At 71.4% G+C, this 227956-nt stretch carries 200 protein-coding genes, 6 tRNA genes, 3 pseudogenes and 2 riboswitches (1 of these 211 only partly in view); of the genes and pseudogenes, 92 read left to right on the plus strand and 117 right to left on the minus strand.

Annotation, left to right across the window (positions count from 1 at the left end):
* The 4 genes from OG514_RS07030 to OG514_RS07045 all read left to right on the plus strand — a co-directional run.
* Window positions 1-1240 carry the 3' portion of an FtsX-like permease family protein gene (locus OG514_RS07030; protein ID WP_266891976.1) on the plus strand. 2111 nt of this gene lie to the left of the window's left edge, so only the last 1240 of its 3351 coding nucleotides appear in the window; its start codon lies beyond the left edge, outside the window; it ends in the stop codon at window positions 1238-1240.
* Window positions 1241-1341: 101 nt separating this feature from the next.
* Window positions 1342-4137 carry an FtsX-like permease family protein gene (locus OG514_RS07035; protein ID WP_266900772.1) on the plus strand — a complete coding sequence of 932 codons (2796 nt, stop codon included), beginning with the start codon at window positions 1342-1344 and terminating at the stop codon, window positions 4135-4137.
* Window positions 4134-5135, plus strand: a complete 1002-nt coding sequence (locus OG514_RS07040) for an ABC transporter ATP-binding protein (protein WP_266891978.1) — start codon at window positions 4134-4136, stop codon at window positions 5133-5135. The genes OG514_RS07035 and OG514_RS07040 overlap by 4 nt, the downstream gene beginning before the upstream one ends.
* Window positions 5136-5183: 48 nt before the next feature.
* The gene (locus tag OG514_RS07045) at window positions 5184-5930 is read left to right on the plus strand and encodes a hypothetical protein (protein WP_266891980.1); all 747 of its coding nucleotides are present in this window, start codon (window positions 5184-5186) and stop codon (window positions 5928-5930) included.
* Here OG514_RS07045 and OG514_RS07050 read toward each other — a convergent pair.
* From OG514_RS07050 to OG514_RS07085, 8 genes are all read right to left on the minus strand, one after another.
* Entirely contained in the window at window positions 5836-6261 is a 426-nt protein-coding gene (locus OG514_RS07050) for a GNAT family N-acetyltransferase (RefSeq protein WP_266891982.1), read from the minus strand. The genes OG514_RS07045 and OG514_RS07050 overlap by 95 nt on opposite strands.
* Entirely contained in the window at window positions 6261-6935 is a 675-nt protein-coding gene (locus tag OG514_RS07055) for a hypothetical protein (protein WP_266891984.1), read from the minus strand. The genes OG514_RS07050 and OG514_RS07055 overlap by 1 nt, the downstream gene beginning before the upstream one ends.
* Window positions 6932-7354 (minus strand): thioesterase family protein, encoded by a 423-nt coding sequence (locus OG514_RS07060; RefSeq protein ID WP_266891986.1) that lies wholly within the window; start codon window positions 7352-7354, stop codon window positions 6932-6934. Before OG514_RS07060 ends, OG514_RS07055 begins: the two co-directional genes overlap by 4 nt.
* A 2-nt stretch (window positions 7355-7356) precedes the next feature.
* Entirely contained in the window at window positions 7357-9021 is a 1665-nt protein-coding gene (gene ettA / locus OG514_RS07065) for an energy-dependent translational throttle protein EttA (RefSeq protein WP_266891988.1), read from the minus strand.
* 308 nt (window positions 9022-9329) lie between these two features.
* Window positions 9330-10772: an LAETG motif-containing sortase-dependent surface protein gene (locus OG514_RS07070; RefSeq protein ID WP_266891990.1), complete on the minus strand. Its 1443-nt coding sequence runs from the start codon at window positions 10770-10772 to the stop codon at window positions 9330-9332.
* Between the two features lie 226 nt (window positions 10773-10998).
* On the minus strand, window positions 10999-11523 hold the full coding sequence (locus OG514_RS07075) for a single-stranded DNA-binding protein (protein WP_266891992.1): 525 nt from the start codon (window positions 11521-11523) through the stop codon (window positions 10999-11001).
* 168 nt (window positions 11524-11691) lie between these two features.
* A complete protein-coding gene (locus OG514_RS07080) occupies window positions 11692-13365 on the minus strand; it encodes a GTPase (protein WP_266900773.1) in 1674 nt (557 codons plus the stop codon).
* Window positions 13366-13615: 250 nt separating this feature from the next.
* Window positions 13616-15226 (minus strand): dynamin family protein, encoded by a 1611-nt coding sequence (locus OG514_RS07085; protein ID WP_266891994.1) that lies wholly within the window; start codon window positions 15224-15226, stop codon window positions 13616-13618.
* A gap of 302 nt (window positions 15227-15528) precedes the next feature.
* On the opposite strand from OG514_RS07085, the gene OG514_RS07090 reads away from it, so the two are divergent.
* The 3 genes from OG514_RS07090 to OG514_RS07100 all read left to right on the plus strand — a co-directional run bounded on the left by OG514_RS07090 (window position 15529) and on the right by OG514_RS07100 (window position 16968).
* Window positions 15529-15601, plus strand: a tRNA-Arg gene (locus OG514_RS07090).
* Window positions 15602-15690: 89 nt separating this feature from the next.
* On the plus strand, window positions 15691-16092 hold the full coding sequence (locus OG514_RS07095) for a hypothetical protein (protein ID WP_266891996.1): 402 nt from the start codon (window positions 15691-15693) through the stop codon (window positions 16090-16092).
* A gap of 60 nt (window positions 16093-16152) precedes the next feature.
* On the plus strand, window positions 16153-16968 hold the full coding sequence (locus OG514_RS07100; RefSeq protein WP_266891998.1) for a sortase: 816 nt from the start codon (window positions 16153-16155) through the stop codon (window positions 16966-16968).
* 33 nt (window positions 16969-17001) lie between these two features.
* On the opposite strand, the gene OG514_RS07105 is transcribed toward OG514_RS07100, so the two are convergent.
* The 3 genes from OG514_RS07105 to OG514_RS07115 form a co-directional block, all read right to left on the minus strand.
* Entirely contained in the window at window positions 17002-18339 is a 1338-nt protein-coding gene (locus OG514_RS07105; protein ID WP_266892000.1) for an esterase-like activity of phytase family protein, read from the minus strand.
* Between the two features lie 140 nt (window positions 18340-18479).
* Window positions 18480-19382: a hypothetical protein gene (locus OG514_RS07110; protein WP_266892002.1), complete on the minus strand. Its 903-nt coding sequence runs from the start codon at window positions 19380-19382 to the stop codon at window positions 18480-18482.
* Window positions 19383-19553: 171 nt separating this feature from the next.
* Complete coding sequence (locus OG514_RS07115) at window positions 19554-21173, minus strand: DUF2079 domain-containing protein (protein ID WP_266892004.1); 1620 nt, start codon at window positions 21171-21173, stop codon at window positions 19554-19556.
* 109 nt (window positions 21174-21282) lie between these two features.
* On the opposite strand from OG514_RS07115, the gene OG514_RS07120 reads away from it, so the two are divergent.
* A complete protein-coding gene (locus OG514_RS07120; protein WP_266892006.1) occupies window positions 21283-22437 on the plus strand; it encodes a winged helix DNA-binding domain-containing protein in 1155 nt (384 codons plus the stop codon).
* A gap of 40 nt (window positions 22438-22477) precedes the next feature.
* Here OG514_RS07120 and OG514_RS07125 read toward each other — a convergent pair whose 3' ends face one another.
* Genes OG514_RS07125 through kdpF form a run of 4 tightly spaced genes read right to left on the minus strand, consistent with a single transcriptional unit; the run spans window position 22478 to window position 27076 of the window.
* The gene (locus OG514_RS07125) at window positions 22478-23152 is read right to left on the minus strand and encodes a potassium-transporting ATPase subunit C (RefSeq protein WP_266892008.1); all 675 of its coding nucleotides are present in this window, start codon (window positions 23150-23152) and stop codon (window positions 22478-22480) included.
* Window positions 23153-23157: 5 nt separating this feature from the next.
* Window positions 23158-25317 carry a potassium-transporting ATPase subunit KdpB gene (gene kdpB / locus OG514_RS07130; RefSeq protein WP_266892010.1) on the minus strand — a complete coding sequence of 720 codons (2160 nt, stop codon included), beginning with the start codon at window positions 25315-25317 and terminating at the stop codon, window positions 23158-23160.
* Window positions 25314-26978 (minus strand): potassium-transporting ATPase subunit KdpA, encoded by a 1665-nt coding sequence (gene kdpA / locus OG514_RS07135; RefSeq protein ID WP_266892011.1) that lies wholly within the window; start codon window positions 26976-26978, stop codon window positions 25314-25316. Before kdpA ends, kdpB begins: the two co-directional genes overlap by 4 nt.
* 8 nt (window positions 26979-26986) lie before the next feature.
* A complete protein-coding gene (gene kdpF / locus OG514_RS07140) occupies window positions 26987-27076 on the minus strand; it encodes a K(+)-transporting ATPase subunit F (protein WP_266892013.1) in 90 nt (29 codons plus the stop codon).
* 447 nt (window positions 27077-27523) lie between these two features.
* Between kdpF and pucL the strand changes: the two genes are divergently transcribed.
* Entirely contained in the window at window positions 27524-28441 is a 918-nt protein-coding gene (gene pucL / locus OG514_RS07145; RefSeq protein ID WP_266892015.1) for a factor-independent urate hydroxylase, read from the plus strand.
* A 12-nt stretch (window positions 28442-28453) separates the two neighbouring features.
* Here the strand turns inward: pucL and crcB (OG514_RS07150) are convergent, their stop codons facing one another.
* Window positions 28454-28807 carry a fluoride efflux transporter CrcB gene (gene crcB / locus OG514_RS07150; protein WP_266892017.1) on the minus strand — a complete coding sequence of 118 codons (354 nt, stop codon included), beginning with the start codon at window positions 28805-28807 and terminating at the stop codon, window positions 28454-28456.
* Complete coding sequence (gene crcB, locus OG514_RS07155) at window positions 28804-29244, minus strand: fluoride efflux transporter CrcB (RefSeq protein WP_266892018.1); 441 nt, start codon at window positions 29242-29244, stop codon at window positions 28804-28806. Before crcB (OG514_RS07155) ends, crcB (OG514_RS07150) begins: the two co-directional genes overlap by 4 nt.
* 363 nt (window positions 29245-29607) lie before the next feature.
* On the opposite strand from crcB (OG514_RS07155), the gene OG514_RS07160 reads away from it, so the two are divergent.
* Window positions 29608-30870 (plus strand): transposase, encoded by a 1263-nt coding sequence (locus tag OG514_RS07160; protein ID WP_266892020.1) that lies wholly within the window; start codon window positions 29608-29610, stop codon window positions 30868-30870.
* Window positions 30871-30903: 33 nt separating this feature from the next.
* Here the strand turns inward: OG514_RS07160 and OG514_RS07165 are convergent, their stop codons facing one another.
* The 4 genes from OG514_RS07165 to OG514_RS07180 all read right to left on the minus strand — a co-directional run bounded on the left by OG514_RS07165 (window position 30904) and on the right by OG514_RS07180 (window position 36555).
* The gene (locus OG514_RS07165) at window positions 30904-32934 is read right to left on the minus strand and encodes a helix-turn-helix domain-containing protein (RefSeq protein ID WP_266892022.1); all 2031 of its coding nucleotides are present in this window, start codon (window positions 32932-32934) and stop codon (window positions 30904-30906) included.
* Window positions 32935-33124: 190 nt separating this feature from the next.
* Window positions 33125-34009: an AfsR/SARP family transcriptional regulator gene (locus OG514_RS07170; protein WP_266892024.1), complete on the minus strand. Its 885-nt coding sequence runs from the start codon at window positions 34007-34009 to the stop codon at window positions 33125-33127.
* Between the two features lie 298 nt (window positions 34010-34307).
* Entirely contained in the window at window positions 34308-34775 is a 468-nt protein-coding gene (locus OG514_RS07175) for a DUF1772 domain-containing protein (protein WP_266892026.1), read from the minus strand.
* A 73-nt stretch (window positions 34776-34848) separates the two neighbouring features.
* Window positions 34849-36555: a von Willebrand factor type A domain-containing protein gene (locus OG514_RS07180; RefSeq protein ID WP_266892028.1), complete on the minus strand. Its 1707-nt coding sequence runs from the start codon at window positions 36553-36555 to the stop codon at window positions 34849-34851.
* A 215-nt stretch (window positions 36556-36770) separates the two neighbouring features.
* Between OG514_RS07180 and OG514_RS07185 the strand changes: the two genes are divergently transcribed.
* On the plus strand, window positions 36771-37466 hold the full coding sequence (locus OG514_RS07185; protein WP_266892030.1) for a DNA-binding response regulator: 696 nt from the start codon (window positions 36771-36773) through the stop codon (window positions 37464-37466).
* A gap of 20 nt (window positions 37467-37486) precedes the next feature.
* Here OG514_RS07185 and OG514_RS07190 read toward each other — a convergent pair whose 3' ends face one another.
* Both OG514_RS07190 and OG514_RS07195 read right to left on the minus strand, forming a co-directional pair.
* Window positions 37487-38365: an ABC transporter permease gene (locus OG514_RS07190; RefSeq protein WP_266892032.1), complete on the minus strand. Its 879-nt coding sequence runs from the start codon at window positions 38363-38365 to the stop codon at window positions 37487-37489.
* On the minus strand, window positions 38362-41043 hold the full coding sequence (locus OG514_RS07195; protein ID WP_266892034.1) for a CocE/NonD family hydrolase: 2682 nt from the start codon (window positions 41041-41043) through the stop codon (window positions 38362-38364). The genes OG514_RS07190 and OG514_RS07195 overlap by 4 nt, the downstream gene beginning before the upstream one ends.
* A gap of 126 nt (window positions 41044-41169) precedes the next feature.
* Here OG514_RS07195 and OG514_RS07200 point away from each other — a divergent pair, with 126 nt between their 5' ends.
* The gene (locus tag OG514_RS07200; RefSeq protein ID WP_266892036.1) at window positions 41170-41592 is read left to right on the plus strand and encodes a GNAT family N-acetyltransferase; all 423 of its coding nucleotides are present in this window, start codon (window positions 41170-41172) and stop codon (window positions 41590-41592) included.
* A gap of 90 nt (window positions 41593-41682) precedes the next feature.
* On the opposite strand, the gene mmsA is transcribed toward OG514_RS07200, so the two are convergent.
* The 4 genes from mmsA to iolC are packed head-to-tail and all read right to left on the minus strand — an operon-like array spanning window position 41683 to window position 46873.
* A complete protein-coding gene (gene mmsA, locus OG514_RS07205) occupies window positions 41683-43185 on the minus strand; it encodes a CoA-acylating methylmalonate-semialdehyde dehydrogenase (RefSeq protein WP_266892037.1) in 1503 nt (500 codons plus the stop codon).
* 14 nt (window positions 43186-43199) lie between these two features.
* Window positions 43200-45086 (minus strand): 3D-(3,5/4)-trihydroxycyclohexane-1,2-dione acylhydrolase (decyclizing), encoded by a 1887-nt coding sequence (gene iolD, locus OG514_RS07210; protein ID WP_266892039.1) that lies wholly within the window; start codon window positions 45084-45086, stop codon window positions 43200-43202.
* Window positions 45083-45907, minus strand: coding sequence for a 5-deoxy-glucuronate isomerase (iolB, locus tag OG514_RS07215; RefSeq protein WP_266892041.1), 825 nt, complete (start codon window positions 45905-45907; stop codon window positions 45083-45085). The genes iolD and iolB overlap by 4 nt, the downstream gene beginning before the upstream one ends.
* A gap of 9 nt (window positions 45908-45916) precedes the next feature.
* The gene (gene iolC / locus OG514_RS07220) at window positions 45917-46873 is read right to left on the minus strand and encodes a 5-dehydro-2-deoxygluconokinase (protein WP_266900774.1); all 957 of its coding nucleotides are present in this window, start codon (window positions 46871-46873) and stop codon (window positions 45917-45919) included.
* 190 nt (window positions 46874-47063) lie between these two features.
* Between iolC and OG514_RS07225 the strand changes: the two genes are divergently transcribed.
* Together OG514_RS07225 and OG514_RS07230 are read left to right on the plus strand one after the other, a co-directional pair.
* A complete protein-coding gene (locus OG514_RS07225; protein ID WP_266892043.1) occupies window positions 47064-47999 on the plus strand; it encodes a sugar phosphate isomerase/epimerase in 936 nt (311 codons plus the stop codon).
* Window positions 48000-48261: 262 nt separating this feature from the next.
* Window positions 48262-48459: an AlpA family transcriptional regulator gene (locus OG514_RS07230; protein ID WP_266892045.1), complete on the plus strand. Its 198-nt coding sequence runs from the start codon at window positions 48262-48264 to the stop codon at window positions 48457-48459.
* A 74-nt stretch (window positions 48460-48533) separates the two neighbouring features.
* Here OG514_RS07230 and OG514_RS07235 read toward each other — a convergent pair whose 3' ends face one another.
* On the minus strand, window positions 48534-50804 hold the full coding sequence (locus OG514_RS07235) for an MMPL family transporter (RefSeq protein WP_266892047.1): 2271 nt from the start codon (window positions 50802-50804) through the stop codon (window positions 48534-48536).
* Between the two features lie 163 nt (window positions 50805-50967).
* Here OG514_RS07235 and OG514_RS07240 point away from each other — a divergent pair, with 163 nt between their 5' ends.
* The gene (locus OG514_RS07240) at window positions 50968-51636 is read left to right on the plus strand and encodes a TetR/AcrR family transcriptional regulator (RefSeq protein ID WP_266892049.1); all 669 of its coding nucleotides are present in this window, start codon (window positions 50968-50970) and stop codon (window positions 51634-51636) included.
* On the opposite strand, the gene OG514_RS07245 is transcribed toward OG514_RS07240, so the two are convergent.
* Window positions 51614-52822, minus strand: a complete 1209-nt coding sequence (locus tag OG514_RS07245) for a cation:proton antiporter (protein WP_266892051.1) — start codon at window positions 52820-52822, stop codon at window positions 51614-51616. The two genes, OG514_RS07240 and OG514_RS07245, sit on opposite strands and share 23 nt — an antisense overlap.
* Window positions 52823-52886: 64 nt before the next feature.
* Here OG514_RS07245 and OG514_RS07250 point away from each other — a divergent pair, with 64 nt between their 5' ends.
* The 3 genes from OG514_RS07250 (at window position 52887) to OG514_RS07260 (ending at window position 55774) form a co-directional block, all read left to right on the plus strand.
* Window positions 52887-53147, plus strand: coding sequence for a hypothetical protein (locus OG514_RS07250; protein ID WP_266892053.1), 261 nt, complete (start codon window positions 52887-52889; stop codon window positions 53145-53147).
* A gap of 99 nt (window positions 53148-53246) precedes the next feature.
* Window positions 53247-53471 carry a heavy-metal-associated domain-containing protein gene (locus tag OG514_RS07255; RefSeq protein WP_266892055.1) on the plus strand — a complete coding sequence of 75 codons (225 nt, stop codon included), beginning with the start codon at window positions 53247-53249 and terminating at the stop codon, window positions 53469-53471.
* Between the two features lie 71 nt (window positions 53472-53542).
* A complete protein-coding gene (locus tag OG514_RS07260) occupies window positions 53543-55774 on the plus strand; it encodes a cation-translocating P-type ATPase (RefSeq protein ID WP_266892057.1) in 2232 nt (743 codons plus the stop codon).
* A gap of 546 nt (window positions 55775-56320) precedes the next feature.
* Here the strand turns inward: OG514_RS07260 and OG514_RS07265 are convergent.
* Window positions 56321-57610 carry a citrate synthase gene (locus OG514_RS07265; RefSeq protein WP_266892059.1) on the minus strand — a complete coding sequence of 430 codons (1290 nt, stop codon included), beginning with the start codon at window positions 57608-57610 and terminating at the stop codon, window positions 56321-56323.
* Window positions 57611-57789: 179 nt separating this feature from the next.
* Window positions 57790-60021, minus strand: a complete 2232-nt coding sequence (locus OG514_RS07270; RefSeq protein ID WP_266892061.1) for an ATP-dependent RecD-like DNA helicase — start codon at window positions 60019-60021, stop codon at window positions 57790-57792.
* Between the two features lie 177 nt (window positions 60022-60198).
* Here OG514_RS07270 and OG514_RS07275 point away from each other — a divergent pair, with 177 nt between their 5' ends.
* The 3 genes from OG514_RS07275 to OG514_RS07285 all read left to right on the plus strand — a co-directional run bounded on the left by OG514_RS07275 (window position 60199) and on the right by OG514_RS07285 (window position 61440).
* Window positions 60199-60669 (plus strand): DUF937 domain-containing protein, encoded by a 471-nt coding sequence (locus OG514_RS07275; protein WP_266892063.1) that lies wholly within the window; start codon window positions 60199-60201, stop codon window positions 60667-60669.
* A gap of 121 nt (window positions 60670-60790) precedes the next feature.
* Window positions 60791-61027: a type II toxin-antitoxin system VapB family antitoxin gene (locus OG514_RS07280; RefSeq protein ID WP_266900775.1), complete on the plus strand. Its 237-nt coding sequence runs from the start codon at window positions 60791-60793 to the stop codon at window positions 61025-61027.
* Window positions 61024-61440 (plus strand): PIN domain nuclease, encoded by a 417-nt coding sequence (locus OG514_RS07285; protein ID WP_266892065.1) that lies wholly within the window; start codon window positions 61024-61026, stop codon window positions 61438-61440. The genes OG514_RS07280 and OG514_RS07285 overlap by 4 nt, the downstream gene beginning before the upstream one ends.
* 21 nt (window positions 61441-61461) lie before the next feature.
* On the opposite strand, the gene OG514_RS07290 is transcribed toward OG514_RS07285, so the two are convergent.
* From OG514_RS07290 to OG514_RS07300, 3 genes are read right to left on the minus strand one after another with little or no spacing between them, the layout of a single operon-like run.
* The gene (locus OG514_RS07290; RefSeq protein WP_266892067.1) at window positions 61462-62265 is read right to left on the minus strand and encodes a sugar phosphate isomerase/epimerase; all 804 of its coding nucleotides are present in this window, start codon (window positions 62263-62265) and stop codon (window positions 61462-61464) included.
* Window positions 62262-63413 carry a dihydrodipicolinate synthase family protein gene (locus OG514_RS07295; protein WP_266892069.1) on the minus strand — a complete coding sequence of 384 codons (1152 nt, stop codon included), beginning with the start codon at window positions 63411-63413 and terminating at the stop codon, window positions 62262-62264. The genes OG514_RS07290 and OG514_RS07295 overlap by 4 nt, the downstream gene beginning before the upstream one ends.
* Entirely contained in the window at window positions 63410-64561 is a 1152-nt protein-coding gene (locus OG514_RS07300) for a Gfo/Idh/MocA family protein (protein WP_266892071.1), read from the minus strand. Before OG514_RS07300 ends, OG514_RS07295 begins: the two co-directional genes overlap by 4 nt.
* Window positions 64562-64671: 110 nt before the next feature.
* Here OG514_RS07300 and OG514_RS07305 point away from each other — a divergent pair, with 110 nt between their 5' ends.
* The 3 genes from OG514_RS07305 to OG514_RS07315 all read left to right on the plus strand — a co-directional run bounded on the left by OG514_RS07305 (window position 64672) and on the right by OG514_RS07315 (window position 68985).
* A complete protein-coding gene (locus OG514_RS07305; RefSeq protein ID WP_266892073.1) occupies window positions 64672-65757 on the plus strand; it encodes a LacI family DNA-binding transcriptional regulator in 1086 nt (361 codons plus the stop codon).
* A gap of 205 nt (window positions 65758-65962) precedes the next feature.
* A complete protein-coding gene (locus tag OG514_RS07310) occupies window positions 65963-66634 on the plus strand; it encodes a DUF4097 family beta strand repeat-containing protein (protein ID WP_266892074.1) in 672 nt (223 codons plus the stop codon).
* A 65-nt stretch (window positions 66635-66699) separates the two neighbouring features.
* Window positions 66700-68985, plus strand: a complete 2286-nt coding sequence (locus OG514_RS07315) for a DPP IV N-terminal domain-containing protein (RefSeq protein WP_266892076.1) — start codon at window positions 66700-66702, stop codon at window positions 68983-68985.
* A 58-nt stretch (window positions 68986-69043) separates the two neighbouring features.
* Here OG514_RS07315 and OG514_RS07320 read toward each other — a convergent pair whose 3' ends face one another.
* Window positions 69044-69607, minus strand: a complete 564-nt coding sequence (locus tag OG514_RS07320; protein ID WP_266892078.1) for an AAA family ATPase — start codon at window positions 69605-69607, stop codon at window positions 69044-69046.
* Window positions 69604-70587 carry an EamA family transporter gene (locus OG514_RS07325; RefSeq protein ID WP_266892080.1) on the minus strand — a complete coding sequence of 328 codons (984 nt, stop codon included), beginning with the start codon at window positions 70585-70587 and terminating at the stop codon, window positions 69604-69606. The genes OG514_RS07320 and OG514_RS07325 overlap by 4 nt, the downstream gene beginning before the upstream one ends.
* A gap of 110 nt (window positions 70588-70697) precedes the next feature.
* On the opposite strand from OG514_RS07325, the gene OG514_RS07330 reads away from it, so the two are divergent.
* Together OG514_RS07330 and OG514_RS07335 are read left to right on the plus strand one after the other, a co-directional pair.
* The gene (locus OG514_RS07330; protein WP_266892081.1) at window positions 70698-71627 is read left to right on the plus strand and encodes a LysR family transcriptional regulator; all 930 of its coding nucleotides are present in this window, start codon (window positions 70698-70700) and stop codon (window positions 71625-71627) included.
* A gap of 112 nt (window positions 71628-71739) precedes the next feature.
* On the plus strand, window positions 71740-73572 hold the full coding sequence (locus tag OG514_RS07335; RefSeq protein WP_266892083.1) for a glycoside hydrolase family 3 protein: 1833 nt from the start codon (window positions 71740-71742) through the stop codon (window positions 73570-73572).
* A gap of 55 nt (window positions 73573-73627) precedes the next feature.
* Here OG514_RS07335 and OG514_RS07340 read toward each other — a convergent pair whose 3' ends face one another.
* The 5 genes from OG514_RS07340 to OG514_RS07360 form a co-directional block, all read right to left on the minus strand.
* Entirely contained in the window at window positions 73628-75073 is a 1446-nt protein-coding gene (locus OG514_RS07340; RefSeq protein WP_266892085.1) for a S28 family serine protease, read from the minus strand.
* Window positions 75074-75172: 99 nt separating this feature from the next.
* On the minus strand, window positions 75173-75589 hold the full coding sequence (locus OG514_RS07345) for a hypothetical protein (protein ID WP_266892087.1): 417 nt from the start codon (window positions 75587-75589) through the stop codon (window positions 75173-75175).
* 95 nt (window positions 75590-75684) lie between these two features.
* Complete coding sequence (locus OG514_RS07350; RefSeq protein WP_266892089.1) at window positions 75685-76038, minus strand: hypothetical protein; 354 nt, start codon at window positions 76036-76038, stop codon at window positions 75685-75687.
* 101 nt (window positions 76039-76139) lie between these two features.
* A complete protein-coding gene (locus OG514_RS07355) occupies window positions 76140-79883 on the minus strand; it encodes an ABC transporter ATP-binding protein (protein WP_266892091.1) in 3744 nt (1247 codons plus the stop codon).
* 144 nt (window positions 79884-80027) lie between these two features.
* Entirely contained in the window at window positions 80028-80180 is a 153-nt protein-coding gene (locus OG514_RS07360; protein ID WP_266892093.1) for a hypothetical protein, read from the minus strand.
* A 162-nt stretch (window positions 80181-80342) separates the two neighbouring features.
* On the opposite strand from OG514_RS07360, the gene OG514_RS07365 reads away from it, so the two are divergent.
* Complete coding sequence (locus tag OG514_RS07365) at window positions 80343-80717, plus strand: hypothetical protein (protein ID WP_266892095.1); 375 nt, start codon at window positions 80343-80345, stop codon at window positions 80715-80717.
* A gap of 51 nt (window positions 80718-80768) precedes the next feature.
* On the opposite strand, the gene OG514_RS07370 is transcribed toward OG514_RS07365, so the two are convergent.
* The 3 genes from OG514_RS07370 to OG514_RS07380 all read right to left on the minus strand — a co-directional run bounded on the left by OG514_RS07370 (window position 80769) and on the right by OG514_RS07380 (window position 85112).
* The gene (locus OG514_RS07370; RefSeq protein WP_266892097.1) at window positions 80769-82451 is read right to left on the minus strand and encodes a thiamine pyrophosphate-binding protein; all 1683 of its coding nucleotides are present in this window, start codon (window positions 82449-82451) and stop codon (window positions 80769-80771) included.
* 110 nt (window positions 82452-82561) lie between these two features.
* Window positions 82562-83545: an agmatinase gene (speB, locus tag OG514_RS07375; RefSeq protein WP_266892099.1), complete on the minus strand. Its 984-nt coding sequence runs from the start codon at window positions 83543-83545 to the stop codon at window positions 82562-82564.
* An 82-nt stretch (window positions 83546-83627) separates the two neighbouring features.
* Window positions 83628-85112 carry a sodium:solute symporter gene (locus OG514_RS07380; protein ID WP_266892101.1) on the minus strand — a complete coding sequence of 495 codons (1485 nt, stop codon included), beginning with the start codon at window positions 85110-85112 and terminating at the stop codon, window positions 83628-83630.
* Window positions 85113-85293: 181 nt separating this feature from the next.
* On the opposite strand from OG514_RS07380, the gene OG514_RS07385 reads away from it, so the two are divergent.
* Window positions 85294-86802 (plus strand): PucR family transcriptional regulator, encoded by a 1509-nt coding sequence (locus OG514_RS07385; protein WP_266892103.1) that lies wholly within the window; start codon window positions 85294-85296, stop codon window positions 86800-86802.
* Window positions 86803-86850: 48 nt separating this feature from the next.
* Here OG514_RS07385 and OG514_RS07390 read toward each other — a convergent pair whose 3' ends face one another.
* Entirely contained in the window at window positions 86851-87873 is a 1023-nt protein-coding gene (locus OG514_RS07390; protein ID WP_266892105.1) for a hypothetical protein, read from the minus strand.
* A 190-nt stretch (window positions 87874-88063) separates the two neighbouring features.
* A complete protein-coding gene (locus tag OG514_RS07395) occupies window positions 88064-88669 on the minus strand; it encodes a hypothetical protein (protein ID WP_266892107.1) in 606 nt (201 codons plus the stop codon).
* Between the two features lie 176 nt (window positions 88670-88845).
* Between OG514_RS07395 and OG514_RS07400 the strand changes: the two genes are divergently transcribed.
* The 5 genes from OG514_RS07400 to OG514_RS07420 all read left to right on the plus strand — a co-directional run bounded on the left by OG514_RS07400 (window position 88846) and on the right by OG514_RS07420 (window position 95509).
* Window positions 88846-90096 (plus strand): helix-turn-helix transcriptional regulator, encoded by a 1251-nt coding sequence (locus tag OG514_RS07400; RefSeq protein ID WP_266892109.1) that lies wholly within the window; start codon window positions 88846-88848, stop codon window positions 90094-90096.
* Window positions 90097-90184: 88 nt separating this feature from the next.
* Entirely contained in the window at window positions 90185-91342 is a 1158-nt protein-coding gene (locus tag OG514_RS07405; RefSeq protein ID WP_266892111.1) for an acyl-CoA dehydrogenase family protein, read from the plus strand.
* 6 nt (window positions 91343-91348) lie between these two features.
* On the plus strand, window positions 91349-92218 hold the full coding sequence (locus OG514_RS07410; protein ID WP_266892113.1) for an acyl-CoA thioesterase II: 870 nt from the start codon (window positions 91349-91351) through the stop codon (window positions 92216-92218).
* A 23-nt stretch (window positions 92219-92241) separates the two neighbouring features.
* Window positions 92242-93201, plus strand: a complete 960-nt coding sequence (locus OG514_RS07415; RefSeq protein ID WP_266892115.1) for a cation diffusion facilitator family transporter — start codon at window positions 92242-92244, stop codon at window positions 93199-93201.
* A 103-nt stretch (window positions 93202-93304) separates the two neighbouring features.
* Window positions 93305-95509 carry a VCBS repeat-containing protein gene (locus OG514_RS07420; protein WP_266892117.1) on the plus strand — a complete coding sequence of 735 codons (2205 nt, stop codon included), beginning with the start codon at window positions 93305-93307 and terminating at the stop codon, window positions 95507-95509.
* A gap of 94 nt (window positions 95510-95603) precedes the next feature.
* On the opposite strand, the gene OG514_RS07425 is transcribed toward OG514_RS07420, so the two are convergent.
* Window positions 95604-96377, minus strand: coding sequence for a phosphatase (locus tag OG514_RS07425; RefSeq protein ID WP_266892119.1), 774 nt, complete (start codon window positions 96375-96377; stop codon window positions 95604-95606).
* Between the two features lie 66 nt (window positions 96378-96443).
* Window positions 96444-97049: a TetR/AcrR family transcriptional regulator gene (locus OG514_RS07430; RefSeq protein WP_266892121.1), complete on the minus strand. Its 606-nt coding sequence runs from the start codon at window positions 97047-97049 to the stop codon at window positions 96444-96446.
* Between the two features lie 87 nt (window positions 97050-97136).
* On the opposite strand from OG514_RS07430, the gene OG514_RS07435 reads away from it, so the two are divergent.
* The 9 genes from OG514_RS07435 to OG514_RS07475 all read left to right on the plus strand — a co-directional run bounded on the left by OG514_RS07435 (window position 97137) and on the right by OG514_RS07475 (window position 109072).
* Window positions 97137-98744: a carboxyl transferase domain-containing protein gene (locus OG514_RS07435; RefSeq protein WP_266892123.1), complete on the plus strand. Its 1608-nt coding sequence runs from the start codon at window positions 97137-97139 to the stop codon at window positions 98742-98744.
* A gap of 16 nt (window positions 98745-98760) precedes the next feature.
* The gene (locus tag OG514_RS07440) at window positions 98761-100797 is read left to right on the plus strand and encodes a biotin carboxylase N-terminal domain-containing protein (RefSeq protein ID WP_266892125.1); all 2037 of its coding nucleotides are present in this window, start codon (window positions 98761-98763) and stop codon (window positions 100795-100797) included.
* Between the two features lie 14 nt (window positions 100798-100811).
* Window positions 100812-101729, plus strand: coding sequence for a hydroxymethylglutaryl-CoA lyase (locus OG514_RS07445; RefSeq protein ID WP_266900776.1), 918 nt, complete (start codon window positions 100812-100814; stop codon window positions 101727-101729).
* A gap of 8 nt (window positions 101730-101737) precedes the next feature.
* The gene (locus OG514_RS07450; RefSeq protein WP_266892127.1) at window positions 101738-102898 is read left to right on the plus strand and encodes an acyl-CoA dehydrogenase family protein; all 1161 of its coding nucleotides are present in this window, start codon (window positions 101738-101740) and stop codon (window positions 102896-102898) included.
* A 95-nt stretch (window positions 102899-102993) separates the two neighbouring features.
* A complete protein-coding gene (locus OG514_RS07455) occupies window positions 102994-103845 on the plus strand; it encodes a siderophore-interacting protein (protein WP_266892129.1) in 852 nt (283 codons plus the stop codon).
* 188 nt (window positions 103846-104033) lie between these two features.
* Window positions 104034-105473, plus strand: coding sequence for an aspartate aminotransferase family protein (locus OG514_RS07460; protein WP_266892131.1), 1440 nt, complete (start codon window positions 104034-104036; stop codon window positions 105471-105473).
* Window positions 105460-106743 carry a lysine N(6)-hydroxylase/L-ornithine N(5)-oxygenase family protein gene (locus OG514_RS07465; protein WP_266892133.1) on the plus strand — a complete coding sequence of 428 codons (1284 nt, stop codon included), beginning with the start codon at window positions 105460-105462 and terminating at the stop codon, window positions 106741-106743. The genes OG514_RS07460 and OG514_RS07465 overlap by 14 nt, the downstream gene beginning before the upstream one ends.
* Window positions 106740-107270, plus strand: coding sequence for a GNAT family N-acetyltransferase (locus OG514_RS07470; protein ID WP_266892134.1), 531 nt, complete (start codon window positions 106740-106742; stop codon window positions 107268-107270). The genes OG514_RS07465 and OG514_RS07470 overlap by 4 nt, the downstream gene beginning before the upstream one ends.
* Entirely contained in the window at window positions 107267-109072 is a 1806-nt protein-coding gene (locus OG514_RS07475) for an IucA/IucC family siderophore biosynthesis protein (protein ID WP_266892136.1), read from the plus strand. Before OG514_RS07470 ends, OG514_RS07475 begins: the two co-directional genes overlap by 4 nt.
* A gap of 124 nt (window positions 109073-109196) precedes the next feature.
* Here OG514_RS07475 and OG514_RS07480 read toward each other — a convergent pair whose 3' ends face one another.
* A complete protein-coding gene (locus tag OG514_RS07480) occupies window positions 109197-110843 on the minus strand; it encodes a beta-N-acetylhexosaminidase (protein ID WP_266892138.1) in 1647 nt (548 codons plus the stop codon).
* A 193-nt stretch (window positions 110844-111036) separates the two neighbouring features.
* Between OG514_RS07480 and OG514_RS07485 the strand changes: the two genes are divergently transcribed.
* Window positions 111037-111312, plus strand: a complete 276-nt coding sequence (locus OG514_RS07485; RefSeq protein WP_266892140.1) for a hypothetical protein — start codon at window positions 111037-111039, stop codon at window positions 111310-111312.
* Between the two features lie 70 nt (window positions 111313-111382).
* Window positions 111383-113200, plus strand: coding sequence for a glutamine--fructose-6-phosphate transaminase (isomerizing) (gene glmS, locus OG514_RS07490; protein ID WP_266892142.1), 1818 nt, complete (start codon window positions 111383-111385; stop codon window positions 113198-113200).
* Between the two features lie 127 nt (window positions 113201-113327).
* Here the strand turns inward: glmS and OG514_RS07495 are convergent, their stop codons facing one another.
* Complete coding sequence (locus OG514_RS07495; protein WP_266892144.1) at window positions 113328-113891, minus strand: GPR1/FUN34/YaaH family transporter; 564 nt, start codon at window positions 113889-113891, stop codon at window positions 113328-113330.
* A gap of 176 nt (window positions 113892-114067) precedes the next feature.
* Window positions 114068-114589: a universal stress protein gene (locus OG514_RS07500; protein WP_030213404.1), complete on the minus strand. Its 522-nt coding sequence runs from the start codon at window positions 114587-114589 to the stop codon at window positions 114068-114070.
* Window positions 114590-114932: 343 nt separating this feature from the next.
* Between OG514_RS07500 and OG514_RS07505 the strand changes: the two genes are divergently transcribed.
* The 4 genes from OG514_RS07505 (at window position 114933) to OG514_RS07520 (ending at window position 117947) form a co-directional block, all read left to right on the plus strand.
* Window positions 114933-115319 carry a hypothetical protein gene (locus tag OG514_RS07505; RefSeq protein ID WP_266901032.1) on the plus strand — a complete coding sequence of 129 codons (387 nt, stop codon included), beginning with the start codon at window positions 114933-114935 and terminating at the stop codon, window positions 115317-115319.
* Window positions 115320-115751: 432 nt separating this feature from the next.
* Entirely contained in the window at window positions 115752-116921 is a 1170-nt protein-coding gene (locus tag OG514_RS07510; RefSeq protein ID WP_266892148.1) for a helix-turn-helix domain-containing protein, read from the plus strand.
* Between the two features lie 232 nt (window positions 116922-117153).
* On the plus strand, window positions 117154-117756 hold the full coding sequence (orn, locus tag OG514_RS07515; protein ID WP_266892150.1) for an oligoribonuclease: 603 nt from the start codon (window positions 117154-117156) through the stop codon (window positions 117754-117756).
* 118 nt (window positions 117757-117874) lie between these two features.
* Window positions 117875-117947, plus strand: a tRNA-His gene (locus OG514_RS07520).
* A 48-nt stretch (window positions 117948-117995) separates the two neighbouring features.
* Here OG514_RS07520 and OG514_RS07525 read toward each other — a convergent pair.
* From OG514_RS07525 to OG514_RS07545, 5 genes are all read right to left on the minus strand, one after another.
* A complete protein-coding gene (locus OG514_RS07525; RefSeq protein WP_266892152.1) occupies window positions 117996-119342 on the minus strand; it encodes an endo-1,4-beta-xylanase in 1347 nt (448 codons plus the stop codon).
* Window positions 119327-121972, minus strand: a complete 2646-nt coding sequence (locus OG514_RS07530) for a cellulose binding domain-containing protein (protein ID WP_266892154.1) — start codon at window positions 121970-121972, stop codon at window positions 119327-119329. Before OG514_RS07530 ends, OG514_RS07525 begins: the two co-directional genes overlap by 16 nt.
* A gap of 300 nt (window positions 121973-122272) precedes the next feature.
* A complete protein-coding gene (locus tag OG514_RS07535; protein WP_266892156.1) occupies window positions 122273-123808 on the minus strand; it encodes a cellulose binding domain-containing protein in 1536 nt (511 codons plus the stop codon).
* A gap of 307 nt (window positions 123809-124115) precedes the next feature.
* A complete protein-coding gene (locus tag OG514_RS07540; protein WP_266892158.1) occupies window positions 124116-125525 on the minus strand; it encodes a HAMP domain-containing sensor histidine kinase in 1410 nt (469 codons plus the stop codon).
* The gene (locus tag OG514_RS07545; RefSeq protein WP_266892159.1) at window positions 125522-126223 is read right to left on the minus strand and encodes a response regulator transcription factor; all 702 of its coding nucleotides are present in this window, start codon (window positions 126221-126223) and stop codon (window positions 125522-125524) included. The genes OG514_RS07540 and OG514_RS07545 overlap by 4 nt, the downstream gene beginning before the upstream one ends.
* 79 nt (window positions 126224-126302) lie before the next feature.
* On the opposite strand from OG514_RS07545, the gene OG514_RS07550 reads away from it, so the two are divergent.
* Window positions 126303-126881: a hypothetical protein gene (locus OG514_RS07550; protein ID WP_266892161.1), complete on the plus strand. Its 579-nt coding sequence runs from the start codon at window positions 126303-126305 to the stop codon at window positions 126879-126881.
* 34 nt (window positions 126882-126915) lie between these two features.
* Here OG514_RS07550 and OG514_RS07555 read toward each other — a convergent pair whose 3' ends face one another.
* Window positions 126916-127782, minus strand: a complete 867-nt coding sequence (locus OG514_RS07555; RefSeq protein WP_266892162.1) for a spermidine synthase — start codon at window positions 127780-127782, stop codon at window positions 126916-126918.
* Between the two features lie 77 nt (window positions 127783-127859).
* Window positions 127860-128333 carry a hypothetical protein gene (locus OG514_RS07560; protein WP_266892163.1) on the minus strand — a complete coding sequence of 158 codons (474 nt, stop codon included), beginning with the start codon at window positions 128331-128333 and terminating at the stop codon, window positions 127860-127862.
* A 225-nt stretch (window positions 128334-128558) separates the two neighbouring features.
* Here OG514_RS07560 and OG514_RS07565 point away from each other — a divergent pair, with 225 nt between their 5' ends.
* Complete coding sequence (locus tag OG514_RS07565; RefSeq protein WP_266892165.1) at window positions 128559-129845, plus strand: tetratricopeptide repeat protein; 1287 nt, start codon at window positions 128559-128561, stop codon at window positions 129843-129845.
* An 18-nt stretch (window positions 129846-129863) separates the two neighbouring features.
* Here the strand turns inward: OG514_RS07565 and OG514_RS07570 are convergent, their stop codons facing one another.
* On the minus strand, window positions 129864-130457 hold the full coding sequence (locus OG514_RS07570) for a histidine phosphatase family protein (RefSeq protein WP_266892167.1): 594 nt from the start codon (window positions 130455-130457) through the stop codon (window positions 129864-129866).
* Between the two features lie 143 nt (window positions 130458-130600).
* On the opposite strand from OG514_RS07570, the gene OG514_RS07575 reads away from it, so the two are divergent.
* The 4 genes from OG514_RS07575 to OG514_RS07590 are packed head-to-tail and all read left to right on the plus strand — an operon-like array spanning window position 130601 to window position 135518.
* Window positions 130601-131440, plus strand: a complete 840-nt coding sequence (locus OG514_RS07575; protein ID WP_266892168.1) for a phosphatase PAP2 family protein — start codon at window positions 130601-130603, stop codon at window positions 131438-131440.
* Entirely contained in the window at window positions 131373-132524 is a 1152-nt protein-coding gene (locus OG514_RS07580; RefSeq protein WP_266892170.1) for a hypothetical protein, read from the plus strand. Before OG514_RS07575 ends, OG514_RS07580 begins: the two co-directional genes overlap by 68 nt.
* Window positions 132525-132561: 37 nt before the next feature.
* Window positions 132562-134151, plus strand: a complete 1590-nt coding sequence (locus tag OG514_RS07585; protein WP_266892172.1) for a hypothetical protein — start codon at window positions 132562-132564, stop codon at window positions 134149-134151.
* 2 nt (window positions 134152-134153) lie between these two features.
* A complete protein-coding gene (locus OG514_RS07590; protein ID WP_266900777.1) occupies window positions 134154-135518 on the plus strand; it encodes an AAA domain-containing protein in 1365 nt (454 codons plus the stop codon).
* 27 nt (window positions 135519-135545) lie between these two features.
* Here OG514_RS07590 and OG514_RS07595 read toward each other — a convergent pair whose 3' ends face one another.
* Window positions 135546-136142, minus strand: coding sequence for a peroxiredoxin-like family protein (locus tag OG514_RS07595; protein ID WP_266892174.1), 597 nt, complete (start codon window positions 136140-136142; stop codon window positions 135546-135548).
* Between the two features lie 71 nt (window positions 136143-136213).
* Between OG514_RS07595 and OG514_RS07600 the strand changes: the two genes are divergently transcribed.
* The 4 genes from OG514_RS07600 to OG514_RS07615 all read left to right on the plus strand — a co-directional run bounded on the left by OG514_RS07600 (window position 136214) and on the right by OG514_RS07615 (window position 138243).
* Window positions 136214-136828 (plus strand): TetR/AcrR family transcriptional regulator, encoded by a 615-nt coding sequence (locus OG514_RS07600; RefSeq protein WP_266892176.1) that lies wholly within the window; start codon window positions 136214-136216, stop codon window positions 136826-136828.
* A gap of 131 nt (window positions 136829-136959) precedes the next feature.
* Entirely contained in the window at window positions 136960-137316 is a 357-nt protein-coding gene (locus tag OG514_RS07605; protein ID WP_055602569.1) for a hypothetical protein, read from the plus strand.
* Window positions 137317-137552: 236 nt separating this feature from the next.
* Entirely contained in the window at window positions 137553-138179 is a 627-nt protein-coding gene (locus tag OG514_RS07610; RefSeq protein ID WP_266892184.1) for a bifunctional DNA primase/polymerase, read from the plus strand.
* Window positions 138170-138243 (plus strand) — tRNA-Lys (locus OG514_RS07615). The genes OG514_RS07610 and OG514_RS07615 overlap by 10 nt, the downstream gene beginning before the upstream one ends.
* 71 nt (window positions 138244-138314) lie before the next feature.
* Here OG514_RS07615 and OG514_RS07620 read toward each other — a convergent pair.
* On the minus strand, window positions 138315-139565 hold the full coding sequence (locus OG514_RS07620; protein WP_266892186.1) for a M6 family metalloprotease domain-containing protein: 1251 nt from the start codon (window positions 139563-139565) through the stop codon (window positions 138315-138317).
* A 620-nt stretch (window positions 139566-140185) separates the two neighbouring features.
* Between OG514_RS07620 and OG514_RS07625 the strand changes: the two genes are divergently transcribed.
* Window positions 140186-141997, plus strand: a complete 1812-nt coding sequence (locus OG514_RS07625; protein WP_266900778.1) for a bifunctional diguanylate cyclase/phosphodiesterase — start codon at window positions 140186-140188, stop codon at window positions 141995-141997.
* Window positions 141998-142197: 200 nt separating this feature from the next.
* On the opposite strand, the gene OG514_RS07630 is transcribed toward OG514_RS07625, so the two are convergent.
* Together OG514_RS07630 and OG514_RS07635 are read right to left on the minus strand one after the other, a co-directional pair.
* Window positions 142198-143871: a glycosyl hydrolase family 18 protein gene (locus OG514_RS07630; RefSeq protein WP_266892188.1), complete on the minus strand. Its 1674-nt coding sequence runs from the start codon at window positions 143869-143871 to the stop codon at window positions 142198-142200.
* Between the two features lie 337 nt (window positions 143872-144208).
* Complete coding sequence (locus tag OG514_RS07635) at window positions 144209-145282, minus strand: LLM class flavin-dependent oxidoreductase (protein ID WP_266892190.1); 1074 nt, start codon at window positions 145280-145282, stop codon at window positions 144209-144211.
* 403 nt (window positions 145283-145685) lie between these two features.
* Between OG514_RS07635 and OG514_RS07640 the strand changes: the two genes are divergently transcribed.
* Window positions 145686-146444 carry an IclR family transcriptional regulator gene (locus OG514_RS07640; protein WP_266892192.1) on the plus strand — a complete coding sequence of 253 codons (759 nt, stop codon included), beginning with the start codon at window positions 145686-145688 and terminating at the stop codon, window positions 146442-146444.
* Window positions 146445-146555: 111 nt separating this feature from the next.
* Window positions 146556-146629: transfer RNA gene (locus OG514_RS07645), tRNA-Lys, on the plus strand.
* Window positions 146630-146682: 53 nt separating this feature from the next.
* Here OG514_RS07645 and OG514_RS07650 read toward each other — a convergent pair.
* The 6 genes from OG514_RS07650 to OG514_RS07675 all read right to left on the minus strand — a co-directional run bounded on the left by OG514_RS07650 (window position 146683) and on the right by OG514_RS07675 (window position 155188).
* Window positions 146683-147345: a response regulator transcription factor gene (locus OG514_RS07650; RefSeq protein WP_266892194.1), complete on the minus strand. Its 663-nt coding sequence runs from the start codon at window positions 147343-147345 to the stop codon at window positions 146683-146685.
* Window positions 147276-148580 (minus strand): sensor domain-containing protein, encoded by a 1305-nt coding sequence (locus tag OG514_RS07655; RefSeq protein ID WP_266892196.1) that lies wholly within the window; start codon window positions 148578-148580, stop codon window positions 147276-147278. Before OG514_RS07655 ends, OG514_RS07650 begins: the two co-directional genes overlap by 70 nt.
* Before the next feature lie 116 nt (window positions 148581-148696).
* Window positions 148697-150364 carry an AMP-binding protein gene (locus tag OG514_RS07660; protein WP_266892198.1) on the minus strand — a complete coding sequence of 556 codons (1668 nt, stop codon included), beginning with the start codon at window positions 150362-150364 and terminating at the stop codon, window positions 148697-148699.
* An 80-nt stretch (window positions 150365-150444) separates the two neighbouring features.
* Window positions 150445-151038 carry a lytic polysaccharide monooxygenase gene (locus OG514_RS07665; RefSeq protein WP_266892200.1) on the minus strand — a complete coding sequence of 198 codons (594 nt, stop codon included), beginning with the start codon at window positions 151036-151038 and terminating at the stop codon, window positions 150445-150447.
* A gap of 129 nt (window positions 151039-151167) precedes the next feature.
* Window positions 151168-153801: an SPFH domain-containing protein gene (locus tag OG514_RS07670; RefSeq protein ID WP_266892202.1), complete on the minus strand. Its 2634-nt coding sequence runs from the start codon at window positions 153799-153801 to the stop codon at window positions 151168-151170.
* Window positions 153802-153826: 25 nt separating this feature from the next.
* Entirely contained in the window at window positions 153827-155188 is a 1362-nt protein-coding gene (locus OG514_RS07675) for a peptidoglycan-binding protein (RefSeq protein ID WP_266892204.1), read from the minus strand.
* A gap of 184 nt (window positions 155189-155372) precedes the next feature.
* On the opposite strand from OG514_RS07675, the gene OG514_RS07680 reads away from it, so the two are divergent.
* Window positions 155373-155446: transfer RNA gene (locus tag OG514_RS07680), tRNA-Lys, on the plus strand.
* A gap of 930 nt (window positions 155447-156376) precedes the next feature.
* Here OG514_RS07680 and OG514_RS07685 read toward each other — a convergent pair.
* From OG514_RS07685 to OG514_RS07745, 13 genes are all read right to left on the minus strand, one after another.
* On the minus strand, window positions 156377-157051 hold the full coding sequence (locus tag OG514_RS07685) for a class F sortase (protein WP_266892206.1): 675 nt from the start codon (window positions 157049-157051) through the stop codon (window positions 156377-156379).
* Complete coding sequence (locus OG514_RS07690) at window positions 157048-157698, minus strand: PT domain-containing protein (protein WP_266892208.1); 651 nt, start codon at window positions 157696-157698, stop codon at window positions 157048-157050. Before OG514_RS07690 ends, OG514_RS07685 begins: the two co-directional genes overlap by 4 nt.
* Window positions 157699-157771: 73 nt before the next feature.
* On the minus strand, window positions 157772-158551 hold the full coding sequence (locus OG514_RS07695) for an HAD-IIA family hydrolase (RefSeq protein ID WP_266892210.1): 780 nt from the start codon (window positions 158549-158551) through the stop codon (window positions 157772-157774).
* A 79-nt stretch (window positions 158552-158630) separates the two neighbouring features.
* Complete coding sequence (locus OG514_RS07700) at window positions 158631-160166, minus strand: alkaline phosphatase family protein (protein WP_266892212.1); 1536 nt, start codon at window positions 160164-160166, stop codon at window positions 158631-158633.
* 153 nt (window positions 160167-160319) lie between these two features.
* Window positions 160320-161378, minus strand: coding sequence for a 2-aminoethylphosphonate ABC transporter substrate-binding protein (locus OG514_RS07705; protein WP_266892214.1), 1059 nt, complete (start codon window positions 161376-161378; stop codon window positions 160320-160322).
* A gap of 82 nt (window positions 161379-161460) precedes the next feature.
* The gene (locus tag OG514_RS07710) at window positions 161461-162258 is read right to left on the minus strand and encodes an ABC transporter permease (RefSeq protein ID WP_266892216.1); all 798 of its coding nucleotides are present in this window, start codon (window positions 162256-162258) and stop codon (window positions 161461-161463) included.
* Window positions 162245-163135, minus strand: coding sequence for a 2-aminoethylphosphonate ABC transporter permease subunit (locus OG514_RS07715; RefSeq protein WP_266892218.1), 891 nt, complete (start codon window positions 163133-163135; stop codon window positions 162245-162247). The genes OG514_RS07710 and OG514_RS07715 overlap by 14 nt, the downstream gene beginning before the upstream one ends.
* A complete protein-coding gene (locus OG514_RS07720) occupies window positions 163128-164189 on the minus strand; it encodes an ABC transporter ATP-binding protein (protein ID WP_266892220.1) in 1062 nt (353 codons plus the stop codon). Before OG514_RS07720 ends, OG514_RS07715 begins: the two co-directional genes overlap by 8 nt.
* On the minus strand, window positions 164186-164881 hold the full coding sequence (locus OG514_RS07725) for a phosphonatase-like hydrolase (protein WP_266892222.1): 696 nt from the start codon (window positions 164879-164881) through the stop codon (window positions 164186-164188). Before OG514_RS07725 ends, OG514_RS07720 begins: the two co-directional genes overlap by 4 nt.
* On the minus strand, window positions 164878-166014 hold the full coding sequence (locus OG514_RS07730) for a TIGR03364 family FAD-dependent oxidoreductase (RefSeq protein ID WP_266892224.1): 1137 nt from the start codon (window positions 166012-166014) through the stop codon (window positions 164878-164880). Before OG514_RS07730 ends, OG514_RS07725 begins: the two co-directional genes overlap by 4 nt.
* Window positions 166015-166175: 161 nt before the next feature.
* Window positions 166176-166943, minus strand: a complete 768-nt coding sequence (locus OG514_RS07735; protein ID WP_073914458.1) for a GntR family transcriptional regulator — start codon at window positions 166941-166943, stop codon at window positions 166176-166178.
* A gap of 50 nt (window positions 166944-166993) precedes the next feature.
* Complete coding sequence (locus OG514_RS07740) at window positions 166994-167980, minus strand: hypothetical protein (RefSeq protein ID WP_266892232.1); 987 nt, start codon at window positions 167978-167980, stop codon at window positions 166994-166996.
* A gap of 156 nt (window positions 167981-168136) precedes the next feature.
* Window positions 168137-169213, minus strand: a complete 1077-nt coding sequence (locus tag OG514_RS07745) for an ROK family transcriptional regulator (RefSeq protein ID WP_266900779.1) — start codon at window positions 169211-169213, stop codon at window positions 168137-168139.
* A 98-nt stretch (window positions 169214-169311) separates the two neighbouring features.
* Between OG514_RS07745 and OG514_RS07750 the strand changes: the two genes are divergently transcribed.
* Window positions 169312-170433 (plus strand): Gfo/Idh/MocA family oxidoreductase, encoded by a 1122-nt coding sequence (locus OG514_RS07750; protein ID WP_266900780.1) that lies wholly within the window; start codon window positions 169312-169314, stop codon window positions 170431-170433.
* Entirely contained in the window at window positions 170430-170915 is a 486-nt protein-coding gene (locus OG514_RS07755) for a heme-degrading domain-containing protein (RefSeq protein ID WP_266892234.1), read from the plus strand. Before OG514_RS07750 ends, OG514_RS07755 begins: the two co-directional genes overlap by 4 nt.
* On the opposite strand, the gene OG514_RS07760 is transcribed toward OG514_RS07755, so the two are convergent.
* From OG514_RS07760 to OG514_RS07780, 5 genes are all read right to left on the minus strand, one after another.
* Entirely contained in the window at window positions 170884-172395 is a 1512-nt protein-coding gene (locus tag OG514_RS07760; protein ID WP_266892236.1) for a choice-of-anchor A family protein, read from the minus strand. The genes OG514_RS07755 and OG514_RS07760 overlap by 32 nt on opposite strands.
* Before the next feature lie 87 nt (window positions 172396-172482).
* Entirely contained in the window at window positions 172483-173340 is an 858-nt protein-coding gene (locus tag OG514_RS07765) for a fumarylacetoacetate hydrolase family protein (RefSeq protein ID WP_266892238.1), read from the minus strand.
* 138 nt (window positions 173341-173478) lie between these two features.
* The gene (locus tag OG514_RS07770) at window positions 173479-174276 is read right to left on the minus strand and encodes a membrane protein insertase YidC (RefSeq protein ID WP_266892240.1); all 798 of its coding nucleotides are present in this window, start codon (window positions 174274-174276) and stop codon (window positions 173479-173481) included.
* Window positions 174277-174411: 135 nt separating this feature from the next.
* Window positions 174412-174708, minus strand: a complete 297-nt coding sequence (locus tag OG514_RS07775) for a DUF6412 domain-containing protein (protein WP_266892242.1) — start codon at window positions 174706-174708, stop codon at window positions 174412-174414.
* Window positions 174709-174795: 87 nt separating this feature from the next.
* Window positions 174796-175335: a helix-turn-helix domain-containing protein gene (locus OG514_RS07780; protein ID WP_266892244.1), complete on the minus strand. Its 540-nt coding sequence runs from the start codon at window positions 175333-175335 to the stop codon at window positions 174796-174798.
* Between the two features lie 96 nt (window positions 175336-175431).
* Between OG514_RS07780 and OG514_RS07785 the strand changes: the two genes are divergently transcribed.
* A complete protein-coding gene (locus OG514_RS07785; protein ID WP_266892246.1) occupies window positions 175432-176823 on the plus strand; it encodes an MFS transporter in 1392 nt (463 codons plus the stop codon).
* On the opposite strand, the gene OG514_RS07790 is transcribed toward OG514_RS07785, so the two are convergent.
* Together OG514_RS07790 and OG514_RS07795 are read right to left on the minus strand one after the other, a co-directional pair.
* Window positions 176786-178255 (minus strand): sodium:solute symporter, encoded by a 1470-nt coding sequence (locus tag OG514_RS07790; protein ID WP_266900781.1) that lies wholly within the window; start codon window positions 178253-178255, stop codon window positions 176786-176788. The two genes, OG514_RS07785 and OG514_RS07790, sit on opposite strands and share 38 nt — an antisense overlap.
* Before the next feature lie 38 nt (window positions 178256-178293).
* Window positions 178294-178461, minus strand: a complete 168-nt coding sequence (locus OG514_RS07795; protein ID WP_266892248.1) for a hypothetical protein — start codon at window positions 178459-178461, stop codon at window positions 178294-178296.
* Between the two features lie 95 nt (window positions 178462-178556).
* Here OG514_RS07795 and OG514_RS07800 point away from each other — a divergent pair, with 95 nt between their 5' ends.
* Window positions 178557-178934: a nuclear transport factor 2 family protein gene (locus tag OG514_RS07800; protein WP_266892250.1), complete on the plus strand. Its 378-nt coding sequence runs from the start codon at window positions 178557-178559 to the stop codon at window positions 178932-178934.
* Between the two features lie 71 nt (window positions 178935-179005).
* Here OG514_RS07800 and OG514_RS07805 read toward each other — a convergent pair.
* Window positions 179006-180014, minus strand: a pseudogene (locus OG514_RS07805) (IS630 family transposase).
* Between the two features lie 91 nt (window positions 180015-180105).
* On the minus strand, window positions 180106-180870 hold the full coding sequence (locus tag OG514_RS07810) for a class E sortase (RefSeq protein WP_323181492.1): 765 nt from the start codon (window positions 180868-180870) through the stop codon (window positions 180106-180108).
* A gap of 135 nt (window positions 180871-181005) precedes the next feature.
* On the opposite strand from OG514_RS07810, the gene OG514_RS07815 reads away from it, so the two are divergent.
* The 9 genes from OG514_RS07815 to OG514_RS07860 all read left to right on the plus strand — a co-directional run bounded on the left by OG514_RS07815 (window position 181006) and on the right by OG514_RS07860 (window position 192938).
* On the plus strand, window positions 181006-182010 hold the full coding sequence (locus tag OG514_RS07815; RefSeq protein ID WP_266892252.1) for a hypothetical protein: 1005 nt from the start codon (window positions 181006-181008) through the stop codon (window positions 182008-182010).
* Window positions 182011-182040: 30 nt separating this feature from the next.
* Window positions 182041-182517, plus strand: coding sequence for a very short patch repair endonuclease (locus OG514_RS07820; RefSeq protein ID WP_266892254.1), 477 nt, complete (start codon window positions 182041-182043; stop codon window positions 182515-182517).
* Between the two features lie 212 nt (window positions 182518-182729).
* Window positions 182730-185276: a Z1 domain-containing protein gene (locus tag OG514_RS07825; protein ID WP_266892256.1), complete on the plus strand. Its 2547-nt coding sequence runs from the start codon at window positions 182730-182732 to the stop codon at window positions 185274-185276.
* Window positions 185273-186301, plus strand: a complete 1029-nt coding sequence (locus OG514_RS07830) for a PD-(D/E)XK motif protein (protein ID WP_266892258.1) — start codon at window positions 185273-185275, stop codon at window positions 186299-186301. The genes OG514_RS07825 and OG514_RS07830 overlap by 4 nt, the downstream gene beginning before the upstream one ends.
* Complete coding sequence (locus OG514_RS07835; protein ID WP_266892260.1) at window positions 186298-188277, plus strand: hypothetical protein; 1980 nt, start codon at window positions 186298-186300, stop codon at window positions 188275-188277. The genes OG514_RS07830 and OG514_RS07835 overlap by 4 nt, the downstream gene beginning before the upstream one ends.
* A gap of 89 nt (window positions 188278-188366) precedes the next feature.
* Window positions 188367-189170: a hypothetical protein gene (locus OG514_RS07840; RefSeq protein WP_266892262.1), complete on the plus strand. Its 804-nt coding sequence runs from the start codon at window positions 188367-188369 to the stop codon at window positions 189168-189170.
* Complete coding sequence (locus OG514_RS39335; RefSeq protein ID WP_323181494.1) at window positions 189170-190897, plus strand: DUF6339 family protein; 1728 nt, start codon at window positions 189170-189172, stop codon at window positions 190895-190897. The genes OG514_RS07840 and OG514_RS39335 overlap by 1 nt, the downstream gene beginning before the upstream one ends.
* 10 nt (window positions 190898-190907) lie before the next feature.
* A complete protein-coding gene (locus OG514_RS07855) occupies window positions 190908-192257 on the plus strand; it encodes a DNA cytosine methyltransferase (protein WP_266892264.1) in 1350 nt (449 codons plus the stop codon).
* A 117-nt stretch (window positions 192258-192374) separates the two neighbouring features.
* Window positions 192375-192938, plus strand: coding sequence for an HD domain-containing protein (locus OG514_RS07860; protein WP_266892266.1), 564 nt, complete (start codon window positions 192375-192377; stop codon window positions 192936-192938).
* On the opposite strand, the gene OG514_RS07865 is transcribed toward OG514_RS07860, so the two are convergent.
* Both OG514_RS07865 and OG514_RS07870 read right to left on the minus strand, forming a co-directional pair.
* Window positions 192926-193393 carry an NUDIX hydrolase gene (locus OG514_RS07865; protein ID WP_266892268.1) on the minus strand — a complete coding sequence of 156 codons (468 nt, stop codon included), beginning with the start codon at window positions 193391-193393 and terminating at the stop codon, window positions 192926-192928. The two genes, OG514_RS07860 and OG514_RS07865, sit on opposite strands and share 13 nt — an antisense overlap.
* Window positions 193380-194156: an XRE family transcriptional regulator gene (locus OG514_RS07870; RefSeq protein ID WP_266892270.1), complete on the minus strand. Its 777-nt coding sequence runs from the start codon at window positions 194154-194156 to the stop codon at window positions 193380-193382. The genes OG514_RS07865 and OG514_RS07870 overlap by 14 nt, the downstream gene beginning before the upstream one ends.
* Before the next feature lie 98 nt (window positions 194157-194254).
* On the opposite strand from OG514_RS07870, the pseudogene OG514_RS07875 reads away from it, so the two are divergent.
* The 5 genes and pseudogenes from OG514_RS07875 to OG514_RS07895 all read left to right on the plus strand — a co-directional run bounded on the left by OG514_RS07875 (window position 194255) and on the right by OG514_RS07895 (window position 197764).
* A pseudogene (locus OG514_RS07875) lies at window positions 194255-194948 on the plus strand (HAD family hydrolase).
* Window positions 194949-195056: 108 nt separating this feature from the next.
* On the plus strand, window positions 195057-195959 hold the full coding sequence (locus OG514_RS07880) for a radical SAM protein (RefSeq protein WP_266892272.1): 903 nt from the start codon (window positions 195057-195059) through the stop codon (window positions 195957-195959).
* The gene (locus tag OG514_RS07885; protein WP_266892274.1) at window positions 195952-196587 is read left to right on the plus strand and encodes a hypothetical protein; all 636 of its coding nucleotides are present in this window, start codon (window positions 195952-195954) and stop codon (window positions 196585-196587) included. The genes OG514_RS07880 and OG514_RS07885 overlap by 8 nt, the downstream gene beginning before the upstream one ends.
* Complete coding sequence (locus OG514_RS07890) at window positions 196505-197152, plus strand: bifunctional 2-polyprenyl-6-hydroxyphenol methylase/3-demethylubiquinol 3-O-methyltransferase UbiG (RefSeq protein WP_266892276.1); 648 nt, start codon at window positions 196505-196507, stop codon at window positions 197150-197152. The genes OG514_RS07885 and OG514_RS07890 overlap by 83 nt, the downstream gene beginning before the upstream one ends.
* Before the next feature lie 24 nt (window positions 197153-197176).
* Window positions 197177-197764, plus strand: coding sequence for a class IV adenylate cyclase (locus OG514_RS07895; RefSeq protein WP_266892278.1), 588 nt, complete (start codon window positions 197177-197179; stop codon window positions 197762-197764).
* Window positions 197765-198747: 983 nt separating this feature from the next.
* On the opposite strand, the gene OG514_RS07900 is transcribed toward OG514_RS07895, so the two are convergent.
* Window positions 198748-199443 (minus strand): aspartate/glutamate racemase family protein, encoded by a 696-nt coding sequence (locus tag OG514_RS07900; RefSeq protein ID WP_266900784.1) that lies wholly within the window; start codon window positions 199441-199443, stop codon window positions 198748-198750.
* Window positions 199444-199721: 278 nt separating this feature from the next.
* Between OG514_RS07900 and OG514_RS07905 the strand changes: the two genes are divergently transcribed.
* Window positions 199722-200702, plus strand: coding sequence for a hypothetical protein (locus OG514_RS07905; RefSeq protein WP_266892280.1), 981 nt, complete (start codon window positions 199722-199724; stop codon window positions 200700-200702).
* Between the two features lie 38 nt (window positions 200703-200740).
* Window positions 200741-201040 carry a hypothetical protein gene (locus OG514_RS07910; RefSeq protein ID WP_266892282.1) on the plus strand — a complete coding sequence of 100 codons (300 nt, stop codon included), beginning with the start codon at window positions 200741-200743 and terminating at the stop codon, window positions 201038-201040.
* 16 nt (window positions 201041-201056) lie between these two features.
* Here the strand turns inward: OG514_RS07910 and OG514_RS07915 are convergent, their stop codons facing one another.
* From OG514_RS07915 to OG514_RS07930, 4 genes are all read right to left on the minus strand, one after another.
* Window positions 201057-202325, minus strand: coding sequence for a DUF445 domain-containing protein (locus OG514_RS07915; protein WP_266892284.1), 1269 nt, complete (start codon window positions 202323-202325; stop codon window positions 201057-201059).
* A 12-nt stretch (window positions 202326-202337) separates the two neighbouring features.
* Window positions 202338-203318, minus strand: a complete 981-nt coding sequence (locus OG514_RS07920; protein WP_266892286.1) for an ATP-binding cassette domain-containing protein — start codon at window positions 203316-203318, stop codon at window positions 202338-202340.
* A 15-nt stretch (window positions 203319-203333) separates the two neighbouring features.
* The gene (locus tag OG514_RS07925) at window positions 203334-204110 is read right to left on the minus strand and encodes an ABC transporter permease (RefSeq protein WP_266892288.1); all 777 of its coding nucleotides are present in this window, start codon (window positions 204108-204110) and stop codon (window positions 203334-203336) included.
* A gap of 118 nt (window positions 204111-204228) precedes the next feature.
* On the minus strand, window positions 204229-205029 hold the full coding sequence (locus OG514_RS07930) for an ABC-2 family transporter protein (RefSeq protein ID WP_266900785.1): 801 nt from the start codon (window positions 205027-205029) through the stop codon (window positions 204229-204231).
* A gap of 189 nt (window positions 205030-205218) precedes the next feature.
* Here OG514_RS07930 and OG514_RS07935 point away from each other — a divergent pair, with 189 nt between their 5' ends.
* Window positions 205219-207459 carry a transglycosylase domain-containing protein gene (locus tag OG514_RS07935; protein WP_266892290.1) on the plus strand — a complete coding sequence of 747 codons (2241 nt, stop codon included), beginning with the start codon at window positions 205219-205221 and terminating at the stop codon, window positions 207457-207459.
* Here OG514_RS07935 and OG514_RS07940 read toward each other — a convergent pair.
* The 3 genes from OG514_RS07940 to OG514_RS07950 form a co-directional block, all read right to left on the minus strand.
* Complete coding sequence (locus OG514_RS07940; RefSeq protein WP_073913474.1) at window positions 207453-207773, minus strand: multidrug efflux SMR transporter; 321 nt, start codon at window positions 207771-207773, stop codon at window positions 207453-207455. The genes OG514_RS07935 and OG514_RS07940 overlap by 7 nt on opposite strands.
* A 33-nt stretch (window positions 207774-207806) precedes the next feature.
* A riboswitch (guanidine-III (ykkC-III) riboswitch) is annotated at window positions 207807-207876 on the minus strand.
* A 49-nt stretch (window positions 207877-207925) separates the two neighbouring features.
* On the minus strand, window positions 207926-208264 hold the full coding sequence (locus tag OG514_RS07945; RefSeq protein WP_229313943.1) for a co-chaperone GroES: 339 nt from the start codon (window positions 208262-208264) through the stop codon (window positions 207926-207928).
* Window positions 208265-208325: 61 nt separating this feature from the next.
* Window positions 208326-208646 (minus strand): DUF3618 domain-containing protein, encoded by a 321-nt coding sequence (locus OG514_RS07950; RefSeq protein ID WP_266892298.1) that lies wholly within the window; start codon window positions 208644-208646, stop codon window positions 208326-208328.
* A 147-nt stretch (window positions 208647-208793) separates the two neighbouring features.
* Here OG514_RS07950 and bcp point away from each other — a divergent pair, with 147 nt between their 5' ends.
* The 4 genes and pseudogenes from bcp to OG514_RS07970 all read left to right on the plus strand — a co-directional run bounded on the left by bcp (window position 208794) and on the right by OG514_RS07970 (window position 210532).
* Complete coding sequence (gene bcp / locus OG514_RS07955) at window positions 208794-209261, plus strand: thioredoxin-dependent thiol peroxidase (protein WP_266892300.1); 468 nt, start codon at window positions 208794-208796, stop codon at window positions 209259-209261.
* 153 nt (window positions 209262-209414) lie between these two features.
* Window positions 209415-210056, plus strand: a complete 642-nt coding sequence (locus OG514_RS07960) for an HNH endonuclease signature motif containing protein (RefSeq protein ID WP_266892302.1) — start codon at window positions 209415-209417, stop codon at window positions 210054-210056.
* Window positions 210053-210447 (plus strand): annotated as a pseudogene (locus tag OG514_RS07965) (hypothetical protein). Before OG514_RS07960 ends, OG514_RS07965 begins: the two are co-directional and overlap by 4 nt.
* A gap of 12 nt (window positions 210448-210459) precedes the next feature.
* Window positions 210460-210532: transfer RNA gene (locus OG514_RS07970), tRNA-Leu, on the plus strand.
* Between the two features lie 53 nt (window positions 210533-210585).
* On the opposite strand, the gene rdgB is transcribed toward OG514_RS07970, so the two are convergent.
* The 4 genes from rdgB to OG514_RS07990 all read right to left on the minus strand — a co-directional run bounded on the left by rdgB (window position 210586) and on the right by OG514_RS07990 (window position 212836).
* Complete coding sequence (rdgB, locus tag OG514_RS07975) at window positions 210586-211188, minus strand: RdgB/HAM1 family non-canonical purine NTP pyrophosphatase (protein ID WP_266892304.1); 603 nt, start codon at window positions 211186-211188, stop codon at window positions 210586-210588.
* An 8-nt stretch (window positions 211189-211196) separates the two neighbouring features.
* Entirely contained in the window at window positions 211197-211604 is a 408-nt protein-coding gene (locus OG514_RS07980) for a hypothetical protein (RefSeq protein ID WP_266900786.1), read from the minus strand.
* Between the two features lie 60 nt (window positions 211605-211664).
* A complete protein-coding gene (gene rph, locus OG514_RS07985) occupies window positions 211665-212396 on the minus strand; it encodes a ribonuclease PH (RefSeq protein ID WP_266892306.1) in 732 nt (243 codons plus the stop codon).
* 173 nt (window positions 212397-212569) lie between these two features.
* Window positions 212570-212836, minus strand: a complete 267-nt coding sequence (locus tag OG514_RS07990; RefSeq protein ID WP_266892308.1) for a PTS glucose/sucrose transporter subunit IIB — start codon at window positions 212834-212836, stop codon at window positions 212570-212572.
* Window positions 212837-213037: 201 nt separating this feature from the next.
* Between OG514_RS07990 and OG514_RS07995 the strand changes: the two genes are divergently transcribed.
* Together OG514_RS07995 and OG514_RS08000 are read left to right on the plus strand one after the other, a co-directional pair.
* Window positions 213038-214336, plus strand: a complete 1299-nt coding sequence (locus OG514_RS07995) for a PTS transporter subunit EIIC (RefSeq protein ID WP_266892310.1) — start codon at window positions 213038-213040, stop codon at window positions 214334-214336.
* A 311-nt stretch (window positions 214337-214647) separates the two neighbouring features.
* Window positions 214648-215913 carry a PTS transporter subunit EIIC gene (locus OG514_RS08000; RefSeq protein WP_266892312.1) on the plus strand — a complete coding sequence of 422 codons (1266 nt, stop codon included), beginning with the start codon at window positions 214648-214650 and terminating at the stop codon, window positions 215911-215913.
* 73 nt (window positions 215914-215986) lie between these two features.
* Here the strand turns inward: OG514_RS08000 and OG514_RS08005 are convergent, their stop codons facing one another.
* Entirely contained in the window at window positions 215987-216739 is a 753-nt protein-coding gene (locus OG514_RS08005; protein ID WP_266892314.1) for an MBL fold metallo-hydrolase, read from the minus strand.
* Between the two features lie 203 nt (window positions 216740-216942).
* On the opposite strand from OG514_RS08005, the gene OG514_RS08010 reads away from it, so the two are divergent.
* Complete coding sequence (locus OG514_RS08010; RefSeq protein ID WP_266892316.1) at window positions 216943-217440, plus strand: type II toxin-antitoxin system PemK/MazF family toxin; 498 nt, start codon at window positions 216943-216945, stop codon at window positions 217438-217440.
* A gap of 100 nt (window positions 217441-217540) precedes the next feature.
* On the opposite strand, the gene OG514_RS08015 is transcribed toward OG514_RS08010, so the two are convergent.
* The 10 genes from OG514_RS08015 to clpS form a co-directional block, all read right to left on the minus strand.
* Window positions 217541-218491 carry a PLP-dependent cysteine synthase family protein gene (locus OG514_RS08015; RefSeq protein WP_266892318.1) on the minus strand — a complete coding sequence of 317 codons (951 nt, stop codon included), beginning with the start codon at window positions 218489-218491 and terminating at the stop codon, window positions 217541-217543.
* Window positions 218492-218496: 5 nt separating this feature from the next.
* Window positions 218497-218775: a MoaD/ThiS family protein gene (locus OG514_RS08020; RefSeq protein ID WP_266892320.1), complete on the minus strand. Its 279-nt coding sequence runs from the start codon at window positions 218773-218775 to the stop codon at window positions 218497-218499.
* A 92-nt stretch (window positions 218776-218867) separates the two neighbouring features.
* Window positions 218868-218984, minus strand: coding sequence for a putative leader peptide (locus OG514_RS39340; protein ID WP_323181497.1), 117 nt, complete (start codon window positions 218982-218984; stop codon window positions 218868-218870).
* Between the two features lie 44 nt (window positions 218985-219028).
* The gene (locus OG514_RS08025) at window positions 219029-219814 is read right to left on the minus strand and encodes an ABC transporter ATP-binding protein (protein WP_266892322.1); all 786 of its coding nucleotides are present in this window, start codon (window positions 219812-219814) and stop codon (window positions 219029-219031) included.
* A complete protein-coding gene (locus OG514_RS08030) occupies window positions 219811-220902 on the minus strand; it encodes an iron ABC transporter permease (RefSeq protein WP_266892324.1) in 1092 nt (363 codons plus the stop codon). The genes OG514_RS08025 and OG514_RS08030 overlap by 4 nt, the downstream gene beginning before the upstream one ends.
* Window positions 220899-221873, minus strand: a complete 975-nt coding sequence (locus tag OG514_RS08035) for an ABC transporter substrate-binding protein (RefSeq protein ID WP_266892326.1) — start codon at window positions 221871-221873, stop codon at window positions 220899-220901. The genes OG514_RS08030 and OG514_RS08035 overlap by 4 nt, the downstream gene beginning before the upstream one ends.
* Before the next feature lie 35 nt (window positions 221874-221908).
* Window positions 221909-222034, minus strand: a riboswitch (cobalamin riboswitch).
* A 56-nt stretch (window positions 222035-222090) separates the two neighbouring features.
* A complete protein-coding gene (locus tag OG514_RS08040; RefSeq protein WP_266892328.1) occupies window positions 222091-222519 on the minus strand; it encodes a M67 family metallopeptidase in 429 nt (142 codons plus the stop codon).
* A gap of 123 nt (window positions 222520-222642) precedes the next feature.
* The gene (locus OG514_RS08045) at window positions 222643-224070 is read right to left on the minus strand and encodes an amino acid permease (RefSeq protein ID WP_266892330.1); all 1428 of its coding nucleotides are present in this window, start codon (window positions 224068-224070) and stop codon (window positions 222643-222645) included.
* Between the two features lie 346 nt (window positions 224071-224416).
* Window positions 224417-224998, minus strand: coding sequence for a DUF2017 domain-containing protein (locus OG514_RS08050; RefSeq protein WP_266892332.1), 582 nt, complete (start codon window positions 224996-224998; stop codon window positions 224417-224419).
* Window positions 224998-225303 (minus strand): ATP-dependent Clp protease adapter ClpS, encoded by a 306-nt coding sequence (gene clpS / locus OG514_RS08055; RefSeq protein WP_030222252.1) that lies wholly within the window; start codon window positions 225301-225303, stop codon window positions 224998-225000. The genes OG514_RS08050 and clpS overlap by 1 nt, the downstream gene beginning before the upstream one ends.
* 146 nt (window positions 225304-225449) lie before the next feature.
* Between clpS and OG514_RS08060 the strand changes: the two genes are divergently transcribed.
* Both OG514_RS08060 and OG514_RS08065 read left to right on the plus strand, forming a co-directional pair.
* Window positions 225450-226778: a nicotinate phosphoribosyltransferase gene (locus OG514_RS08060; RefSeq protein ID WP_266892336.1), complete on the plus strand. Its 1329-nt coding sequence runs from the start codon at window positions 225450-225452 to the stop codon at window positions 226776-226778.
* A 111-nt stretch (window positions 226779-226889) separates the two neighbouring features.
* Window positions 226890-227489: a nicotinamidase gene (locus OG514_RS08065; RefSeq protein ID WP_266892338.1), complete on the plus strand. Its 600-nt coding sequence runs from the start codon at window positions 226890-226892 to the stop codon at window positions 227487-227489.
* A gap of 45 nt (window positions 227490-227534) precedes the next feature.
* On the opposite strand, the gene OG514_RS08070 is transcribed toward OG514_RS08065, so the two are convergent.
* Window positions 227535-227846 carry a hypothetical protein gene (locus OG514_RS08070; protein WP_266892340.1) on the minus strand — a complete coding sequence of 104 codons (312 nt, stop codon included), beginning with the start codon at window positions 227844-227846 and terminating at the stop codon, window positions 227535-227537.
* Window positions 227847-227956: the final 110 nt, after the last annotated feature.

Genomic DNA, 227956 nt, shown 5'->3' on the forward strand with positions numbered 1-227956 from the left:
CCTCGACCTCGGCGCCATGACCGCGGGATCCGACGGCAACGACGGAACCCTCGGCTCGACCGGCCTGCTCACCCTCATCGGTCTGGATTTCACCGGTACGGTCGCCGACGGCGCGAAGGGCACCCAGACCCTGCACGTCGAGCGGTTCGGCGTCGTCGGCGCGGACGGCGCCGAGAAGGTCCACGCCCCTGGACAGGTCCTCACCTCCTGGACGCACTCCTTCAAGCAGTCCAAGGGCGGCACCCTGGCCGAGACCCCCACGTCCGGTGTCCCCGGCGCCGCGAAGCCGGGCGGCCGCCCCGCCCCGTTCACCCTCACGTTCGCCGTCACCGGCGCACCCCTCGACGTCCCCTACTGGGCCACCGAGGAGTTCGTCCTGCGGCTGAACGCCCCCGGCCCGAAGGCACCCCGCAAGCTGTCCGCCGTGGCCACCGGGACCTTCATGACGGCGGCCGGCGCCAAGCCCGGCGACCTGATCGAGGTCACCCTCGGCGGCCGCCGCGTCACCGTCGCCGTCGACCGGGTCGTCGAGGAACTGCCCACCACCGGCCCGGGCGCCCAGGCCGCCTCCTCGACCGGCCCCGCCGCCACCCCCGAGGACGGCGGCGCGATCCTCCTCGACCTGGCCTCCGTCAACCAGTACCTGTCCACCGACGACGGCCTGAGCGTCTCGGCCACCGAGTGGTGGCTGACCGTCGAACCCGGCCGGGCCGACGACGTCGCCACGGCCCTGCGCGCCCGGCCCAACGCCGACCCCGCCCAGGTCCTCGTACGCGACGAGATCGCCGCCGACCTGCTCGGCGACCCGCTCGGGGCCGGCCCCAACGCCGCACTCATGGCCGTCGCTGCCGCCGCCGCCGCGCTCGCCGCCGTCGGCTTCGCCGTCGGCTCGGCCGGCGCGATGCGGGAACGGTCCGCCGAGTTCGGCGTCCTGCGGGCGCTCGGCGCGCCCCGCCGCCGCCTCGCCCGGCTGATCGCCGCCGAACAGGGCCTGCTCATCGGCATCGGGCTGCTCATCGGGATCGGGCTCGGCACCGTCCTGGCCCGGGCCGTCGTCCCGCTGATCGTCCTCACCGGGCAGGCCACCCGGCCCGTACCCCCGGTCCTGGTCGAACTGCCCGTCGGCCAGGTGGCCCTGTTGCTCGCCGGCGTCGCCGCGCTGCCGCTCGCGATGGTCGTCGCGATCGCCCTGCGGCGCACCGACCCGGCCGTGACACTGCGCCACCAGGGGGAGAACTGATGTCCGGCACGGCCGCGGAGAACCCGGATCCGAGCAGGGAGAACCCCGACCTGAGCAGGGAGAACCCCGACACACCCGCCGTACGCAGGAAGGCCCCCGACATGCCCCGGTCCCGGTCGTCCCGGTCCGACAAGCCCGCCCGCGCCGTGGCGCCCTGGGTGCGGACCCGGCTGCGGACCGCGCCCTGGGCCGCGGCCTCCCTCGCGCTCCTCGTCCTCGTCACCGCCTATCTCGCGGCCGCGCTTCCCCGCGCCGTGGACGCGTACGAGACCGAAGGCCTGCGGCACGACATCACGACGGCCGCGCCCCGAAACCGCGTCCTCGAAGTGACCGCCGCGCTGCCGGTGTCGACACGCGCCGCGGACGTCTCCACTCCGGTCCTCCGGAAACAGCGCGACGAGCTGCGGGCCCTGCTGCCCGAACCCCTGCGGACCGATCCGAAGGAGACCGTCCACGGCGTCCGTACGGTCAAGCGGGTCGAGGGGCTCGACCCGTGGCTGCCCCGACCGGACGGCATCTCCCCCGAGCTCGTGCTCTCCTCCCCCTCCGACCTGACCGGTCACACCACGCTGCGGAAGGGCCGGCTCCCTGCGGGCACGGCCGACCGGCCGGAGGCGGTCGTGACCGCGAAGACCGCCGATTCACTGCGCCTGAAGCCCGGTTCCGTCGTCCACGTGCCCGGCCGGATCAGCGCGGAGCCCATCGCCGTCACGGTCACCGGGATCGTGGAGCCACGCGGCCCCGAGAGCCCGTACTGGGCCGTGGAGCCGCTACTCCGCACCCCGGTGCTCGCCCCGCTGGTCGGCCAGGAGATCAAGTACTACTGGCAGGGGGCCCTGCTCCTCTCCCCCGCCTCGGCGCCCGCCGTGCTCAACACCCTCGGCGATCCGGAGATCTTCTTCCGCTTCCTGCCTACCTCCGGGCATCTCACCGGGCGCGACACCGACCGGATCACCGCCGCGCTGGACTCGGCGACCGGCGGGCCCGACCTGGTCAGGATGCGCAAGGTCCTGGGGGACGCCGGCGCGCTGACCACCGACCTCGACTCGATCGTCGACTCGTACGGCTCGATGCGCCAGGCGATCACTCCGGTCGTGGCCGTCGCCGTCTTCGGGATCGGCGCGGTCGCCGCGGTCGTCCTCGCCATGACCGGCGGCCTCTTCGTCGCCCGCCGCGACAGCGAACTCGCCCTGATCCGCTCCCGAGGCGCGTCGCTCACCGGCATAGGCCTGCGGCTGCTCGGCGAGACCTCGGCGGTCGCCGTACCGGCCGCGGCGCTCGCGCTGGGACTGGCCGTGGCGACGGTACGGGGGCCGGACGGCGGGTCCGGCGGGATCCCCCTGCTCCCCTCGGTCCTCGCCGCCTCCGCCGTCGCCCTGCTCGCGATGCTGGTCCTGCCGCTGCGGGCCGTCGTCGTGCACCGGCGGCCGCGGCTGCACGGCGGGCGCGACGACCTGCTCACCGCTCGCCCCTCCCGGCGCCGTACGGTCCTCGAACTCACCCTGCTCGTCCTGGCCGTGGGCGCGGTCGCCTCGCTGCGGCTCCGTGGCACCGGCGACGACTCGGACCCGCTGGTGAGCGCCGCCCCGGTGCTCGTCGGCCTGATCGCCGCCATGATCCTCGTACGGATCTATCCGCTGCCGCTGCGGTGGGCCGCCCGCCCGGCCCGCCGGCTGCGCGGGGCCGTCGGCCCGCTGGCCCTGGCCCGCGCCGGACGCACCTCCTCGGCGGGCACGCTGCCCCTGCTCGCACTCGTCCTCGCCCTGACCACGGCGGCCTTCGGCGGCTCGGTCCTGGCCGGCGTCGCCGACGCCCGCGACCGGGCCGCGCTCCTCGCGACCGGCGCGGACGCCCGGATCGACGGCTCGGTCGAGTGGACCCCGCTGCCGGCCGGCCTCACCGAGGCGGTACGCGACACGGCAGGGGTACGGGACATTGCGCCGCTGCAGATCGAGTACGGGGTGTCCCTGCCGTCCTCCCAGGGCGCCTCCGCCCCGCCGATGAGCTCGGCGCTCGTGGGCGTCGAGCCGGACTCGTACACCCGGCTCGCGCGGCGGACCGGTTTCGGCCCGTTCCCGGCGGCGCTGCTCGCGTCCACGGGGAAGGGCGGCAAGGAGGTCGCCGCGGACACGGAGCGGGTGCTGCCCGCGATCGCCTCGCCGTCGGTCGCCGAGCGGCTCGGCGGCTCGCCGCAGGAGATCGTGACGGCCGCCGGAGTGTTCCGGGTGAAGGTCGTCGCGGTCCGGACGGCCACCCCCGCCCTGCAGGGCGCCGACTTCCTCCTCGTCAACGCCGCCGACCTCACCCACCGGACGAACACGGCGCTGCTCGTCACGGGCCCGAAGGACGGCGCCGCGCTGCGGGCCCTGGTGAAGGCGAAGTCCGACGCCCTCCTGGTGACGATGCGGACCGAGGAGCGGGCCACCTATGTGGACTCCCCGCTCCAGTCGGGCGCCGAGCGGATGTACCTCGGCGCGATCGGCGCGGGCGCCGGATTCGCCGTGGTGGCCGTGCTGCTCTCCCTGATGCAGAGCGCGCCGGAGCGGACCACGCTCCTCGCCCGGCTGCGGACGATGGGCCTGACCCGCAGGCAGGGCCGGCGGCTGCTCGGTCTGGAAGCGCTGCCGCAGGCGGTCCTCGCCGCCATCGGCGGCACACTCGTCGGCTGGGCGACGGTGCCGCTGCTCGCCCCCGGCATCGACCTGTTCCGGCTCGCGCTGGCGACGACCCCGGGCTTCGCCCCGCTGGACAGCGCGCCGCTGCGGGCCGACCCGTGGTCGCTGGTGGTGCCGGCGGTCGCGGTCGTCCTGATCACGGCGTCGGCGGCGGCCGGACAGGCATGGTGGGCGGGGCGCAGGGGCTCGATCAAGGAACTCAGGGCAGGAGACGCACGATGACGAAGACCGACACGTCGAGCCGGGCCGACGCGGCGGGGTCCGCCGCGACCGGGGCCGCTGCGGACACCACCACCCTGGAGGAGCTGGAGCGGAAGGCGACCGCGCATCGCGACCGGCCCACGTTCGGTCATGACGCGCTCATCGCCTGCGACCGCCTCGTCCGGATCTTCACCACGGACGGGGTGGAGGTGCAGGCCCTCCAGGGGCTCGACCTCCTCGTGAAGGAGGGCGAGTTGATGGCCCTGGTCGGCGCCTCGGGTTCCGGCAAGTCGACGCTCATGAACATCCTCGCGGGCCTGGACGTGCCGACCGCGGGTGCGGCCCGGGTCGCCGGGGCCGACCTCCTCGCGATGGACGGCAAGGCGCGGCTGCGCTACCGCCGCGAGGTCGTCGGCTTCGTCTGGCAGCAGACCGCCCGCAACCTCCTGCCGTACCTGACGGCCGCCCAGAACGTGGCCCTCCCCATGCAGTTGAAGGGCCGCTCCAAGCAGAAGGCCGAGCGGGCCGAGGAACTCCTGGCGATGCTGGGCATCGCGGACGCCCGCGACCGCCGGCCGCACCAGCTCTCCGGCGGCCAGCAGCAGCGGGTGGCCATCGCGGTCGCCCTGGCCAACAACCCGGCGGTGCTCCTCGCCGACGAGCCGACGGGCGAGCTGGACTCGGCCACCGGCGAGCAGGTCTTCGCGGCCTTCCGCCGCGCCAACGAGGAACTGGGCACGACGATCGTGATCGTCACCCACGACCAGGCGGTCGCCTCCGAGGTGCGCCGCACGGTCGCCATCCGCGACGGCCGCACCTCCTCGGAGGTCCTGCGCCGCACGGAGGTCGACGAGCAGGGCAAGGAGTCCCTGGTGGCACGGGAGTACGCGATGCTCGACCGCGCGGGCCGGCTCCAGCTCCCCGCGGACTACACGCAGGCGCTCGGAATGGAGCACCGGGTGGCCCTGGAGCTGGAGCAGGATCACATCGGGGTGTGGCCGGACGACGCGGAGGGCTGAGCAACCGGGCGGTGCGTCCGGACGTCCCACTCCGGGGAGGTGATGTCCATGTCATCTACGAATACCGGGAGCTCGGCGGGCTCGGGGAGCTCGGCGGGCGCGAGCGGTTCGGCAGGCGCAGGGCGTTCGGCGACCACGGGCGGTCACGCGGGCGGAGGCGCGGGGACCTGGGCCGCCACTCTTCTGCCCGCGTTCTGCGCGGTGGCCGTCTACGCCTGGTCGGCCTGGTCCTTCGGGTCCGCGTCGGCGCCGTCCACCACGGTCGCGGTCTCGGTCGGCGGGGCGGCGATCCTCGTCGCGGCGGTGGCCTACTATCTGCTCGTCGACGGGGTCATGGGCCTCTGGGGCGCGCTGGCGCTGGTCGGCGCGCTGCTGCTCACGGTGGCCACCGCCGATCAGTGGGCCTCGCGCGGGGCGGTCGCGGACTGTGTCGTCGTGAAGGTCCACGAGGAGAAGCACGTATCGGTCGGTGAGGGCGGCGGCGAGCGGACCGTGTACCGCCACACCCTGCGCTGCCCGGGCGGCTATCCGTCGGCCCTGTCGGAGAACCGCCGGGTCGCCCCGGACGGCGGTGAGGTCCGGGTCGCCTACGATCCGCGGCGGCGGGTGGCACCGGCGGTGGAGGGCTCCTCCCCGCCGTGGGGCCAGGCGTTCCTCGCCCTCGTGCTGCTCGCGGCCGCGACGGCGGGCGCGCGGAGGTTCAGCCGAGCGGGCCGACGGGAGCGAGAGGCTCGTTCAGGTTCATCAGGCCGGCCGCCGTCGACCGGAAGCCGCACCGCTCGTGGAAGGCGGTGAGGTGGGGTTCGAAATCCACGTGCAGCCAGTGCGCGCCCCGCTGCCGGGCGGCTCCGGCGGCGGCCCGTACGAGGGTGATGCCGAGCCCCTGCCGGCGCTCGTCCGGGTGGACGGTGGTGTCGAGGAGGAAGGCGTGCACGCCACCGTCGCCGACGACGTTCACGTACCCGACGAGCCTCCCGGCACGGCGGGCGGTGACCCGGAGGAGGCTGCGGGCGAGGACGGGAGAGAAGTCGGTGTCCTGGTGGCCGGGCCAGCCGGCGCGGAAGAGGACGTTGAGCTCGTCGCCGGTGAGAGGCCCGTCGACCTCGATCTCCCTCGCCGTCTCCATTACAGGGAGACCCCGGGAGTGACCGTCAACGACATGGGCACCGTACGGAGCACGATCGAGCCGTAGGGAGTACGCAGCCGCAGCCACGGCCCGGAGGCGAACAGCGCCACGGACGCCTCCGTGTCCACGGGCGGCAGGAAACCGAGGGACTGCGCGGCGTGCACGGCCCGCAAGGGGAGCCCGGTGGCACCCAGGGTCCTGGACCAGATGTCGCGGCCGATCCGGTCGCGCTCGGCCCTGGTACGCCGCTCCTCGGGCAACTCCTCGTCCCGCGCCCGGAATTCGGCGACGGCCGCGGCGACGGCGCCCCGCATCTCGGCGGCGCCCGGCAGTCCGGCGACCGGCTGCCAGCCGGCCCGCGGCGGGAGGACGCCGGCCCACGGGGGCCCGGTGACGGAGTCCGGGACGACGGCCTTGCCCGCCGACTCCTCGATGCCTTCGAGGAGTTCACCGGCGGACACGGTGACGTCGAGCTCCACGGCGTCGACGAGTCGCGCCGTACGGATCGCGAGCACCTCGAAGGACGGCGGCCGTCCGAAGACGGCCAGCGCCCCGCCGCCCGCCTGGAGGCGGACGGCGGCGGCCCGGTCGTAGTGAACCAACCGGGTCAGGAAGGCGGCGAGGGCCGCCGCCTCCCTGGCGTCGGCGAAGTGCAGCGGCGCGAGGACGGTCATGCTGCGGACGTCATCCCGTCGTCGACGTACTCCTGGAGGAACTCGCGCTCCTCGGAGGTGATCCGGCGCGGACGCTGGGCCTCCAGGTCGAAGGGCACGACGACCGTGGACGCCCGGACGTACGTGACGTCCGCGTCCTTGACCTCGTACGCGATCGTCAGCGACGCCGCGCCTATCTTCGTGACCCAGGACTCGATGGTCACCGGCTCGTGCCGGTGGACCAGCGGCCGCTTGTAGTCGATCTCGTGCCGGGCCACGACGGACCCGCCGGAGAACGAGGGGGAACCGTCCCCCGGCGCGAGCCGGAACATGAAGTCGATCCGCGCCTCTTCCAGGTACCGCAGGAAGACGACGTTGTTGACGTGCCCGAAGGCGTCCATGTCCGACCAGCGCAGGGGACAGCTGTAGATGTGGCGCACGCTCAGCCTCGGGTCAGCTTCTTGTACGTGGCGCGGTGCGGACGGGCCGCGTCCGGGCCGAGACGCTCGATCTTGTTCTTCTCGTACGACTCGAAGTTGCCCTCGAACCAGTACCACTTGGACTCGCCCTCGTAGGCGAGGATGTGGGTGGCCACCCGGTCCAGGAACCACCGGTCGTGGGAGATCACGACCGCGGCGCCGGGGAACTCCAGGAGGGCGTTCTCCAGCGACGACAGGGTCTCGACGTCGAGGTCGTTGGTGGGCTCGTCGAGGAGCAGCAGGTTGCCGCCCTGCTTGAGGGTGAGCGCCAGGTTCAGACGGTTGCGCTCACCACCGGAGAGGACACCGGCCGGCTTCTGCTGGTCCGGACCCTTGAAGCCGAACGCGGAGACGTACGCCCGCGAGGGCATCTCGACATGACCCACGTTGATGTAGTCGAGCTCGTCGGAGACGACGGCCCACAGCGTCTTCTTCGGGTCGATGTTGGCGCGGGTCTGGTCGACGTACGAGATCTTGACGGTCTCGCCGACCTTGACGGAGCCGGAGTCCGGGGTCTCCAGACCCTGGAGCATCTTGAAGAGCGTGGTCTTGCCGGCGCCGTTCGGGCCGATGACACCGACGATGCCGTTACGCGGGAGCGTGAAGGACAGGTCGTCGATGAGGACCTTGTCGCCGAAGGCCTTGGAGAGGTTCTCGACCTCGACGACGATGGAGCCCAGACGCGGGCCCGGCGGGATCTGGATCTCGTCGAAGTCCAGCTTCCGCATCTTGTCGGCCTCGGCCGCCATCTCCTCGTAGCGGGCGAGACGGGCCTTGGACTTGGTCTGACGCCCCTTGGCGTTGGACCGCACCCACTCCAGCTCTTCCTTGAGGCGCTTGGCGCGCTTCTCGTCCTTCTTGCCCTCGACCTTGAGGCGGGTGGCCTTCTTGTCGAGGTAGGTGGAGTAGTTGCCCTCGTAGGGGATCGCGCGACCGCGGTCGAGCTCCAGGATCCACTCGGCGACGTTGTTCAGGAAGTAGCGGTCGTGGGTGACCGCGACGACGGCGCCGGAGTACTTCGAGAGGTGCTGCTCCAGCCAGTTCACCGACTCGGCGTCGAGGTGGTTGGTGGGCTCGTCGAGGAGGAGCAGGTCCGGGGCCTCGATGAGCAGCTTGCAGAGCGCGACACGACGCTTCTCGCCACCGGAGAGGTTGACGACCGGCCAGTCGCCGGGCGGGCAGCCCAGGGCGTCCATGGCCTGCTCCAGCTGGGCGTCGAGGTCCCAGGCATTGGAGTGGTCCAGGTCCTCCTGGAGCTTGCCCATCTCTTCCATCAGGGCGTCGCTGTAGTCGGTGGCCATGAGCTCGGCCACCTCGTTGAAGCGCTTGAGCTTGCCCATCTGCTCGGCGGCGCCGTCCTGCACGTTCTCCAGGACGGTCTTCGACTCGTCGAGCTTCGGCTCCTGCATGAGGATGCCGACGGTGAAGCCGGGCGACAGGAACGCGTCACCGTTGGACGGCTGCTCAAGGCCAGCCATGATCTTGAGAACGGTGGACTTACCGGCACCGTTCGGGCCGACCACACCGATCTTCGCACCCGGCAGGAAGCTCAGCGTCACGTCATCGAGGATGACCTTGTCGCCGTGCGCCTTGCGCGTCTTGCGCATCGTGTAGATGTACTCAGCCAAGAGAAACCGTCCGGCAAGGAGTGAGTGGGCAGATACACCCCATCTTGCCTGACCGCCACCCCCGGGCGGAAACCGGTAAGGCGGGAGCGGGGGCTCGGGCGGGGCCGCAGCGGGGCCGCGCCCGGCTCGTTTCGGGGCCGTACCGGGCGGTAGGGGGCGGAAACGTGGCCCGGACGTGCGACGACCCCGGACGCTGACGCGTTCCGGGGTCGTGCGGTGATCACGGGGCGATCACGATGTGACGCGGATCACTCCACGGGATCGAGTGGCTTCCCGGTGCCGGCGGGGCCGGCACCGGGGGCCTGGGATCAGGCGCCGGCGGTCTTCTTCTTGCGGAGGAAGAACACCGCACCGCCGCCGATCACGACGAGCGCGGCGGCGATGCCGGCGATCATCGGAGTGGCGTTGGAGCTGCCGGTCTCGGCGAGGTCGCCGCCACCGGTCGTGGTGGTGCCGGTCGTGCCCGTGGTGCCGCCCGTGGTGTCACCGGTCGTGGGAGCGGTGGTCGACGGGGAGGGCTCGGTCGAGGGCTCCGTGGAGGGGGTCTCGGTCGGCGTCGGGCCGGGGGTGGCCGTCTTGCAGTCCAGGACGCCCTCGAAGGTCTCCTCGAAGCCGTTCGGGCCGGTGATGGTGAACTTGTACGCCTCGTCCTCGGCGAGCGGGACCAGGATGGTCTTCGTCTCACCGGCGGCGATGGAGTACGAGGTGCCCTTCAGGTCGAAGGTCCAGGCCTCGTCGCCCTTGTTGGAGGCGATGACCTCAAGGCCACCCTTGGCGCAGTCCTTGGCGACCGTGACGGCCGGGACGGCACCCTTCTTGGCCCACGTGGCCGAAGCCTTGGCGGTCACGGTGGACTCGCTGGAGCCGGCCAGGATCAGGGTCTGCGACGGGCCGTCGATGGAGACGAACGCGCGGCCCAGGGAGACCTTGGTGGCGGCCTCGGCGGTCAGCTCGGCGACGCCGTCGGCGGTGCCGGCCGGAACGTCGAAGAAGACCTGGTCGCCGTTCTTGGCCTCGGTGACGGGCTTGCCGTCCTTGTCCACGATCTTGACGCCGTCCGGGGTGCCCGGGGCGGTCGCCAGCTTGGCGATCGAGGCGTTGGTGGAGACGGTGATCGGGCCGAGCCGGTCACCGGCCTTGCCCGCGACCGAGGACGGGGACAGGGACAGGGAGGCCTTCGGCTCCTCAAGCTTGACCGCGTCCTTCAGGAGCGACTCGGTCAGCTTCCGGGCGTCGGGGCTCTTCGGCGTCGCCGTCACGTCGTCGGACAGGGTCCAGATGGCGGCCTGCGTGGCCGCCGCGGCCTCGTCCTTCGACAGGTCGACGTCGAGCTTCTTGCCGAGCTCCTCGGCAGAAAGCTTCGGGTAGCCGTTCTCCAGGATCCAGAGGATCTTTCCGGCGTTGTCGTTGTTGTGCAGGGAGGACTCGTCCCAGCCGACTTCCTTGTAGTCGAAGTCGTGCTTGGCCGGCGTACGAAGGTCGATGCAGTAGGTCTGGAGAGTTCCCCCGCCCTCGACCTGCATCTTGAAGAGGCCGCCCTTGACGCCCCACTTCGAACCGTTCTTCTCGGCGATCTCGACGTCGTCACGGTCGGTCATGCCGCCGAGCTTCGCCGTCACGCCACCGGTGCCCGGGGCACCGTCGTCGGCCAGCGCCGGGCCGGCCGTCGCTATCGCTCCGGCGATCACAAGGCCGGAGACGAGGGTCGCGGCGGCAAGGCGGGCAGCGCCTCGCCCACGAACTGAATACATTGCTTTCCCCTCCGAGGCGAGCTGCTCCGCGAACATGGTTGATTCGCGTGGGGGGAGCGCACGCCAGCAGATCACAGACCCGATGGGCTCACGTGCCACATGAGTACCCGGGAATCCTAGGGATGCGGAACCCCCCCGGTGCCCGGCCATACGGTCAGATAACCATTCCGACTCGGAATCGTTATCACGCAGGGCGAGTTGGTCGACAAATCGCCACAACTCAAGGTCAGGGAACGGTCACCAACCGAGTTGCCGACTCCGTCACGGCGTCCGCCGCCGCCACCGCCCACGGATCCCGCTCCGGTGCGGGCCCGAGCGCCGGGCCCGGTTCGAGATCCGACCCGTCCCCCGGCTCCCGCTCCACCGCCGTCCTGAACTCCGGCCTCGGCTCCGGCCGCGCCGTCCGCCGGAAGGCCGCCGTCCCCCGGCTCAGGTCGTGGCCCACCGCCAGCGCGGCCACGTCCACGAAGGTCTTGCGCTGTCCGTCCCGCTCGTCCTCACGCACCCTCAGCCGGCCGTGCACCACGAGCGGTTCCCCGACCGACACCGAGGCCGCCAGATTCGCCCCCAGCGAGCGCCAGGCCGACACCGTGTAGAAGCTGGTGGGCCCGTCGGACCATAGCCCCTTCTCGCGGTCCCAGCGGCGGGCGGTCACCGCGAATCGGAACCTGGCCACCCCGCCCGTGGCCGTGCCCCGGTACTCCACCGCCGTCGCCACGTTGCCGACGAGCGTCACGGTCGTGTCGTTCATGGTCCCGTCCCCCACCCTGCGTTCCCGCTGCTGGCTCTTCTCCGGTTCTTCTCCGGTCGGGCACCATCGTGGTGCCGCGGAGAGGATCCCGCCGGGGGCTGTGGACGGCCGCAGGAATGTGGACAACTCCCCCACCCGAAAGGGCGGATCCGAGGAGCGGAAGTGCCGCTACCTTCCCCGGACCCCCGTCCGCGTCGCACCCAGCCGGCCCGTACCGCCGCGGCCTCCGCCGACGATCCGGGCCGAGGGGCGCGTCCCCACCACGGTGGCGTACTGCTCGCGCACCTCCCGGTAGCGCATCAGCTCCGCCGCCACCGGGTCCAGCACCCGGGCCCGGCCGCAGGCCGCGGCCGCTTCGCGCAGGCGGCGTTCGGCCTCCTGTCCGTACCGTCTGGCCGGGCCCTTCACGGCCCCTTCGCAGGCCCATTCGACGAGCGGTCCGCCGACGATGCCGCCGAGCATCACGAGCACCGGCGGCAGCAGTCCCGGTTCCACGACGCCGACGATCTGCCCCACCAGCCACAGCGCGCCGAAGATCTGCAGGAGCGTCATCACGGCCTGGGCGAGGACGGCGGCGGGCCACCACGCGGGGCGGGGCGGCCGGGCCGCCGCGTCGCCGATGGTGACCGTCAGTTCGTCCAGGGCCTCGGGCAGACCTGCCGCGCCGCGCGCGGCCGCCTCGCGTACCGCCTGCGCCCAGGGGGTCGGGAGCCCGTGCGAGGCCTCGTCGGCGACGATCCGTACCGCCTGCTCCACGCGCTGGCGTGCCGTCAGTTCGTCCTCGACCGGGGTGGCGAGGTGCGGGTGGGTGGGGCCGTGCTCGCGGATCCGCTCGTACCAGCGGTAGAGCCGCAGCCAGGGCGTGCCGCAGGCACGGATGGCGCCTCGGCGCCAGACCCGTTCGGCGGCCTCGCCCGCGGCCTGGGCGCCGACGGCGACGGCGAGCCGGTCCGTGAAGGCGTCGCGGGCCCGCTCGTCGAGGCCGGGCCGTCCGTCGGCGAGGTAGGCGGGGCGCAAGCGGGCGGCGGCCGCGTCGACGTCGGCGGCGAGTCGGCGTTCGGGGGCGGAGCGTTCCTGGACGAACCCGGCGATCATCTCCCGTAGTTCGGGCACTCCCTCACCGGTCAGCGCGGAGACGGAGAGGACGGTGGCGCCGGGTTCGCCGTGCTCGCCGAGCGCGACACCGTCCTCGTCGAGGAGGCGGCGCAGGTCGTCGAGGACGAGGTCGGCGGCCTCCGTCCCGAGCCGGTCGATCTGGTTGAGGACGACGAAGGTGACCTCGGCGTGCCCGGCGAGCGGCCGGAGGTAGCGCTCGTGGAGGGCGGCGTCGGCGTACTTCTCGGGGTCGACGACCCAGATGACGGCGTCGACGAGGCCGAGGACCCGGTCGACCTGGTCGCGGTGGGCGGTGACCGCCGAGTCGTGGTCGGGGAGGTCGATGAGGACGAGCCCCTGGAGCCCGGTGTCGGCGGCGCCGCCCGCGAGGGGCCGGCGCCGCAGCCGGCTGGGGACGGCGAGCCGGTCGAGCAATCCGGCGGCGCCCTCGGACCACGAGAGCGCGATGGGCGCGGAGGTGGTGGGGCGGCGCAGTCCGGTCTCGGATACGGGAACGCCGGCGAGGGCGTTGAAGAGCGTGGACTTGCCGCTGCCGGTGGCGCCGGCGATCGCGATCACGGTGTGCCGGGAGGAGAGCCGCTGCCGGGCGGCGGCCTCGTCGAGCACCCGCCCGGCCTCGGCGAGGGCCTCGCTCTCGACCCGCGTACGGGAGAGCCCGACGAGTTCGTGGAGGGCGTCGAGGCGGGTACGGAGGGGCCCGCCGTAGTTCCCGCCGAGGGGCGGCATGGTGTCCGGCTCGTCCAGGTCGCCTCCGCCTCGCGGCACGTCGGCGGCGACGGCGGCGCCCCGCTCACTCGCGCGGCGCGCGATCAGCCCGTCGTCCCAGCGGACGGCACGGCCGGGCGCACCCTCGCCCTGCCGCCCCCGCTCACCGTCCCGGCCCGCCCGGCCCGGCTCACCTTCCCGGCCCGCCCGGCCCCGCGCACCCTCGTCGTCTCGGCCTCCGGCATCCACGTCCACGTCCACGTCCACCACGTCACTTCTCCTTCTGCAGTACGGAGAGCGCGGCGATCAGCTCCGCCTGCGGCTCGGGGGTCACATCGAGCGCTTCGAGGGGCGCGAGGCGCCGGTCGCGTTCGGCGTGCAGGACACGGTCGACGTACGAGAGGACGAGTTCGCCGCCCTTGTCGCGCAGCCGCAGGGCGGCCTGGGCGCCGAGGAGTTCGGCGAGGCGCTCGCCCGCGGCCCGGGTGCGCCGGCCGCCGAGGAGGGAGGCGGCGAGGAGGGCGGCGACGGTGTCGCCCTCGGGGACGGCCGTACGGGAGGTGGAGGGGCGTTCCACGGTCCGCACCTCGTCCTCGGCGAGTTCTTCGAGGACGCGGCGCCAGCGCCGTACCTCCACGCCGATCCGCTCGGCCGTGTCGCGGTCGCCACCGGTGCGGGCGGGGCCGAGGGCCTCGGAGGCGGGTTCGCGGCGCCAGGCGTCGCGGACGCGTTCCTCGGCGGCGGAGACGGCGCAGTGGAGGAGGGCGGCGAGGGATTCGGCGAGGGCGTCGAGCAGTTCGTCGGCGGTGCTGTCGCGGGGGTAGGCGCGCCAGCGGGTGCGGGCGTCCCCGGCGAGGACGGCGCCGCGGCCCAGCTGTTCGCGTACCCGCTTGGCCTGTTCGCCGTACGCGGCCTCGACGCCGCCGCCGAGGCGGACGGCGGCGGCGTACTGGGCTGCGACCGCGCCGGCCAGTTCGGGGAGCCGGGCGTCGAGGGAGTCGATGACGCCGCCGGCGGTGCGGTCGGCGGCCTGCTGGCGGGCGGCGGGGTCCTCGGCCCGGTGGGCGAGCCAGCCGCGGAGGGCGGCGACGGCGGAGTCGGGGAGCAGCCCACTGCCGCCGTCGGCGGATTCGGGGAGCTCGGGGATGGTGAAGCGGGGCACATCTCCGAGGCCGGCCTTGTCGAGCAGGGCCTCGTACTGGCGGGAGACCTCGCCGATGACCGTGTGGGGGACGCGGTCGAGGACGGTGACGAGGGTGGCGTCGTACTCCTTGGCGGTACGGAGCAGATGCCAGGGGACGGCGTCGGCGTACCGCGAGGCGGTGGTGACCATCACCCAGATGTCGGCGGCGCAGATCAACTCGGAGGCGAGGAGCCGGTTCTCGACTACCAGGGAGTCGATGTCGGGCGCGTCGAGGAGGGCGAGGCCACGGGGCATGGAGGCGGCCGTCTCGACGCGCAGGGAGTTCTCCTCGGGGGGCGCCTCGTCGGCGGGGTGGTCCTCGTCGGCCTGGGGCAGCCAGACGCGGGTGAGCTGGGGGAGGACGCGCATCCCGGCGAACCAGTGGTGGTCCTCGGGGTGGCAGACGAGCACGGGGGTGCGGGTGGTGGGCCGGAGCACGCCCGACTCGCTGACGCGCCGCCCGACAAGGGAGTTGACGAGGGTGGACTTGCCGGCGCCGGTGGAACCGCCGACGACGGCGAGGAGCGGGGCGTCGGGATCTTTGAGCCGGGGCACCAGATAGTCGTCGAGTTGGGCGAGCAACTCGGCCCGGGTCTGCCGGGCGCGTGGTGTGTCGGGGAGGGGGAGGGGAAGACGCACGGCGGCGACACGGTCGCGCAGGGCGGAGAGTGCGTCGATCAGCTGAGGCCGTTCGTCCAAGGTCACCACATGCGAAGAATGCCCAATTTATGAGTGTTTTTGAAGCCTATTGCGGCCCTGCGCGCCGAAGAGAGGGGTGGTGACCGGAACCTCAGGCATAACGAGTGCACAACACCCGCCCCGAGCGGCGCGAAAAGCGCTGCGCGAATCGCACCTGCCTGCGATTATCGTTCCGCTTCACCGAACCTCCACATCGTGCCACGCAGGTGAAGCAACCGGGCCAAGGCGATCGGAGCCCTATCCTTGTCCCGACAGGCCACACCCCACCCACAAGGGGCTCCTGGCCACACGGCCACCACCCGGCCCCCGTAGCTCAGTGGATAGAGCAGGTGCCTTCTAAGCACTTGGCCGCAGGTTCGAGTCCTGCCGGGGGCGCTCCGCGCAAGACCCTCCTTCGGGAGGGTCTTTTTGCTGGTCGCCGAAGAATGCGGGTCCGGCCCGGCTGGCGCGTTCATCATGGGCCGATGAGCAGATTCGCCGAGGTCGTCGTCCTGGCGCGACAGGCCGAAGAGGTCATGGAGCCTCTTACTCGCCCCGACGAGAACCGGGACTGGCATCAGTGCTTCACGCGCGTGGACGACCACGTTTTCGCCGGGCTGGGCACGTCGTCCGAGGAGTGTTACGCGTGGGTCGTCCAGTTCATCCGCCACAACTGGAGCGGGTTGCTGGGTCACCTGGAATCTCTGGCCTGGCCACAGCCGACCTCCGTCCAAGTCCTCGTTCGCGACGAGGACGACGACTGCTTCGGCCTGTGGATGATCCATGACGGCAAGCTGGTGGAAGTGACGCTGCCGCGCACCGTGCGAGAGCCCTTCTCGGCGTCCGTCACCGGCGTGCTCACTCGGACCGACCGAACGCTTCCGTGACGGCCCAGCCACCCCTCCCCCGTGGGTGCCGGGGCGTGCCGAGTGGGTCATCCTTGGGGTATGGGTGCCAAGCGTGGTGGGTCCCTCCGGACGGGCGCGCGTGGCGGCCGGGGTTCCCGCTGGGCACTGGCCGCCGTTGTCGCCGCGGTCCTCGCCTTCGTCGCCGCGCTGGCCGGCTGCTCGGGCGGCGGGGAGAGCGGTAGCGGCAGCCGTACGTCCACGGGAGTGCACGGTCCGGCGTCGGCAGTGGTCCCCCCGGCCTCGTCACCGGTCCCGTCGGCCGCTCCCTCGGTCCCTTCCGTCGAGGCCCCTCCCCCCTCGCCCTCGGTCGCTCCGGCCGCCTCGCCCGTTCCCTCGCCCGGGGAGCCCGTCGTCGCCGAGATGTCGATACCGTCGATCGGGGTCGAGGACCTGGACGTCATGCCGTACGAGGGGACGACCGACGACCGCGCGGGTACCCGGATCCAGGATCGTGGCGTGGCGGCGAGTCCCTACGGCGAGCGCGGTGGCGTCGGGCCGGGCGGGATCGGCAACTATCTGGTGACCGCGCACCGGCTCTCGGCCGGCGGGCCGCTGCGTGAGCTGCCCTCGGTCGCGGTGGGGGACCTGGTGCACGTCACCGCCGAGGGCACCGTCTACACCTACGAGATCGTCGAGACCCGGTCCACGTCCTTCCGCTCGGCCCGCTCGCTCGCCGAGCAGCGGGCCGCGGTGCCGGGTGAGCCTGGCGAGAAGCCCACCCGGGCCATGATCACGCTCTCCACCTGCGCGACGCCGGAGGACAACGCGGCGGGCAACTTCTGGCGGGACGCCCAGCACAACCCCGAGCACCGGATAGACAAGATCGGCGTCCTGACCTCGACGCGGTCGGCGTGAGAGGACTTCGACTCCCGCCTCTGACGGCTGCGGTCAGCGGAGGCGGCGGGGCAGGTGGACGCGGACCAGGGTGGTGTCCACGTCGCTGTCGACCAGGCGGCCGTTCGCGTCGAAGGCCTCGGGGCCGTCCGTCATGCCGAAGTCGTTGTCGTTGAGGAGGACCAGGGTCGAGGAGCCCTCGACGGCGATGCCCTCGATCTTGCCGGGGACGCCCTTGACCGTGTTCAGGTCGACCACCAGGCGCTTGGTGAGGAACGGGCCGTCGGCGGCCGTGTCGTCGTCGAGCTGCTCCAGGGTCGGGGCGGCCGTGGTGTCCCAGGTGGTGCCGAGGATGTCCGAGCCGCGGCGGAGGCGTACCTCGTAGACGCGGGAGGACTTGTCCGTGCGCTCCTGGACGAGGAGGCGGTCGCCGCCCAACGCCACGACGGAGGAGATCTTCAGCTCGGACGTCTTCGTCTGGCCCGGCTCGACGACGCCGACCTGGTCGAAGCGGTACGCGTACTCCGCCGTGACCCGGTTCGCGCGGGTCGAGAAGCGCAGCAGGCGGGTGTTGCGGGAGTCCTCGCCGGACGCCTTGTCGGGGTTGAGCAGCGGGCTCTGGAGGGCCATGACCAGGTCGCCGCCGGGGAGCAGCGCGAGGCCCTCGAAGCCGCGGTTGCCCTTGCGCTTGAGGAAGACGGCCGGGAGGGACTCGATCACCGGGTAGTCGGCGCCGGTCAGGGCGAGGCCCTTGGGGACGTGGCGGGCGAGCACCCGACCCTTGGCGGAGACGTGCACCAGCGACGGGCCGTACTCGTCGACCAGCCAGAAGCTGCCGTCCCGGTCGCGTACGAGGCCCTCGGTGTCCAGGCCGTTCGCGTTGTACGGGAGCGGGGTCGTGGCGCTGTAGTCGTACGGGGCCTCGTCGCGGCCCGGCTGGTTGGGCAGACCCGTGACGGGCGCGCCGGAGGCCGTGGTGAGCGGGATCGACTTCAGCACCTGGATCCGGTCGCCGACCGCGCGGACCTTCACGATCGCCGGGTCGAAGCCGGGGACCGGGAACGTCCGCCGCTTGTCCTTGCCGACGGCTATCTGGCCGTTGGGGCCCCGGTCGGTGACCGTCCAGTACTCGCCGCGCCGCTCGGCCGGGTACAGGTCGCTGCCGATGCCGCCCAGGTCGACGTCCCGGTCGTCGTCGACGCTGCCGGGCAGCAGGCCGTTGCTGAAGGCGGCCAGCGGGATGTCCGGCAGGGTCGAGGTGGAGACGACCCGGGCGGCGGAGCCGTGCCGCGCGGGCTCCGCCTCGGCCGTACCCATGACCACCGAGAGCGCGAGCGCGGTGGACAGGGGCAGGACCACGGTGGCGGGCCGGCGCAGGAGGCGCGGAATCATCTGAACTCCCTTGAACACATGGAATGTCGCCCGTGGAGGCGCCTCATGGTCCAATTCCGGCCACAACGGCGGGCGTCGTGTTCGCGACGGTGAGGGGAGTCCTGGGTGAACGCGCGGCTCCGCCCGGGAAGAAACGGGGCTCAGTAGCGATCGAGGATCAGCTGCGTCTTGAGGATGTCCCCGTGGTACAGCCAGCCGTTGGCCTCGGCGACGGCGATGGCGTCGTCGTGCAGGTCGGCCGCGTCGGCGTGGGAGTCGGTCTTGAACGACAGCTCTACCACGTACTCCGTGCCCGTCCCGCCCGCCCCGACGACCGGCAGCACCTCGATGCTCGCGTCGTCCGAGGCGCCCCACGCTCCGCCGTACACCTTCGCCGTCACGGGGCCGTGCGCGCGGGAGGCCTGGAGGGTGGTCTTGCCCCAGGCCGCGCTGCGCCAGTCCTCCAGCTTGCCCGGGATGTCGTTGACCAGCCAGGTGCGGCCGGTCGTGCTCGTCGGCATCGCCGTGCCCGAGTAGCCCGTGGCGCTGTGGCTCTTCTCGGTGCTGAAGCTGAGTGTCTGCTTCGCGTAGCCCCAGTCGACCTCGGCGTCGTAGTTGGTGTCGCCGCTGTCGAAGCCGGCGGCGTTGGCCGTGGTGAGCGCGGCGTCGATGTTCCCGTCGGTGACCGGGAAGCGCTTCTTGTACGTCTCCTCGAACGAGGACCCGGACTTGTGACGGAGCCGGACGCTCCAGCCCTCGGCGTCGAGCGCCAGGGCGTCGGTGTCGTAGTAGCTGTAGGAGCGGGACTTGGCCGAACCGGTGATCCCGAAGGCCGACTTGACCGCCGAGGTCGGCGCGTGGGACGCGTCGAGCGCCGTCGCGGTGAGGTTGATCTTCACCTCGTACGTCGGGACGGCGTTGCTCGCGGCGTACGCCGGGGAGGTCGGGGCGAGGAGCGCGACGGCGACGGCGAGGGCGACGGCGGAACCGGCGGCGGCCGGGCGCGCGGCCCGCGCGGTGAACGTACCGGTGAACGTGCGGGCGAACGTACGGGTGAAGGTCATGCGGCGATGGTCACGAGGAAGAGTGAGAACCGCGTGTCTCCCGGAGGTGGGTTCGGTGAACCGGCGGCGTCGGGCCGACCCTTGCTCTCCCTGTCCCCCCGCCGCTCCCCTCGGTCCCTCCCCTCGGTCCCTCCCCCGGTCGCCTTCCCCCGGTCCCTCTCCTCCGTGCGGCTACCGCAGCAGGAGGCTCGTGCCCACGTCCCCGGGTACGGCCTCCCGGATCGGGGTGCTGTCCGGGCCCGGGATGCGCATACCGGGGATCGGTGTTCGGGTGGTGCGGTGGAGGAGGACCGTGCCGTCCTCCTGCCAGACCCGCGTGTAGCCGTGGGCGAGGAGGAGTTCGACCTGCCGGCGCTGGTCCTCGGTGGAGACGAAGGGGAAGGTGCGGTCCTTCACCCGGAGGAGGAACCAGTCGGCGCCGCGCGGGGTCCCGTCGGCGATGACCACGTGCGTACGGGCCGTCAGGCGGGGCGCGATGGTGTTGTCCACCTCCACCGTCGCGCCGTCCGGGATGAGTTCGGCGGCCGTGGCGAGGGGGCGTTTGTCCGGGGAGGGCTGCCAGAAGTCCGGGCGGACGAGGAGGCCGAGGCCGAGACCGACGGCGGCCGCCGAGGAGAGGGCGATCCCCGCGATCGCCCACCGGCGGGACAGGATTCCCCACTTCCGGTGCAGCCGCCCCAGCGTTTCGAGCGCCGCCGTCAGGAGGATCGGCCACAGGAAGGCGTCGTAGTGGTTGATCACGGGCCAATGGTTCGGGTTGTCCGAGAGGACCCGTTCCGCGAGGAGCGGTAAGGCGAGCAGGAACGTCGGGGAGCCCAGCGGGAGCAGGGCCAGGGTGCCCAGGATCCAGGCCACCATGGCGACCTTCACCACCGGGGTGACAGCGACCTGGAGCAGCACCCACGGCTCGGTGAGGACATGGGCCAGGGCGGCGCCCGGGTCGGCGCCGAGGCTGCCGTACGACCAGTAGTAGCCCTCGGGGCCGCCCATCGCGGGCAGGAACCAGCTGATCACCACGGCGGACACCAGCGGTCCGGCCAGGGCCAGCCCGACCCCCGTGATCCTGCCGGTGCGGTGGCCCGCGCGATGGGCCCGTACCGCCAGGACCAGGCCGAAGGCGCCGACGACGAGGCCCATGTCCTCCTTGGCCGTGCACAGCAGCGCCGCCCAGCAGGCCGCCGCGCCGTACCGGTGGGCGAGGCCCCGTTCCAGCATGAGGAGGGTGAACGGGACGGCGAAGGCCACCTCGTGGAAGCCGTTGTACGAGGCGTTCAGGAGCGGCCATCCCAGGGCGTACACCAGGCCGCCGAGGTCCGCCGCCCTCCGTACCGTGCGCGGGTCCGCGCCCGCGAAGCAGTGGCGGGCGATGCGGCGTACCACCGGCACGCCCACCGCGAACAACGCGGCCTGCGCGAAGACCAGGACCCGCGGGTCGTCCCACACCCAGTACAGCGGCGCGAGCAGGGCCAACGCCGGGGTGAAGTGGTCGCCGAGGAGGGAGAAACCGGGCGGGAACTCGTGGTGCACGTTCTTGATCGGCGACCTCGGCAGCTCGAAGTGCGCGTACGCGCGGACCGCCTGGTCGAAGATGCCGAGGTCGAAGCCGGTGAGCCGCATGGCCGTCCAGGACTGCAGCCCGAGGCCGCAGCAGACGAGGAAGCAGAGGACGGTGAGGGCGATCCCCCTGCGCGGCGCCCCGCGCCCACGTGACGCGGCCTCGCCGCTCCCCTGAACCCTTGATGCGGCATCCGGACCGGCTTGAGGAACGACCGGCGTACGCGGGTGTGGCACGCGGGCCGTTTCCTCCGGCTGCGGTCGTACGGGTGTGCGCGTCGATATCTCCCCCATGGCCAAGACCCTACGGTGTGTGTTCGACGCCCCGGGGAGGGAGAATCGCGCCATGGTGATCAGCGCGCGCGCCCTCAACCGTTCCACCCTGGCCCGGCAGTTGCTGCTCGACCGGGTGCCGATCGGTGTCGAGGACGCCGTACGGCGGGTGGTGGCACTGCAGGCGCAGCAACCCGGTTCGCCCTACGTGGCGTTGTGGAACCGAGTGGCGGACTTCGATCCGGCGCGGCTCGACAAGGCCGTGGCGGGCTTCGAGTTGGTCCGGTCGACCCTGATGCGGCTCACGCTGCATCTGGTGCACGCCGAGGACTACCGGGCCTTCCGGGAGGCCATGGAGCCGACGCTGCGCGGTTCGCGGCTCCATGACCCTCGGTTCACGGCGGCGGGGTTCACGGCCGCCGACGCCGACGCGCTGCTGCCCGATCTCCTGGCGTACGCCGGGGAGTCGACGCGGACCGGGGCCCAGATGCGGGAGCGTCTCGAAGCGGCGCGGGGCGGGCCGGTGGAGGCGGTGGTGTGGCGGATGATCCGGCAGTACGCGCCGCTGTGGCACGCGCCGACCGGGCCGCCGTGGTCGTTCGGGGCGGCGCAGGCGTTCGTGACGGCGAGCACGCCGCTGCCGGTGCTGGGCGATCCGGAGGCGGCGACGGCGGGACTCGCCGTGCTGATCCGGCGCTATCTGGAGGGCTTCGGGCCCGCGTCCGTACCCGACATGGCGCAGTTCACGCTGGCGCCGCGAGGGAAGGTGCGCGAGGCGGTACGGCTGCTCGACGGCGACCTGGAGCAGGTGGAGGGGCCCGACGGGACCGTGCTCTACGACGTACCCGGGGCGGTCCTGCCCGACGAGGACGTCCCGGCACCGCCCCGGCTGATGGCGATGTGGGACAGCGTCCTGTTGGCCTACGCGGACCGCAGCCGCGTGATCCCGGCCGAGTACCGCAAGCACGTGATCCGCGTGAACGGCGACACGCTCCCGACACTGCTCGTCGACGGGTACGTGGCCGGCGTCTGGCGTCCCGTCGAGGGAGGCATCGAGGCCTCGGCCTTCCACCCGCTGCCCGCCCGGGTCTGGGCGGAACTCGCGAGCGAGGCCGAGGCACTCGACGGCTTCCTCGCCGCCCGGGACCGCCGCGTCTACAGCCGCTACGACCACTGGTGGGTCAAGGGGCTCCCGGTGGCCGAGACCCGGGTGCTCCCGGGGGCCTGACCGACACGGTTCAGCCACCGGGGCTCCCGGCAGGGGGTGTTCAGCCCTTCGCCGTCGCCAACTGCTTGAGGGCGATGTTGAGCTGGAGGACGTTGACGCGGGGTTCGCCGATGAAGCCGAGGATGCGGTCGTCGGTGTGGTCGGCGACCAGTTTGTCGACCGCCGCGACGGTGAGGTGGTTCTTCTCCGCGATGCGGTGGACCTGGAGTTTCGCGTACTCCGGGGAGATGTGCGGGTCCAGGCCGGAGCCCGAGGAGGTGACGGCCTCGGCCGGCACGTCCGACGGCTTCACCTTGTAGTCGGCCGTCGAGTTGTCCTTGATCACGGCCGCCTTGGCGTCCTTCACCCACTGGATCAGGTCCTCGTTGTCGCCCGAGCGGTTCGTGGCGCCGGACAGGATGATCGAGTACTGGGTGTTGACGCTGTTGGAGCCCAGGCCGTTCGACGGGCGCGGCTGGAACCACTTCAGGTCCGGGGCGGCGGTCTCCTCGCCCTCCTTCAACGGCAGGTTGTAGGTCTGGCCGATCAGTTCCGAGCCGACGACCTTCCCACCCGCGTCCTTGATCTCGGAGCCGTTGGCCTTGCCGGGGAAGGCCACTTGGGCGATCCCTGTGACGGCCAGCGGGTAGAGGACACCGCACACGACGGTCAGGACGAGCAGGGCGCGGAGGCCGGCCCAGAGCAGACGTCCGGTGCTTCCTACGGAGTTGTTCATGATCGTCAGCCGATTCCGGGGATGAAGGAGATGAGGAAGTCGATGATCTTGATGCCGATGAACGGGGCGACCAGGCCGCCCAGGCCGTAGATCCCCAGGTTCCGGCGGAGCATCGAGTCCGCACTGCTCGGCCGGTAGCGCACGCCCTTCAGGGCGAGCGGGACGAGGGCCACGATGATCAGGGCGTTGAAGATGACCGCGGAGAGGATCGCCGACTCGGGCGAGGAGAGGCCCATGATGTTGAGCTTGTCGAGCGAGGGGTAGGCGACGGCGAACATCGCGGGGATGATCGCGAAGTACTTCGCCACGTCGTTGGCGATGGAGAACGTCGTCAACGCACCCCGGGTGATCAGGAGTTGCTTGCCGATCTCGACGATCTCGATGAGCTTGGTCGGGTTGGAGTCGAGGTCGACCATGTTGCCGGCCTCCTTCGCGGCCGACGTGCCCGTGTTCATCGCCACACCGACGTCCGCCTGCGCGAGCGCGGGCGCGTCGTTCGTACCGTCACCGGTCATCGCGACCAGCTTCCCACCCGCCTGCTCCCGCTTGATGAGCGCCATCTTGTCCTCGGGTGTCGCCTCCGCGAGGAAGTCGTCGACACCCGCCTCCTCGGCGATCGCCTTCGCGGTCAGCGGGTTGTCACCCGTGATCATGACCGTCTTGATGCCCATACGACGCAGCTCGTCGAACCGCTCCCGCATGCCCTCCTTGACGACGTCCTTCAGGTGGATGACACCCAGGACCCGCGCGCCCTCGCCGTCCTCCAGAGCCACAAGCAGCGGCGTGCCACCAGCCTGGGAAATCCGGTCCGTGAGCGCCTGCGCGTCCTCGGAGACACTGCCGCCCCGCTCCTTCACCCACGCCACGACCGAACCGGTCGCGCCCTTGCGGACCTTCCTGCCGTCCACGTCCACGCCCGACATCCGGGTCTGCGCCGTGAACTCGACCCACTCGGCGCCGGACAGCTCGCCCTGGTGGCGCTCCCGCAGGCCGTACTTCTCCTTCGCCAGGACCACGATCGAGCGGCCCTCGGGCGTCTCGTCCGCGAGGGACGACAGCTGGGCGGCGTCGGCCAGTTCGGCCTCCGTCGTCCCGGCGACCGGGGCGAACTCCGAGGCCTGCCGGTTGCCGAGCGTGATCGTGCCCGTCTTGTCCAGGAGCAGTGTCGACACGTCACCGGCCGCTTCGACCGCACGCCCCGACATCGCCAGGACGTTGCGCTGGACCAGCCGGTCCATGCCCGCGATGCCGATCGCGGAGAGCAGCGCGCCGATGGTCGTCGGGATCAGACAGACGAGGAGTGCCGTGAGGACGATCAGTGACGTCTGCTTGTCGGCGCCCGCGTAGATCGCGAACGGCTTCAGGGTGACGACGGCGAGCAGGAAGACGATCGTCAGCGAGGCGAGCAGGATGTTGAGCGCGATCTCGTTCGGCGTCTTCTGTCGGGCCGCGCCCTCGACGAGGCTGATCATCCGGTCGATGAAGGTCTCACCGGGCTTCGTCGTGATCCTCACGACGATCCGGTCGGAGAGGACCTTCGTACCGCCCGTCACCGCGCACCGGTCGCCACCCGATTCGCGGATGACGGGGGCCGATTCGCCCGTGATCGCGGACTCGTCGACCGACGCGACGCCCTCGACGACGTCCCCGTCGCCGGGGATGATGTCGCCGGCCTCGCAGACCACCAGGTCGCCGATGCGGAGCTCGGTGCCGGGCACCTGCTCCTCGCCCGAGCCGATTCCCGAGCCCGAGCCGACGCCCGAGCCGATTCCCGAGCCGGTACCCAAGCCGGTGATCCTGCGGGCGACGGTGTCGGTCTTGGCCTTGCGCAGGGTGTCGGCCTGCGCCTTGCCGCGGCCCTCGGCCACCGCCTCCGCCAGGTTGGCGAAGATCGTCGTCAGCCACAGCCAGGCCGTGATCGCCCAGCCGAACCAGTCCCCCGGGTTCTTCACCGCGAGCACCGTGGTGACGATCGAGCCGATCAACACCACGAACATGACAGGGGACTTGACCATGACTCGCGGGTCGAGCTTCCTGATCGCGTCCGGGAAGGACGTGACCAGCTGCTTCGGGTCGAACAGTCCGCCGCCGACGCGTCCGGCCTCGGATGGCCGGCCGCTGGGTGCCTCCGGCTGCGGAGGCCGGGTGGGAGTGATGGTGCTCATGCTGCGAGCCCTTCGGCGAGCGGTCCCAGCGCGAGGGCCGGGAAGTAGGTGAGACCGGTGATGATGAGGATCGTGCCGACCAACAGGCCCGTGAACAGCGGCTTCTCCGTGCGCAGGGTGCCCGCCGTCTCCGGCACCGGTGTCTGCTCGGCCAGCGAGCCCGCCAGCGCGAGCACGAACACCATCGGCAGGAACCGGCCGAGCAGCATCGCGATGCCGATGGTCGAGTTGAACCACTGCGTGTCCGCGTTCAGCCCCGCGAACGCCGAACCGTTGTTGTTCGCACCCGAGGTGTAGGCGTAGAGGATCTCCGAGAAGCCGTGCGCGCCGGAGTTCGTCATCGAGTGCGACGGTGTGTCCAGCGCCATCGCGACCGCCGTGAAGCCGAGGACGAGGGCGGGGGTGACGAGGATGTAGCAGGCCGCGAACTTGATCTCGCGGGTGCCGATCTTCTTGCCCAGGTACTCCGGGGTGCGGCCGACCATCAGCCCGGCGATGAACACCGCGATGACCGCCATGATCAGCATGCCGTAGAGGCCGGAGCCGACACCGCCGGGCGCGATCTCGCCCAGCTGCATGCCCAGCATCGTGACCCCGCCGCCGAAACCGGTGTACGAGGAGTGGAAGGAGTTCACCGCGCCCGTGGAGGTCAGCGTGGTGGCGACCGCGAAGATCGACGAACCGCCGATGCCGAACCGGGTCTCCTTGCCCTCCATCGCACCGCCGGCGAGGTCGAACGCCGGACCGTGGTGGGCGAACTCGGTCCACATCATCAGCGCGGTGAAGCCGAGCCAGATGGTGGCCATCGTGCCGAGGATCGCGTACCCCTGCTTGAGCGAGCCGACCATGCGGCCGAACGTCCGCGTCAGGGCGAAGGGGATGACGAGGATCAGGTAGATCTCGAAGAGGTTGGAGAGACCGTTGGGGTTCTCGAAGGGGTGGGCCGAGTTGGCGTTGAAGTAGCCGCCGCCGTTCGTGCCCAGCTCCTTGATGACCTCCTGCGAGGCCACCGCCCCGCCGTTCCACTGCTGCGTCCCGCCCATGAACTGGCCGACCTCGTGGATGCCGGCGAAGTTCTGGATCGCGCCACACGCGACCAGCACCAGCGCGCCGATCACCGAGATCGGGAGCAGGATGCGGACCGTGCCCCGGACCAGATCGGTCCAGAAGTTGCCCAGCTCACCGGTACGCGACCGGGCGAAGCCGCGGACCAGGGCGACCGCGACCGCGATGCCCACCGCGGCCGACACGAAGTTCTGCACCGCCAGGCCACCGGTCTGCACGACGTGGCCCATGGCCTGCTCGCCGTAGTACGACTGCCAGTTGGTGTTCGCCACGAACGACGCGGCCGTGTTGAACGCCTGGTCCGGGTCGATCTGCACGAATCCCAGCGAGCCGGGCAGCGAACCCTGCACCCGCTGCAGCAGATACAGGAAGAGGACACTCACCGCGGAGAAGGCCAGGACACCGCGCAGATAGGCGGGCCAGCGCATCTCCACCGACGGATTCGCGCCGATGCCCTTGTAGATCCACTTCTCGACGCGCAGATGCCTGTCGGAGGAGTAGACCCTGGCCATGTGGTCACCCAGCGGGCGGTACGACAGGCCGAGCGCCACAAGGAGGGCGAGGAGCTGGAGCACTCCAGCAAGAACGGGACTCATGGTCGTACTCAGAACCTCTCGGGCTTGACGAGGGCGAGGACGAGATATCCCAGCAGGGCGGCGGCCACGACGAGACCGACGATGTTCTCGGCACTCACAGCTTGGCCACCCCCTTGGCGACAAGAGCCACCAGCGCGAAGACCGCGATCGTGGTGACGACGAAGGCCACGTCGGCCATCGTGAGCTCCCGGATGCAGGAAGAAGGAAGAACGGATTCTCGGACGAGATGAGGAAACCTCTCCTCAGGCCGCTCGCCGCCTCCGTTGACGTGCCCCTAACGCCGCTAATGCCCGTCTTGACGCTTCCCCTACGCGAAGCCTTGCCTGCTACCGGCCCGTCCCCCACCCGCCCCCTCCCCATTGCCAGTGGCCGGAAGGGGACATATCTTCGAGCGAAACCTACGGACCGGGATGCTCGTCAGTCCCGGGGCGGCCCGCCGTTCACGGGTCGGACGGCGGGGAGCGGACCCTCAGGGACGACGGGGGCGCTGGACGCCGGGCGTACGGGATATCCGTATCCACGTACCCGCAGGAGCTGAGCAGCACATGAGCAAGCACGTCCTGGCACAGAACCAGTACGGCAAGGCCGAGAACCGCATCGTCACGGTCACCCGCAAGGGCGACGACGGCGCGTGGCACGAGATCCGCGATCTGAACGTGTCGGTGGCGCTGCGCGGTGAGTACCGCGACGTCCATCTGACCGGCGACAACGGCAACTGCCTGCCGACCGACACCACCAAGAACACGGTCTACGCCTTCGCCAAGGAGCACGGCGTGGCCTCCCCCGAGGCCTTCGGCATCCTCCTCGCCCGGCACTTCGTGACCTCGCAGCCGGTGATCCACGAGGCGCAGATCCGGGTGGAGGAGTACGCCTGGGAGCGGATCTCGGTACCCACGCGCAAGGAGCAGCACTCCTTCGTCCGCAAGGGCCAGGAGGTCCGCACCGCGCAGATCACCTACTCGGAGAACACCGGTCTCCAGGTCCTCTCTGGTCTCAAGGACCTCACCGTCATGAACTCGACGAACTCCGAGTTCCACGGCTTCATCAAGGACAAGTACACGACGCTCCAGGAGGCGTACGACCGGATCCTCGCCACCAAGGTCACCGCCCGCTGGGCGAACTCGGCCCCGGCGGCGGCGGACGAGGAGCACGACTGGGACCGCTCGTACCAGAAGGTGCGCCGGCACATGCTGGAGGCGTTCGCGGAGACGTACAGCTACTCGCTCCAGCAGACCCTGCACGCGATGGCCGACCGGGTCCTGGACAACGTCTCCACGGTCAACGAGGTGCGGCTCAACCTGCCGAACAAGCACCACTTCCTGGTGGACCTGGAGCCCTTCGGGCTGAAGAACGGCAACGAGGTGTACTTCGCCGCGGACCGGATGTACGGCCTGATCGAGGGCACCATCCACCGTGACGGCGTGCAGCCGGTGATCGCGACCAGCGACTGGATCACCGCCTGAGGCCTGCCCCGCTCACAGCAGCCCGGCCGTCCGGACTCCCAGCCATACGGCTCCGAGCCCGGCGGCCAGGCTCCCGGCCACGTTGAGCGCCGCGTACCCCTTCGTCCCGTCCTCGTACAGCTTCAGCGTCTCGTACGAGAAGGTCGAATAGGTGGTCAGCGCCCCGCAGAGGCCCGTGCCGAGCAGCAGGTGGACATGGGCCGACGCCACCCCGGTGAGCAGTCCGAGCACGAACGAGCCGACGACGTTCACCGTGAACGTGCCCCAGGGGAATCCCGGGCCGAACCGGGCCCGCAGCACACGGTCCGCGGCGTAGCGCAGGGGCGCGCCGACGGCGGCTCCGGCGACGACGAGCAGCCAGTTCACGCCCGCCTCGCCCTCAGCCGTACGACCCTGGTGCCGGTGACTCCGGCCCAGACGGCGGCGAGCGCGGTGATCACGGTCCCGCCCAGGTAGAGCAGGCCGCGCGTCGGGTCGCCGGCGCTCAGCAGCCGCTCCGTTTCGAGGCCGTACGTCGAGAAGGTGGTGAACCCGCCGCAGAATCCCGTGCCCAGGAAGGGGCGGAGGAGGGGGTGCGGGGGCTCGGACGACCACTCGGTCGCCTGCTCCGTCGGTCTCTCCGTGAGGAGGACCATCAGCACGCCGAGGAGTGCGCAACCGGCCACGTTCACCGTGAACGTCGTCCAGGGGAAGGCGCCCTCGGGGGTCGGCCAGAGCAGCCCCGCGCCGTAGCGGGCGGTCGCGCCGAGCGCGCCGCCGACGGCCACCACCGCGACGACCGGCAGTTCCGCGCGCAGCCCCATGGCCGTAAGCCTACGAGGGACGGATCAAGGCGAGGCGCACAGGCGCGGCCCCCGGCCTGGGGCATTAACCGGGGTCCGGCCTGTGCAGCCTCGCTCTGCGATGGTCCGGCCACGCCCTGCGACGGGTCAAAGCGGGGCCGCCGAGTGTGTCAGATCCCCTGCGGGGTATTCCGGAGGGCCATGGCTGGGCACCGTGCGGGGCGGGTGGAGACGGCTGTGACCTGCGACGACACGGCGGGAGGTGGTCCGGCCACCATCCGGCGGCCGATTCGGGTGCCGGGTACACCTCGTCCCCGGGAGTGGTGACGGGCGACGGTGGTGGAGCAGCGGGAGGGAGCTGCGCAACCTTCGGGCAGGAGTGTCGTGAGTACATCCGTCGCAATCAAGCGCAGGGCCGTCACCGGGGCTGTTCCTCCGGCTGTCCCCCTGGGCGTCGTCAGGTCCGTCGGCGAGGCCGGCTCGCGCGAGGACGTCTACGCCGAGCTGTGTGCCGCGCTGTTCTCCGGCTTCCCGCGCCGTGACCAGCGTCTGAAGGCCGAGCAGTACCTGCACGGCCTGCTCACCGCGCAGGGCCGCAAGTCCATCCGTAACATCGCCGCTCAGATAGGCGGTCCGGCCGCCGAACAGAGCCTGCACCACTTCGTGTCCAGCTCCACCTGGGACTGGCAGCCGATGCGGGCGTCGCTCGCCCGGTACCTGGAACGGAACAGCTGCCCGCAGGCCTGGGTGGTACGGCCGATGCCGATACCGAAGGCCGGGGAGCACTCGGTGGGTGTGGACCGGCGGTTCGACCCGGAGCGCGGGCAGGTCTTCCACGGCCAGCAGGCGTTCGGCGTGTGGTTCGCGAGCGACGAGCTGAGCGTCCCCGTCAACTGGCGGCTGTTCCTGCCGGACCCCTGGGTGAACGACCGCACGCGGCGCGACCGCGCGGAGGTTCCCCAGGAGGCCGGCGAGGAGACCCTGGAGGAGTGCGCGGTCGCGGCGGCGCTCGACACCGCCCGCTGGTCGGACGTGACCCGCAAGCCGGTGCTGCTCGACATCCGGGGCGGCGCGGGGCGGGCGGCCCTGACCCGGCTCGCCGGTGCGGGGGTGCCGGTCGTGGCACGGATCGGTCCGGGTTCCCGGCTGGCGATCGCCGACCGTTCGCTGCCCGGCTTCGGGGCGGGTCCGCTGTCGGCGCTCCAGATCCTGGAGTCCCTCAAGGGCCTGCGCAGGCCGGTGAGCTGGGTGGACACGGTGGCCGGTGCGCGGACCTCGCGGACCTCGCTCGCCACGGCTGTCCGGGTGGCGCTGCCCACGCCGGGCGGGGAGCGGATGCGTCCGCTGGTGCTGCTCGGCGAGTGGGACGACCCGCGGCGGCCCCCGGCCCGGGTGTGGATCAGCGATCTGACCGGTTCGCCGGTCGGCTCGCTGCTGCGGCTGACGAAGCTGGCCCGCCGGGTGGAGCGGGACTTCGTGGAGGTCGGTGAGGGGGCGGGGCTCCGGGACTTCGTGGGCCGTTCGTTCCGCGGCTGGCACCGGCACATCACGCTTGCCTCGGCGGCCCACGCGGCGACGGCCATGTCGTCCACCGACTGGGAGGCGTCCTACGGCTCCGGTTACGGATCGGGGCGTACGGCGAGCTGACCCGTCCGGGCCATCGGGTGCCGCGCTCCGGCGTCAGGCACCGCGCTCCGGCGGACCCGGCAGCGGTCGGACCGGGTCCGTCGTGGCGCGGCCCCTGGCCAGGACCTCCCGGGTGCGCTGGAGGCGCAGTGCCAGCTGGACCTCCAGGACCTGGCCCGGTTTCTGCCACTCGGGGCCGAGGAGTTCACCGATGCGTTCCAGGCGGCGCGAGACCGTGTTGGGGTGGACGTGGAGCGCCTCGGCCGCGTTCGTGGGGCTGCCGCCGGAGGCGAAGTACGCCTCCAGGGTGTGGGTGAGGTCGGTGAACCGCTCGGCGTCGTAGTCGAGTACGGGCCCGATCGCCGCCTCGACGAAGCCGTCGACGTCGTTGTCGTCGGAGAGCAGCAGCCCGAGGAAGCCCAGGTCCTGCACGGAGGCCGCCGAGCCGGTGCCGCCGAGCGCGCTCATCGCGTCGAGGCAGCGTCCGGCCTCCTGGTGCATCCGGGCGACGCCGTCCGGGCTCCAGCCGGGGCCGGCGGCGGCGACGGAGACGGGGTGTCCGAGCAGCGGGGACAGTTCCGCGGCGACGGCCTTGGCGGCGGCCGAGGCGTCGATGCCCGGGAGGAGCAGCACGATGCAGCCCCCCTGCACGGTCTTCAGCCCGGTCAGCCGGTACGCGTACGAGGACGCCCACACCACGGCCCTGCCCTGTTCGCCGCCCTCCGGTCGCGCGAGCACGAGGACGTGCGGTTTGCGCAGGTCGACGCCGAGGCGGCGGGCGCGCTGGGCGATCTGCTGGGGTGCGTGCGGCGGGTCGGCGATGAGGTCGTCGAGGAGTTCGTCGCGGACGGGTCCTTCGGCGACGGCGGTGGAGCGGCGCATGAGGAGGAGGAAGGCGACGGACTGGGCGGCGAGTTCGAGGAGCCGCTCGTCCTCGCCGGTGAGGCCGCCGGCGGCGCGGATGACGAGGCCGCCGAGGTCCTCGGAGCCGGCGATGACGGGGGCGACCCAGGTGTCGTCGTCGGCGAGGACCGGGCGGCGGCGGGCGTGCGCGTCGAGCGAGGCCTTGGCGACGGCCTCCTCGTCGAAGCCGGGTATGTCACCGGCGGTGGCGAGGGACTGGCCGCCCTGGTCGCGGATCATCACGGTCGCGTCGAGGGCGTCGGCGGCGGCCTTGGCGACGCTGCCCAGGTCGCCGCCCGCGAGGACGAGGTTCATGATGCGGCCGTGGGCCTCGCTGACGTGCCGCATCCGGGTGAGGCTGGTGCGGACCCGGGAGCTGTCCCGTTCGAGTTCGGAGACCTCGGCCCGAGTGCGGTCGAGGAGCCCGGCCTTCTCGACGGCGAGTGCGGCGAGGTCGGCGAGGGCGGAGAGGAGTCCGATCTCCTCGGCGGTGTGCTCGCGGACGCGCCGGTCGGCGCCGTGGAGTACGCCGATCACGGTGTCGCCGCTGCGCAGCGGCGCGGCCATGATCGCGTGCAGGTCCTCGGTGCGCAGGGCCGCTTCGGCGGCCTCGTCGAAGGCCGGTGCGTGGACGCCCGCGTCGAGGGAGCCGGAGGGGGCGAAGCGTTCGTCGGCGAGGTAGTCGGCGGTCCAGACGGGTTCGCCGTGCAGCTGGACGGCGCCGGCCAGCCCGTACCCCTCGGCGATCCTGAGTCCGGGCGCGAGCCGCGGGCCGTCGGCGCGGCCGGGGCGGGAGCCCTCGGTGGTGTGGACGTAGCAGGCTCCGTGCGGGCCGCGCAGGGTCACGTACGCGAGGTCGAGGCCGAGGAGCCGGCGGGCGCGGCGGGTGATGACGCGCAGCAGGCTGTCGAGGTCGTACGAGAAGGTCAGGTCGCGGGCGGTGTCGGTGAGGGTGGCGAGCCCGGCCTCGCGGCGCGCGTCCTGCTCGCGTCCGGCGTTGACCTCGGCGGCGAGTGCGACGGCCCGTTCGAGGCGGTCGCGTTCCCCGTCGGCGAGTCCGGAGAGCCGGGCCTCGTCGAGGAGGCCGTCGAAGTCGGTGGCCGGGGCCCGGCGGGCGAGCAGTTCGAGGACCGTGAGCAGCGCGTCGGCACCACCGGCTCCGTCCGCGCCGTGCAACGTCATGGCCCCAACCCCCGTAGTCGAGCGAAATCGGGCACCTAGGAGGAAACCCGCACTGCTCGCCGAAACTAATTCGGCTTCGGGAGTCGGTCAACGGTGAGTTGCCGCACTTCATTCCCCACCGGTAACTACCGGGGTCGGATCGGGGTTCCCGCCGCCGGTCCGTCCGGCTGTCGGCAGCCCCGCCGGGCGGTCAGCCGACGGAACCCGCCGGTACCAGCCGGGCCCGGGCCGGGTTGTACTGGGCGGGGATGCGGGGCGCGTACACGGGACGGACCGTGGTGTGCCGTACGGCGAGGACCGAGCGCTGGAGGCGACGGAGGCGCGCCGAGGGCTCCATGCCGCTCTCCCCCTTGAGTGCCACGCGCAGCCGCTCGTACACGGTGAGGGCCTCGTCGTGCTGTCCGCAGCGCAGCAGGGCCACCATGTAGTGGGCGTGGAGGGGCTCGTTGGTGCGGTAGCGGGCGACGAGTCCGGAGAGTTCGGAGACGAGTTCGGCGTGCCGGCCGAGGCCCAACTGCGCTTCCATCCACTGGTCGAGGACGCTCAGCCGGGAGGTTTCGAGGCGCTCGACCTCCCTGCGGAGGCGGGGTCCGGCGGCGACGCCCGCATAGGGTTCGCCGCGCCAGAGGGCGAGTGCCTCACCGAGGCGGAGCGCGGCGCGCGAGAGGTCGCCGGCCTCCATGGCGCGGTAACCGGCGCCGGCGGCGCGCTCGAACTGCCGGACGTCGTTGGTGCCGCCGCCGGTGTCGAGCCGGTAGCCGCCGGGCTGGGAGACGAGGATGGCGTCGGCGGTGCGCCGGTCGGACCAGCCGGGACCGGGTTCCGCCGGAGCGGCGACACCGCGCAGCGCACCCGCGATGAGGGTGCGCAACTCGGTTATGTGGGCCTGGAGTTCGACGCGGGCGCCGCGTGGTGCGCCGGACGGCCACAGCTCCTCGGTGAGCACGGTCACGGGGACGACCTGGTCGGCGCTGGCCGTGAGCAGGGCGAGGAGTTGCCGGGGCGCGGCGGCTGTCGGCGTGATCGACACCCCGTGCTCACGTACCGACAGTCCCCCCAGAATCCGGACGTCCACCTTGCCCCCTCAGTGCCTGTGCGGTGTCAGCGCGTGGGATGACTCTCGATGATTAGAAAAGACCCCCGTAGGCATGTCAATAAGAAACCGGAGGGTATGGAAACCCAACCCGGGATATCGGGGTGATTCACCCCCTTTGACCAAGTATGGCGGCGTAAGATTTTCGTCACTGGCGCAGACCAGTACATGCCGGAAGACGGTTTCCGGACTCAGGGGTACGCTTTCGCAGGGCTCTTGCGGATGCGGGGGAGGCCGACACGCACGAGTTCACGCCAGAAACCGGCCGCGAGGTACGGTTCTACAGAACCGCCGCTGCGGTCAGCAGCCCGAACGCGACGACGATCAGGGGCGTACGGACGCGGTGGAAGCCGTTCCAGCGCGCCTCGAAGGCGGCCCGGACGACCGACGGGTCGTCACCCGTGGCCTCCGAGGCGGCCAGCGCGCTGTTCAGCGGGATGTTGCCGCCGAGGGTGACCGCGTGATTGAGGGCCGCGCACACGAGCCCCGCGAGGACCAGCCACTTCTGGGTGTCCGTCCGCCCGTCGGCGGGGACGAAGAACGCGGCGGCGGGGAAGGCGATCACCCCGAGGAAGACGATCAGGAACACGCCCCTCGGCACGGCTTCGTTGATCCGGCGCATCGCCGTGACGAACTCGGCGTCCGTCAGGCGGGCGAGGGCGGGCATGATCCCGGTCTGGAAGATCAGCATGAAACCGGCGTACAGGCCGGTGGTTCCAACGGCGAGGGCGAGCAGCAGGGAGGCCATGCGGCCATTCTGGCCCGCGAGCGGCCGTCGTGACCCGCAAGCGGCCGATCCGACCGGCTGCCCGCCGCTCGCCTCAGCTGTACGGGTCGCCCGACCGCAACTCGCCCTCACGGGTGGCGCCTCCGCCGGAAGCGCCGCCCGGCTGACCGCCCGACCCTCCGTCCTGGCCTCCGTCCTGGCCTCCGTCCTGGCCTCCGTCCTGGCCTCCGTCCTGGCCCCCGTCCTGGCCTTCGGTCCGCCTGATCAGCCCGTCCGCCTGCCGCACGGCCTCGGCCAGCTCGCGCACCACCGCGGAACCCGACCGGCCCGAGATCGCCTCGGCGCGCTCCGCGAGCGCCGGGAGACCCGGGGCGCCCGGCAGCGCGCCGCCCCGCAGCGCGTCGGCGAAGTAGGCGGTGATCGCGGTCAGTTGCAGGCTGTCGTGGCCGCCGCCCCAGATGTCGGCGGTGAGGCCGGCCGTCCCGACCGTGCCGGAACGCTCGTGGGGCGCGCGCGTGGCCGGGTCGAGCCAGCGAACGGTGGCGGTGGCGACCGGACCGGTCGCCCCGGCCCTGGTCCGCACGGCGTACAGCGCGGTGACGGTGTGACCCGCACCGACCTCGCCGCCGTCGACCCGATCGTTCCGGAAGTCCTCGTCGGCGACCTCCCGGTTCTCGTAGCCGATCAGCCGGAACTTCTCGACGGTCCGCCGGTCGAAGGAGACCTGCGCCTTGGCGTCACGCGCGCGCAGTTCGACATGGGCGGGCAGCTGGTCGACGAAGACCTTGCGGGCCTGAGCGGAGTTGGAGACGTACGTGGTCTGGCCGTCGCCCCGGTCGGCGAGCTGCTCCATGAACGCGTCGCCGTAGTCGCTGCCCACGCCGACGCCGAACAGGGTGATCCCGTACTTCTTCCGCTCCTCCTCGATGCGTTCGAGGATCGTCCCCGCCTCGGTGGAGCCGGTGTTGGCGAGCGCGTCGGAGAGCAGCACGACCCGGTTGGTGGCGCCCTTGCGGTGGCCGTCGACGGCCACGTCGTAGCCGGTGCGGACGCCCGCCTCGACGTTGGTGGAGGAGCTCGTCGCGAGCGAGTCCACCACCTCGCGGATCCGGCCGCGGGCGTCGCCCACCCGCGTCAGCGGCAGCCGGGTCTCGGCCTCGCTGCTGAAGGTGACCAGGCCGATCGAGTCGTCGTCACGGAGCTCGTCGGCGAGCAGCCCGAGCGACTCCTTGACCAGGTCGAGCCGTCCCGGCTCTCCCATCGAACCGGAGACGTCGACGACGAAGGTGAGGGCGGCCGGCGGGCGTTCGGCGCCCCGGTCCGCCGCGCGCGTGGCCAGTCCGACCCGGACCAGGGACCAGCCGTCCCGCCCGGCGCGGGCCCCGTCGAGGGTCACGCTGAAGCCGTTGTCCTCCGGCCGCGGGTAGTCGGGCCGGAAGCTGTTGACGAACTCCTCCGGTCGTACGGTCGCCGGGTCGGGCAGCCGCCCCTCGGCGAGGGTGCGGCGGGCGTAGCCGTACGAGGCGGTGTCCACGTCCAGGGCGAACGTGGACAGGTAGTCGGGGGCGGGCGCCCGGGAAGGCCGGCCGTCCTCCTGGACGCCCTCGGGGTTCGCGTTCCCCCCTCCGTCCGGGGCCGCCGGAGCGGTCCGGCCGGTCTCGCGCTTGCCGTGGTCGGCACTGCTTCCGTCGCCTCCCGCTCCGCATCCTCCGACGGCGAGTCCGGCCGCGAGCAGACCCGCGACCGTGGCCGCGAACCGGGCCCGGTGGCGTCCGGCCGCCCCTGTGTCATGTCGTCCCATGTCATCTCCCCCTCCTGGTAGGTCACTTGTGAATGTGACGAACGAGAGGCCCGCCGGGAGCAGTCGAAGGAGTTGCGGATGCATCTCGATGCGGCAACGGCGACGGGGGTGACAGCGGGTGGCATGGATTCGCCATCCTTTTCAACAGGGGTTGTCACCGTGTGCAGTCGCGTGCGTACATGGAGTGGACATCGATCGGGCGGGGGTGGTCAGCGGTGGCAGAGAGCGCGGGCTCCGTGATGCTCGCCCGTTCGGCGATGAACCGGGCCGCGACCGAGGGACAGCGGCCCGCAGGGCGCCCGGTCCGGGGTGCGCGGCGCATCAGCGCGGCGCTCGCCGGGCTGGCCGCCTCCACGCGGTACGAGTTGCTGACCTTCGACGACCCGGTCGCGTCGGCGGGCTTCGCGATCCCCGAGCCGTTCCTGGAGCTGGCGGGAGCGTGCATGCGGGCCGCGGCCGAGCGGGCCGGCGAGGTCAGACGGATCGTGCCGCGGCACGCCCTGCCCCGATTGGAGGGCGGGCTCGGGCTTCCCGGCCGGGCCCGTCTCGCGGAGGCCATCCCGTTCAAGATGATCGTCGTCGACCGGACGGTGGCCGCGGTCCCCCTCGACCTGGAACTGCTCTACAACGGGCTGTTGCTGATCCGCGACCCGGTGGTGGTGCAGGCCCTCGCCCGGGCCCATCACGCCTGCTGGGCGACGGCCGAGGAACTGACGTACACACCGCCTCCCCCACGGCCGCCGTGCGATCTGCCGCCCCAACTGCGCCCGGTGCTCGACGCCCTCCTGTCGGGGCTCACGGACGAGACGGCGGCGGCCCGCCTCGGCATGTCCGCGCGGACGTACAGCCGACGGGTGGGTGAGCTGATGGCGGCCCTCGGCTCGAAGGGGGTGGGTGTGAGAAGACCCTGAGCCCCTCTGGGGCACGGACCCTAGGACACGATGTCCTTGCGGGCGAAGCCGCGGAAGGCGAGCGCGAAGAGGACGAGGGCGTACGTCAACGAGATCGCCGTGCCCTTCACCATGCCACCCCACTCCAGCTGCGGCTGGAGCGCGTCGATCCAGGCGAACTGCCAGTGCGCGGGCAGGTATTCGCGCCAGTCGCCGAGGGCCGTGACGGCGTCCAGGACGTTGCCGACGATGGTCAGTCCGACGGCGCCGCCCACCGCGCCGAGCGGGGCGTCGGTGCGGGTGGACAGCCAGAAGGCGAGTCCCGCGGTGACCAGTTGGGAGGCGAAGACGAAGGCGACGGCGACACCGATGCGGAGCACCGCGTCCCCGGCGGGCACCGCGCCGCCGGTCGGCAGCTGCAGCGGCCCCCAGCCGTAGGCGACCGAGCCCACGGCCAGGGCCACGAGCGGCAGGAGGACCATGGCGGCCGCGCTGTAGGCGAGGGCGACCGTCAGTTTGGAGGCGAGGAGCCGGGACCGGGGCACCGGCGCGGCCAGCAGGTAGCGCAGGGAGGACCAGCTCGCCTCGGAGGCGATGGTGTCCCCGCAGAACAGCGCCACCGGGATGACGAGGAGGAAACCGGCGGAGACGAAGAGGCAGGTCGCCGCGAAGTTGGCGCCGGAGGCGGTCGCCGTGTCCATCAGGGTGATGCGGCCGTTGCGGCCGCCGTCCGAGTCGCCGCCGATCGCGAAGGCGATCAGCAGGACGAACGGCAGGGCGACCAGGATGCCGCCCATGATCAGGGTGCGGCGGCGCTTCCACTGGCGCAGGGCCTCGACGCGGAGCGGCAGGGTGCGCCCGGCGCGGTAGCCCGGGGCGGACTCCACGGGAGCCGTGGGGGTGTCGAGCAGCGGGCTCATGCGGCTCCTCCTCCGATCAGGGTCAGGAACGCGTCTTCGAGGCGCCGGTGCGGTCCGACACCGGTCAGCGGTACGTCGAGGCCGACGAGTTCGCCGATGAGGGCGGTCGGGTCGAGGCCGTCGAGGCGGACGAGGATCCCGCCCTCGGTCCGGGTCGCCGTGGAGACGCCGGAGAGGGCGTCGATCTTCTCCACGAGGGCGTCGGGGACGGGGGCCCCGAGCGTGACGAGCAGGGTGTCGCCGGAGCCGGTGATCTCGGCGACCGGTCCTGCCTGCACGAGCTGTCCCCGGTCCATGACGACGAGATGGGTGCAGGACTGCTCGACCTCCGCGAGGAGGTGGCTGGAGACGATGACGGTACGGCCGCCGGCCGCGTACCGGATCATCACCTCGCGCATCTCGCGGATCTGCGGCGGGTCGAGTCCGTTGGTGGGCTCGTCCAGGATCAGCAGGTCCGGCAGGCCGAGCATGGCCTGGGCGAGGGCGAGGCGCTGTCGCATGCCCTGCGAGTAGGTGCGGACGGCCCGGTCGAGGGCGCTGCCCAGGTTCGCGATGCGCAGGGCCTCGTCGACATGGGCGTCCTCGGCGGGTCGGCCGGTGGCCTTCCAGTACAGGTCCAGGTTCTCCCGGCCGTTGAGGTGCGGCAGGAATCCGGCGCCCTCGACGAAGGAGCCGACCCGGGAGAGCACGGGGGCGCCGGGCCGGATGGCCTGGCCGAAGACCCGGATCTCGCCCTCGTCGGGGGTGATCAGGCCCATCAGCATGCGCAGAGTAGTGGTCTTTCCGGCGCCGTTGGGTCCGAGGAGGCCGAGGACCTGGCCCTGCTCGACGCGGAAGGACAGGTCCTTGACGCTGTACCGGTCGCCGCCCTTGTACTTCTTGGAGAGCCCGGTGATCTGGAGCGGTACGACGGCCAGTGCGGGGTCGGGCGCGGGGGCGGCGGTGCGGCGGCGGGCGGTGAGGAGCAGTGCGGCGGCGACGGCGAGGCCGAGGAGCGGCAGCCCCCAGACCCACCAGGGCAGGGCGGCGGCCTGGGTGTCGAGGCCGGGCGCGGTGGGGACGGTGAGCGGGCTCTCGACGGCGACGGTGTAGCCGGCGGGGGCGGTCGGAGAGGCGTAGCCGAGGTCGGTGGCGGCGACGACGAGCCGGAGCCGGTGTCCGGCCTCCACCTCGTGGTCGATCGCGGGCAGGGTGAGCGTGACGCTCTTCCCGCTCTTGGCGCCGTCGACGCGGACGGGGGCGACGAGTTGGGCGGGCAGCACCTGCTGCCGGCCGTCGGGCCCGACGTCGTACACCTTGGCGAAGAGGACGGCGGAACCGTCGGTGGCGGTGGAGGTGACCTTGACGCGGACGGTCGGGCTGCCGGTGATCCGGAGCGGCTCGTCCTGCGGCTTCGCGTCGAACCGGGCGTGCTGGCCGGGGAAGTCGAGGGAGAGGCCGACGCCGAGGGAGGAGAGTCCGGCGACTCCGCCGCCGAGGCCGGGGACGGCCGAGACGGCGGGCGGTGCGGCGCCGGCGGGGTTGGCGAAGGTCTGCGCCGGTCCGGCGAGCGGGACGCTCGTGGCGCCGGCGGTGAGCCCCGGGTAGCGGTCGGCGGTCGCGGCGCGCAGGGTGGCCTGGCCGTCGGTGGAGTCGACGCCGCCGGTGCGGCTGACGCGGAACGCGGGGCCGGTGTCGACGGAGGTGTCCTTCTTCAGCCAGCGGTCGAACCAGGTGCTGATCCGCCGCTCGACGCGCTCGGTCTCGCGGTCGCCGCCGTCGTGACCGCCGGCGATCCAGTCGACGGCGACGGGGGCGCCGTTGGCGGTGAGGGTACGGGCCATGGCGTCGGACTGGGCCAGGGTGAAGAGCGAGTCGGACTGGCCCTGGACGAGGAGCGCGGGCACCTTGACGTGGGCCCCGACGGCGGACGGGCTGCGGGCTTCGAGGAGCGCGCGGGCGGCGGCGTCGGGCTTTCCGGCGACGGCGACGCGCTCGTAGAGGGAGCAGAGTTCGGGGGTGAAGCGGCCACAGGCGGCCGCCTGACCCGTGGCGGCGTCACCCGTGGAGGCCTTCCCCGCCGTGGCCGGGGCTCCCGGCTGGTTGCCCGCCGAGAAGAAGATCCCGGCCCAGAGCTTCTTGAAGACGCCGTCCGGGAAGAGCGCGTCCGCGAGGTTCCAGTAGGTGATCTGCGGGGCGATGGCGTCGACGCGCGCGTCGTGCCCGGCGGCGAGCAGGGAGATCGCCCCGCCGTAGGAGGCGCCGGTGACGCCGACGCGCGGGTCGCCGGGCTTGTCGAGGAGGACCTCGGGCCGGGCGGCGAGCCAGTCGATCAGCTTCCGGGCGTCCTTGACCTCGTGGTCGGGATCGTTGAGCCCGATCTCGCCGGTGGAGGCCCCGAAGCCGCGCGCGGACCAGGTGAGGACGGCGTATCCGTCCCGGGCCAGTTGCTCGGCCTGGGCGCGGACGTCGTCCTTGGAGCCGCCGAAGCCGTGGCCGAGGAGGACGGCCGGCCGTCGTCCGTCACCGTCCCCGGTGAAGTACGAGGTGTCGATACGGGCGCCGTCGAGGTCGAGCATCCGGTCCGCCCGGTGCACGGGCGGCGGATCGTCCGAGGCGACGGCGGTCCAGGTGCCGGCACCCGCGAGAACGGCGAGGACGGCGGTGACCGCGGCCCACCGGGGAAGTCGGAGTCGCATGGTGTCGAGCCTAAGCGGGGACGCTGTGCACCACGGCTGCCGCGAGACGGAGGTACCGGACCTCCTCCGGTCGTACGCGTACGGTCCGTGTACAGCAGGCGCGGTACGCGGAGACAGGGAGACGGCATGGAGATCCGGCGGGCGACGACGGTGGCCGAGCTGCTCGCGGCGGAGCATCTCTACGACGGTCCGGCGCGCGAGGACTGGGCGGCCCGCTTCCTGGCGGCACCCGGGCACCTGATGCTCATCGCCTACGCCGAGGACGGCTTCCCGGCCGGGTTCGTCTCCGGGATCGAGATGCTGCACCCGGACAAGGGGGCGGAGACGTGCCTCTACGAGCTGTCGGTGGACGAGGGCCACCGGCGGCGCGGGGTGGGGCGTGCCCTGACGGAGGCGCTGCTCGCGGCGGCCCGGGAGCGGGGCTGCCGGGGTGCGTGGGTGGGCGTGGACACGGACAACGATCCCGCGCTGGCGACGTACCGGTCGGCGGGCGCGGCGGACGAGGGCGTGTTCTCGATGCGCGGCTGGACCTTCACCGAGGACCACTGAGGCCGGAGACGGCCGACGGTACCGAGACGGCCGACGGCCCCCGGGGTGTGCTGTCAGCACCCCGGGGGCCGTCGCCGTGAACCGCCCGCGTCAGTGGTTGCGCGGGAAGCCCAGGTCCACGCCCGCCGGGGCGTCCGACGGGTCCGGCCAGCGGGTGGTGACGACCTTGCCGCGGGTGTAGAAGTGCACGCCGTCGTTGCCGTAGATGTGGTGGTCGCCGAAGAGCGAGTCCTTCCAGCCACCGAAGGAGTGGTAGCCGACCGGCACGGGGATCGGCACGTTCACGCCGACCATGCCGGCCTCGACCTCCAGCTGGAAGCGGCGGGCGGCGCCGCCGTCGCGGGTGAAGATCGCGGTGCCGTTGCCGAACGGCGAGGCGTTGATGAGGGCGAGGCCCTCCTCGTACGTCTCGGTGCGGAGCACGCAGAGCACCGGGCCGAAGATCTCGTCCTGGTAGGCCTTGGCCGTGGTCGGCACGTGGTCCAGGAGGGAGAGGCCGATCCAGTGGCCGTTCTCGTGGCCCTCGACCGTGTACCCGGTGCCGTCGAGGACGACCTCGCAGCCCTCGTCCGCCGCGCCGTGGACGTACGAGGCGACCTTGTCGCGGTGGACGGCCGTGATGAGCGGGCCCATCTCGGAGGTGGGGTCGGCGCCGGGGCCGATCTTGATCTTCTCGGCGCGCTCGCGGATCTTCTGGACCAGCTCGTCGCCGATGGAGCCGACGGCCACGACGGCCGAGATGGCCATGCAGCGCTCGCCGGCGGAGCCGTACGCCGCCGAGACGGCCGCGTCGGCCGCCGCGTCGAGGTCGGCGTCCGGGAGGACCAGCATGTGGTTCTTCGCGCCGCCGAGCGCCTGGACGCGCTTGCCGTTGGCGGAGGCGGTGGTGTGGATGTAGCGGGCGATCGGGGTCGAGCCGACGAAGGAGATCGCGGAGACGTCCGGGTGCTCCAGGAGGCGGTCCACGGCCACCTTGTCGCCGTGCAGGACGTTGAAGACACCGTCCGGGAGGCCCGCCTCGGCGAGCAGTTCGGCGATCTTCAGGGACGGCGACGGGTCCTTCTCGCTCGGCTTGAGGATGAAGGTGTTGCCGGTCGCGATGGCGATCGGGAACATCCACATCGGCACCATGGCTGGGAAGTTGAAGGGCGTGATGCCGGCGACGACGCCGACGGGCTGGCGGATGGACGCCACGTCGACCCGGTTCGACACCTGGGTGGACAGCTCGCCCTTGAGCTGGGTGGTGATGCCGCAGGCCAGGTCGACGATCTCCAGGCCGCGGGCGACCTCGCCGAGCGCGTCGGAGTGGACCTTGCCGTGCTCGGCGACGATCAGCTCGGCGATGGCGTCGCGGTTGGCGTCGAGCAGCGCGCGGAACTTGAAGAGGATGGTGGTGCGCTGGGCGAGCGAGGAGGTGCCCCAGGTGGCCCAGGCGTCCTTGGCGGCGGCGACGGCGGCGTCGACCTCGTCGACGGAGGCGAGCGCGACCTGCGTGGTGACGGCACCGGTGGCCGGGTCGGTGACCGGGCCCCAGTTGCCCGACGTGCCCTCGACGGTCTTGCCACCGATCCAGTGGTGGACGGTCTTCGTCATGACGAGTTACTCCTTCAGAGATGGCGGCGTCGGGCGGTGACGTGCCGGTCGTACTCCTCGCGTGCCTTGACCGCCGACGGGCGGGTCGAGGTCTCGGCCACGGGCACATCCCACCACGCCTGGGCCGGGGGCGGGCCCGACACAGTGTCTGCCGTTTCGGTCTCGACGTAGACACATGTGGGAACCGTTGCGGTCCGCGCGTCCGCGAGGGCTTCCCGCAGGTCACGAACGGTGCGGGGGCGTAGCACCCGCATGCCGAGGGAGGCGGCGTTGGCGCCGAGGTCGACGGGGAGCGGCGGACCGGTGAAGCCGCCGAAGGCGTCCCGGTGGCGGTAGTCGGTGCCGTACCGCTCGGCGCCGACCGCCTCCGAGAGGCCGCCGATCGAGGCGTAGCCGTGGTTCTGGAGGACGATCAGCCTCAGGGGGAGTCGTTCCTGCACGGCGGTGACGATTTCGGTGGGGTTCATCAGATACGTACCGTCGCCGACGAGTGCCCAGACGGGCCGGTCGGGCGCGGCGAGCAGGACGCCGAGGGCGGCGGGGATCTCGTAGCCCATGCAGGAGTAGCCGTACTCGACGTGGTACTGGTCGGGTGAGCGGGTCCGCCACAGCTTGTGGAGGTCGCCGGGGAGCGATCCGGCGGCGTTGATCAGGATGTCGCTGCCGTCGACCAGAGTGTCGAGTGCGCCGAGGACCTGGGCCTGGGTGGGGCGGGCGTCCTCGTCGGGGACGGCGTAGGCGGCGTCGACCTGCTCCTGCCAGTCCCGCTTCGAGGAGGTCCACCGAACCATGTCCTGGCGGTGGTCCCCGAGCGCCTTGGTGAGCGCGGTGAGGCCTTCGCGGGCGTCGGCGACGAGCGGCAGCGCGCCCAGCTTGTGGGCGTCGAAGCCGGCGATGTTGAGGTTGACGAAGCGGACGCCCTCGGGGAAGAGGGTGCCGGAGGCGGTGGTGAAGTCGGTGTAGCGGGTGCCGACGCCGAGGATCAGGTCGCTGGTGGCGGCGAGGGCGTTCGCGGTGGAGCTGCCGGTGTGGCCGATGCCGCCGGTCTCGCAGGGGTGGTCGTACGGCAGGGCGCCCTTGCCGGCCTGGGTGGTGGCGACGGGCATGCCGGTCCGCTCGGCGAAGGTCCGCAGGGCGTCCTCGGCTCCGCTGTACCCGACTCCGCCGCCCACGACGATCAGCGGGCGCTCGGCCGCGCGGATCGCCCGTACGGCGGCGTCGAGTTCGGCGGCGTCGGGGCGGGGGCGGCGGACCCGCCAGATCCGCTCGGCGAAGAACTCCTCCGGCCAGTCGTACGCCTCCGCCTGCACGTCCTGCGGCAGGGCGAGGGTCACCGCGCCGGTCTCCACGGGGTCGGCGAGGACCCGCATCGCGGCGAGCGCGGCCGGGATCAGGGCCTCGGGGCGCCCGACCCGGTCGAAGTACTTCGAGACGGGACGCAGACAGTCGTTGACCGACACGTCGCCCGCGTAGGGGACTTCGAGCTGCTGGAGTACGGGGTCGGCGGGTCGGCCCGCGAAGGTGTCGCCGGGCAGGAGCAGGACCGGGAGGTGGTTGACGGTGGCGAGGGCGGCGCCGGTGACGAGGTTGGTGGCGCCGGGGCCGATGGAGGTGGTGACGGCGTGCGCGGAGAGGCGGCGGGACTGCCGGGCGTAGCCGACGGCCGCGTGCACCATGGCCTGTTCGTTGCGGCCCTGGTGGAAGGGCATGAGCGCGGGGTCCTCGACGAGGGCCTGCCCGATTCCGGCGACGTTCCCGTGGCCGAAGATGCCCCAGGTGGCGGCGATCAGGCGCTGCCGGGCGCCGTCGCGCTCGGTGTACTGGGCGGCGAGGAAGCGGACGAGCGCCTGGGCGACGGTCAGCCGGACGGTCGTACTGCGCGCGCTGCTCACGCCGCTCATGCGTATCCCTCCGTGTGGTCCGGGTGGAAACAGATCTTCCACTCCCGCTCGGGTCCGGGGCCCGCCATGACGTTGAGATAGAAGAGAGCGTGACCCGGCTGGGCGATCGAGGGGCCGTGCCAGCCGTCCGGCACGAGGACGGCGTCGCCGTCCCGGACCTCGGCGAGGAGGTCGGCGCCGCCGGGCCGGGAGGGTGAGATTCGCTGGTAGGCGAGGGCGCCCGGGTCCTCGATCTCGTAGTAGTAGATCTCTTCCAGGACGGACTCGGCGCCGGGGCGGTGCTCGTCGTGCTTGTGCGGCGGGTAGGAGGACCAGTTGCCGCCGGGTGTGACGACCTCGACGGCGATGAGCCGGTCGCAGTCGAAGGCGTCGGCCGAGGCGAAGTTCCGCACCTGGCGGGCGCGGTTGCCGCTGCCCCGGGTCTCGACGGGAACCTCCGGCGCGGGGCCGTAGCGGGCGGGGAGTCGTCGCTCGCACTTCGCTCCTGCCAAAGCGAAGCGGCCTCCCGCACCGGAGGCGATCTGGGCGTGGGCGTCGCGCGGTACATAGGCGAAGTCGGTCACTCCGTCGAACACGCTCGCGCGGCCCAGGAGTTCGAGGATCTCGCCGTCGACGCGCACGCTACAGGCACCGGAGAGGGGAAGCACGACCCATTCGGAATCCCCGCTCTCGAAGGAGTGGATCCCGCCGGGCCCGAGGGTGAGGACGCGGAGGGCGGAGTACGTCCAGCCGGCCCGCCCGGGGTCGATGTCGAGCCCGTACGGGCCCCGGGCGGCGGTCCCGGCGGGGAGGTGGAGGGACGGGGGGTGATCGGTACGCATGACTGCCCCCTACCCCTTTTCCGCGAGGGTGCCGCTTCCGCTCGCGAGTGCCCGGGTGATCTGTGGCAGGTCGGGCATGGCGGACGAGCAGGCGAGACGGCCCGCGACGATCGCGCCGGCGGCGTTGGCGTGGCGCAGGGTGGTCTCCAGGTCCCAGCCGGCGAGCAGTCCGTGGACGAGCGCCCCGCCGAACGCGTCGCCCGCGCCGAGGCCGTTGACCACCTCGACCGGCAGCGGCGGCACCTCGGCGCTCGTCCCGTCGGCGGCGAGCGCGAGGACGCCCTTGGGGCCCTGCTTGACGACGGCGAGCCGGAGGCCGCGACCGCTGTCCGAGGTGAGCAGCGCGCGGGCCGCCGCGTACGGCTCGCGCTCCCCGGTCGCGATCTCGCACTCGTCGAGGTTGCCGACGGCGACGGTCGCGTGCCGCAGCGCCTCGGCGTAGTACGGGCGGGCCGCCTTCGGGTCCGCCCAGAACATGGGCCGCCAGTCCAGGTCGAGGACGGTCGTCTCCCGCCCGGAGCGCGCCCGCAGCGCCGCCAGGGTCGCGGAGCGGCTCGGCTCGGCGGAGAGTCCGGTGCCGGTCGCCCAGAAGACCCGGGCGGCGCGTATCGCGTCGAGGTCCAGCTCGTGCGGGTGGATCTCCAGGTCGGGGGCCTTGGGGCGGCGGTAGAAGGTGAGCGGGAAGTCGTCGGGCGGGAAGAGCGCGCAGAAGGTGACGGGGGTGGGGTACTCCTCGACCTCGGTCACCCAGCGGTCGTCGACTCCGAAGCCCTTGAGCTCGCGGTGCAGATACGTCCCGAAGGGGTCGGCGCCGGTGCGGGAGACGAGCACGGTGCGGCGGCCGAGCCGGGCGGCGGCGACGGCCACGTTGGCCGGGGAGCCGCCGAGGAACTTGGCGAAGGTGTCGACCCGGTCGAGGCCGACCCCGGCCTGGAGCGGGTACAGGTCCACGCCGAGGCGCCCCATGGTGATCAGGTCGTACGGCTCCGACTCCACCCGCGCCACCTCTCGCGTCCGGCTTCCCGCACCCAGGTCTAGCCGTCCGCCCGGAGGCGTGTCAACGATATGTCCGGACATTCTGACGACAGGACCGAGCCCGTGCGGGCCGGAGCGGCGTCCTTGACGCTGCTCTCACGCCCCGGTCAAGGTGGCAGGCATGACGAAGCCGTCACCGCAGCCGTCCTCGCCCTCCGCCCTGTCGCCGTCCCGGATCCGGATCGGCTCCGCCCCGGACTCGTGGGGGGTGTGGTTCCCCGACGATCCCCGGCAGGTGCCCTGGCAGCGCTTCCTCGACGAGGTGTCCGGCGCGGGCTACGAGTGGATCGAGCTCGGCCCGTACGGCTATCTGCCCACCGATCCGGCCGTCCTGACGGAGGAGACCGCGCGGCGCGGCCTCAAGGTCTCGGCGGGGACGGTCTTCACCGGCCTCCACCACGGGCCGGACGTCTGGGAGCGGACCTGGGCGCACGTCGCCGAGAACGCGGCCCTGGCTCAGGCGGTGGGCGCGGGCCATCTCGTCGTCATCCCGTCGTTCTGGCGGGACGACCGGACGGGCGAGGTCCTGGAGGACCGGACGCTCACGGCCGGCCAGTGGCGGGACCTGACGGGGCTCACGGAGCGGCTGGGCCGGGAGGTGCGGGAGCGGTACGGGCTGCGGATCGTCGTCCATCCGCACGCGGACACCCATCTCGACGACGAGGAGAGCGTGACGCGGTTCCTCGACGCGACCGACCCGGAGGCGGTCTCGCTCTGTCTGGACACCGGGCACTACGCGTACGCCGGCGGGGACAGCGTCAAGCTGATCGAGACGTACGGCGAGCGGATCGGCTATCTGCATCTCAAGCAGGTCGACCCGGAGATCCTGGCCGGGGTGGTGGCCGAGGGGGTGCCCTTCGGTCCCGCGGTGGGGCGCGGCGTGATGTGCGAGCCGCCGTCCGGGGTACCGGCCCTGGAACCGGTGCTCGCCGCCGCGTCGGCGCTGGACGTGGACCTGTTCGCGATCGTCGAGCAGGACATGTACCCGTGCGAGCCGGATGTCCCGTACCCGATCGCGCTGCGCACCCGGCGCTTCCTCCGCTCCTGCGGCGTGTGACCGGCGCATACCTCTCTGACCAGGGGTGACGCACGTGGACACACCGGTGTCCCGATGCCTCACTTTCGTCACGTGCGTCCCTTCGGTGTCACGCATATCCGCGTTACGCGGGTTTTCCGTCACAGGCGCTCGACAGGCGCTCTCCTCCGGTCTGGAGGGGTCGTTGCAGGGGGCAATGGCTCAGTGATCGCCATCGCACGCCCGCAGCGCCCCCGAACGGCACCCCCGCCGCCGCTGCGCGGCGCGCAGGGAGGTACCAGGCATGACGGACAGAAGGCTCTGGTCGTACAAGGACATCGCCGCACACATCCGGGTGCAGCCCGACACGGTCCGCTCCTACCGGAAGCACGGACTGCTGCCGACCCCGGACCACGTGGAGTCGGGCAAGCCCTACTGGTACGCGGACACGATCCGCGCCTGGGTCGCCAGCCGCCCCGGCAACCGGGGCCGCCGCGACTGACCTGACGTACCGCCCCACCCCCACAGCCCCAGGGCCGGACCCGGTGATCCCGGGTCCGGCCCTGTGCGTGGGTGTCACGGGTGGAGCGGGCTCATCTCACGGCGCTCCTCGGGTGTCTCCTCGGACGGCTCCCGAACGCCCGGCTCCGGTGCGGGGGCCGGCGCGTCCGACTCGCTGATGCCGAAGCGGTCGTGGAAGCGCCGCAGCGGGCCGGGTGCCCACCAGGTGAGGCGGCCGGTCAGCTTCATCACGGAGGGGACGAGGAGGCTGCGGACCACCATGGCGTCCATGAGGACGGCGAGGGCGATGCCGAGGCCGAGCATCTTGGTGTTGGTGACACGGGAGGTGCCGATGGCGACCATGACGACGGCGAGGATCACGGCGGCCGCGGTGATGAGCCCGCCGGTGTGGCGCAGGCCGAAGCGGACGGAGTGCTCGTGGTCGCCGGTGCGGTCGTACTCCTCCTTGATGCGGGAGAGCAGGAACACCCCGTAGTCCATGGAGAGTCCGAAGGCCACGCAGAACATCAGCACGGGCAGGGTGGTCTCGATGTCGCCGGTGGGGGTGAAGCCGAGGAGTCCGGCGAGGTGCCCGTCCTGGAAGACCCAGACCACCGCGCCGAACATGGCCGTGAGGCTGAGGGCGTTGAGGACGACGGCCTGGACGGGGATGAGGACGCTGCCGGTGAGCAGGAAGACCAGGAGCAGGGTGACGAGGACGATGACGGCCGCCGCCCAGGGCAGCCGTTCGGCGAGGGCGTCCTTGGAGTCGACGAGGACGGCGGCCTGCCCGGTGACGGAGGTCTCGAACGGGGCGGGTGCGGCGCGCAGTTCGGTCACGGCGCGCTGGGCGTCGGCGCCGACGGTCTCGCCCTCGGGCACGACGGTGAAGTAGGCGTGGCCGCCGGGGGCGGTCACGGGGCCGTCGACGCGTACCACGCCGTCGAGGGCGCCGATCCGCTCGCGGTAGGCCGCGTACTGCGCGGGGGTGGCCTCGCCCTCGGCGAGGACGGTGAGGGTGCCGCCGGGGTCGCCGGGGAAGCCGTGCCGCAGCTCGTCCTGGACGACCCGGGAGGAGGCGGTGACGGGGAGCTGGCGGTCGTCGGCGGTGCCGAGCTTCACGCCGAGGAAGGGCAGTCCGAGGAGGACGAGTCCGGCGGTGGTGAGGACGGCGAAGACCGGCGCCCTGCGCATCACGAGCGCGGCGGCCCGCGCCCAGCCGGCCCCGGCGCCGTCCTGACCGGGGGCCCGGCCGCGCCGGAGGAGGCGCCGCAGGTCGAGTGCGTTGATCCGGTCGCCGAGCAGCACGAGGGCCGCCGGCAGCAGGGTGAGTGCGGCGGCCGCGGCGAGCAGGACCACGGCGATCCCGGCGTACGCGAAGGAGCGCAGGAAGTACTGCGGGAAGAGCAGCATCGCGGCGAGCGAGACGGCGACGGTCAGGGCGGAGAAGAGCACGGTCCGCCCGGCGGTGCGCAGGGTGGTGCGGACGGCGGTGTACGTGTCGGCCCCCGCGGCGAGTTCCTCGCGGTAGCGGCGGACGACGAACAGGGCGTAGTCGATGGCGAGTCCGAGGCCGAGGGCCGTCGTCAGGTTCTGCGCGAAGACGGAGACGTCGGTGAACTCGGTGAGGCCGCGCAGGACGGCGTTGGTGCCGAGGATGGCGACGATGCCGACGCCGAGCGGCAGCAGGGCGGCCACGGCGCTGCCGAAGACCATGACGAGCAGGACGAGGGTGAGGGGCAGGGCGATGAGCTCGGCCCGCAGCAGGTCCTCCTGGATGACCGTCTGCATCTCGTGACGCACGGCGAGTCCGCCGCCGAGGGAGACGTCGACGGGGCCGTGCGTGCCCCGGTACTCGGGGGCGATGCGGTCGAGGACCGCGGCGGCCTCCTTCTCCTCGCCGGCGATCCGGGCGGCGATCACGGCCTTGCGGCCGTCCTCGGAGCGGAGGGCGGGCGAGCCGGTGGACCAGTAGGAGCCGACGCCGTCGACGCCGGGCTCGGCGTCGAGCCGCTCGGCGAGCCGCCGGGCCTCGGCGGCGACGGCCGGCGCGTCGGTGCCGGCGGCCCCGGCGTCGACGAGCAGGAGCAGGTTGGGCTGGGAGCCGGGGAACTGGCGCCCGAGGGCCTCGGTGGCGTACGTGGACTCGGCGGCCGGGTCCTCCCAGCCGCCGCTGCCCATCCGGTCGGCGACCCCGCCGCCGGCCAGCACGGCGAGGGCGGTGAGGACGAGGGCCACGAGAAGGGTGAGGCGCGGTCGGGCGGTGACGAACCGCGTCCAGCCGCCCGACCTCTCCCCGCTCGGAGGCCTGCCCCCTGCGGGTGCGGTCTTCTTGACTTCGGCCATGACGAGGTGTCCCCTTCACCTGACCCATGTGCTCGCTTCCCGGCAGGTCACATGGGTCGCCCGTTGCCATAGACTGGCAAACACGAGTGATCACTCGCGTTTCTCAAGAATGCGAGCGACCTCTCGTGTTTGTCAAACGCGTAGAGGAAAGCTGGAGACAGCCATGTCCGAGGACAGGACCGAAGAGCCGAAGGCGCCCCGCCGCCAGGCGCGCGGCGAGCGCCGTATCGCACAGCTGCTCCAGGCCGCCGCGAACGTCTTCTGCGCGAACGGCTACACCGCGTCCAGCACCAACGCGATCGCCCGCGAGGCCCATGTCTCGCCGGGCACGCTCTACCAGTACTTCCCGAACAAGGAAGCCATCGCGATAGAGCTCGGCGAGCGCCTGCTGCAGGAGATGCGGGAGGCCCACGGCCAGGCGTTCACCGCGGAGAACCTCGCCCTGCCGCTGCCCGAGCTGCTCGACGTCGTCGTCGACCCGATGATCGAGTTCAACTGCGAGAACCCGGTCTTCCTCGCCCTGATGCACGGCTCCGAGGTGCCCGGCCGGATCGCGGAGGAGCACGACGCCCTGCACGCCTCGCTCCTCGCGCGCGTGCAGGAGGTGATCGCCCACTACGCCCCCGAGCTCTCCGAACGGGAGCGTGCCCGTGTGGCCGACATGACCTTCGTGACCTTCAAGGGCGGCCTGGAACTCATCCTCGCCGCACCGGAGGGGGCCGAGCGGGACGCGACGATCGCCGAGCTGAAGACCCTCCTCCTCCGCTACCTCGGCCCGCTGACCGACGGGCAGAGCCCGGAACCGTCGGTCACCACGACTCCGAGCCGGTGACCTGCTCGGACGGGAGCACCTTCGCACCCGACCGCGACTTCAGCGCGAGCAGCGGGAAGGCGAGCACGGAGACCATGCCGGCCCCGACGAGCGCCGCCGCCTCGCCGGCCGTCATCGCCTTGTCGTCCACGCCGATGGTCGTGATGGCGACGACGAGCGGCAGCGCGGTCGAGCCGTAGAGGACGAGCCCGCCCTGGTCCTTGCGGTCCAGGTCGCGCGGGGCGAGGAACCAGATCGGTCCGCCCCGCACGGCGAGGAAGAGCAGCAGGAAGACCGGCAGCAGGAGCAGGGTGCGGCCGCCGTCGAGCAGCGAGGCCAGGTCGAACTCGATCCCGGTGACGACGAAGAAGAGCGGCACGAGGAAGCCGAAGCCGACGCCCTCGATCTTCTCCAGGATCTGCGGCCCCGACTCGGGCGCGGCCCCGGTCAGCACGAGCCGGGTGATGAGTCCGGCCGCGAAGGCGCCGAGCAGGACGTCGAGTCCGAGGGCCTGCGAGGCACCCAGCATCAGGGCGAGCAGCAGGAAGACGAACCGGACCGCGAACTGGCCGCTGCTGTGCAGGGTCTTGGCGATGATCCGGGAGAACCACGGCGGACGCGGCCGCAGCGCCCAGAACACGGCCCCGGCGGTGAGTGCGGCGAAGACCGCGAGCAGCACGGTCGACTCGCCCGCGCCGCGCCCGCTGAGCAGCAGGGCCATCGCGACGATCGGGCCGAACTCGCCGACCGCGCCGAAAGCCATGACCACCGAGCCGAACCGCCCGTGGAGGTCGCCCGCGTCGCGGAGCACGGGCAGGACGGTGCCGAGCGCGGTGCTGGTGAGCGCGACTCCGATGAACACGCCCTTGGTGTATCCGCCGCCGAGGAGAACGCCGGTGGCGAGTCCGAGCCCGAGGGCGATCAGCCAGGCCCAGACGGAGCGCCGGAGGGTGTCGCCGCGGACCTTGCCGAACTCGATCTCGTACCCCGCGAGGAAGATCAGCATGGCGAGGCCGAGCTCCGAGAGCCCGTCGATCAGGGCGTCGGGGTGGGCCCAGTCCAGGACGTCGGGGCCGATCAGGATGCCGAGCAGGATCTCGAAGATGACGAGGGGGACGGGGATCTTGCGCCCGACTCCGTAGGCGAGCAGCGGCGCCAGGACGGCGATCGCCATGATCAGGATGAGCGTGGTCCCCGAATGCGACATATCGGGTATTTACCATAAGGTCCAGTCAGACAGCCTGCCGGCAGAGGGACTTGGAGGGCTTCGCGTGCACGAGTATCCGCCCACCACCCGGACACCCGCACCCACTCCCCGGCCCCAGGCGCCACCGGTTCCGGTGCTGCACGCGCTCTGGGACTCGATGCACGGGATCGCGCTCTGGCTGGTGCTCCGGGTGACCACCGCCGACCTGGACCGTTCGCTCTTCGCCCAGGGACACCTCCCGCAGCCCACCTCCCGGCAGGAGCACCTCTTCACCCTCTTCTCGGTGGGCGGGCTCGCCCTGGTGACCCTCGCCGGACTCCTCTGACTGAGGTCGCCGGCGCGGCGCGCGAGGACCTGACTGGGAATTTATACCCCCTAGGGGTATAATCGGTGGTGTAGGCCCTGAACCCACGAGGAGAACGCCATGACCGCAGAGACGAAGACCGACCTCACCACCGTCTACCAGGTCAAGGGCATGACCTGTGGCCACTGCGAAGGCGCGGTGTCGAGCGAGATCTCCGAACTGCCCGGCGTCTCCTCGGTCACGGCGGTCGCCGCCACCGGACAGGTGACCGTCGTCTCCGCCGCCCCGCTCGACGAGGAGGCCGTCCGCGCCGCCGTCGACGAGGCCGGCTACGAGCTGGTCTGACCACTCCCCCTCACCACCTCGCAGGGCCGTACCGTTACCTGGTACGGCCCTGCTCCCGTTTGGAACCGCACATGACCTCCAGCACCACCGCACCCCCCGTCGATGTCGCGGTCACCGAGCTGACGATCGGCGGGATGACCTGCGCCTCCTGCGCGGCCCGCGTCGAGAAGAAGCTCAACCGCATGGACGGGGTCACCGCGACCGTCAACTACGCCACGGAGAAGGCGCGCGTCGAACACCCCCCTGAGGTCGGGGTCGAGGCACTGATCGCCACCGTGGTCAAGACCGGCTACACCGCCGAGGAACCCCCGCCGCCCGAGCCCCCGGTCGAGGCTCCGGAGCAAGGACCCGAGCGGGACCCCGAGCTCGCCTCGCTGCGGCAGCGACTCACCGTCTCCGCGCTCCTCGCCGCGCCCGTCGTCCTCCTCGCCATGGTCCCGAGCCTCCAGTTCGACAACTGGCAGTGGCTCTCGCTCACCCTCGCCGCCCCCGTCGTCGTCTGGGGCGGGCTGCCCTTCCACCGGGCCACCTGGACCAACCTCCGGCACGGCGCCGCCACCATGGACACCCTCGTCTCCGTCGGCACCCTCGCCGCCTTCGGCTGGTCGCTCTGGGCCCTCTTCCTCGGCGACGCCGGCATGCCCGGCATGCGGCACGGCTTCGACCTGACCGTGGACCGCTCCCACGCCTCCTCCGCGATCTACCTGGAGGTCGCCGCAGGAGTCGTCACCTTCATCCTCCTCGGCCGCTATCTGGAGGCCCGCGCCAAGCGGAAGGCGGGCGCGGCGCTCCGGGCCCTGATGGAACTCGGCGCCAAGGACGTGGCCGTCCTGCGCGGGGCAACGGAGGTACGGGTGCCGGTCGCCGCGCTGCGGGCCGGCGACCTGTTCGTCGTACGGCCCGGGGAGAAGATCGCCACCGACGGCACCGTCACCGAGGGCGCCTCCGCCGTCGACGCCTCCCTGCTCACCGGCGAGTCCCTGCCGCTCGACGTCACCGGGGGCAGCACGGTCACCGGCGGCTGCGTCAACGTCTCCGGCCGGCTCGTCGTCCGGGCCACCCGGGTCGGCGCCGACACCCAGCTCGCCCGGATGGCGAAGCTCGTCGAGGACGCCCAGAACGGCAAGGCCGAGGTACAGCGGCTCGCCGACCGGATCTCCGCCGTCTTCGTCCCGGTGGTCCTGCTCATCGCACTCGGCACCCTCGTCACCTGGCTGCTGACGACCGACGACCCGACGGCCTCCTTCACCGCCGCCGTCGCCGTCCTGATCATCGCCTGCCCCTGCGCCCTGGGCCTCGCCACCCCCACCGCCCTCATGGTCGGCACCGGCCGGGGCGCCCAGCTCGGCATCCTGATCAAGGGCCCCGAGGTCCTGGAGTCCACCCGCCGCGTCGACACGATCGTCCTCGACAAGACCGGGACCGTCACCACCGGTCGGATGTCCCTGCGGAAGGTGTACGCCTACGAGGACGCGGGCATCGACGAGGACGGGCTGCTGCGGCTCGCGGGAGCCCTGGAGCACTCCTCCGAGCACCCGGTGGCCCGCGCGGTCGCGGCCGGCGCCGCCGAACGCTGCGGGGAACTCCCCGTACCGAAGGCCTTCGAGAACGTCCCCGGACTCGGCGTCCGCGGCTCGGTCGACGGCCACCTGGTCCTCGTCGGCCGTGCCGCCCTGCTCGCCGCGGAGGACGTCGAGGTCCCGGCGGGAGCGGAGCCCGGCGCCGTCCACGTCGCCTGGGACGGGCTCGCCCGGGGCACCCTGACCGTCGCCGACACCGTCAAGGACACCAGCGCGGAGGCGGTCACCCGACTGCGCGCCCTCGGGCTGCACCCGGTCCTCCTCACCGGGGACCACCGGGCCGCCGCGGAGTCCGTGGCGGCGGAGGTCGGCATCGACGAGGTGATCGCGGAGGTCCTTCCCGAGGAGAAGGCCCAGGTGGTCCGCCGCCTCCAGAAGGAGGGCCGGACGGTCGCGATGGTCGGCGACGGGGTGAACGACGCGGCGGCACTCGCCACGGCGGACCTCGGCCTCGCGATGGGAACGGGCACCGACGCGGCGATCGAGGCGAGCGACCTGACCCTCGTACGGGGCGACCTGCTGGTCGCGGCCGACGCCATCCGCCTCTCCCGTCGCACCCTGTCGACGATCAAGGGCAACCTGGGCTGGGCCTTCGGCTACAACGTGGCGGCACTCCCGCTCGCGGCGGCCGGACTGCTCAACCCGATGATCGCCGGCCTCGCCATGGCCTTTTCGTCCGTCTTCGTCGTATCCAACAGCCTTCGGCTACGGCGCTTCGTCTGAATTCACCTACACGTGACGCACAGGACCTTCACAAGGAGACCTAGATCACAGATATTGGGGGGTAACCATCTGGGCTGTTCGCGAGTCTAAGTGGGCGATGCCGAGAACGTCTTGGGGGACGTTCATGGAATGTCTTGGGGGATGTTCCAGGCAAGCGTTGGCCGGGGCACGTGCACCGGGGAGCTTTGAGCGGCCCTCCCGTACGTACCCCGGCAGACCGCGTCGCGCCGACCCGCGCAGCTTCTGCTGACACCCGCAGACGCCCGGCCCGGATCCCGTGGGGGGAATCCGCACCGGGACATGGGAAGCGCCCCGCTCGTCGACCCGTGGGGGGATCGACGGCGCGGGGCGCTTCCTCTTTTTTGGGGCTCGGTTCGCCTCCGGGGCGCTACAGCCGGTGTTGGCGCGACGATCGTGCTCGACCCTCCTTCGTCGGGCCTCCGCGCGTTCGTCACGCCAACACCGGCGCGCCCCTTTGGCTCACTCGCCCTATGGCGCACCCCGCGGTCGTCATGGACGACCAGGGGTACGCCCTAGGGGGTGGCTTCAGCGGCCTTCGACCGGGACGAAGTCGCGGAGGATCTCGCCCGTGTAGATCTGGCGCGGGCGGCCGATGCGGGAGCCGGGCTCCTTGATCATCTCGTGCCACTGGGCGATCCAGCCGGGAAGGCGGCCGAGCGCGAAGAGCACGGTGAACATCTCGGTCGGGAAGCCCATCGCGCGGTAGATGAGGCCCGTGTAGAAGTCCACGTTCGGGTAGAGGTTGCGCGAGACGAAGTACTCGTCGGAGAGCGCGTGCTCCTCCAGCTTGAGCGCGATGTCCAGCAGCTCGTCGGACTTGCCGAGGGCCGAGAGGACGTCGTGCGCCGCCGCCTTGATGATCTTGGCGCGCGGATCGAAGGACTTGTACACCCGGTGGCCGAAGCCCATCAGGCGGACGCCGTCCTCCTTGTTCTTCACCTTGCGGATGAAGGAGTCGACATCGCCACCGTTGGCCTTGATGCCTTCGAGCATCTCCAGGACCGACTGGTTGGCGCCACCGTGCAGGGGGCCCCACAGGGCCGAGATGCCGGCGGAGATCGAGGCGAACATGTTCGCCTGCGAGGAGCCGACCAGACGCACGGTGGAGGTCGAGCAGTTCTGCTCGTGGTCCGCGTGCAGGATCAGCAGCTTGTCGAGCGCGGAGACGACGACCGGGTCCAGGTCGTACTCCTGCGCCGGGACCGAGAAGGTCATGCGCAGGAAGTTCTCGACGTACCCGAGGTCGTTACGCGGGTAGACGAAGGGGTGACCGATCGACTTCTTGTACGCGTACGCCGCGATCGTCGGCAGCTTGGCGAGCAGCCGGATCGTGGAGAGGTGGCGCTGCTCCTCGTCGAACGGGTTGTGGCTGTCCTGGTAGAAGGTGGACAGCGCGGAGACCACCGAGGACAGCATCGCCATCGGGTGGGCGTCCCGCGGGAAACCGCGGAAGAAGTTCTTGACGTCCTCATGGACGAGCGTGTGCTGCGTGATCTCGTTCTTGAAGGTCGCCAGCTCGTCGACCTTGGGAAGCTCACCGTTGATCAGCAGGTACGCCACCTCAAGGAAGGTGGAACGCTCGGCCAGCTGCTCGATGGGGTAACCGCGGTACCGCAGGATCCCCTGCTCACCGTCGAGGTAGGTGATCGCGGATTTATAGGCGGCGGTGTTGCCGTATCCGCTGTCGAGGGTGACCAGACCGGTCTGGGCTCGGAGTTTCCCGATGTCGAAGCCCTTGTCGCCGACGGTGCTCTCGACCACCGGGTAGGTGTATTCACCGTCCGCGTACCGCAGTACTACAGAGTTGTCGCTCACGTCATCCCTCACCGACGTAGTGCCTCTTCTTCGAGGTGCCCTGACTGTCTCTACCATCCCCCATTTGGCTCAGGAGAGTGCACTCGGGGTCGACCATTGGGCCAATCGGCGGCACTCAGTGCCGCCAACCTTCATATCCTGCCCCCTTCGCCCCGGTTCCGGTAGCCCTCCGTGATCTTTCACACGGGGGCACCGCCTGTGAGCCGAAACGCGAGTGCGGTAAAGCGTCTGCCTGCGGAAACCGTGCGGACCGCCTGGGCGATCGCCCGGCGGGAGCCGACCAGGACGACGAGCTTCTTGGCCCGGGTCACGGCCGTGTAGAGAAGGTTCCGCTGAAGCATCATCCAGGCACTCATGGTGACCGGAATCACCACGGCCGGATACTCGCTGCCCTGCGAACGGTGGATGGTGACCGCGTACGCGTGGGCGAGTTCGTCCAGTTCGTCGAAGTCGTACGGCACCTCCTCGTCCTCGTCCGTCCGCACGACCAGGCGCTGTTCGACCGCGTCCAGCTGGGTGACGACGCCGACCGTGCCGTTGAAGACTCCGTTGACCCCCTTGTCGTAATTGTTCCTGATCTGGGTGACCTTGTCGCCGACACGGAAGACCCGGCCACCGAAGCGCTTCTCCGGCAGGTCGGGGCGGGCCGGGGTGATGGCCTGCTGCAGGAGGCCGTTGAGCGAGCCCGCACCGGCCGGGCCTCGGTGCATGGGGGCGAGGACCTGCACGTCACGGCGGGGGTCCAGCCCGAACTTGGCCGGAATCCGGCGGGCCGCGACGTCCACCGCGACCCGGGCGGCGTCCTCGGTCTCCTCCTCGACGAAGAGGAAGAAGTCCGGGAGGCCTTCGGTCTTCGGCGGGGTGCCGGAGTTGATCCGGTGCGCGTTGGTGACGACGCCGGACTCCTGGGCCTGCCGGAAGATCCGGGTCAGCCGCACCGACGGTACGGGGCTTCCCGGGGCGAGCAGATCGCCGAGGACCTCGCCCGCGCCCACCGACGGAAGCTGGTCCACATCGCCCACGAGCAGCAGATGGGCCCCCGGTGCGACGGCCTTGACCAGCTTGTTCGCCAGGAGCAGGTCGAGCATGGAGGCCTCGTCGACGACGACCAGGTCGGCGTCGAGGGGCCGGTCCCGGTCGTAGGCCGCGTCGCCGCCCGGCTTGAGCTCCAGGAGCCGGTGGACGGTGGAGGCCTCGGCGCCGGTCAGCTCGGCCAGCCGCTTGGCGGCCCGGCCGGTGGGGGCGGCGAGGACGACCTTGGCCTTCTTGGCGCGGGCCAGCTCCACGATCGAGCGGACCGTGAACGACTTGCCGCAGCCGGGGCCGCCGGTGAGCACGGCGACCTTACGGGTGAGGGCGAGCCGGACGGCCTCCTCCTGCTCGGGCGCCAGGGAGGCCCCGGTCCGGTCCGCGAGCCAGGCGAGGGCCTTGTCCCAGGCCACGTCCCGGAAGGCGGGCATCCGGTCCTCCTCGGTCCGCAGAAGACGCCGGAGCTGCCCGGCCAGCGACAGCTCGGCCCGGTGGAAGGGGATCAGGTACACGGCGGTGACGGGCGTCCCCTCGGGCCCCGGGACCGTCTCCCGTACGACCCCCTCGGGGTCCTCGGCCAGCTCGGCGAGGCACTCGATGACAAGTCCGGTGTCGACCTGGAGGAGCTTCACCGCGTCGGCGATCAGCCGCTCCTCGGGGAGGAAGCAGTGCCCCTGGTCACTCGACTGCGACAGCGCGTACTGCAGGCCGGCCTTCACCCGGTCGGGGCTGTCGTGCGGTATGCCCACGGACTGGGCGATCTTGTCCGCGGTGAGGAAGCCGATGCCCCAGACGTCGGCGGCGAGCCGGTAGGGCTGGTTCCGGACGACGGAGATCGAGGCGTCCCCGTACTTCTTGTAGATCCGCACCGCGATGGAGGTGGAGACGCCGACGCCCTGCAGGAAGACCATGACCTCCTTGATCGCCTTCTGCTCCTCCCAGGCGTCGGTGATCTTCTTCGTCCTCTTGGGGCCGAGGCCCGGGACCTCGATCAGGCGTGCGGGGGCCTCTTCGAGGATGTCGAGGGTGTCCAGACCGAAGTGCTGCGTGATGCGGTCGGCGAAGACGGGGCCGATGCCCTTGATCAGACCGGAGCCGAGATAACGGCGGATGCCCTGGATCGTCGCGGGCAGCACCGTCGTGTAGTTGTCGACGGTGAACTGCTTGCCGTACTGCGGATGGGAGCCCCAACGCCCCTCCATCCGCAGCGACTCCCCCGGCTGCGCCCCGAGCAGCGACCCGACCACCGTGAGCAGATCCCCGGACCCGCGCCCGGTGTCGACGCGCGCGACCGTGTATCCGTTCTCCTCGCTGGCATAGGTGATCCGCTCCAGAACCCCTTCGACCACGGCCGGTCCCGGCCCACGACCCTCGTTGGACATGCCCCGACGGTAGCGAACACCTCGGACACCCCGCCGGGCCCTGTGGGCAACTCCCCTTCCGGGGCGCCGGGCTCACCCCCGCCACCCCCGCCGGTCAGGACGCCCGACGCGGGCGGGAGAGGTCTCCGCGGCGCTCTCGGCGTGCCGACGAAGGGGGCGGGTCGTAGCGTTTCCGGCATGAGTGAATCCTTCGAGAACGACGTCCTGGGCGAGCTCGGCGACGACCGGCTCCAGGAGATCGCCGGGCTGCTCGGCACCGACGCCGCCGGGGCCCAGGAGGTCGTGGGCAGTTCGGTGGCCGAGCTCTCCGGCGAGCTGCGCCTGGCGGCGGCCGAACCGGCCAGCGCTGACGAGGTGCGCGCCGCCGTCGAAGAGGTGACCTCGGCCGAGCCCCCGCTCCAGGGCGTCGCCGGCTTCGGCGGCCTCGCGGCGGGCGGCCTGATGGCCGGCGTCCTCGGCAAACTGGCCCGCCCGGCGGCGAACGCGATCGCGAAGAGGACCGGCATCCCGGCGGCCACGGTGACCCGAGCGGTGGACATCCTGATCCCGGTCGTCCTCGCGGTCATGACCAAGCGCGCGGCGACGAAGAAGAGCGGGGGCGCGGGGGCGGACGGCCTGGGCGACCTGCTGGGCGGCGGCCGCCGCTGACGCCGTGGGACACCGTGGGCACCCTCCGGGCAGTTCCCGCAGAGTCCCCACAGCAGGACGCACGCCGGTAGCATGTGGGAAAGGTGGGTGATCCTCCCACATGACCCACACGGAGGTGATCATGGGCGTGACCAACGTGGATGTGGACGACGACGTACTCGCCGAGGCCGCGAAGCTGCTCGGGACGACCACGAAGAAGGACACGATCAACACGGCGCTGGAAGAGGTCATAAGGCGACATCACCGCCGGGCGGCGTTCCAGCGTCTCGCGGAGCGCGGCGCGCGGGGGGAGTTGGAGCGCACACGCCGGGACTGGGAAGCCCGTAAGGCCGCCCAGCGCGGTGGGTACGCCGAGTGATCACGTACCTCGTCGACACCAGCGCGTACGTCCACCTCGGCACCGATCCCGCCGCACAGCGGCGCTGGGACGCCGAGATCGAGACCGGTGCCATCGGGATGTGCGAGGCCACCCGTACGGAGATCCTCTTCAGCGCCGTGAGCGCGGACGACCGTGAGGAGATCGACGAGGACCTCGCTGCCATGTTCGCGCCGGTGCGCGTCCCGAAGGACGCGTGGCGATGGGTGGAGTCCGCCCAGTACAAGCTGACGCAGAAGGGGCAGCACCGAGCGGCGGGCGTCGTGGACCTGCTTCTCTGCGCCACGGCGGTCCATCACGGCCTGACCCTCCTGCACAGGGACAACGACTTCGCCACGGTCGCCCGGGTCCTCAAGGAGGTCGAGCAGCAGGACGTGCGCCGCCCGGGCGAGTGACCGTCCACCCGCCGCACGCCCTCACACCGCCAGGAACCGCTCCAGCGTCTCCTCCAGGACCTCCACGCCGTTCCTCGCCCACAGGGCGTCGTTGAAGATCTCCACCTCCACCGGGCCCGTCCAGCCCGCCTTCTCCACCAGGTCGGCCCACGCCCGGAGGTCGATCGCGCCGTCACCCAGCTGGCCCCGGCCGGTCAGGACGCCGGCCGGGAGCGGGGTGGTCCAGTCGGCGAGCTGGAAGGAGTGGATGCGGCCCGCCGCGCCCGCGCGTTCCACCGCCGCCGGGGCCCGGTCGTCCCACCAGAGGTGGTACGTGTCGACCACCACGCCCACCTGCTCCGCCGGGAAGTGCTCCGCGATCGCCAGCGCCTGGTCGAGGGTGGAGACCGCGCAGCGGTCGGCGGCGTACATGGGGTGCAGGGGCTCGATGGCCAGGCGGATTCCGCGTTCGGCCGCGTAGGGGGCCAGGGCTCCGATGGCCTGGGTGATCTGGGCGCGGGCCGAGGACAGGTCCGGGTGGGCGGAGGTGAGGCCGCCGGAGACCAGGACGACGGTGTCCGTGCCGAGCGTGACCGCCTCGTCGATCGCCGTCCGGTTCTCCGCCTCCCAGCCGTCCGAGGTGAAGAAGCCGCCGCGGCAGAGGGTGGTGACGGTGAGGCCCGCGTCCCGTACGAGGTCGGCCGCCGCCTCGACCCCGTACTCCTGGACCGGTTCGCGCCACAGGCCCACGCCCCGGATGCCGAGGCGGAGGCAGTGGGTGACCAGGTCCGGCAGGGCGAGCTGTTTGACCGTCATCTGGTTGACGCTGAAGCGGTCGAGGTTCATCGCAGGCCTCCCTGGACGGTCAGGAGGGAGCGCATGCGCTCCTCGGCCAGCGACGGGTCCGGGAACAGGCCCAGGCCGTCCGCCAGTTCGTAGGCGCGCGCGAGGTGCGGGAGCGAGCGGGCGGACTGCAGGCCGCCGACCATCGTGAAGTGGTCCTGGTGGCCGGCCAGCCAGGCCAGGAGGACGACTCCCGTCTTGTAGAAGCGGGTCGGGGCCCGGAAGAGGTGGCGGGAGAGGGCGACCGTCGGGTCGAGGGTGGCACGGAAAGCGTTTACATCGCCCGTGTCGAGAGCCCGTACCGCCTGCGCCGCCAGCGGCGCCAAGGGGTCGAAGATGCCCAACAAGGCGTGACTGAAGCCCTGTTCGTCGCCCGCGATCAGCTCCGGGTAGTGGAAGTCGTCGCCCGTGTAGCAGCGGACGCCCTCCGGGAGGCGGCGGCGGAGTTCGACCTCGCGGCGGGCGTCGAGGAGGGAGACCTTGATGCCGTCGACCTTGTCGGGGTGCGCGGCGATGACCTCCAGGAAGGTCTCGGTCGCGGTGTCGAGGTCGGCCGAGCCCCAGTACCCGTCGAGCGCCGGGTCGAACATCGGGCCGAGCCAGTGCAGGATCACCGGCTCGCCCGCCTGGCGGAGAAGGTGACCGTACAGGTCGAGGTAGTCGTCCGGGCCCGCCGCGGCGGCGGCGAGTGCGCGGGAGGCCATCAGGATGGCCTGGGAGCCGGTCTCCTCGACGAGCGCGAGCTGTTCCTCGTAGGCCTTGCGGACCGCCACCAGTTCGGCGGGGCCGGTGAGTTGGTCCGTGCCGACACCGCAGGCGATCTGCCCGCCTACGGCCTTCGCCTCCGCCGCGCTGCGGCGGATCAGCTCCGCCGCCCCCGCCCAGTCGAGGCCCATCCCGCGCTGGGCGGTGTCCATGGCCTCGGCGACCCCGAGGCCCTGGGACCAGAGGTGGCGACGGAAGGCGAGGGTGGCGTCCCAGTCGACGGCCGCGGCCGAGTCGGGGGTGGTGTCGGCGTACGGGTCGGCGACGACATGGGCGGCGGAGAAGACCGCACGGGAGGTCAGCGGGCCGCCCCCGCTCAGGGCGAGGGGCTCGGTGCGGGGCGTGTACTCCCGTACGCCACCGCCGATCTCGGGCAGGCGGATCACAGGCTCACCTCCGGGACGTCGAGGCGGCGGCCCTCGGCGGCGGACTTCAGGCCGAGTTCGGCGAGCTGGACGCCGCGGGCGCCCGCGAGGAGGTCCCAGTGGTACGGCTCGCCGAGGGTGACGTGTCGCAGGAACAGCTCCCACTGGGCCTTGAAGCCGTTGTCGAACTCGGCGTTGTCGGGGATCTCCTGCCACTGGTCGCGGAAGGGCTCGGTCGCCGGGATGTCCGGGTTCCAGACCGGCTTGGGGGTGGCCGAGCGGTGCTGGACGCGGCAGTTGCGCAGTCCGGCGACGGCGGAGCCGTGGGTGCCGTCGACCTGGAACTCGACGAGTTCGTCGCGGTTGACGCGGACGGTCCAGGAGGAGTTGATCTGGGCGATGGCGCCGCCCTCCAGCTGGAAGATGCCGTACGCGGCGTCGTCGGCGGTGGCCTCGTACGGCTTGCCCTGCTCGTCCCAGCGGCGCGGGACGTGGGTGGCGACCTGGGCGGTGACAGAGGTGACCCGGCCGAACAGCTCGTGGAGCACGTACTCCCAGTGCGGGAACATGTCGACGACGATGCCGCCGCCATCCTCCGCACGGTAGTTCCAGCTGGGGCGCTGGGCGTCCTGCCAGTCGCCCTCGAAGACCCAGTAGCCGAACTCGCCGCGCACGGACAGGATCTCGCCGAAGAAGCCGCCGTCGATGAGGCGCTTGAGCTTGAGCAGGCCCGGCAGGAACAGCTTGTCCTGGACGACGCCGTGCCTGACGCCCTTCTCCGTGGCGAGCCGGGCGAGCTCCAGGGCGCCCGCGAGGTCGGCGGCCGTCGGCTTCTCGGTGTAGATGTGCTTGCCGGCGCGGATGGCCTTGGTGATCGCCTCGGCGCGCGCGGAGGTGACCTGGGCGTCGAAGTAGATGTCGATGCTGTCGTCGGCGAGGACGGCGTCGAGGTCGGTCGACCACTCGGTGAGGCCGTGGCGCTCGGCGAGCGCGCGCAGGGCGGGCTCGCGGCGGCCGACGAGGACCGGCTCGGGCCAGAGGGTTTCGCCGTTGCCGAGGTCGAGGCCGCCCTGTTCGCGCAGGGCGAGGATCGAGCGGACGAGGTGCTGGCGGTATCCCATGCGTCCGGTGACGCCGTTCATGGCGATGCGGACTGTCCTGCGTGTCACGAAAGGTTCCTCTCCCCGGTGTTCCGCGCCCCGATAGAAAGCGCTTTCCATCGACGATGACGCTAGCCTGCCGACATCGCCGTCGACAAGGCCCTGGAGGTACGCACACGATGACCGTCACCCTGGCGGACGTGGCCGCCCGCGCACGGGTCTCACCCGCCACCGTCTCCCGCGTCCTCAATGGCAACTACCCGGTCGCCGAGTCGACCCGCGAGCGGGTCCTGCGAGCCGTGGACGAGCTGGACTACGTCCTCAACGGGCCCGCCAGCTCGCTCGCCGCCGCCACCTCCGACCTGGTCGGAGTCCTCGTCAACGACATCGCCGACCCCTTCTTCGGGATCATGGCGAGCGCGGCACAGAGCGCCATCGGAGAGGGCACGTCGGGACGCGGCGGCGGCGAGAAGCTCGCCGTCGTCTGCAACACCGGCGGCTCCCCCGAACGCGAGCTGACCTACCTCACCCTGCTCCAGCGGCAGCGGGCCGCGGCCGTGATCCTCATGGGCGGCTCCCTGGAGGACCCCGGACACCTGGCGGCGACGGCGGCCAAGCTGGCCAAGCTGGCGGAGGCGGGAACCCGCGTCGTGCTGTGCGGGCGGCCGCCGGTCACCGGCGACGGGAACGCGGCGGCGCTCGTCTTCGACAACCGGGCCGGCGCGCGGCGCCTCACCGAGCACCTGCTCGAACTCGGCCACCGGCGCATCGGTTACGCCGCGGGCCCGGCCGACCGGACGACGACCCGGCACCGCCTCGAAGGCCACCGCGAGGCGCTCGCGGCGGCGGGCGCGACGGAGGGCCCGACGGTCCACGGCGCGTACGACCGGCAGGCCGGTTACGAGGCCACGGCCGAGCTCCTGGCCCGCGACCCGGACCTCACGGCGGTCGTCGCCGCCAACGACACGGTGGCCCTCGGCGTCTGCGCGGCCCTGCGGGAGCGGGGCCTGTCCATCCCGGGCGACGTCTCCGTGGCGGGCTTCGACGACCTGCCCTTCTCGGTGGACGCGGTCCCGTCCCTGACGACGGTCCACCTGCCGTTGCACGAAGCGGGGGTACGGGCGGGCCGCCTGGCGATGGGCACGGAGGAGCCCCCGGCGACCGGCCTGGAGCGGGTCCCGGCGGAGCTGGTGGTACGGGGGTCCACGGGGCGGCCACGGGCGCGCGCCCTGCCCGCGACTGCGGACGCAACGCCCTCCACATAGCGTTCACTTCCATTCCATTGCAACGCAACGAAGCCCGGTCATTGCGTTAGCTTCAGAACCGTTGCAACGAAATCCCTGCCTCTACCTGCACCGATGCCGATTTCGCGCAACGAACACATTGCTAGACCTATGAACGCAACGTAGCTTTTCCTTCATCGGAAACGGCGGGCCCGAGAGTGGGCCCGCCTCAAGAAGGAGAAGAACCTTGCAGAAGTTCGCCGCCACCGCCGCGATCATCACCGTCCTCGACATCCCCGCCGGCCGCATCCAGCTCATCGCCGCCGACCGTGACGACGCCACGGTCGACATCCGGCCCGCGAACCCCGCCAAGTCCGCCGACCTGAAGGCCGCCGAGCAGGTCTCGGCCGAATACGCCGACGGCGTCCTGCGGATCGCCGCCGCCCCGGCCAAGAACCGGCTCCTGGGCGACTCCGGATCGGTCGAGGTGACCGTCCAGCTGCCCGCCGGCTCCCGCATCGAGGCGAAGACCGCCGCCGGTGACCTCCGCGGCGTCGGCCGCCTCGGCGACGTCACCTTCGACGGCGCACAGGGCACCGTCACCCTCGACGAGACCGCCACCGCCCGCCTCACCCTCCTCGCCGGCGACATCACCGTCGGCCGCCTCGGCGGCGCCGCCGAGATCAGCACCCAGAAGGGCGACCTCCGCATCACCGAAGCCGTCACCGGCTCAGTGGTCCTGCGCACCGAGTCCGGCGCGATCACGGTCGGCGCCGCCCGCGGCGTCTCCGCCACCCTCGACGCCCGCACCGCCTACGGCCGCCTCCACAACGCCCTCACCAACACCGACGGCGCCGCCGCCGGCCTGAACATCCACGCCACCACCTCCTACGGCGACATCACCGCCCGCAGCCTCTGAACCGCTACGGTGGCACCTTTCTGACCAAGATCATCATCGACCAACACCGAGGACGGACAAGAAGAATGAGTACCACTCAGAACTACAAGGCCGCCGAGCAGCTTCTGCGCCGTCCCGCCAGCCCGGGCGAGCTCGTCGTCGGTGACAAGGTCAGGCCGCAGTGGATCGACGGGGGCGCGCGCTTCTGGTACGCGGTGAGCAACGGGGTCGGCAGGCGGTTCGTGCTGGTCGACCCGGCGGCGGGCACGCGTGGGCCCGTCTTCGACCACGCCCGGCTGGCCGCCGCGCTGGCCGGCGCCGCCGAGCAGCAGGTCGACCCCGAGGCCCTGCCGTTCATAGGCATCGAACTGACCGAGAACGACGTGAAGTTCGTGGCGTTCGGCGCGTACTGGCGCTGCGACCTGGACAGTTACGTCTGCGAGCCGGCCGAGTTCACCGCCCCGGGCAACCCACTCGACGTGACCTCGCCCGACGGCAAGTCGGCGGTCTCCCAGCGGGGGCACGACCTGTGGGCGCGGTCGCTGTCCGACGGCCGCGAGTGGCCGCTGACCACCGACGGCGCCCCGGATCACGCGTACGGTCCGGGCCCCGCAGCGACCGGCAACGCCGCCCTGCTGCGCAAGCTCGGCGTGCCCTACCTGCCGCCCGCGGTGGCCTGGTCGCCGGACTCGACGAAGGTCCTCGCGCACCGGACGGACGAGCGTGAGGTCCGACAGACCCACCTCGTGGAGGCCAGGCCCGCCGACGGCGGCGCGCCGCTCCTGCACACCCAGCGGTTCGCGTACCCCGGCGACGAGCACCTGCCGCAGGCCGAACTGGTCGTCCTCGACGTCGCCGAGGGCACGGTGGTCCGCGCCCAGGCCGAGCCGCTGATCATGACCCACGTGTCGCCGATCACCGTCAAGTGGGCCTGGTGGGCCGCGGACGGCTCGGCCGTGTACTTCCTCGCCCGGCCCCGGGACCAGCACTCCCTCACCCTGAACCGCCTCGACCCCGTCACCGGCGAGGTCACCACCGTGATCAGCGAGACCGGGGCGACCCGGGTGGAGCCCAACCAGTGGATGACCGAGCCGCCCATCGTGCGCGTGCTCGCCGACGAGGTGCTGTGGTTCTCGCAGCGCGACGGCTGGGGCCACCTCTACCGCTACGACCTGCACACCGGCGAGCTGCTCGGGCAGGTCACCTCCGGGCCGTGGCTGGTGCGGCAGATCCTGCGCGTCGACGAGGCCGAGCGGGTCGTGTACTTCACCGCTTCCGGGCTCGTCGACGAGGACCCCTACCGGCGCACGGTGTGCCGGGTCGGCCTGGACGGCTCCGGCTTCGCGAAGCTCACCGACGACACGCTCGACCACATCGCGACCCTGCCGGAAAGCCCGTACGACCAGGAGTACTTCATCGACTCCGCGTCCACCGTCGACACGGCCCCGGTCACCACGGTCCGCGACTGGACCGGGCGGGTGCTCGTCGAGCTGGAGCGCGCCGACATCACCAAGCTCGCCGCCACCGGCTGGACCGCGCCGGAGCGGTTCCGCGTGAAGGCGGCCGACGGCGAGACCGACATCTACGGGGTGCTGTACCGGCCGCGGGACTTCGACCCCACCAAGCGCTACCCGGTGATCGACAACCCCTACCCCGGCCCGCAGGTCAACCGGGTCGCCCCGTGCTTCGACCCCGGTGGCATGGGCATGGACGCCGAACCCCTCGCGGCACTCGGCTTCGTGGTCATCGCGCTCGACGGCCGGGGCACCCCGGGACGGAGCAAGGCCTTCCACGACGCCTCCTTCGGCCGGCTGGCCGACGCGGGCTCCCTGGCCGACCACGCCGCGGCCCTGCCGCAGCTGGCCGAGACCCGGCCGTGGATGGACCTGGACCGGGTCGGTGTCCTCGGCCACTCCGGAGGCGGGTTCGCCGCGGCGCGGGCGATGCTGGACTTCCCCGAGGTGTACAAGGTCGGGGCCGCTCTCTCCGGCTCCCACGACGCCCGCTCCTTCAACGCGGGCTTCGTCGAGTCCTACGACGGCACGGACGACACCGAGGCCTGGGACCGGACGTCCAGCCTGGACCTCGCCGACCGGCTGGCGGGCAAGCTGCTGCTCATCCACGGCGACATGGACGACCAGGTCCACCCGCACCAGACCCTGCGGCTCGCCGACCGGCTGCTCGCCGCCGGCAAGGACTTCGAACTGCACGTCGTGCCCGGCGCCGAGCACACCTTCATCGACTGCCTGGCCCATGTCCGCACCCGCTGCTGGGACTTCCTGGTCCGCGAGCTGATGGACACGCTGCCGCCCGCCTACCGCCCCGCGCCCATCGTCATCGGCCCCGAGCTGCTCGCCGACATGTTCGCCTGAGCACTGACTCGACGAGGGCGCAGCCCGTCGGAGCCCACCACGGTGGGGCTCCGACGGGCTACTTCCGCGGGGTCAGGCCCGTCGCCGCCAGGACCGCGTCCACCGTCTCCTCCACCGTCAGGTGCGCGTTGTCGATCCAGACGCCCTCGTCCGAGAGTTCCGTGCGCATCGCCTCGTCCAGGAAGGCCCAGTCGGTCGTCAGGCGCTTGTCCCGGGCGTTGTTGCGTTCCCAGGCCTTCTCCGGGCCCGGAGCCAGGAAGACCGGGTACAGCGGGCCCGTCTTCGCCTGGGCGCGGTAGTAGTCCAGATGGGAGCGGCGTACGACGACGTCGTCGAGGACCGGGAGGAAGCCGGCCGCCGTGAAGCTGTCCGCGAGCAGGCAGGCGTTGCGGGCGCGCAGCAGGATCTGGCGGTCCGCCTCCCGGTCGCCGTCCGGGCTCGGCCAGTGGCAGCCGCTCACGATCAGGGCCTGGAGCCCGTCGACCTCGATGTGCGCCGCCCGGGCGAAGCGGGCCGCGAGGGCCGCCGCGACCGTGGACTTGCCGCTGCCCGGGATGCCGCTCAGGAGGACGGTGCCGGGGGCGGGTTCGGGGGAGTCGACGGTGATGTGCTCGAAGGTCATACGGGCGTTTCCTCGCTGTTCGTACGCCGTGCGTCGCTGTTCGTACGCCGTTCCTCGCCGAGGGGACGGCCGGACGACGATACGGGCACGGGGTTCGCCGGGGCGAGGGGATTCTTCTCCGACCGGCGACCCGGTGCGAAGGACGTCAGGGCCACTCCGCCGACCAGGAGCGCCGCCGCGCACCAGCGGGCCGGGCTCACTCCCTCGCCCAGGACGAGCGCCGCCGAGGACATGCCGAAGACGGGGACGAGGAGGGAGAAGGGGGCGACGGACGAGGCCGGGTAGCGGCGCAGCAGCCAGCCCCAGGCCCCGAAGCCGAAGACGGTCGTGATCCAGGCGACGTAGACGATGACTCCGGCGCCGGTCCGGTCGAGGCCGCGCAGGGCCGCGAGGTCGCGTTCCGGGCCCTCCAGGAGGAGGGAGAGGCCGAGCAGCGGCAGGACGGGCACGGTGCTGACCCAGACCATGAAGTTGAGCGCGTCGGGCGGGGAGGCCTTGCGGGTCAGGACGTTGGAGACGCCCCAGCAGGCCGCCGCGCCGATCACCAGGGCGAAGCCCCCGAGGGACCCGGTCCCGCCCTCGTCGGCCGCCGTCACGCCGATGCCCACCAGGGCGACCCCCATCCCCGCCACCTTGAGGCGGCCGGGGCGTTCACCGAGCGCGGCGAAGGCGAAGAGGGCGGTGAAGACGGCCTGGACCTGGAGGACGAGGGAGGAGAGTCCGGCCGGGGCGCCGAGGTCCATGCCGGTGAAGAGCAGCCCGAACTTGGCGACGCCGAGGACGAGTCCGACCGCCAGGATCCACTTCCAGGCCACGGTGGGCCGGCCCACCAGGAACACGGCGGGCAGGGCGGCGGCGAGGAAGCGGAGGGCGGAGAAGAGCAGCGGCGGGAAGTGGTCGAGGCCGATCTCGATGACGACGAAGTTGACTCCCCAGACGGCGGCGACCAGGGCGGCGAGGGCGAGGTGGGCGGGGCGCATGCTGTCGAGCATCGCCGCCCCGACCGTTTAGCACCAGCACGGACTTCTTCATGATGGGATGTAGTGATGCTTCATCCATTCGTCCCGCGCATCGAAGAGGAGGACGCACCGTGCTGGATCTCGGCCGTCTGCGCGCCCTGCACGCCGTCGCCGTCCACGGCAGTGTCGGCGCCGCAGCCACCGCCCTCGGCTACACGCCGTCGGCGGTCTCCCAGCAGATCGCGAAGCTGGAGCGCGAGACGCGTACGACCCTGCTGGAACGCAGCGGCCGGGGCATCCGGCTCACCGACGACGCCCATCAACTCGCCGCCACCGCAGGGCAGTTGCTGAAGCTCGTGGAGGAGGCCGAGGTGCGTCTCGAAGAGCGGCGCGGCCGGCCCGCCGGGCGGCTCGCGATCGGCTGTTTCGCGAGCGCGGCGCGCGGTCTGATGCCCCGGGTGCTCGCGGAGCTCGGCCGGGCCCACCCCGATGTCGACGCCCGCCTCTCGGAGGTCGACCCGCACGTCTCGATCGACCTGGTGGCGCGGGGCGTGATCGATCTGGCGGTCGCGCACGACTGGGACATCGCCCCGCTGCCCGTGCCGCCGGGGGTCGAGCAGGCGGTGATCGGCGACGACCTGTGCGACATCCTCGTCCACCGGGACCATCCGCTCGCGGCGCGGGACTCGGTGCGCCGGGAGGAGCTGGCGGCGGAGCGGTGGATCTCGCAGCCGCCGGGGACGGTCTGCCACGACTGGCTGACGCGGACGCTGCGGGAGACGGGCTTCGAGCCGCTGATCGTGCATCAGGCGGAGGAGAACCACACACAGGTCGCCCTGGTCGCGGCCGGACTGGGGATCGCGCTCGTGCCGCGCCTCGGGCGCGGGATGCTACCGCCGGAGGTGGCGCCGGTGCGGCTCGACCCGATGCCGACGCGCCGTCTGCACGCCATGTGGCGGACCGGGGCGGCGCGGCGCCCGGCGATCCGGGAGGCGGTCCGTACGCTCCAGGAACTCTGGCCCGGGATCGCCGCCGTGGGTGATTCGTGCGCGGGTCCTTGACCTGGCAGTTACTTTCGGGCTATCCGTGACCCTTGGAAGTTTCCTTCAGAGGCGGCTTCCGGGGATTCCCGACACGGATTCCTTCAACCTCGCACGGCCGGAAGGAGCATCAGTGCACCACCGCGCCCCCGCCCCCTCCCCCTCCCGACGCACCCTTCTCACGGTGACCGCCGCCGCGGCAGCGGCCGCCGTCACCGGGGTGACCACCCCCGCCCTCGCCGCGCAGGACCGGCACGACGACCGGAAGCTCCGGCGGATCATCGACCGCATGTCCCTTGAGGAGAAGGTCGGCCAGCTCTTCGTCATGCGGGTGTACGGCCATTCCGCGACCGCCCCCGACCAGGCCGACATCGACGCCAACCTCACGGAGCTCGGCGTCCGTACGGCCGCCGAGCTGGTCGAGCGGTACCACGTGGGCGGCGTCATCTACTTCTCCTGGGCCCACAACACCCGGGACCCGCAGCAGATCGCCGCCCTCTCCAACGGCATCCAGCAGGCCGCCCTCGCGCAGCCCACGCCGATCCCCGCGCTCATCTCCACCGACCAGGAGCACGGCATCGTCTGCCGGGTCGGCGAGCCCGCCACCCTGGTGCCGGGCGCGATGGCCCTCGGTGCCGGGGGCTCGCACGCGGACGCCCGTAAGGCGGCGCAGATCGCGGGCGAGGAGCTCGCGGCCGTCGGCATCCGGCAGAACTACGCGCCGGTCGCGGACGTCAACGTCAACCCGGCCAACCCGGTCATCGGCGTCCGCTCCTTCGGCTCCGACCCGACGGCGGTCGCCGGTATGGTCGCCGCGCAGGTCAAGGGCTATCAGCGGGCCGGGGTCGCGGCCACCTCCAAGCACTTCCCGGGGCACGGCGACACCGCCGTCGACAGCCACTACGGGCTGCCGACGATCACCCACACCCGGGCCCAGTGGAGCGCACTCGACGCCCCGCCGTTCCGGTCCGCGATCGCCGCCGGGATCGACTCGATCATGACCGCGCACATCGTGGTCCCGGCGCTCGACCCCAGCGAGGACCCGGCGACCCTCTCGCGGCCGATCCTCACCGGCATCCTGCGCGAGCAGCTCGGCTACGACGGCGTGGTGGTCACCGACTCCCTCGGCATGGAGGGCGTGCGCACCAAGTACGGCGACGAGCGCGTCCCGGTCCTCGCCCTGAAGGCCGGGGTGGACCAGCTGCTCAACCCGCCGAAGCTCGACGTGGCCTGGAACGCGGTCCTGAAGGCCGTCAGGGACGGCGAGCTGACGGAGGACCGGCTCGACGAATCGATCCTGCGGATTCTGCGGCTCAAGTCGAAGCTCGGTCTGTTCCGGAACGCGTACGTCTCCCGGGCCGGTGTCGAGCGGGTGGTCGGCACCGCCGCCCATCTCGCCCAGGCCGACCGGATCGCCGAGGCGACCACGACCCTGCTGCTCAACGAGGGCGGCTTCCTGCCGCTGAGCCCGGCACGGCACGGATCGGTCCTCGTCGTCGGCGCCGACCCGGCGTCCCCTTCGGGCACGACGGGTCCGCCGACCACGACGCTCGCGAACACCCTGACGGAACTGGGCTTCACCGCGACGGCGCTCTCCACCGGGATCACCCCGACGGCCGCGAAGATCGAGGAGGCGGTGGCGGCGGCCGCGGGCAAGGACGTGATCGTGGTGGGTACGTACAACGTCACCGCGACCAGTCCGCAGCGCACGCTCGTGGCGCGGCTCGTCGCGACCGGGGTGCCCGTCGTGACGATCGCGATCCGCAACCCGTACGACATCGCCCGGATCGACGGCCAGCGGGCGACGCTCGCCGCCTACTCCTGGACCGATGTCGAACTCCGGGCCGCGGTACGGGTCCTGGCCGGCCGGGCCAGGCCCAGGGGCCGCCTCCCGGTCCCCGTGCAGAGCGCGGACGACCCGGCGAAGGTGCTCCACCCGGTCGGATACGGCCTGTCGTACCGCTGACACGGAGGTGGGGTGCGTCCCGCCGGACGCACCCCACCTCACCTGCCACGGGGTGTCACGGCCGCAGGCCGTGCTCCTTCGTCGCGTCCTCGTCGACCGGCTTGTCGAGGCGCGCGTCGAAGCGGGCCAGCGGCTGCGCCGCCTGGGCGGCCGGGGCGGGGACTCCGGCCCAGTCGAGGATGCGGGCGGTGGCGTTGTTCCGCTCGGCCTCGACGAGCCCGGCGACGTTCGCACCGTGGTTGGCGCCCGGGGCCACGTACACGTAGCTGTCGCGCGCGCCCTTGCCGAGGTGGAACTTCTCGGAGCCCCACGGGTCGTTGCCGCCGTACACGAACAGCATCTTGTTCGCGTTCTTGCGGACCCAGTTGTCCACATCACGCATGGCGTGCTGCTTGAACTTCATCGGGATCTCGCGCGGCACGAAGTTGCTCGCGGGCTGGTAGCCGTAGCGGCTGAGACCCTTGAGGTGCGGCTGCTTGATGGTGGGCGAGCCGAGCTCGGTCGCCGCCTGGTAGTAGTACGGCGTGTACGGCTCCAGGCCCTGGTCGGTGTAGGCGGCCCAGCCGGAGTAGGCGTCGATCGTGTTGTACACCTCGTCGTCGGTGGCGGTCTTCGCCACCGGGATCTGGTCGCAGACGTCCTCGCCGTAGTACTGCCAGAAGCCCCACACGAAGTCGAGGACGACGGCCTCGTAGGCCTTGTCGAGCGTGCCGACCGTGTTGAAGGTGGCGCCCTCCGCCTCGGCCCACGCCTTGTACTTGGCCTCAAGGGGGGCGCGGCGGACGAGGGCCTCGCGCTGCAGGTTGTTCAGGCGGTCGCGGCACTCCTTGGTGCCGACCGTCTCGAAGAACCGGTCGTAGGCCGAGTCCTCCTTGTTGACCACGTCGTTCGGGGCGACGTAGGCGACGACACCGTCCATGTCACGCGGGTAGAAGCGCTCGAAGTAGGTGGCGGTCATGCCGCCCTTGGAGGCGCCGGTGGAGAGCCACTTCTGGCCGTAGATCTTCTTCAGCGCGGTGAAGATCCGGTGCTGGTCGCTGGCCGCCTGCCAGATGTCGAGCTTGGACCAGTCGGCGGGCTGCGGACGCGACGGCGTGAAGAAGCGGTACTCCATGGAGACCTGGTTGCCGTCGATGATCCGGGTCGGCTCGGCGCGGCTGGGCGTGGTGCTCAGCGAGTAGCCGCTCGTGCGGAAGACGGTCGGGCGGCTCGTGTCCTTGTGGAGGACGGAGATCCGCTGGTCGAACGTGCCGGCCCACGGGCGCCGGTGGTCGATCGGCTGCTTGTAGTTCAGGACGAAGAAGCGGTAGCCGGCGTACGGCTTCTCCTCGATCAGGCTCATCCCGGGGATCGCCAGGATGCGGTCCTTGATGTCTGTGCTCTGCGAGTCGACGACGGCCGTGCTGCCCGTGTCCGTGTCCGCGGCGGTAGCCACGCCGGTCGGTGCCACGGTGCCTATAAGCACCGAAAGCGACAGCGCCCATCTCAGCGACTTGCGCATTCACCCTCCCCTTGGTTCACAACGGTGTCGCGAACCTAGCGGGGGGAACGTGTGGACCGCCAGCCCCAGTTGGTCCTTACCCTTGGACTTTCCTGCACATCAGCACAGGATCCAGCCGGTGGTCGTGCCCTGCCCGGACACCGAACCGCCCGCGCGGACACAACGGTTGAGGGCGTGGACGGTGACGGGACCGGCCTGTCGGTCGAACCGTCCGGACGAGACGGCGGGCCGGCCGCCGCGCGGCTGGAGGGAGACGGCCATCGGCCGGCGGGCGCCGGGCCGCTTGGCGACGGTGACGGCGCAGGCGTAGTGGCGGGTCCGGTAGAGGCGCAGCTCGCCGGTGGCGAAGGTGATGGTCCGGGCGGGGCGGCCCTGGCAGACGGAGACGGCCTCGGCGGTACCGGCGCCGGGCCCGATGCCCGGGACCGGAAGCAGCGCGAGGGCGAGGAGCAGGGGCGCCAGGACACGGGCGAGCAGTCGTCGGCGACGTCGTGCCTTCTTCGTGTCCGTGGGCATGCGTTTCCCCTCCCGAGCGGGTCGCCGTACGCGCGTACGGACGTACGGACGTACGACGCGCCCGACCCCGGAATGGTTGCCTCCGGTGTGGGCTCCTACGAGAACGCGACGAGGAGGAGGAACAGGAAGACGCTCTCGGCGCCGATCTGGGTCCAGAACGCCGCCCGGCGGAGCTCGGGCCGGGAGGTCGCCTGCACGGTCACCAGGGCCGCGACGAAGATCACCAGTGCCGCGACGTACACGAGGCCGGGAGTGCTGTCACAGGCCGTCCCGTGGGTGAGGCAGCTGGCGGCGTCCTCACGGGTGAGCACGAGGATGCCGGCGAGCAGGCTCGCGGGCACGAACATCCCCGCCCAGAACATGGACCGCTTCCGCAGCCGGGCACCCTCGACGTCCGGCGGGGTGATGGGGACGGGCGAGGCGGCGCGGGAACGGGGGTCGTTGCTCATGACCCGATCCAATCCCGCCGGACGATGGGCCCGGTATCCGCTCCCGTACTCATCCCGCCGGGCGGCACCTGTTCACCGGCCTCGGCACGCCGGACCCCGCCTCACACCCGCTCCGGCTCCTCCTCGTCCACGGTCTCGCCGATGAAGGTCCGCCACAGCATCGCGTACCGGCCGTCCAGGGCGAGGAGTTCCTCGTGGGTGCCGTCCTCCGCGACCCGGCCGTGATCCATGACGACCACCCGGTCGGCGCGGGCCGCCGTGCTCAGCCGGTGGGCGACGACCAGGGTCGTACGGCGCCCGGCGAGCCGGTCGGTGGCCTGGTTGACCTGGGCCTCGGTGGCCAGGTCGAGGGCGGCCGTGGCCTCGTCGAGGAGCAGGATGTCCGGGTCGACGAGTTCGGCGCGGGCGAGGGCGATGAGCTGGCGCTGCCCGGCGGAGAGGTTACGGCCCCGCTCGGCGACCTCGTGGAGATAGCCGCCGTCGAGGGTCGCGATCATGTCGTGGGCGCCGACCGCGCGGGCCGCCGCCTCCACCTCGGCGTCGGTCGCGTCGGGACGGCCGTACGCGATGGCGTCGCGGACCGTCCCGGCGAAGAGGTACGCCTCCTGGGGGACGACGCCGAGCCGGTGGCGGTACGCGGTGAGGTCGAGGTCCCGCAGGTCGGTGCCGTCGGCGGTGACCCGGCCGCCCGTCGGGTCGTAGAACCGGGCGACCAGCTTGACCAGGGTGGACTTGCCCGCGCCGGTCTCACCGACGAAGGCGACGGTCTGGCCGGCCGGGATGCGCAGGTCGATGCCGGTGAGGGCGGTCTCGTCCTTCGCGGCGCCGTCCTCGCCGCCGTACGCGAAGGAGACGTCCTCGAAGGCGATCTCGCCGCGCAGCGACAGCACGTCCAGGGGTACGGGCGCGGCGGCCGTCGACGTCGGCTCCTGGAGGAGCTCCTGCATGCGCTTCAGCGAGACGGCGGCCTGCTGGTAGCCGTCGAAGACCTGCGAGAGCTGCTGCACGGGGGCGAAGAACAGGTCGATGTAGAGGAGGTAGGCGACGAGCGCGCCGGTGGTGAGCGTGCCGCCCTCGATGCGGTTCGCACCGACGATCATGACGGCCGCGGCGGCCACCGAGGACAGCAGGGTGACGAACGGGAAGTAGATGGAGATCAGCCACTGGCCGCGGACGCGCGCCTCGCGGTAGTGGTCGCTGCGCTCGGCGAACCGGGCGGCGCCGGAGCGCTCGCGGCGGAAGGCCTGCACGATCCGGAGGCCGGAGACCGACTCCTGGAGGTCGGCGTTGACGACGCTGATCCGCTCGCGCGCCAGCTCGTACGCCTTCACGCTGGAGCGGCGGAAGTAGTACGTGGCGACGGCGAGGACCGGCAGGGTCGCGAAGACGACCAGGGCGAGCTGGAGGTCGAGCACGAGCAGCGCGACCATGATCCCGAAGAAGGTCACGACCGAGACGAAGGCGGTGACCAGGCCCGTCTGCAGGAAGGTGGACAGGGCGTCCACGTCCGTGGTCATCCGGGTCATGATCCGGCCGGTGAGCTCGCGCTCGTAGTAGTCGAGGCCGAGCCGCTGGAGCTGGGCGAAGATCTTCAGGCGCAGCGCGTAGAGGACCCGCTCGCCGGTACGGCCGGTCATCCGGGTCTCGGCGGTCTGCGCGACCCACTGCACGAGCACGGTGACCAGGGCGAGCGCGGAGGCCGCCCAGACGGCGCCGATCGCGAGCCGGTTCACGCCCTCGTCGATGCCGTGCCGGATCAGGACCGGGAGCAGCAGTCCGGCGCCCGCGTCGAGGGCGACCAGGCCGAGGCTGATGAGCAGCGGGAGGCCGAAGCCGCGGAGCAGTCGGCGCAGACCGTAGGCGTCCTCGGGCGACACGGCGCGGGCCTCGTCGATGCCGGGGGTGTCGTCGGCGGGCGGCAGGGCCTCGACGGCGGCGAGCAGCTCGGGGGTGGCCCCCGGCGCCTCGGTCTCCCGGTCGGCGGTCTCGTCCCGTACCCACAGGGTGGGGGTGATGCCCCGCTCGGCGTCGAACTCGGCGTCCAGCTCGGCCCGCAGCGTGCGGTCCTCGGGGACCTCGGCCGGGGTGATGTGGCCGGGCGAGACGGCGCCCAGCTCGTCGGGGTCGGTGAGCAGGCGCCGGAAGAGCGGGGAGCGCTCCTCCAGCTCGGCGTGGGTGCCGATGTCGGCGAGCCGGCCGTCCTCCAGGACGGCGATGCGGTCGGCGAGGCCGAGGGTGGAGCGGCGGTGCGCGATCAGCAGGGTCGTACGGCCCGCCATGACCGCCTTCAGGGCCTCGTGGATCTCGTGCTCGACCTTGGCGTCGACGGCGGAGGTGGCGTCGTCGAGGAGGAGGAGCCGGGGGTCGGTGAGGATCGCGCGGGCGAGGGCGACGCGCTGGCGCTGGCCGCCGGAGAGGGTGAGGCCGTGCTCGCCGACCTTGGTGTCGTACCCGGCGGGCAGCTCGGCGATGAACCGGTCGGCCTGGGCGGCGCGGGCGGCGGTCTCGATCTGCTCCTGGGTGGCGTCCGGGAGGCCGTAGGCGATGTTGGCGCGGACGGTGTCGGAGAAGAGGAAGGAGTCCTCGGGGACGAGACCGATCGCGGCACGCAGCGAGTCGAGGGTGAGCTCGCGGACGTCGTGGCCGCCGACGAGGACGGCACCGTGGGTGACGTCGTAGAAGCGGGGCAGGAGCAGCGAGACGGTGGACTTGCCGGAGCCGGAGGCGCCGACGACGGCGACGGTCTCGCCGGCCCGGATCTCCAGCGAGAACCCGTCGAGCACCGGCCGCCCGTCCTCGTAGGCGAACGAGACGTCGTCGAACTCGACGGTGGCGGGCGCGTCGGCGGGCAGCTCCTTCGTACCGTCCTTGATGACCGGCTCGGTGTCGACGAGGTCGAGGACCCGCTCGACGCCGGCGCGGGCCTGCTGGGCGACGGTGAGCACCATGGCGAGCATGCGGACCGGGCCGACGAGGGAGGCCAGGTAGGCGGAGAAGGCGACGAAGGTGCCGAGGGTGATCTGGCCGCGGTAGGCGAGCCAGCCGCCGAGGGCGAGGACGGCGACCTGGCCGAGGGCCGGGACGGCCTGGAGGGCCGGGGTGTACCGCGAGTTCAGCCGGATCGTCCGCAGCCGGCCGGCGAACAGCTTCCGCCCGGCCTCGCGGATCTTGCCGGTCTCCTGATCCTCCTGGCCGAAGCCCTTGACGACGCGGACGCCGGTCACGGCCCCGTCCACGACCCCGGCGACGACGGCGGCCTGCTGCTGCGCGTGCCAGGTGGCGGGGTGGAGGCGGGTGCGGCTGCGCTTGGCGATGAACCAGAGGGCGGGGGCGACGGCGAGGGCGACGAGGGTGAGCGGGAGGGACAGCCAGGCCATGACGCCCAGCGAGATCAGGAAGAGGAGAACGTTCCCGATGGTCATCGGGAGCATGAACAGCAGACCCTGGATCAGCTGGAGGTCGCTGGTGGCCCGCCCGATGACCTGCCCGGTGGACAGCTCGTCCTGCCGTCGCCCGTCGAGCCGGGTGATGGTGGCGTACATGTCGGTACGCAGGTCGTGCTGGACGTCGAGCGCCAGACGGCCGCCGTAGTAGCGGCGGACGTAGGTGAGGGCGTAGACGAGGACGGCGGCGCCGATGAGGAGACCGGTCCAGACGCCGAGGCCCCGGGTCTTCGTCCCGATGACGTCGTCGATGATCACCTTGGTGACCAGCGGCACGAGTGCGAGCACGGCCATGCCGGCCAGCGAGGACCCGAGCGCGAGCAGAGTGTTCGCCTTGTACCGCCACGCGTACCCGGCGAGCCTGCGCGCCCAGCCCCGCTGTTCTTCCCCGACCGCCGCCACGAGTGGCCTCCCGTTCGTCCTGCTCTACCGGAAGGCCCAACACGGCTGGGCTGCGATTTCATCCCGCCGCAACAAATCGGGACGCGGGTTCGTCCATAGGTCCCCGGGGGACGGGACCGTGGTCCTAGGACCACGCGGGCGGGCTCAGGTGCCGTAGACCGACAGGAACACGGCCGTCACGGCCGTACCGGTGAAGAGAGCGCTCGTCACGGCGGCGAGCCGCCGCCCGCGCCGGGGCCGCGCGGGGTCCCGGAACCTGGCCCATGCCCCGACCTTCTTCAGCACCTTGCGCACCACGGCTACCCCTCCCCCTCGCACGGCTCGGGGGGTGCACCTACCCCCGCCCCCTACCCGGGGAGGTAGACCCGCGCGGGGCGGGCAGGGTTGCACGGTGGGTAGAAGTCGATGGGGCCGTCCTGCGCGGCCCATGGCTGTCGGTCGAGAGGGAAGGGGACGTGCGTGGCGCGGATCGAGGACGACAGGCCCTACGCGTGGGGGCAGCTGTACGCGGCGCTGCTGGCGATCAAGGGGCTGGCGAAGACCGGGAGGGTCGAGCCGGTGGCTCCTCGGCAGTTGGAAGCGACGGCGAGGAATCCCCGCAACATCTGCTGGGCGCTCCTGGCCGAGGCCGCTCAGCAGGCGTTCCTCGCGCGGGAGCGGGGCGGGACCGTCGCCGACGCGGCCGTGGTGGTCATGACCGACGCGATCCGGCTGATACCCGCACGACGCGTGTCCCGCGGCGGGCTGGATCAGAAGCAGACCGAGGAGTTCCGGCGGGGGTACGAGGCGCAGCTCGCCGAGTACCGGAAGGCCTGGGAGGGCCTCGTCGGCTGAGGAGACCCGGTGGCCCGGCCCTTTCGGGTCCGGGCCACCGGGTCGGCACCGTCAGAGGTGCGTCGGTTCGAACATCCTCAGGAGGGCCGGGAGGACGACGACCGAGGGGCCCGGGGTGGCGAGGGACTTCGCGAGGTCCGTCGTCAGGGTTTCCGGGGTCGTCAGGGTCGCCGGGACGCCGAAGGACTCGGACAGGGCCACGAAGTCCGGGCGGGACAGTTCCGTGCCGGTGGCCTCGCCGAACGCGCCCGTCATGTACTCGCGCAGGATGCCGTAGCCGCCGTCGTCGACGATCAGCCACGTCACGTCGAGGCCGTACTGCTTCGCCGTCGCCAGCTCCGCGATCGAGTACATCGCGCCGCCGTCGCCGGAGACCGCGAGCACCGGCCGGCTCGGGTCCGCCGCGGCCGCGCCGAGCGCCGCCGGGAAGCCGTAGCCGAGGCCGCCGGCGCCCTGGGCCGAGTGCATGGTGTTCGGGAAGCGGGGGTCGAAGGCCGACCACGCCCAGTACGCCAGGATCGTCATGTCCCAGAAGCTCGGAGAGCGGTCCGGGAGCGCCTCCCGTACGGCCGCGACGATCTGCTGCTCCAGGCCGAGGTCCTGCGCCGCGATCCGGTCCCGGACCTTCGTCAGGACGGCCGACACCCGCTCGGGGGCCGTGGGGTCCCGGCGCTCCGGCACCGTCTCCAGGAGTGCCTGGAGGGCGAGCCGGGCGTCCGCGTGGATGCCGAGCGCCGGGTGGTTGGACTCCAGCTTCCCGGCGTCCGCCTCGATCTGGATCACCCGGCCGCGCGGGGCGAACGTGTGGTAGTTCGAGGACAGCTCGCCGAGCCCCGAGCCGACGACGAGGAGGACGTCGGCGTCCTCCAGGAAGTCGGTGGTGTGCCGGTCCTCCAGCCAGGACTGGAGCGACAGCCGGTGCTGCCAGGGGAAGGCACCCTTGCCGCCGAAGGTCGTCACGACGGGGATGTCGAGCCGCTCCGCGAGCGCGAGGAGCTTGCCGGAGGCGTCGGAGCGGACGACTCCGCCGCCCGCGATGATCACCGGACGCTCGGCGTTCGCCAGGAGGTGCGCCGCGACGGCCGTCAGCTCGGGGCGCGGGGCGATGTCCTCGGGCGTCGCGTCCATCGCGGTCACGACCGGCAGGGTGGTCTCCGCGAGGAGCACGTCCTGCGGGATCTCAACCCAGACCGGTCCGTGCGGGGCGGTGAGCGCCGATTCCCAGGCCGCGGCGATGGCGGAGGGGATCTGGGACTGCGTGCGCACCGTGTGGACGGACTTCACGACGTCCCGGAAGGACGCCTGCTGGTCGCGCAGCTCGTGGAGGTAGCCGTGCCGGCCGCCGCCGAGGCCGGCGACCGGGATCTGGCTGCCGATCGCGAGGACGGGGGCGGAGGCGGCGGCCGCCTCCTGGAGCGCGGCGAGCGACATGAGCGCGCCGGGGCCGGTGGAGAGCAGCAGCGGGGCCGCCTCGCCGGTGATCCGGCCGTACGCGTCGGCGGCGAAGCCCGCGTTGTTCTCCACGCGGAGGCCGACGTAGCGCAGGTCGGACCGGCGCAGGGCGTCGAACATGCCGAGGGCGTGCTGGCCGGGGAGGCCGAAGACGGTGGTGGCGCCGAGGCCGGTGAGGGTCTCGACGACGAGGTCGCCGCCGTTGCGCCCGGCGGGCGGGTTGAGCGCGGCGGTCGTCTGCGCCTCCGTGGGCCGGAGTACCAGGTCGTGGTCGTGGGTCATGGCGTCCCTTCAGGTCGTGGGCAGGCGTTCCGCAGGGGCGGAACGGGTGGGCGCGACCCGACCACCGGGCCGCGCCCCACCCCGCACCTGAGCCCGCTACCGCCCGGAGGTTACTTCGCGCCGGAGGCGCGGCCGGCCGCGATCTGGCGGGACATGATCGTCGTCAGTTCGTACGCGGTGTGGGAGGCGGCGACCGCGGTGATCTCGGCGTGGTCGTAGGCCGGGGCGACCTCGACGACGTCCGCCGACACCAGGTTGCAGGAGGAGAGGCCGCGGAGGATCTCCAGAAGCTCGCGGGAGGTCATGCCGCCCGCCTCCGGGGTGCCGGTGCCGGGCGCGTGGGCCGGGTCGAGGCAGTCGATGTCGATGGAGATGTACAGCGGGCGGTCGCCGATGCGCTGGCGGAGCTGGTCGGCGACCTCGTCGGCGCCGCGGCGGTAGATGTCCGCCGAGGTGACGATGCCGAAGCCCATCTTCTCGTCGTCGGTGAGGTCCTGCTTGCCGTACAGCGGGCCGCGGGTGCCGACGTGGGAGAGCGCCTCGGTGTCGAGGATGCCCTCCTCGACGGCGCGGCGGAACGGGGTGCCGTGGGTGTACTCGGCGCCGAAGTAGGTGTCCCAGGTGTCGAGGTGCGCGTCGAAGTGGAGCAGGGCGACGGGGCCGTGCTTCTTGGCGACGGAGCGCAGCAGCGGCAGGGCGATGGTGTGGTCGCCGCCGAGGGTCATCATGCGGGCGCCGGAGTTCAGCAGGTCGTCCGCGGCGGCCTCGATCGTCTCGACGGCCTCGTTGATGTTGAACGGGTTGGCGGCGATGTCACCGGCGTCCGCGACCTGGGCGAGGGCGAACGGGGAGGCGTCCTGCGCCGGGTTGTACGGGCGGAGCAGGCGGGAGGCCTCGCGGATGGCGTTGCCGCCGAAGCGGGCGCCGGGACGGTAGGAGACGCCGCTGTCGAAGGGGACGCCGACCACGGCGATGTCGGCGGTGCCGACCTCGTCGAGTCGCGGCAGCCGGGCGAACGTCGCGGGACCTGCGTACCGCGGGATGCGGGACGAGTCGATCGGGCCGCGCGGGGTGTTCTGGTCGCTGCTGCTCATGGTCGGGTCCTCCTGGGGTGCGTCGGTGGGGGTCCGGTCGGGGCCTCGGGTCTCGGGGCCCCGACCGGGAGTCTCGGTGCGGTCAGCCGGTCACGGCGGCCGGCACGGTCTCCGGCGTCGGGTCGGCTTCGGGGGTCTCCCGGCCCGCGAGGCGGGCGCGCCAGTGCGCGAGCACGGCGGCGTCCGTCGGGCGGGTCGCCAGGGAAACGATCACATATGCGGCGAGCGAGGCCAACAAACCATAGTAAACAGGCTCATTTGCAAGGATTCCGTAAGTCCACATCAGGCCAATGACGGCCAGGCCGCCGACGGTGACCGCCGCGAGGGCGCCCTGGACGGTGCCGCGACGCCAGAGCAGACCGCCGAGGATCGGCACGAGGAGCCCGCCGACCAGCAGGTTGTAGGCGACGGTGAGGGCCTGGACGACGTCGTTGAGGGCGATGGCGACGAGGATGACGGCGATGCCCATGATGAGGATGAAGACGCGGTTGCCCTTCACCTCGTCGTGGTCGTCGGCCGGTCCTTCCTTGGCCGAGACCGCGCCCCGGAGGCGCGACCAGATGTCGTTGTTGGCGACGGTGGCGCAGGCGATGAGGGCGCCCGAGGAGGTGGACATGACGGCGGCGAGGGCGGCGGCGAGGACGAGACCCCGGACGCCCATCGGCAGCTCGTCCTTGACGATGGTGGCGAACGCGTCGTCGGCGCTGGGCAGGTTCGGGTACAGCACCTTCGCGGCCGTGCCGATGACGGCTCCGGCGAGGGCGTAGGCGAGACAGTACGTACCGGCGACGGTGCCGCCCCACTTGGCGACCTTGTCGGTCCGGGCGGTGAAGACCCGCTGCCAGATGTCCTGGCCGATGAGCATGCCGAAGGTGTAGATCAGCACGTACGTGAAGATCGTCTCGCCGCCGATGCCGAGCGGCTCGAAGTACGAGGTGGGCAGCGCGGCCTTCATCTCGGCGAAACCGCCGGCCTTGACGACCGCGATCGGCAGCAGCAGGAGCAGCACGCCGATGGTCTTCACCACGAACTGCACCATGTCGGTGATCGTGATGGACCACATGCCGCCGAGGGTCGAGTACGCGACGACGATGGTGCCGCCGAGGACGATCGCGAGGGTCCGGGGCAGGTCGAAGAGGACGTCGAAGATCGTGGCGTACGCGATGGTCGAGGTGACCGCGAGCATCAGCGTGTACGCCCACATGACGACGCCCGAGATGACACCGGCCCGGCCGCCGTAGCGCAGGTCGAGCATCTCGGAGACGGTGTAGACCTTCAGCCGGGCGATCCGGGCGGAGAAGAAGACGCTCAGCGCGAGCAGGCCGAGGCCGATGGCGAAGACCATCCAGGCGCCCGAGAGGCCGTACTTGTAGCCGAGGCCCACGCCACCGATGGTGGAGGCACCGCCGAGGACGATGGCGGCCATCGTGCCGGAGTACATCCAGGGACCGAGGCGGCGCCCGGCGACCAGGAACTCGCTCTTGGACTTGGCGCGGCGCATGCCCCACCAGCCCATCGCGAGCATGCCGGCCAGGTACAGGGCGATCACTGTGTAGTCGACGGCCATGGGGCCTCCTTCGTTCACCTCGGTGGCGTGTCGTGCAGGGGAGTGACCAGGTGCTGATCGCGGGGACATCCGCCCGTACCCGCGGCCTCTGGATGCCATGACAGTAGGTGGCCGGAAAGCGACGTAGAAGTGTACGTTTCATCCACTGACCAGGCGGGGGGTGTACGAAGGATCCATGGCCATGACCTCCGCGGAGCCCACCTCCACTCCCCCCGCACCGCCCGTCTCGCTGGCCGCGCTGCTCGCCCGCCGGGACCTCGGGCTGCGGCTGCTCGCCGGTCCCGGGGACGTCTCGATCCACTGGGTGCACACCTCGGAGATGGCCGACCCCTATCCGTACCTCCTCGGCGGCGAGCTGCTGATGACGGCGGGCGTGCAGCTCACCGACCCGGCGCACTACGTGGAGCGGGTGGTGGAGGCGGGCGCGGCGGCACTCGGCTTCGGCGTGACGCCGGTGTACGACACGGTTCCGGCGGAGCTGGTCGAAGCCTGCGACCGGCTCGGTCTGCCCCTGGTCGAGGTGCCGCCGAGGACGCCGTTCACGGCGGTGGCGCGGGCGCTGTGGCGGCTGATGGCCGAGGCCCGGCTGCACGAGCTGCGCCGGGTGACGGAGGCACAGCAGTCCCTGGCGGCGGCCGCGGCCCGGCCGGCCCCGGTCCCTGCGGTGCTGGGCGCGCTCGCCTCGCGGCTCGGGGGCCGGGCGGTGCTCTTCGGAGCGGACGGTACGGAGTCGGTGGCGGCCGGCCGGGACGTTCCGGCGGAGGCGGCGCGGGCACTGCGCGACCTGGCGGGCGTCCTCGGCCCGCGCCCGGGCGGCCCGGCCTCGGCGAGCGGGGACGGCGGCGGGCTGCGGCTCGCCGCGTACGCGCTGGGCGGCGGCGACGGGCTGACGCTGGGGGTGGCGACGGAACGACGGGGCCCCGGGGACCACACGATCGCGGGGGTCGCGGTCGTCCTGCTGTCCCTGCTCACGGCCCCCCACCGGGGCGCGGACGTGACCGTACGCGACGGGGCCCTGGTCCGGCTGCTGCTCGGCGCCACCCCGGCGGAGACGGCCGCGGCCCTGGGCGCGGGCCCCTGGACGGTGGTCCACGCCTCGGGCGGCGATGGCACCCCGTTCGCGGCGGCCTCACTGGCGGCGGCCCTGGGAACGCCGTTGGTGGACGCGGGCGGTAGGGCCCGGGGTGGGGGTGGCTCAGGCGGTACGACTGCGGGAGCGGGCGGCTCGGGCGGTACGACTGCGGGGGCCGCGTTCGGAGCCGTACAGCTGCTCCTGCCCGCCTCCTCCCCCGTCACCGCTCAGTCCGGCTGGACGCTGGGGGTGAGCGCCCCCGTCGAGGCGGACGAGCTCGCGGCGGCCGACGCGCAGGCGGCGCGCGCACTGCGGCGGGCGGAGGCGACCGGGGCGGAACTGGTGCGGCACCGCCCGGGCGGGATCGCCGCCCTGGTGGACCCGGACGAGGCCACCGCCCACGCGCGCGCCCTCCTCGCCCCGCTGACCGAACCACTCGCCGAGACCCTGCGCGTCTGGCTCTCGCTGCACGGCGGCTGGGACCGGACGGCCACCGCGATGGACATCCACCGCAACACCGTCCGCCAGCGGATCGCCCGCTGCGCCGCGCTCCTGGACCGGGACCTGGACGACCCGGACGTCCGCATGGAGCTGTGGTTCGCGCTCACGTCCCGGTGAGGGGGAGGCCGAGGAGGGGTCGTTCACCCGGCCGACCGCTCGGCCGGGTCAGCCGGCGCTCGCGGCCTGGGCGGTCGCCAGTTCCTCGACCCTGGTGCGGTACGCCTCGGCCAGGCCGCCGCCGTTCGAACCGGGAACCCCTTCCGGACCGGCCCCGAGCGACTGCAGGACCGCGTCGGCACGGGCCTGACGGTCCGCCACCCCCTCCGTCGTGTGCGGGTACAGCAGGTCGAGTCCGCGCTTGTCGCCGTCCGACAGGTTCTGTCCGTTGCCGGTCGGCGCGCAGCTGCTGGGGGTGGACTTGTAGAAGAACGCCGGGAACCGGTACAGCATCACGGACTTCGTGTCGAAGGGCCCGGCGACGAGATCCGGGGCGTCCACGGTGCGCAGGTTGTGATCCACCATCGCGCGCGGCCAGTTGTTCGGCTCACCCGCGAGGAAGGTGTAGATGCCGGGGAGCCGGCCTTGGGCGTCCGCCACGAAGACACCGTCCCCGTCCTGCGTGGGCACGTAACCGGCTTCGTCCTCCCAGCGGAACTCGCCCTCGCAGGTGCCGCGCATGTTCTGGTGGGAGTGGTGGAATCCCAGTGCGTGCAGGAACTCGTGCCGCACGGTGCCTTCCCACTTGACGGGCCTGTCCTCCGCGAACTGCCCGAGGTTGAGGCTGCGCTGGTCGGGGTTGCCCCCGACCGGGCCGCCTCCCGCGCCGATGACGCTGTCCGTGCTGTCGGTGCCCACCAGGGAGAAGAAGCCCGGCAGGTCGAAGCTGACCCGGATCTCGGCGGCGAGGACGGTGTCGGCCTCGGTCCATCGCCGGAACGTTCCACCGCCGTTCTGCCCGAAGTCGAGTGTCAGGTTGCAGGCGTCGGTGATCTGCTTGGTCGCTCCGGCGATGTCCGCGTGCAGTTGGTCGTCCCCGTCGAGGAACGCGACCCGCACCGTCTTGCCGAGTGGCCACTTCCCGATGTCGGTGATGAGGAACTCCAGGCCACTGGCGGCCGTTGCGCGCCTCCAGCGGTCCCGTACCTCGATCTGGGCGATGACGTCGTTGGGGAGGGATTCGAGTTCCATGACGCGTCCTTTCGCATCACATCGAAACGGACCCCCCGACCGGTACCGGTCTGATGACGGATGGGCTCATCGGCTCGACGCAGGAGCGTGCCGACGGCGGAAACTCATGTCCCAGTATCCCCCGGATGGAGGTACTCTGCGACTCCGCCGTCACTCTGAGTAGTTCGGCACGCGTCAGGATGACGCTGCGTCAGGACCAGAGCTTGTTCACGGCGGTACGGGTCGTCGCCTTGAAGGCCGTCAGCGGGGCGTCCTTCAAGTCGCCCATCTGCCCCCACCGGACGAAGGTGACGGTCCGGCCGTCACGACCCACCGAGAAGAGGTGGATGTCGGTGTTGCCGACCTGCGGGTCGGCGGTGTCCAGGCTGTAGACCCAGGCACCCTCCTCGACGGCGAGCGTGCCGTGGGAGGCGCTGACGGCGTGCAGGCCCGGGTTCTGCCGCTCAAGGAGGGGCCCGCAGCCGGCGAGGGCCTTGCGGAGGGTGTCGACCAGCTTCACGGCGTCGGCCTCGGTGCGGGCGACGGTGGTGATCTGGACGCCGTTGGTGTCGAGTTCGGTGTTGAACTCGCGGTAGCGGGTGTTCTGCGCCGGGATCTTGTACGGAGCGCAGAGGGCGCCGCCGTTCTCCGGGACGCCAGTGAAGACCTGGGTGGCGGTCCACGGCGTCGACGACGGCGGCATCTGGGAGGCGGCGAGGAAGGCGGGCTGGGCAGCGGCCTGCGCCGGGGCCGTGGCGAGGGCGGCGAGGCCCAGGACGGCGGCGGAGACGGTGAGTGCGGAACGGAACGTGGTCATGGCTGGTGATCCCCCTGTGGGTCGGTCGGTGCTCCACCAGCCTCGACGCCGGGGCACGGGCCGCGCAACGCCGCCGCGCCCCTTCTCGTCCCGGAACCATTCCACCCCCGTTGACGTGGCAGAACGTGGGTGGTGCGGGATCCCGTGGAACGGGACTGAGTCGGACGGACGTTCGGATGGGGAAGTCGAAGGACGCCGCTGTCGAGGAGTTCTCGGCACGGCTGCGGGCACTCAAGGCGCGCGGCGGCCGCAGCTACGAATCGCTGGGGCGCCGGCTCAACGTGAGCGCGTCCACGCTGCACCGGTACTGCTCCGGGGAGTCGGTGCCGGAAGGGTTCGCCGTGATCGACCGGCTGGCCCGGCTGTGCGGCGCCGACGAGGACGAACGGCGGGCCCTGGAGGACCTGTGGACCCGAGCGGACCGCACCCGCCGCCCGGTCCCGGAACCCGCGCCGTCACCGGGGCCCGAACCCGAGCCGTCACTCGCGCCGGAACCGGAGCCCGAACCCGCGCCGCAACCCGCGCCGGCACCGGAGCCGTCACCCGCGCCCGGAACCACGACCGACGCCAAGAGAGCCGCCCTGCCCCGGCCGCAATCGCGGTCGCGCTCGCGGTCGCGGCGGGGTCTGCTCGTCACCGGGGCCGTCGGCGCCGTGGTCGCCCTGGCGCTCGCCCTCGTGCTCGTACGGATCGGGCTCTCCGCCGGAACAGAGGCCGCGGCCACACCGACGTCGAGGCCCCCCACACCCACCAAGAGCACCGCACCCGCCCCGCCCCTGCCCCCCTTCACCTGGACCGCCGACTCCCACGCCTGGGAGAACGGCTGCGGGCACACCTATCTCGTCGACCGTGCCCCGAGCGGCGTGGCCCCGCCGCCTCCGCCCTCCGACGCCGCGCGCTGGGCGGGCACGCACCGCGCGGTGCACGGCGGGGAGACGCTCGTCCGGATCTCGCTCCAGGGCAGGTCGCCCTCGGCCTCCGTCGTCCTCCAGGCGCTCCACGTACGGGTCGTCGGCCGGGCCGCGCCGCTCCCCTGGACCGCGTACCGGATGGACAACGGCTGCGGCGGCGCCCTCACCCCGCGCCACTACGCGATCGACCTCGACGCGTCGCGCCCGCTCCTCCGGCCGGTCGACGGCTACGACGCCTCCGGTGAGGGCCGGAAGATCCCCTCCGTCCCCTTCCCCTACACGGTGACCTCGTCGGATCCCGAGGAGCTGCTCGTCACCGCCGGGACCGCGGGATGCGACTGCCGCTGGTACCTGGAACTGGTGTGGAGCTCGGAGGGCCGTTCGGGCACGGTCCGGATCGCGGACGGCGCGGGGAAGCCGTTCCGCACCAGCGGGATCGAGGGGCGGCCGGTGCGGGAGTACGACGTCACCGGTGGGCGGTGGATCACAGGCGAGGGCTCTGGACAGAGCGGGTGACCGATGGGTAACTTCGAGGGACGAGGCTGAGCAAGCGCTTAGACAAGCGCCGAGGCCGGACCAGGACAGGACCCGAAGGAGGCGGCTCGTGCGCCGTACCGTATTCAACGAGGACCACGAGGCGTTCCGGGAGACCATCCGCGCCTTCATCGAGGCCGAGGTCGTCCCGGTCTACGACGAGTGGTTCGCGGCCGGCCAGGCGCCGCGCGAGTTCTACGACAAGCTCGGCGAGCTGGGCGTCTTCGGCATCAACGTGCCCGAGGAGTTCGGCGGCGCGGGCCTGGACACCCACAAGTTCGAGGCCGTCCTCTACGAGGAGACCTCGCGCGCGGGTGTGCAGTTCGGCGGCTCCGGCGTCCACGTCCTGCTCGCCCTGCCGTACATCAAGATGCTCGCCACCGGCGACCAGAAGAAGCGCTACCTGCCGAAGTTCGTCACCGGCGAGGAGATGTGGGCCCTCGCGATGACCGAGCCGGGCACCGGCTCCGACGTCGCGGGCATGAAGACCACCGCCAAGCTCTCCGAGGACGGCACGCACTACGTCCTCAACGGCTCCAAGACCTTCATCACCGGTGGCGTCCACGCCGACCGCGTGATCGTCTGCGCCCGCACGTCCGCCCCGACGGCCGAGGACCGCCGCTTCGGCATCTCCCTCTTCGCCGTGGACACCAAGTCCGAGGGCTACTCCATCGGCCGCAAGCTGGACAAGCTGGGCCTGCGCACCTCCGACACGGCCGAGCTGGCCTTCGTCGACGTCAAGGTCCCGGTCGAGGACCTGATGGGCGAGGAGGGCAAGGGCTTCTACTACCTCGGCCACAACCTGGCCTCCGAGCGCTGGGGCATCGCCTTCGGCGCCTACGCCCAGGCCAAGGCCGCCGTCCGCTTCGCCAAGGAGTACGTGCAGGACCGCACCGTCTTCGGCAAGCCGGTCGCGCACTTCCAGAACACCAAGTTCGAGCTGGCCGCCTGCCAGGCCGAGGTCGACGCCGCCGAGGCCGTCGCCGACCGCGCCCTGGAGGCCCTGGACGCGGGCGAGCTCTCCCCGGCCGAGGCCGCGAGCGCCAAGCTCTTCTGCACCGAGGTCGCGCACCGCGTCATCGACCGCTGCCTCCAGCTGCACGGCGGCTACGGCTACATGAACGAGTACCCGATCGCGCGCCTGTACGCCGACAACCGCGTCAACCGCATCTACGGCGGCACCAGCGAGATCATGAAGTCGATCATCGCCAAGTCGATGGGCCTTTAAGTCCAGGTGCCCGACACACACAACGCCCTGGATGCCCTGCTCGATCTGCTCGACCTGGAGCGGATCGAGCGGGACATCTTCCGGGGTGAGTCCCGTTCCGCGCTCGTCCCCCGCGTCTTCGGCGGCCAGGTGGCCGCCCAGGCCCTGGTGGCGGCGGGCCGGACGGTACCCGAGGACCGCCTGGCGCACTCGCTCCACGCGTACTTCCTGCGTCCCGGCGACCCGGGCGCGCCGATCGTCTACACGGTCGACCGCATCCGCGACGGACGCTCCTTCACCACCCGCCGGGTCGTCGCCGTCCAGCACGGCCAGCCGATCTTCCACCTCTCGGCGTCCTTCCAGACGTACGAGGAGGGGCTCGACCACCAGGCGGAGATGCCGACCGCGCCGGACCCGGAGTCGCTCCCCACGCCGGCCGAGATGCTGCCCCGTCACCTCCCCCGCGAGGTCGCGGACCGGCTGATCGAGGCCAGGGCGGCCGTCGACCTCCGCTATGCCGAGGTCCCCCCGTGGGGCTCGGTCGGGGAGCCGCGCGAGCCGCGCTCGCAGGTCTGGTTCCGTACCAACGGCAAGCTGGCCGACGACCCGCTCCTCCACGTCGTCCTCGCCACGTACGTCTCCGACATGACGCTGCTCGACTCCGTCCTGCTCGCGCACGGGCGGGGCGGCTGGGCCGTCGGGGACGTCGTCGGGGCGTCCCTGGACCACGCCATGTGGTTCCACCGCCCCTTCCGGGCCGACGAGTGGCTCCTGTACGACCAGGAGTCGCCGACCGCGTCCGGCGGGCGCGGCCTGGGCCAGGCCCGGATCTACACGCAGGACGGCAGGCTCGCGATCTCGGTCATCCAGGAGGGTGTCGTTCGCGTGCCGCGCTGATGATCGGACATACCGTCCGATCCATGGCGGAACAGAGCGAGAGCACGTTCACGGTGATCGTGGCGGCGGTGGCGAATCTGGGGATCGCCGCCGCCAAGGTCGTCGCCGGTGTCGTCAGCGGATCCAGCGCGATGCTGTCGGAGGCCGCCCACTCGGTCGCCGACACGGTCACCGAGGTCATGCTGCTCACCGCGCTGAAGCGGAGCGACAGACCGGCCGACGAGGACCACCCGGTCGGCTACGCGGGCGAACGCTACGTCTGGGCGCTGCTCGCGGCCGTGGCCACCTTCGTGGGCGGCGCGGTCTTCTCGATCTACGACGGGATCCACACCCTCACCCACGGCGAGGAGCTGGGCGACCCGCTGATCTCGTACATCGTCCTCGGCGTCGCCTTCCTCCTGGAGGGCTTCTCGCTGCGGACCGGCGTGAAGCAGGTCAAGGCCGAGGCGGAACGGGCCCGGGCGCCCTTCGCCCACTATCTCCGCCTCACCCCCGACACCACGGTGAAGGCGGTGGTGATGGAGGACTCCGCCGCCCTGGCCGGTCTGATGCTGGCGGCGGGCGGCCTGCTCGGCGTCCAGATCACCGGCTCCGACGTCTGGGACGGCGTCGCGTCGATCCTCATCGGAGCGCTGCTGGTGTACGTGGCCTGGGTCCTGGGCCGCTCCAACGCGGAACTCCTCATCGGCCGCCCGCTGCCGAAGCGGGTACGGGCCGAGGTCCGCGAGGAGCTGCTCTCCGTCCCGCACATCGTGGACGTCATCGACCTGACGACGCTCATCCAGGGGCCCGGCGAGGTGCTGATCGCGGCGAAGGTCGACTTCCGGGACGTGTCGTCGGCGGCGCAGGTCGAGTGGGCGTGCGAGGACGCGGAGTCCCAGCTCCGGGAACGCTTCCCGTCGATCCGCCGGGTGTACCTGGACCCGACGCCGGGGGTGGAGCAGCGCCGGGACCGGCAGTCCGCCGACCCGGGCCCGGCCTGACGTATTCGATCTTCCTTCCGCATTCCGTACAACCTTGCACGGCTGCCGCGGGTCCTGTGGTTGCGGCGTAGGAACGCCGCGACCACAGCCCGGAGGAAGCCTCTTGAAGTACCTCAGCCCGGCCGGCCGGAACGTCGCGGTCGCCATCGCCGTCACCCTCGCCGTGTCGGCCGGGACGGCCCTGGCCGCCACCCCCGCCCTCGCCTCCCCGCGTGCGGTCACCGCCGCGGCGGAGCAGCAGGCGGGCCCCTTCGCGCTCGCCTTCGACGAGCAGCTGCACGGCGCCGGCTCCACCGGCTTCCTGACCTGGGCGGGTTCCAGCGACGGCGTGACCACCAGCTGGCAGTGGCGCCGGTCCGCGGACGGGGCCGTGACCACCCTGCCCAAGGGCGCCCCCGACTACGCCAACCCCACGGCGGCCACGGACAGCGACCTCGTCGCGGTGCAGACGGGGGGAAGCAGCTACCGGCTCCTGGACATGGCGGGCGGCGCGCCCGTCGACCTCGACACCAGCTCCGTGGGCGAGGGGGCGGAACTCTGGCAGGTCGCGCGTGACACCCTCGTCATGGTCCGCGCCGGCAACAGCCTCCACCTCGTCTCCAAGCCCGGCGACACGGTCGTGCACCGCCAGGTGCAGGGCCTTCCCGCCGACGCGTACATCCGGGACCTCACGTACTCCCCCTCCGGCGTCCTCGTCGTCCGGTACGAGGTCTCGGACGTGGAGCACCTCGCCGTCGTCGACCTCGCCGGGGCGAAGGTCGTCGAGGACCGGGCCGTGCCCCGCATCTACTACGCAAGCGAGATCGCCGTCTCGGCCACCCACCTGGCCTGGTCCGAGAGCAACCCCGACGGCTCCGTGACCCTGGTGACGGCCCTCCGGGGCGCGGAGGGAACGACGCGGCACACCACCTTCGACACCAACGGCGGCTCCTACGTTCCGGTCTCCCTGCTCGGGGACTGGGCCGTGTTCGGAGTGTCCGACAAGGAGCTCTCGGCCGTCTCCCTCAAGGACGGCACGACCGCCGATCCCCTCGGCGACCTGTGGGCCATGTCGGTATCCGGCGACGACCTGCTGGCACAGGGCAGCACTCCGGAGCACGGCGACGGCCTGTACCGGATCGCCCTCGACCCGGACGGCCGGCCCGCCGTCACCCAGGTGGCGACCAACGGCGCGCGGACTCCGGTCTCGGTCGTGGACGACCAGGTGCCCACCTCCGCCGGTTTCGGTACGGCCGGGTCCAAGGCGGTGCTGCGGTGGAACCTCAGCCGGGGCGACGTGAGGGTGAGCCTGCGGCTGACGCACAAGGCGACGGGGAAGACCTGGACGGCCGACAAGGAGCTGCTGGGGACGAGCACCGAGGCCGCCTTCGCGTGGGACGGGACCTTCTCGAACGGGACCGCCGCGCACAACGGCGCCTACGCGTGGCAGGTCACCGCCACCCCGCTCAACGGCGTCGGCGGGCAGATCGAGCGGACCGGCACCCTCCAGGTCGCGAGCGGCACCGCCCCGCACGACTACTCGGACAGCGGCTCCCCCGACCTGCTCGTCCGCGACAGCTCGGGCCACCTCGCCTCGTACGACGTCCGGCAGTTCGTCGCACAGTCGGAGAAGCCGTGGGAGCGGACCGAGCGGGGCGGCGGCTGGTTCGCGTACGACCGGCTGCTGTCCGCCGGGAACCTCGACGCGACCCCGTACGCGGACGTCGTCGCCCGCGACAAGCAGGGCGTGCTGTGGCTCTACTCGGGCACGGGCCACTCGCTTTCGCCGCGGGTCCGGATCGGCTCCGGCTGGGGCGTGTACACGACGTTCGCGGCGGGCTCCGACCTGACCGGGGACGGCCGCCCCGACCTCGTCGCCACCGACACGGCGGGCGTCCTGTGGCTGTACAAGGCCACCGGCGACGCCGCCAAGCCGTTCGAGTCACGTGTCCGCGTCGGCGGCGGATGGAACACGTACGACCTGCTCACCGCCCCGGGCGACATCGGCGGCGCGAAGTCCGGCGACCTCCTGGCCCGCGACCGGAACGGCGACCTGTGGCTGTACCTCGGAAAGGGGGACGGCACGTTCGCGCCGCGCACCAAGGTCGGCGGCGGGTGGGGCCAGTTCCGGCACATCGTCAACATCGGCGATGTGGACCGGGACGGCCGGGCGGACCTGATCGCGGAGAGCGGATCCCCGGAGTCCTCGCTGCTCCACGTCTACAAGGGCACCGGTGACTGGAAGGCCCCGTTCGGGCGCGGAACGTACCTCGACGTCGTCTCGCCGTACAGCTCCGCGTACGGCACCCCCGGCCCCGTCGTCTTCTGATCCCCTCACCGCAGGGGAGAGGCACCCGACACGGACGCCCCGCGCCGCCTCGGCGCGGGGCGTCCGTGTCACCGGGTCCGGGTCTCTCGGCCCGTCAGGCGAGGCCCGCCGCGTTCAGGGTGTAGGCCGTCATCGGCTCGTAGAAGCGCGGGTCCAGGACGTGGTCGTCCAGGGGGATCGTGACCTGCATCGTGCCCTCGGCCTCGCCGATGAAGAGGGCGGGGTCGTTGCAGTCCGCGTAGCCGACGGAGTCGATGCCCCGCTGACCCGCGCGCCCGGCCCAGCCGTGGTCCGCGATCACCAGATCGGGGCGTCCGTCCTCGCCGAGGGCGTCGAGGATCGCGTTCATCGGCTCCGGGGAGTGGGTGTGCCAGAGGCTCGCGCCCCGCTCGAAGACCGCGACGTCGGCGAACTGCACGACGTACCCCTCGTCGGCGACGAGTCCGCCGGGGATCTTCACGATGTCGCAGCCCTGGGCGCGCAGCGCGGCGGCGACACGGCTGTGGACGTCGATGAGCGCGCCGGGGTGGCCGGTGGCGAAGAGGACCCGCTCCTTGCCGGCGGCGGCCTTGCGCAGCCGGGCGGCCATCCGCTCCAGGCCGTCGACGGTGAGCTCGGGGTCGATGGTGTCCTGGCCGACGCGGTGGGCCGGGTCGTCGATGACTCCGCAGCGCTCGGCCATCACGGCGAGCACGTCCTGCTCGTCGGTCCAGCGGTCGCCGAGCTCCAGGCCGAGCCAGTAGTGCCGGTCGCCGTTGGCGAGCTTGCGGTAGTGGGAGAGGTTGTTGTCGCGCGGGGTGGCGACGTCTCCCGCGATCCGGGTACGGACGAGGTGCTCGGCAAGGGCTGGGCGGCTGAGTATCGGCATGGGGGTCATTCTGGTGGACGCGCCGGTGATGTGGGCAATCATTCCGCCCCGTGGACCCGCTTGGAGCTAGCTGCCGAGCGCCCCGAAGGCCCCGTGGGCGAGCCGCCGCAGCAGCTCCTCCATGGAGCGGCGGCCGACCGCGTCGAGGTGCGGCGTCGAGTTGAGCAGCCCGAAGACGGCGTGGACGGCGGTCCGCGACTCCGACTCGCCCGCGTCCGGGTACAGCTCCCGCACCACCGTCACCCAGAGCTCCACGTACTGCCGCTGGAGCTGCCGTACCCGCTTGCGGTCCTCGTCCTTCAGGCGGTCGAGCTCGCGGTCGTGCAGGGTGATCAGCGGGCGGTCGTCGAGGGCGAAGTCGATGTGCCCGTCGATGAGGGCGCCGAGCAGTGCCTCGGGGTCGCCGGTGGCCTCGGCGACCCGCAGCCGGCCGCCGTCGAGGAGCCGCTCGCTGATGCCGACGAGGAGCTCGGCGAGCATCGCGTCCTTGCCGGGGAAGTGGCGGTAGAGCCCGGGGCCGCTGATGCCGACGGCGGCCCCTATCTCGTCGACACCCACGCCGTGGAAGCCGCGCTCGGCGAAGAGGCGGGCGGCCTCCTTGAGGATCTGCTCGCGGCGGGTCGGGGCATCGGTCCGGCCGGAGGCGGTCCTGGTCGTCGGGGTCGTGGTCATGGATTCGATTCTAGACAACCCCGTTAGCGGTCGTTAACCTGAAGGGCATACGTTAACGCTCATTAACCGAGCAAGGGAGCTCGAGGGATGCAGCAGGCACCTGTGCTGGCGAGTGCGGCGGATCCCGCCTCGCCGGCCTGGCAGGCGAACGAGGCGGCGCACCACGAGCTGGCGGCCGTCCTGCGCGCCAAGCTCGCGGCGGCGGCGCTGGGCGGTGGTGAGAAGTCCCGGGCCCGGCACACCGCGCGCGGGAAGCTGCTGCCGAGGGACCGGGTGGACGCCCTCCTCGACCCCGGCTCACCGTTCCTGGAGCTGGCCCCGCTGGCCGCGAACGGGATGTACGGCGACGCGGCCCCGGCGGCCGGAGTCATCGCGGGCATCGGGCGGGTGTCGGGCCGCGAGTGCGTGATCGTCGCCAACGACGCGACGGTCAAGGGCGGCACGTACTACCCGATGACGGTGAAGAAGCACCTCCGGGCCCAGGAGGTGGCGCTGGAGAACCGTCTCCCCTGCCTCTACCTGGTCGACTCGGGCGGCGCGTTCCTGCCGATGCAGGACGAGGTCTTCCCCGACCGGGAGCACTTCGGCCGGATCTTCTACAACCAGGCGCGGATGTCCGGCGCGGGCATCCCGCAGATCGCGGCGGTCCTCGGCTCGTGCACGGCCGGTGGCGCGTACGTCCCGGCGATGAGCGACGAGGCCGTGATCGTCCGGAACCAGGGCACGATCTTCCTCGGCGGTCCGCCGCTGGTGAAGGCGGCGACCGGTGAGGTCGTCACGGCGGAGGAGCTGGGCGGCGGCGAGGTCCACTCCCGGATCTCCGGCGTCACCGACCACCTCGCCGAGGACGACGCGCACGCCCTGCGCATCGTCCGGAACATCGTCGCCACGCTCCCCGACCGCGGCCCGCTCCCCTGGTCGGTCGAGCCGGTCGAGGAGCCGAAGGTGGACCCGGCCGGGCTGTACGGCGCGGTGCCGGTGGACTCCCGTACCCCGTACGACGTGCGCGAGGTCATCGCCCGGGTGGTGGACGGCTCCCGCTTCCAGGAGTTCAAGTCCGAGTACGGGCAGACGCTGATCACCGGCTTCGCCCGGATCCACGGCCACCCGGTCGGCATCGTCGCCAACAACGGCATCCTGTTCGCCGAGTCCGCCCAGAAGGGCGCGCACTTCATCGAACTGTGCGACCAGCGCGGCATTCCGCTGGTCTTCCTGCAGAACATCACCGGCTTCATGGTCGGCAAGGCGTACGAGCACGGCGGCATCGCCAAGCACGGCGCCAAGATGGTCACGGCCGTCGCCACCACCCGGGTCCCGAAGCTGACGGTCGTCGTCGGCGGTTCGTACGGCGCGGGCAACTACTCGATGTGCGGCCGGGCGTACTCGCCGCGCTTCCTGTGGATGTGGCCCAACGCCAAGATCTCGGTCATGGGCGGCGAGCAGGCCGCGTCCGTCCTCGCGACCGTCAAGCGGGACCAGCTCGGCGACGGGTGGAGCGCGGACGAGGAAGAGGCCTTCAAGGCCCCGATCCGCGAGCAGTACGACAGCCAGGGCAACGCCTACTACGCGACCGCCCGCCTCTGGGACGACGGGGTCATCGACCCGATGGAGACCCGCCAGGTCCTCGGACTCGCCCTGACCGCCTGTGCCAACGCGCCCCTGGGAGACCCCCAGTTCGGCGTCTTCCGGATGTGAGGGTGTGAGGGAGTCCATGTTCGACACAGTGCTCGTCGCGAATCGCGGCGAGATCGCGGTCCGGGTCATCCGCACGCTGCGGGCGCTCGGTGTCCGTTCGGTGGCGGTGTACAGCGACGCGGACGCCGACGCCCGGCACGTACGGGAGGCGGACACGGCGGTACGGATCGGCCCGCCGCCGGCCTCGGAGTCGTACCTCTCGGTCGAGGCGCTCCTCGACGCGGCCCGCCGGACGGGCGCGCAGGCGGTCCACCCCGGCTACGGGTTCCTCGCGGAGAACGCGGGGTTCGCGCAGGCGTGCGCGGACGCGGACCTGACCTTCATCGGCCCGCCGGCCTCCGCGATCTCCCTGATGGGCGACAAGATCCGGGCGAAGGAGACCGTGAAGGCGGCGGGTGTCCCCGTCGTCCCCGGCGCGGCCGACCCCGAACTGGAGGCGGCGGCACGCGAGCTGGGCGCTCCGGTGCTGCTCAAGCCGAGCGCCGGCGGCGGCGGCAAGGGCATGCGCCTGGTGCGCGACCTGTCGACGCTGACCGACGAGATCGCGTCCGCCCGCCGTGAGGCCCGTTCCTCCTTCGGCGACGACACGCTGCTCGTGGAGCGGTGGATCGACCGCCCGCGGCACATCGAGATCCAGGTCCTGGCGGACGCCCACGGCAACGTGATCCACCTGGGCGAGCGCGAGTGCTCGCTCCAGCGCCGCCACCAGAAGATCATCGAGGAGGCGCCGAGCGTCCTCCTCACCCCGGAACTCCGGGCGTCGATGGGCGCGGCGGCGGTCGAGGCGGCGCGCTCCTGCGGGTACGTGGGCGCGGGCACGGTCGAGTTCATCGTCCCCGGCGGCGACCCGTCCTCGTACTACTTCATGGAGATGAACACCCGTCTCCAGGTCGAGCACCCGGTGACCGAGCTCATCACGGGCGTGGACCTGGTGGAGTGGCAGCTGAGGGTGGCGGCGGGCGAACCGCTCCCCTTCGCGCAGGAGGACATCACCCTCACCGGCTGGGCGATCGAGGCGCGCATCTGCGCGGAGGACCCGTCCCGGGGCTTCCTGCCCTCGGGCGGCACGGTCCTGGCCCTGAACGAGCCTTCGGGCGAAGGAGTCCGCACGGACTCGGGCCTGTCGCAGGGCACGGAGGTCTCGTCCCTCTACGACCCGATGCTGTCCAAGGTCATCGTCCACGCCCCGGACCGCCGGACCGCCCTCCGCCGCCTCCGCGCGGCCCTGGCGGACACGGTCACCCTGGGCGTCCCGACCAACGCGGGATTCCTGCGGCGGCTGTTGGCCCACGAGGACGTGGTGTCGGGAGCCCTGGACACGGGCCTGGTGGAGCGGGACGCGGAGAGCCTGGTCCCGGAGGGAGTCCCGGAGGAGGTGTACGCGGCGGCGGCGCTGGTGCGTCACTTCCCGCCGGTGCCTGTCGCCGCGGGCTGGACGGACCCCTTCGACGCCGGAAGCGGCTGGCGCCTGGGCGGCCGACCGGCCTGGACGCCGCTCGACTTCCGCATCCCGGGCCACGAGCCGGTGACGATCCGCGTACGCGGCAAGGCACCGAGCGCCGAGCTGCTGCTGGGCGCGTCCGAGGTCGGCGCGGCCGTGGCGACCTCCGCCGCGCTCCTCGGCGACTCTCCGGCCCCCGGCAGGGTTTCGGGGCGGGGTGGGGTGGCGGAGATCGCCTTCCACCTCGACGGCGTCACGCACCGCTTCACCGTCGCCCCCTCCCCGGAGGGGCTCTGGCTGGGCCGTGACGGCGATTCCTGGCACGTCATGGATCACGACCCCGTCGCCGCCGCGCTCTCCGGAGCCCGGCACGGTGGCGCCGACACGCTCGCCGCGCCCATGCCCGGGACCGTCACCGTCGTCAAGGTGGCCGTCGGGGACGAGGTCGAGGCCGGGCAGAGTCTGCTGGTCGTCGAGGCCATGAAGATGGAGCACGTCATCTCCGCCCCGCACGCCGGCACCGTCACCGAGCTGGACGTCACGCCCGGTACGACCGTCGCCATGGACCAGATCCTGGCCGTGGTGACGCCCCGCGAGGAGGAGGACGCGTGACCACAGGACTGCCCATGGTCGTGCCCGATCCCGCGCTGCCCACCCGGGTGCGGATCCACGAGGTCGGTGCGCGCGACGGCCTGCAGAACGAGAAGGGCGCCGTCCCGACCGACGTCAAGGCGGAGTTCATCCGGCGGCTCGCCGCCGCCGGGCTCTCCACCGTCGAGGCGACCAGCTTCGTGCACCCGAAGTGGGTGCCGCAGCTGGCGGACGCGGAGGAGCTGTTCCCGCTCGTCCGTGACCTCCCCGTCCGCCTCCCGGTGCTGGTGCCGAACGAGCGCGGTCTCGACCGCGCGCTCGCTCTCGGCGTCCGCGAGATCGCCGTCTTCGCGTCGGCCACCGAGTCCTTCGCGAAGGCCAATCTCAACCGGACGGTCGACGAGGCCCTCGCCCTCTTCGCGCCGACGGTCACCCGCGCCATAGAGGCGGGGCTGAAGGTCCGCGGCTATCTGTCGATGTGCTTCGGCGATCCCTGGGAGGGCGCCGTCCCCGTCGAGCAGGTCGTCCGCGTCACCAAGGCCCTGGCCGAGATGGGCTGCGACGAGCTGAGCCTCGGGGACACGATCGGCGTCGCCACCCCCGGGCACGTGACGAACCTGCTCCAGGCGCTCAACGGCGCCGGCGTCCCGACCTCCCGTCTCGCCGTGCATTTCCACGACACCTACGGCCAGGCCCTCTCCAACACCCTCGCCGCCCTCCGCCACGGAGTGACCACCGTCGACGCCTCCGCCGGCGGCCTCGGTGGCTGCCCGTACGCGAAGAGCGCGACCGGCAATCTCGCCACCGAGGATCTCGTGTGGATGCTCGACGGTCTCGGTATCGAGACCGGGGTCGATCTGGCCAACCTCACCGCCACGAGCGCGTGGATGGCAGACCAGCTGGGTAGGCCCAGCCCTTCCCGTACCGTCCGTGCCCTCTCCCACAAGGAGTGACGATTCCCATGTCCCTCGACCACCGGCTCTCCGCAGAGCACGAGGAACTCCGCCGTACCGTCGAGGCGTTCGCGCACGACGTGGTCGCGCCGAAGATCGGCGACTACTACGAGCGGCACGAGTTCCCGTACGAGATCGTCCGTGAGATGGGCCGCATGGGCCTGTTCGGGCTGCCGTTCCCCGAGGAGTACGGCGGCATGGGCGGTGACTACCTGGCGCTCGGCATCGCCCTGGAGGAGCTGGCCCGGGTCGACTCCTCCGTCGCGATCACCCTGGAGGCGGGCGTCTCGCTCGGCGCGATGCCCGTGTACCTCTTCGGTACGGACGAGCAGAAGCGCGAGTGGCTGCCGCGGCTCTGTGCCGGCGAGCTCCTCGGCGCCTTCGGCCTGACCGAGCCCGGTGCCGGCTCGGACGCGGGCGGGACCCGTACGACGGCCGTGCGCGACGGCGACCACTGGGTCATCAACGGTTCGAAGTGCTTCATCACCAACTCCGGTACGGACATCACGGGTCTGGTGACGGTCACGGCGGTCACCGGCCGCAAGCCGGACGGCCGTCCGCTGATCTCCTCGATCATCGTCCCCTCCGGCACGCCCGGATTCACCGTCGCCGCCCCCTACTCGAAGGTCGGCTGGAACGCCTCGGACACCCGTGAGCTGTCCTTCGACGACGTCCGGGTGCCGGTGGAGAACCTGCTGGGCGAGGAGGGCCGCGGGTACGCGCAGTTCCTGCGGATCCTGGACGAGGGCCGGGTCGCGATCGCGGCGCTCGCGACGGGTCTCGCGCAGGGCTGTGTCGACGAGTCGGTGAAGTACGCGAAGGAGCGTCACGCCTTCGGCCGGCCGATCGGCGACAACCAGGCCATCCAGTTCAAGATCGCCGACATGGAGATGCGGGCGCACATGGCCCGGATCGGCTGGCGGGACGCGGCCTCGCGGCTGGTCCACGGCGAGACGTTCAAGAAGGAGGCGGCGATCGCGAAGCTGTACTCCTCCACGGTGGCCGTGGACAACGCCCGCGAGGCGACCCAGATCCACGGCGGCTACGGCTTCATGAACGAGTACCCGGTGGCCCGCATGTGGCGCGACTCGAAGATCCTGGAGATCGGCGAGGGCACGAGCGAGGTCCAGCGGATGCTGATCGCGCGGGAGTTGGGCCTGCAGGCCTGACCCGGCCGACCCGGCGAAGAGGGCCCGTCACCCCGAGGGGGTGGCGGGCCCTCCCCCCTTCCAGAGGTTTATGAGGTTAGGCTAACCTACCTTTCATGACGCACTCCGAGACCGCCCCCTTCCAGTTCTTCCCCCTCCAGGTGGACCGGACCCGGCGGCTCGGCCCGTCCCTGGTCCGCGTCACCTTCACCGGTGACGAGCTGAAGAACTTCGCCGCCGGCGGCCGCGACCAGTCGCTCTCCCTCTTCCTGCCGCACCCCGGCCAGGACGCACCCGCCCTGCCGCCGCTCGACAACCCGGACATGTACGCGATCCTCGGCGCCTGGCGCGCGATGCCCGACGACGAGCGGGCCGTGATGCGTTCGTACACCGTCCGCGAGCAGCGCACCGAGCCGGTGAACGAGATCGACATCGACTTCGCGATCCACGAGGACGGCGGCCCCGCCTGCCGCTGGGCCTCGCGGGCCACCCCCGGGGACCGGGTGGTCGTCCTCGGCCCGGCGATCGCCGAGAACACCGGTGTCCGCTTCCAGTTGCCCGAGGACGCCGACTCCGTCCTGATCTGGGCGGACGAGACGGCCCTTCCGGCCGCCTCGGCGATCCTGGAGTGGCTGCCGGCCGAGACCCGCGCCCAGGTGTTCCTCGAAGTGCCGTACTCGGGCGACCGTACGGAGCTGGCGACGCGGGCCGACGCGACCGTCACCTGGCTCGTGCGCGAGGAGGGGGCGCCGTCCGCCGTGGACGCGGTGCGCGGGGTCGAGCTGCCCGGGGAGGCCCCGTACGTCTGGATCGCGGGCGAGTCCGGTGCGGTGAAGGCACTGCGACGGCATTTCGTGCGGGACCGCGAACTCGACCGCCGCCGGGTGACGTTCGTCGGCTACTGGCGCAAGGGTCTGTCCGAGGACGCGCTGCGCGAGGTTCCGGACGAGACGCAGGAAGACGCGTAGCCGGAGTCACACTCCGTCGTTCCGGACACTACGGGCGATACGCGCATCAACTGCCGTGACTCCTGAGGGGCGAGGGGCCGTTGCGATGAAAAGTTAGGTTAGGCTAACCTTGTTTTCACCGCGTCGCCCCTCGCCCCTTTCCCCTGTCCGGAGGGCGCGACCGAGCCCCGTACCGGGAGGCCCCCCACATGCGCTCGCACCTGCTCAACGACGCCACGGCGGAGAGCTACCGGCGCTCCGTCACCGAAGGAGTCGAGCGGGTGGCGGACAAACTCGCCACGACGCGGGGTCCGTTCACCGGAGTGACCCCCGCCGAGCTCGCGCCCGTCATCGACGCCGTCGACCTCGACAAGCCGCTCGGTGACTCCTCCGCCGCCCTGGACGAGCTGGAGAGCGTCTACCTCCGCGACGCGGTCTACTTCCACCACCCCCGCTACCTGGGCCACCTCAACTGCCCGGTGGTCATCCCGGCCGTCCTCGGTGAGGCCGTCCTCTCGGCGGTCAACTCCTCGCTCGACACCTGGGACCAGAGCGCGGGCGCCACCCTCATCGAGCGCAAGCTCATCGACTGGACCAACGGCCGCGCCGGCTTCGGCCCGTCGGCCGACGGCGTGTTCACCAGCGGCGGTTCGCAGTCCAACCTCCAGGCCCTGCTCCTCGCCCGCGAAGAGGCGAAGACGAGCGACCTGTCGAGGCTCCGGATCTTCTCCTCCGACTGCAGCCACTTCAGCGTCCAGAAGTCGGCCTCCCTCCTCGGCCTGGGCCAGGACGCCGTCATCTCCATCCCGGTCGACCGGAACAAGCGGATGCAGTCCGTCGTCCTCGCCGCCGAACTGGAGGCCTGCCGCGCCGAGGGCCTCGTCCCGATGGCGATCGTCGCCACCGCCGGCACCACCGACTTCGGCTCCATCGACCCGCTGCCCGAGATCGCCGCCCTGGCCGACGAGTACGGCGCCTGGATGCACGTGGACGCCGCCTACGGCTGCGGACTGCTCGCCTCCCCGACCCGCCGCCACCTCCTGGACGGCATCGAGCGGGCCGACTCGGTCACCGTCGACTTCCACAAGTCCTTCTTCCAGCCGGTGAGTTCCTCGGCGATCCTGGTCCGCGACGGGGCCACCCTGCGCCACGCGACCTACCACGCGGACTACCTGAACCCCCGCCGGACGGTCGCCGAGCAGATCCCCAACCAGGTCGACAAGTCCCTCCAGACCACCCGCCGCTTCGACGCGCTCAAGCTGTGGATGACCCTGCGCGTGATGGGCGCCGACGGTGTCGGCGGGCTCTTCGACGAGGTCTGCGACCTGGCCGCCGAGGGCTTCGCGCTGCTCGCCGCCGACCCGCGCTACGACGTCGTCGTCGAGCCGCAGCTCTCCACCCTCGTCTACCGCTACATCCCGCAGGGCGTCACCTCCCCCGCCGACATCGACCGGGCCAACCTGTACGCCCGCAAGGCCCTGTTCGCCTCCGGCGAGGCCGTCGTCGCCGGCACGAAGGTCGACGGCCGCCAGTACCTCAAGTTCACCCTGCTCAACCCCGAGACCACCGCGGCCGACATCGCCGCCGTCCTCGATCTGATCGCCGGCCACGCCGAGCAGTACCTGGGAGAGACCCTTGTCCACGCCTGAGACGACCGAGATCCACGACTTCATCGGCATCGGGCTCGGTCCGTTCAACCTCGGACTCGCCTGCCTGACCGAGCCGATCGACGAGCTGAACGGCCTCTTCCTGGAGTCGAAGCCCGACTTCGAGTGGCACTCGGGGATGTTCCTCGAAGGTGCCCACCTCCAGACCCCGTTCATGTCGGACCTGGTCACGATGGCCGACCCGACCTCGCCGTACTCCTTCCTCAGCTACCTGAAGGACAAGGGCCGGCTGTACTCGTTCTACATCCGCGAGAACTTCTACCCGCTGCGGACCGAGTACAACGACTACTGCCGCTGGGCCGCCGGGCGCCTCTCCTCGATCCGCTTCTCGACGACCGTCGCGAACGTGACGTTCGACGAGGCCACCGAGGTGTACGTGGTGACCACCGAGGCCGGAGAAACGTTCCGCTCGCGTCGTCTCGTCCTCGGCACCGGCACCCCTGCGTACGTCCCCGAGACCTGCCGGGGCCTGGGCGGCGACCTGATCCACAACTCGCGCTACCTCCCGAACAAGGAGGAGCTGCAGAAGAAGAAGTCGATCACCCTGGTCGGCAGCGGCCAGAGCGCCGCCGAGATCTACTACGACCTGCTCGGCGAGATCGACGTCCACGGGTACAAGCTGAACTGGGTGACCCGCTCCCCGCGCTTCTTCCCGCTGGAGTACACCAAGCTCACCCTGGAGATGACCTCCCCGGAGTACGTGGACTACTTCCACGCGCTGCCCGAGCAGACCCGCTACCGCCTGGAGACCCAGCAGAAGGGCCTCTTCAAGGGCATCGACGGCGAGCTGATCGACGCCATCTTCGACCTGCTCTACCAGAAGAACCTGAACGGCCCCGTGCCCACCAGGCTCCTCACCAACTCTGCGCTGCACACCGCCGCGTACGAGGAGTCGACGGGCACGTACACCCTCGGCTTCCGCCAGGAGGAGCAGGAGAAGGACTTCACCCTGGACACCGAGGGCCTGATCCTCGCCACCGGGTACAAGTACGCCGTCCCCGCCTTCCTGGAGCCGGTCCGCGACCGCCTCAACTGGGACGGCCAGGGCCGCTTCGACGTGGCCCGCAACTACGCGATCGACACGACCGGCCGCGGGGTCTTCGTGCAGAACGCCTCCGTGCACACCCACTCGATCACCTCGCCCGACCTCGGCATGGGGGCGTACCGCAACGCGTACATCATCGGGGCGATGCTGGGCTACGAGTACTACCCCGTCGAGAAGACCATCGCCTTCCAGGAGTTCGCCGCATGACCGTCCGCTTCCGCCCGCTCGATCCCCTCAAGGACGCGGAGCTGCTCCACGCCTGGGTCACCCACCCCAAGGCCGCCTTCTGGATGATGCAGGACGCCACCCTGGAGGACGTCGTGCACGAGTACACGGCGTTCGCCGCGCACCCGCACCACGAGGCGTTCATCGGCCTGGTCGACGGGACGCCCGCGATCCTCATGGAGCGCTACGACCCCGCCCACCTGGAGCTGGTCGGGCTCTACGACCCGCAGCCCGGTGACGTCGGCATGCACTTCCTCGTCGCCCCGACCGACACCCCGGTGCACGGCTTCACCCGCAAGGTGATCACCGCCGTGATGGCGGAGCTGTTCGCCGACCCGGCGACCGCCCGCGTGGTCGTCGAACCCGACGTGTCCAACAAGGCCGTCCACGCGCTCAACGAGGCCGTCGGCTTCGTGCCCGAGCGGGAGATCCAGAAGCCGGAGAAGAAGGCCCTGCTGAGCTTCTGCACCCGGGAGCAGTTCGAGGCCGCCGTGGGAGCCGCCGTATGAGCACCACCGATGTGTCGAACCCCGTCGCGCACCTCACCCCCGAGCTGTGGGCGGACGCCAACCGCGCGCTGATCCGCAAGGGTCTCGCGGAGTTCGCCCACGAGCGTCTCCTCGACCCGCGGGAGCTCGGCGAGAGCCGCTACGTGGTCCTGTCGGACGACGGCGCCACCGAGTACCGCTTCACCGCGGACCGGTACGCCCTCGACCACTGGCAGGTGTACGCCGATTCGATCAGCCGCCACCGCGGCGACGAGCAGCTTCCGCTGGACGCGCTCCAGTTCATCACCGAGCTGCGCGGTTCCCTCGGCCTGAGCGACGAGGTGCTGCCGGTCTACCTGGAGGAGATCTCCTCCACCCTCGCCGGTACGGCCTTCAAGGCGACCAAGGTGCCCGTCACCTCCGCCGAACTCGCCCACGGCGGCTTCCAGGCGATCGAGACCGGGATGACCGAGGGCCACCCCTGCTTCGTCGCCAACAACGGCCGGCTCGGCTTCGGCGTCGACGAGTTCCGCGCGTACGCCCCCGAGGCCGCGAGCGAGATCCACCTGATCTGGCTGGCGGCCCGGCGCGACCGCACCACCTTCACTGCCGGTGCGGGCATCGACTACGAGACGTTCGTCCGCGCGGAGCTGGGCGACGCGACGGTGGACGGCTTCGCCGAGACGCTGAAGGCGCGCGGCCTGGACCTGGCCGACTACCTCCTCATGCCGGCCCACCCCTGGCAGTGGTGGAACAAGCTGTCCGTCACCTTCGCCGCCGAGGTCGCGCAGCAGCGCCTGGTGTACCTGGGCGCGGGCGACGACGCGTATCTGGCGCAGCAGTCGATCCGTACGTTCTTCAACACGGCGGACCCGGCCAAGCACTACGTCAAGACGGCGCTCTCGGTCCTCAACATGGGCTTCATGCGGGGCCTCTCGGCCGCCTACATGGAGGCCACCCCGGCGATCAACGACTGGCTGCACACCCTGATCGAGTCGGACGCGACCTTCCGGTCGGCCCGCTTCTCGATCATCCGCGAGCGGGCGGCCGTCGGCTACCGGCACCTGGAGTACGAGGCGGCGACCGACCGCTACTCGCCGTACCGCAAGATGCTGGCGGCGCTCTGGCGCGAGTCGCCGGTGCCGACCCTCGCAGAGGGCGAGCGGCTCGCGACGATGGCCTCCCTCCTCCACGTGGACCACGCGGGCGCGTCGTTCGCGGGCGCGCTGATCAAGGAGTCGGGCCTGGAGGCCTCGGTCTGGCTGCGCCGGTACCTGGACGCCTACCTGCTCCCGGTCCTGCACAGCTTCTACGCGTACGACCTGGCGTTCATGCCGCACGGCGAGAACGTGATCCTGGTCCTCGACGAGCGCGGCACGGTGTCGCGGGCGATCTTCAAGGACATCGCCGAGGAGATCGTCGTCATGGATCCGGCGGCGGTCCTGCCACCGGCGGTGGAGCGGGTCCGGGCGGACATCCCGGAGGACATGAAGCTCCTCTCGGTCTTCACGGACGTCTTCGACTGCTTCTTCCGCTTCATGGCGGCGACGCTCGCCACGGAGGGCGTCCTCGACGAGGACACCTTCTGGCGGACGGTCGCGGAGTGCGTGCGCGGCTACGAGCAGTCGAAGCCGGAACTGGCGGACCGCTTCGCCCAGTACGACATGTTCGCGGAGACCTTCGCCCTCTCGGCCCTCAACCGCCTCCAGCTCCGCAACAACAAGCAGATGGTCGACCTCTCGGACCCGTCGGCCGCCCTCCAGCTGGTCGGCGACCTGGTGAACCCGATCGCGCGGTTCAAGATCGGCTCCTCCGGGGTGTGAGGACCGGCGAATCCAGCCCCGCCGGCATGTGAGCCGCGGGGGTCCGGGGCGGAGCCCCCGGCAGCATGAGCAGACGGGCGCCCCCGGAGTACGGTCCTCCGGGGGCGCCCGTCCCATGCCGCGGTCACCGCCCGGCGGGCCAGGGCACCTCCGGCGAGCGGTAGTAGTCGATGCCCAGCGCGTCGAACCGCGGGGCCTGTTCCGCGAGGCGGACCTTGTACGTCTCCCAGTCGTGGCTCTCCGCCGGCGACCAGCCCAGTTCCGCCAATCCCGGCAGCCTCGGGAAGGCCATGACGTCCAGGTCGTCCGTGGTGGCCAGGGTCTCCGTCCACAGGGGCGCCTCGATGCCCCGGACGGCGCTCTCCGGCGCGCCCGGCAGATAGGTGGCCGGGTTCCAGTCGTACGACTTCCGGACCTCCACGTAGCCCGCCCAGGCGAGGCCGAGCTCGGTGTCCTTGGTGTACTTCATGTCGAGGTACGTGCGGTCGGCGGGCGAGAGGATCAGCCCGGCGCCGGCCCGCGCGGCGGCCGCGACCCGCTCCTTCTCCTCCGTGGGGGTGCGGTCGAGGCCCCAGTACTGGACGAGGGCTCCGTCCGCCGGGGTCGTGCCGGTCAGCTGGTGCCAGCCGACGACCTTCTTGCCGTACGTGGCGACGACCGGCTGCACCTTGTCCATGAAGGTCACGTAGTCCGCGTGGCTGGTGGAGTGCGCCTCGTCGCCGCCGATGTGGATGAACCGGCCGGGGGTGAGCGCGGCGATCTCGCGGATCACGTCGTCGACGAAGTCGTACGTGACGGGCTTCGGGACGCAGAGGGAGCTGAAGCCGACCTTGACGCCGGTGTAGAGCTCCGGGGCGACGCCGTCGCAGTTGAGTTCGGCGTAGGAGGCGAGGGCGGCGTTGGTGTGGCCGGGGAGGTCGATCTCGGGGATGACCTCCTGGTAGCGGGAGGCGGCGTACCGGACGATCTCCTTGTACTGCTCCTTGGTGTAGTAGCCGCCGGGGCCGCCGCCGACCTCGGTGGAGCCGCCGTGGGTGGTGAGCCGGGGCCAGGAGTCGACGGCGATGCGCCAGCCCTGGTCGTCGGAGAGGTGCAGGTGGAGGGTGTTGACCTTGTAGAGCGCGAGCTGGTCGATGTACCGCTTCACCTCGTCGACGGTGAAGAAGTGGCGGGCGACGTCGAGCATGGCGCCCCGGTAGCCGTACCGCGGGGTGTCGGTGATCGTGCCGCCCGCGATCTTCCAGGGGCCGGTCTGGACGCTCTTGCGCTCGACGGCGGAGGGCAGCTGCTGGCGCAGGGTCTGGACGCCGCGGAAGAGGCCGGCGGGCTCGCGGGCGGTGAGGGTGAGGCCCTCGGGCGTGGAGTGGAGCCGGTAGCCCTCGTCGCCGAGCGCGGTGTCGTCGGGGCTGAGCCGGAGCCGGATGCCGCCGCCGGCGGCGGGGTCGTCGACGACGGGCAGTGGGAAGCCGGTGGCGGGGCGGAGCAGTCCGGCGAGGTAGCGGCCGAGCTCCCGGGTCTCGGGGCGGGTGCTGTCCACGCCGATGCGGGTGGTGCCGGTGAGGGTGTAGGGCTCGCCCTCGGGGGTGACGGAGGCGGGTACGGGCACGATGCGGCCGAGCGGGCGGACCTCGGGCTCGGCGGCGGCGGTCCTGCCGTCGCCGCTCTTGTCGTCGGTCGTGCTGTCGGCGGCGGCCTCGCCGCAGCCGACCCCGGCGGCGGCGACCAGGAGCAGGGATCCGATCAGGCGCGGGATCCTTCGGCGCTGGCTCACAGGCATGCTCCCCTTCGGGCGTTGGACGCGTCTGTCGAGTTGTATATCCGAACCGTCACCATGCGTACCGTCGGGGCCCTCATCGGTCAAGGTCTGGACCAATCGGCGCCGAATCGGGGTGGATCATGGCACGCCTGCCCGATATCGGGCAGGATTCTTGCGAAAGGAACGTGGAACCCCTCAGTATTCACGGGTGCTCGAACGCCGCCCGTCGCACGACGACCTCATCGACCACCTGGTCCGCAGCACCGCGCTCCAGCGCGGTGAGGCCGCCCGGGTGGTGCTCGACGTGCTGGCGTACTTCGACGAGACGACCGAGGAGTTCGTCCGCCGCCGCCACCGCGAACTGCAGTCCGGCGGGGCCGTGAACACCGAGATCTTCGAGCGGATCGCGGCCGAACTGCCACACCGGGCCGTGGCGCCACCGGAGCTCTCGCTCCGGCAGCTGCGCCGCATCGTCTACGGCTGATACGGCCGAGGGCACGCCGGACCACCCGGACGGCCGAGAACATCCACTGACCTGGAGGGGTTTCACCTTTATGTGCGGAATTGTCGGTTACATCGGAAAGCGCGACGTCGCCCCGCTGCTCCTTGAGGGCCTGGCGCGTCTGGAGTACCGGGGATACGACTCGGCCGGCATGGTCGTCACCAGCCCGAAGGCCTCCGGCCTGAAGATGGTGAAGGCCAAGGGTCGCGTCCGTGACCTCGAAGCCCGCGTCCCCAAGCGCTTCACCGGCACCACCGGCATCGCCCACACCCGCTGGGCCACCCACGGCGCGCCGAGCGACGTCAACTCGCACCCGCACCTGGACCCCGAGAACAAGGTCGCCGTCGTCCACAACGGCATCGTCGACAACGCCCAGGAGCTCCGCGCCAAGCTGGAGGCCGACGGTGTCGTCTTCGCCTCCGAGACGGACACCGAGGTCATCACCCACCTCATCGCCCGCTCCCAGGCCGAGAGCCTGGAGGAGAAGGTCCGCGAGGCGCTCAAGGTCATCGAGGGCACCTACGGCATCGCCGTGATGCACGCCGACTTCAACGACCGCATCGTCGTGGCCCGCAACGGCTCGCCGGTCATCCTCGGCATCGGCGAGAAGGAGATGCTCGTCGCCTCCGACGTCGCCGCCCTGATCGCCCACACCCGCCAGGTCGTCACCCTCGACGACGGCGAGATGGCCACCCTGAAGGCCGACGACTTCCGCACGTACACGACCTCGGGCGCGACCACCACCGCCACCCCGGAGACCGTGGAGTGGGAGGCCGCCTCGTACGACATGGGCGGCCACGACACCTTCATGCACAAGGAGATCTCCGAGCAGCCCGACGCGGTGGACCGCGTGCTGCGCGGCCGGATCGACGACCGCTTCTCCACCGTGCACCTGGGCGGCCTGAACCTGGACCCGCGCGAGGCCCGCACCATCCGCCGCATCAAGATCCTCGGCTGCGGCACCTCGTACCACGCCGGCCTCATCGGCGCCGGGCTCATCGAGTCCATGGCCCGCATCCCCGCCGACGCCGAGCCGGCCTCGGAGTTCCGCTACCGCAACCCGGTCGTGGACCCCGACACCCTCTACATCGCCGTCTCCCAGTCCGGCGAGACCTACGACGTCCTCGCCGCCGTCCAGGAGCTGAAGCGCAAGGGCGCCCGCGTCCTCGGCGTGGTCAACGTGGTCGGCTCCGCCATCGCCCGCGAGGCCGACGGCGGCGTGTACGTCCACGCCGGCCCCGAGGTCTGCGTCGTCTCCACCAAGTGCTTCACCAACACGGTCACCGCCTTCGCGCTGCTCGCCCTGCACCTGGGCCGCATCCGCGACCTGTCCGTCACCGACGGCAAGCGGATCATCGAGGGCCTGCGCAAGCTGCCCGCGCAGATCCAGGAGATCCTCGAGACCGAGGACGAGATCAAGAAGATCGCCGCGGAGTACGCCGGCGCCCAGTCGATGATGTTCATCGGCCGCGTGCGGGGCTACCCCGTCGCCCTGGAGGCCTCCCTGAAGCTCAAGGAGATCTCCTACATCCACGCCGAGGCCTACCCGGCCTCCGAGCTGAAGCACGGCCCGCTCGCCCTCATCGAGCCGGCCCTGCCGACGGTCGCGATCGTCCCCGACGACGACCTGCTGGAGAAGAACCGCGCCGCCCTGGAGGAGATCAAGGCCCGCAGCGGCCGCATCCTCGCGGTCGCGCACCAGCCGCAGGCGAAGGCCGACCACACCATCGTCGTGCCGAAGAACGAGGACGAGCTGGACCCGATCCTGATGGGCATCCCGCTCCAGCTCCTCGCCTACCACACGGCGCTCGCCATGGGCCGCGACATCGACAAGCCGCGCAACCTGGCCAAGTCCGTCACGGTCGAGTAGCAGCGACCTCGGGGCCTGTCCCCCCGAGCCGCGCCGCCGGGCCTGTCCCCCGACGGTTCGACCGGACACGAAGCGGTCCCCGTGCATCCCAGGTGCACGGGGACCGCTTTTCTGCCGTCTCGTACGGTCAGCTCGCCGCCGCCGCGCTGCGGCTCGCCCGTCCGAGTGCGGTGGGCCAGCCCGCGACCGCCGCCGTGGCGCCGTACCAGGCGATCAGGCCGGCGACCGCCGCCACCCAGCCGCCCGCCTTCGCGAGCCCGCCGTTGTCGGCGAGCGCCCCGATGCCGAGCAGCAGGAGCGCGACGAACAGCAGCCCGTACACGCCCTGTCCGAACATTCCGCCACCCTTGGCGGCCATGGTCAGCGTGAGCGCCAGGAGCGCCCACAGGAGCAGGAAGACGCCCACGGCGTCGGCCGAGGCGCCGCCGCCGGCCGCGGTTCCCCAGGTGAACCAGAAGGCGCCGAGCGCCGCGAACGCCGTGCCCTCACCCTTGTCGCCCGCGCGGAGGGCGAGCAGGCCGACGAGGAAGAGCGTCACCCCGCCGACCCAGGTGGCGAGGCCCGCGGCATCCGCTGCCGCGACGTTGTCGATGACACCCGTACCGCCCAGGCCGAAGGCCAGCAGGGTCAGTCCGAGTGCGAGGTTGCCGAGAGTGGAAGTGGTGTTTCCCGCGGCGACTTCGTTGTCCACGGCGGGCTCCCTTCAGATGCGCAGGTGTCCTGCGTGAGCTGCTGTGTTCCGGTGACCCTTATGTACCCTTCACAAGCGCACAATTCACCTACGAGAGGCCGAATTTATGGCCGGATGACGGCAGTTGAGAGAAACACCTGACGGGCCGTACGAGACGGGAGCGACGTCCGGGAGCGTTACGGGATGACGATCACGGGCCGCTTGGCGCGGCGCGCGAGCCGGCCGGCCACCGAGCCGAAGATCCGGCCGACGATTCCGTGCGTGGAGCCGACCACGATCGCGTCGGCCGAGTACTCGCGACCGACCTCCTCCAGCTCGTGGCAGATGTCCCCACCGCGCTCGACGAGGATCCAGGGCACCTCGGAGAGGTGCTCGGCGCAGGCCAGCTCCAGACCGAGGACCTCGGTGCGGTGGTCGGGCACGTCGACGAAGACGGGGGGCTCGCAGCCGGCCCACACCGTGGTGGGCAGCCGGTTGGCCACGTGCACGATGATCAGGCCCGAGCCGGAGCGCCTGGCCATGCCGATGGCATACGCGAGGGCGCGCTCACTGGACGTGGATCCGTCGAAGCCGACGACGACCCCGTGCCGGAAGGCCGGGTCGCAGGCGTGACGTGGCTGTTCTACCGCGAGGGGGTCGACCGTGGAATCGGCGACGCGCTTGCGGTCCGCGGGTTCGGGGAATTCGTGACCGGCCATCGGTGTCTCGGCGAAGAGGGTCCTCGTGGGAAGGGACGGGATAAGGAGGGACGGAACAACGGGTGGCGGCGGAGCTGTGTCCGGGAATCATCTTCCCAAGCCCATACCCCCAAGGGTACGGCGACACTCCTCTCCTGCCCAGAGCCCGCCGTGCCACTCCCCGGCGTGCGCCCCGCTCACGCGCGGCGTTCCAGGGAGCATGCACGAGCGGCTCGGGATCTGGCAATGCCGGTTGTGCCCTACAGGCGTCCGTACGGGGGCCAAACGGACGTCGCCGAGAGTGACCGCAGCGTTCCGTTTCTCGTTGCCACAGGTCCAGCCCACCGTCGCAGGGAGACCGCCCGTGCCCGCACCATCGACCGCCGCCGGCCAGACCTCCGCCGCCCCCACCGCCGTGCTCACCATGCCCCGGGGCCGCCGCCGGGCACCCGTCCTCGGCCCGGCCGCACCCGCGGCCCCGGATCCGGGCCACGGTCCGGGAGCGGCGGGGGCGGTCCCGCGCGCCGGGGCCGGCGCGGGCGCGGCGGACCAGGCCGACGACGTCGTCCGCTGGGCGGTCTTCTGCTGCGTGCTGGTCCCGGTGGTCCTGGTCGTCTACGGCAGCTCGCTCGGCGGGGCGGCCGGGACCGCCCTCGGCCTCGTCGCGGTGACGGCGGCCTGCCGGGTGCTGCTGCGCCGCTCGGAGCGCGGGCTGCGCGGCGAGCCCGTCCGCAGCAGGCGGCGCGGCTAGGGGCAAATCAGCCCGAATCGGGGCGCTGGCCGGGCCCGCCCCTCCTGGAGTTGACAGGTTCGCACACCCGAACCCATATGTTTTCAGCCAACTTCCATCTGTCGGCGAGTCCTTGGCGGAACGGTTGCCCAACCCTGCTGCCGGCACCCGAAAATGCCCCGCCACAAGGGCTCGCACCCCCCGCGTACGGGGGCGTTCGCCACGCCGCCCCTTCCCCCGGGGGCCGTCGGACGGAAGACTTCGCGATCGATCGCTTCACGCCAAGTGGCCTTGTCGACAATCCATCGGATGGAGAACTTGTCACGCCGGCGCCACAGGACGCAGTAGATTCGATCATGGGTACCGAAGACTGGGGTCTCGTGCAAAACCGAGGGGAAACGTGCAGGAGCGACACGACCAGGGAGACGCGAACACCGAGGGGGGCTTAGCGTCATGAGCCAGGACTCCACCGCACCGGAGGCCGCACGGAAGCTGACCGGGCGCCGCCGTCGCGAAGTCGTCGCGGTGCTGCTGTTCAGTGGCGGCCCCATCTTCGAGAGCTCCATCCCGCTCTCCGTTTTCGGCATCGACCGGCAGGACGCCGGGGTGCCCCGCTACCGGCTGCTCGTCTGTGCGGGCGAGGACGGACCGCTGCGGACCACCGGTGGACTCGAACTGACCGCGCCGTACGGCCTGGAGGCCATCGGCCGAGCGGGCACCGTCGTCGTCCCGGCCTGGCGGTCGATCACCTCGCCGCCACCGCCGGAGGCGCTCGAAGCGCTGCGCCGCGCCCACGAGGAGGGTGCGCGGATCGTCGGTCTGTGCACCGGGGCGTTCGTGCTCGCCGCGGCCGGCCTGCTCGACGGCCGCCCGGCGACCACGCACTGGATGTACGCGCCGACGCTCGCCAAGCGCTACCCGTCGGTCCATGTGGACCCCCGGGAGCTCTTCGTCGACGACGGGGACGTGCTGACCTCCGCGGGCACGGCGGCCGGAATCGATCTGTGTCTGCACATCGTGCGGACCGACCACGGCACGGAGGCCGCGGGCGCCCTTGCGCGCCGGCTGGTCGTCCCGCCACGGCGCAGCGGCGGTCAGGAGCGCTACCTCGACAGGTCTTTACCAGAGGAGATCGGCGCCGACCCGCTGGCCGAGGTCGTCGCCTGGGCGCTGGAGCACCTCCACGAGCAGTTCGACGTGGAGACCCTGGCTGCCCGCGCGTACATGTCACGGCGGACCTTCGACCGCCGGTTCCGCTCGCTGACGGGTTCGGCCCCCCTCCAGTGGCTGATCACCCAGCGGGTGCTCCAGGCGCAGCGGCTGCTCGAAACCTCCGACTACTCGGTCGACGAGGTCGCGGGCAGGTGCGGCTTCCGCTCCCCGGTGGCGCTGCGCGGCCACTTCCGGCGCCAGCTCGGCTCCTCGCCGGCCGCCTACCGGGCGGCGTACCGCGCCCGGCGGCCGCAGGGCGATGCCGTCACGGCGGTGCTCGACCCGGTCGTGCCCGCCCAGGTCGCGGCCGGCATCCGGCGCCCGGGTTCCCCGCTGGACCCGGGGAAGCCGCAGTCCGACGCCTACGCCCCCGGGCGTCCGGCGCTCCCGGGCCAGCGCAGCGCGCCGTAACCGAAGACCCGCGCGGCCACAAGCGGCGCATCGCAGGACCGACCGGCGTCCGGGGACACCTCCCCCGGGCGCCCGTCGGCGTGCCCGGGGACGGATCGGGCCTCCCCGGCCCGGGGCTCCGGCCCGCTCGGGCCTCGTCGGGCCCGGGCTCCGGCCCGCTCCGGCCCGCTCCGGCCCGCTCCGGCCCGCTCCGGCCCGCTCAGGCAGAGGTAAGAGCCCCTAAGGTGGACGCATGAACGATCGCATGGTGTGGATCGACTGCGAGATGACCGGGCTCTCGCTGACGGACGACGCACTCATCGAGGTGGCCGCACTGGTCACCGACTCGGAACTGAACGTGCTCGGCGACGGGGTGGACATCGTGATCCGCCCGCCGGACGCGGCCCTGGAGACCATGCCCGAGATCGTGCGCCAGATGCACACGGCCTCGGGGCTCCTCGACGCGCTCGCCGAAGGCACCACGCTCGCCGACGCGGAGGCCCAGGTCCTCGCGTACATCCGCGAGCACGTCAAGGAACCCGGCAAGGCACCCCTGTGCGGGAACTCGGTCTCCACGGACCGCGGCTTCCTCGCCCGGGACATGCCCGCCCTGGAGAGCCACCTGCACTACCGGATCGTCGATGTCTCCTCGGTCAAGGAGCTGGCCCGCCGCTGGTACCCGAGGGCGTACTTCAACAGTCCGGAGAAGAACGGCAACCACCGGGCGCTCGCCGACATCCGCGAGTCCATCGCGGAGCTGCGCTACTACCGCGAGGTGGTCTTCGTCCCGCAGCCCGGCCCGGACTCCGAGACCGCGAAGCGGATCGCGGCCCGGCACGTCGTACCGTCCGAATGACCCCCTCCGCGTAGGGCCGCTCGCGCCCCCGAATCAATGCGGGCGCGAGCACCCTCCAGAACCCTGTAGACTTCTTCTCGGCCGGTCGGGGAAACCTTCGGGAACACCGCCGGACATGGTGGGTATAGCTCAGCTGGCAGAGCACCTGGTTGTGGTCCAGGATGTCGCGGGTTCAAGTCCCGTTACTCACCCTGATGGCTCAGGCCCCGGTTCGAAAGAACCGGGGCCTGAGTCTTTTCCTACGTTCCCGGCGTGCAGGCGGGGGTGGCCGGGGGCGGGTTGGTGCCCGACCAGGAGCCGTTGAAGCCGAAGGCGACCGAGCCGCCCGGCGCGACCGTCGCGTTGTACGGGAGGTGGGTGGCCGTCACCTCCGCCCCGGTCTGGGTCACCGTCGCGTTCCACGCCTGGGTGACCCGCTGGCCGGCGGGCTGCGTCCAGCGGACCGTCCAGCCGTCCAGCGGGGCCGTACCCGTGTTCCGGAGGGTGACCTGGGCCGTGAAACCGCCCGTCCACTGACTGGTGACGGCATATGTGACGGAGCACACACCCGGGGCGGGTGGGGCCACCGGGGCGAGTGTCTCGGCGATCCCGGCGTACGCGGGCTTGGGTGCGAGGTTCTCGTCGTACGGCGTCGCCGCGCCCTGGCCCGGGAAGAAGTCCGGGATCCAGGAGTCCGAGTCGGTGAAGCCCCAGACGGTGACGCCCGCGCAGCGGGTGACGGCGAGGCAGGCGCGCAGGACGGAGGTGTAGTCCGCCTTCTGCCGGGCGAGCTTCGCGTCCGTCGCGGGCAGGGTCATCCGGATGTCCAGCTCGGTGATCGCCACGTCCACGCCGAGTTCGACGAAGCGGCGCAGGTTGGCCTCCAGGGAGGCGGGGACCTGGCCGAGGACGAGATGGGCCTGGAAGCCGACCCCGTCGACCGGCACGCCCTGTGCGAGGAGCCGCTTCACCAGGGCGTACATGCCGTCGCTCTTCGCGCCGACGGCGTCGGTCGAGTAGTCGTTGAGGTAGAGCTTCGCGGCCGGGTCGGCGGCGCGGGCCGCGCGGAAGGCGTCCGCGATGTACGACTCACCCAGGGCCGCGCCCCAGAGGGACTGACGCAGGGTGCCGTCCTCGTTCAGGGGCTCGTTGACGACGTCCCAGTGGTCGATCCGGCCCTTGTAGCGGCCGGCCTCGGCGGTGACGTGGTCGGTCATGAGGGTGCGGAGCTGGGCGGCGGACCAGCTGCCGCCCGTGAGCCAGCCGGGAAGCTGGCTGTGCCAGACGAGGGTGTGACCGCGCACCCGCTGGCCGTGGGCCTCGGCGAAGGCGACGACGCGGTCCGCGCCGGTCCAGTCGTACGTGCCCCGGGCGGGCTCCACGGAGTCCCACTTCATCTCGTTGCCGGGGGTGAGTGAGCCGAACTGTGCCCCGGCGACGTCCGCGTACCCGCCGGCGAGCTTCCCCGCGGTGACGGCGGTGCCGACGTAGACGCCGCGGGCAGTGGCTAGGTCCCGCAGCGGGGTGTCGGCGGCCGAAGCGGGGGTGGCGGTGGCCGTGAGGACCGCGGCGAGCAGGGCGGCGCCGGTGATCAGGCGACGGAGCACGTCGCACCTCCGAGGGTGAAGGCGGCCGGTACGGGGTTGGTGCCGGTCCAGGTGCCGGTGAAGCCGAAGGCGGCGGAAGCCCCGGCGGCGACGGCGCCGTTCCAGCCGACGTTCTGGGCGGTGACAGCGGTGCCGGTCCGGACGGGGGTCGCGTTCCACATCTGGCCGACGCGCTGGCCCGCCGGGTAGTCCCAGCCGAGCTTCCAGCCGGTCCAGGCGGTGGTGGAGGTGTTGGTGAGGGTGACGTCGGCCTGGAAGCCGCCCTGCCACTGGCTGGTCACCTTGTACGCGACCTTGCAGGCGCCGGTGGGCGCGGGCGGCTCGGTGGTGCCGCCGCCGTCACCGCCGCCGGTCTCGCTCGTGTCGCCGTAGATGATGCCGCGGCCGTTGGTGGAGACGTACACCCGGCCGTAGACGCGGGGGTCGCCGGTGATCGCGCCGCCGGTCCAGCCCCACTGGTGGGCGTCGTCGTTGACGCGGACCCAGCTCGCGCCCGCGTCGGTGGAGCGGAAGATGCCGCGTACGCCGCCGATCTTCGCGCTCGTGTAGAGGGCGGGGTACGTGGCTCCCGGGGCGGCCTTGCCGAAGCCGATGGTGTCGGCCTGCTCGACCCCGGCGACCCGGGTGAAGGTGACGCCGCCGTCGGTGGAGTGCCAGAGGCCGTAGGTGGCGTCGGGGGCGCCGCCGGAGAGCCAGAGGTCGCCCTTCTTGCCGGGGACGGCCTTGAAGCGGACGTTGCCCTTGGCGGGAAGGCCCGTGGCGCGGGCGGAGAAGCTCGCTCCGCCGTCCGTACTGGCGTAGAAGGTGCCGGACTTGAAGGCGTAGAAGGTGAGCGGGTCGACGCGGTCGGACTCGACGGTCGCGCCGGCCGGGACGCCGGTGGAGGCCGTCCAGGCGCTGCCGGTGCCGGTGTGGACGCCCGTACCGTCCGGGCTCCAGACGAAGCGGCCGCCGTCGGCCGATGCGGCGACCGTGCCGCCGCCGGTGACGCCCGAAGGCTCCTGGCCGGCGCGCCAGTTGGTGCCGTTGTCGGTGGAGAACGCGACGCGCGGGCCGCCGTCGAGGTTCCCGGCGCGCACGACGGTGTCGGGCTTGGTCTCGGCGAAGTCGACGCTGGTGGTGGAGGTGAAGTTGGGGCCGGTGAACATCATCGACGGGACCTTCGTGAGGTCCGTGTGCCGGAAGCCGCCGATGTCGCCGAGGGCGCTGATCAGCGGGGCCCCGGAGGGCGGCGAGGCCAGGTCGAGGACGGCTGTCTCCTCAAGGCCCTGGACCATGGGCCGGATGGTGAAGTTCGTGCCGGCGTCCCACTTGCCGAGGTCCTGGGTGCCGTACACGGTGGCGCCGGTGCCGTACATCATGCGGTTCGAGTCGAAGGGGTCGATCTCCAGGGCCTCGGTCATCCAGCCGAGCTTCGGGGTCTGCTCGGGCGGGGCCGGGTTGGCGCCCCAGGTCAGCCAGGGCACGGAGGAGACGTCCATCGTGTAGCGGTTGGCCCGGTTCGGGTACGAGGTGTAGTCCCAGGCCCTGGTCCAGCTGCCGCCGCTGTCGGTGGAGCGGAAGATCTGGGTGTCGGGGAACCAGGAGCTGTAGCCGGAGACCATGACCGTGCCGGGGTTCTGCCGGTCGACGGTGAGTCCGCTGAAGCCGTAGTACGTGTCGGCCTCGGCCACGGGGCTGATGTTCGTCCAGGTGCCGGTGGCGGTGGCGTACCGCCAGACCTGGCCCTTGGCGCCGTCGTACGGGCCCGCCGTGTCGCTGTACGCGAGGTAGAGGTAGCCGTTCTCCGCGTCGAGGACGCCCTTGTGGGCGAGGTGGCCGGTGGGCTGGCCGGGGAGCCGGGTCCAGGTGGCGCCGGCGTCGGTGGAGCGGTAGACGGCGTTCTGCTTGTCGCCGACACCGACGTAGAGGGTGCTCGTGGCGCTGCCGGCGGTGCCGGTGGACTCGTCGAAGGTGACCCAGACGATGCCCTGCTCGTCGGAGTTGTAGCCGCTGGTGTCGGTCGGGTCCTGCTGGTGGTTGCCGGGGTTGGTGAAAGAGGTGACCTTCGACCAGGTGACGCCGGAGTCGGTGGAGCGCCAGAGGCCGTTGCCGCTGGGGGTGCCGAGGTAGAGGACGCTGTTCTTGTGCGGGTCGACGGCAAGGCGCTCGCCCATGCCTCGGCCGGGCATGTTGCCGCCGAGCTTGAAGGGGAGGTCGGTGCGCTGCCAGGTGGCGCCCCGGTCGGCGGAACGGAGGACGGCGCCGTTGCCGGGGTCCCAGTCGTTCGTGTACGTGCCGACCGCCGCGTACACCTTGTCGGGGTCGACGCTGTCGGAGGCGAGACCGACGACTCCGGTGTGGCCCCAGTGGTCCCAGTCGACGGCGTCGAGGAGCGGGGTCCAGGAGGAGGCGGCCTGGTTCCAGCGGTAGGCGCCGCCGATGTCGGTGCGGGCGTAGACGAGGTTCTTCTCGGTCCGGTTGAAGACGATGCCGGGGACGAAGCCGCCGCCGTCGACGCGGACGTTCTTCCAGGTGTAGGAGGCCGCTGTGGTGGCAGCGGGGGTGGGGGCGGCCGTGGCGGGTGCCGCCCCCGCGAGGAGGCCCGCGGTGAGGGCGAGCCCCGCGAGCAGATGGCGTGTGCTGCGCATGGATATCCCGTCGAAGATTGAATGGGAGCGCTCCCACTATTGAGGTGCCGTCAGAACACGGTCAAGGTCCGGGGATCGTCGAAGACGTTCGATGCGGGCGGGGTCGGGTGTGCCGCGACGAGGGGGTCTCGCATGGATGACCGGCCACCGTCCGCGGGCGGTCTTCGACGACCACGCGGAGGAGTGGCGGGTCTCCCGGGCCTGACGGCCGACGCGCACAGGGGTGCGCGCCCCGGCCGGGAGGTGGGGTGGCTCCGGCCGGGGCGCGCGGTGTGGGGGGACTCGGGGGTCCGGGGGTCGCTACTTGTAGGCGGCGAAGGCCTTCGTGAAGGCCAGCGGCTGCTGGAGGATCGAGGAGCAGGTGGCGTCCGCATAGTTCACCGCGCCGGCCGCGCACTGCTTGTCCCGGGTCGAGGACCACATCGAGAGCCAGCCGATGCCCTTCGACTTCGCGAAGTCGACGAGCTGGGTGGCGTCGTCGACCTTGAAGATCTCGCTCGCGACGTCGTTGACGCCGATCATCGGGGTGACGGCGACGGCCTTCCAGGCGGCGGCGTCGGAGAGCCCGAGGACACCCTTGATCTGCGCCTGGGTCGCGGTCGCGGCCTGGATCGCGTACGTGCCCATGTCGGCGCTGTACGCCGGCCCGTAGTCCATCGCCATGATGTTGACGGCGTCGATGCGGACCCCGTTCCGCTTGGCGTCGGCGAGCAGGTCGACGCCCGGCTGGGTCAGGCCCTCGGGCATGACCGGCAGGGTGAAGGAGACGTTCAGGCCGGGGTGGGACTTCTGCAGCTGGGCGATCGCCTGCGAGCGGCGGGTGTTGGCGGCGGTGTCCGGCAGGGCCGCGCCCTCGACGTCGAAGTCGACCTTGGTCAGCTTGTACTGGTCGATGACCTTGCCGTACGCGGCGGCCAGCGCCGAGGACGAGGAGCAGTTCAGGGCCAGCTCGTGACCGGCGGCGCCGCCGAAGGAGACCCGGACGTCACCCCCCTTGGCGCGCAGGGCGCCTATCTGGGCGGCGACCTTGTCGCTCGCCAGGTCGGTGACCCCGCCCCACAGCGGGGCGCAGGAGCCGCCGGAGGTGATGAAGGCGAGGTTGAACTCCTTCACACCGGTGGCGTCGGCGGTCGCGAGCAGGTCGTACGTCGGGTAGAGCGAGGTGTCGACGTACGGGGCGTACTTTGCGGCGGTGACGGGAGCGCCGGTCGCGGTCGCCGTGGGCGTCGGGGTGGGGGTGGCGGTGGGGGTCGGGGGCGCCGTGGTGGTGGCGGTGGCCGTCGGCTTGGGGCTCGTGGTGGCCGTGGCGGTCGGCTTCGGGCTCGTGGTGGCGGTCGCCGAGGGGGAGGCGGTGGCGGTGGGCTGGTCGGTGGGGCGGCCGCTGGGGGTGGGCGCGGTGCCTCCGGCGGAGCAGGTCGCCTTGTTGATCAGGCAGTTGGCGGGGTCGCCGGCCTGTCCGGCGGCGGAGGTGACGAAGCCGACGGTGACGGACTGGCCGGGCGCGAGCTGCTTGTTCCAGCTCGCCGGCTTCACGGTGACGTGGCTGCCGGAGACGGTGTGCTCGCCGTTCCAGAGGGAGCCGATGGTCGTCCCGGCCGGGAGGTCGAACTCCAGGGTCCAGTCGGACTGGGCGGCGGAGGTCTCGTTGGTGACGACGTACTGGCCGGTGTAGCCGCCGGTCCAGGAGCTGGTCCTGGTGTAGGCGGCGCCGACCGCGGCGGCCTGGGCCGTTCCCGTGAGCGCGAACGCGGCGCCGCCGACGACCGCGGCGGCGACCACCGCTCCGACGACCTTGGTCCTGGTGCTCGCCCTGCGCCGGTGCGAACTGGTGCCCATCGCGTGCCTGCCTCTGCGTACTGGGGGGTGGGGAGGGGGTGCGGCAGCACGCTAGCGACCGGAAGACGGACAAAAGGGCGTCCGGGGACGCGGGCGGGGATCCTTAGGCTCCGCTTAAGGAAGGCATCGGAACCACGAAAGGTTGAGGGCCGGGCGGGTGCCGCCTCAGCCCTTCGGCGGCCCGGCGGGTACCCGTGCCGCCCCGTCGGCGGCGAGGCGGACGGGTGTCGGTGCTACCCCGTCGGCGGCGGGGCGGACCGGTGTCGGGCCGCCTCATCGGCGGCGGGGCGGACCGGTGTCGGTCGGCTCAGCCTTCGGCGGCCCGGCGAGTACCCGTGCCGCCCCGTCGGCGGCGGGCCGGACGGTGGCCCCGGCGCCCCCCGGCGCTGCCCGTACGGCGTCCGTCGAGGCCGATCCAGATCCTGACCTCCGTGCCGCCGAGCACCGAGTGCCCGATGCGGACGTCGCCGCCGGTGACCTCCGCCATCCGTCGCACGATGTCCAGGCCGAGGCCCGTGGAGCCGTCCCTGGCCCCGCTGTTGCCGCGGGCGAGCGCGGCGGCGGGGTCGGCGATGCCGGGGCCCGCGTCGGAGACGAGGACGATGACGGCGTCGTCGCCGTTGTGGACGTCGATGGAGAAGGCCGTGCCCTCCGGGGTGTGCCGGAAGACGTTGCCGAGCAGGGCGTCGAGCGCGGCGACGAGTTCGGGGCGGGCGACGGGGATGCGGACCGGGCGCTCGACGCCCGCGACGCGGACCCGGCGGCCCTCGTCCTCGGCGAGCGCCGACCAGAACTCCATGCGCTCGCGGACCACTTCGGCGGCGTCGCAGCCCGCGCCCGGGCCGGTGGCCTGGGTCTGCGGCTTCGCGTCCCGGGCCGTACGGATGATGGTGTCGACCTCGCGCTCCAGCTGCTCGACGGCCGCGCGGGTCTGCTCGGCGGCGGGCCCCGAGCCCAGCGAGGCCGCGTTGAGGCGGAGCACGGTGAGCGGGGTGCGCAGCCGGTGGGAGAGGTCGGCGGCCAGTTCCCGTTCGTTGGCGAGGAGTTGGACGACCTGGTCGGCCATGGAGTTGAACGCGACGGCAGCCGACTTGAGTTCGGGCGGGCCCTCCTCGGGGACGCGTGCGCCGAGCCTGCCCTCGCCGAGGTCATGGGCGGCGCCCGCGAGCCGCTGCGCGGGCTGGACCATCCGGATGCCGAGCCGGTCGGCGACGGCGACGGAGCCGACGATCAGGGCGATGCCGACGCCGGCGAGGACCAGCCACGCGGTGGCGACGCCGTTGGACACCTCGCCCTCGGGGACGAAGAGTTCGACGACGGCGACCTTGCCGCTGCTGAGCGCGGTGGGCTGGAGCAGCACGAAGCCGCCCGGGACCTCGGCGATGGAGGCCCGGCCGAGCCGGCGGGTGGCGGCGAGCTCCTCCTCGCCGGCCCGCCGGGTGCCGATCTCCAGGGCGATGTCGCCGGGTTCGGCGGCGGGCACGTGGACGGCGAGCCGCCCGACGGACCCGTCCTCGGTGGTGGCGACGGCCTTGTCGAGCTCGTCGCGGTCGGTGGTGATGGCGAGGACGGGGGCGAGGCCGGCGGCCCTCCGTTCGGCGTTGGAGAAGGCCCGGTCGCGGGCCATCTCCTTGACGACCAGCCCGAGGGGTACGGCGAAGGCGACGACGACCATGGCGGTGACGGCGAGCGACACCTTGACGAGCGCCCATCTCACGGCTGCGGCTCCCGGGGCGGCTCCAGCTTCACGCCGACCCCGCGCAGGGTGTGCAGATAGCGGGGCCGGGCGGCCGTTTCACCCAATTTCCGCCGTAGCCATGACAAATGCACGTCGATGGTCTGGTCGTCCCCGTACGACTGCTGCCACACCTCGGCGAGCAGCTCCTTGCGCGGGACGACCACTCCGGGCCGCCCGGCGAGGAAGGCCAGCAGGTCGAACTCGCGCCGGGTCAGGTCCAGGGGCGCCCCGTCGAGCTCCGCCTGACGGCGCAGCGGGTCGACGGTGAGCCCGCCGACCTGGATCGCCCGGGACGGCGGCGCCTCGCCGGCGGTGGACCGCGCCCGGCGCAGTACGGCGGCCATCCGGGCCGAGAGGTGGTCGACCGAGAAGGGCTTCACGAGGTAGTCGTCGGCCCCGGCGTGGAGGAGCCGTACGATCTCCGCCTCGTCGTCCCGGGCGGTCGCGATGATCACCGGTACGTCGGTGATTCCGCGCAGCATCTTGAGCGCCTCGGACCCGTCCAGGTCGGGCAGTCCGAGGTCCAGGATGACCACGTCGAAACGGAAATGGGCGACCTCGCGCAACGCCTCCAGAGCCGTACCGACGCTCCGTACCGTGTGGGAGGCCTCGGAAAGCTGGCGGATGAGGGCGGAGCGCACGAACTGGTCGTCCTCGACCACGAGCACACTTGCCATGGGCCGCACCGTACGCCATTCGGGGGAAGGTGCAGGAGAGGACCACCCTCCGGCGGGGGTCCGCCGGGGGTGGTGCAGTATGGCCCCGATGCGAAGAGGACTCGTTCACGCCCTGGCCTGGTCGCTCGCCACCGGCGCGGCGGTCACCCTGTCCTGGTGGGGAGTGCACACGGTGCTGTCCGGCACGGTGTACGACCCCCCGCGCGCGCTGCCCCTCCCGGCCGGCAGCGCCGACGAACCGGTCACGGCCGGCAGCGATCCGCTGACCTCCTCGACCCGGCGGCCCACCGCTGTCGAGCCCTCCTCGTCCGTCACGAGCAAGCCGACGCCGAGCGGCGGCCGTTCGACCCCGTCGACCCCGTCGGCGACCCCCTCGCGGCAGGCGGATCCGACGACACAGGCTCCCCCCGTCACCACTCCCCCCACGGACTCGAACGTGAAGAGCTACACCGTGGACGGCGGCCGGGTCACCTTCGACCTGGGCGAGACCTCGGCCGAGCTGGTCTCGGCGACCCCGGCCTCCGGCTGGCAGATGCAGGTGTGGAAGCAGCCGAGCTGGATCCGGGTCACGTTCACCGCGAACGGCCGGGAGCTGTCCGTCTTCTGCGTCTGGCACGACACGGCGCCCCGCGTGGAGATCGACGACCGCGCCACCTGACCCGGCCGTCCGGTGCCAGGGGGCGTCTTGTCGATCAGCGGAACACGGACGCCGGCGGTACGGGTGAGGGCTTGGCGCTCGCGTCGGTGACCGGCACGGCTCCCCCGGCGAAGTCGGCCAGCGCCCGCCCGTGTTCGACCCGGCCCGGGTGCGGGTCGGTGGCGACCCGGCGGGTCAGCTCGGCCACCGGCAGCTCCCGTTCGGAGGCGAGCAGCACCGCGTTGCCGAAGCGGCGCCCGCGCAGCACCGTCGGGTCGGCGGTCAGCGCCAGCTCGGGGAAGACGGAGGCGGCCGTGGCGATCTGGCCGCGCAGATGGGTCAGCGGCGGGCCGTCGGCCAGGTTCGCCGCGTAGAGGCCGCCGGGCCGCAGCACCCGCCGTACCTCGGCGAGGAACTCGGTGCTGGTCAGATGGGCCGGGGTGCGGGCCCCGCTGAACACATCGGCGATGACGAGGTCGGCCCAGCCGTCCTGGACCTTGGCGAGCCCGGCGCGGGCGTCGGTGGAGCGGACCCGGATGCGGGCCCCGGCGTCGAGCGGCAGTTCCCGGCGTACGAGCTGCACGAGGGGCCCGTCGAGTTCCACGATCTGCTGCGTGGAGCGGGGCCGGGTCGCGGCGACGTACCGGGCGAGGGTGAAGGCGCCGCCGCCGAGGTGGACGACCTGGAGCGGCCGGTTCGGCGGGGCGGCGAGGTCGACGATGTGACCGAGGCGCCGCTGGTACTCGAAGGTGAGGCGGGCCGGGTCGTCGAGGTCCACATGGGACTGCGGGGCGCCGTCGATGAGCAGCGTCCAGGCGCGCGGACGCTCCCGGTCGGGTATGAGTTCGGCGAGCCCGCCGTCGACGGTCTCGACGACGGAGACGGCGGACGCCGCCCGGTCGCGCTGTTTGTTCCTGGCCACGGGCCCATTATCGGGGCATTCGCGACGGACCTGCCCGACGGCGCCGGTGCGGGGGCTTCCGCGGACCGCCCGCGGCCTCAGTGGCAGCCGTCGGCCGCCTCGATGAGGCGGGCCGCCTCACCGAGCGCCTCGCGCAGGACGACGGGGTCGGTGACGGGGTCGGTGTCGCCCGGGGGCAGCAGCCAGCCGGCGGGGCGGGGCGCGTCCCCGGCGGGCTCGGGCAGCTCCGGCAGCTCGGGGAGGCGGAGGCCGCGCCCTGAGGTCCGCGTACAGGCGCTGCCGGGCATGTCCCAGGCGGCGGCGGTGCCCGGCGGGACGAGGAAGCCCAGGGTGTCGCAGGTGCCGTCGTGTACGACCGGGCCGACGGCGGGGGCGGCGCCGCGCCGCAGGATGTCGACGGCCTCCAGGCCCTGCCGGACCGGCACGGTCACCAGGTCCCAGGGTTCGGCGGCGGGCTGGGGCCCGGCCGGAACCGGTGCCTGGGGATGGGACGCGCAGGCGTCCGGGGCGGGCGCGTGCCACGTGGCCGACTGCGAACCGATCTCTGACATGAGACCCCTCCTCGCTCCTGAGGAGACACGTTCCGTCTCTCCCTTACGGTTCAACGCCCGTGCGCGTCAACGGCTACGGCGGCATGCCGCCGCAAAGGATGGCAGTTCATGGCAGATCACAGGCGAGATATCCGATTTGTAGCCAAACGCTGCGTACGCATCCGGTCACAGCAGGTACGTTCCTGTGCTGCCGGACCACCCGGCAGCACAGGAGAGGGCTCGGCCATGGCGATGTCACGGGCAGTTCCCAATCTCGCCTTCCGCCGGCTCCGCGGACAGCATTCGCCGGCGGAGTTCGCCGCGGCGGTCCGCCGGGCGGCGCGGGAGATCGGCGAACAGGTCGCGTGCGACGCCCGCTACATCGGGCGCGTGGAGGCGGGCGAGATCCGCTGCCCCAACTACGCGTACGAGCGGGTCTTCCTGCACATGTTCCCCGGTCTGGGCCTCTCCGACCTGGGCTTCTCCGCGCGGGAGACGGTGCGCGGCCGGCGGCAGCCGGTCGCGGCCGGGGCTCCGCCTCCCGCCGCGATCCCGACCCGGAACGATGAGGAGAGCGACGTGCTGCGTCGCGCATTCATGACGAGCGGCTCCGCCACCCTGGCGGCCGCCTCGCTGGGACTCGGCGGCCCCGCCGTCGCGATCCCCGCCCCCCGAGGCACCCACCGGATCGGCGATGCCGAGGTACGGGCCGTCGAGGACGCCGTACGGCAGATCCGTCTGCTCGACGACCGGCACGGCGCCGACGGGCTCTACAAGGTCGCCGCCCAGCCGCTCCGAGCCGCGTACGCGCTGCTCGACACCGGAACCATGACCCGGCGCTCCACCGAGGACCGGCTCCACGCGGGCGCGGGCGAGCTCTCCCTCTCCGTCGGCTGGCTGGCCCACGACTCGGGCCGGCACGACGACGCGCGCTCGCACTACGCCGAGGCCCTCGCCACCGCGCGCGTGTCGGGGAACGCCGCCCTGGAGGCGCACGCCTTCTGCAACACGTCCTTCCTGGCCCGGGACACCGGCCGGTTCCGCGAGGCGGTCCGGGCGGCGCAGGCGGGCCTGCGGGCCGCGCAGCCGCTGGACTCGGCCCGGCTGCTCTCCCTGCTCTCGCTGCGGGAGGCCGCCGCGTGGGCCGGGCTCGGCGACCGCTCGGCCTGCGAGCAGGCCCTCGGCCGCGCCCACGGCTTCTTCGACCGGGGCGCGACGGAGGACGACCCCGAGTGGATGTCGTTCTTCGGGGAGCCCGAGCGGGAGGCCCTGGAGGCCCAGTGCTGGTCGGCGCTCGGCGACTGGGGCCGGGCGGCCCGGCACGCCCACCGGGCCACGGTCCTGCAGAACCCGCACTTCGCCCGGAACCTGGCGCTCTACCGCGCCCATCTCGCCAAGAACCTGGCGCACGCGGGCCGGCCGGACGAGGCGACGGCGGAGGCGAAGCGGGTGGTGGAGTCCCTGGAGGGCATCGCCTCGGCCCGGATCCGCGGGATGCTCGTCGACACGCGCCGGGTCCTCGCCGCGTACTGAGCCCCGACCGGGCCCTGCCTACTCCAGGTGCCCGGTGTCGTTCCAGCGCTCGACGGCCGGGGCGCCGTACGCCCAGCCGAGGACCGAGAGGCTCGTCGGGTCGAGGCGGATGCGGGAGGCGAAGGAGACGTCCTCGCCGAGCCAGCGGGCGCCGATCGAGCGCAGGATGTGCCCGTGGGCGAAGACCAGGACGTCACGGTCGGCGGAGCGGGCCCAGTTCACGACCTCGTCGGCGCGGTCCGAGAGCTGCGCCATGGTCTCCCCGTCGCGGACTCCGTCGCGCCAGATGAACCAGCCGGGCTGGATGTCCTGGATCTGCGGCGGGGTCAGCCCCTCGTACGCCCCGTAGTCCCACTCCATCAGCGCGTCCCACGGCTCGGCCCGCTCGCCGAAACCGGCGAGCTCGCAGGTCTCGCTCGCGCGGACCAGCGGGCTGGTGCGCACCTCCATGCCGGGCAGTCCCTGCCAGGGGCCGCGGTGCAGGCGCTCACCGAGGAGCTTCGCGCCGCGCCGCCCCTCGTCGAGGAGGGGGATGTCGGTCCTGCCGGTGTGCCGGCCGAGAAGTGACCACTCGGTCTGGCCGTGCCGGGCGAGCAGGATGCGCGGTGCCATGGGAAGGATCTCCAGGGGTTCACGGTGCGGACGTGCCTCTCTCCATCATCGCCCACGTGGATTCGGGGTGACGTCCGGGCAACCCACGGGCGGCTTCCGGCGTCCCCTCCCCGGGACGATCACCGGCTGGGGGGACCTTTTCGATGCGCAAGCCACGCTGGTGGGCCGAGTTGTCGCTGATCGGTCTCGTGTACGCGGCCTACTCCTGCGGGCGGCTGCTCGTGCGCGGCGACGAGGCCTCGGCCGTCGGGCACGGTCTGACGATCCTGCGTCTTCAGGAGCTGCTCGGGATCGACGTCGAGCGCCCGCTGAACCGGCTGTTCACGGACGTGCCCGCGCTCGGGATACCGGCGGACTTCGCGTACGCCTCTCTGCACTATCTCGTCACCCCGGCGGTCCTGGTCTGGCTCTTCCGCCGCCGTCCCGCCCACTACCGGGCCGCCCGGACCTGGCTGATGGTGTCCACGCTGCTCGGTCTGGTCGGCTTCACGCTGCTGCCCACCTGCCCGCCCCGGCTGCTCGACCCGGTGTACGGCTTCACCGACACGATGGCGCAGTTCAGCGCGTACGGCTGGTGGGGCGGCGAGGCCAGCGCGCCGCGCGGGCTCGGCGGCATGACGAACCAGTACGCGGCGATGCCCAGCCTCCACGTCGGCTGGGCGCTGTGGTGCGGGGTGATGCTGTGGCGGTACGGGCGGACGCCCGCGGCGAAGGCCCTCGGGGTGGCGTATCCGCTGCTCACCACGCTCGTGGTGATGGGTACCGCCAATCACTATCTGCTCGACGCGGTCGCCGGTGCGGCGGTGATGGGCGCCGGTCTGCTGCTCACCCCGTACGCGCTGCGACTCGCCGTGCGGGTGCGCGGGACGGCGGAAGCGCCCCCGGTTGTCAGTGGCGGATGCGAGACTTCCACGGGTGAGCGCATCCCTGGACAGCGGTCTGCCCCGACCTCCGCAGACGACACGTCGGCAGCTTCTCGCTGAGCTGCGCGGGCCGGCCGTTCCGCCGCGTCCGCTGGACGCGCGGGCCCTCGCCGCGCTGGCCGCCAATCCCGGTTGCCGCCGCCGGGCCCTGCTCGACGGCGCCGGGGTCGACAAGTCCGCGCTGGCCGCGAAGCTCGGCTCACCGGCCCCGTTCGGGCAGTCGCAGTTCGCGATCGTCCGGGGCAACTCCTTCGAGGCGAAGGTGAAGGCGGACGGTGGCCGTGAGCTGCTGCGCCTGATCGGCGTCGACGAGCCGGGCACGGTGTCCGTGCCCGAGCTGGCGGCCGCCGGACCCGAGGGGCGGGTGGCACGCACGGCGCTCGCCCTGCGGGAGGCGACCGGGGCCGGGGTGTGGACCCTGCTCGACCACCCGCTGCTCGCCCTGGAGGTGGCCGGTTCCCCGGTGTACCTGGAGCCCGACGCGGTGGTGGTCCGTCCCGACGGCGGATGGACGGTCGTGGAGATCAAGTCCTTCCCGATGATCGACGGCGCGGCCGACGCGTCGAAGGTGGGAGCGGCGGCCCGCCAGTCCGCCGTGTACGTGCTCGCGCTCGAACGGGTGGCGGCGGTGACCGAGGGCGCCCGGGTCGCCCATTCGGTGCTCCTCGTCTGCCCGAAGGACTTCTCCAACGTGCCGACGGCCTCGGTCGTCGACGTGCGCAAGCAGCGGTCGGTCACCCGGCGCCAGCTCGACCGGCTGACCCGGATCGACGAGATCGCGGCGGCCCTGCCCGAGGGCGTCAGCTTCGACGTGGCGGAGCGCTCGCCGGAGGAACTGACGGCCGCCGTGGAGTGCGTGCCCCATCAGTACGCGCCGGAGTGCCTGGCCGCCTGCGAGCTCGCCTTCCACTGCCGGTCGCGGGCCCGGGAGGCCGACGCGGTGGAGACCCTGGGCCGTTCGGTACGGGGTGAGCTGGGCGGCCTGACGACGGTCGGCGCGGTGCTCGCGGCCTCGCGCGGCGAGGCGGGCGACCCGGAGGACCCTGCGGTGGCGGCGCTGCGCAGGGCGCGGGCGCTGCGCCAGGAAGCTCTGGAGTCGGCGCCCGCCCGTACTCCGCGGGAGCACGTCGAATGCCCCTGCTGACGCCCGTTTCCTGCGCCGCGCCCCGGGAGGGCCTCGTATGTCGCTGATCTCCACCCTCGCCCGGATGGAGGCCGTCGAGTCCGGCCGGGCGCAGCCCCTCGCCACCGTCCGGCACCGGCGGGTCTCCGAGCGGCCGCTCGTCCTCGTGCCGCTGACCACGGCCGGCGAGGCGGGCGCCCCGCTGGGCGCCCTCGTCGGCACCGACCCGGAGGAGCCTCGGCTCCTGGTGGTGGCCCAGCCCCGGGACCGTGACCTGCGGTTCGCGTTCCTCGCGGATCTCGCCGAGGAGGTCCTGCCGTACATCGACTCCTTCACCGACGTCGTCGAGGCGGCGGAGAAGAGCGAGGTCGACCCCGAGACCGGCAAGAAGGTGAAGGTCGAGGTCGAGCTGTGCGCGGACGCGCCACAGCTGATCGTGCCGAGCCGGGCGGGCATCGAGTACGTACGGCTGCTCGGGCGGTCGACGCGGTTCCGGCGCACCGCCGAGCAGGACCCGGAGACGCCGTTCCCCGCGCCGCCGCGCGTTCCGCTGCTCGGGCGCTGGCTCACGCACCTCGGCGACCGGGCCCGGGTGCCCGGATCCTCGCTGCTTCTGTCGGCGACCGATCTCCTCAACCGGCACTGGGCGACCGGCCAGTCCTCCCTGGAGGACCAGCACCTGGGCGCGCTGCTCGCGTGGATCGACCCCTGCGACGGTGAGCCGGGCGCCGAGGCGGCGCTGCGGGCCGAGGCCGGACGGGACTCCGAGGGGCAGTTGCTGTGTCCGCCCGCCGGTCCCGCCACCGATCCCGCCTTCGACAACCGGCTCCTCGCGCCGGCGATCGAGCGGTACGACCGGGCCCGGCAGGCCGTCGGCGCCGCCGAGGACGGCGAGGCGGCCGAGCGCGGACTCGGCGAACTGCACCGGTCCGAGCGGGAGCTGCGCCGGCTGGTCGTCTCGCAGATGAAGCCGACCTGGGACGCGGTGTGGCGGGCGATCGGCCTGCTGCGCGAGCTGCCCGAGGGCGCCAGGGTCGAGGACCGCTGGACCCGCGACCGCTGGTCGTTCACCGCGCACCGGGACCGGGTCACCGCGGGTGAGCCGCCGCAGCCGCGCCGGGACGACGCGGTGACGGCCGCCCGGAAGCTCGCCGCGCGCGAGCAGGCGCAGGGCCAGCTGGAGGCGCAGGAGGCCCTCGACGATCCGCTGGTCCTGGCCGGACGGCGGCTGTCGGGCGAGGCGTTCACGGGCGAGGTGGTCGAGGTGACGATGGCGTGGACGGAGTCCACGCGGCCCGCGCCGCGCCCGCTGCTCACGGTCCGCACCGAGGACCGGCCGCATCTGGGCGAGAAGGTGAAGGTGTACCGCTCGCTCGGCGGGAAGCCGCAGTCGGCGGAGTTCGTGCGGTACGAGGAGGACGGGGCGCTGCTGCTTCGGCTCCTCGACAAGATGGGTCGTTCGAAGGAGCCCGCGGAGGGTTCGGTGCCGGAGAAGGGCGAGCGGATCGCCTGGACGCTGTTCGAGCACGACCAGCGGGTCGGGCCGCAGCTGCCGGAGGCGGAGGAGACGCCCTGGACGCACGGCGGTCCGCCCCGGGCGGACGTCGTGGAACTGCCCGACGCCGTGACCGCGGAGGACGTGCTGTGACCGTGTTCGACCTGTCGACACCGCCCTTGGACGGTTCGTCGCCCTTCGATCCCTCGGCGGAAGCCGGCAGGGCGACGGCCGACATCCTGGCGGACACCCTCCACGGCACCTCGCGCGGTGTCGTCGTGGACTCCCCGCCCGGTGCCGGGAAGTCGACGCTCGTGGTGCGGGCCGCGCTCGAACTGGCCGCGGCCGGGCGCCCCTTGATGGTGGTGGCCCAGACGAACGCGCAGGTGGACGACCTGGTCCTGCGGCTGGCCGAGAAGGAGCCGGACCTGGAGGTCGGCCGGCTGCACTCGAACGACAGCGACCCGTACGACAAGGCGCTGAACGACCTGGAGAACGTACGGAAGTCGGCGAAGGCCGGTGAGCTGGCCGGTCTTCCGGTCGTCCTCTCCACCGCCGCCAAGTGGGCGCACGTGAAGAACGTCGAGCCGTGGGCGCACGCGATCGTCGACGAGGCGTACCAGATGCGCTCGGACGCGCTGCTCGCCGTGGCGGGGCTCTTCGAGCGGGCGCTGTTCGTGGGCGACCCCGGGCAGCTGGACCCGTTCTCGGTGGTGGGCGCCGAGCAGTGGGCGGGACTCTCGTACGACCCCTCGGCGAGCGCGGTCTCCACCCTGCTCGCGCACAACGCGGAGCTGCCGCAGCACCGGCTGCCGGTGTCCTGGCGGCTGCCCGCCTCGGCGGCGCCGCTGGTCTCGGACGCCTTCTACCCGTTCACGCCGTTCCGCAGCGGCACCGGGCACGGGGACCGGAAGCTCTCCTTCGGGGTGGCCTCGGACGGTTCGGGTCCCGACCGGGTCCTCGACGAGGCGGCGGAGTCGGGCTGGGGCCTGCTCGAACTGCCCGCCCGGCACACCCCGCGTACCGACCCGGAGGCGGTCGGCGCGGTCGCCCTGGTGGTGCGCCGGCTCCTCGACCGGGGCGGTGCGGCGGTCTCGGAGCGCTCGGAGACCCCCGTACCCCTGACGCCCGACCGGGTCGCGGTCGGCACCGCCCACCGCGACCAGGCGGCGGCGATCCGGGCGGCCCTCGCCGAACTGGGCGTCACGGGCGTGACGGTGGACACCGCGAACCGGCTCCAGGGACGCGAGTACGACGTGACCGTCGTCCTCCACCCGCTGTCCGGCCGCCCCGACGCGACGGCCTTCCATCTGGAGACCGGCCGGCTGTGCGTGCTCGCCTCCCGGCACCGGCACGCGTGCGTCGTGGTCTGCCGGGCGGGCGTGACGGACCTGCTCGACGCCCACCCGTCGACCGAGCCGGTCCAGCTGGGCGTCGCCGTGTCCTTCCCGGACGGCTGGGAGGCGAACCACGCGGTCCTCTCCCACCTGGAGGAACACAAGGTCAGCTGGACGCCCTGAGCTTCCCCGCCCCCGAGGGCCTGTCTGTCAGACAGGCCCTGGTTCCGCGGCCAGGGTGAGGAGTTCGTCGACCGACCACTGGTCGTAGACGTGCTCGCCGTACTTCGCGGCGGCGACCCGGCCGTCGGGCGTGATCAGGAAATCGGCGGGGAGACCCAGACGCCCGGCCGGCTGCGCGCCGGCCGGCAGCGTGCCCCTGCCCCGGAGCAGCTGCCAGGCGTCACGGAGCACGCCCCCGACGATCGCGGGCCAGCCGCGCGGGTCGAGCAGGGCCCGGCGGTGGGACTCCACCCCGAACTCGGCGTACAGCACCTTGTCGGGGTCGGCGACGACGGCGAACGGCAGGTGGGCCACGTGCTCGCGGAGCTCCTCGGCGGGCGAGTGGAAGAACACGACCTCCCGGATCCCGGCCCGCTCGATCTCCTCGTGGCGCCGGGCCACCGACCGCAGGTGGAGGTTGCAGACGGGGCAGCCCGCGAAGCGGCGGAACTGGACGTGGGTGGTCCGTCCGGGGTCCGGAAGGGTCAGCGCGGGCCCGAGGACCGGGGTGAGGGTGCGGGTCGGCACGGAGTCGCCGGGGGCCGGCCGGGTCCGGGGCAGGGGTGGGGTCGGGGACATGCGCATGGGACACCATCCTCGTAGGCGTACGGCGTACTCCTAACAGCGTAGGCGTAGGGCGTACGCTGTCAACCGTCATGCCACGACCTCGCTCCCTCACCCCGGACCGGCTGGCCGCCGCCGCCCTCGCCGTCATCGACCGCGACGGGCTCGCCGCCCTCTCCATGCGCACCGTCGCCAAGGAACTCGACATGAGCCCCATGGGGCTCTACCGCTACGTCGCCGACCGCGAGGAGCTGGAGGGGCTCGTGGCCGACCGCGTCCTGGGCGACATGGACACCGCACCGCCCGCCGCGGACGCCCCCTGGCGGGACCGGGTCGAGACCATGGTCGGGCGGCTGCGCGACGCCGTCGCCCGCCACCCCGAAGCCGTCCGGCTGACCCTCACCCACCGGCACCGCGCACCCGGCGGCCTGCTCTGGTCGGAGACCGTGCTCGGCATCCTGACCGAGGCGGGCATCGACGGCGCACGACGGGTCGTCGCCCTGCGCGCGCTCCACGGGTACATCACCGGGGCGATCCAGCTCGAACACCTCGGGCCGCTGGCCGGGGCGGGCACGTCGGCCATCGCCGCGCTGCCCGAGGACCGCTTCCCGCATCTGACGCAGACCGCGCGGACGGCCGGCGAGGTCGGCCCCGACCAGGAGTTCTTCGGCGGCCTGCGACTGCTCCTGCGCGGTCTCGACGGCTGACCGGACCTCGCCCCTGACGCCCTCTTGCGGGGCGCGGGAGAATGGAAGACGGCCCGGGGTTCCGGGCCGCCCGTGTGCGAAGGGCCGGTGCGCGAAGCACCGGTGCGTGAAGCGTGAAGAGGAGAACGACGATGGCGGAACCCGCGGAGCGGAGCGGACAGCGGCGGCTCAGGCCGGCACCGTTGGTCTTCGAGCCTGCCGAGGCGACCGCCGACCCGGAGCACTTCTTCGACCTGGAGTCGATGGAGGATCCGCGGGAGCTGCTGTCCCGCGCGACGGAGCTGACCCTGGCGTTCCGCGCGGCGACCGACCGCGCGACGGAGTTCCAGGCGATCGCGGCGGCGCAGCTGGCGGATCCGCGCCGGTTCGACCGGCTGACGCCGGCGGACGTCGCCGAGCGGGCGCAGTGGACCGAGGACTACGCCCGGAAGATGATCGAGTTCGGCCGCGACCTCATCCGGACGAACGGCCGACCCGCGGAGGACTGAGCGGGCGCGGAGGACCGAACGGGCGCGGACCGGGCGGGGCGGGCACGGTGGACCGAACGGGCGCGGACCGGGCGGGGCGGGCACGGTGGACCGAACGGGCGCAGGAGTGCCTGGCCGTGGCCGAAAAGCACCCCTGGCATATGCCGGGGGTGCACGATACTCCTCACCCTCCCCATCTGTCCGGAATTCCGTGAACTCTCGGCGACCGAGGCGTTACGGCCGGTAGATCTGGAGCCATGACGACGTGGCTGCGCGAAGAAACCCCGCACGACATCTTCCGGTTCCTCCGGGAGGGCGACGAAGGGCGGCACCAGACCGCTCGGGTGACCGCCGACGGGGCCGCCTGGCTCGCCTCGGCCACCGGGGGCCGCGAGGCCGCGCTCACCCGCTGGGAGGCCCGCCCGGACTCCCCGGCGGCGCTGCCCTGCGGGACCGTCTTCGACGTCGTCAACGTGGACCCGGTCTTCGGTCGCCGGATGCTGGGCCGGCTATGGGAGGAGGGCCCGGGTTCGGGTCCCGTCGCCGTGCACCGGGGCCGGATGATGCTGTTCGCCGCGCCCGGTACGGCCCAGCGGCTGCCGGCCCTCCTGGACTGGGAGGAGTGGGGGGAGGCGGTCCCCCGGCCGCTCTGTCACGGGGTCGGGGACGCGGTGACCGTGCCGCCGCTCGTGCCGTCCGGCACCTCGGGGCCCCGCTGGCTGGTGGCGCCCGACACCCGGAGCCCCTGGCTGCCGGGGCCCGAGGTCGTGCTCTGGGCCTGCGTGCGGGCCGTCCGGGCCGCTTCCGCCGCCGACGTGCGGGTATCGATTTTTCCTCCCGCCGATCCGGGTGCTAATGTCTACGACGTCAGCAGGCGCCGCTAGCTCAGTTGGTTAGAGCAGCTGACTCTTAATCAGCGGGTCCGGGGTTCGAGTCCCTGGCGGCGCACAGACAGAAGAAGCCCCTCGCGGAAGCGGGGGGCTTCTTCGTGTTCGGGCGCAGGCCCCGGACGCGTCCGCTCACTCGACGGCGGGCGGGGTGATCCTGACCGTCCAGGCACCCGTCGCGGTGCGTTCCGTGACCTCGACCCGGACCCCCGTCCCCGGCACGGTGAGCGTCTCGCCCTCCTCCAGGGGGGCGTCCGCGAGCGGCGGGTAGACGGAGCGGTCCCAGCAGGCCTCGGTGCGCGGGTGGGCGTCGACGACCTCGACCGGTCCGTCGCCGGAGGCCGCACCGCCCCGGATCCGGTAGACGAGGACGCCCTCGGTGCAGGTCTCGGCGTTGTTCCCGGCGCTGCTCCGGGCCTCGACCGCGAGAGCGCTGTCGGGGCCCGTACGGACGACGGCGAGCCGGGTGCCGAGGCTGGCGCCGACCGCCGGCTGGGTGTCGGTCGGCTCCAGGCTCACCATCCGGGGGCCCGTGCCCTGGACGCAGGTCACCTGGTCGCGGGAGAGCCAGCCGAGCTTCCACTTGTGCCAGCCGAAGAGGTCCGGGGAGAGCCCGAACTGGCTGCCCATGACGTCCCAGTCACCCACATGGGTGTCCCAGTCACCCTTGCCGTCCGCCGGACGGTGGTAGAGGTCGGGCAGGTCGAAGACGTGCCCGGTCTCGTGGGCGAGGACGTTGCGGTCCGGCGGGTGCCGCTCGAAGACGGTGACGACCCGCTTGATCTCGGTGCCGTCGACCTCCATCGGGCGTTCGAGGTTGACGACCTTGGTCGCGTCGGAGTCCACGCCGGGCGCGTCCGGGTCGGCGACCAGGTAGACGATGTCGTACCGGGAGAAGTCGACGCTCGCGTCGGCGGCGCCGATCGCGTCGCGGAGGTAGGCGTTGCGCTGGCCGGCGTCCCAGTCACGCCGTATGCCGTACGCGCTCGACTCCTTGGGCATCGGGGTCCAGGCGCGCTGGAGGTGCGGGCGCAGGGCGAAGCGCCCGTAGGAGGCGCGGGTGAAGAACTCGCTGGTGGCGGGGAAGTGGTCGGCGGCGAGTTCGCCCGGATCGGTGAGCGGCTCGGCGTCCGGGAAGGACAGGAAGATCATGACCGCGTCGAGGGTGCGGTCGGGGCGGGGATACGACCTGTTCCAGGTGTCGAGGCCGAGCGAGTGATGGGCGGCGGTGCGGGGCAGGGCGCAGGGACTCGCCGAGGGGGCGCCGACGGCGGGGCCGGCAACGAGCCCGGTGGCGGCCAGGGCGGCGAACGAGGTGAGGGCCGCCGCACCGGCACGCAGCCGCGAGCGTTCCACTCCCCCGGGTGGCTGCTGACCCCTCACGTGGACCTCCGGTTCGGCAATGCGGGACTCCTCAACCACCTTGTGACGATTCGCGGCGTTTCGCATGTTTCCGCTGCCCCGGTCGGGTGAGGGCGCGCCATGGGGTCGACGCGACACGAGCGCGCTTCGGCTCACGGAAAGTCACATTCGGTCACGTCGTCGCCGACCCGTGTCAGACCCGCGCAGAAACGATCGGGCGGGGTGCGCCGGTGGGCAGCCTCACAGCGGCGGACGCCCCCCGCAGGCGCCTCGGAGCTGGAAGGCTCCCCCGCACGGGCTCTATGATCGGCACACTCTTCCTCGGCCGACCGTCCCGACCACATGTGACCGGCCCGACTGCACTACGGGAGCGAGCGGTGAACGGAATCCCCGAAGGACCGGTGCACCCAGAGCCGCCGGAGACGCACGCGGCGACCCGCGCGCTCACGGAGCGTCACCCCGAGGCCCACGCGGCTCAAGGCACCGAGCACCGCGCGGAGCCACGCGTGGACCACCGCGCGGAGCACCGCGGGGAGCCACGCGTCGAGCACCAGGCCGAGCGCCGTACCGAGCCTCACGTCGAGCGCCTCTCCGCCGAACTCCGGGACTACCGCGCCGCCTTCCGGGTCGCGCAGCTCGCCATGGCCGTCGTCGACCAGGACGGCGTCGTCATCGCGGCCAACGACTCCTTCGGCGTCCTCCTCGGCACCGCGCCGGAGGCGCTCCGGGAGCAGGCCGCCGCCGATCTCGTCGACCTCGCGTCCGACGGGCGCACCTGGCACGCGTACCGCGAGGTGCTGCGCGGCCGCCGCTCCCGCTTCCGCTGCACCCGCCGCCTCAAGCACGCCGACGGCCGCTCACTGTGGGCCGAGGTCACGGTCGCTCCCGTCCCCGACAGCCGGCGCGTCCTGCTGTCGATCGCGGACATCAGCGACCGGCGCGAACTCCAGGCGCGGCTGCGCCACCTCCAGATGCACGACCCGGTGACCCGACTGCCCAACCGGGCCCTGTTCTTCGAGCGTCTCTCGGCGGCCCTGGAGGCCTCCGCGCAGGACGCCGTGGACGCCTGCGACGCCCGGGACACCGAGCGGACCGACGGTACCGAGCGGCCCGGGAGGCGCGGGAGGCCCGGGGGGCCCGGGAGGCCCGGGGGGCCCGGCTCAGGCGAAACTATCAGCTCGTCGTACGAGTCGTACGGGTATGGCAGAACAGGGCGGATCGGTCTCTGCTACCTGGACCTCGACGGCTTCAAGGCCGTCAACGACACCCTCGGACACCGTGTCGGCGACCGGCTTCTCGCCGCCGTGGCCGCCCGGCTGACGGAGTGTGCGGACAGCGACGGCTACACCCGCAGCGGCGGCCATCTCGTGGCGCGGCTCGGCGGGGACGAGTTCGCGATCCTGGTCGAGGACTCCACCGGTACGGAGCAACTCGCCGATCTGGCCCGCTCGGTGCTGTGCGCGCTCCAGCAGCCCTTCGACCTGGGCGGTCAGCGGCTCTCGGTCTCCGCCTCGATCGGCGTGGTCGAGCGCTCCGGATGCGGGACGACGGCGACCGCCCTGATGCAGGACGCGGACACCACGCTGTACTGGGCGAAGGCGGACGGCAAGGCCCGCTGGACCCTCTTCGACCCGGAGCGCAACGCGCACCGGATGACCCGGCAGGCGCTCTCCTCCACCCTGCGCCCGGCCGTGGAGTGCGGGGAGTTCGCCCTGGAGTACCAGCCGCTCGTGGATCTGACGGACGGGGCGGTACGCGGGGTGGAGGCGCTGGTGCGCTGGAACCACCCGCAGTTCGGCCAGCTCGCGCCGAATCGGTTCATCGGGATCGCCGAGGAGGACGGCTCCATCGTGGAGCTGGGCCGCTGGGTGCTCCGCACGGCCTGCCGACAGGCCCGGCAGTGGCAGAAGGACCATCCGCGCGAGCGCCCGCTCTTCGTGAGCGTCAACGTGGCGGTCCGGCAGGTCTGGGACTCCGACCTGGTCGCCGATGTCGCCGGCATCCTCGCGGAGACGGGCCTGGCCCCGCACCTGCTCCAGCTGGAGCTCACCGAGTCCGCCGTGATGGGCTCTGCCGGGCGGCCGCTGCAGGCGCTCCAGGCGCTGAGCGACATGGGCGTGCGGATCGCGATCGACGACTTCGGCACCGGCTACTCGAACCTGGCCTACCTCAGCCGGCTGCCGGTCTCCGTGCTGAAGCTGGACGGCTCCTTCGTGCGCGGCTTCCAGGACGAGGAGCACGCCAACCCGGCGGACGAGCTCATCGTCGAGGCGCTGGTGCAGCTGGCGCACCGGTTGGGGCTGACGGTCACCGCCGAGTGCGTCGAGACCTCGGGGCAGGCGAGCCGGCTGCGCAGGATCGGCTGCGACACCGGGCAGGGCTGGCTGTACTCGCGGGCGGTGGCCCCGGACCGTATCGCGGAGCTGATCGGCACGGAACCGCTGCCGGCCTGAGGCCCGCGCACCCGCCCGGACGAAGGCAGGGGACCGCACCGCCCGACGAAGGCGTGGAACCGCACGCGTCGGACGAAGACAGGGAACCGCACCCGCCGCACGAGGGCATGGAACTGCCCCCGGCCGGAGGGACATTCCGGGCGGGGGCAGCGGTTCATGAGGGGTTCAGCCGGTCAGGGGGGACTCGGCCGGTCGGGCACTCAGCAGGCGCCGAGGTCCTTCCAGACGCCCCACTCGCCGGTCGTGCCCGGCGTCTCGTTCTGGGTCCACCACTGGGCCTTGTACTTGCGGCCGTTGTGGGAGACCTCGTTGCCCGCGTTGTAGATGGTGCCGGCCACGTACGCCGGGAGCGAGCCGCAGCCCGTGGGCGGGGTCGTCGGCGGGGTCGTCGGAGGCGTGGTGGTCGGGGGCGTCGTCGGCGGGGTGGTGGTGCCGCCGAGCGCGGTGTTGATCTGCTTCAGCAGGGTGGCGTTGTCGTCCAGGCCGAGGAGCGAGTACATCATCGCGCCGGCCAGGCCACGCTGCTTGGCGTAGTCCACCCGGGCCTGGATGGACTTCTGGTTGAGGCCGGTGAAGAACTCGCCGTCCTTGTAGAAGTACGAGGACTTCGCCTGGTCGTCCCAGAAGGTCGTCGACGCGTTGTCGACGATGCCGCCGAGCTCCTTGTAGTGCGCGATGCCGGCCTGCTGGCTGAGCGGGCGGGCGTTGGAGCCGCCGGTCGCGGTGCCCGCGAGGCCGTTGGCGGACCCGGCCGGGACGCCCTTCCAGCCGCGGTAGTAGAACTCGTAGCCGAGGGTCAGCTTGTTGGCGGGGAAGCCGCCGGCGATGCCGTAGGCGGGCTTGCCGTCGATCCAGGAGTCGATCGCGTTGTCGATCGAGTACTTCTCGGTGCCCGGCGCGATCACGTCGGTCGGGTCGTTGGCACCGGAGTAGAGCGGGGACTGGTGGTACGTCGGCCCGTCGCCGTCCCAGGCGCCGTGCATGTCGTACGTCATGATGTTGGCGTAGTCCAAGTACTGGCCGATCTTGTCGGTCTCGATGTACTTGATCTTGTCCTGGCCGGCCGGGAGGGCCGAGGTCAGCAGGTACTTCTTGCCGCCGTTGGCCGCGCCGTACTCGTCGAGCTGCTTGCGGAACTCGGCGAGGAGGAGGGTGAAGTTCTGCTTGTCCTCGGGGGCGTAGTGGTTGCCCAGGTGGCCGCCGGAGGAGCCGGGGTACTCCCAGTCGATGTCGATGCCGTCGAAGATGCCGGCCGCCGTGCCGGCGCCGCCGAAGCCGCCCTCGACCGGCAGGTTGCCCTTGATGTACTGGTCGATGCAGGAGGAGACGAGCTTCTTGCGGCTCGCGTCCGTCTTCGCCGCGTCGCTGAAGTACTTGGAGTACGTCCAGCCGCCGAGCGAGATGTTGATCTTCAGGTGGGGGTACTTCGCCTTCAGTTCCTTGAACTGGTTGAAGACGCCCACGATCGGCTGGTTCCACGTGTCGGCGACGCCGTCGACGCTGTCCGCCGCACTGAAGGACTTCTGGTAGTCGGCGTACGAGTCGCCCGCACCGTCACCCGCGTTGGGGTTGTTGTCGTCACCGGCGGCCTTGTTGGCCTCGAAACAGGTGAGGTTGGTGGGGTGGATGTTGCCGAACGAGTAGTTGATGACGTCCAGGTTGCTCGCGATGCCCCGGGTGTCGAGGTGCTTGGGGTAGAACGCGTTGCCGTAGACGCTCCACTGGTCGTAGTACGCGATGCGCACACCACCCGCGGCGGCAGTGCTCGTCGTGTCGGCCGCCTGGGCGGAGCCGAGGCCGGCGGTCGCCGCGAGGGCGCCGGCGGCGAGGGCCGTGCTGAGGAGCGCGGCGATCAAGGGCTTACGGGGGTGCACGTGCGGCCTCCAACGGGGAGTGCGGGGGTAGTGCCGTACAGGAGCTGGAGCAGTGATAACCGGCGCGTGAACAGTGCGTCAATGGTCTGAACCAGATTGAGGACTAGACCAATTCGAAGGAGAAAGGCCTTGTCAGCGCCCCGCAGCACAAAACGGAACCGCCCGCCACCATCGGTGACGAGCGGTTTAAGGTTCACTTACGGTTGGTCCGAGCCGGATCCGTGCAGGAACCAACCGGTCGGGGAAACCAGGGTTTTTACCCGGCCGCCCCGGGCCCGGAACGAGGCACCCCGGTTCGCCGCCACCCCCGCCGGCCCCCCGAAGCCCCCTTCGCGCCCTACTCCTCCGGCAGCACCGGGAGTTCGTACGCGTCCGCGATGAGCTCGTAGCTCCGCACCCGCTCCTCCCCGCCGTGCCCGTTCGCCGTGATCATCAGTTCGTCGGCGCCCGTCCGCTTCCGGAGGTCGTCCAGGCCGGTGCGGACCTCGTCCGGAGTGCCGTACACGATGTTCGCCAGCCAGTCGTTCGCGAACTCCTTCTCGGCGGGGCTGAATCCGTACGCCTCCGCCTCCTCCGGCGTCGGCACGAGACCCGGTCGGCCGGTGCGCAGCCGCAGCATCGCCAGGGCTCCGGCGAGGACCTGGCGGCGGGCCTGCGCCGCCTCGTCGGCGGCGAACGCCGAGACGCCGATCATCGCGTACGGCGCGTCGAGGACCGCGGAGGGCCGGAAGGACTCCCGGTAGAGGTCGAGCGCCGGGATCGTGTTCCTGGCCGAGAAGTGGTGGGCGAAGGCGAAGGGCAGCCCGAGCAGACCGGCGAGCCGGGCGCTGAAGCCGGAGGAGCCGAGCAGCCAGACCGGCGGGCGGCCCTTCGGGCCCTGCACCGGGCCGGGCACGGCGTGGATCCGGGCGTACGGGTGACCGTCCGGGAAGTCGTCGTCCAGGAAGCGGGTCAGCTCGGCGAGCTGCTCCGGGAAGTCGTCCGCGCCCTCGTTCAGGGTGTTGCCGCGCCGCAGGGCGGCCGCCGTGGCCCCGTCGGTGCCGGGCGCGCGCCCGAGGCCGAGGTCGATCCGGCCCGGGGCGAAGGCCTCCAGGGTGCCGAACTGCTCGGCGACGACGAGCGGGGCATGGTTGGGCAGCATGACGCCGCCCGAGCCGAGGCGGATGCGCCGGGTGTGGGCGGCGAGGTGCGCGAGGATCACGGCCGGGGACGAGGAGGCGACACCGGGCATGGAGTGGTGCTCGGCCACCCAGTGCCGGTGGAAGCCGCGCCGCTCGGCGAGCCTGCTCAGCTCGACGCTGGTGGCGAGCGCCTGGGTCGCGGTCCTGCCGCTGCCGACGGTCACCAGGTCCAGTACGGACAACGGTACGGGCGCGGATCCCCGCGCCTCTCCTCGAATAGCGTCGGTCACCTTCGGGACCCTCCTCGGCACACGTACGGACTCGTCACGGACCCGTGAGGCACACGTACGGACCCGTGAATCGGCTTGGACTCGTTGACAACAGGAGGGTGTCTCCGTTTATTCCGGTCCCCGCCGGGTGCTTCCCGGCCACCGCAAGAGCCGTTGCCGCGTCCGCTTCCCCGTAAAAAATCTCCCGTTCTCCAGGAGCCGAACACCCACGCGAACGCCCTCGCGCACGGCCCTGACCTGACACTCTGCGGAGCACTCATGACCAGGGCATATGCCAGAGTGGCGCGCCCAAGGCCAGAGGCCGGATGCTCCGCATCATTCTCGCCAACAGCCGCCCCGTAAACGGTGCTTGGCGGCTATCGTGGTACGAAAGCTTGCGGTCACAACCTGGTAGGGGGAAACCGTGGCGCTGAAGCCCGAGCCCACCGCGCCGTTCCACTCGGTGCAATACGCCTTGCGCGTCCTAGAGACGATCTCACGGCACGGTGGCGGAGTGACGGACGTCCAGATCGCGCGCGAAACGGGCCTGCCCGTCGCCCACCTCTCCTCGCTGCTCCTCATGCTCCGCCGTGAGGGGTACGTCGAGCAGGTCGCCGACGGCGCGTACGTGATCGGGGACTCCCTCGTCCTCCTCGGCTCCGGCATGACCCGCCGCGAGGCCCTGGAGGCGAAGCTCCAGGAGACCCTGACCGAGCTGCGCGACTCCGTCGGCGCCGCGGTCTACATCAGCCGGTACATCGACGGCGAGGTGAAGATCACCCAGTTCGCCGACGGTCCGCGCACACCCAAGGTCAACGAGTGGGTGGACTTCCGCTCGGCCGCGCACGCCAGCGCGGTCGGCAAGTGCCTGCTCACCCAGCTCGACCAGAACGGACGTCGGGACCACCTGTCCCGGCACAAGATCGCCCGGCTGACCTCCCGGACGATCACCAGCGAGCGGATCCTCTTCTCCAAGCTGGACAGCCAGCCGGCGACCGTCCCGGTGCTCGACCTCCAGGAGTACGCGGTGGGCACGGTCTGCGCGGCCGTACCGCTGACGGCGGGCTCCGCCGTGGGCTGCCTCGCGCTCTCCCTGCCCATCGAGCACGCCCACCGACTGCGCGCGGCGGCCGACACGCTGAACCGACGGGCCGCTCCGGTGGTCATGGCGCTGGCGATCTGAGGCAGTCCCCCGAGGGCGTTCCACCGAGGCATTCGGGGGTCCTCACGGCCCGGTCACGCGGGGTGGTCATGAGCACCCCGCCGGACCGGGTAGTATTTTCTCTGTCAGCAAGCGCCGCTAGCTCAGTTGGTTAGAGCAGCTGACTCTTAATCAGCGGGTCCGGGGTTCGAGTCCCTGGCGGCGCACAGACGGAAGAAGCCCCTCGCGGAAGCGGGGGGCTTTTTCGTGCCCTTCCCCGTCAGGCCCGGAGGTAGGTCAGGACGGCGAGGACCCGGCGGTGGGTGTCGTCGGCCGGCGGCAGGTCCAGCTTCGCCAGGATGTTGCCGATGTGCTTGCCGACGGCGGCCTCGGTGACGACCAGGCGGCGGGCGATCGCCCCGTTGGAATGGCCCTCCGCAACCAGGCCGAGGACCTCGCGCTCGCGCGGGGTCAGCGCCTCCAGCGGATCGCGGTGCCGGCGCAGCAGCTGCCGTACGACCTCGGGATCGACGACCGTCCCGCCGTCCGCGACCCGGGTCAGCGCGTCGAGGAACTCCTCCACCTGACCGACCCGGTCCTTGAGCAGATAGCCGACGCCGGTGCCGTCGCCCGCGTCGAGGAGGTCGGCGGCGTAGCTGCGCTGCACGTACTGACTGAGCACGAGGACCGGCAGCGCGGGCCGCTCGGCGCGGAGCGCGACCGCGGCACGCAGCCCCTCGTCCTGGAAACCGGGCGGCATCCGGACGTCGGTGACGACGATGTCCGGGTCGTGGGCGGTCACCGCCTCGCGCAGGGCGTCGGCGTCACCGACGGCGGCGACGACCTCGTGGCCGAAGCGGGCCAGGAGCCCGATCAGTCCCTCCCGGAGGAGGACGCTGTCCTCGGCGAGGACGACACGGAGCTTTCGGTCAGTGCGGGGCACGGGATCTCCACTCGGAGGAGGGTCGGCCCGCCCGGCGGGCTCATGATCGTCAGTCTGCCATCGAGGACGGCGAGCCGGTCGGCGAGTCCGGTGAGACCGGTGCCCCCGGCCGGGTCCGCGGCGCCGCGTCCGTCGTCCTCGACGTCTATCCGCAGGACGCCGTCCGCGTGCCGGGCGGTGATCCGGGCCCGGCTCGCGCCGCTGTGCTTGCCGATGTTGGCGAGGGCCTCGCAGCCGGCGAAGTACCCCGCGCTCTCGACGGACTCCGGCAGCCGGGGCAGCTCCACGTCCGTGGCGACCGGGACCGCGGACCGGTCGGCGGCGTCGGCCAGGGCCGGGCCCAGCCCGTAGTCGGCGAGGACCTGCGGATGGATGCCGTGGATCAGCTCGCGCAGCTCGGTCAGGACCTGCCCTGCCTCCGCGTGCGCCTTCGCCAGCTGGTCGGCGAGCGGGCCGCCCGGCGGGGCGTCGAGGCGGGCGAGACCCAGGGTCATGGTGAGGGCGACCAGGCGCTGCTGGGCGCCGTCGTGCAGATCGCGCTCGATCCGGCGCCGCTCGGCCTCGAAGGCGTCGACGAGCCGGGCGCGGGAGGCGATGACCTCGCCGATCGCGCCGCGCTGTTCGCTCTCGCGGGGCGTGAGCAGGGCGCGGGCGAGGGCGGCCCGGGCTCCGGCGAAGGCGGCGAGCGGGTAGGCGAGGGCGACGAGGAGGACCGCGCCGAGGAGGGCGGCGGCGAAGGCCTCGGGGTAGGAGGTCACCAGGTACGCCTTGACGACCTTGGCCTCCTGGCCGTCCACCGCCAGCTGGACGGGAGCGCCGATGAGCAGGACGGGCAGGCCGATGCCGACGGCGACCGCGACGAGGTCGAGCGGCCACAGGACGGTGGCGAGGAGCAGGGCGTACGCGAACTCCCGCCAGGTCGCCTGCTCCCCCGCCCGGAGCCGGAGCCAGGCGGCGAGGCCGGGTGCGGTGGGGACGCGGTGCGGGTCGGGGGCGGGATCGAGGTCGACGAGGCCGAGGCGACGGCGCTCGATGCCGCCGAGGGCGAGGCCGGAGAGCAGAAGCAGGGGCAGCCCCACGAGCAGCACGGAGAACAGCCCGAGGAGCAGGAACACGGCACAGGCCGCGGCCCCGACGAGCCCGCCGCTGACCAGATAGGCGACGGCCCGCCAGGGCCAGGAGCTGCGCGGGAAGCGTGGCCGGGTGAGCGCCTGCCAGGGGGTACGGGGTTCCATGCGGCCCACGTTAGGCCCGGGAGGCGCGATGGACACTGGGCCGGCCCAGTGCACCGGGGGTAGCCCTGGCCCTACCTCCACCCCGCCGGCGTGGGCCCCACGGGGGCGAGTTGGTGTCAGGGGGCGTGGGGTTCGCGGGCGTGGTGGGTGTACTGCGCGCGGAGGGCTTCGGTCGCCGGGCCGGTCAGACGTTCGTACGGGGACGTCGGGGTCGGGCGCCACCAGACGGGGTCCTCGCAGAGGAAGGACGCGCGGCGCAGGGCCACTCGGTGGATCTTGTTCGTGGCCGTGAGGGGGAGTTCGGTCATCACCCGGACGAACCGCGGCGGCATCTTCGTGCCCAGGTCCTGCTGGGCGGCGAGGAACGTCGCGAACTCCGCCGGTTCGAAGACCGCGCCCTCGCGCAGGGCGATCGCGGCCATGACCTGGTCCCCCGCCACCGGGTCCGGTATCGCATAGACCGCGACCCCCGCGGCCCGGTCCCAGCGGGCCAGGATGTGTTCGATCATGGCCGCTGCCAGGTTCTCGCTGTCGACCCGCAGCCGGTCGTCCGTACGGCCCGCGAAGTAGAGGTAGCCGTCCGCGTCCCGGTAGAAGAGGTCGCCGGTCCAGTACCAGCCGTCGCGCAGCCGGGCCGCCTCCGCCTCCGGGTTGCGCCAGTAGCCTTCGAAGGGGCTGCGGCCCCGGTTGACGAGTTCGCCGACCGCCTCGGAGGCGTTGAGGAGCCGGCCGGTGGGTGAGAAGCGGGCCGCCTCGCACTCGCGGCCCGTCTCCGCGTCCACCACCGCCAGGTCGTCGCCCGGCGCGGCCCGGCCTATCGCCCCCGTCGGCGTGTCCGGGGTCCGCTGGATCGCCGCGCCTCCCTCGGAGGAGCCGTACCCCTCGACGAGCGGCACTCCGAAGCGTTCGCGGAAGCGGGCCGCGTCCACCGCCCCCGCCTCGGTGCCGAAGCCGAGCCGCAGCGAGTGCGTCCGGTCGTCCGGGGCGGGCGGGGTGGCCAGGAGGTACTGCACCGCCCGGCCGACGTAGGTGAAGTACGTGGCGCCGAACCGGCGTACGTCCGGCAGGAATCGGGAGGCCGAGAAGCGGGCCCGTAACGCCACTCCGGCTCCGGCGGCGAGCGCGGGCGCCCAGTCGGCGATCACCGCGTTGCCGTGGAACATCGGCATGCATACGTAGTGGACGTCGTCCCGCCCCACGCCGAAGTGGGAGACGAGGGAGGCGCCCGCGGCGGCCAGCCGGCCCTGGCTGCAGAGCGCGGCTTTGGGCGCGCCCGTCGAACCGGAGGTGAAGGAGAGCAGGAAGCGGCTGTCGGGCCGTACGGGGCCGAGGCGTGCGTCGCCCGGGCGGGCGGTCCCGTAGGGGGCGAGGAGTTCCCGGTAGGCGTCGGTGTCCGTGACCAGGATGCGCACCCCCGGCAGCGGCAGTCCGTCGAGGAGCGGCAGGTGGGCGCGTTGGGTGACCAGGACCCGGCATGCGGTGTGCCGGATGTCCCGGGCGAGTTCGGCGCCGCGCCGAGTGGGGTTGATCCCGGCGACGGCGGCCCCCGCGAGGGCCGCCGCGCTGAGCCAGAGCGGGTACTCCGGCGTGTTGTCGAGCAGGATGCCGAGGTGCGGCTCGCCCCCCGGCAGGGGTGGCATCAGGTCCACGAGCAGTGCGGCCCGCGCGGCGGCGCCCGCGGCGACCTGGTGGTGGGTGAGGGTGTGGTGCTCGTCCCTCAGGCCGATCCGGTGGTCGCCCCATTGGCGCCGTACGAGCTCCGCGACGGTGTCCGCACCCCTCATGGGCCGGACTGTAACTGACGGGTCATCAGAACTGAACCGTCAGGAACGGTCACCGGGTCACCCGGGCGTCAGGACTCTCCTCAGAACTTGACGTCCGAGCACGCGTAGAACGCGTTCGCGGTGTCCGCGATCGTCCACACCGCCAGGATCAGGTGACGGCCCGTCTTGCCCGCCGGGATCGTCCCGGAGTGCGAGAGGGTCGCCGGCGGCTGCTGGTTGTTGTAGGGGACGGTCAGGAACGGCTGGGGGTCCAGCATGGCCCGGGTCAGCTTCTGACTCGGGTTCCAGCCGTTCTTGGTGATGTAGTACTTGAAGTCCGTGGTGCGGTGCCGGGCCGTGAACTGCCAGCGGAAGCTGTAGCTCTGCCCCGCCGAGAGCTGGGTCGCGGGCCACGCGCCGCCCCGGGGGTCGTCGAGCTCGGCGAACTGCGTGAGCCCGGCGGAACAGATCTTGCCGTCGGCGGGACCGGCGGCGGGGAAGCCCTTGGGGCCCTCGACCGACTGGGGCTCCCACTGTATGGAGCCGCAGTTGGTCACGGTGCCGTTGGCGCAGAGCTTCTGACGACTGATCGGCGAGTCGGTGTAGCCGTGGCTGCCGGCGCTACCGGTGGCGAAGAGGGTGACGCCGGCGACGCCGAGCGCCACCACCGCCGACCCGACTGACTTTTTGCGCATGCTGTCGCTCCAGGAGAACGTGGGGGAGTTCCGTTGGGCCGTGCGCGCACGCGTGCGGTCTTACGACGTACCGATTTTGGTCTGGACCAAGTACCAAGGTATGGACGGAAGTTGAACATGTCCATCCCTTCACGCCCCCTCTACGGGACCCGTCCGACCCGTGTAGAACGCCACCGTCAGGTCCTTGACCAGCGCCTTGCGCTCGTAGTCGTCGAGCTCCACCAGACCACGACTGGTCAGCCGGTGGACCACGTCGTCCACCGCGTCCACCACCGACGTCAGCACGCTGTCCCGGTGCTTCGCGTCGATCGCCGCGATCCGGCGCCGCGTCATCGCCGCCGCGACCTCCGGGGCGTACTCGATCCGCGTCGGCTGCGCCGAGAACACGTCCACACCGACCGGGGCGCACTCCGCCGACAGCATCCGCGTCAGGGCCTCGCCGACCGCCTCCGCGTCCCGGAGCGTCGGCGCGTCCTCGTGGAAGGCGTCCGCCGGCAGCTGCGACAGCACCCGGGCCATCGCCGCCTCCACCTGCTCCCGCAGGTAGTCCTCGTGCCCGTCGACCCCGAGCGCCGCCCGGACCGTGTCCCGCACCCGCCACACCACGAGCACGACGACATCGAGCGCGGTGCCCTTGGCGTCGACGGCCGACAGCGGCTCACTGCGCCAGTGCCGGAGCCGTACGTCGACCCGGCGGCGCAGGAGGAGCGGGCTGACCCAGACCAGTCCGGTACGGCGGACCGTGCCCCGGTAGTCGCCGAACAGGGTCAGCACCCAGGCGTAGCCGACCCGGCCGCGGCCGAGCCCGCCGAGCGCGAACAGGGTGAGGACGACACCGAGCGCGAGGAGCGCCCACTGGCCGAGATGAATGCCGTTGTACGGGCGTTCCGGGAGCCGCAGCATCCTGGCCGCCTCCCCGGGCACGGCCCCGGCCCACCACACGACCGCCGCGCAGCCGGCGAGCGCGAGGGCCCCGCCGACCACCCCCACCCACCCGGGCAGCACCGGCCCCGGCCGCTCGACGAGAGCGGGGTCCGCGCTGGGCGCGGGCCGGGAGGCGGCGGCAGCGGCCTTGGCCTGCGCCCTGGGCCGGTCCTTGTCGTGCGCCCTGGGCCGGTCCTTGTCCAGCGGCGCCTTGTCCTGCGACTTGGGCGCGGGCTGGGGCTTCGCCCTGGACTTGGACTTGCTCCCGGGCTTGGTGCCGGCCCCGGGCTGAACCTGGGACTGGGACTGGGTCTGCGACTGCGCCTGCGCCTGCGCCTGGATCTTCGACGGGCCCGGGATCGCGGGGCTCTTGCTCGGCCCGGACAGGGTGGGTACGGCCATGGCGACGGTGTCGGGACCGCCGTCGTCGTCGCGCGCCGCGCGGGGCGCCGCGGTCTCCGGCTCGTCGCGGAAGAGCAGATGGACCGGGATGGAGCCGGTGGTCTCGGCTCCGATCACGTTCTTCCGCCGCGCGACCCGCACGACGGCGGCGACGGGCACGGCGACGGCTCCGACGCCGGCACCGGCGATCCGCCCGAAGTCGGGCGTGGCGCCGCGCTCGACGCCGGGCGTCGTGGTCGGCACGGTGACCGCCACGGGGACCGGCGCGGGACCACCTGGCCGCACGGTGACGGCGGCGGCCTTGAGGGGGGTGGTGGAGGAGGAGGCAGCGGGGCGGGCGTGCTTGCCCGTGGCCGTGGCCGTGGCCGTGGCCGTGGCCGTGGCCGTGGCCGTGGCCGTGGCCGTGGCGGAGGGTGCGGGCGAGGTCGAGGGCGCGCCTGCCATCTCCGGCCGAACGGCCGGGGCGGTTCCCGAGGTGCCCGACGTCCCGGAAGGCCTCGCCGGGTCGCCCGGCTGTGCCGACTGTGCCGACTGTGTCGGCTGGGTCGGCTGGGTCGGCTGAGTACCGGGGTAGGCGGGCACGACGGGTTGGACTCGGGTGACCACCGGGGCGGTACCCGAAGTGGCCGGCGCCCCCGTCGGCGTACCGGCAGCGGACCCGACCGGGCGGACCGGCAACGCGCCGGGATGCCTCGCCGGGGCACCCGGCTGCGTCACGCCGGGGACGGAGGTCGACCCGCCCGACCGGACCGGACCGGCGGAGTCCGCGGACGGCCCGGGCGCCGTGAGGCCGGTGTGTGCGGCGAGGGCCGGGTCCGCGCCCGCCGGGGCGGGTCCCGAGGAGACGGGCGCCCCCGTCGTACCCACGATCGGCGTGGCCGACGGTCCGGGCCGACCCGACTGACCCGGTGACGTGTCGGCGGGCGCCGTCGGGTCCTCCGGCCGCGCCGCCGCCTCCGCCTCCGCCGCCTCCGCCTCCGCCGCGCCGCCGCCTCGCGCGCCCGGCTCCGGCCAGACCGGGACCCGGCGCCGCGGTGTCCCCGGGGACGCCGCCGCGTCGTCCGAGGCCGGCATCCGCTCACCCGCCGCAGAGGGTCCCGGCGCGGGAGCCGCCGCGCCGGGCGCTCCGTCCGACGTGACGTCCGCGGGCACGGTCGCCCCGTCCGGAGCGGGCGTCGGCGCGTCACCCCCGGTCGGCGTCGGCGACACGGCTCCGGCGGCCGCGACCGCGACCGCACCCACCGCCGCGTCCACCGCCGCACCGTCCGCCGCGGGCTCCGCCGTCACGTCCTGCCGGGTCGGCGGAGTGCCCGGGGGTGCGGTCTGGGGAGGGGGTGTACGGGGGAGGCTGCCGTCCGTCAGGCGTCTCGCCGTGCGGGCCGCGTCACGTGAGGCCGCCGCGCCGGAGTCCGCGGGGTTCGGGGTCGATGCCGTCATTCGGGTCCACCTCATGCTCTCGGGGTCATCGGAACAAGCGCCGCCAGGTCTCCGGGCCCGGGTAGCCGTCGGCCGCTGCGCCGCGCCAGCCCTGTGCCCGCTGGAACGCCTCGACGTTGCGGCGGTCCGCCTCCGTCCAGCGCGGACCGGGTCCCGACAGGTAGTGCTTGCCGAAGCCCCGCTTCACCAGTTGTTTGCCCAGCTTCTCCACATATGCGTTGGATTGGCCCGGACGGAAGGAGCCACGCCCGGGAAACCCCGTCGCATTCGAACTCGACCCGCTCGAACCACTCGAACCGCCGATGCTCCTGCCCTTGCCGGAGACGAGGAGCTTCCACGTGTCCGGCCCGGGCAGGCCGTCCGCCTCCTTGCCCTTCCAGCCCTGCGCGAGCTGGAAGGCCTGGGTCGCGCGCCGGTCCGCCTCACCCCACTTGGGGCCGGGTCCCTTGCTGTAGTACTGCTTGCCGCCGCGGTCGACGAGGAGCCGGCCGAGCTGGGTGACGTACGCGTTGTTCGCGCCGGGGCCGAACATCGCCACGCCCGGGTACGGCGTCGCCGTGGGCGTCGCCCCGCTGCCGGTGGTGCCTTCGCCGCTGACCACGCCCTTGTAGCGGTAGGCCACGTACCGGTCGGAGTTCTCCCAGTACGCCAACGGCGTCGGCTGCTTCCGCGTGCGCGGCTTGGTCTGCTCGTACGCGACGTAGGAGGTGTGGGTGTAGTCGGTCCAGCCGCCGAAGATCGTGACGTGCGAGCCGCGCGTCGGGTTGGCCGGGTTGTGGAAGAGCAGGATGTCGCCGGGCTGCAGCTCGGTGCGGTCGATGCGCTCGGCGAAGCGGTCGAGGCTGCCGGTCCACTCGTTGCTGCGGAGGTTCCAGGCCATCGAGATGTAACCGGAGCAGTCCTGGCGGTAGCCGTCCGACCAGTACTTCTCCATGGAGTACGGGACCTGGGCGGTCACCCACAGCTTGGCGCGGTTGATGATCTCGGCCCGGTTCGTCTGCCGCAGGGTGCCGGTCGAGATCTGACCGGTCGTCGGAGTCGAGTCCGGGGCCGGCTGCGACCCGGGGCCCGGCGTGCCGTGCAGCGGCTCGCGCCCGCCCTGCGGGGTGTCGGGGCCGGGGTCGGAGGCCCACGCGGACTCCGCCGGGTCCGCCGGGGTGAACGGGACCGTCGGCGGGGGCAGGGTCGTCGCCACCGCTCCTCCGCCGCCGCCCAGGACGACGCCCGCCGCCGTCACCAGGACCAGGGCGCGGCGGGCACCGTGCGCCGCCGGGTGGCCGCCCGCCCGGACCGGCAGGCCAAGCGCGAGGTCACGCCGCTGCCGGGCGCACCCCGGGCAGCCGCAGTCGGCCGCGGGTTCGAACTCCTCGAAGACCGGCACGCTCATGCGATTCCCCTCCACACTCGTCAAGATCTTTTGACCCTTGGATTCGGGCGTCAGTGTCTCAACTGTCTGGACAAATCGCATTTTGACGGATCGAAGGCCTGATGCGACCATCCGACAGGCCGGAGGCGACCGTTATTGGTCAGGAGCACACCCGCACGTCGGGTAGAGTTCTCTCTGTCAGCAGGCGCCGCTAGCTCAGTTGGTTAGAGCAGCTGACTCTTAATCAGCGGGTCCGGGGTTCGAGTCCCTGGCGGCGCACGCAGAGTCAAGACCCCCTCACCGATGGTGAGGGGGTCTTGGTCGTTCTCCGACCGGCTTCGGTGCGTGAACTACCGTGCGTTGCGGCCGAGTTCCCGAGCGTACGGGTCGAACCACTCCCCCCGCCCTCGGGCCGCCCCTGCACTCCGCCGCCAACGGGTCCCCGGTGCGGCCGGGTCGGCGGCTCGGTCGGGAGCGTGTGCCGTGCGCGGTGCGCGGTGCTCTCCGGACGTGCGGGCGTGCGGGCCCCTCGGGCATGTGCGGGGCGGTCGTGAGCATCGTGACACGACAGCCCTCTGGGCCGGGCGCGGCAGGGCCTCTACAGTGTCCGGAACCTCGACCTCCCGCGGTGGCACCGGGCCCCTCCCGCGCCTGCGCGCCCTGCGGTCGAGGACCGGCCCGGTCGGCGGTGACCGCGGGACGCACACCGCCGACCGGGGCCAGGTCCGCCGCCCTGCCGCGCGGGCCGCGCCCACCCGCGGTGCGGGCCCAGGTCCGCCACCCCTCGCCCTTGCGGGGCCACGCCCGCGCCCCCGCCGCCGTGTGGGCGATCGTCCCTCCCCCAGACTCCGTCCGGGGGGACCCCCAGGGCGGGACGGGTGGGCACACGGGACGACGCGCTCTGGCGGCGCCTCCGCCCCTTGTACCTGGACCCGCACCACCAAGCACGGTGCACACGGGGTGCGGGTCAGGACGCAAGGAGCCTGGGCCCGGCAAGGGGCGCCGTTCCGTTGTGCCCACCCGTTCCGCCCCAGCGGAACAGTTGCCCACAACGGGAGGCGGGTGGGCGCCGGCCCGGTGGAACAAGGGCCACGGCGCGGCGGGGCGGAGGTGGGAGACGGGGCGGCCGAGCCGATGCCCGCTACCGGTGGGAGACGGGGCGGCGGAGTCGGTGCGCGTGACCGGGCAAGAGTCGGGGCGGTGGGGGCCTTACGGGCCGGTTGCCGCTGTCAGGTAGGCCGAGACGACCACGTTGGCCGTGTAGGCGTTGGACTTGCGGTCGAACGTGCCGCCGCAGGTGATCAGGCGGAGTTCCGCCCGGTGGGGATCCCTCGCGCCGTACACCTTGCGCGCGTCGAAGTCTTCCCGGGGGTAGACCTGGACGTCGTCGACCGTGAATTCGGCGACCGATCCGTCCGTACGGGTGACGCGGACCTTGGCGCCGGGGCGGGCCGCGCTCAGGCCGTAGAAGACCGCCGGGCGGGTGTCGGTGTCGACGTGGCCGACGAGCAGGGCCGGGCCCGCGGCGCCCGGCCGGGTGCCGGAGCCGAACCAGCCGACCGTGTGGGGCATCTCGTAGGGCGGCGGGTCGATCGCGCCCGTGCCGTCCAGGCCGCGCGCCACCACGGGCGCGGTGATGCCGAGGGAGGGGATCTCCACCCGCCGGGGTTCGACGGGTGCGAGCGGGTCCCTGGCCGGGGGCAGCGCGACACCGAGCGGGCGGCCGACCGCGGCGATGTCGCCAGTGGTCGGCGCCGAGCTGCCGCCGGGGCCCTCGGTGACCTCGCGGCCCCAGAGCCAGAGCCCGAGCAGCAGCAACGCCCAGGCCACACCCGTGACGAGTCGCCCGGTGCCCGCCGGGCGGGAGCCGGACGGCGCCGTCATTCCGTACCCGACCCCGAGCCCGTGTCCGTACCGCGGCGGCGGGAGCTGCGAAAGGCGACCGCGACGGCGGCGATGGCCGCCAGGCCGAGGCCGAGCAGGGTGTACGGGGTGCCGAGGCCGCTCTCGCTGGTCGTCTGGGCGACGCCCGGGGCGGCCGGGGCGGCGAAGGCGGCGGTGCCGCCACCGCCGGCGCGGACCGGCGCGATCGGGCTCGGGTGGTGGGTCGGCTCGCGCGTCGGCTCATGCGTCGGCTTGTGGGTCGGCTCATGCGTCGGCTCGTGCGTCGGCTTCTGGTGCTGGACGCGCACGGTGCCGACGCCCCGGTGGTCGCGGCCGTCGCAGGTCACGCTGACCTTGTACGTGCCGTTCGCGAGACGGGTCTTGATCGTGGTGTCGCCGAACAGCGGGGCGCCCCCGCCGTCCCGGCCGGTGAGTTCCGCGTCGGCGACGAACGCCTCGGACTTCGCGGTCCCCCTCGTGCCCTTGCAACCCTGGACGCGGACGTCGACGTCGGCGCCGGGCGAGGCGGTGGACGGGGTGACGGTGGCCTTCACCCCGTCGTCGGCGTACGCGCTACCGGCCGTGGGTGCCAGTACGAGTACCAGGGCCGCCCCTGCGGCACGGAGAGCAATGGAACCTGAACGCATCGTGACCTCCTGATACTGGCAGGGTCACCCGGATCGGGGCTTTCCGCATCCGCAGGGGCGGCGAACGACACCCCTACACGCGGTCGACGATGTCCGCGATCGACTTGACGATCTTGGACGGGCGGAACGGGAAGCGGTCGATCTCCGCCTCCGACGTCAGTCCGGTCAGCACCAGGAAGGTCTGCATGCCCGCCTCCAGGCCCGCCAGGATGTCCGTGTCCATCCGGTCGCCGATCATGGCGCTCGTCTCCGAGTGGGCGCCGATGGCGTTCAGGCCGGTGCGCATCATGAGCGGGTTCGGCTTGCCCGCGAAGTACGGGTCCTTGCCGGTGGCCTTCGTGATGAGCGCGGCCACGGAGCCGGTGGCCGGGAGCGGACCTTCGAGGGAGGGGCCGGTCTCGTCGGGGTTGGTGCAGATGAAGCGGGCGCCGGCGTTGATGAGGCGTACGGCCTTCGTCATCGCCTCGAAGGAGTACGTACGGGTCTCGCCGAGCACCACGTAGTCCGGGTCGTGGTCGGTGAGGACGTAGCCGATGTCGTGCAGCGCGGTGGTCAGGCCCGCCTCGCCGATGACGTACGCGGTGCCGCCGGGGCGCTGGTCGTCGAGGAACTTGGCGGTGGCGAGGGCCGAGGTCCAGATGTTCTCGACGGGGACTTCGAGGCCCATCCGGGCGAGGCGGGCGTGCAGGTCACGAGCCGTGTAGATCGAGTTGTTGGTGAGCACCAGGAAGGGCTTCCCGGTCTCCCGCAGCTTCCTGATGAACGCGTCGGCGCCGGGGATCGGCACGCCCTCGTGGATGAGGACGCCGTCCATGTCGGTCAGCCAGGATTCGATCGGCTTGCGCTCTGCCATGGGTGCGGGACTCCTGCCGTACAAACGTGCGGTGTACTGGGGGCGCCGCGACAGCGCTGTGGCGACGCCCCCAGCCTAATCAAGAGGTCGTGACCTTGACCCCGTCGATCACCCAGTACCAGTTGTTGGAACCGGTGTAGCGGAAGCGGAAGCTCACGCTGGACGCGCCGGCCGGGACGGCGACCGTGAGCGACTGGGGCTGGGAGATCACGTCGGCGGTGTGGCTCTTCACGACGGTCGGGGTGCCTCCGTTGAAGACGGCCTGGACCTGCGCGGTCTGGCTGCCCTCCTGGCGGTAGAAGGTCGTGTAGTCCAGGGTGACCCGGGTCGCGCCCGCGACGCCGTACGCCGGGGTGACCAGGGTCGAGTCGTACGTCCCCGAGAACGCCTTGTCGGCCCACTCGTCGGAGTCGGCGACGGCGAACACGCCCCGGGCGCGGACGTTGAGCTCGCGGGACTGGTCGCGCTGGGAGCGGGACCAGAACTCGTCGGTGGCGAAGGACCAGCCGCGCCACTCGGTCATGCCGCCGGTGCCCATGGCGTTGTTGATGACGGACCAGCCGCTGGGCGCGCTGTGGGTGAAGCCGAGGACCCCGGCGGGGATGCCGGTCTCGTCGACGCGGCCGGTCAGCGAGCCGTAGAGGCTGTCGAAGGGGTCGGTGGAGCGCTGCTGGAGCGGCTTGCCGTCGAGGCCCCAGGAGGCGGCGGGGGTGATGCCGAGCTGGTGGAAGACGGTGGCGGCGACGTCGACGAGCCGGGTGTCGATGGGGCGGGCGCCGGCGGCGATGCCGGGGCCCTGGGCGAGGACGAAGGTGCGCCGCTCCTCGATGGAGGAGCCGCCGTGGCCGCCGCCGTCGGTGTGGCCGTGGTCGGTGGTGACGATGACCGTCCAGCGCTCGGTGGCGTACGCGGGGCGGGCCTTGATCGCGGTGAGCAGCCGGCCGAGGTAGCCGTCCTGGACGTCGATGGCGTCGGTGTACTTGGGGCTGGCGGCGCCGTGGTTGTGGCCGATCTCGTCGGTCTCGCCGAAGTAGACGAAGAGGACGTCGGGGTTCTGGTTTCGCAGGACGTCCTCGGTGATGTCGGTGATCACGAGGTCGTTGACGGCGTAGTCGTTGTCGTGGACGAGCTTGGCGTCGGCGCCGGGGGTGACGGTGCCGTGGGTGTCGAGCTCGGGCCAGTCGACGGCGGCGAAGAGCGAGAGCTCGGGGCGGACCTGGTGCAGACGGGCCAGGAAGCCGGGGTACTGCCCGTAGTTCTTTCCGGTGAAGGTGTTGTCCCTGACGCCGTGCTTGTCGGGCCAGACGCCGGTGGAGATCGTGGACCAGCCGGGGCCCGAGGAGGTCGCGGCCATCGGGTTGGCGTAGAGCAGGGAGCGGCCGAAGGTGCCGTTCGCCATCAGGGACTTGAGGTTCGGGGCCTTGGCCGCGTCGATCCGGTCGTGGCGCAGGCCGTCCATGCCGACGACGAGCACCTTGTCCTTGCTGGTGCCGTTGGGGAGCGTGGGCGAGGCCGCCTGGGCGGCGGGGGCGGTGGCGAGTCCGGTGGCGGCGACGGCCGCGGTGGCACCGGCGGCGGCGAGCACGGTGCGGCGGGAGATGCCGGAGATCGGCATGTCGGAGTCCTCCGTGGAAGTCCGTGGAAGGTGTCTGGGCATGGCAACGCCCCTGATTTCTCAGGGGCGTTGGTCCGTACCCGTTATCTTTCCGCAATCAGCGGGTGCCTTCCAGGGTCGTACGGTGAACTCTTGGTGCGCAGAGGCGACTTGTCAGCTGCCGGTCGCCGACTTCCATGCGTCGACGTACGTCTTGAGGTTCTTGTCGACGTCGGCCCAGTCCGGCTCGAAGATCTCGACGCCTTCCATCAGCTTGGCCAGTTCGATGGCGTTGGCGTCGGTGGCCTTGACGTCCTTGCGGGCCGGGAAGCCGCCGCCGATCGCACTGACCTCGCGCTGGGCGCCCTCGCTCAGCATGAAGTCGAGGAGCTTCTTGCCGTTCTCGGTGTGCGGGGCCTTGTTCACCAGGCCCGCCGCGTAGGGCAGGGCGAAGGTGGTGGGCTTGCCGGCGCCCTGGGCCGGGAACCAGATTCCGAGGTTCGGCATGGCCTTGGACTGGGCGAAGTTCATCTGCACATCGCCGTTGGCGACGAGGAGTTCGCCCTTGTCCACCTTGGGGGCGAGCTTGGAGGTGGAGGAGGACGGGCCGACGTTGTTGGCCTGGAGCTTCTTCAGGTACTCCAGGGCCGGCTCCTGGCCGCCGAAGTCGTGCATCGCCTTGATGAGGACGGCGGTGCCGTCGCCCGCGACGCCGGGGGTGGAGTACTGGAGCTTGTTCTTGAACTTGCCGTCCAGCAGCTCCTCCCAGGTCTTCGGGGCGGCCGGCAGCTCCTTCTTGTTGTGGATGAAGCCGAAGTAGTTGTTGACGACGGAGGTCCAGGTGCCGTCGCTCGCCTTGTCGCCGCCGCTGACCTGGTCGGCGCCCTGCGGGGTGTAGGCCTGGAGCAGGCCCTTGGAGCCGGCCTGCTGGATGAAGGGCGGCAGGGTCACGATGACGTCCGCCTGGGTGTTGCTCTTCTCGCGGAGGGCGCGCTGCACCATCTCCCCGGAGCCGCCCTCGACGTACTTGACCTTGATGCCGGTCTTCTTCTCGAAGTCGGCGAAGACCTTGTCGTACCAGCCGTCGCCCGCCTCGCCCTTGAGGCCGTCGGCGCTGTAGACGGTGACGATCTTCTCGTCGGAGGCGGCGGAGGATCCACCGCAGGCGGTGAGGCCCGCTGCGAGGACGAGGGAGCCGGTGACGGCGGCGATCGGCTTGGCGTACGTACGCATAACGTCGTTTTCTCCTGAAGATCTTGAGCGGAAGGAAGCTCGGGGAGGAAGGTCGGAGGAGGGCGGTCGGAGGAGGGCGGATCTAGCGGAAGGAAGCCTTGGTACGGATGCGGGAGACGGCGAGCAGGGCGAGCAGCGTCGTGGCCATGAGGACGACGGCGAGCGCCGAGCCGGTGAAGAGGGAGCCGCGGTCGGTGGCCGTGAAGATGAGCACCGGAAGCGGCAGCCAGTCCGGCGGGTAGAGCATCATCGTGGCGCTCAGCTCACCCATGGACAGGGCGAAGCAGAGCCCTGCGGCCGCGTTCAGGGACGGCAGCAGGAGCGGCAGCTTCACTCGCAGGAGTACGTACGCGGGGCGGGCGCCGAGGCTGGCCGCCGCCTGCTCGTACATCGGGTCGAGCCGCTGGATCGCGGCCGAGACCGACTGGTGGGCGAACGCCGTGACGAGCACGGTGTGCGCGAGGATCACGATCCAGCGGGTGCCGTTGAGGAGTACCGGCGGTTGCGAGAACGCGACGAGGACGGCGAGGCCGACGACCACGGACGGCACGGCGACCGGCAGCATGAACAGGGCGTCGAGGATCCTCTTGCCCTTCCTGCCGAGGGCGGCCCCGGCGAGCGCGGCCCAGGTGCCGACGGTCAGGGCGATCAGGCTCGCGGTGACGGCGGTGACCAGGCTGGTGGTGAGGGCTTGGAGGGACTCGCCGCGGACGGCCGCCGCGTAGTGCTCGGTGGTCGGCCCGGAGGGGAAGGCGCCGGACCAGTTCGTGGCGAACGAGGCGGCGACGATGACGAGGAGGGGGAGGGCGAAGAGCGGGACGAAGAGTACGGCGAACGTGACCCAGGCCGTCCACCTGCCCGTACGGCTATGCACCAGCACGGCGGCTCACCCCCCGGTAGAGGACGTAGAGGCCCACGGAGAGCGCGACGTTGACGACGGCGACGACGCAGGCGGCGGCGTAGTCGGATTCGAGGATCGCCTTGCTGTAGACGAGCATCGGGAGGGTCGTGACGCCCTTGGCGCCGGTGAAGAGGACGATCCCGAACTCGTTGAGGCACATGACGAGGACGAGGCTTCCGCCGGCGGCCAGCGCGGGCAGCGCCTCGGGCAGGATCACCTGCCGGACGATCCGCAGCGGCCGGGCGCCGAGCGAGGAGGCCACCTCCAGCTGGGCCGTCTCCATCTGCGAGAAGGCGGCGAGCAGCGGCCGCATCACGAACGGGGTGAAGTACGTGATCTCGGCGAGGAGGACGCCCCACGGGGTGGCCAGGAACCGGAAGGGGCCCGAGGGGTCCCCGGTGACGTCCGTCCAGACGCCGTTGGCCAGGCCGACCGTGCCGTAGAGGAACAGCAGGGCGAGGGTGATCAGGAAGGACGGGAAGGAGAGGAAGACGTCGATGAACTTCGACACCGCCTTCCCGCCGGGGAACGGCACGAACGCGATCACGACCGCGAGGACGAAGCCGAGGGCGAGACATCCGACGGTGGCGGCGACGGCGAGCCACACGGTGGTGACGAGGGCATCCCGGAAGGACGCGGAGGCGAAGACGTCGCCGTAGGCGCCGGGGGCCAGGGACTCCTGGACGACGAGGGCGAGGGGGTAGAGGAAGACGAGCGCGAGGACGGCGACGGGAGGGAGGGCCCAGACCCAGACGGGGGTTGTCCGCCTCGTCGTGGGCACACCTTCCGTGGAGCGGGTGGGCACGACGCCGGTGGCCGGTGGCCGTTCCTTGAGGCCGCCCGCGGGGCTACCCATCGGACACCCCCGCCCCGAGCAGGACGGCGTCCTCCGGGGCGAAGTGCAGGGTGACCTCGGCCCCGAGCCGCGGCGTCTCCCGGAGCTCCCGTACGTCCGCCTTCACCCGGTGCCCGCCCACCTCCACGTACAACCGGTGCGTGGAGCCCCGCCACTGGACTTCGCTGATACGGCCCCGCAGCGCGTTCGGCCCGTCCCCGAGGCCGACCAGGTGCGGCCGTACGCAGAGGGTGGCGCCCGCGCCGAGGACCGGACCGGGTGGGCCGTCCGCGGCGACCTTCAGCTCGGTCCCGTCGAAGACGACGCCGTCCGTGCCGACCGTCACCGGCAGCAGGTTCGCGTTGCCGACGAACGAGGCCGTGAACTCCGTGCGGGGCCTGCGGTACAGGTCCTGCGGGGTGCCGCAGTCCTGGAGCCGGGCCTTGTCCATGACGGCGATCCGGTCCGCGAGGGTCAGTGCCTCGACCTGGTCGTGGGTGACGTACAGGATCGACACGTCGGGCAACTCGCGGTGGAGGCGGGCCAGTTCGGCCAGCATCCCGGAGCGCAGCTGTGCGTCGAGCGCGGAGAGCGGCTCGTCGAGGAGGAGGACCCTGGGCCGGATCGCGAGCGCGCGGGCGATGGCGACGCGCTGCTGCTGGCCGCCGGAGAGCTCCCGGGGGTACCGGTGGGCGTAGGCCGCCATGCCGGTCATCTCCAGGGCTTCGGCGACCCGGCCGGGGATCTCGCTCTTCGGTGCCTTCTGTGCCTTCAGGCCGAAAGCGACGTTGGCCTCGACCCTCAGGTGCGGGAAGAGGGCGTATTGCTGGACGACCATCCCGATCCCCCGCTTGTACGGCGGGAGGCCGGTGACGTCGCGGCCGCCGATGAGCACCCGCCCGGAGGCCGGCCGTACGAACCCGGCGACGGCCCGCAGCGCGGTGGTCTTGCCGGAGCCGGAGGGCCCGAGGAGGGCCATGACCTCGCCGGGCTCGACGGTGAGGTCGAGCCGGTCGAGGACGGTGGTGCCGCCGTAGGCGACGGACACGGCGTCGAAGCGGATGCCGCTGGTCATGCCTCCGACTCCCTGATCAACGCGGGGAGTTCGGCGACCGAGGCGAGGACGTGCGTCGCGCCGTGTTCCTTGAGCGCCGCCTCGTCGTGCGCGCCCGTCAGGACGCCCGCGACGATCCCGGCGCCCGAGCGGACCCCGCTGAGCATGTCGTACGAGGTGTCGCCCGCGACCACGAGCTGTCGGACGTCGTCCACGGCTCCCGTACGGAGGAGGGCCGCGAGGACCATGTCCGGGTACGGGCGCCCCCGGCCGCCGGCGTCCGCCGGGCAGAGGGTCAGCTCGACCAGGTGCCGCCAGCCGAGCGCGTCGAGGATGGCGTCCTGGGTGACCCGGGCGAATCCGGTGGTGAGGACCACCGTCCGGCCCTGGTCCTTCAGCTCGGCGATCGCCTCGGCCGCGCCGGGGATCGGGGCGATCCGTCCGCCGGAGACCAGCTCTCCGTACGCCGCCTCGAAGGCGAGGTTGGCCTGCTGGGCGCGGGTCTCGTCGCCGCCGAAGAGGTGGCGGAAGACGGAGATCTTGGACTCGCCCATGGTGGCGCGGACGTAGTCGATCATCGTGGCCGGGTCTTCGCCGAGGCGCTCGGCGGCGGCGGTGAAGGCCTGCTCGACGAGGCCGCCGTCGGCGACGGTGGTGCCGGCCATGTCCAGTACGACGAGGTGGTGCTTGGGGTTCTCGGTCACGGTGTTCACCAGCCCAGTTCGTTCGCGGTGGTCTCGGCGATGGCGGGCGAGCAGGTCATGCCGCGGCCGCCGGGCCCGGTCACCAGCCACACGCCGTCGCGGACCCGCTGACGGTGGACGACCCGGCTGGTGTCGACGCACTGCGCGTACACCCCGGCCCAGCGGCGCTTGATCTTCGGCAGCGGGCGGCCGAGGAAGGACTCGACGACGCGGGTGAGGTGCTCGTAGGGGTCTTCGAGGGTGTCGAAGGCGAAGGGGTGCTCGTACTCGTGGGTGTCGCCGATGGTCAGTCCGCCGTCGAGGCGCTGCACCATGAGCAGCTGCATCTTGTGGGCGGCGGCGGTCGGGTCCTGCGGCTGACCGGCCTGGAGGGCGTCCAGGGCCCCGGAGGCGTAGGCCGGGTAGTAGCGGAAGGAGTCGGCGTCGGCGACGGAGGTGGTGAGCGGCTCGCCGAGGGGCTCGGTCTGCATCATCTGGAGGCGGACCCGGCGGACGGGTATCTCGCCGGCGACCTCGCGGACGAGGCCGGAGAGCGCGGCGCCGGTGCACAGGACGACGGCGTCGCCGCTGTGGATGTCGCCGTGGTCGTCGCGGACGGCATTCTCTCCGACGACGTCACGGACCTCGCGGTTCGGCAGGAAGGTGTACTTCCCGGTGGCCAGGAGGGCCTCGCGGAGGGCGAGTTGCGCGAGGCGGGGCTCGACGGCGGCGTCCCGCTCGCACCAGAGCGCCGCCTCGGCCCCTCCGTTCGCGAAGGCGCCGCGCAGGGCGGGGTTGACCGCGAGGGCCTCGGTGGCCGTCAGCAGCTTGTAGCCGCGGGCGGCGGCGTCGGGTCGGGCCACGGCGGCCTCGGCGACGGCGAGTTCCAGCTCGTTCCGTACGGGGGTGAGGGAGCCGACGGCCCGGAAGCCCAGGCCGGGGACCCGGGCCCCGATGCCCTCCCAGAGTTCCCGGGCGCGCAGGGCGGTGTCGAGCTCCTCCCCGCCTGCCCGTCCGCTCACCCAGATCTGGCCGAAGTTGCGGAGGGATGCCCCGCGCGCCTCGGCCTCGCGCTCGATGTGTACGACCTCATGGCCGCGTTCCACTGCGTGCCAGGCGTGCATGGTTCCCACCACGCCGGCTCCTACGACGATCACCTTCATGCCGTCGACGGTCGTGGGGGCGGGTGTCCCGGACGGGGCCGGTGGGCGACGGGACGGTGAACGGACCGACAAGCTTGGACCAGACCCGTTACCTTCTCGTGACCTGCAGGGTGGGTGGGTTGTGATGTTTTTCGGCGTTTGGCCCGCCGCTCGGCCCCCGATCAGCCCCGCTGCCCCAGGTGGGCGGTGAAGCTGAAGCGGTCGCCGCGGTAGAGGGTGCGGACCCGCTCCAGGGGCCGCCCGGCGGTGTCCCGGGACACGCGGTGGAGCAGCAGCATCGGGAGCGCCGGCGGGGTGCCGATGAGGAGGGCCTCACGGGGGGTCGCGAGCACCGTCTCGATGCGTTCGTCGGCGTCACCGAAGGAGATGCCGAGGCGGTCGTGGAGGTAGGAGTAGAAGGAGGAGTCCGGGTCGAACTCGGTGTCCAGGTGCGGGGCGCGGGCCTCGGAGACGTACGTGCTCTCCAGGCCGACCCGCTCGTCGTCGGCGAGCAGCACCCGCTCCATGTGCCAGACGGGCTCGCCGCGTTCGGCGCCGACCTCGGGGGCGAGCGCCTCCGGGCAGGGGAACCGGTCGAGCGAGATGAGGCTGCGGCCGGGGCGGAGGCCCTGCCGACGGACGCCCTCCGTGTAGCTCGCGAGCGAGAGCGGCTGTTCGAGCTTGGGGCCCGCGACGACCGTGCCCCGGCCCTGGCGGCGCAGCCGCCCCTCCAGGAGGAGTTCGCGCAGCGCCTGCCGGACGGTCTCGCGGGACACCTCGTACCGGACGGCGAGGTCGCGCTCGGTGGGCAGCAGCCCGCCCTCCCCCAACTCGTCGACCATCAGGGCGAGTTTCGCCTTGACGGCGTAGTACTTGGGCACGCGGCCGTGCTCCGGGATGCCGGAGTTGACGGGCGCGCCGGGGGTGCCGGGGGCGTTCTGGTAGTTCACCGGGGGATGGTCGCAGACGGGGATGAACGGGAAGGTGTACGCACCATGACTCAGCGGTGCCGGGGACGGCGGCGGGCGGCGCGGACGAGGACGGCGCCGAGGAGGACGAGCGCGGCGGCGAGGGGCACCAGGAGCTTGGCGTGGTCCTCCGACTCCCTTCCCGTGTCGGCGAGTTCGCGGTCCGGGCCGGCGAGTACGAGGTCCCCCGGGTCCGCGGCGGTGGAGCCGGGCGGCCGGGGCGTGGCCCCGGGGGGTCGCGAGGGGGCGACCGGGCCGGACGTGGCGGATGTGTCAGGTGCGGGCTCGTCGGTTCCGATGGAGCGGTCCGGTGCGGCGGAACTCACGGTCAGGCGGTAGTCGCCGGACTCGCCGACCCAGTCGCCGTCGGCGCCCCGGCGCTGGACGACCGCGGCGTTCACGACGACCTCGTCGGGGGCGGTCTCCGCGCGGAAGCCGAGCCGTACGGGGATGGTGAGGGTCCGGCCCGCGGGCACCATGAAGCCGTCGAAGCCGTCCGGGCCCTCGGAGCCGCCGGAGCTCTCGGAGCCTTCGGGTCCGGTGAACACGCCGACCTTCTCGGCCCGTTCGGTCGCCTCGAAGGTCACGGGACGCCAGCGCGCGGCCCCGGCGTCGTAGAACTCGAACCGGATCTGTTCCGGCCGCAGCACCCCCCGCTCGTCGGTGAGGACCAGCACGGGGTGGATGCCCGAACAGGTGGCGTCCGTGGTGTTGGTGAGATCGAGCTTCCACTCCTGGAGGCTGCCGCCTGCGGGATAGTCCACCGGGCCGCCGTGGATCCAGGTGTCGAGGGGGAAGGTCGAGCCGGCCGGGGTGCCGCAGGTGGGCGCGGGGGGATCGGGGGCGGGAATGTCGGGAGCGGCCTGCGCCGGGGCGGGGGCCGTCGTGGAGGGCGCCGAGGGGGCCTGCGCGGTCAGGGCGGGGGACGCCAGGGCCAGGTGGGCCGTCGCGGTGGCCGCCAGCGCGGCCGCCGTGGTCAGGGCGCGGGCGCTGCGCGGTCGCAGGGGGGCGGATGCCATGGGCCGGGCCTTTGCTGTTCGCGGACGTACGGATCGGCCGCGACGCTGCCATGCCGCAGGGGCGACGACCGGGCAGCGACACCGTGTCCGCCCCCGGACGGCCCGGCCGATCCGCCCGATCGGCCTACTGTCGTACGTACCGCTTTACCTCTCTGCCTACTTCCCGAAGATCGGGGCGAGGATCAGCCACGCGGCCCCGTCCGCCACCGCGTCCCGCTCCCCCGCCACCCCCACCGGGGCCGTCAGGCCGAGCCCGGCCAGGACCTCCCGCACCCCTGTCGCGAACACCTCCGGCGCGGCGAGCACCACCCGGCCGCCGAGCAGGACCTGGTCGATGTCCAGGAGGCGTACGAGGTTGGCCGCGCCCTCGCCGAGGATGCGCGCCGCCTCGGCCAGGTCGCCGCGCGCGACCGCCGCCAGGCACAGGACCTCCAGGCAGCCGCGCCCGCCGCAGCCGCACGGGGGCCCGTCGAGCTGGACGGTCTGATGGCCGAGTTCGCCCGCGCCCGTCCTGTCGCCCCGTAGCGGCGCCCCGCCGAGGACGAGGCCCGCGCCCAGACCCGTACCGAGGTGGACGTACGCGAAGGAACCGGGGGCGGCGGGGCGGACGGCGAGGCCGAGGGCGGCGGCGTTGGTGTCCTTGTCGAGGACGACGGGCAGTCCGAGGCGCCGGGTCAGCTCCTCGCGGACGGGATGGCCGTCCCACTCGGGGAATCCCGTCACCCGCCCCGGCACGCCCGCGCGGTGGTCGAGCGGTCCGGGCATCGCGAGCCCGGCGCCGAGGACCGCGCCGGGCGCCTCGGCCACGAGGTCCCGCACCTCCTCCGTGACCGCGTCCAGGACCGGCCCCGCCCCCGCCCCCAGGTCCAGCGCGCACCGACGCAGGGCGACGGCGGTGCCCGCGAGGTCGGCGAGGAGGAGGGTCAGCTCGTCGCGGTCGAGGTGGACGCCGACCGCGTACCCGGCGGTGGGGACGAGCCGCAGGACCGTGCGCGGCTTGCCGCCGGTCGAGGCGCGGTGGCCGGCCTCCGCCGCAAGGCCCTCGGTCCGGAGCCGCGCGGTGATCTTGCTGACGGCCTGCGGGGTGAGCCCGGTCCGCTCGGCGAGCTCCAGACGGCTGATGCCGTCCTCCCCGGCCGTACGCAGCAGGTCGAGCACCAGCGCGGCGTTGTGGCTGCGCAGCGCCGGCACGTTCACTCCGCGCGCCGACCCGCTCACTCCACCGTCCGGCATGTTCACTCCACCCAGGTCCGTCTTCACCTGCCCATTGTCGCTGTCGCTTGCACTTTGGCAACACCGTTGCTTAAGTGAGATACATGACTGGCACCGACATGACCGGCACGGGCGTCACCGGCCCCGGCCCGACGGGCACCTCCCCCCGCACCCCCCTCCGCGTCGGACTCGTCGGCTACGGCCTCGCGGGCTCCGTCTTCCACGCCCCGCTGATCGCCGCCTCCGAGGACCTCGTCCTCGCCGCGGTCACCACCGGCAACCCCGAGCGGGCCGCCGAGGCCCGCGCCGCCCACCCCGGCATCCGGATCGTCGCCACCCCCGAGGAGCTGTGGGAGGACGGGGCTGCGGACGAGCTCGACCTGATCGTCGTCGCCTCCCCCAACAAGACGCACGTCGCGATCGCCACGGCCGCCCTGGAGGCCGGCCTCCCGGTCGTCGTCGACAAGCCGCTGGCCGGGACCGCCGCCGAGGCCCGCGCCCTCGCCGCCCTCGCCGAGGAGCGGGGCCTGCTGCTCTCCGTCTTCCAGAACCGCCGCTGGGACAACGACTTCCGCACCCTGCGCCGGCTCCTCGACGAGGACGAGCTCGGCGAGGTCCAGCGCTTCGAGTCCCGCTTCGAGCGCTGGCGTCCGCTACCCAAGGGCGGCTGGCGGGAGTCAGGCGCGCCCACGGAGATCGGCGGGCTCCTCTACGACCTCGGCAGCCACGTCGTCGACCAGGCGCTCGTCCTCTTCGGCCCGGTGGTCTCGGTGTACGCCGAGTCGGACGTGCGCCGGCCGGGCGCCGAGGCCGACGACGACACCTTCCTCGCGCTCACCCACGCGAACGGCGTCCGCTCGCACCTGTACGTCAGCGCCACCACCGCCCAGCTCGGCCCCCGCTTCCGGGTGCTCGGGCAGCGTGCGGGCTTCGTGAAGTACGGCCTCGACCCGCAGGAGGCCGACCTGCGCGAGGGACTGCGGCCCGTGCCGGGCGCGGTGTGGGGCGTGGAACCGAAGGAGCTGTGGGGCCGGCTCGGCGCCGGCGAGTCGCCGCTGACCGGCGGCGGAACCCCGGTCGAGTCGCTGCCGGGCGACTACCCGGCGTACTACGCGGCCGTCGCCGCCGCCCTGCGCGGCACGGGCGAGAACCCGGTGACGGCGCACGAGGCCGCGGCCGCGCTCGACGTCCTGGAGGCGGCGAGGAAGTCCGCCCGCGAGGGAATCACGGTGACGCTGTGAGCGGCCAGGAGGTCCTTGAGCTGGAGGCCCAGGAAGCACGCCTCGTCCTCCCCCGCTTCACGTACGAGGACGCCTGGACGCTCGGGACCCTGCTCGTCGGCATGGCGCGCGAGCGCCGGGCCCCGGTGGCGATCGACATCCGGCGCGGGCCGCAGCAGCTCTTCCACTGCGCGCTGCCGGGGTCGAGCGCGGACAACGACGCCTGGATCGACCGCAAGCGACGGGTCGTCGAGCGGTACGGCGTGAGCTCGTTCCTGGTCGGTGCCCGGTTCCGTGCCAAGGGGACGACCTTCGAGGCGTCCTCGCGCCTCGACCCCGACCGGTACGCGGCGCACGGCGGCGCGTTCCCGGTCGCGGTCGAGGGCGTGGGCGTGATCGGCTCGGTCACGGTCTCGGGGCTGCCGCAGGCCGAGGACCACGCCATGGTCGTCGAGGCGCTGGAGCGCCTGCTCAGTTCGTCCGGCGCCGACGACGCCGGCTGACGATCACGAGCGCGCCGCCGCCGAGGGCGAGACCGACGGCGGTGGCGCCCATGATGATCTGCCCGGTGCCCGAACCGGTGTCGGGGAGCTCGCCGTCGGGGCCGTGGTGGCCGCCGCCGGAGTTCCCGTTGCCGCCGTTGCCGCCGCTGTCGTCGCCGTGGCCGCCGTCACCGCCGCCGTTCGACGAGCCGCCGTTCGACGAGCCGCCGTTCGACGATCCACCGTTCGACGATCCACCGTTCGACCAGCCGCCGGTCGTGTGGTCGGTGGGAGTGGGCGTCGGCCTGGTCGGAGTCGGAGTCGGCGTCGGATCCGTCGGGGTCGGCGTCGGATCCGTCGGATTGGGCGTCGGGTCCGTCGGGGTCGGCGTCGGATCCGTGGGCGTCGGGGTCGGGGTCGGCGTGGGGGTCGTACAGCCGGGCAGGTCGCCGTTGAACGGGTAGGCGTGGATCTCCTGGCCACCGCCGCCGCTGGTCTCCGAGGCGTGCGTCAGGTTTCCGGTGGTGAAGAAACGGCCGTTCATGCCCGGCATGGTGACGGTCGTCGTGCTGGCCTGGTTACCGATGAGCACACTGCCCGCGAACTGGGCCGTGCCCTCGAACGTGACGGTGGTGGCGTCGGGGAAGTTCCACAGGACCCGCTCGCGCAGCCCGTCCGGCAGCTGGTTGATGTACGTGTCGACGGTGCGGTCGGCGCCGAGGATGTTGACGAGGACGGTCGCGTTCGCCGGGATCTTGTCGAAGCGGATGCCCTGCTGCCCGCCGCGCGTGGACTCCAGGTCGAAGTCGACGTTGAAGACCTGGAGCTTCGACGTGCCGTCACCCGTGAAGACCGTCTCGGTGCCGTTGTTCTTGGCGGTGCCCGTGGGGGTGCGGGAGGCGCCGTTCACGTACGCGTAGCACTGGCTCGCGTCGGTGAGCTGACCGCGGAGGGCGGTATACGGGTCGGCGGCCGCCGCGTCGTGCACCGGAGCGGGCGCCACCGTGCCGGAGAGCGCGCCGCCGTACCGTACGACGCCCCTGACCGATCCCTCCTCGGCGAGCAGGCGCTGGCCGGTGGCGACCTTCAGGTCCTTGCCGACGGTGAGGAAGTCGGTGCCGTTGTCCGGCGGGACGCGCGAGCCGACGCCCGCGACGCCGACGTTGTAGACGCTGGAGCCGCCGGCGCGCTTGTTCATGTCGAAGCCGCCGAGGACGACGACCTTGCCCTCGGCCTCGGCGGCGGCCTCGCGGACGAGCATGTCGCCGCCGACGTAGACGTTGATGTTGTTGTCGCGGTACGTGACCTCGCCGCTGCCGATGTCGGGGTAGGGGCCCGTGGGGCACTTCCCCGGCAGGCAGGGGCCGAGGCCGCCCGGCAGCGGGTCGGCCCAGCCGTTGACGGCCAGCGCGCCGATCAGGGCGGTCGCCGCGATCGTGGAGGCGGCGATGACGGCGAGACGGCGCCGGTCACGTCGTCGCTCGTGCGGAGTGAGTCTCATATCCGGCAATATGCAAAAAGGGTATGAAAATGGCGACGCCCCACGCGGGGCGCCGCCGTTTTCCCGGAGAAAAGGGGCGAGCGGTGATCAGGCGCTCTTGAGCTCCTGGCGCTGCCGGCCGAGCCCGTCGACCTCCAGCTCGACGACGTCACCGGGGCGCAGGTACGGCTTGGGCTCCGGCTGCCCCATGGCGACGCCCGCGGGGGTGCCGGTGTTGATGATGTCGCCCGGGTAGAGGGTCATGAACCGGCTGACGTACCGGACGACCTCGGCGACCGGGAAGATCTGGTCCGAGGTGTGACCGTCCTGCTTGAGCTCGCCGTTGACCCAGAGCCGGAGGCCGAGCGCCTGCGGGTCGGGCACCTCGTCGGCGGTGACCAGCCAGGGGCCGAGGGGGTTGAAGGTCTCGCAGTTCTTGCCCTTGTCCCAGGTGCCGCCGCGCTCGATCTGGAACTCGCGCTCGGAGACGTCGTGGGCGACGGCGTACCCGGCGACGTGCGCGAGGGCTTCCTCGTCGGTCTCCAGGTAGCGGGCGGTGCGGCCGATGACGATGGCGAGCTCCACCTCCCAGTCGGTCTTCACCGAGCCGCGCGGTACGAGCACGGTGTCGTCCGGGCCGACGACGGTGTCGGCGGCCTTGAGGAAGACGACGGGCTCGGCGGGGGTGGCCTGGCCGGTTTCGGCGGCGTGCCCGTGGTAGTTCAGCCCGATGCACACGACCTTGCCGATCCGGGCGACGGGCGGGCCGACGCGCAGCCCGGTCGCGTCGAGCGCGGGCAGCACACCGGCGCCGGCGGCGGCCCGTACCCGATCGAGGGCGGAGGCGTCGGCGAGCAGACTGCCGTCGATGTCGTCGACCAGCGCGGACAGGTCGCGAAGCGTCCCGTCCTGGTCGAGCAGGGCGGGACGCTCGGCTCCCGGCGGGCCGACACGCAGCAGCTTCATGGACTTCTCCCTGTGGTCGAGGCGGGCCCGGGAAAGGGCCCTGAGGTACCCCGGCCGATGGAGTGCGGCCATCGGAGGATTGGTCGATCCTCCAAGAGAACGGGTCACTCTGCAAGACCCCGTTCAGCCACTGGACCCTTACGCGCGAGTAGCAAGCGGCGCGCGCCCCTTCTTCTCGCTCTTCTTCTCGCTCTTCTTCTCACCCTTCTTCTCCCCCTCCTTCTCTCCCTGATCGGGGCGCTCCCGGAAGAGAAGAGCCCGTTCGACGGCGGTCCAGGTGGTGCTGGTGACGACGTAGAGGGCGGCGGCGAGGGGGACGACGGCGACCGTGATCAGGGTGGCGAAGGAGAGCAGCGGCATCACCTTGGCGATGGCGCCCGCACCCGGTGTGGGCTGCCCCAGGTCGAGGGGCTGGGCGGCGAGCTGCGCCTTCGTGCGCCGGTAGGTGAACGTGGCGACGGCGGCGACGAGCGCGAAGAGGACGAGGTAGACCCGTCCGGCCGGGCCGAGGACACCACCGTGGGAGAGGGCGTCGGCCCAGTGGTCGCCGAGCGGGGCGGCGAGGAGGGTGTGCCCGGCCATCCGGTCGCCGGCGAACAGGTGGTACATGAGCAGGAACGCCGGCGCCTGGAGCAGGCTGGGCAGGATCCCGGCGAACGGCGAGACCTTCTCCCGCGCGTGCAGCTCCGTCACCGCCTTTCGCAGCCGCTCGGGGTTCTTCGCGTGCTTCTTGCGGAGCGCGGCGAGCTCCGGAGCGATCCGGGTGCGCGCCTTCTGGCCACGGGCCGAGGCCCGGGACAGCGGATGGATCGCGAGCCGTACGAGCATCGTGAAGAGGACGATCGCGGCGGCCGTGGCGGTGGTGGCGAAGAGCGGCTGGAGCAGGTCGGCGAGCCGCTCGACCAGGGAGCCGAAGGCGGAAAGGATGACGGACAAGGGGAGCCCTCCGTGGGGTCTCGTCGTGCCGGGGAGATGTCGGGTCTCGGCATGACGGATCCGCGTGAGGGGTGTCCGGTGTGGGGTGCGCGCTTCCTGTGCGGTGCGCGCCCCATGGGGTGGTGCGGGGGCTCCCTACGCGGCCGTCAGGAGGGGACGGCCGGGAGCGCGGGGTCTGCGACGCCCTGCGGCGTCGGGGTCGCGCTGGGGCAAAAAGGCGGTGCGCCGCTCGCGGTCGCGGATCGCGGTCCGGACGGCGGTGGGCGGCACGGCCGGGGCCGTACGGGCTCCGAACAGGGCGCAGACGACGGTGGTGGCGGCGAGCGCGACGGCGGCGGAGACGCCACCGCCGTCGGAGAGGAGGAGGTCGGCGAGGGCGAGGAGGAAGAACAGCGGCGTGAGGACCCGCAGGACAAGACTCCTGGTCGTCATTCCGCCACCCCCTCTCGCTCGTTTCACGCGGTTTCTCACCGAGAGGACGTACGGAGCGGCTCAGGAGTTCCCGCACGCGGGCCGTGGTCAGAGATTCGCGTGGTCCAGGGCGACGAGGAGCCGGCGGGGGCCGAGGAGGGCGCGGCTGACCGGGTCGGCGGGGTCCCGGTCGAGCCCGGCGCCGGGCCTCATCTCGACGTCGGCGGGCGGTACGGGGACGCGACAGGCCGGGCATTCGCCGTACGGGCCGAGTTCGGTGCCGCAGCCGGCGTGGTGGAAGTGGCGTACCGCCACGGCTCCGGGGACCTCGGCCCGGCCCCAGGCGCCGAGCGAGCGCAGGACGGGCCAGAGGGCGAGCCCGCGCTCGGTGAGCACGTACTCGTCGCGCGGGGGCGACTCCTGGTAGCGCCGCCGGTCGAGGACCCCCGCCTCGACGAGGGCCTGGAGGCGGGCGGCGAGGACGGCACGGGGGGCGCCGAGGTGGGTGAGGAAGTCGTTGTAGCGGCGGACGCCGTAGAAGGCGTCGCGGACGACGAGAAGGGTCCAGCGCTCACCGACGACTTCGAGGGCGCGGGCGATGGAGCACTGCTGGTGAGCGTAGTCCTTGCCGAGAGCCATGGGATCCATCGTACCCAATCCAGGTTCATTGACTGAACCTTGCTGGTACGTTGAGTCCCTCACTACAAAGTTCATTCACCGAACCGACGGGTGGAGGTCCCCGCCATGCACCGGACGGCACCCATCGCAGCCACCTCCGCCCCACCCCACGGCACCCGCCCCGGGGCCGCGCTCGCCGTCACCGCCGCGGCCACCGCCGTCGCGCTGATGAACTACACGGCCCCGATGCTCACCCTCCCCGACATGGCCGCCGCCTTCGCGACCCCGGCCTCCGCCCAAGCCTGGCTGCTCAACGGCACCCCGCTCGGCCTCGCCGTCCTCCTCCTGGTGGCCGGCAGCCTCGCCGACGCGCACGGCCGCCGCCGGGTCTTCCTCCTCGGCACCCTCGCCCTCGGCCTCACCACCGCCCTCGGCGCCTTCGCAGGCTCCACTGCCACTTTCACCGCGGCCCGGATCGCACAGGGCGCGGCGAGCGCGGCGGTCCTCGCGGGCAGCCTCGGCCTGCTGGCCCACGCGTACCCGGCGGGCCGGGACCGGATCAGGGCGACCGGCGTCTGGGGCGCGTCCGTCAGCGCCGGCATCGCGCTGGGCCCGCTGCTCGCGGGCGCGCTGAGCCTGGTGGACTGGCGACTCGCGTACGAGGTACTGGGCGCGGCGGCCCTGGTGATCGCGACGGTGGGGGCGCGGCTGCTGAGGGGGGACGAAGCGACGCCGAAGAGCTCCCGTGCCCGCCCCGACATCGCGGGCGCGACGGCCCTCGGTCTGGCCCTGGCGGCCCTGCTCACCGCACTCACCCTCGGCCGGGACGGCTGGCTGCGCCCGCAGGTGGGCCTGCTCCTGCTCGCCTCCCTCGCGCTGACGGCGCTGTTCGTGATGGTCGAGCACCGGAGCCGTACGCCCATGGTGGATCTGGCGCTGCTGCGGCGACCGGAGTTCCTGGCGTCGACGCTGGGGGCGCTGTTCACGGGCCTGGCGGTGATCGGCCTGTTCAGCGTGGTGCCGGCGCTGCTCCAGGGCGGTGCGGGGATGTCGCCGCTGGGCGCGGCGTGGCTGTTCGTGCTCTGGTCGGGCACGGCGTTCGTCGTGGCCCTGCAGGCCCGCCGGCTCGCGGGCCGGCTCTCGGCCCCGTACCAACTGGCTCTGGGTTTCGTCCTGTCGGCGGCGGGGGTCCTGGCCCTGCTCGGCGGGCTCGAAGGCCCGGCGGGCTCCTGGCCCCGCCTTCTGCCGGGCCTCCTGGCGGCGGGCGCGGGCAGCGGCCTCCTGAACGCCGCCCTGCCGCGCCTCGCGGTCGACTCCGTACCGCCGGAGCGGGCGGCGATGGGCTCGGGCGCCAACAACACGGCGCGCTACATCGGTTCGTCGGCGGGCGTGGCCCTGATGCTGGCGCTGGCGACGGCGGGAACGGGCCCGGACACGGCGGTCCTGGTGTCGGCGGCACTCGCCCTGACGGGCGCGGGCATCACACTCGCTCTGGGGCGACGACGGCCGCGTCGGTGAACTCCTCCAGGGCGAGGACGTCCTCGTCGCGGCGCTCGTCCCCGGAGTCCGACGGCCCGTACAGACTGACGGCCACGCTCACGAGAAGATTGACGACGAGGGCGAGCAGCCCGGCGTTGACGCCCCAGAGGGGATCGTTCCCGGAGAAGACGAGGGCGCAGACGATGACGACCCCCACGGCGAGCCCGCACACCCCGCCCACCACGGTCATCCGGCGCCACACGAGCCCGAGCAGCACCAGGGGGAGGAGCTGCGCCATCCCCTCGTAGGAGATGAGGGAGAGGCGTACGAGCGTGTTGGGCGCGGTGTACGTCATGACGAGCGCGATCGCCCCGGCGACGACCACGACCAGCTGCGAGAGCCCCTTCTCACGGGCCCGGAGGCGCGGCACGAGACTCAGCATACTGCGCCCCCACATGGTGCCGATGACCAGCATGAACACGGCCATCGGCACGATCGAGGAGAGTGCGGCCGCGACACCGACGAGCCCGACCGCCCAGGCGGGCAGCGCGTCCGTGACCAGCTTGAACAGCGCGAGGTTCGACTCGGCGCCGACGAGCCCGGGGACGACGAAGAGGGCGGCCATGCCGAGCAGCATGGGGACGAAGAGAAGCACGTTGTACGCGGGGAGCCAGACGGCGTTGCGGCGGAGGGTGTCGGCGTCGCGGGCGCCGAGGTAACCGGCGACGGTGGTCGGAAAGATGACGACGGTGAGGGAGTTGAGCACGGTGGTGGAGGCGAACCAGCCGACCCCGTACCCACTCTGCTCACCACCGTGCCCGGGCAGCTTCAGCCACTCGCTCTTCTCGTCGACGAGCCGCCCGAAGAGCTCCCCGAACCCGCCGAAGTAGTGCAGGGGCACGTACACGAACAAGAACCCCAGGGTGAGCACGACGAGAGCGTCCTTGAGCACGGACACCCAGGCACTCCCCCGCAGCCCACTCACCACCACGAAACCGGTGGTGACGGCGAAGGCGAGGAAATAGGCGAGGTCGAGGCCGATGGTCCCGTACGAGATCGTGGAGACGACCACGCCCATGCCGGTGATCTGAAGCTGGATGTACGGCAGAAGGAACACCGTCGCGAGGACGGCGACGGCCGCACCGAGCCAGGGCCTGCGGTACCGGTGGGCGGCCATGTCGCTGAGGGCGACGAGCCCGTGCTTGCGGGCGTACCCCCAGAGCATGGGCCCGACGACGTACCCGACGGCGTAGCCGCAGGACATGTAGGCGACGACGTAGAGCACCGGGGCGCCGTAGTTGTACCCCCAGCCGGCGGCCCCGAGATAACTGAAACTCGTGTACCCCTCCCCCGCCATCAGCACCCAGATGAAGACGGGCCCGAGCGAACGCCCACCGACAGACCAGGCGTCGAGCCCACCGGTCTGATGCCGGCGCACGGCGAGCAGCCCGAGAACGACGGTGAGCACCATGAAGGAGGCGAAGACGGAAACGGCGACGGCGGCGGAACTCACGACCGATCCCCCCGCCGGGCGACGCCGACGGCCACGGGGGTGACGAGGGTCGCCCCGAACAGCCAGAGGACGAACAGGGGCACCCGGTTCACGAACGGCAGCGCGACGACGAACAGGAGGTACGGAAGGAGGAGCCACAACAACTGGGGCCGACGTCTGATCACCCGAACGAGCCTAGTGCTGTGACCGGGATGGTTCACCGTGATCGGAAGGCGGCTCGTGGAACGAGAGCACGCGAAACGGCTGGTATTACTGGGGCATGCAGGAAGAGACCGCACGCTCCGCGATCGACACATTCATCTCTGCGTTCAACGCCTCTGACGACAGCTATGTGACTGACCTGCTCTCCCAGGCCCTGACCTCAGACGTGGTCTTCTGGGGGCCGTTGGGCCGCAGCGAAGGAATCGCGGCGGTCGAGCGGTTCGTGCTGGACATCCGGCGCCACCCGGCGGGGACCGGCACGATGGTGCGCTGCTCAGCGGTGGATATGCCTGACGAGTGGGCCCGGTACCAGTGGGTCTTCACCACGCCTGATGGAGGCCCCCGGCTGGCGGGAACGGACGTCGTCCATCTGCGACGGAGCCTCATCGACCAGGTCATCGTCTTCGCGGGGGAGATCAAGCCGTCCGCCTCCTGAGTCATCCTTCCGCCGCTGCCCTTCTCCTGAACTTGCCCCTTCGGCATTCGGGAGCCGCGGTTCGCGGTTGGTCAGGCTGCGGTGTTGAGGGGGCGTCCGCCCCAGCGGATGCCCTTTTCGCTGCGGATGCGGGCGCGTTCCTTGCGTTGGGCGGCGAGTACGTCGGGGTGGCGGGCGTTGGTGTTGCGCCACTGCAGGTAGCGGTGCAGTGCCTGGGTTTGCGCGGGGTGGCTGCGGCGGTGGGAGTTGGCCAGGGTGAACTGCCGCAGCGGGCCGAAGTGGGCCTCGATCGGGTTGGCCCAGGAAGCGTAGGTCGGGGTGAAGCACAGCTCGACCTTGTTCTTCTTCGCCCAGCGGCGGATGTCCGCCCCGGTGTGGGAGGAGAGGTTGTCCAGGATGATGTAGATCGGGGCGACGTTGGGTCGGGCGGCGCGGATCGACTTGAGCGCGGCCAGGGTGTTGGCGGTGCCCTTGCGACGGCGGTTGACGCCCCACAGGCGGTCGTCGCCCACGGAGTAGCAGCCGTGGAAGTAGGTGACGCCGTGGGTGCGGCGGTAGGTCGCCGGCAGCCGGTTTGGCTTGCCCTGCTTCGCCCAGCAGGAGCCCGCGATGGGCCGGATCCCCAGGGGCCCGAACTCGTCGAAGGCGAAGACCCGGTCCGGGAAGCGGTCCAGCACCTACTCGATCCGGTCGAGCTTGGCATCGCGATCAGGGTCGGGGGACTCCTTCCAGGTCTTGGTGCGCTGGAAGGTGATGCCGCGGCGCCGGAGCAGGCACCGTAAGGCTTCACGACCGATGCGGATGAGACGTCCGTGCACTTTCCGCAGGTAGGCGGCGAGTTTGCGGATCGACCAGCGAGTGAAGGGCTGGCCGAGCTTGCTCGGACGAGTGGTGGCCGTCCGGATGACGAAGTCCTCGTCGTCACGACTGAGTAGGCGGGGACGGCCTCCCGCCCGCCGAGGCGAGCAGCATCATCGCGCGCCGGTAGCGCACCGAACTCGTGCTGCCCCGGCGCACGATCTGCTGCAGCTTCTGCCCCTCCTGGTCGGTCAGTCTGCGTACACGCACAGGCTCAGCCACCGCGCCTCCAGCGATCGGATCGGACGTCACCGCACATCCAACCGTCGCGACCACCAGCCCGGCGAACCTTCCCGGCCAGAGCACTAGGCGGCTACGAGACCAGCTTCGCCCAGACGACGAGCCGGTAGGCGCTGCTGAACTCGGGGGTGCAGGTGGTGAGGGTGAGATAGGCACCGGGGGCGTCGTACCCGTACGAGGGCGAGACGATCGACCGCGGCACGGCCCGGACGACCCCTACGTCACGCGGAGCGGTGCGGGGCAGGATCCGATCGACGCGATAGGTGTACGTGGCGCCCCGGGTCCGCACGGAGATGAGGTCCCCCCTGGCGAGCCGGTTGATGTACCGGAAGGGCTCGCCGTGGGTGTTCCGATGCCCGGCGAGAGCGAAGTTCCCGACGCGTCCGGGGGCGGCGGTGCCGGGATAGTGCCCGACGTACCCCTTGTCGAGAACGGACCGCTTGGAGACGCCGTGGGCGACGGGGACGGTGAGACCGAGGCGGGGGATACGGAGGACGGCGAAGGCGGAGGAGGAGGCGGAGGAGGAGGCGGAGGAGGACGGGGACGTGTCGCGCGCGTCCGGGGCGGGATCGACGGTGGGACGGGCCGGATCGCCGGGGGACGCGGCAGGGGGGACGACGGGTTCAACGGAGGGAGCGCCGGTACTGGTGGGACTACCGGTGTCACTGGTATTGGCGGTACTGGCGGGGGGAGAGATGTCCCACTCCCGCTCAAGGACACGCACCTGCTGAAGGGCCTCGGCGCGGGCCTGCTGGTTGGTCCACCAGAGTTGGTGGACGACGAGAAGCAGTACGACAACGCCACAGGTGACGACGGTCTCGGCTGCGATCCACAACACGCGGGCACCCGTACGGCGCCGCCCTCGCGACTGGACGACGACTGGCACCCGCTGCCCCACCCTGGCCCGCACGCGGGGCACGATAAGCGCTGAGGCGCCAACTCTCCAGGCCCGTACAGCAGTACGGTGGAGGGCATGCGCCCCGACACGCCTGCCGCCCACACCACCGAAGCCGAGCGCCTGCTGCGCACGGCAGCGCAGTACCCGGGAGACCGGGAACCCCTGCACCTCCAGGCCGCGGCACACCTGGAACTGGCGGGCGACCGCCAGGCAGCGACGGCTCTCTACGACACGCTGCTGTCCGGCGAGCCGGCGAACCCCCTCCTGATCAGGGCGCTGAAGGCGGCGAACCTGTGGGAGTACGGCCACGAGGCCGAGGCCCGCGCGATCATCGACGGCGTACGGCGGGCGAAGCCGTCGGAGGCGGCGCCGTGGGAGATCGCGGCGGAGACGCTGGAGGCACACGACGAACTGGAAGCGGCGGAGTCGACGCTGACGGAAGCGGCGGCACTCCTGGCCAATTCCGAGGAACTCCCGCACGCGACCCAGTCCCTCCTCACGACCCGCCACCGGATCCGCAGAATGCTGGCGCTGGGGCACGACGACTGGGACGACCGGGCGGACCGCCTGCACACGGCGGACGTCCCCTTGGACGAACTCCACGACCCGAAGCGCCTGTGGTCCCTCGGCTCCTCGGACCCGGCGGAACTCCAGGCGGAGATCACCCGCCTCCGCTCGGAACTGGGCACATACCGCACGGCCCTGTCCCGCCCGTTCCCGGTGGCGGTCCTCCACTGGCCGGAACCGGAACTGGACGAACTGCTCGCGGCCTACCCGGAACTGGAAGCGGAATACCCCACCTACCGAGCCCACCTCACGGACATCGAGGCCTCCCTCCGAGAACTCTCCCAGGCGGGCACCCCGAACCTGGGCATCGTCCGAGCCACAGTCCCCTCCTACGAAGCCTTCGCAGCCTCAGAATCCACCCACCCGTCGAACGCGGACCTGCTGCCGCAGTACGCGACGACGCTGGCGGCCAGGGGCAGGGCGACGGCTTGGCCGCCGGCGCGGGGGGCGGCTTGCTGGTGCGGCTCCTCGCGCAGCTACGGGGAGTGCCACGGGGGCGCGGACCAGGGATGAGTCGGGCATACTCGACGATGAGGGTTCGATATGGTCATTAATTCCGAGAACTCGGTCCCGGCTACGTCGTGGGCTTCGAGCCCGGGAACTCGTCGCAGCATGCAGTCGAACACGGGGCGTGACACAAAGCCCGAACTCGCCCTGCGGCGCGCCGTCCACGCTCTCGGGCTCCGCTACCAGGTGTCCGAACGTCCGATCCGCTCCGTGCGGCGGACGGCAGACCTGGTGTTCACCCGTGCTCGTGTCGCCGTGTTCCTGGATGGATGCTTCTGGCATGTGTGCCCCGAGCACTTCACTGTCTCTCGGACCAACGCCGGATTCTGGGCGGAGAAGGCTGCGCGCAACAGCGCGCGCGACAGGGAGACGGACCGACTGCTACAGGAAGCCGGATGGGCAGTCCTTCGGGTGTGGGAACACGAGAACCCGATAGAGGCCGCAGCCCGAGTACAGAAGCTCTACAGACAGCGCATCTCCGAACAACATGACAGAGTAAATCGGCAGCCATAGGCGCATATAGTTCGCATATCAGTCATCGATCGGCCACATGTGCACTACTTGCGAAATCGATGCCCCTTTTTCATCCGCATGGGCACCCCATACTGTGAGACCTTGAACGAAGGTGACGTGCCGGCACGCTTCTGAGAGCTGCCCCCACGACGTCGGAGCGCCCCCTGGGTTCAGTCGACCACGCGCGCGAGACAGGGGAACGGTCACCGCCCATGACCGATGCATTCGACGGCATGTACGAGACATTCAAGGCGCTCTTGGACGCGTTTCCGCCCTCCGAGGCGGTCAAGCGGCTGGAGCAGTTCAACATCGGCACGGAGATCGTCCAGCAGATCCGTGACCGCCATGAGCAGGAGACCATCCGCGTCAAGGAGCTCGAAGAGCCCCACGCGGTCGTTCTGGGAAACCGCGAAACGTGGTACACCGGGCCACACCCCAAGGACAAGTGCTGGCCCTCCATCGAGGAGATCCTCCTTCAGGGCGGATGGCCGAAGGACCCTGCCGTCAAGAGTCTCGACGACTCTTCGACTCGTGTCGTCTCTCTGTTGAACCACCCTAAAGAGAAGTCGTTCTCGACCCGTGGACTCGTCGTCGGCTACGTCCAGTCGGGAAAGACCACGAACTTCACGTCGGTCATCGCCAAGGCAGCCGATCGTGGCTACAAGCTGTTCATCGTCCTCGCCGGCGTGCACAACGGTCTGCGGCGCCAGACCCAGGCGCGCCTGGTGCAGCAACTCGTCGAACCGAACCCGGCGATGTGGTCGCAGCTGACCGGTCTCGATCGTGACTTCACTCCACAGGAGAACCCCGCTTCCTTCTTCGGGAAGAGCAACAAGACACATGTGCTCTGTGTGGTGAAGAAGAATGCGGCGGTGCTCCGCAAGCTCTTCCAGTGGCTGGAGAAGGCATCCGACTACCTGGTGGACTGCCCGACGCTGATCATCGATGACGAGGCGGACCAAGCGACAGTTGCGACGAAGTCGATCAACCCGTTGATCCTGAGCATCATGGGAACCGTACCCAAGTGCGCATATGTGGGCTACACGGCCTCCCCGTTCGCGAACCTGCTGATCGACCCGAGCGCCGCGGACCTGTATCCGAAGGACTTCGTCGTCAATCTGCCCAAGCCGGAGGGCCACTTCGGCACCGAGGTGCTCTTCGGTCGATATGCGCTCGACGGCGAGGATCCCGAGCAGGTCGACGACGGCTACGACATGATCCGATCTGTGCCGGACGATGACGTGCCCTATGTGCGTCCGACGACGAAGGCCGAGGTCGAGGGGTTCGAACCGGTCGTCACCGACACGATGCGGAGTGCGATCGAGTACTTCTGGCTGGTCACTGCGGCTCGACGAGTCCGTTGCTCGGGAAACCCCCACAGCACGATGCTGATACACACAAGTGTCAACACCACAGTCCATGACAGCTTCCGGCAGCCGTTGGTGCGGCTGTGTGAGCGCACCATGCAGTCGCTGACGGACGAGAAGGCGCTACTCAGGCTTCGTCGCCTATGGGATGAGGAGACCGCCCGGGTCCCCGCGAAGGAATTCGGCGAGACCAAGGTGCCGTTCCACGAGCTGCTTCCTGAGCTCAAGGACGTCCTCAAGAACTGCCGCATCATCATGGACAACTCGAACAGCGTGGAGCGACTGGACTACGAAAACGGCCCGGTCACCGCCATCGCTGTGGGAGGCAACACCCTCTCCCGAGGCCTGACGCTTGAGGGACTCTCGGTCAGCTACTTCGTCCGCGCCGTCTCCGCTTACGACACTCTGCTTCAGATGGGACGCTGGTTCGGGTTCCGCAACGGGTACGCGGACCTGCCCCGAATCTGGATGACGGACGAGCTTGCCGAGTGGTTCCGGCACCTGGCCACAGTCGAGACCGAGATGCGCCGGGACATCGATCGCTACATGACTGAGACCGAGACCCCGCTCACGTTCGCAGTGCGTCTCCGTACCCACCCTGCTCTCCGTGTGACGGCGGCGGCCAAGATGCGGAACGCCGTAACCGCAGCATCCTCCTACGGAGGCAAGCGGGTCCAGACTCACTACTTCCACACCGATGCGGAATGGCTGGGCGGCAACATCGAAGCGGCCCGTGACCTGGTCGCAGCCGCCACCAGGAACTCGGTGGAGACGGAGGACCGCCGGAACGAGGGCCGATTCGTCTTCCGCGGGGTCCCCCACGAGCTGGTCGTCGACTTCCTCTCCACATACGCCTTCCACGAGAAGTCCCCGGAGAACGACGCCGACCTACTCAAGGGCTACATCCACAAGCGAGTCGCGGCAGGCTCTCTTCGGCGGTGGAACATCGCCATCGTGGGCAATCCCAAGGGAGAGGACTTCCAGTTCGCCCCCGGTGTCTCCGTGGGGCGCAACGTTCGTGCCCGCCTCGCCGTGCAGAACCCGACACCAGGACTCGCGGACATCAAGACACTCATGAGCCGTCGGGATGCCGCAGTGGACCTAGACGGGGATGTGACCAGCCTCGCTGAGCAGGCCATCATGGATCGGCGCCAAGCCGAGCTACCCGACACCGGGCTGCTGGTGCTCTATCCGATCGACAGAGTGTCGGCTCCCAGTCCCTCGAAGTCGAGGCGTGCGGCGCTGGACGCAGAAGAGGACGTGATCGGCGTCGGCCTGGTCTTCCCGCAGCCGGCACACGACAGCACCGTCGAGAAGTACATCTCCGCTGATCTGTCCAGCGTCCGTCTGGAGGACGAGGACTACAGCCTTCTCGAAAGCGACGAGTCATGAGTGAGGAGATAGTCCGGAGACTCGTCGAGGAGCACTGGGATGCGCTGGAGGCCGAGCCGACCACCGGCGAGCGTCGCCTTCGCGTCTCTCATCTCCCCATTGTCGTGGAGAACGGCAACCGTCTAGCGGTGGGAGTCGACCACGACGGCTACCGCCACGTCCTCGTACCCATGGCAGCACACCGCAGAGTACGAGCCGGTCTGGACGGTCCCGTGCTTCAGCTGCGTAGAAGGCCCCTGGAAGACGACGAGACCTACCAGACCTACGCGGATCTCTCATGCCTACGGAGCGATCTCAACGACCTCTTCACCGACCTGTGCGTGGACGTGATGAGTACGGCGCAGCGTCTTCCGGAGAATCCTCTCAAGGCGCTGCATCACGTGCTCGATCGCTGGAAGGAACTCTTCCGCTCACAGGGCGCCCCTCTGACCCGAGAACAGATGGCCGGGCTGTTCGGTGAACTCACTTTGCTCTGCAGACTGTTCCAGCACAACACCAGCGCGCACCGTCTCTGGATCGGGCCCACCGGACACCGCCACGATTTCTCCTCCGGAGTCACAGCGATCGAGGTGAAGAGCGGCACCTCGACGAGCGGGCGAAGGCCTCGCATTCACGGCCTCGACCAACTCGAGAGTCCCGAAGGAGGGACTCTCGCCCTGGTGTGGTTCCGCCTTCTGAATGTTCCGGCCGGTGGTCCCGGCCTCTCTCTCGTAGATCTCGTCGATCAGGCCCGCCGGCTGTGCGACGACGAAGGATCGCTTCTCGATCTCCTCGCCGCTGCCGGGTACCGGCCGTCTGATATCGACCATTACCGGGACGTACGGTTCGCCGTCGGTGAGGAGACGTGGTACCACGTCTCCGCCGACTTTCCAGGCCTGACGAGCAGGAGACTCGGCGAGGCGGGCCTGTCCGTGTCCGTACTGGATGTCGAGTACACGATCGACCTTTCCGGCGACGTACCCACAGCTATGCCGGAGGACGAGGTCTCACGACTGATCGACGACTTCGTTCAGGAGCCCAGATGATCGAGCCACGCTGGTACTCCCAGCCGTACCCCCCGGAGGGTGCGAGCGCCGCGGAAGGCATCCGCAATCAGCTCGGACGCCCCGAGCTCGACCTTCTCACCATTCTCGTGCGTGAGTCGGCTCAGAACAGTTGGGACGCCCGATCCGCATCGTCGAGCGAGGCCGTGGACTACCGCATCGACGTGACGACGGTCGGTCCGGCACACATCGGCACATGGCGTGATCTCCTGCTCGCAGGCGCACCGACGAATACGGACGACTTCCCGCTGCGCGACACCGTCAAGCGGGGTCCGGTCCGGCTGATCTCTGTCTCGGACAGGGGCACACGTGGTCTGGGAGGCCCGACCAGGGCCAACGACGCCGTGGGACCCGACCGCGACTTCGTCTCCTTCATCCGCAACATCGGCGAGCCTCGTGACACGGCACTCGGAGGCGGCACCTACGGCTTCGGCAAGGGCATCTTCTACCTGCTCTCCAGGCCGGGAACCATCCTCGTCCACACCCGGTGTCGAACCGACCAGGGTGGGTTCGAGACGCGCCTCATCGGCTGCACTCTCTGGAAGAGTCATGTGGCGGCCGAGGGTGGAACGAAACGCCGGTTCACCGGCCGGCACTGGTGGGGCGACACCTCGGGGGAAGTCGTCGAGCCGCTCCTCGGTCATGAGGCCGAGACCATGGCACACCGCCTCGGGCTTCGCTCTTTCGGCCCAGAGGAGACAGGAACCACCGTGGTCGTCGTCGATCCATTCATGGACGACCTCTCCCCGTCAGACGCGGCGGACTATCTCGCGGAGACCATCGCCTGGCACCTCTGGCCGAAGATGATCTCCACCGAGACCCGTGGCCCCGCCATGCGATTCTCCGTCACCTGCGACGGGGTGAACCACCCCGTTCCAGACCCACGCGAGACCGCACCCCTCGATATGTTCGTCTCCGCCTACGAGGCTTCTACCGGGCCTGAGGGGCGCAACCTGGAGTGCCTTCGTCCCAAGCGTCATCTCGGGCGACTCGGGCTGGTGAAGCGGATCAGGCCTCCACTGGAGCCGAGCCGCGCGGCACGCATGCTGAACATCGAGAACCTGCTGCATCACGTCTGTCTGATGCGCCCTGCCGAACTCGTGGTCACCTATCGGCCCGGCCCCAAACCACCCAGCGAGAACCTCGCCTACGCCGGAGTCTTCCGCGCCGCAGAGTCCATGGACGAGGTATACGCGAAGGCCGAACCGCCCACGCACGACGCGTGGAATCCTCAGTCGCTGGAGCGCCCGGAGAGCACCTTCGTTCAGAGCACGTTTCGACGCATCGACGAAGCACAGGATCAGCTGCTGTCGCTCGGTGGGAACGCCCGAACCGGTGCACGGAACGTCGCCCTGGGGGCGGCCAGCGCACTCTTTTCCGGCCTTGTAGGGGGAGCCTGGGGCATCGGCGGGGCGACGGCCTACACCAAGCCCGGGAATACCACCACTCGTGACGGGCTGCGGAAGGTCGCAGAGCGGAGGAAGGCGCCGGGCCGCCCGGCAGGCGCCTCGGCCCGTGACACCGTGCCTGAGCAAATCGACGGAACCACTCGGGACTCGTGGGAGGCGAGAGGAGGCGAGGGGGACATCACCACGGCCACGGGTGGCAGCGCGCCGCGCCGCCGACCTCGGGTCGCGTACGTCGGCGACCCCTACTATGACGAACGCGATGAACTCACCGTACTGATACAGGAGTTCACGCTGCCCGTCCCCGGCGCACAGCAGGTTCACATCGACCTCGCTGTCGCGCTTCCCGGTTTCGGAGGTCGCGAGACGGACCCTCCCATCGGAGCGCTCATGCCCGAGCTTGTCGGCTGGGAAAGCGAGGAGGGTCTGCTCATCGCCTCCGAGACCTGCGTGATCGAGGGCGGCGAGTCCGTATGGCGTGCCGTCGTGAGACCCGCTCCTGACACGATGACCGAGATCGGCGTCAGAGTAGAGACGGCGGGCGATCGATGAGCCGACGCGTACTCCCTTACCGCACTCCGTCCGAGGACGTAGTCGAGGCCGATCCCTGGCGCGTCACCTTCGACGAGGCGGAGGTACCCATGCCCGACGCTCTGCCGCATTGGGACTACGGCATGGACCTGACCCTCCTCAGAACCGTGCGGGTGGATCTCGATCGTGCTCGTGCGCAGTGCGGACTTCCGAGGAACACGGCACTGACGCTCGCGACCGTGTGGACAGCCACCGGATCCCATCTCAGCGGCCCCGGGCACCGCGTCCGGCTGACCGAGGTCGGGATGAGCACAGTCGAGATGGAGGTTCGTTTGTCCGGCACCGACCTCGGCGGCCTCCTCCTCCTCGACACCGCACTGGTCTTGTCCGAGCGCCGCCCCGACGGTCGACCGTCCTCTCCTCGCCGTGCGGGTTCCGTTCTCTGGAGTGACCGGCAGTCTCTTCGCCTTCAGGGCGACGCCCCACAGTTCCCCATGGCCGTGATCGACTTCGCCAGAACGTCCTTCCCCGAGGGCGCCGCCTGGCATCTCCAGATCAGCGGTGGGCTGGAGAACGCCACCATGGGCGCTCTGCTGCTCTTGGTCAACGAGCAGAACAAGGTGACCACCGCAGCCTTCGAGAACGCGCACAAGCCACGCCCAGTGGATCAGATCGTCCTCTCCGCGGTGTACGCGGATGCGGCGCGGACCATGATGGAGTACGCGCTCGCCCATGAGGACTTCAGCGAAGAGGCCGACTTCCCTGAAGACTCTCTCGGAGCCACTCTTCTCAGCCTGTTCGACCAGCTGTTCCCGGGACAGTCAGTCACCGACGTGCGTCTGCGCCGTCTGCAGTCGCCGGCGCTCTTCGCCTCTGACCTTCAGGCAGCCGTCAAGATCTTCGAGGTGTCGTAGTGAGCCTTCTCTACCCCCGGCTGCTGCCTCAGCAGGCCCGGCGGCTTTTCGACGAGTGCCGGGACCTCCCCGCAGGCGAGCTCGCCAACCGAGTGGCCTTCTCACATCCGTCGGCTGTCTACGTGGCCACAGGCGGTGATCGGGCCCCCGAGGCGCGACTCAAGGAACTGCGCGCCGCCATCGTCGAGCTCGCCGAGAGATCCGGCTTCCCCGACTCCTCGGACCGGACCCGCAACGCCGAGTTCGATCTCGCACTCGCCGCACTCCTTCACGCAGAGACCGGAATGGTCCCCGCAGAGGCCGCCTCCCGAGACGTCTGGGCGTTTCTCGCCCTCGTCCTTCTCCCCGACGTCTCCTACTGGCGCTACCCGAATCCTCCGAGAGACCGTGTCCTCGGGACGGATCTCACCAGGCATGTCTTCGGCCGTCTGTGGTGGCGGGCTCAGCTTGTGCGTTCTCCCGACGACGCGGACCCGTACGGTGCGCTCAAGATCCTCGGCGAGGCCGCATTCGACCAGATCTACGCTCGCCGTGCTGCCCTGGGAGGCAGTCCCCACATGGTGCGCGCCATCCTGCGCGTCTGGAACGATCTAGACCTGAACGGAGTGAGCGAGCGAGACACCCTCCGCGATTTCCTTAAGCGGCTGCTCCGGCTGGCCCCCTTCGTCCTCTTCGACGGAATCGAGGCGGGTTCCCTTGACGACGAGCTGCGCGCGGTGGCCCTGGAGGCTGTCGCATCCCAGCACGCACTGACAGGCTCGCCGCCTTCCGCTCCAGCTCGCTTCACATCAGTGGAGATCTGCGCCGGTGCCGGGGCTCAGGCCCTGGGACTCCAGCGTGCAGGCTTCGATCCGCTGCTGCTCATAGACAGCAAGGCCGATTCCTGCTTCACCATCGACCTAAATCGCCCGTCCTGGGATGTCGTCTGCATGGATTTGATGCAGTTCCAGACGGAGATGCGCCCAGACGCCGTCGGCGTCGATCTGCTGAGCGGCGGGCTGCCGCGCGTGAAGTCCTCGGCGACTATCGGGCGTCCCGAGGACACCGAGGAGCGGCGTGTGCTTCGGGCCGCGATCGACCTGGCCCGCTCCATCCGCCCCAAAGCGGTCCTACTGGAGAATGTCCCCGACCTGGTCGACAGTCCGGCGTTCGAGGACGACCGGGCGTGGATCGAGAAGGAACTGACCGCAGTCGGCTACCGCACGAGTTGGCGAGTGCTCAACGCGGCGGACTTCGGGGTCCCCCAGAATCGGAGCAGCGGCTTTCTGGTCGCACTCCAGGATCGATACTTCGCCCGATTCGCCTGGCCCGAGCCGCTCGAAGCCCCCACGCCGACGGTGGGTCGTGTACTCGGACCATCGATGGCGTCCCGTGGATGGCTCGGCGTGGAACGCTGGGTCCAGAGCGCCGACCGAATCGCTCCCGCGCTGGTAGGCGGATCCGACCGTCGCGGTGGCGCCGACCTCGGCCCCACTGGCAGCAAGAGGGCGTGGGCCGCCCTCGGCGTGAACGGCAACAGCCTCGGGGACGAGGTACCGGGGCCCGACTTCCCGGCGGATGAGAGCCCGAAGCTGACCGTGGAGCAGGCCGCCCTGATCCAGGCGTTCCCTGAGGAGTGGCGGTTCTCAGGGGGCAAGACGTCTCGGTACCGACAGATCGGTCACGCCATGCCACCTCCCCTCGCCACAGCGATCGGCCGTTGTCTCGCAGAGGCCCTACGAAGTTAAGATCGGCCCTATGCGCACGCCCCGTCCCCAGAATTTTGAGCCCATCACCGTTGTCGATCTCTTCGCGGGATGTGGCGGCTTCACCCAGGGGTTCCACGAGTTCCGTCCGGAAGGGGCGAGCGACGGGCCGGCAGTGTTCCACAGCATCGCCGCCGTCGAGCACAACAGGGCAGCTGCAGCCACCTACGCCGTCAACTTCGGCCGCGCTCGGAGCGACGACACGCTCCCTGCGGCTCGGGTCCACCTGGGAGACATCGAGGACTGGAGACCGACACCGGAGGAGCTCCACGCGGACGTTGTCGTCGGCGGGCCTCCCTGCCAGGGTTTCTCCGCCCTGAACCGGAAGAAGAAGGGCAGCGAGCGCAATCGACTCTGGGAGGAGTACGTCCGCATCGTCGCGGCGATTCGCCCCAAGGTCTTCGTGATCGAGAACGTCGACCGATTCCTCAAATCCGACGAATTCCGAAACCTTCGCAAAGAGGTGCAGCCCGGGGGGCTCCTCGAAGAATATCGCCTCGTCGATCCGCCCGGCCAACGGGATTCAGATACCGAAGAGATGCGGAACATCCGCTATCTCCTCAATTCAGCGGATTACGGCGCCGTACAGGCCCGTCGACGAGCCATCGTCATCGGCGTGCGACATGATGTCGACAACGGGCGCTCCATGACCTATCCGCAGCGAACACATATCCGCCGCAACAAGGGTGGCACAAGAATGACCGGGCAGGTGTCCGCTATCGACACAGGGGCTCGCTTCTGGGAGCCCGTGGACACAGTGTTCGCCGAGTCCCGGTTGCTCGCACTGCAAGGCACCGAACTCCCGGACAACAAGGATCACGTTCTCGACGTCGATTCGACGATGCCTGGCACCTTCACTACCAGGGATCTCCATTTCGGACGAAACCCGGAACCTCTGTCAATCGCCCGATATCGAGCCATCCCGCCGGGAGGGAATCGGAAGGATCTGCGTGACAAGTGGTTCTCCATGGACCCTTCGGGAGAAATGCACATTCACGACTGGTCGGATGTGACAGGGATCCAGAGGGAGATCGAGTATCTGTCGACCACCAGCTGGGACAATCACAACAGCGGCACAGGAGACGTGATGGGGCGGCTTCGCCTGGGCGAACCGTCGGTCACGATCAGAACCGAGTTCTTCAAGCCGGAGAAGGGGCGATACCTCCACCCGGAGGAGAACCGACCCATCACCCACTACGAGGCTGCTCGAATTCAAGGATTTCCTACCGACTTCCGCTGGTGCGGCTCGAAGACCGAGATTGCGACTCAGATCGGAAACGCAGTTCCGATCCCTCTCGGCCAGGCCATAGCCTCCACTATCTTCGCTTTTCTGCGCGGCTGATACCTGACTCGCTGGCCGACGGCCACAAAGTAAACCCTCGCCAGACCGAGTGAGTGGGTTTCATCGCATTCTCTGTGTGTGGAGTGGCCGGGGCTCCTTATGGAAAGAACACACGACATGGATGAACTGGTGGTACGGCAGGCGACGCAGGCAGCAGAGACAGAGCTGAGGGCCGTGCTTCCGCGGCGGTGGTCGCACACGCAAGGGGTTGCCGCTCGTGCAGCCGACATCGGATACGTCCTCGGCGCCGACGACGAACTGCTGATAGCGGCCGCCACGCTGCATGACATCGGATACGCACCCCGGCTGGCCAAGACAGGCTTCCACCCGCTTGACGGAGCGCGATTCCTCCGTGACAAGCACGGGGCCGACGAGCGGCTGGTGCGGCTGGTCGCCAACCATTCGTTCGCGCTCTTGGAGGCTGAGGAGCGTGGCCTGCGAGACGAGCTGGCAACGGAGTTCCCTCTGCTTGAGGAGCCGCTACTGGTGGACGCTCTGGTCTACTGCGACATGACGACCACTCCCGACGGCAGCCGGACCACCGCCGGGGAGCGTGTCGCGGAGATCCTGGGTCGCTACGGAGAGGACAGCGTGGTCGGACGGTTCATCCGTCGGGCGGCGCCGGAGATCTTCGCTGCTGTGGGGCGGGTGGAGGAGGCTCTGGCCGCTCAGCCGAGGTAGGGGTAGGTGCCGGCGAGGTAGTCGCCGATCTGCTGGCGCATGCTGGCGTGGATGTCGTACTTGTCGAGGTCGGCGGGCTGGACGAAGCGGACGCCATCGGCCTCGTCGTTGATCGTGGGCTCGCCACCGACAGGGCGGCCGATGTAGGTGTTCTCGTACTGCTGGCGGATCTCGCCGTCGGTGTAGGCGACGATGTGGCGGGGGTTGGTGTACACGCCGAGGAATCCGGTGATCTCAGCGACGATCCCCGTCTCCTCCAGACATTCCCGTACCGCGCACTCGGCCGCTGTCTCACCGATGTCCTGAGCCCCGCCCGGCAGTGCCCACTGGCCGGTGTCACGGCGGCGCTGGAGCAGGATCGAGCCGCTGTCGTCGACGACCAACAGGTTGCTGGCTGGGATGAGGGTGTTGGCCTTGGGGGCGTTCGGGTCGTTGTAGTACTCAGTCCTGCCCATGTGAAGCGGTCCCCTCCGGGTCTGGAATCCAGGGCCTTGCGCCGGCCCAGACGGCGTCGAAGCTCTGAGCGTAGTTGTCGAACCAGCCCATGGCATCCACTCGCCGCAGGTGGAACAGGGGGTTGGCGCTCGCCGGCTGGCCCCAGACATGGGGGTTGACCAGCAGGTCGTCGTCATACCGGAAGAGGGAGTTGTAGAGCGTGGTGTCGTGGAGCCGCACCTCGCATCCGGCTTCCGGCAGCAGGGGGCGGTAGTAGGTGAGGGAGGCACGGATCTTGGCGGCGAGGGTGTCTCCGATGCCCTCCTCGCGGCCTCGGGTGGCGGCTGCGTTGCCGCTCGGATCGCCGAAGCAGAGGCGTACGCGTACCCCGGTGGCCGCGCGCTCGGCAAGCATCTTGGCGACGTGCGGGTTGGTCTGGGCGAAGAAGGTGCCGGAGAAGATCAGGACATCGATCTGCCTCTGGGCGCCCTGGAGGAGGGCGAGCCATGTGTCACGGGGGACGCTGGCTCGATTCTGGTAGGTGCCGATGATCTCGCCGCTGCCTAAGCCGGTGCCAGGCCGACCGCTGCGTGACAGCTGTACGGGCCAGAGGAAGGTCTCCTCGACACGCAGGTGCTGGGCAACGCTGAAGCGGTGCCGCGGGTGGGGCACGCGTCCGCCGAGCCACCGACCGACGGTCTTGGGGTCCACTTCGCAGGCTTCGGCGAGCGATTCGGGAGATACGCCGCGCTGAGCAAGTACGGAGTGAAGTCGCTCGTTCACGGAAGCCATACAAGCCGAGTCGCGAGGGGGAGGGCAAGGACGTCGTGGGACGTTTCCGCGGCGCCGGGCGACATCGAGCCAGTGCTTACGCTGACGGTATGCAGCTCAGCGTCCTGTGGGACATCGACCACACGCTCATCGACAACGCGGGTGTGAGCAAGGAGATTTACGCCGCCGCGTTCGCCGCGCTGGCCGGCTTCGAGCCGACCGATCCCGCCCGCACGGAGGGGCGTACAGACCGCCTGATCATGCGGGAGCTGTTCGTTCGGCACGACGTTCCCGAGCCGGAATGGGGCCGGATCCAGGACGCGCTGGCCCATGCCGGGCAGGAGCGGTTTACGGAGCTACGGGTGCGCGGTACGACCCTGCCGGGTGCATACGACGCGCTCAAGTGCGTTGCGGAGAGGGAGGGGTGGGTGTCCTCGGTCCTCACGGGCAACATCGCTGCGAATGCCGAGGTCAAGCTCGCCGCCTTCGGTCTCGACGCTCTGCTCGACCTCTCCGTCGGCGCCTACGGGGCCGACGGGGTCCAAGCGTCCCGATCTCGTGGCGGTGGCGCGAGAGCGAATCCACCGCGCCTATGGAGCGGATCAGGACGTCCCCGTCGTACTCGTGGGGGACACACCGCGGGGCGTCGAAGCCGCCCTCTCCACGGGCTCTCACGTCGTCGCCGTCGCCTCAGGCATTCATGGCCAGGAGGAACTGACCGCAGCCGGCGCGGTAGTCGCGCTGCCTGACCTTTCGGACACCGCAGGGCTGATGAGCCACTTCGAGGGCTTCGCCGCGCGCTGAAAACGTCCCAGGACGTCCTGGGACCGTCCGCCTACGCGGTGACGCCGTCCACCCTCACACGGCCACGATCGGATCCTCCCCGCCAGTCAACTGACCCAGGAGGCCCGCGTGATCCGCGACGTCACCGGAATCCGCAGGATCCGGATGCTGTACTTGCAGTTGCTGTATCGCTGCAACTTCTCCTGCCTGCACTGCTTCCACGGCGAGCGCCTGAAGCAGGCCGACGCGTTCACCGCCGAGGAGGCGGTCGGACTCATCCGGCTCATGCGCGAGGAGTACGGCACCGAGGCGGTGACCCTACTCGGAGGCGAGCCCTTCCTCTACAAGGAGCTCGCGCAGGTCGTCCGCTACACCCGGCAGGAGCTGGGGATGCAGGTGGAGATCTGCACCAACGGCTACCGGATCGAGCGTCGCCTCACCGAGATCGCTCCCTACGTGGACCTGCTGCGGGTTTCATTGGAAGGTGTCGCCAGCACCAACGACGACATCCGCAGGCAGGGCAGCTACCACGCCGCGCTCAGCACGCTGAACCTCGCTCGGGAGCTCGGCGTCATGACGGCCGCGACGATGACCGTGACCTCGCGGAACATCGACGAGGTGCTGCCCCTGGCCCGGGTCATGCAGAGGTTTGGCGCCCGTCAGCTCAAGCTGCACTGCCTCCGCCCGGTCGGCAACGCCGCCCATCACCCCGAGCTCCTGGTCGGCGACCCGACCGCGTACACCCGCCTCCGTGAGGACCTCCGGACTGCCGGGCTCTCCATCGAGGTCATCCTCGACGAAGACCTCGCCGAGGGCGGAGCTCCGGAGATCTGCGCGCCGGCCGGCGGCCCTCGCGAGATCGAACGGATCGAGGCCGACCCCCGCGGCGCGCTCACCATGTCCTGCAAGGCGGTGGGCAAGGACTCGCACGCCTTCTGGTACGAGAAGGCCGCCAACCACATCGTCCACCGGCCCTCCGCCACCGACGAGCTCACCCTCGCCGTCCCGGACGTGGTGTACACCCGTGCCTGACCGGCCGTTCTTCGAGGCGCTCGAAGGCTTACGGGGAAGCGGGAAGTCCACCGTCGCGCCACTGCTCGCGGCGGCCAGGGGCGCCGTCCTGGTCCCCACTGTGCCGATCTTCTACCAGTCGCTGCGGCGCCAGGTGGATCTGCGGGAGAACGTCGAGGCCCGCCTGTGCTTTTACCTCTCGGCCCTGTTCACGGCCGCCGAGGAGATCCGAGGGCACCTCGCCGCCGGCACCCCGGTCGTCGTCGAGAGCTACTTCGCCCGGTGCATCGCGAACCACCATGCTTTCGGGGCCCGCCTCGGCGTCACCCTCCCACCGGACCTGCCCCAGCCCACGACGTACCACCTGCTGTGCGCGGAGGACGAACGGCAGCGGCGCCTCGCCCAACGGATCAAGCCCATCTCCCGGTGGGACGCGATGAGCGAGGAAGACGCAGACCGGATCTCGACCGCCTACGCCCAGTTCCCGATGCATCGGATCGACACCACCGGGCGTGCCCCGGAACAGATCGTCCAGACGATCCTCACCGCCCAGGAAGGACATCACCGTGCAGACGCAGAGCCTGTGGGAGCACACCCTCACGTTCTTCCCCCAGTTCCTCGCCGCCCTGAAGGAACGCACGTCTCCTGACGCCACGGTCGCGGTCGTCGGCGCGAGCGACGGCAAGTTCGTGCTGCCCCTCGCCGCCGCCGGCTACCGCGTCATCGCCATCGAGCGCGACCCCTTCGCTCTCCACGGAGGCGAGGTCAGCCTTCCGGGTGACACCCACGCCCAGGCCCCCGGCCTCGTCGACCGCCTCAAGGCCGAGGAACTCCACGACCGGGTCCAGGTCATCGGCGAGGACTTCCTCACGGCCAAGCTCCCCAAGGGTCACTGCGACGCAGTCTGGACGAGCTGTTCGTGGCATTACAGTGCCAACCACCACAGCCCGCTCGGCGACTTCGTCCGCCGCATGCAGGCCCTCGTTCGCGAAGGGGGCTTGTTCGGCGCGGAGTTCATGATGCCCGTCGAAGAGCGCCACCAGTTCATCGAGCACTACACCTCGCCCGAGAGACTCGCCCGCCACTTCGCCGCTGGCTGGGACGTCCTGCTCGCGCTGCGCACGAACCAGTTCGTCGAGCGCCCGCACCTCGGCCAACCCCACGACCACACACACCGCATGGGTCTGCTCATCGCTGCCCACACCCCCAGGTAGTCGCACACAACGAGGAAGACGACCATGAAGCACGAGTACGAGGCCAAGTTCCTCAACATCGACGTCATCGCCCTCCAGGACAAACTCACCGCGCTGGGCGCCACGCGATCGTTCCCCCGCACCCTCCTCACCCGCAAGATCTTCGAGAACGACGCCCTCGACGGCGGCTCGTGGCTCCGGCTGCGAGATGAGGGGACTCGCTCCACCCTCACCCTCAAGCAGGTCACCGACGCGACGACCATCGACGGCACCACCGAGATCGAGACCGAGGTCACCGACCTCCACGCCATGGCCGACATCCTCCGCCGCCTCGGCCTCACCGAGGTCCGCTACCAGGAGAACTACCGCGAGGAGTGGCGCCTGGGCGAGGTCGCCTTCGACTTCGACACCTGGCCCGACCTCTCCACCTTCGTCGAGATCGAAGGCCCCGACGAGGTGTCCGTCCGCCAGGCCGCTAATCTGCTCGACCTCGACTACGCCGAGGCACGCTTCGGCAGCGTCGACGAGATCTACAAGAGCGAGGCCAGCCGCGACATCCTCGCTGAGTCCACGCTTCTGTTCTCTGACGAGGAGAAGGACAGGCCGAACCCGACGGCGGCCGCGAGGCGTTAAGCGCGGCCGGCAAAGCTCAGGCCCTCGGGGCGGGCCGGCTTCGCAGGCCTCGGGTGGGACCGCCCTCTTTCCGAGAGTCGCTCCTTCCGGCGGTGCGTCAAGGGCGCTCCTTCGTCGCGTCGGCTTCGCCGATTCCGCTGCGCTCCACCCTTGACCCACCGCCTCCAGGAGCGAAAGACCTCTCGGAGGGCGGCCCGGGGCGGGGTCACCGCCGGGCTTAGGGCAGTATCCGGGCCGGTGTGCGTGTGCCGGGCGGTGGGTGGGGGCTCGGTTAGTGACGGGGGCCGGTGGGTCCCCACCGCGTCGGTTCGGGGTGCGCTGCCGTTGAGTGGGGCGGCCCGGTTCCGGCTTGGCGGCCGACGGTCGTTCGTGGTCGAGCTTCAGGCCCCGCTGGTCGCCCCCGATGGGTGAGCGGGGTGGATAACCCTGCATTTCTCCGAGTAACAGGCCCCGGATTAAGCCCCATTAGGGTCATACCACCCTTTCCGGGCGGAGAAACTGCACGAAACTCTCGCCAGCAGCGCACACCACCCACCAAGACTGACCGGCGGGGCCTGAATCCCCGCCACGAACGGCCGCAGCTCGCTAAGCCGAGCCCGGCTGCCCCATGTAACTGGCGCGCGCTCCCGACCGGCGGGACTTCGCCCACCAGCCCACGCCACTAGCCAAGCCCCCACCCACTCACCGGCACAGCCACGCTCACCGCAACCGATGCCCGGCCTCGCCCCACCCCCCGGCCCGAAAGACGCCCACGGCGCCCGGCAACGCACCAGCAGTCCGCGTAGGCCACGCCCCCGGCCGCCCTCCGAGTGTGAAAAGGCGGCCTCCGCCGCCGGGTCAAGGGTGGGCGCAGCCCATCGCGCAGCGACGCGACCGCAGGGAGCGCCCTTGACGCGGTGGTGGAGGCCGCCACACTCGGAAAGAGGGCGGCCGCACCCGCACTCCCACTGCCGGTTCCCCCTCAGCGCCCGGCCGTTGCGGGGCTAGTCGGCGGACAGTGCTGCTTGTACGGCGGCCGCGGCGTGGAGTCGGGTGGTGGGGAAGATCGGGACGGGGCTGTCCTCCGAGCCGATGAGAAGCTCGATTTCGGTGCAGCCCAAGATGATGCCTTCCGCTCCGCCGGCGATCAGGTCCGCGATGACCTTCTGGTAGGCGTCGCGTGACTCTTCCCGCACGATGCCCAGGCAGAGTTCCTCGTAGATCACGCGGTGGACGAGCTCGCGCCCGTCAGCGTCCGGGGTGCTTACATCGAGTCCGCCGGCTTCGAGACGGCCTCGGTAGAAGTCCTGCTCCATGGTGAACGCGGTGCCCAGCAGGCCGACTCGGCGCACGCCCGACGCCCGGACGGACTCTGCGGTGACGTCAGCCAGGTGCAGCAGGGGGATGGAAACCGCCGCCTCGACCTGGTCGGCGACCTTGTGCATGGTGTTGGTGCAGATCAGCACCATGTCTACGCCGGCTGCTTCAAGAGCCTGAGCCGCCGCAGCGAGGATCTTGCCTGCCTCCGTCCAGCGGCCCTGGACCTGCAGCTCCTCGATCTCCGCGAAGTCCACCGAGTAGAGCACGCACCGCGCCGAGTGGAGCCCACCGAGGCGGTCCCGCGTGAACTCGTTCAGCAACCGGTAGTACTCGGCTGTCGACTCCCAACTCATCCCACCGATCAGCCCGATCGTCTTCATCGCCACGCCCCTCACGTCGACTCCGAGCGGCATCGAGGTCGCCACCGGAGGCTTCTCCATAAGGAGTTGAGCATGGCAGAGCGCCATGCATAAGCCTCACTTGGAGCCAGTTGAGTCTCCATGCCTGGCGACGGTTCAAGGTCACCCACACGGGCGGTCTTCACTCACCGTGCCGACCCAGACGCATTGAGTGCGTTACGGTCGCCACAAAACGGCCCCCGTCGATGGCTGCAACCGTCGGCGAGGGCCTGAACCACTAGTGGAAACAGGCCTCCACCGTGATCTACCGGCACTTTAACGCGCCCTCCCGCGCCTTCACCCAGTTCTCGCACGAGCTCATCCGGCATCCTCGGCTCAGTTCCGACGCCGTTCGGCTGCTGACCTGGCAGCTCTCCCTCCCCCAGGGCGCACGCGAGTCGCTCTCCGCGACCGCCGAACGTGCCCGTATCGGGGGATGCGCGTTCACCCGGGCCAAGCGGCAGCTCAAGGAGGAAGGGTTCGTGCACGAGCGGCGAGTCCAGGGGCCCGGGGGTCGCTGGGTGACTCAGCAGCTCGTCTCCAGCACCCCGTTGACTTCCGACCAGGCCGCCAAACTCCTCGCACGGACACCCGACTTCACCTGCACCGACCCCGTAACCCCGCAGGTCGCACCGAGTCCCCGGAAACCGGCCGCCGGTCAGCCGACCACCCCGTCGACCGACGGTCATCCAGACAAAGACCTGAAGGAAGACACCTCCAACCTTCCGGCCGACGCCGCCGAGACCAGCGAGACCGGTGCTGAGCCCACGCCCGCCGACGGCACACCCACCAGCCCCCACCTCGAAGACGCCCGCGCCCTCATCGGCGTCCTGCCCCTCCTCTCCCCCGCCCTCCGCCACATCCCGCCCGGCATGCGCCACGAACTCAGCCGCCTCGCCGCCCGCTGGCTCGACGCCGGACACACCTCCGCCGACGTCCACCAACACATCCTTCGCGGCCTGCCCGGCACCGGGACGCCCGTACACCGACCCGGTGGGCTCGTCCGCTACCTCCTCCGTGACGTTCCGCCCCGCATCCTGCCGACCCCGCCCGCACCGGCCCCCACCCGCGCCCGGCTCTCCGTCCGACTCGAAGGCGCACGCGAGTGCACCGGCAGCCACATCCAACCCATGCTGTTCCGGCCCCTCGCCGACGAGACTCTGTGCGCCGAATGCGCCACGTCCACCGCGAACGAGCCGATGTCGGTGCCCGACGGGGAACACGTCCACGCCCCCTCGTAGGCTCGAAGGACGACCCGTCGAACCGAAAGGCCCCCGCCATGCCCCGCATCCCCACCCCCGTCATCGCCGCCGCCGGGCTCGTCGGTGGTTACGCCGTTGCGCGTTGGACCAAGAAGCGGCCCCTCGGTGGGGTCGTGCTTGCCGGGGCCGGGGCCGTTGCCGCTCGGGAGTGGCAGCAGGTGGGTGGGGTCAAGGCCTCCGTGGGGCTGAGCACCGCCTACGTCGCCGCCTTCGCCGGGTCCCACCCGCTCGCCAAGAAGATCGGGGCCTGGCCCGCGGTGTTCTCCGTCGCCGGGGCCGTAGCCGCGGCCTCCTGGGCCGTCACCCGCGGGAAGTAGGAGCCCCCCCCGTCCCTCAGCCCCCCACCCCATGGCTCACCGTATAGATCAGCAGCCCCGCCAGTGCTCCCACCACCGTGCCGTTGATGCGGATGAACTGGAGGTCTCGGCCGATGTTCGCCTCGATCTTCTTCGAGGTCTGCGTGGCGTCCCAGCCTGCGACCGTGTCCGTGATCAGGGACGTGATCTCCGTACGGTACGTCGTCACCACGTACGCCGCCGCGTCCTCCGCCCAGCCCTCGACCTTCGACTGGAGGCGGGCGTCCGTCGACAGGCGCTTGCCCAGGGAGATCAGGGAGGCGCGGGCGCGGAGGCGGAGTTGGCTGCGGTCGTCCTCCGCCGCCGCGATGATCAGGTTGCGGACCGAGGACCAGGCCGAGGCGATGATGTCCTGGACCTCCGGGCGGGCCAGGAGGTCCGACTTGAGGCGTTCGACGCGGGCGCGGGTGTCCGTGTCGGCCTGCAGGTCGGCCGCGAAGTCGGTCAGGAAGCGGTCGATCGCGCCGCGCGCCGGGTGCGCCGGCATGTCCCGCATCTCCGTCACGAAGCGGAGGAGTTCCTTGTAGACGCGTTCACCGATGCGCTTGTCCACGAAGCGGGGGGTCCAGCCCGGCGCGCCGCCCTGCACCGCGTCCATCACCGACTCGCCGTGGGTGACCAGCCAGTCGTGGGCGCGGGTGCAGACCAGGTCGACCGCCCGGTGGTGGGCACCGTCGGCGACGATCTTCTCCAGCGTCTTGCCGAGGCCCGGCGCGATCTCCGCCGCCTCCGCCCGCCGGGTGATCGCCTCCCCCACGACCGCCTGCACGTCGGAGTCGCGGAGGACGGTGAGCGCGCCCCGTAGCGCCGTGGAGAGTTCCGCCGTCACCCGGTCCGCGTGCGCCGGGTTCGCCAGCCACCCGCCCAGACGGCTGCCGATGCCCAGGGCCGCCAGTCTGCCCCGTACGACGTCCGCCGAGAGGAAGTTCTCGCCGACGAACTGGCCCAGCGACGCGCCCAGCTGGTCCTTCTTCGTCGGGATGATCGCCGTGTGCGGGATCGGCAGGCCCAGCGGCCGCCGGAACAGCGCCGTCACCGCGAACCAGTCCGCCAGCGCGCCGACCATGCCCGCCTCCGCCGCCGCCGCGACATAGCGCGTCCAGGGCCCCCAGCCCGCGTTCCCCGCCCAGGTCGCCAGGGCGTAGATCACCGCCACGGCGAGCAGCAGCGCCGTCGCCAGCGACTTCATGCGGCGGACGCCTCTGCTCTTCTCCTCGTCCGCCGCCGTGTACGAAAAACTCACCATGGGCCTGACCTCCTACCTCAGGGACTCCCGGCGGTCCTCCCGAGTTCCCCCGTACATCTTCGCGATCACCGTCTCGATGTCGGGTTCCCGCACCGACAGGTCGATCAGGGGATACGCCCCGGCCACCGCCGCCACCAGCGGAGCCGCCGAAGCCGTCGCCGGGAAGGCCAGCCACTGGCGGGGGCCTTCCGACCGTACGAAGCGGGCCCCCGCGACGTCGATCGGTGGCAGCTCCCGCTCCAGGTCCACCACCAGGAGCCGTTCGCTCTCGCCCACCGCGTGCAGGCCGGCCAGTTCTCCGTCGTACATCAGGCGTCCGTGGTCGATGACCATGACCCGCGAGCAGAGCTGCTCGATGTCCGTGAGGTCGTGAGTGGTCAACAACACCGTGGTGCCTCGTGTGGCGTTCAGGTCGCTCAGGAACTCCCTCACCCTCGCCTTCGACACCACGTCCAGGCCGATCGTCGGCTCGTCCAGGTACAGCACCTCCGGGTCGTGCAGCAGCGCCGCCGCGATGTCCCCGCGCATCCGCTGGCCCAGCGACAGCTGCCGTACCGGCACGTCCAGCAGCTCCCCCAGCTGCAGGAGCTCCACACAGCGGTCCAGGTTCTCCCGGAAGCGGGCGTCGGGGATCCGGTACATCCGGTGCATCAACCGGTACGAGTCCTTCAGCGGCAGGTCCCACCAGAGCGTCGTCCGCTGGCCGAAGACCACCCCTATCCGTTGCGCCAGACGGGTGCGCTCGCGCGCCGGGTCGATGCCCGCGACCCGCAGCCGGCCGCCGGTGGGGGTGAGAATGCCGGTCAGCATCTTGATCGTCGTCGACTTCCCCGCGCCGTTCGGGCCGATGTAGCCGACCATCTCCCCGCGCCCGACGGTGAAGGTGATGCCGTCGACCGCCCTGACCTCCTTCTTCTCGCGGCGGAGGAGGCCCGCTCTCCGGCGGACCGTGAAGACCTTCTCCAGTTTCTCCAGCTCGATGAACGGTTCCATTAGCCGCCTCCGCCCTCAACTTCCCGTCGATCGGTACGAGCGGATTCCGGCCCGCCACGCCAGCCCCGCCACCCCACAGCACGCCGCCGCCACCAGCGGCGATGCGAACGCCGCCCACTCCGGCACCCCCGCCGGAGCCGGCCTGCCCAGTACGTACAGCGCGGGCAGCCAGTTCACGAACGCCAGCGGTACGACGTACACGACACCCCGCACCAGGTCCTGCGCGAAGATCGTCGGCGGGTACCCGAGGAGGGTGTTCCCGCCGTACGTGAACGAGCTCGTCACCTCCGCCGCGTCCTGCATCCAGAACAGCGCCGACGCCCCGAGCACCATCACCGCCGCGAAGATCACCGCCCCGCAGACCACCGTCACCGGCAGCAGCAGCACCTTCACCGGCGCCCACTCCACATCCAGCAGGACCAGGCCCCAGATCAGCACGAAGAGGCCCTGGAGGACCCGGCCGAACCGCCGCAGCGCGAACTTGTCCGCCGCCACCTGCGCGAGCAGCGGCGCCGGGCGCATCAGGAAGGTGTCCAGCGAGCCGTCCCTGACCCGCTTCCCCATCCGCTGCAGCGACCCCATCGTCAGATCCGCGATCCCGAACGCCGTCCCCGCCGTCCCGTAGAGCAGCGCGACCTCCGCGAACGCGAAGCCGCCCAGGCCCTCCACCTGACCGAACATCAGGAGGATGACGACGAAGTCGAAGAAGGTGACACAGAAGCTGGTGACCAGCGTGAGCGCAAAGGACGCGCGGTACGTCATCGTGGAGCGGATCCACATGCCCGCGACCATCCGGTACGTCCGCCAGGAGTCGCCCAGGATGTTGGATCCAGGACGGGATCCGGGATTGGATCCAGGATGGGATCCGCCTCCCGATCCCCTCTCGGATCCCACGCCGGTACGCGTCACCTCAGCCACCCTGCACCACCACCTTGCGCGTCGCCGCCGCCTGCACCGCCCGTCCCGTGCCGAACAGCACCAGCGCCCAGCAGCCCTGGAAGGCGTACGCCCCCGCAAGGCCCCAGCCCTCGTACCTCCCCAGGTACACATCGGCCGGCACCTGGAGCAGCGACGCCCACGGCAGCACCCGGGCGACCTCGCCGAGGGCGCCCGGGAAGACGTTCAGCGGGAGCAGCATCCCCGAGAAGAACAGGCCGCCCAGCCAGGCCACCTGGACCGCCCCCTGGCCGTCCATCAGCCAGAAAGCGCTCATCGCCACCAGGTACCAGATCGCGAAGCTGACCGTGGAGCCCAGCGCCACGGCCACCAGGAAGGCGAGCCAGGACCCCGGCCCGGCCGGCAGGGTGAAGCGGAAGGCCAGCCAGCCGACCGCCATGGGGGCGACTCCCCGGCCGAGCAACTGGAAGGCGGCACGGCCCAGGTTGGCCGAGAACCACCAGGTCTGGAGGTCGGCGGGGCGGTAGAGGTCGACCGCGATGTCCCCGGTCCTGATCCGCTCGATCAGCTCGTCCTCGAAGCCGCCGCCCATCATCCCGCAGACCGTGATCAGCGCCTGCCCGATCCAGACGTAGGCGAGCGCGTCGTCCATGGAGTAGCCGCCGAGCTGCGGCTTCTCGTCCCAGAGGGCGATGTACGTGTACGACAGGATGAAGCCGAAGACGGTGTTCGTGAACACACCCGCCGCCGTCGCCACCCGATAGGTGGCATGACGCCGGAAGCCGCCCGCGGCCACCGTCGCGTACAGCCGCAGCATGCCGCTCCTTCCCCGTACGCACAGTCCGCGGCAAGCACAGTCCGTGACGTGCGCGATCCGTAAAGCACTGAAAAATGCCGAAGCGCACGACCCTAGCGAGGTGAGCCCGCCACCCGCGACCGGATTTCCCGTCACCTTCGGGTCGCATTCGGGAGTTTCGTCACCTTGGGGGCAATATGGGTTGCCATGCCCCCTTCCTCCGGTACGAGCGACTCCGACGCCCCCCGGCCGGCCCGCACGCCGGGCTGGGAACCGAGGGACCCCACCCTCGGCACGCCCCCACCCCCCGCGCCCAGACGCCGCCGTCCCCGCCGCGTCCTGCGCACCCTCTTCGGACTCCTGCTCCTCGGCACCCTGTTGCTCGCCGGCGCCTTCGCCGCCGGCTACCTCCTGGTGGAGATTCCGCCCGCCAACGCCGCCGCCCTCGCCCAGTCCAACGTCTACCTCTACCGGGACGGCAGCACCCTCGCCCGCGACGGCGAGGTCAACCGCGAGAACGTACGGCTCGACCGCGTCCCCCTCACCGTCCGGCAGGCCGTCCTCGCCGCCGAGGACCGCGACTTCCACAGCTCGCGCGCCGTCGACCCCAAGGCGATGGTCCGCGCCGCCTGGAACACCGTCACCGGCAAGGGCCGCCAGTCCGGCTCCACCATCACCCAGCAGTACGTGAAGAACTACTACCTGGGCCAGGAGCAGACCCTCACCCGCAAGGCGAAGGAGTTCTTCATCGCGATCAAGCTCGGCCGCGAGAAGAGCAAGGAGGAGATCCTCCAGGGTTACCTGAACACCAGCTACTTCGGACGCAACGCGTACGGCATCCAGGCCGCCGCCCGCGCCTACTACGGCAAGGACGTCGAGGACCTCGACACCGCCGAGGGCGCGTACCTCGCCTCCCTCCTCAAGGCCCCCAGCGCCTACGACGTCACCACCCACCCCGAGAACCGCGCCAAGGCCGTCGCCCGCTGGCACTACGTCCTCGACGGCATGGTCACCGAGCGCCGGCTCACCCCCGCCGCACGCGCCGCCGCACGCTTCCCGACCCCCCAGACCGCCCGCCCCGCCACCGGCCTCTCCGGACAGCGCGGCTACCTCGTCCAGGCCGTCGAGGAGTACCTCACCGACCACGGCGTCGTCGACGAGAAGACCCTCGCCGGCGGCGGCTTCCGCATCACCACCACCCTCGAACCCGCCAAACAGGACGCGCTCGTCCAAGCCGTCGAAGAGCGCGTCATGACCCGCCTCGACCCGGCGGGCGCCCCCGCCGACCGGTTCGTACGGGTCGGAGCGGCGGCCGTCGACCCGGCGAACGGCAAGGTCCTCGCCATGTACGGCGGCGTCGACTACACCCAGCAGTACGTCAACAACGCCACCCGCCGCGACTACCAGGTCGGCTCCACCTTCAAACCCTTCGTCTTCACCGCCGCCGTCCAGCGGGGGGCACAGACCCAGCACGGCGAACCCATCACCCCGTACACGGTGTACGACGGGAACAACCGGCGCCCGGTCGAGGGCTGGAACGGCAATCCGTACGACCCCGCCAACGAGGACGACGAGAGCTATGGCGAGATCGCCGTCGGCACCGCCACCGACCTGTCCGTGAACGCCGTGTACGCCCAGATGGCCGTCGACGTCGGCCCCGGCCACGTACGCCGCACCGCGATCGCCCTCGGCCTGCCCCACGCCACCCCCGACCTCACCGCCTCCCCCTCCATCGCGCTCGGCCCCGCCACGGCCAGCGTCCTGGACATGGCCACGGCGTACGCGACCCTCGCCGCGCACGGCCGGCACGGCACGTACACCCTCGTCGAGAGCCTCAGCAGGGACGGCCAGGAGCTGGAGGTACCGGCCGCCGCGGCCCGCCAGGCGGTGAGCCGGGAGGCCGCCGACACCACCACGTCCATCCTGCGGAGCGTCGTCGAGACGGGCACGGGAACGGCCGCGCAGGCCGCCGGACGCCCCGCCGCCGGCAAGACCGGCACCGCGGAGGACGACAAGGCCGCCTGGTTCGCCGGCTACACCCCGGAACTCGCCACGGTCGTCGCGATGATGGGCCAGGACCCCGAGTCGGGCCGGCAGGAACCCCTGTACGGAGCACTCGGACAGCCCCGGATCAACGGGGGCGGGGAGCCCGCCGAGATCTGGGCCCGGTTCACCCGGGAGGCCCTGGCGGGAACGGCGCCGCGGGACTTCGAACTCCAGCTGATGCCGGGGGCGGAGCGGCTGCCGCCGATCCCGCCGATGCCGGACGTCCCTGGCGCCCCCGATGCCTCTGATGCACCTGATGCCTCTGCGGCCCCTGAGGCCCCTGACGCTCCTGACGCTCCTGACGCTCCTGACGCTCCTGAGGAGTCGTACGAACTGGGCGAGGCGGGCCCGGGAGCGGCGTCACGCAGCCCCGGGCCCGCCCCGAGTGCCGTACGTCAGTGACCGGACGTCGCCTTCAGACCCACCACGGCGACGAGCAGCAGACAGACGAAGAAGATCCGGGCGGCGGTCGCCGGCTCACCGAGGACCACCATGCCGAGCACCGCCGCACCGGCCGCGCCGATGCCCACCCACACGCCGTACGCCGTACCGATGGGCAGCGTCTTGGCCGCGTGCGACAGCAGCACCATGGAAGCGATGATCCCGGCACCGGTGAACACGCTCGGCCAGAGCCGCGTGAAGCCGTCGGTGTACTTCATCCCGATCGACCAGCCGACTTCCAGCAGACCCGCGACGACAAGAAGAACCCAGGCCATGACGACAACACCTCCGCGAGACGGAACAACAGGGGTGCGTCGTCTTGTCGGGATCCCGGTACGGCGCGTCTCGTCGGGTGTCTCCAGGCTAGCAAAAAACGGCGGTAGGCCCTGGTGACCATGGTCACCAGGGCCTACCGAGACACCTGGGCTCAGAGATACAGCCCGGTCGAATCCGTCGTCCCCTGGAACCGGTCCGCGGCCACCGCGTGCAGGTCGCGCTCCCGCATCAGGATGTACGCGACACCCCGCACCTCGACCTCGGCGCGGTCCTCGGGGTCGTACAGCACCCGGTCGCCGATCTCGACGGTACGGACGTTCTGACCGACCGCGACCACCTCGGCCCAGGCGAGGCGACGGCCGACCGCGGCGGTCGCCGGAATCAGGATGCCGCCGCCGGAGCGCCGCTCCCCCTCCGGAGAGTCGGTGCGGACCAGGACGCGGTCGTGGAGCATCCGGATGGGCAGCTTGTCGTGCGTGTTCTCGCTCACGGAGTGAACCTACCTGCCCGGGTGCGCCCCCCACCGCGAGGAGGGGTCATCTCCGGGAAGGTCATCCCTTGCCCTTGCGGGAGGACGCGGCGAGCAGCCCGACGACCGCGACGGCGACGAGCGCCGCCGGCACCACGCGCTCCAGCCGGGGGGCGCCGTCCGCATGGGTGAAACGTGCCTTCACATCAGAGACGACCCGGTTGACGGCGACGAAGGCGCGTCCCGCGGTCTGGTCGACCGTCGAGGCGACCTTGGCCTTCGCGTCCCCGATGATCGTCTTCGGGTGCATCCGAATGCCGATCTCGTCGAGAGTGACGGCGAGCTGCTCGCGCCGGCGGACGATGTCCGCCTCGATCTGCGCAGGGGTCCTGGCATCCGACACCGCGCTGCCTCCGTAGTCGTGATCCGGGTGGTCGTGATCCGGTCGTTGATCGGTCCTTGTGGACAGTCTGTCAGTTCTGTCGCCTTCGGGTCGTCCCAGACCCCCATTAGGCTCTGAACGCGTACGCGAACCATCCCGAGGAGAGCCATGAGCGAGCGACTGCAGCCCGGCGACACCGCCCCCGCCTTCACCCTGCCCGACGCGGACGGCAACGAGGTCTCCCTCGCGGACCACAAGGGCCGCAAGGTCATCGTCTACTTCTACCCGGCCGCGCTGACCCCCGGCTGCACGAAGCAGGCCTGCGACTTCACGGACAACCTGGACGTGCTCGCGGCGGCGGGCTACGACGTCATCGGCGTCTCCCCGGACAAGCCGGAGAAGCTGGCGAAGTTCCGCGAGAAGGAGAACCTGAAGGTCACGCTGGTCGGCGACCCGTCGAAGGAGACCCTGGAGGCGTACGGCGCCTTCGGCGAGAAGAAGCTGTACGGCAAGACGGTGACGGGCGTGATCCGCTCGACGGTCGTCGTCGACGAGGACGGCAAGGTGGAGCACGCCTTCTACAACGTGAAGGCGACGGGCCACGTGGCCAAGATCATCAGGGACCTGGGCGTCTGACCCCGGCACCCGCGGAAGGCCCGCCCCTCACGGGGCGGGCCTTCCGCGTTCCCGCGACGCGATCTCCGTACGCGTGATGACGTGACCGTCCGATATTCGACTCGTTGGTCCGTACGAGGCTGCGAACGGGTGGCCGAGAGCGGAGGGGGCTCGATGGGGACGAGCGCGTACACGAGGGAACGCCTGGAAGCGGCGGCGCGGGGGGCGCGGACGCTGACGGAGGCGCTGGAGGGGTTGGGGGTGGATCCGCGGAGCGGGTCCCGCCGGTATCTGCACGACCGCATGCGGAAGCTGGGGGTGGACACGTCGCACTTCGAGCGGGAGGGCGTGCGGTGGACACGGGAGGTTCTCGCGGAGGCCGTGGCCGCGTCCACGAACGTGTGCGAGGTGCTGCGCAGACTGGGGGTGGAGGTCGTGGGCGGGCAGCACACCCACATCAGCCGACGGATCAAGGCGTACGGGATCGACACCTCGCACTTCCTCGCGCCGTCCCGACGAGGCAAGCCCTGGCGCCGGCGAACGCCCGAAGGCCTGCTCGTGGAGCAGACCGGCCCGCAGGCCCGACGTGTTCCGAGCGACCGCCTCACCTGGGCGATGACGGAGTCAGGGGTACGGAAGCAGTGCGCGATGTGCGGCACAGAGGCCGTATGGCGCGGCCGACCGATCCCGCTCGAGGTCGACCACGTCGACGGCGACTGGCGCAACAACCGCATCGAGAACCTGCGGTTCCTCTGCCCGAACTGTCACTCGACAACGGACAGCTACCGGGGCCGCAGCAAGAAGCGGGCGTCATGACCAGCGGCCCGCGGTACACCCGCGAGCGGTTGACCGAAGCCGCCGCGCGATGCTCGACCGTGGACGAGGTTGTCGCCTTCTTCGACTCACAGCCGTACGACAAGCTCAACAGATACCTACTGAAGCGCTTCGCCCACTACGGAATCGACATCTCGCACTTCCCCCACCGGCGGCGTAGCGGGCCCCCGCCCCGCCCGGCGCCGGACGAGCTGCGGCGCACCAGCGAGGGAGACAGGGCCCCACTCCGGCCAAACGGCCCGAGGCCATTCTGGAGATCGATCACATCAACGGGGACTGGCATGACGACCGGCGCGAGAACCTGCGACCGCTGTGTCCCAACTGCCATGCGGCTACCGACACCTGGTGCCGAGGAGGACGGCGGGTAAAGTAGGGGATCGTGTACGCGCCCGTACGCCAAGGGCTGAGCGGCGATCTTTAGGTGGTCGTGTCTGTCGGTTCGAATCCGACCGGGCGTACCGTACGACGGCCCAGCGCACAGAGTGCCGCTGGGCCGTTCTCGTTCCGGTCCTCAGCCCAGCAGTTCCCTCACCACCGGTACCAGCGCCCGGAACGCCTTGCCCCGGTGGCTGATCGCGTTCTTCTCCGCCGGGGTCAGTTCCGCGCAGGTCACCTCGTGGCCGTTCGGCTGGAGGATCGGGTCGTAGCCGAAGCCGTTCGTGCCCTCGGGGGCGTGGCGGAGGGTGCCCGGCATCGTGCCCTCGACGACGCGTTCCGTGCCGTCGGGCAGGGCCAGGGCCGCCGCGCAGGCGAAGTGGGCGCCTCGGTGTTCGTCTGCGATGTCGGAGAGTTGGGCCAGCAGGAGGTTCAGGTTGGCTCGGTCGTCGCCGTGGGTGCCCGACCAGCGGGCGGAGAAGATGCCGGGGGCGCCGTTCAGGACGTCGACGCAGAGGCCGGAGTCGTCGGCCACCGCCGGCAGGCCGGTGGCCTGGGCCAGGGCGTGGGCCTTCAGCAGGGCGTTCTCGGCGAAGGTGACGCCGGTTTCCTTGACGTCGGGGATCTCCGGGTACGCGTCCGCGCCGACGAGTTCCAGGTCGAGACCTGCGTCGGCGAGGATCGCGTGAAGTTCGGTGATCTTGCCCGGGTTGCGGGTGGCGAGGATCAGTCGGGTCATGCCACCGATTATCCCGGGGTGCAGACCTTGCCGATCTCGGTGGCCGCGTCGGTGATGGGGGTGATGTCCGGCGTGGTGTCGCCGTTCTTCACCGCGGTGCGGACGGTGTCGACGCCCTTGGTGAGGTCGTCGACCGCCTTGGAGAGGTCGGCGTTGTCCGTGGTGTCCTTGAGGTTGCCCAGTTCCGTGGAGATGGAGTTGAGGGACTCCTCGATCTGCGTGGCGTCGTTCGAGGCGTTGGAGACGGCCTGCTGAAGGTTGCTCACCGAGGTGGCTATCGCGTCGGCGGTCTTGACGCAGTCCATTGCTTTGTCGAGGGCTCCGCAGCCGCTCAGGACGGTGGTGAGTGCGGCGGCCGTGGCCACGGCGAGTGCGAGACGGCGCTTCAAGGCGGGTCCTCCCCCAGGTTCGTACATGCGGACGGGCGGGCGCACGGATCGTACCCGTGTGCCCGCCCGTCAGGACGCGGTGAGGGGTCAGAGGGTTCCTTCGAGGGCCTTGCGCTGGATCTCGGCGAGTTCGGCGCAGCCGCCGGACGCGAGGTCCAGGAGGGCGTTGAGCTCCTTGCGGTCGAAGGGCTCGGCCTCGGCGGTGCCCTGGACCTCGACGAAGCGACCGTCGCCGGTGCAGACGACGTTCATGTCGGTGTCGGCGCGGACGTCCTCCTCGTAACAGAGGTCGAGGAGGGGGACGCCGTCGACGATGCCGACGGAGACGGCGCCGACGGTGCCGGTGAGGGGCTTGCGGCCGGCCTTGACGAGCTTCTTGCCCTGGGCCCAGGACACCGCGTCGGCGAGGGCGACGTACGCGCCGGTGATGGCGGCGGTGCGGGTGCCGCCGTCGGCCTGGAGGACGTCGCAGTCGAGGACGATGGTGTTCTCGCCGAGCGCCTTGTAGTCGATGACGGCGCGCAGGGAGCGGCCGATGAGGCGGGAGATCTCGTGCGTACGGCCGCCGATCTTGCCGCGGACGGATTCGCGGTCGCCGCGGGTGTTCGTGGCGCGCGGGAGCATCGAGTACTCGCCGGTGACCCAGCCTTCGCCGCTGCCCTTGCGCCAGCGCGGGACGCCTTCGGTGACGGAGGCGGTGCAGAAGACCTTGGTGTCGCCGAAGGAGATGAGGACGGAGCCCTCGGCGTGCTTGCTCCATCCGCGTTCGATGGTGACGGGGCGGAGCTGTTCGGGGGTACGGCCGTCGATACGAGACATGGGACGAGCCTAGCGGGATACGGGGAGGGGCCCGTTCCCGTTGTGGTGCGGGGCCGGTTGCCCGGGTGGTGCGGGGCCGGTTGCCGTGGTGGTGCGCGGCCCGTTCCTGTGGTGGCGTCATGACGAAGGGCCCGTTCCCCTGCCGGAACGGGCCCTTCAGCTGATGCGGCTGCTTACATCATGTCTTCGATGTCGGCGGCGATCGGGTCGGCGTCGGTGCCGATGACGACCTGGATCGCGGTGCCCATCTTGACGACGCCGTGGGCGCCGGCGGCCTTGAGGGCGGCCTCGTCGACCTTGGACGGGTCCACGACCTCGGTGCGCAGGCGGGTGATGCAGCCTTCGACCTCTTCGATGTTCTCGATGCCGCCGAGCCCGGCGACGATCTTCTCAGCCTTGCTGGCCATGTGTTTCTCCCTGTCCGTTCCGTTCGCGCGCACGCGAATCTCGGCGCACCTGTGGTCCGCTTTGTCACGGTAACCCACGGTTGGCCCAACTATGCGAGCAAATGCCGCCGTTCTGTCGAATGATGACGATCACCGGCGGCCTGTCCTCAGTGGGCTCCCGGAGCCTATCGCAACTGGTCTACACCAGTTGCAACGAGACGCGGACCCGGCTTGTTCCGGGCAGGGAGGTCGCCGATGAGTACGGACAGCGCCGCGGCGCGGCCACAGAAGTCCCTGTGGGGCGGGCTCTTCCAGGGGCTGCAGAAGATGGGGCGCAGCCTCCAGCTCCCCATCGCCGTGCTGCCGGCCGCCGGCATCATCAACCGGCTCGGCCAGCCGGACGTCTTCGGCGCGGACGGTCTCGGCTGGGACAAGGTCGCCGCGGTGATGGCGGGCGCCGGTGGCGCGCTCCTCGACGGCAACCTCGGTCTTCCGCTGCTCTTCTGCGTCGGCGTCGCCATCGGCATGGCGAAGAAGTCCGACGGCTCGACCGCGCTCGCGGCCGTCGTCGGCTTCCTCGTCTACTACACGGTCCTCCGCCAGTTCCCGAAGGACTGCCCCTCGGGTACGAAGGACATCGCCGGCGCCTGCCTGGCGCCCGGGGACGTCTACGCCGCCTACACGTACCAGAACCCGGGGGTCTTCGGCGGCATCGTCATGGGCCTGCTCACCGCGTACCTGTGGCAGCGGTACCACCGGACGAAGCTGGTCGACTGGCTGGGCTTCTTCAACGGCCGCCGTCTGGTCCCGATCATCATGACGTTCGTGGCGATCGCGTTCGCCTCGCTCTGCCTGTGGGTCTGGCCGCCGATCGGTCAGGGTCTGGAGAACTTCAGCGACTGGCTGGTCGGACTCGGCTCGTGGGGTTCGGGCATCTTCGGCCTGGCGAACCGGGCACTGCTCGTCATCGGCCTGCACCAGTTCCTGAACGTGCCCATCTGGTTCCAGTTCGGCACGTACGAGAAGCCGGACGGCACGACGGTCCACGGCGACATCCCCATGTTCCTCGCGGGCGACCCGAACGCCGGCCAGTTCCTGACGGGCTTCTTCCCGATCATGATGTTCGCGCTTCCGGCGGCCGCACTGGCGATCACCCACTGCGCCAAGCCGCACCGGCGCAAGGAGGTCGGCGGCCTGATGCTGTCGGTCGCACTGACCTCGTTCGTCACCGGCATCACCGAGCCGATCGAGTACTCGTTCCTCTTCATCGCCCCGCTGCTCTACGCGATCCACGCCGTGCTCACGGGTGTGTCGATGGCCGTGACCTGGGCGTTCGGAGTGAAGGACGGCTTCAGCTTCTCGGCCGGCCTGATCGACTACGTGATCAACTGGGGCCTCGCGACGAAGCCGTGGCTGATCATTCCCATCGGTCTCGCGTTCGCGGTCGTGTACTACGCGATCTTCCGGTTCGCGATCACCAGGTTCAACCTCCAGACGCCCGGCCGCGAGCCGGACGAGGTCGGGGACGAGATGGAGCGGGAGAACGTCAAGTGAGGCGGCGCGACAACGTCACGTAGCGCTGCGGCCACCCTGCACAGCCTGACCGTTTCGGGGCTTTCGCCCCTCCCGTAAGACCCGCGAAAGGCCCCTGGACCTGACGGTCCGGGGGCCTTATGTCGTGCATTTCCAGCTATGGCTGAGCACACAAAATTCGCAGGTTCCTTATCTAAGTCTCACGTGCTACAACTGGTCTACACCACTCATTGGTGTAGACCACGCGGTCCAGACCACCGCGTTCCACGAGACGTCGCCGTCCCCCCTTTTCACTGTCCTCTGGCGGCGCCTTGCCTTACTGGAGGAAGTTGATGAGTACGGCCACCGCCCAGGCCGCCGCTCCCGCGAAGAAGCGCGGATCCGGCCTGTTCCAGGGCCTGCAGAAGGTCGGTCGCAGCCTGCAGCTGCCGATCGCCGTTCTGCCGGCCGCGGGTATCTTGCTCCGTCTCGGCCAGCCCGACGTCTTCGGCGCCGACGGCCTCGGCTGGGGCAAGGTCGCCACGGTCTTCGCCTCCGCCGGAGACGCGGTCTTCGCCAACATGCCGCTGCTGTTCTGCGTCGGCATCGCGATCGGCTTCGCCAAGAAGGCCGACGGCTCCACCGCCCTCGCCGCCCTTGTCGGCTTCCTCGTCTACTCGAGCGTCCTGAAGGCGTTCCCGGTCAGCGAGGCCGTCGTCAACACGACCGCGAACAAGGGTGTCGACGTCGCCGCGACGTACAACGACCCCAAGGTCTTCGGCGGCATCATCATGGGTCTGCTCGGCGCCGTCGTCTGGCAGCGGTTCCACCGCACCAAGCTGGTCGACTGGCTCGGCTTCTTCAACGGCCGCCGTCTCGTCCCGATCCTCATGGCCTTCGTCGGCACCATCATGGGTGTTCTCTTCGGTCTCCTCTGGGAGCCCGTCGGCAACCTGATCACCGACTTCGGCAACTGGATGACCAGCCTCGGCGCCCTCGGCTCCGGCATCTTCGGCGCCATCAACCGCGGTCTGCTCCCGGTCGGCATGCACCAGTTCGTGAACACCGTCGCCTGGCAGGAGATCGGCACCTTCACCGACTCCACCGGTGCCGTCTGGCACGGCGACCTGCCGCGCTTCTTCCACGGTGACCCGTCCGCCGGTCAGTTCATGTCCGGCTTCTTCCCGATCATGATGTTCGCGCTCCCGGCCGTCGCCCTCGCGATCACCCACGCCGCCCGCCCCGAGCGCCGCAAGGTCGTCGGCGGCATGATGTTCTCGCTCGCCCTGACCTCCTTCGTCACGGGCATCACCGAGCCCATCGAGTTCGCGTTCATGTTCCTGGCGCCCCTGCTGTACGTGATCCACGCGGTGCTCACCGCGGCCTCGATGGTCATCACCTCGGCCCTCGGCGTGCACCACGGCTTCACCTTCTCCGCGGGCGCTCTGGACTACTTCCTGAACTGGACGTACGCCTCCAAGCCCTGGCTGATCATCCCGATCGGTCTCGTCTTCGCGGCGATCTACTACGTGGTCTTCCGCTTCGCGATCACCAAGTTCAACCTCGCCACCCCGGGCCGCGAGCCCGAGGCCGAGATCGAGGACCTCACCAAGGCGTGAGCCTCACCCCGCAGCACGGAAGGGCCCCGGAACCGCAAGGTTCCGGGGCCCTTCCCGTTGTCGGAGGACGGCCTCAGATCTCGTAGACCGCGCCCGGCCTCGCCAGCTCGGACGGGCCCGAGTACACCCGGCGCGCGTCCGCCAGGTTCTGCTCGCCGTCCGTCCACGGCGGGATGTGGGTGAGGACGAGCCGGCCCGCCGACGAGCGGGCGGCCTCCGCCCCCGCCTCCCGGCCGTTGAGGTGGAGGGCCGGGATGTCCTCCTTGCCGTGGGTGAAGGAGGCCTCGCAGAGGAAGAGGTCCGTGCCCTCGGCGAGCTTGTGCAGTGACTCGCAGACCCCGGTGTCCCCGGAGTACGTGAGCGAGCGGCCGTTGTGCTCGACCCGGATGCCGTACGCCTCGACCGGATGGCACACCTTCTCCGTACGGACGGAGAACGGGCCGATCTCGAAGGCCTCCGACTTCAGGGTGCGGAAGTCGAAGACCTCGCTCATCGAGGTGGGGGACGGGGTGTCCGCGTACGCCGTGGTCAGGCGCTGCTCGGCGCCCTCCGGCGCGTAGACGGGGATCGCGTCGCAGCGGCCGCCCTCGTGCCGGTAGTAGCGGGCGACGAAGTACCCGCACATGTCGATGCAGTGGTCGGCGTGCAGATGGCTGAGGAAGATCGCGTCGAGGTCGTACAGACCGATGTGTCGCTGCAGCTCGCCCAGGGCGCCGTTGCCCATGTCGAGGAGCAGCCGGAAGCCGTCGGCCTCGACGAGGTAGCTCGAACAGGCCGAATCCGCGGACGGGAACGACCCGGAGCAGCCGACGACGGTGAGCTTCATGGAGCGGGAACCTCCGTGGACGGATACGGAAAGCGCGCTGAGGAAGGGGGAGGCTGTGCGGTCTGTCGAGCGTAAGGCGCTCCAGGGCCTGTCGCTCCTTCGTGGTGGCCCGTTGTGGGCGAACTCACGGGCTCTGTCACCGGTTCGGATGGATGGCGGGCCGTTGCGGCGGAGTGAGCCGCGCGCCGGTACCGTCTTGAGGTATGGACACGTCGTGGTGGCCCGCGCTGGTCGCGGTCGTGGTGATCGCGCTGGTCGTGGCGCTCGCCGACGGGTGGCGGCGGTCGTCGCGCCGCTCGTCGGGGCGTTCGTCCGGACGCCCGGCGGGACGGACCCGGCCGCCGACCCGGCCGCCCGGTCGGCCCACCGGGCCGCGGAAGGCTCCGTCGCGGTTGCCGCACGCCGCCGAGATCTGGTGGGCGGACGTGCCCTTCGAGGACGGTCCGGGTTCGAAGGACCGGCCCTGTCTGGTGCTGTCGGTACGGGGGAACAGCGCGCTCGTCGCCAAGATCACCAGCAAGTACCACGACGAGCGGCCGGGTGTGATCGCGCTGCCGCCGGGTGCGGTGGGTGACGCGCAGGGGCGGCCGAGCTTCCTGGAGACGGATGAGCTGCGCGAGGTGCCGGTGTCGGATTTCCGGCGGAAAGCGGGGATGGCGGACCCGGTCGTCTGGGACCAGGTCCGCCATCTCGCGCGCTAGGGCCTGTCTGACCATTGGCGTCGGCCCCCGACGGGAATGGTCAGACAGGCCCTGGGGTGCGCGGCCGGGTGGTGCGGGTTCCGGCAGCGGGGGCGAGGGCCTACGCCCAGAGCTGGCCCTGGACCGCCGCGATCGCCTCTTCCGTGGTGGCCGCCGTGTAGAGGCCGGTCGAGAGGTACTTCCAGCCGCCGTCGGCGACGACGAAGGCGATGTCCGCGCTCTCGCCCGCCTTCACCGCCTTGTTGCCGACGCCGATGGCCGCGTGCAGTGCCGCGCCCGTGGAGACGCCCGCGAAGATGCCCTCCTGCTGGAGGAGTTCGCGGGTGCGGGTGACCGCGTCGGCGGAGCCCACGGAGAAGCGGGTGGTGAGGACGGAGGCGTCGTACAGCTCCGGTACGAAGCCCTCGTCGAGGTTCCGGAGGCCGTAGACGAGGTCGTCGTAGCGCGGCTCGGCGGCGACGATCTTGACGTCGGGCTTGTGCTCGCGCAGGTAGCGGCCGACGCCCATCAGGGTGCCGGTGGTGCCGAGGCCGGCCACGAAGTGGGTGATGGACGGCAGGTCGGCGAGGATCTCGGGGCCTGTGGTGGCGTAGTGGGCGCCCGCGTTGTCGGGGTTGCCGTACTGGTAGAGCATCACCCAGGACGGGTTCTCGGCGGCGAGTTCCTTGGCGACGCGTACCGCCGTGTTCGATCCGCCCGCCGCGGGGGACGAGATGATCTCCGCGCCCCACATGGCGAGCAGCTGGCGGCGCTCCTCGCTGGTGTTCTCGGGCATGACGCAGACGATGCGGTAGCCCTTGAGCTTGGCGGCCATGGCGAGGGAGATGCCGGTGTTGCCGCTGGTCGGCTCCAGGATGGTGCAGCCGGGGGTGAGGCGGCCGTCCTTCTCCGCCTGCTCGACCATGTGGAGCGCGGGGCGGTCCTTGACCGAGCCGGTCGGGTTGCGGTCCTCCAGCTTCGCCCAGATGCGGACGTCGTCCGAGGGCGAGAGCCGGGGGAGGCGGACGAGCGGCGTGTTGCCGACCGCCGCCAGCGAGGAGTCGTAGCGCATGTGGATCAGACCATGCCACCGGCGACGGCCGGCAGGATCGTGACGTTGTCGCCGTCGGTGAGCTTGGTGTCGATGCCGTCGAGGAAGCGGACGTCCTCGTCGTTGAGGTAGACGTTGACGAAGCGGCGGAGCTTGCCGTCGTCGACGATGCGGGCCTCGATCCCGGTGTGGCGGGACTCCAGGTCGGCGAAGAGCTCGGCGAGGGTGCCACCGCTGCCCTCGACGGCCTTCTGGCCGTCGGTGTAGGTGCGGAGGATGGTCGGGATGCGGACCTCGATGGCCATGGCGTGGGCTCCTGTCGGAAGTGGCGTGATGGGCGCGCTGCTGGGGCCCCCGCGCGGAGGGGGGTCGTACGTAAGTGCGCTCGGCCGGTCGCTCAGAGCACAGCGCGGGACGGACAGATCGCGCTGGCGAGGCGGCACAGGTCGACGTGCAGGCGCGCCACGAGCAGCACTGTGCCCGGAGTCTCTTCGCTCACGTCGTGGGAAACCATGGGCTCATCGTATCGATTCCCGGTCCGGGTTTCGGAATGTGATCTCACATGGTGGATGGTTCCTGCCCGCCTGCCGGACGGTGCTGGTAGAGGACGGTCGGGCTGCCGGTCCTCGGATGCGGGATGACCTCGGCGTCCACCCCGTAGACCGCCTCCAGGAGGGCGGGGGTGAGGACCTCGCGGGGAGTGCCGCCGGTGACGAGCCTTCCTTGCTCCAGGACGTAGATCCGGTCGCAGTACGCCCCCGCCAGGTTGAGGTCGTGGAGGGCGAGCAGGTTGGTGGTGCCCAGGGTGCGGACGAGGGCGAGGACGTCGAGCTGGTGGCGGATGTCCAGGTGGTTGGTGGGTTCGTCGAGGACGAGCAGGGCCGGGTCCTGGACGAGGGCGCGGGCGACGAGGGCGCGCTGGCGTTCGCCGCCGGAGAGCGTGGGGTACGGGCGGTCGGCGAGGTCCGCGAGGCCGACCCGGGCGAGGGCGTCCTCGGTGCGCTCCCGGTCGGCGCCGGTGTCTCCCTCCCAGAACCGTTTGTGCGGGGAGCGGCCGAGGGCGACGAGTTCGCCGACGGTGAGTTCGAACTCGACGGCGCTGTCCTGGGGGACGGTGGCGACGCGGCGGGCGCGGGCCTTGGGGCCGAGGGCGTGGAGGTCGTCGCCGTCGAGGAGGGCCTGCCCGGCGGTGGGGGCGAGGGTGCCGTAGACGCAGCGCAGGAGGGTGGTCTTGCCGCTGCCGTTGGGGCCGATGAGGCCGACGGTCTCGCCGGGGTGGACGGTGAGGTCGACGGAGCGGAGCCTGTTCTCGTACGAGAGGCCCCGCAGGCGCAGTTCGGTCACAGGGCCGCTCCTTCCGGGCCCGGACGGCGGCGCATCAGCCAGAGGAAGAACGGGCCGCCGGTGAGCGCGGTGAGGACGCCGACGGGGATGTCCTGGGGTGCGGCGACGGTCCGGGCGCCGAGGTCAGCGAGGACGAGGGCGAGCGCTCCGCCGAGCGCGGCGACGGGGAGGAGCCGGCGGTGCGGGGCGCCGACGGCGAGCCGGGCGGCGTGCGGGGCCATCAGGCCGACGAAGCCGACGGCTCCGCTGGCGGCGACCATGACGGCGGTGACGAGGGAGGCGAGGACGAAGACGGCGGCGCGGAAGCGGGCGGTGTCGAGGCCGAGGACGGTGGCTTCCTCCTCGCCGACGAGGAGCAGGTCGAGCGGGCGGGCGAGGGTGAGGAGGACGCCGACGCCGAGGGCCAGGACGGCGGCGGGCAGGGCCAGGGTGTCCCAGCGGGCGCTGCCGAGGCCGCCGAGGGACCAGTACATGGCCTCCTGGAACTGTTCGGGGCGTCCTGCGACGACCAGGAGCAGGGTGGCGAGCGCGGACAGGATGTAGGAGACGGCGACCCCGGCGAGCACGAGCCGGGTGCTGGTCAGGGTGCCGCCGCGGCGCGCGAGCCCGTAGACGAGGACGAGGGAGAGCAGGGCGCCCACGAAGGCCCCGGCGGGCAGGGCGAGGGTGGTGGTCACTCCTCCCACCAGGCCGGCTCCGCCGCCGACGACCAGGACGAGGACGGCTCCGGCGGAGGCGCCGGAGGAGATCCCGAGGAGGAAGGGGTCGGCGAGCCGATTGCGGACGAGGGCCTGGAGGACGGCGCCGACGACGGCGAGTCCGGCGCCGACGACCGCGCCGAGCAGGACCCGGGGCAGCCGTACGTCGAGGACGATCGTCCGGTACGGGGAGGGCCCGGCCCGCCCGGTGAGGGCGTCGAGGACCTGGCCGGGCGGGATGCGGACGGAGCCGAGGGCGAGCGAGGCGGTCGCGGCGGCGGCGAGGGCGAGGATCAGTCCGGCGACGACCAGGACGTACCGGAGGGGGCGCGCGGGGGCCGGGGCCCGGACGGGGGTCCGGGTCCCGGTCTCGCGGAGGGCCACGCTCATCGGGTCGGGTGGAGCTGGGCGGCCAGCTTGTCGACGGCGGCGGGGACGCGGACGCCGAGGACGGTGTCGGAGAGCGGCATGACGGCGAACCGGCGGTTCCTGATCGCGGGGACGTCCTTCAGCGCCGGGTCGTCGAGGAGCCGCTTCTTCTTCTGTTCGACGGTGGTGGTGCCGTAGTCGTAGATGACGACGACCTCGGGCTTGCGGGCGACGACCTGTTCCCAGGTGGCGTCGCCGAAGGACTTGTCGAGGTCGGCGAAGACGTTGCGGCCGCCGGCGCGGGTGATGAGCTCGTTGCCGATGCCCTTCCCGCCGGCGGTGAAGGCGGTCTTGTCGCCGCTGTCGTAGACGAAGACGGAGACGGGTGCGGCGCCCTTGAGGCGCTTCGTGGCGGTGGCGACGGTGGCCTTCGCCTCCCGGACCCACTTCGCGGACCGGTCGGCGACGCCGAACGTCCGCCCGACCTCGTCGACTTCGCGGTAGAGGTCGTCTACGGAGGTCGAACCGGACGGGCAGTACTCGGTGTTGAGGCGGGTGTCGATCCCCGCGCGCTTCAGGTCGTCGCGGCTGCGGCCGTCCTTCTCGGCGAAGGCGGAGGAGTATCCGCCGTACACGAAGTCGGGGTTCGCGGCGAGCAGGGCCTCCTTGGAGGGGTACTCCTTCGCGAGGACGGGGACGGAGTCGTACGCCTTCTTGTACGCGGGGAGGATGGCGTCGTCGAGGTAGGCGGTGCCGACGAGGGACTTCTCCAGGCCGAGGGCGAGCATGACCTCGGTGACGTGCTGGTTCATGGTGACCGCGCGCTGCGGCGGGGCCTGGTACGTCGTCTTCACACCGCAGTTGGAGACGGTGTACGGGAATCCCGGGGCGGCCTTCGCGGCGGGGGCCGGCTTCTCGGGGGCCGTGGAGCAGGCGGCGAGCAGCGGGAGCAGGGCGGCGACGGGCAGCAGGGTACGGCGGGGCCAGGTCATGGCGGAGTGCCTCCTCCGGGGATTTCCACGTCCCCGATCGGTGGTGAAGAGGCGGCAGGTCAGTTCCTGGCTCCCAGCTCCCGGAGGCGCTGGTCACAGTGGCGGGACCGTGCCGGATTCGCACCGGCTTCCTGGGTCCTGCCGCCTGGGGGTGTCCTGTCGGTCGGGGCGAGCCCGGCCTGACCGACGAGACACTCCCTTGGTCCCGGCCAGTGTCTCAGGCGTCGTACTCCTCGACGACCTTGACCTCTTCCTCCGTCACGACGCCCTCGACGATGGTGAAGGAGCGGAACTGGAAGGGGCCCGCGCCGTCGCTGTCGGCGGTGGAGACCAGGACGTAGTGGGCCTGGGGCTCGTTCGCGTACGAGATGTCCGTGCGGGACGGGTAGGCCTCGGTCGCGGTGTGCGAGTGGTAGACGATGACGGGCTCCTCGTCCCGGTCGTCCATCTCGCGGTAGAGCTTGAGCAGGTCCGCGGAGTCGAACTCGTAGAACGTGGGCGAGCGGGCGGCGTTGAGCATCGGGATGAAGCGCTCGGGGCGCCCGGTGCCGGCCGGACCCGCGACCACGCCGCAGGCCTCGTCGGGGTGGTCCGCGCGGGAGTGCTCCACGATCTGGTCGTACAGGGCCCGGGTGATGGTCAGCATGCCGACAGGATAAGCGGACGGGCCGTCCCGTACCGGGGAGTGGTACGGAACGGCCCGAATGCCGAGACGATCGAGGTCAGGGCCGCTTGGGGACGACCTGCGGCGACCGCTCGCGGAGACCTGTCAGGACCGCTTGGCGAAGGCCGCGCCCTCGGGGTTGCGGGACTTCAGGACCAGGTAGGAGACGCCGAGGATCAGACCCCAGGCCGGGGCGGCGTACAGCGAGACCCGCGCGCCCTCGTCGATGCCCATCATCACGATGACCATGATGATGAAGGCGAGCGCGAACCAGCTGGCGTACGGGGCGCCCGGGGCCTTGAAGGTCGACTCGGGGAGCTCGCCGCGGTTGGCCTTGGCCCGGTAGCGGATCTGGCAGACCAGGATCATGATCCAGGCCCACATGCCGGAGATGGTGGCGAAGGAGACCACGTACTCGAAGGCCTTGCCCGGGGCGACGTAGTTGATCCAGACACCGACGAGCATCAGCGAGGCCGAGAAGGTCAGGCCGAGAAGCGGGGTGCCGCTCTTGGTGAGCTTGGTGAAGACCTTCGGGCCCTGGCCGTTGAGCGCGAGGTCGCGCAGCATGCGGCCGGTGGAGTACATCCCCGAGTTGCAGGAGGACAGGGCGGCGGTCAGCACCACGAAGTTGATGATGGCGGCGCCGGCGCCGAGGCCCATCTTCTCGAAGGCGGCGACGAACGGGGAGACGCCCGGCTTGAACTCGGTCCACGGGACGACCGAAAGGATCATGATCAGCGCGCCGACGTAGAAGACGGCGATGCGCCACGGCACGGCGTTGATGGCCTTGGGCAGGACGGTCTTCGGGTCCTTGGACTCGCCGGCGGTGACGCCGACCAGCTCGACGGCGAGGAAGGCGAACATGACGATCTGCAGGGTCATCAGCGTGTTGCCGATGCCGGTGGGGAAGAAGCCGCCCTGGTCCCACAGGTGGGTCACGGAGGCGGTGTCGCCGGCGTCGGAGAAGCCGATGGTGAGGATGCCGGCGCAGATCAGGATCATGCCGATGATCGCGGTGACCTTGACCATGGAGAACCAGAACTCCAGCTCACCGAAGAGCTTCACGGAGATCAGGTTGGCGCCGTAGAGGACGAACGTGAAGACCAGCGCGGAGATCCACTGCGGGATGTCCCACCAGTACGTCATATAGGTGGCCGCGGCGGTGACTTCGGTGATGCCGGTGACGACCCAGAAGAGCCAGTACGTCCAGCCGGTCACGAAGCCCCAGAACGGGCCGACGAACTCCCGTGCGTACTCCGCGAAGGAGCCGGACACGGGGCGGTACATGAGGAGCTCGCCCAGGGCGCGCATGATGAAGAAGATGACCAGGCCCGCGATGGCGTACGCGAGGATCAGGCTGGGCCCCGCCTTGGCGATGGCCTTGCCGGCGCCGAGGAAGAGGCCGGTGCCGATGGCACCGCCGATCGCGATCATCTGGATCTGCCGGGAGCCGAGGCCACGCTGGTAGCCCTCGCCGCCGTCCACGGCCCCGTCGGTGCCGTCGTGCTGCTTGTCGACCTGCACAGAGGTCATGGTGGTGCGCCTTTCTCCATGCTGATCCGCGCGACTGCGAGTGCGTCTGCCGCGGATCAGATCCTGATCCCCCCGGATGTGGATGGAGTGCTACCGGCGATCAGCCGGCCAAAGCGCCCTCGGGAACAGGGGTGGCGTCCCCGAGCGGTCGTGAAGATTTATCACGGGGCAGGACGCGATCGAGGGAGTTGCGTGTGGCGCACGTCACGAAAAGTGCCAGGCGAATGGGGCGCAAGACGGCAAAGCGGACGCTCTGATAACGCATTCGTTATCCGGATTTGAGCGTCCGCTGAGCGAACATCCCGCGAAGAAGGGGTGCCGCGAAAGGCGTCCCGGGCGAGCCGGGTTACGGCATCAGGGTCTCGACGAGGGATTCCTGGAGCGCCCCCAGCCAGAGGTACGCCATCACCATCGGCTTGCGCGGGTCGGAGTCCGGCAGCCGGTACAGCTGCTCGCCCTCCTCGTCCTCGACCTCCAGGCGGGTCCCGATGGTCAGCCGGAGGTCGTTGAGCGCGCCGAGCCAGGCCCTGGACTCGTCCGGGGTCAGCTTCAGGACCGCGCCGCCCTCGCCCGCCGCGTCGGCGGAGAGCGCGTCCAGGGCGCGCACCACGACGAGGGCGTCCTCGCGCTTGCGGGCCCGCAGGTCGTTCTCGGTGTAACGGCGGAAGTCGGAGGCGGCCGCGCGCAGTTCCTCGCTGTCGTCCCCGTACGCGTCGGGGAAGAGGCGCTTGAGCGCGGGGTCGGACGGCGGCTTGCTCGGCCCCTCGGCGAAGAGCGCTGCCAGCGGGTCGGCGTCCTTGGCGGGCTCCTCGCCCGGTCCGATCAGCTCCATGAGCTGGACGGCGAGGGAGCGGAGGATGGAGATCTCGACGTCGTCGAGGGCGACGGCGGCGCCGCCGCCGGGCAGGTTCTCGAAGCGGCCGGCCATCAGCCGCGGTCCTGGGTGAGGGTCGCCCAGAGGCCGTAGCCGTGCATGGCCTGCACGTCGCGCTCCATCTCCTCGCGGGTTCCGCTGGAGACCACCGCGCGGCCCTTGTGGTGCACGTCGAGCATCAGTTTGTGCGCCTTGTCCTTGGAGTAGCCGAAGTACGCCTGGAAGACGTAGGTCACGTAGCTCATCAGGTTGACCGGATCGTTGTGCACGAGGGTCACCCAGGGCACGTCCGGTTCGACGACCGCGGAGACCTCCTCGGCCGATTCCGTACGTTCGATCTCAATAGGCGCGACGCTCACTCACCCCATGCTGCCACCCCGGGGCCCCCGTCGCACAAACGGGTCACCCCCCTACCCGTGGACGGACCACCCGCTCGGCCCATGATCCGGCGCGAGCCTCCACCCCTATTCGTCACTTTGACGATTTCTGCGCTAGCATCGCTGACATGAACGCTGCGGACCTTGGGCTGCCGGTGGACGTGCCGTCGACCGCGCTCTTCACCGATCAGTACGAACTGACCATGCTCCAGGCGGCCCTCCGGGGTGGCACCGCCGACCGTCGCTCGGTCTTCGAGGTCTTCACCCGGCGACTGCCCGAGGGCAGGCGCTACGGCGTCCTCGCGGGCGTCGGCCGGGTCCTGGACGCCGTCGAGAACTTCCGGTTCGACCCCGCCGTCCTGGGCTTCCTGCGCGAGCGGAACATCGTCGACGAGCCGACCCTCGAATGGCTGGCCCGCTACCGCTTCTCCGGCGACATCTGGGGCTACCCCGAGGGCGAGGTGTACTTCCCCGGCTCGCCCGTCCTGCGCGTCGAGGGCTCCTTCGCCGAGTGCGTGCTCCTGGAGACGGTGATCCTCTCCATCCTCAACCACGACTCGGCCATCGCCGCCGCGGCCTCCCGCATGTCGGCCGCGGCCGGCGGGCGCCGCCTGATCGAGATGGGCGCCCGGCGCACCCACGAGCTGGCGGCCGTCGCCGCCTCCCGCGCCGCCTACGTCGGCGGCTTCGACTCCACCTCGGACCTCGCCGCCGGCTTCCGCTACGGCATCCCGACCGTCGGCACCTCCGCCCACGCCTTCACCCTCCTCCACGACAGCGAGCGGGACGCCTTCCAGGCCCAGGTCGAGTCCCTCGGACGGGGTACGACCCTGCTCGTCGACACCTACGACGTGGCCGAGGCCGTCCGTACCGCGGTCGAGGTCGCGGGGCCCGAGCTGGGGGCCGTCCGGATCGACTCCGGCGACCTGCTGCTCGTCGCCCACCGGGTACGGCAGCAGCTCGACGAGCTGGGCGCGCGGGACACGAAGATCGTCGTCACCTCGGACCTCGACGAGTACGCCATCGCCTCCCTCGCGGCGGCCCCGGTCGACGCGTACGGGGTGGGCACGCAGCTGGTCACCGGCAGCGGTCACCCGACCTGCTCCATGGTCTACAAGCTGGTCGCACGGGCCTCCTCCGCCGACCTCAAGGCGCCGCTCACCCCGGTCGCCAAGAAGTCGCTCGGCGGAAAGGCCTCGGTCGGCGGGCGCAAGTGGGCGGCGCGCCGGCCCGACGCGTACGGGGTCGCCGAGGCGGAGGTCCTGGGCACCGGCCCGGTCCCGCCGGAGCTCGCCGACCACCAGCTGCTGGTCGAGCTGGTCAAGGGCGGTGACGTGGTGGCCCGGGAGCCCCTGGAGGCCGCGAGGTCCCGGCACATCGCGGCCCGCGCGGGGCTGCCGATGTCGGCGATCCAGCTCTCCCGGGGCGAGCCCGTGCTGCCGACGGAGTACCTGTAGAGCCCACGCAGACCGTGGGGCCCACGGAGACCGGACCCGCCCCCTCCCGGTGGGCGGGCTGAGTCTCTAGGCTCGATCCCACCCCTCCCCGACGCGCTAAGGACACCCGACATGCACCGCGCATTGATCGTTGTGGACGTTCAGAACGACTTCTGCGAGGGCGGCAGCCTCGCGGTGACCGGCGGCGCGGACGTCGCCGCCGCCATCACCGACCTGGTCGGCCAGACGGCGGGCACCTCCTACCGGCATGTGGTCGCCACCCGCGACCACCATGTCGACCCGGGGGCGCACTTCGCGCCGGCCGGCGAGGAGCCCGACTACGTCAGCTCCTGGCCGGTGCACTGCGTGGCCGGTACCGAGGGGGTCGGCTTCCACCCGAACTTCGCGCCGGCCGTCGCCAGCGGGGCGATCGACGCGGTCTTCGACAAGGGCGCGTACGACGCGGCGTACAGCGGTTTCGAGGGGCGCGACGAGAACGGGCGGACGCTCGCGGAGTGGCTGCGAGAGCGGAACGTCACCGAGGTCGACGTGGTGGGCATCGCCACCGACCACTGCGTCCGGGCGACGGCCCTGGACGCGGCCCGTGAGGGCTTCCGGACCCATGTGCTGCTCGAACTGACGGCCGGCGTCGCGAAGGAGACGACGGACCGGGCCCTGGAGGAGCTGCGGACGGCGGGCGTGGAGCTGACCGGCAAGCCCGTGGTGGCCTGAGCGTCCCGGCGAGCCCGCGTGGTCGCCTGAGCGTCTCCGTGCGGATCAGGCCGCCGGTTCCTTGGGGAGAGACCGTACGGGGTGCCAGAGCTCCTGGGCGGCGCCCGGGGCGGATCTCCACAGCAGGCCGTCCGGGTGGTGCAGGACGGCCGTGATCTCGTCCGGGGTGGGCGGCTCGCTGTTCCCGCGGAGGTAGACCGCCCGCAGCCCGAGGTTCCGCAGCCGGGTCAGGGCGCGGGCACGGTTCGCGGCGTGGACCAGGAAGCGGACACTGGCGCCGTCGCGGGCCGGGCTGGGCAGCCCTATGGCGACGACCACGCTGCCTCCCGGCAACTTGCAGAACCCTCCGTTGGGCATGCGGAACCACTCCCCCGTGGATCGACTGTCAATAAGAACATCGGTCTGAACTGTCAGACGCACCTAAACACGATCGGCCGCCGCCCGCTAGAGGGCGACGGCCGATCATG

Source organism: Streptomyces sp. NBC_00572 (assembly GCF_026341815.1).
GTDB lineage: Bacteria > Actinomycetota > Actinomycetes > Streptomycetales > Streptomycetaceae > Streptomyces.

What these genes read in the sequence shown, in the direction of transcription:
- OG514_RS07035 (WP_266900772.1), top strand. Translation starts at nt 1,342, where the DNA reads ATGCCCCGGTCCCGGTCGTCCCGGTCCGACAAGCCCGCCCGCGCCGTG.
- OG514_RS07040 (WP_266891978.1), top strand. Translation starts at nt 4,134, where the DNA reads ATGACGAAGACCGACACGTCGAGCCGGGCCGACGCGGCGGGGTCCGCC.
- OG514_RS07045 (WP_266891980.1), top strand. Translation starts at nt 5,184, where the DNA reads ATGTCATCTACGAATACCGGGAGCTCGGCGGGCTCGGGGAGCTCGGCG.
- OG514_RS07050 (WP_266891982.1), bottom strand. Translation starts at nt 6,261, where the DNA reads ATGGAGACGGCGAGGGAGATCGAGGTCGACGGGCCTCTCACCGGCGAC.
- OG514_RS07055 (WP_266891984.1), bottom strand. Translation starts at nt 6,935, where the DNA reads ATGACCGTCCTCGCGCCGCTGCACTTCGCCGACGCCAGGGAGGCGGCG.
- OG514_RS07070 (WP_266891990.1), bottom strand. Translation starts at nt 10,772, where the DNA reads ATGTATTCAGTTCGTGGGCGAGGCGCTGCCCGCCTTGCCGCCGCGACC.
- OG514_RS07075 (WP_266891992.1), bottom strand. Translation starts at nt 11,523, where the DNA reads ATGAACGACACGACCGTGACGCTCGTCGGCAACGTGGCGACGGCGGTG.
- OG514_RS07080 (WP_266900773.1), bottom strand. Translation starts at nt 13,365, where the DNA reads ATGCCGCCCCTCGGCGGGAACTACGGCGGGCCCCTCCGTACCCGCCTC.
- OG514_RS07095 (WP_266891996.1), top strand. Translation starts at nt 15,691, where the DNA reads ATGAGCAGATTCGCCGAGGTCGTCGTCCTGGCGCGACAGGCCGAAGAG.
- OG514_RS07100 (WP_266891998.1), top strand. Translation starts at nt 16,153, where the DNA reads ATGGGTGCCAAGCGTGGTGGGTCCCTCCGGACGGGCGCGCGTGGCGGC.
- OG514_RS07105 (WP_266892000.1), bottom strand. Translation starts at nt 18,339, where the DNA reads ATGATTCCGCGCCTCCTGCGCCGGCCCGCCACCGTGGTCCTGCCCCTG.
- OG514_RS07110 (WP_266892002.1), bottom strand. Translation starts at nt 19,382, where the DNA reads ATGACCTTCACCCGTACGTTCGCCCGCACGTTCACCGGTACGTTCACC.
- OG514_RS07120 (WP_266892006.1), top strand. Translation starts at nt 21,283, where the DNA reads ATGGTGATCAGCGCGCGCGCCCTCAACCGTTCCACCCTGGCCCGGCAG.
- OG514_RS07125 (WP_266892008.1), bottom strand. Translation starts at nt 23,152, where the DNA reads ATGAACAACTCCGTAGGAAGCACCGGACGTCTGCTCTGGGCCGGCCTC.
- kdpB (WP_266892010.1), bottom strand. Translation starts at nt 25,317, where the DNA reads ATGAGCACCATCACTCCCACCCGGCCTCCGCAGCCGGAGGCACCCAGC.
- kdpA (WP_266892011.1), bottom strand. Translation starts at nt 26,978, where the DNA reads ATGAGTCCCGTTCTTGCTGGAGTGCTCCAGCTCCTCGCCCTCCTTGTG.
- pucL (WP_266892015.1), top strand. Translation starts at nt 27,524, where the DNA reads ATGAGCAAGCACGTCCTGGCACAGAACCAGTACGGCAAGGCCGAGAAC.
- crcB (WP_266892018.1), bottom strand. Translation starts at nt 29,244, where the DNA reads ATGGGGCTGCGCGCGGAACTGCCGGTCGTCGCGGTGGTGGCCGTCGGC.
- OG514_RS07165 (WP_266892022.1), bottom strand. Translation starts at nt 32,934, where the DNA reads ATGACGTTGCACGGCGCGGACGGAGCCGGTGGTGCCGACGCGCTGCTC.
- OG514_RS07175 (WP_266892026.1), bottom strand. Translation starts at nt 34,775, where the DNA reads ATGGCCTCCCTGCTGCTCGCCCTCGCCGTTGGAACCACCGGCCTGTAC.
- OG514_RS07180 (WP_266892028.1), bottom strand. Translation starts at nt 36,555, where the DNA reads ATGGGACGACATGACACAGGGGCGGCCGGACGCCACCGGGCCCGGTTC.
- OG514_RS07190 (WP_266892032.1), bottom strand. Translation starts at nt 38,365, where the DNA reads ATGAGCCCGCTGCTCGACACCCCCACGGCTCCCGTGGAGTCCGCCCCG.
- OG514_RS07195 (WP_266892034.1), bottom strand. Translation starts at nt 41,043, where the DNA reads ATGCGACTCCGACTTCCCCGGTGGGCCGCGGTCACCGCCGTCCTCGCC.
- OG514_RS07200 (WP_266892036.1), top strand. Translation starts at nt 41,170, where the DNA reads ATGGAGATCCGGCGGGCGACGACGGTGGCCGAGCTGCTCGCGGCGGAG.
- mmsA (WP_266892037.1), bottom strand. Translation starts at nt 43,185, where the DNA reads ATGACGAAGACCGTCCACCACTGGATCGGTGGCAAGACCGTCGAGGGC.
- iolD (WP_266892039.1), bottom strand. Translation starts at nt 45,086, where the DNA reads ATGAGCGGCGTGAGCAGCGCGCGCAGTACGACCGTCCGGCTGACCGTC.
- iolB (WP_266892041.1), bottom strand. Translation starts at nt 45,907, where the DNA reads ATGCGTACCGATCACCCCCCGTCCCTCCACCTCCCCGCCGGGACCGCC.
- iolC (WP_266900774.1), bottom strand. Translation starts at nt 46,873, where the DNA reads ATGGGGCGCCTCGGCGTGGACCTGTACCCGCTCCAGGCCGGGGTCGGC.
- OG514_RS07225 (WP_266892043.1), top strand. Translation starts at nt 47,064, where the DNA reads ATGACGAAGCCGTCACCGCAGCCGTCCTCGCCCTCCGCCCTGTCGCCG.
- OG514_RS07230 (WP_266892045.1), top strand. Translation starts at nt 48,262, where the DNA reads ATGACGGACAGAAGGCTCTGGTCGTACAAGGACATCGCCGCACACATC.
- OG514_RS07235 (WP_266892047.1), bottom strand. Translation starts at nt 50,804, where the DNA reads ATGGCCGAAGTCAAGAAGACCGCACCCGCAGGGGGCAGGCCTCCGAGC.
- OG514_RS07240 (WP_266892049.1), top strand. Translation starts at nt 50,968, where the DNA reads ATGTCCGAGGACAGGACCGAAGAGCCGAAGGCGCCCCGCCGCCAGGCG.
- OG514_RS07245 (WP_266892051.1), bottom strand. Translation starts at nt 52,822, where the DNA reads ATGTCGCATTCGGGGACCACGCTCATCCTGATCATGGCGATCGCCGTC.
- OG514_RS07255 (WP_266892055.1), top strand. Translation starts at nt 53,247, where the DNA reads ATGACCGCAGAGACGAAGACCGACCTCACCACCGTCTACCAGGTCAAG.
- OG514_RS07260 (WP_266892057.1), top strand. Translation starts at nt 53,543, where the DNA reads ATGACCTCCAGCACCACCGCACCCCCCGTCGATGTCGCGGTCACCGAG.
- OG514_RS07270 (WP_266892061.1), bottom strand. Translation starts at nt 60,021, where the DNA reads ATGTCCAACGAGGGTCGTGGGCCGGGACCGGCCGTGGTCGAAGGGGTT.
- OG514_RS07275 (WP_266892063.1), top strand. Translation starts at nt 60,199, where the DNA reads ATGAGTGAATCCTTCGAGAACGACGTCCTGGGCGAGCTCGGCGACGAC.
- OG514_RS07280 (WP_266900775.1), top strand. Translation starts at nt 60,791, where the DNA reads ATGGGCGTGACCAACGTGGATGTGGACGACGACGTACTCGCCGAGGCC.
- OG514_RS07290 (WP_266892067.1), bottom strand. Translation starts at nt 62,265, where the DNA reads ATGAACCTCGACCGCTTCAGCGTCAACCAGATGACGGTCAAACAGCTC.
- OG514_RS07305 (WP_266892073.1), top strand. Translation starts at nt 64,672, where the DNA reads ATGACCGTCACCCTGGCGGACGTGGCCGCCCGCGCACGGGTCTCACCC.
- OG514_RS07315 (WP_266892076.1), top strand. Translation starts at nt 66,700, where the DNA reads ATGAGTACCACTCAGAACTACAAGGCCGCCGAGCAGCTTCTGCGCCGT.
- OG514_RS07320 (WP_266892078.1), bottom strand. Translation starts at nt 69,607, where the DNA reads ATGACCTTCGAGCACATCACCGTCGACTCCCCCGAACCCGCCCCCGGC.
- OG514_RS07325 (WP_266892080.1), bottom strand. Translation starts at nt 70,587, where the DNA reads ATGCGCCCCGCCCACCTCGCCCTCGCCGCCCTGGTCGCCGCCGTCTGG.
- OG514_RS07340 (WP_266892085.1), bottom strand. Translation starts at nt 75,073, where the DNA reads ATGCGCAAGTCGCTGAGATGGGCGCTGTCGCTTTCGGTGCTTATAGGC.
- OG514_RS07345 (WP_266892087.1), bottom strand. Translation starts at nt 75,589, where the DNA reads ATGCCCACGGACACGAAGAAGGCACGACGTCGCCGACGACTGCTCGCC.
- OG514_RS07350 (WP_266892089.1), bottom strand. Translation starts at nt 76,038, where the DNA reads ATGAGCAACGACCCCCGTTCCCGCGCCGCCTCGCCCGTCCCCATCACC.
- OG514_RS07370 (WP_266892097.1), bottom strand. Translation starts at nt 82,451, where the DNA reads ATGACCCACGACCACGACCTGGTACTCCGGCCCACGGAGGCGCAGACG.
- speB (WP_266892099.1), bottom strand. Translation starts at nt 83,545, where the DNA reads ATGAGCAGCAGCGACCAGAACACCCCGCGCGGCCCGATCGACTCGTCC.
- OG514_RS07380 (WP_266892101.1), bottom strand. Translation starts at nt 85,112, where the DNA reads ATGGCCGTCGACTACACAGTGATCGCCCTGTACCTGGCCGGCATGCTC.
- OG514_RS07385 (WP_266892103.1), top strand. Translation starts at nt 85,294, where the DNA reads ATGACCTCCGCGGAGCCCACCTCCACTCCCCCCGCACCGCCCGTCTCG.
- OG514_RS07390 (WP_266892105.1), bottom strand. Translation starts at nt 87,873, where the DNA reads ATGGAACTCGAATCCCTCCCCAACGACGTCATCGCCCAGATCGAGGTA.
- OG514_RS07395 (WP_266892107.1), bottom strand. Translation starts at nt 88,669, where the DNA reads ATGACCACGTTCCGTTCCGCACTCACCGTCTCCGCCGCCGTCCTGGGC.
- OG514_RS07400 (WP_266892109.1), top strand. Translation starts at nt 88,846, where the DNA reads ATGGGGAAGTCGAAGGACGCCGCTGTCGAGGAGTTCTCGGCACGGCTG.
- OG514_RS07415 (WP_266892115.1), top strand. Translation starts at nt 92,242, where the DNA reads ATGGCGGAACAGAGCGAGAGCACGTTCACGGTGATCGTGGCGGCGGTG.
- OG514_RS07425 (WP_266892119.1), bottom strand. Translation starts at nt 96,377, where the DNA reads ATGCCGATACTCAGCCGCCCAGCCCTTGCCGAGCACCTCGTCCGTACC.
- OG514_RS07430 (WP_266892121.1), bottom strand. Translation starts at nt 97,049, where the DNA reads ATGACCACGACCCCGACGACCAGGACCGCCTCCGGCCGGACCGATGCC.
- OG514_RS07435 (WP_266892123.1), top strand. Translation starts at nt 97,137, where the DNA reads ATGCAGCAGGCACCTGTGCTGGCGAGTGCGGCGGATCCCGCCTCGCCG.
- OG514_RS07440 (WP_266892125.1), top strand. Translation starts at nt 98,761, where the DNA reads ATGTTCGACACAGTGCTCGTCGCGAATCGCGGCGAGATCGCGGTCCGG.
- OG514_RS07445 (WP_266900776.1), top strand. Translation starts at nt 100,812, where the DNA reads ATGGTCGTGCCCGATCCCGCGCTGCCCACCCGGGTGCGGATCCACGAG.
- OG514_RS07450 (WP_266892127.1), top strand. Translation starts at nt 101,738, where the DNA reads ATGTCCCTCGACCACCGGCTCTCCGCAGAGCACGAGGAACTCCGCCGT.
- OG514_RS07455 (WP_266892129.1), top strand. Translation starts at nt 102,994, where the DNA reads ATGACGCACTCCGAGACCGCCCCCTTCCAGTTCTTCCCCCTCCAGGTG.
- OG514_RS07460 (WP_266892131.1), top strand. Translation starts at nt 104,034, where the DNA reads ATGCGCTCGCACCTGCTCAACGACGCCACGGCGGAGAGCTACCGGCGC.
- OG514_RS07470 (WP_266892134.1), top strand. Translation starts at nt 106,740, where the DNA reads ATGACCGTCCGCTTCCGCCCGCTCGATCCCCTCAAGGACGCGGAGCTG.
- OG514_RS07475 (WP_266892136.1), top strand. Translation starts at nt 107,267, where the DNA reads ATGAGCACCACCGATGTGTCGAACCCCGTCGCGCACCTCACCCCCGAG.
- glmS (WP_266892142.1), top strand. Translation starts at nt 111,383, where the DNA reads ATGTGCGGAATTGTCGGTTACATCGGAAAGCGCGACGTCGCCCCGCTG.
- OG514_RS07500 (WP_030213404.1), bottom strand. Translation starts at nt 114,589, where the DNA reads ATGGCCGGTCACGAATTCCCCGAACCCGCGGACCGCAAGCGCGTCGCC.
- OG514_RS07510 (WP_266892148.1), top strand. Translation starts at nt 115,752, where the DNA reads ATGAGCCAGGACTCCACCGCACCGGAGGCCGCACGGAAGCTGACCGGG.
- orn (WP_266892150.1), top strand. Translation starts at nt 117,154, where the DNA reads ATGAACGATCGCATGGTGTGGATCGACTGCGAGATGACCGGGCTCTCG.
- OG514_RS07530 (WP_266892154.1), bottom strand. Translation starts at nt 121,972, where the DNA reads ATGCGCAGCACACGCCATCTGCTCGCGGGGCTCGCCCTCACCGCGGGC.
- OG514_RS07535 (WP_266892156.1), bottom strand. Translation starts at nt 123,808, where the DNA reads ATGGGCACCAGTTCGCACCGGCGCAGGGCGAGCACCAGGACCAAGGTC.
- OG514_RS07545 (WP_266892159.1), bottom strand. Translation starts at nt 126,223, where the DNA reads ATGGCAAGTGTGCTCGTGGTCGAGGACGACCAGTTCGTGCGCTCCGCC.
- OG514_RS07550 (WP_266892161.1), top strand. Translation starts at nt 126,303, where the DNA reads ATGGCCCCGATGCGAAGAGGACTCGTTCACGCCCTGGCCTGGTCGCTC.
- OG514_RS07560 (WP_266892163.1), bottom strand. Translation starts at nt 128,333, where the DNA reads ATGTCAGAGATCGGTTCGCAGTCGGCCACGTGGCACGCGCCCGCCCCG.
- OG514_RS07565 (WP_266892165.1), top strand. Translation starts at nt 128,559, where the DNA reads ATGGCGATGTCACGGGCAGTTCCCAATCTCGCCTTCCGCCGGCTCCGC.
- OG514_RS07570 (WP_266892167.1), bottom strand. Translation starts at nt 130,457, where the DNA reads ATGGCACCGCGCATCCTGCTCGCCCGGCACGGCCAGACCGAGTGGTCA.
- OG514_RS07575 (WP_266892168.1), top strand. Translation starts at nt 130,601, where the DNA reads ATGCGCAAGCCACGCTGGTGGGCCGAGTTGTCGCTGATCGGTCTCGTG.
- OG514_RS07585 (WP_266892172.1), top strand. Translation starts at nt 132,562, where the DNA reads ATGTCGCTGATCTCCACCCTCGCCCGGATGGAGGCCGTCGAGTCCGGC.
- OG514_RS07595 (WP_266892174.1), bottom strand. Translation starts at nt 136,142, where the DNA reads ATGCGCATGTCCCCGACCCCACCCCTGCCCCGGACCCGGCCGGCCCCC.
- OG514_RS07600 (WP_266892176.1), top strand. Translation starts at nt 136,214, where the DNA reads ATGCCACGACCTCGCTCCCTCACCCCGGACCGGCTGGCCGCCGCCGCC.
- OG514_RS07605 (WP_055602569.1), top strand. Translation starts at nt 136,960, where the DNA reads ATGGCGGAACCCGCGGAGCGGAGCGGACAGCGGCGGCTCAGGCCGGCA.
- OG514_RS07610 (WP_266892184.1), top strand. Translation starts at nt 137,553, where the DNA reads ATGACGACGTGGCTGCGCGAAGAAACCCCGCACGACATCTTCCGGTTC.
- OG514_RS07625 (WP_266900778.1), top strand. Translation starts at nt 140,186, where the DNA reads ATGGCCGTCGTCGACCAGGACGGCGTCGTCATCGCGGCCAACGACTCC.
- OG514_RS07655 (WP_266892196.1), bottom strand. Translation starts at nt 148,580, where the DNA reads ATGGAACCCCGTACCCCCTGGCAGGCGCTCACCCGGCCACGCTTCCCG.
- OG514_RS07660 (WP_266892198.1), bottom strand. Translation starts at nt 150,364, where the DNA reads ATGAGGGGTGCGGACACCGTCGCGGAGCTCGTACGGCGCCAATGGGGC.
- OG514_RS07665 (WP_266892200.1), bottom strand. Translation starts at nt 151,038, where the DNA reads ATGCGCAAAAAGTCAGTCGGGTCGGCGGTGGTGGCGCTCGGCGTCGCC.
- OG514_RS07670 (WP_266892202.1), bottom strand. Translation starts at nt 153,801, where the DNA reads ATGACGGCATCGACCCCGAACCCCGCGGACTCCGGCGCGGCGGCCTCA.
- OG514_RS07675 (WP_266892204.1), bottom strand. Translation starts at nt 155,188, where the DNA reads ATGAGCGTGCCGGTCTTCGAGGAGTTCGAACCCGCGGCCGACTGCGGC.
- OG514_RS07685 (WP_266892206.1), bottom strand. Translation starts at nt 157,051, where the DNA reads ATGACGGCGCCGTCCGGCTCCCGCCCGGCGGGCACCGGGCGACTCGTC.
- OG514_RS07690 (WP_266892208.1), bottom strand. Translation starts at nt 157,698, where the DNA reads ATGCGTTCAGGTTCCATTGCTCTCCGTGCCGCAGGGGCGGCCCTGGTA.
- OG514_RS07695 (WP_266892210.1), bottom strand. Translation starts at nt 158,551, where the DNA reads ATGGCAGAGCGCAAGCCGATCGAATCCTGGCTGACCGACATGGACGGC.
- OG514_RS07700 (WP_266892212.1), bottom strand. Translation starts at nt 160,166, where the DNA reads ATGCCGATCTCCGGCATCTCCCGCCGCACCGTGCTCGCCGCCGCCGGT.
- OG514_RS07705 (WP_266892214.1), bottom strand. Translation starts at nt 161,378, where the DNA reads ATGCGTACGTACGCCAAGCCGATCGCCGCCGTCACCGGCTCCCTCGTC.
- OG514_RS07715 (WP_266892218.1), bottom strand. Translation starts at nt 163,135, where the DNA reads ATGGGTAGCCCCGCGGGCGGCCTCAAGGAACGGCCACCGGCCACCGGC.
- OG514_RS07720 (WP_266892220.1), bottom strand. Translation starts at nt 164,189, where the DNA reads ATGACCAGCGGCATCCGCTTCGACGCCGTGTCCGTCGCCTACGGCGGC.
- OG514_RS07730 (WP_266892224.1), bottom strand. Translation starts at nt 166,014, where the DNA reads ATGAAGGTGATCGTCGTAGGAGCCGGCGTGGTGGGAACCATGCACGCC.
- OG514_RS07740 (WP_266892232.1), bottom strand. Translation starts at nt 167,980, where the DNA reads ATGGCATCCGCCCCCCTGCGACCGCGCAGCGCCCGCGCCCTGACCACG.
- OG514_RS07745 (WP_266900779.1), bottom strand. Translation starts at nt 169,213, where the DNA reads ATGCCGGACGGTGGAGTGAGCGGGTCGGCGCGCGGAGTGAACGTGCCG.
- OG514_RS07750 (WP_266900780.1), top strand. Translation starts at nt 169,312, where the DNA reads ATGACCGGCACGGGCGTCACCGGCCCCGGCCCGACGGGCACCTCCCCC.
- OG514_RS07760 (WP_266892236.1), bottom strand. Translation starts at nt 172,395, where the DNA reads ATGAGACTCACTCCGCACGAGCGACGACGTGACCGGCGCCGTCTCGCC.
- OG514_RS07765 (WP_266892238.1), bottom strand. Translation starts at nt 173,340, where the DNA reads ATGAAGCTGCTGCGTGTCGGCCCGCCGGGAGCCGAGCGTCCCGCCCTG.
- OG514_RS07775 (WP_266892242.1), bottom strand. Translation starts at nt 174,708, where the DNA reads ATGACGACCAGGAGTCTTGTCCTGCGGGTCCTCACGCCGCTGTTCTTC.
- OG514_RS07780 (WP_266892244.1), bottom strand. Translation starts at nt 175,335, where the DNA reads ATGGATCCCATGGCTCTCGGCAAGGACTACGCTCACCAGCAGTGCTCC.
- OG514_RS07785 (WP_266892246.1), top strand. Translation starts at nt 175,432, where the DNA reads ATGCACCGGACGGCACCCATCGCAGCCACCTCCGCCCCACCCCACGGC.
- OG514_RS07790 (WP_266900781.1), bottom strand. Translation starts at nt 178,255, where the DNA reads ATGGTGCTCACCGTCGTTCTCGGGCTGCTCGCCGTGCGCCGGCATCAG.
- OG514_RS07800 (WP_266892250.1), top strand. Translation starts at nt 178,557, where the DNA reads ATGCAGGAAGAGACCGCACGCTCCGCGATCGACACATTCATCTCTGCG.
- OG514_RS07815 (WP_266892252.1), top strand. Translation starts at nt 181,006, where the DNA reads ATGCGCCCCGACACGCCTGCCGCCCACACCACCGAAGCCGAGCGCCTG.
- OG514_RS07820 (WP_266892254.1), top strand. Translation starts at nt 182,041, where the DNA reads ATGGTCATTAATTCCGAGAACTCGGTCCCGGCTACGTCGTGGGCTTCG.
- OG514_RS07825 (WP_266892256.1), top strand. Translation starts at nt 182,730, where the DNA reads ATGACCGATGCATTCGACGGCATGTACGAGACATTCAAGGCGCTCTTG.
- OG514_RS07830 (WP_266892258.1), top strand. Translation starts at nt 185,273, where the DNA reads ATGAGTGAGGAGATAGTCCGGAGACTCGTCGAGGAGCACTGGGATGCG.
- OG514_RS07835 (WP_266892260.1), top strand. Translation starts at nt 186,298, where the DNA reads ATGATCGAGCCACGCTGGTACTCCCAGCCGTACCCCCCGGAGGGTGCG.
- OG514_RS07840 (WP_266892262.1), top strand. Translation starts at nt 188,367, where the DNA reads ATGCCCGACGCTCTGCCGCATTGGGACTACGGCATGGACCTGACCCTC.
- OG514_RS07855 (WP_266892264.1), top strand. Translation starts at nt 190,908, where the DNA reads ATGCGCACGCCCCGTCCCCAGAATTTTGAGCCCATCACCGTTGTCGAT.
- OG514_RS07860 (WP_266892266.1), top strand. Translation starts at nt 192,375, where the DNA reads ATGGATGAACTGGTGGTACGGCAGGCGACGCAGGCAGCAGAGACAGAG.
- OG514_RS07865 (WP_266892268.1), bottom strand. Translation starts at nt 193,393, where the DNA reads ATGGGCAGGACTGAGTACTACAACGACCCGAACGCCCCCAAGGCCAAC.
- OG514_RS07895 (WP_266892278.1), top strand. Translation starts at nt 197,177, where the DNA reads ATGAAGCACGAGTACGAGGCCAAGTTCCTCAACATCGACGTCATCGCC.
- OG514_RS07900 (WP_266900784.1), bottom strand. Translation starts at nt 199,443, where the DNA reads ATGAAGACGATCGGGCTGATCGGTGGGATGAGTTGGGAGTCGACAGCC.
- OG514_RS07910 (WP_266892282.1), top strand. Translation starts at nt 200,741, where the DNA reads ATGCCCCGCATCCCCACCCCCGTCATCGCCGCCGCCGGGCTCGTCGGT.
- OG514_RS07915 (WP_266892284.1), bottom strand. Translation starts at nt 202,325, where the DNA reads ATGGTGAGTTTTTCGTACACGGCGGCGGACGAGGAGAAGAGCAGAGGC.
- OG514_RS07920 (WP_266892286.1), bottom strand. Translation starts at nt 203,318, where the DNA reads ATGGAACCGTTCATCGAGCTGGAGAAACTGGAGAAGGTCTTCACGGTC.
- OG514_RS07925 (WP_266892288.1), bottom strand. Translation starts at nt 204,110, where the DNA reads ATGGTCGCGGGCATGTGGATCCGCTCCACGATGACGTACCGCGCGTCC.
- OG514_RS07935 (WP_266892290.1), top strand. Translation starts at nt 205,219, where the DNA reads ATGCCCCCTTCCTCCGGTACGAGCGACTCCGACGCCCCCCGGCCGGCC.
- OG514_RS07940 (WP_073913474.1), bottom strand. Translation starts at nt 207,773, where the DNA reads ATGGCCTGGGTTCTTCTTGTCGTCGCGGGTCTGCTGGAAGTCGGCTGG.
- bcp (WP_266892300.1), top strand. Translation starts at nt 208,794, where the DNA reads ATGAGCGAGCGACTGCAGCCCGGCGACACCGCCCCCGCCTTCACCCTG.
- OG514_RS07960 (WP_266892302.1), top strand. Translation starts at nt 209,415, where the DNA reads ATGGGGACGAGCGCGTACACGAGGGAACGCCTGGAAGCGGCGGCGCGG.
- rdgB (WP_266892304.1), bottom strand. Translation starts at nt 211,188, where the DNA reads ATGACCCGACTGATCCTCGCCACCCGCAACCCGGGCAAGATCACCGAA.
- OG514_RS07980 (WP_266900786.1), bottom strand. Translation starts at nt 211,604, where the DNA reads ATGTACGAACCTGGGGGAGGACCCGCCTTGAAGCGCCGTCTCGCACTC.
- rph (WP_266892306.1), bottom strand. Translation starts at nt 212,396, where the DNA reads ATGTCTCGTATCGACGGCCGTACCCCCGAACAGCTCCGCCCCGTCACC.
- OG514_RS07995 (WP_266892310.1), top strand. Translation starts at nt 213,038, where the DNA reads ATGAGTACGGACAGCGCCGCGGCGCGGCCACAGAAGTCCCTGTGGGGC.
- OG514_RS08000 (WP_266892312.1), top strand. Translation starts at nt 214,648, where the DNA reads ATGAGTACGGCCACCGCCCAGGCCGCCGCTCCCGCGAAGAAGCGCGGA.
- OG514_RS08005 (WP_266892314.1), bottom strand. Translation starts at nt 216,739, where the DNA reads ATGAAGCTCACCGTCGTCGGCTGCTCCGGGTCGTTCCCGTCCGCGGAT.
- OG514_RS08010 (WP_266892316.1), top strand. Translation starts at nt 216,943, where the DNA reads ATGGACACGTCGTGGTGGCCCGCGCTGGTCGCGGTCGTGGTGATCGCG.
- OG514_RS08015 (WP_266892318.1), bottom strand. Translation starts at nt 218,491, where the DNA reads ATGCGCTACGACTCCTCGCTGGCGGCGGTCGGCAACACGCCGCTCGTC.
- OG514_RS08020 (WP_266892320.1), bottom strand. Translation starts at nt 218,775, where the DNA reads ATGGCCATCGAGGTCCGCATCCCGACCATCCTCCGCACCTACACCGAC.
- OG514_RS39340 (WP_323181497.1), bottom strand. Translation starts at nt 218,984, where the DNA reads ATGGTTTCCCACGACGTGAGCGAAGAGACTCCGGGCACAGTGCTGCTC.
- OG514_RS08030 (WP_266892324.1), bottom strand. Translation starts at nt 220,902, where the DNA reads ATGAGCGTGGCCCTCCGCGAGACCGGGACCCGGACCCCCGTCCGGGCC.
- OG514_RS08035 (WP_266892326.1), bottom strand. Translation starts at nt 221,873, where the DNA reads ATGACCTGGCCCCGCCGTACCCTGCTGCCCGTCGCCGCCCTGCTCCCG.
- OG514_RS08040 (WP_266892328.1), bottom strand. Translation starts at nt 222,519, where the DNA reads ATGCTGACCATCACCCGGGCCCTGTACGACCAGATCGTGGAGCACTCC.
- OG514_RS08045 (WP_266892330.1), bottom strand. Translation starts at nt 224,070, where the DNA reads ATGACCTCTGTGCAGGTCGACAAGCAGCACGACGGCACCGACGGGGCC.
- OG514_RS08050 (WP_266892332.1), bottom strand. Translation starts at nt 224,998, where the DNA reads ATGGCCGGCCGCTTCGAGAACCTGCCCGGCGGCGGCGCCGCCGTCGCC.
- OG514_RS08060 (WP_266892336.1), top strand. Translation starts at nt 225,450, where the DNA reads ATGAACGCTGCGGACCTTGGGCTGCCGGTGGACGTGCCGTCGACCGCG.
- OG514_RS08065 (WP_266892338.1), top strand. Translation starts at nt 226,890, where the DNA reads ATGCACCGCGCATTGATCGTTGTGGACGTTCAGAACGACTTCTGCGAG.
- OG514_RS08070 (WP_266892340.1), bottom strand. Translation starts at nt 227,846, where the DNA reads ATGCCCAACGGAGGGTTCTGCAAGTTGCCGGGAGGCAGCGTGGTCGTC.